This window comes from Pedobacter namyangjuensis (genome assembly GCF_003313325.1).
In the GTDB taxonomy this organism is placed as follows: domain Bacteria; phylum Bacteroidota; class Bacteroidia; order Sphingobacteriales; family Sphingobacteriaceae; genus Pedobacter; species Pedobacter namyangjuensis.
This window is the reverse complement of sequence record NZ_QMHQ01000002.1, coordinates 634,388-865,073: the sequence shown is the minus strand read 5'-3', so window position 1 is coordinate 865,073 and position 230,686 is coordinate 634,388. Positions and strand designations below refer to the sequence as shown.

The window sequence follows — 230,686 nt, the reverse complement described above, 5'->3', positions numbered from 1 at the left end:
CCTGTGCATCAACCATCAGGTTTATAACACCATAGAAAAAATTGAAAAGGGTAAATCCTGCCAGGCTCATCAGGATGATCTTTAGCCAGCTTTCTGAGAAAGCGTTGCCATAGACAGGACGGACCGCGCCAAACCATATTTTGATGGGGTAGATCGCAGCAACAAATATTAAAGGATACATTATTAGGATCCACTTGTTGGACATCTTCCTGTTCAGGAAATAGTAGCAGTAGGTGAAAAGCATAACGTAAAGTATATACCCAGTAATTTTAAGTGCCATAAGCAATAATTGAATAAATCAGCTGTCCTGACTTGCATCAAACAACATCCTGCGGAGCGATATTGTTTAGTGCAAAAAGAGAAATTGGCAGGCCACCTGTTGATAGCCTTGCAAGGGTTCAACTATACCCGGGCGAGATATTAGAGGAACGTGGACAGTTGCTAGGGAAGACCATCCAAGCAGATTTCGATGGCTTATGTCCTAGCGCACCATTTATTTGGCTGGTTCAGCGTAAGGCCCATTCTATAGATTGTTCTCTAGGCTAATTGCTAGTAATAATTTATATGCTGCAAGATCGATTCGTCCCAATACCCTTTTCGATCGCTATCGAATCTATTGCGTTACGATCATAATCTTAACCAACAGAAAGATCCGAATCTTACTGTATTCCCTGCAAAAGGTATAAGTTCAAACGCCCTTGAGCACGAATATCCATTTGCGTCTTTTATGCAGTAGTACATACCATTGATTGCTGGGAAGTTAGTTAAGGAAAATGAGGATGTTTACAGCCCTGTTCCGTTATGGATCTTTAGCAACGCTTAGCGAGGAAAGTAGCATTTGTGGTTTGCCAAATGCCGCTCGCCTTACATCTTCTTTCTATACTACTTGCTACTTGTTGTCTCAGGACAATTTGGTTTATTTGAAATCTACGATTTTAAGCTGAGCAATGAGTAGCATAAATCTGTGCTGTTCACTAAAAGATTGGTAACTATGAAAACCTGGTTAGCTCGGTGGGTGAATAACCGAACTGCTTTTTAAAGGCATAGGAGAAATGGGATAGACTCTCAAAGCCTAGCTCCAAATAAATTGAGGATGGTTTTTTGTTTCTTTTTTCCAATTCATCGTGGGCTGCCGTAAGTCGTTTTTGCTGCAGCCATCGCCTGGGAGACATGCCAAATGATTTTGAAAAATCACGTTTGAAACCGGCAAGGCTCCGCCCGGTCAATTTCGCAAATTTGTCGATCGGGACATTGAACCGGAAATTAGCTAGCATAAACTTTTCCAGATCAATTTTATGCGGCACGGAAAAGTCAAAAAGAAAGGCCTTGAGCTCTGGTTTTCCCAACAGCAGAAGTTCGATTGCCTCTCTCACTTTCAAAATGCTCAACGGGTCGGCAAGTGTCTTGGGATGCTGAACATGGGGAAGCAGCGAGTCGAAAAATCCCTTTAGATAGGCATTTTCTGCTAGACGTATGCTTTTTCTGCCCTGGTAGTTTGCGCTAGTCCCCAGCTGCTTTTCTAGGGCGTACTCGCGAAGTATTTCCTCTTTCAGGATAAACATCAGGGCATTGTACTGCCCGTTGCTTTTTGGCGTCTTGGTGGTTTTTACGAACTGGTGCTTTCTAACCAGGTATACCTCGCCTGGTCTTGCAGTAATCCTATCGCCAGAGGTTTCAAAGGTCATCTCGCCCGAGAGCTGCATCAACAGGACGCTTTCCAAAAGCAGGTTGTCGTATTCGGTGGCCTTTGCCGTAGCCAGGGAATAGACGATGGATTCCGAAAATAGGTTTTCTGTATGCTTTTTCATCTTTTGATTGCTATATATCAAGGCCTACCATCGCCGCGCTTTCCTTCCATAACCGATCTTGGGCATCCTTGTCCTGGGCAAGCTGCGAAGGGTTGGGGAAGGTAAGTCTTCCCCGTACCAGCGAGGCATAGATCCTTCCCTTGGGAAGTGCAGCTATGCCTAGCGCAAGTTCGGCCAAAGCCTTTCCGGAACGTTTTGCCGTCCCCATAAAAAATGCAGGCTTAAAGATGCCTATCATTTGAAACAAAGGGCGGATAATCGGTACCATCAGTTTCAAAGGTACGGATTGTTTGCCCATCAAAGAAGTATTTCCGGTCAGCCCCGGATTGAAGGCGATTACCCCGATATCGCTTTGCGTCGCTAATTTGTCCTGCAGCGAAATTGCGGTCAGCAGGTTGCAGAGTTTTGTTGCGCCATAGAACGCCATTCCTTTCGGACTCTCTTCGGTAGGACGGGCCAATGCGCCAATGTCTAATGTTTTAGGGCCAAAGTGAACAACAGCAGGGTTGTGTGCGTCACTTGTGGTGATCACAATTTTGCTGCCGTCCGCCATATTGGAAAGCAGCAACCTTGCAAGCAGGTAGTGTGCCAGATGGTTTGTGGCAAATGTCAATTCAAAACCCTCCGCGCTCCGCTGTTTGTTGTCGGCAGCCCTAATGCCTGCATTTAACACCAGTATGTCGATCTTTCTGTCTCCCAATTGTTTTTGAATGCTAGTGCTAAATGCACGGACGCTTTCCAGGGAGGAAAGGTCCAGTGGCAGCTGCTGCTTTCCTTGGCCAAGGTGGTCTCCAACCGCCCGGGCACCTATGAATATGTTCGTGTCTGGTAATGCCATAAAATGCTTTAATGCAGCTGCACCAATCCCTGATGTTGCCCCGGTCATAACTATTGTCCTCATATGTGTTATTTTAAATTCATACAAAGCTATGTGCGCAAAACGGAAAAAACTTTCCTGTATAGCTCAATTAACTGTCTTGCATGGCTCATCAAAAAAGCGACGGAAACTATCGGTTCAGCGCGGCCGAGTGTTGGGGGCACTGGATATGGTTTTGCCGAACACAATTTAACCTATACGCAATTTTTTTGCTGCAAATCCCATGGCTGGGTTGCATAGGTTATATTGCGTTTTAGTTATGGAAAGTTTTGAGCCCCTAAGGAATCTGCTGGACAATTCCAGTACGTTCTATCTGATAAGCGTCGGTATGGATAGTACCTACCAGTACGTAAACAGCCTTTACAGTAAAGTTTTTGAGCCTCAACATGGCAACCTTCTGGGCAAGAACTACGCAATCACCATGCATCCCGAAGACACCGTTGTCTGCCAGGCTGTTGGGGCGCAGTGCTTCAGGTATCCTAATTTGGTTTTTCCGGCGAAGGTGAGGAAACATGATGGAAGGGGTGGCTATATTGCTACCCAATGGGACTACAGGGCGCTGATGGACAAGAGCGGTAATCCTTCGGGCATTTTTTGTATCGGTTACGATATCACTACACTGGTGCAGACCACCAGCGCACTGGAGCACATCGAGCACATCCAGTCCCATGTAATAAGAAAACCGATCGCAAACCTTCAGGGACTGGTCGAACTTTTCGAAAGGGCAGTATCCCGGGAAGAGCAGCTCGGTCTGATGGGAATGATCAGGTCTTCGGTTGATGAACTGGATCTGGTAGTCAGGTCCAAGCATTCCGGTCGATAGGTTTTCGATTTACGGCCTGCGCAATGTTGCACTCCGCGATGCTCAATACTCCGCTGGCATAGGGAATATCGGATAGTTTTAACCGATTGAAAACCTCTTAATCCAATTGATTTCTTTCCTCCGATCCTATGGCACCGTGGTCCTGATCATCAGCAGGATGCTATAGCGATTGGACAATTACGATCGCCTTCAAGGGTTTCTTTTTTCAAAGATTTTCGATATTTTGGCTATTTTGATTATTTTGCAATAAAAGTTAGTTTGCAAAGATGAGTGAAGGAATAGCTATTGCGGAACGTTTTAGGGCACTGGTTAGCGCAACATCAGATGTTATATATCGCATGAGCGCTGATTGGGAGATAATGCACGAGCTGGACGGTCGCGGTTTTTTAAAGAGCAGCGACAGGCCGGTTAAGGATTGGCGCGAACGCAATGTACATCCGCTGGACATAGCGCTGGTCAACTCTGCCATATCCAAAGCTTTGGCTACCAAAGGAGTTTTTGAGTTGGAGCATAGGGTGCTTAGGGCGGACGGCTCAACGGGATGGACAGCCTCTAGGGCAGTCCCTATCCTTGATGCGGATGGCGGAATCGTCGAATGGTTTGGTGCGGCAAGTGATATCTCCCAGCGAAAATCCGCACTTGAACATGCCGAAAGGCTGCAGCAGATGTATGAAACGATAACATCCAACACGCCCGACCTTATTTATGTTTTCGCGCTGGACTATACATTTACCTATGCCAACAGGGCGCTTCTGGAGATGTGGGGCAAAACATGGGACGATGCGATTGGCAAAAGCCTGTTGGAAAATGGCTACGAACCTTGGCATGCGCAGATGCACGAGCGTGAAATCGATGCTATTATTGCAACTGGAAAGCCTGTCCGTGGCGAAGTTTCCTTTCCTCACGCGACCCTGGGGAAACGCGTCTATGATTATATTCTAATGCCCGTCTTCGACGCGCTGGGAAAAGTAACCGCAGTATCTGGCACCACCCGCGACGTTACCGAACATAGGCAACAGGAACGGGAAAAACTCAGGCTTTCGCATGATTTGGAAATATTGAACGGGGAAGTGGAAGCGGCTAATAAAGAACTTGTTAGCTCAAATGAGGAGCTGATAGCTTCGCAGGACTTGCTGGGAGCTGCGTTGGAAAAACTGAACCTTAGCGAAACCAAGCTCCGTTATATGATCGCCAATGCACCGGTAGCTATAGCGCTACTGGTTGGTAGGGGAATGATCATCGACACCGCAAACGCGAAGATCCTAGACCTGTGGGGCAAAAATATAAATGTGATAGGAATGCCGTTGATAGAGGCCCTTCCAGAATTAGCAGGCCAGCTTTTTCCGGCAATTTTGGATAACGTATTTACCTCCGGGGAAACCTACACGGGTAACGAGGTGCGGTCAGTGCTGCAGGGCAGGGAGCTGTTCGTGAATTTCGTCTACCAGCCGTTGCTCGACAAGGATGGCCAAGTTGACAGCATATTGGTGACTGCCACAGACATCACAGAGCTTGTATTCTCTCGTCAAAAGGTAGAACAGGCCGAAAGTGCCTTAAGGCTTGCCATCGAAGCTGCGGATTTTGGGACCTGGTGGATCAATGCCGAGACCAGGAAACTGGTCGCATCCGACAGATTAAAGGAACTTTTCGGATTCCTACCATCGGATACGGTCACAATTCCTGGCCTGATAGCGCAGATCGGTGAGGAGCATAGGAAAGAAGTTGAAAGACACCTGGAAGCAACGATTGCCTCGGGCGGCCATTATGATATCAGTTATCCGGTGATCGGCAAACGTGATAAAAGATTACGGTGGTTGCGTGCGGTAGGTAACCTGAAGCAGGACCGCTCCGGAGAATATATGGACTTTACAGGAGTGATAATGGACATAACCGATCCTTATCTGTCGATGAAAAAAGTTGAACGGGCCGAGGAGAGCCTTCGCATGGCCATCGACGCTGCCGAACTTGGCTCTTTCTATATTACTGTCAGGGACAAGGTTTTTATGCCTTCGGCAAAACTAAAAGAGCTTTTTGGATTCCATGCAGATGAGCAAATGACCTATGAGGCTACCATTGGTCAAATTCATGAAGATTACCGTCAACAAGTAGCACAGCAGGTCGAGTATGCGATTGCAAATGGAACCCGTTTCGATAGCGAATACCCGGTAGTAGGTTTTCGGGACCAGAAATTGAGGTGGCTAAGGGGAATCGGAACCGTACAATTGGACAACAATGGCATCGACAGCTACTTTACCGGGGTTATGCACGAGATTACCGAGCGGAAATTGGATGAACTGAGGAAAAATGATTTCATAGGCATGGTAAGCCATGAGCTAAAAACACCATTGACCTCCTTAAAAGGGCACGTTCAACTCCTTCGTAAAACCGCAGAAAAGGGACAGAACCAACGGTTAATGGACTCGCTTGACATTGCCGCCCGACAAGTAGATAAAATGTCGCGAATGATCAACGGTTTTCTGAATATTTCCCGCCTGGAGTCGGGCAAGATAGTATTGGATAAATCCGCTTTTGATCTCCAGGACCTTATCGTAGAAATAGTTGCGGATATGGAACACCAGCAGTCGAGCCACAGGATCTTATACGGGCAATGTAGGGGAATAACGGTGTTCGCCGACAAGGACAAGATAGGGAATGTACTATCGAACCTTTTAAGCAATGCAATCAAATATTCCAATGACAGGTCAGAAGTGCTCCTAAAGTGCACCATTGTCGGCAATATGGCCAGGGTTAGTGTTGCCGATCAAGTGCAGGGCCTTAAGCCTGGCGACCTTAAGAAGGTTTTTGAGCGCTATTACCGTGTGCATGGCAACAGCAACATTTCAGGATTTGGAATCGGACTTTACCTGAGTGCCGAAATTATCGAAAGGCATGGAGGTAAAATCTGGGCAGAGAGCGAATTCGGTAAAGGATCAAGTTTTTATTTTGAAATCCCGCTGCACCACGAAGCTTATTAGATTGTAGTTCGCACCTTAACAATCAGCATTTCCGTAGGCCAGGTTTTGGAAGAAAGAATACCAGGTGGCATCTTACTTGAAATTGTTTTCTCCAGGGGCTTTTTCTAATCAGATCGTGGTCCGGGCGTTGTACCGCCATCTCGTTCATGGTTTAACCCGTCAAATACCCGGTGCAAAAATACGTCGAGTTTCGTTTTTTGGTAAGCGGGTCTGAAAAAATGTCAACCAGGAACTGAAATTTTTTCGTTTTTCCTGAACTTTTTTCAGCTTGGAACAGCTCTTTTTGCATTGGCATGCGGGTTGATGAACCGATTTCGGGACAGGGTTCCCGTTTTAATTAATCATAGTTTCAATCATTAAAAAACAATTAAGGAGGAAAAACCGATGACACTGGTTAAATTCAATTCAGACAAACCAAACAACAACCTAAGAGCGATGGTGCCGACTTTCGGCGGGGTATTCGATTCCATCTTTACCGATAGCTTTTTTTCCGGAGGGGATATGGCACTTGTACCGGCGGTGAACATCTGCGAAACGGCCGATAATTTCCAGGTCGAGCTGGCGGCTCCAGGTCTTGCAAAGGAAGATTTCAGGATCAATCTTGAACGCGGGATGATGACCGTTTCCGTTCAGAAGGAAGACTCGAACGAAGATCAGGGAAAAAACTTCACGAGAAAGGAGTTCAGCTACGGCTCATTCAACCGTACTTTTACCCTTCCGGACAGCGCTGACCATGACGCGATCCACGCGAAATATATCGACGGGATACTCCGTATTGAGATCGCGAAACTTCAAGAGGCCAAAAATGTGGTCCGCCAGATTTCAATAAGCTAAGTTTCCGCTGGAAAAACCAAAAAAAAGGGTCGCGCTACAGTGGCCCTTTTTTGTTAATAGCGCGTTTGTTTGACCTGTGGTCCTGTTCGGATCTTTAAGGAAACTATTTCTTCGGCTGCGTGTTAGCTTATCATGAACAAGCTTGGGAAGACCTTAATCTCCGGTGCCACCGGAACTTCGTTTATGACTGCTGCCAGTGCGCTGATGTCGCTGATCCCAAAAGAGGAATTCAGGGAGCCCGATCAGCTTGAAAAGCTGGTGGGAAGGATTTTGCCCTCTTTTTCGCCGAGGGCAAAAGTGATCGCCGGCTGGTCGGCACATTACGGAATGGGGATGGTTTTCGCAGCGGTCTACGTGGATCTTTGGGAAAAGGGGCAGATCGACAGGAGCATAAGGAACGGACTTGTACTGGGCGCCATCAGCGGCCTTGCAGGTATGTTGATCTGGAAGGCGACCTTTAAGCTACATCCCCTGCCGCCCAACAACAGAAAGCTCGACTTCTATCTCCAGCGGATACCAGCGCACATTGTTTTTGCCGTAGCTTCGACGATTGCCTACCGTTTGACTACACCGCATAAAAAGGACGGCAGATCATTAAATCATTCCAAAGGTTAAGGTCCTTTCCACTTAATTGCCTTCCCGTTGCGGCCTTTAACTCGTTTTTTGGCTGGTGCGTTCAGCATCATCGCTGGGAGCATCCATCATTGGCTTATAATTTTCCTCAGGTGCATAAGTTTTTACTGCACGCTTTCTTCTACAGGAAAGAGTTATTGGCATTATGCAGGCAGATGGCACTTATAGCCAAGCTACTGCCGATATTTCCATAAAAACTAAACAAAGAAGCTGCGAAGTAGTTCCTAGTGGGCGTGCGTTGGATCGAAGGTATGGCTAATACCCAGCCTTGTTTCTTGAAGCACAGAAATTACAAATCACTGTTCACCCATTAACTCTAAAGCTATGGAAAAAAGCAATAAGACCATTCCCAGGGATTCGTGTACCATAAGTCCCTGGCAAACCCTAAAAGAACCTTTCGTCGCAATAGCCGATGGCTCGAAAACGGAGACAGTTTATGATGTGATCATAGTTGGCGCGGGCATTACAGGGCTTACTACCGCACTGCTGCTGCAGCAGGCCGGGAAAAGGTGCGTTGTGGTCGAAGCTGGAAAAATAGGCTTTGGTACCACCGGGGGAACAAGTGCGCACCTGAACACCTTTTTTGATGCCACCTACCCGGAGGTCGAACGCGACTTTGGAAAGCAGGCGGCCAAGGAACTTGCCGAGGCCGGGAAGGAAGCCAGATCTATAATAGCTTCGCTTGCCGGGGAGTATGGAATTGACTGCGAGCTGGAATACAAGGATGGCTATCTCTTCTCCGAGACCGGCAAACAGACCGACCAGTTGGAGCAGATCCTGCAGGCATCCCTACGTGCTGGCATTGCCGTAGGCGAATCGCAGACCAACGACGTACCCGTGCCGTTTGAAAGGGCAATAAGGTTTTCCCGGCAGGGGCAGTTTCATCCATTGAAATATATACAGGGGCTGGCCGGCGCATTTCAAAAACTGGGCGGAGAAATCCTGGAGGAAAGCTTTGTTGGCGACCATGGACAAGCGGAAGGGAATATCGATGTCCATATTGAAGGCCGTAGCCTTCGTGGGCGGAATCTAGTTTACGCAACGCATATCCCCCCGGGCATTACTTCCTTCAGTTTTCGATGCGCTCCCTACAGAAGCTACGTGCTGGGCATAGAACTGAAGGACGATAATTACCCTTCCGGTCTTGCCTATGATATGCAGGAACCCTACCATTACTTCCGAACGCACAAAATCGACGGAAGCAAGTACCTGATTCTTGGCGGAGCGGACCATAAAACCGGACATGGAGATCCCGAGCAGGCATTTTCAGATCTAGAGTCGTACGCAAGGAAATATTATGGCGTAAAATCCATACCCTTTAGGTGGTCGTCGCAGTACTACGTCCCGGTGGATGGGCTTCCCTATATCGGTTTGCTAAACGAGCAGGTCTATATCGCAACTGGATTCAACGGAAACGGGATGATGTTCGGCACGATCGCAGCCAAGATTATAGCCGACATGGTTTTAGGGATACAGAACAGGTTCGAAAGGCTCTTTTCCCCGTCACGGCTTAAGCCCGTTGCCGGCTTTTCGGAATTTGTGAAGGAAAACGCGGACGTGGCCTGGCGCTTTGTAGCCGATCGTTTCGGCATACAGGAACTCGAAAAACTCTCGCAGCTTAGCACAGGGGAGGGCAGAATTGCCGAATTTGACGGCAAAAAACTGGCGCTGTACAAGGACGTGAACGGAAAGGTTACAGCCCTGAATCCGATTTGCAGCCATGCGGGATGCACGGTCATATTCAATGCCGCCGAAAAAAGCTGGGACTGCCCCTGCCATGGCGGGCGCTTTGACCTATCGGGAAAGGTTGTCTGCGGGCCGCCCCGGACAGATCTGGAAAAGGTGGAATTCAAAGGGAATAAATCATAAATGGAAAAGGCAGGTAGATTGCCAAATACCTATGGACAATATATACTATGATAGCTTACTATAATGATGCTTGCTGGCATTTTGTTACCCAGCGTTCCCATGGACTTTTGGCAGCCCAGCTTTGCGCAAGGTGGAAGCTGGCAGACCAGCCCGGCAGGTGGGTGGACACCCTGATCGCTACCGCCGAACATGACGATGTCTACAACGAGTTTCAGCGTAACCCGCTGATCGACGCAAACGGCGCACCAAAAAATTTCAAGGACATGGTCTTTGAACAGGATGCCAGCGAGCAGCTCATGGATATGGCTTTGACCAAGAGCCGTTTTATTGCATTGCTGCTTTCCAGGCATATTCACTTTACGCATGGAAAGGAGCCTGCCGCGGGACCATTCCTGAAGGCGCTGAAGGGCAAGGAAAAAAAATGGACAAAGGAAGCTGGCACCAGTAAGGCCGAAGTTGACAGCGCCTATGCGCTGCTGGAGTTCTGCGATGCCTTTTCGCTTTTGATCTGCCAGGAAATCCTTCCCCCGCAGGGGCGTGCGGCTGAAATCAGCAACGGACCAAACGGGACGGTGCATACGGTGAGGTGCTGCGGAGCGCTGGTAGTGGAGCCATGGCCTTTTGAAACAGAAAGATTTGAGGTCAGCTATGAAAAAAGGACGGTTGCAAAGCTCAGCTTCGCTTCCGACGCCGAGCTTAGAACCGCATTGGCCGATGCACCTGTACAGACCGTTGTCCTGAGCGTTGAGCGGGCAAAAGGCAATTGAAAAAGTTGAGCAGCAGCTATGTTTTATCGCCATTGCGATCGAAGCCTTAGAGCTGGTTCGGATACCGAAAATGCCGATTTTGCAACCGTTCGTGACCGACCTGGGTACCGCTTTGCCTTTATAGCCTTTGCCCGTTATGGCCTGCTTTGGGGATTGGCGAGAGCAAATTGGTAAGTTTGAATCATTGCCGTTATTAAAACGGAAAGGCAGCTTTTTAGCTGCCTTTCCGTTTTAATTAGGATGGTAATCAGTTCTTTGGTTTTGGAAGTGGCTTGAAGACCACTTTCTGTATTGCAAAGTTTTTCGAAGGTACGCTGTTGCTGTCCACCAATTCGGAAAACTTGGCATTCATTACCCAGGTGCTGTTCTGGAACCTGGTGGCGGTGGAAGGGTAGGTAAACCTGTCGGATGCAAGCGTGCTGGCCGAGAGCTTCGCCGACTGCCAGTTGTCGGTACTTTCCAGGCGGAAGATCTTGTCGGTCCCGCCGTTCACAACCACGCTCAGATGGGAACTGTCATCCAGCAAAAGTCCGTCGGCTCCAAGGAAGAACTGATCGATGCTTACTTTACGTACGTTTTCAGGGTTTTGGATATCCACTTTGTAGAACTGTCCTGTGCTGCTGCTGCAGGCAACAAGGTAGCCTTCGGGATGGTAGACAATACCGTTAAGCCCAACGCCCATGGTCTGGAAAAGCTTGCTTTTTGCAAAAACACTGGCCTTGCCCTCGGGACTCACCTTGTAGATCGCATGGGCGAAACTGTCGGTGACGTACATGTTGCCCTGAGGGTCGATGGCAATGTCGTTTGGAAAATGTTTTCCCGGAACAAGCTGGGAAAGGTCCACATCCATCAGTTTGCTGCCGGTTCGGGTATCTACCGCTAGCAGCCTTGCCATTTTGGTTCTGGTATCGGGCGAGGTAAATTTGCTGTAGTTGGCATCCCCTGCACAAAAGATCAGTTTGTTGCCGTGGACCTTTACGCCATAGGTTGATTTAAGGCTGTTGTCCTGGTAAAGGACCGAATAGCTTCCCTGGGGGCTAACCTTGCCGATCGTACCAAGCCTTGCCGAGGAAACGTAATAGACATTGGCTGTGCTGTCAAAGGCGATGCCTTCGGGATAGGCCTCATCGGCCATGAAGGAGATGCGCTCGGTGGGTTTTTGGGCAATGCAGCCAAAAACGAGCATTGCTATTGCTGCTAGGGAGATGTATTTGTTGGTTGCTTTCATGTTATCTGGTTTTTTTTACTGCGTAAATCACTCCGTTGGCGTCATCGGAAACATAGGTAACCCCCTGTGGAGTCACTGTAACGCCTGCAGGCCGTCCGAACCTAGTCTTTCTGTGGAAGATAGGGAATCCCGGCCTTAGGAAACCGGTTAGAAAATCCTCCGTTGCTACCGCCGTTCCGTTTTCAAAAATGATACGCTGCACTTTAAAGCCCACCGGTTTTGAAGCGTTCCATGATCCGTGCCAGGCGACAAGGCCATCGTCTCCCCATCCCGATGGAAGGTTCGATGCGTTGTTGATAAAACTAAAACCGATCGGAGCCTGGTGGGCGGTGAGTTCCAGTACAGAGGGCTTGGTCATTTTGGCAACCTCCTCCTTGGTGTTGCCGGCCGGATCTTCCCGGGTCCTGTCCACTTCCTGCTTTCCATAGGCGTAGGGGAAGCCGTAATCCCCGCCCATTTCTATTTTGTTCACTTCTTCGGGAGGCCATTTGCTTCCCTTGCCGTCCCCTCCGTTGTCGATGCCCCACATCTCTCCGGTGGCTGGGTGGAAGCCAAAACCTATCGTATTTCTAAGGCCGCTCGCAAAAATTTTTCTCTTCCAGGTCTTTGGATCCACCTGTAGCATGGTGGCTGCCTCCTTATCGCTTTCCTTGCAGTCGTTGCAAAGTGTACCCACACTGATGTAGAGCATTCCATCGGGTCCGAAAGCTATGGTGCGGTTGGGATGCTGGCCACCGTTTGGAAGATCGCTTATCAACAGTTCCATATCTCCGAGCATGCCGTCGGGATTCATTGGATATCTTCTTAGCTGGGTGTTGTTTGCAAGGTACATGTAGCCGTCTTTTAAGGCGATGCCGTGAACGCCCTTAAAGTCGGACAGCACTGTTACCAGGTCTTCGAACCTGCCGTCTCCGTCGCCGTCCTTTAACATCAGTACGTCGCCCGCATCGCGCCTTGTTACATACAGTGAACCATCTGGTCCCTGTTGCAGCATACGGGGCTTGCCCAGGCCGGAGGCTGCGATACTGACCTGGAATCCGGATGGCGCTTTCAGGAGCTTCACCATTTCGGGAAGAAAGTCCAGGTGCTGGGGATACTTGGTGACCAGGGTCTGCCGGGTGGATTCCTTGGGCGGCAGTCCGCGCTGGGCGCTTGCCGCTATGGGCAGTACGCCAATCAGAATAAGGTAATAGATTGCTTTTTTCATATCTCTGGGTTAGTGTTAGGTTTTTTAAGGTAGTCCTGTAGCAGTAAGGCCGTGCGCTCAATGGTGCTTCCAATGATATCGTGCTGGTCCCCTTAAAATGTGGAACGGTCCTGGAATATCTTTTCCCTTTATGGATACCGTGAATGAACATGGTACCCACTGGCTTGTCCCTTGTCTCGCTGCCTCCCGGACAGGTGTCCGGTGCAGCCTATGAGTATATCGGCGTGGAAAAGTTTGTCCAGTCCCTGGGTAATGGCAAAGGTCACTTCCGGTGATTCTGGAGTAAAATATTTGATCAGCAAGGGGTCAACGTCCAAAAGCTTTTCCTTTATATAGGCATTGTAGCAGCCAAGTCCCCCCAACAGAAACTTGCCCGCATCGGTTGCCATGGAAAACTCGGCGGCGATCCTGCCGCAGGTAGCGCTTTCGGCGAAGGCAAGGGTAAGCCTTTTTGCAGTGAGTAGATCTGCGCAGGTGCGGACATACGCTGAAATTTTTTCGCTCATGTGTTTTAAAGGTTGCTGATTCGAGGTTGGAACACCGGTATCCCAATAAGGTTTTCGAAAAGGTGAAATGGGCGAAACGGCCGCTGCTTATGCAAAAGCCGGAGAAAGCAAAGGCGGCATTGAACTCATTTTCCAAAGAAACAGGCAGCTAGGATACCGATTAATCAGGAGCGGCCAATCGGCTATCGGTTCCGTCATTCCGCTTTGCCGGGCGTTCGGATCATCCCTACAACATGGTTTGTTATCAAAATAGGCTCAGCTGCCAGCATGCTCGCCCTTTTCGTGCGCCTGCATGGTTCGCCAATAGTTGCTCCGGGAAGCAATACCTGTATTTGGTTTCCGCTGAAACTTTTTCGAAACGGCGATGTTCCACTCCTGCAGAACGGTTGAGCGTTGGGACTGAAAATGCGAACTAAACCGCGATTTTTCAAAGACCTGCCAGCCCAAGGACGCGAAAGGGCGGCGATTCGGCCAAACTAAGGTTGTGATCCGGGATCATCATGCTTTTCGCCACCATTGCGAATTTCATTTGGATGGGAGGGCGTGCAGAAAATCCGCGTGTGCCAAGGCAGGGCGGTACAAGTTTTACCCGTGCGTAGGATGGAGGACCTTAGGATATCGATGCGATCGATCGGCTAAAGCTCTAAGGCGCTATCTTCAGCGGTACGCCTGGAAAAGGGCTTGATCATAAAACGGCAATCCTAAAGTAGAATGAATTTTTTTGATATAAAAATGCACCTTATAAAATAAAGATGGAAGAGAACAAGGATGATTTTGGCTTCGGGGAAAACATCCCTGATACCGAACAAACAGAAAAGCAGTTTTCGATCGAGGACGATGCCGATACGCTCGAGCCTTTTGTGGACCAGGATGAGCACCGCGAGATAAATGCCGATGATCCGGCGGACATTGCCCGTTGGGCGCAGGAGTTCCAGCTCTCGGAGCAGGATCTGAAGGATGCAATCGTTCTGAACGGAAATTCGGTGAAGCAGATCAAGAAATATTTGAGCGTATAATATTTAAAGCTATGGCAGAACTACCGGACTTGACCGTATTTGCGGAGATTTTATCCCGAAGGTTTTTGGGAAAGAACCTTAAGGAAATCGATTTCATCGTATCAAATAAGCTGAAGGTTCCCACTGAGCGGGCGAAAAAGGCCTTGGAGGGAGAAAGGCTGGCCGAGGTCCGCCGGGAGGGAAAGACCCTGCAGCTCAGGTTTGGCGAGCATGTGCTGGGAATCCACCTGATGCTGCGGGGGGAACTCCAGCATCTGGAAAAGGGATCGGAACTTCCCAGGTTCACCGTTTTCACCTTCCGTTTTTCCGGTGGCGAAGGTTTTGCGGTAGTGGATATCCTCAAACAGGCAACCCCGACCCTGGATCCGGAAAAACCCAAGGCTCCCGATGCGCTCGATATCTCTCACGCCGAGTTCGTCGCCCTGCTTTTAAAGCGGAAAAAAATGATAAAGGAAGTGTTGATGGACCAAAAGGCAATTCGCGGAATTGGGAATTCCTATGCCGACGAAATACTCTGGCAGGCCAGGATTTCACCATTTTCGATTGCCTCGGCTATCCCAAAGGCCCAAATGAAAAAGCTGTACGGCAGCATGGCCTTGGTTCTAAAGGAAGCCATTGAATTTATTGCAAAGGAGAACGGGGAGCAACTCAAAGGCGAACTGCGCGATGCGATGAAGATCCACGGTGCCAAGATCCAGGAGAGCCCGACCGGCAAAAAAATCCTTTCGGAAAAAATCGGTGGACGGCCGGCCTATTATACAAAAGAGCAGCGGTTATATTCCTGAAACATTCGTGGATTTGTGATGTTTAACAAAAAAAGCTGTCCATTGGGAGGCTTTGGACAAATAATTACCTTGACAACCTAAACTAAAAAAATAAATTATGGCAAAGACAGGACCAAGCGACAGAAAGAAGGTGAATTCCTCACAGGACTATGAGCTTTCGCACGTAGCGGCAAAAATGAAGGTGAGCATCCAGCAGGTTGTCGGGGCAAAACGCGCAACCGGCTCCAATGAAAGGACGGTGATCGAAAAGTACATTGCCGACAAGGCTGGCAAGGCTACCAAAAAAAAGTAATTCAATCGGAGCTTTCATCAAGGCCTTTCCTTTGGAAGGGCCTTTTTACCGATTGCAGATATGGTTTCAAATGCCATTATAAATTCTTGGTACTATGGCTTGCTACAAGTATCTTTCCCGATCCAGCGCTCCAGCTATGCGGGTATAGCTTATTTTGGTCGAAGAAAGCTTCCATCTCAATGAGTGAAACTGTAAGTATGTAGTGAAGTCCGTGTGTTGCATCAATTCGCCGATCAATATCTCGTGACTTACTTTTTGGCTTATAGGTCAAAATTCCGCATGATTCAATTTTGGGCCAGCCTGGTGCAAAACCTATTCCCTTCGTTTGCGGATTTCAAATATATTTGGAGCGTAAAGGCAATTTGCAATTTCATTTAACCTAAAATCCAGGGTGTCGATGTTGGCCGCTTCAATTGATAGAATGAGATTATGAAAACTAAAAATGTTAGTATTTTGTTGATAATACACTAATATATTTAGTATAAATTTGTAATCCCAATCAACTATTAAAATTATGTCTGGCGATAAACACATCATCCATATGGACCAGGATGCTTTTTTTGTGTCCGTTGAGGTACGCAAAGATCCATCCCTGGCCGGCAAGCCCGTCATAATCGGAGGTAGCTCCGATCGCGGGGTGGTGGCCTCGTGCAGTTACGAGGCCAGGAAGTTTGGAATACATTCTGCCATGCCCTCAAGGATGGCCAAACTATTATGCCCGCATGCTGTATTTGTTCGCGGGAATATGGACGAGTACTCCAAGGCCTCGCTGGAGATTACCGATATCCTTCGTGAACGTGTACCATTGATTGAAAAGGCAAGTATCGATGAGCATTATATCGATATGACCGGAATGGACCGTTTCCATGGAGTAATGAAATATGCGCACGAGCTGCGGGCAACGGTGATAAAGGAAACCGGGCTGCCGATTTCCTTCGGCCTTTCGGTGAATAAAACCGTTTCCAAGATGGCTACCAATGAATGCAAGCCCAACGGCGAGCTGAACATAGAGCAACCTGGGGTGGTTCCCTTTTTGAATCCGCTATCGATCAAAAAAATTCCGGGTCTTGGGGAGAAGACCTTTGTCAAGCTCTCGGATATGGGCATTCGGAGGATCATCAACCTTTCGCAGGTACATCCAGATATGATGGTTTCGGTGCTGGGAAAAAATGGACTGGTGCTGCTCAACAAGGCAAAAGGCATAGACCATTCGCCTGTTGTCCCTTATACCGAACAGAAGAGCATTGGAACCCAAAGTACCTTTAAGGCGGATACCATCGACGTGGAAGCGATCAACCAAATGCTGACCGCAATGGTCATGGATCTGGGCTTTGAATTGCGGGAAAAGCAGAAACTGACCGCCTGCGTGACCGTAACGATCCGCTATTCCAATTTCGAGACGGTGACCAAGCAGGCCATGATCCCTTACACTTCCCTGGACAAGGTGCTGCTGCTGAAGACCAAGGAGCTTTTCAAATCACTGTATGCTAAACGGATGCTTTTGCGGCTGGTAGGCGTGCGCTTTTCCCACCTTGTATCTGGTTTTGAGCAGATGGATATGTATTCCTCTTCCAAGCAGGCCTATTCCCTGTGCCAGGCAATGGACAGGATCAGAAGACGCTTCGGCCAGGATTCCATAGCACTTGCCTCGACCTTGAACCTCAATATGTAAGGCTATGTATATCAATGTCCACTCCCGGTACAGCCTGCGTTATGGTACGATGTCCATTGAAAAAATTGTATCAGAGGCCATCGGCCATGGCATCACCCAACTTGCGCTGACCGATGTCAATAACTCTACAGGTGTGATGGAGTTTTTTCGCGAGTGCAGCGATAACGGCCTAAAGCCGATCGCGGGCATCGAATTTCGGCGGGATAAAAAATTGCTGTTCATCGGCATTGCCCGCAACAGGGAGGGCATGAAGGAACTTAACGACTTTCTGACCTACCATAACCTCGAGCAGCTGGAACTTCCAGATAGGGCTCCGGCCTTTTCTGATGCCAAGGTGATTTACCCTTTCGGCTATTTGGGCGAACTGCGTTCAAACGAGTACCTGGGAATCCATTTCTCCCAGCTGCATGAACTGTTCGCTATCGATATTTCATTAATTAAATCTAAGCTAGTTGCCCTGCAGCCGGTTTTTGTGGCGGATAGGATCGAGTACCGTCTGCACGAATACCTTCGGGGAATTGATCTAAATACCCTACTGACCATGGTAGGGCCGATGGAAAAATGCAGGCCGACCGACAGCTTTTTAAAGGCTGGGGAAATGGAGGCCAGGTTTGCCAAGCACAGTTTTATTCTGGACAATACCCGGGCAATGATGAATGACTGCCTGATGGATTATCCGTTGGGCAGGATCAATTTGAACCGTAAAACCTTTACGGGCTCGAAAAAGGACGATAAGGCGCTGCTGGAAAAACTGGCGATGAAGGGAATGGTCTACCGTTACGGAAACAAGAACAAGGAGGCTTTGGCCAAGGTGAGGCAGGAGCTGAAGGTGATTGTGGATCTGGACTTTTGCGCCTACTTTCTAATTACCTGGGACATCATCCGTTATGCCAAGGACCAGGGCTATAACCATGTCGGCAGGGGCTCAGGCGCTAATTCGACCGTTGCCTACTGTTTGTGCATTACCGATGTCGATCCGATCGAACTTGACCTTTATTTCGAGCGTTTCCTGAATGCGGAACGTACCTCGCCGCCGGATTTCGACCTTGATTTTTCCTGGGACGAAAGGGAAGACGTGCAGGATTATATCTTTAAGCGCTACGGAAGGGAACATACGGCGCTACTGGGTACGATGTCAACCTTTAAGGATCGCTCGGTCATCCGGGAAATAGGGAAGGTAATGGGGCTGCCGAAATCAGAGATCGATGGCTTTACCGATCCCAGTAGGGCTGCTATCAACAGGGACAATTCCACTTTCAAAAAAATAATGGCCATCTATAGCCTGATGCAGGATATGCCCAACCAAAGGAGCATCCACGCGGGCGGGGTACTGATTTCGGAAGAGCCGATAACCTATTATACCGCTTTGGATCTGCCTCCAAAGGGAATGCCTACCGTGCAGTGGGACATGTACGAAGCGGAGAAGATCGGCTACGATAAATACGATATCCTCTCGCAAAGGGGCATCGGACATATCAAGGAAGCCGTACGGCTGGTGGAACAGAACCAGAACCTCAAGATCGATATCCATAAGGTAAAGGATTTTATGAAAGATCCGAACCTGAACGCAAGGCTGAAGGTGGGCAATACCATTGGCTGTTTCTATATCGAATCGCCAGCCATGCGGCAGCTGTTGACCAAGCTGACCTGCGACAACTATCTTAACCTGGTTGCAGCAAGCTCGATCATCAGGCCCGGGGTTGCCAGTTCTGGGATGATGAAAACCTATATCGAGAGTTTTCATGCGCCTGAAAAAGTCGTGTACCTGCACCCTGTGATGGAAGAGCGGCTGAAGGAGACTTATGGTGTCATGGTCTATCAGGAAGACGTGATCAAGATCTGCATCCATTTTGCGGGGATGGACGGAACCGATGCGGATATACTTCGCCGCGGGATGAGCGGGAAATACCGCTCCAAAAAGGAATTTGATCGTCTGGTGGAACGGTTCTTCGAACTGGCCGAGGGTCTGGGCAGGCCAAAGGAGATCGTTTCGGAAGTTTGGCGCCAGGTTTCCAGTTTTGCGGGCTACAGTTTTTCCAAGGCGCACTCTGCTTCCTTTGCCGTGGAGAGCTACCAAAGTTTGTATCTGAAGACCTATCACCCCAGGGAGTTTATGGTGGCGGTACTGAACAACTACGGAGGTTTTTATTCCAGGTGGCTGTATGTGCATGAACTTGCAAAGGCTGGGGCCAAGGTGCACCTGCCCTGCGTAAACCGTAGTTTTGGGGTGGTGGCCATCTTTGGCGATGATGCCTATTTGGGCTTTATCGGGATACAGGGGTTTGAAGCAAAGTACATCGAGCTCATTACCGAGCAACGGCGCTTCAACGGACACTTTGCTTCTTTGGAAGATTTTGTCAAACGCGTGGGCATTACCTTGGAACAGTGCATCATCCTGATCCGTGTTGGTGCACTGAGGTTTACCGGAAGGAGCAAAAAGGAACTGCTGTGGGAAGTGCATCTGCTGCTTGGCTCAAAGGTAAAACCAAGCAGCCATGCCGAGCTTTTTGCAGTTGAGCATAAAAGTTACGCCATGCCCGAACTGACAGGTACCGCTTTGGAAGATGCCTACCATGAACTGGAACTGCTGGGATTTCCGCTGTCGCTTTCGATGTTCGACCTGCTTAAAACACGGTACCGTGGTGCCGCAACGGCAAAGCAATTGCCGATGTTTGTCGGCACCTCGGTACGTATGGTGGGCCTTTACGTCACAGAAAAAACGGTATATACCAAAAACAATAAAAAGATGTGGTTCGGCACCTTTTTGGACACCGAAGGAAATTTCTTTGATACTACGCATTTTCCAAACTCGGCCCCTTCCTATCCCTTTCGCGGTGCAGGTTGCTATCTGATCGAGGGCAGGGTGGTCGAGGACTTTGGGTTTCCCAGCATCGAGGTACAGAAGTTTGCCAAGCTTCCCATTGCGGATAACCCAATCATGGCCTAGTGATAGCTAGTATTGCCAAGCTAGGTTTTGCATAGCGCCCTAAAATTACCGTGTATGGCCTTTTTTGCTCGTTTGAGATAAACTGTTTCCGAAATCCATTCCTGAACCTGCATCAGCATTTGCAGCGGATGTGACGCGGTCGAAACAAACCTGCGACTTTGTCCGTTGCCTAGTATGACGATCTTAATCAAGTTCTGTGTTTAAAGATTTTTAAACTACAAATCCGAACCTCTTGGAGGGTAGCTGACGTTGAGAATTCAGGCAATATTTATGAAAAAGAAAATTACTTTCCGCAATTTCCTGGTGTCGCTCATAACAGCAACGTTATGTTTCTCCGTATTTTATTTTTTTGAATCGAAAAAAGAAATACACTGGGCAATAATGGCAATCATGTTTGTAGTTTTTTTCCTAATCATCTTTTTCTTTAGAAGTCCTTACAGCTATATTTCCGAAGCGCGTGAAAAAGTTAATAACACCGAGAAAAAATGTGATTAGGATAATACTATTTGTCCAATTGCCATCATCCCACAAAATGGCTATGGTTATTGATAAGTCTATGTTTGATGAAATTGCCCGCAGTATAATTTTGCGCTATTTCCTGGATGGTTCTTTTGCTTAGGTTACAATAGCAGGACAGCTGGTATGGTTATTCTTGAAAGCCCAGCATAAAATGTTAACCAAATTGCTCTGAAAAACAAAATAACCATGAATTAAATTAAAATTGGCATTACAGAATAGGTGAAGATATACTATCTTTTAATTTAATAACGTATTGATTATGAAGCGCTTATTATTTAATCGTTGCTTGTTTGTGACAAATCTTACTTACGATTATGGCATTGCCGGGTTTATTATGACTTACTTTACCAATCTATTTAAACCGAATATCCGGTTTGCGGTAAAAAAATTTCGATGGAATTTGATGCACAAAAATATATAAAGAGCGGTATGCTTGAGCGCTATGCCAGCGGCGAGCTGGAAGGCAAGGAGTTTGATGAAGTGCAAAGATTGCTTTCGATTCATTTGGAGCTGGGAGAGGAGCTTGAACATATATATACCATGCTGGAAGGTTAGCTTCCTCCAATAGCCCATTGCACTAATCAATTACGTGGTGTAATGCCGGCAAAGAATATCATTTAAGATTTTCGATTTGTTTAGTTCAGGGAAGACCAAAGGATAACTAATAAGCTAGAACGGCCTCATCTCAAGGGTTACATGCTCATTGTAGCTTGTCTTTTCCACGACGAACGAAAGCACTAAACAATTCTCTCGTAATTGGTATTGGTAGTGCCCGGCATCTTCGGCAATCGTGTAGGTGATTGTTGGGCCGGTTCGCGTATAACTCCCCATTCCCTGGTAAGTCAAAAATTGGCCTTGTCGACTAAATTCGAAGAACATTTCCCTATCGTCTATGATGTTCGACCAGGATTTGAAATTCCGGTCCGCATTGCCGGATTTGTCGGTGTAGTGTTTTTCGATTTTGTAAACGAACCATCTTTTGTAAAGTGGGTCTTTGTTTGCCTCGCCCTCTTTTTTACAGGCTGTAGCTAATACAGCAAGCAGGAAGAGGTAGGATAGGATTCTTTTCATGATATCTAGTCCTACAAACATGGATTTGCACGAATTGTTCTCGGAAAAGCTTTTTAAGCGTCTTTTAACGAGTCTTGGTTATACTGAGCAAGAAGGACTTTATGCTTAATAGTCTGAAGCTAGGAAACCAATCGATCCATGGCAAAAAATGAGTTGGGCAGGAGCTCAACATCATTATTCTCCGGGTTTTAGATCCGGTAGATCTTCGGCGTGCTGAAAACCGACGATGAGCATCATAGGTAGATTTGCAATACAATTGCTTTATCGGTATCAGTAGTTGGTATACTGTAGTTTGAAGTTGCCATTGGTGATATCTGCGGTGGCGGCTGTCGATTGCTCTTTGGCAATAAAACTAAACCTGCCCTGTACCGTATTTGTTGCTTTGTCCAGCTTTAGGATTTCAAGGGTACCAGTGGAGCCGATCTGCGTCTTGAATTTTAGCCCTTTGCCTGCATCCATGAATTCCGCTGTCTGCTTGCCAGCTTCCAATGTGTATATTCCTGGAGATACTTCACGATCAAGCATTATAGATAATGATACGGTCTGTCTGGTCACTTCCTGGTAAGCGTCCAGATAAAATGTTTTTCCCTCATCGATCAGGTGTGCGCTCACGTCGCGACCATATTTGAGATCCGAATTGGCAGGCTTCCAGGTTTTTCCGTTTACGTTGCACACGAACCTGTCATTTGACCTGTCTTGTTTTTCGCAGGAATTGAATGCTAACAATGCGTATAGCAATAGGGAAAGGGCTATCAGGTTCCCCATCTTTATTTTTGTAAACATATGTCTGTCATTTACTAACCAAGATAGAAAAAATCTGCTATACTATTTTTCTAACTACAACTTTTACTTGATAATAAATCAATTGTCAATTCTGAAAATGTGATATTAATATTTGTATATGCATTAATCAACCTAAGCATATATTTTTCATCGGGAAGCTTTTCTTAGGTTAACTCGTCGGTGTCAAATTCTAGAATAAATCAAGTCACACTTATTCCATAATTCAAAGCCACCTGCTTTTGTCCAAATTTCGTTGAACAAATTTAATTCACTTTCTTTTAATGTCTTGTCGTTGGATACAAATTTGTAAAATGTCCACGGTTGTGACCAATTTTCAAAGTTTAATATTTTTTCTTCAAGTGTTTCCATAAAATGACGTACAACGTTTCGGGGCTTTGCGGTGTTAGGGCAATCGAAGCACAAATATTCAACCAATTCGTCCACAAAGTGGTTCGAATTATGCATCTTCGATGACCCCGATGTGGAGAATATTGCAATTAATATTGTTTTGCGTTAAAGTGCTGATTGTAAATTATTAACCCACCAAGTTTGTTTTTTTTTGTGCAGAAAGTCGGGCACGGTCAATAGAGAACTTTTTTCTGAAATATCAAAGTGAATACTGATTGACTAAGTACCTGCTCACAGGCAAAGATTAGCCCGTGAGCGGGAATGCATTTATTTGTGGTTGGCCGAGGCTATAAGCAGCTCTTTGTTTTCAGCTAAAAACTCCCTAACTGTTTTCGCTGGCCTTCCCAATATGTATGGTATATCATTCTGTACCATCGACATATAGGACATCCTTGCATCGAGCATTTGCTTGACAAATTCAATGTTGGCGCTGGCGTACCAACGGTCCGCACCTTCCGCTATCCACGCTTCAATCAATTGCTTGAATTCTTCAAGGCCTTTTTCGTCAGATATGATTTCTAATCCAGTTATCTCACTCATCAATTGGGCGATTTCCTTTCCACTATAGCTTTCAACACTCAACCAATAATCTTTACCAGCATGCCTATCAGGGCCATCTACAAGAACTTTTGCCGCAACAGCCGCAATGTCACTGGCGGCAATGTAGCCCACCCTTCGATCTTCCCAATAGGTGGTGAAAGTAAGGTTCTTAGGGAGGTAAGCTCCTGTAAGGGCTTCCATGAACATATTCGGATGCAGGTGTGTCCATGCCATGCCACTCGTTTCAATGTATTTTTCAATCATCTGGTGCCATGCAAAATGTGCATCAGTTGTATCCCATTCAGCGAATACCCCAACATGTACGATATGGCCAACGCCCGCTTTTTTAGCCGCATCCACTAAAGTTTTACTCTGGGTGAGCATACCCACGGTATAACCGGTCAATAGAAAGATTCGATCCACTCCGGCAAGGGCAAGCGCAAAAGTCGTTGGATCATCGAGGTCTAGAAACTTGCAGTCTTTTCCTTCGCTGCAAAGTTGCTCAACTTCGTTCTGCCTACGGGAAGTGATACGGATATCAACAGGTTGGTCTTCGAGCTCTTTTGCGAGTTTACTACCGATTGTTCCGCTGGCACCTAGGATGAGCACCGTAGGATTTTGCTTTTCCATATTTAATTCTTTTAAATTCTATATATAATGATTCAGCTCAGGTTCATAGCCCTAATCTTAGCTATTTGTGGTAACAAGGCTCACCTGGATATTATTTCTGGTGGCATTGGAATAGGGACATACCTGATGTGCCCGTTCAGTAAGTCGCTTGGCTTCTTCAATGGATATTTCTGATATGTTTACCACTAGTTCCACAGCCAGTCCAAATACGCCTCCCTCAAGTGGTCCAATTGAAACTTTTGCAGTAACAGATGTTCGACCAGTTTTTACCTTTTCCAGACGAATGGTATGGTTTAGGGCACTATCAAAACAGGCTGCGTAACCTGCTGCGAACAACTGTTCGGGATTAGTGTAATCATCGCTGGCACCGCCCATTGCTTTCGGGGCTTACCTGCAGGTCCAAAACTCCGTTATCGCTTCTTACATTGCCATTTCTGCCTCCGTTTGCGGTCGCCTCTGCCGTGTATAATACTTTCATTGCTACTTGTTTTAAATGTTGTCTATTTGCTTTTTCCCATCTCATGTAAGCGATTGCCCGCTAAAATTTCTTCGTATGAAGGCCATTGGTCTTTTTTCATCAGGTTGTCCATGATAAAGTCCCGGATTGCGGGGGCTTTTCCTTTTTCAGCAACGGCAAGTGCCTGTTTAAGTTCCGCCTCGTTCAGTTCGGTACAGTAGGCTGGTGTCCCAGGCTGCTGTCTCCAGGAATCTGCCAAATCTCCGCCGTCAACGGTATTAAAGCCTGTAAGATCGACAAGATGAGCGACTACTTTTTTATGTTCGGGATTATCGCCAGCTATGGAAATAGCTACCCTGTCTGCTGCGCCGGATGGTCTGCCCTTGTATTTTAAGGTACCTTCCAGCATATTGTTGAACACCTTTACAAGCGGGCGGTCTAATATGCCTGAAATATATTCGCTTTCGGTTACCTGTTGCAGTTCTGCAATCTCGCCGTCCCTAAAGGGATAATAGTTGGAAGTATCCATTACTACCACATCCTGGGGGACATTTTTCAACAGGTCCTTCGGCAGATCTTTGTAGGTATTGAAGGGCATAGAAAAAATAATTGCATCTACACCTTTCACTACATCGTATATGCTTGCTGGGGTTGCACCCAAAGCGCTCGCAATTTTTTCCAATTCAGGCATTGCCTTGGTATTGGTAACTTTTACCTGGTATCCGGCCCCAGCTAATTTTTCTGCTAAAAGGCTTCCTATTGAGCCGGTTCCAATAATTCCTATTTTCATAATTCTATATTTTAATCTGTTCTCATTTTATGTTAAACCCGAGGGTCTATTCCGTATTGTTCTGGAACACCGATATGCTCCCTTAGCGTGGTACCTTCGTAGTCTCGATGGAAAAGTCCGCGTTCCTGTAAAATAGGAACTACTTTATCAACAAAAGCGTCAATTCCATCATCCAGTACATCTGGTGAAATCCAAAAACCGTCACAAGCTCCTGCCTCGAACCATGACTGCATATGATCGGCAGCTTCAATGCCCGGACCGACGATCGCGGGATGGTAATCAATAATTCCATGCGCTATAATATCCTTTAAACTCCAGCCTTGCTTTGCAATTTTTAGGGCGTTGGAAGAACGTGGGTCGTAAGGTGAGGGGCGTGCTGCTTCCAATTGCGCTTGGAAAAGAGGTTCGTTCAAATTGTTACCGTCCAGTCTGATACCCAGCATCTGCTGGAGGTAAGCTACGCGTTGGGGAATAAGATGTCCCATTAGATTTATTCGGCGGTCCAGCGCTGTTCGCCTATCCTTAACGATGGTCGTCATCATACCTGCGATAAATTTGATTTCATCAGGATCACGTCCATATTTTACCGCTGCTTCACGAAAGGCGTTGCGTTGCTGTATGCCGTCCTCAATGGTGAAAGCAGCACCAATAACCACATTGGCAAAGCGACCGGCAAGCTCATGCGCATTGGGACTTCCCCCGGCATGAAAGACTATCGGCTGTCCCTGCGGCGACGGAGGGATATAAAGCGTGCCTCTGGCATTTACATATTCGCCATTATAGTTAACAGTAGAAATTTTCTCATGTCTTGCAAAATGTCCGGTTTGCTGGTTATGTACCCAAGCCTGTTTGCCCCAGCTGCCCCAAAAGGCCTGAACCAAAGGGATCACCTCGTGTGCACGTCCATAGCGGTCCTTGCTGGAGGGAATGGTCTGACCATATATTGCTGCCACCTCATTGCTGGTGGAAGTTATGGCGTTCCATCCGGCCCGCCCATGGCTCATGATATCCAATGCCTTGAACTGTTTGGCCAAGGTGTAGGGTGCATTAAAGGTGGTGGAACCAGTAGCTACGAGGCCTATGTACTTGGTTTCCCGCGCCACGGCGGCAAGGGTCATCATCACATCGAGGTTGAAGTTTGGCGCTTCGGTTTCAAGAAGAGAACTATGATCTGCAAAGGGGCCATCGGGCAGAAATATAAACTGGAATTTACCTCGCTCTGCTGCCTGAGCATGTCTAACACGTGCATCATAACTCGTATAGCTTTTAGGATCGACACCTGGCATTCGCCATGCGCCTGGCTGGAAGCCGTATCCGTTGCCCGAAGTTAATCCGATGAGCATTTTTTTATGTTCTGGATTTTTCATTTATCAATCTTATTGGTGGAATATGACATTGCTGGAAATCGGGTCCCTTCCCAACTTAAATGAATTGCCAGGCGCATTTGGATCTGCATAACCGAATGAAATCCCGAACAACATTTTTAGTTCGTTTGGTATGTCCAGTATTTCCCTTATCCTGCCTGCGAAAAACCCCAACGCTGTCTGTGGGATACCCGCCAGTCCATGTGCTGTGAGTGATAAAAGAAAGGTTTGCCCATACATCCCTATGTCGCCACCCACCCGTACATTATCCCCAAATGAAGGCATGAACGGGATGGCAATATGTGGGGCGTTAAAGAATTTATAATTTAGATCAGCAACTTCTTTTCGGCCTTGCCTATCCTCGCGTTTAATTCCGTATGCTCCATAATTGGTCCTGGCCAGATGATGATAGCGTTCCTGGTATCGCCCGTGGTATTCCTGCACGTCAAAGCTAAAATCGGGAGAAAATCTTTCTGCGTTGTTATCTTGTATGAGCGCCTGGGATAGTTCTTTCAGTTTGTTGCCAGATACGATATGGGTTTGCCAAGGCTGGGTATTGCAGTTTGAGGGAGCCCAAGTAGCATCTTCTAAAACCGATGTGATAATGTTTTGCGACACAGGAGTATCTAAGAAGCCACGTGAGGATCTTCGTGAACGGAGTATTTCTTTAAATATAGGGGTGCTCGGACTTATTTGTTCTAGAGCTTCTTTTTCCATTTTGACTAGTGTTTCTTTAATTAGGAATACAAACTTCCAAATAATATGCTTTACTTTGTATAGCTCTTTCCTAAAGGAAAGCGGCTTATTATTTTCAAAAGACAATTATGGCAGTAAAAAGGGGATATAACGATTGCATAAGTACCATAAAGCCGGTACGGGATTTTTTGGACGTAATGAGCGGCAAGTGGAAATTTCCGATAATTGTCTCAATTGGGGTGGGTAACGACAGATTTGTCGATATCCAGGAAAGTATCCCAGGCATTACTCCTAAGGTTCTGGCTAAGGAGCTAAAAGAGCTGGAACAGCACCAGCTAATCAAAAGAACTGTGCTAGGTGAACATCCGGTCAAAATCCTATATACGCACGAGCCATATGCGGATACGTTGACGCCCATAATTTATGCAATGAAAGACTGGGGAGTCAATCATAGAAAGAAAATTTTTAGTGATATCGAAAAGAAGTAAATGAGGCGACATATATTCAGGTATATCCCCCAATGGGCTGTCCGAAACTCAACCATTGGAAATCTAATATGCCGGTGAAATCTGTAGATAAAAATATCTGATTTCTAGATCGCTTAAAATAAAAAACATGCATTAATGATTTTGTAGTTATTTGGAAGATTCGGTCCTGTTTTGTGAATTTGAGAGCACGAAAACATATAACCCCGATGAAATAACATCTAATGGGAGTTTTTGAAGGTTTTTAATTTTGAAAGCTTGCCCAAATTATAGATGACCCCCTCATTTTAGAGCGTCCAAACATCGTTTACAGTTCGCAATCGATAAAATATTCGCTCCGATACTCTTTCTCTTTAACTCCTTAGCCTAAATGCACAATTTTTCGATGGTTAAGATAGCGGTAGTGCGAAGGTGAATTTGGCGCCCCCTTGGCTTTCCTCAAGATAAATATGCCCCCCATGGCGTTCGATGATTTCACGGCACAGGTAAAGTCCGATTCCGAAGCCAGCGATAATTCCCGATTCATTGTTTTTTGCCCTGTAATAACGGTCAAATATATTTTCCCGGTCCTCGAGTGCAATGCCTGGACCTTCGTCCTGCACACTTACCTTCAGCCATTCTCCATCTCGCCTGTAGTTCAGACTTATTATTGTTTGCGATGGCGCATACTTTACTGCATTGGACACCAGGTTCTGCACCACTTGGGCTATTTTTTGCATGTCCGCGTTGACAATAATGCTTTCGGTTCGTTTAACCTCGATTCTATGGGTCTCAACGGTAGCCCGATACTCTTCATCTAACGTTGCTAATAGTGCAGCAATATCGAATCGGCTTACATTGAGTACAAGTTTGCCCGATTCCAGCCTTGATACATCGAGGAACCCGTGAATCATCGACTTCATGTTGGCAATTTGTTTGACCGCCTTTTCGAGGAGATTTTGCATAGGAGCATCTTCGGAACTGATGGCCCTGCGCTGCATGAGTTGCATATAGCCGTTTATGGACGTTAACGGGGTCTTAAGCTCATGGCTTACCATGCTGATAAAATCATCTTTGCGCTGCTGGTCCTTTTTCTGCTCGGTGATGTCCCGAAGCGTTCCATTTAGGCTAACGGCCGTTCCATGTCCGTCGAAAATTGTCCTACCGATCGCCTCCACCATCCTTATTTCTTCATGTTCGGAAGCTTTAATTCTGTATTCCACAAAATAATCGCCTTTGGAATTTGGATCTAATGCGTCCGATATGGCCTGGGCCACGAGTGGACGATCTTCCGGATAGATGGATTCTATAGCTTTGGAAAGCTCCATACTTTCACCTGACGATAGTCCAAACCAGCTTTTGAGCGTGTCATTGCCGGAAAAAAGGCCTGTGTCCGGCTCATAAAAAAAAGTTCCGAGCCCGGCTGCTTCTACCGCCATGGCAAACATATGGGCAGACTTCTGATATTCTCGATGCCGAGCCAATTGCTCGGTAACCTCTTCCAATATGATCAGCACACCGGTAATATTACCTTTGGAAGAACGTATGGGCTTATATATGGAATTGACAAATGCTTCACGGCGCCCAGTTTTATCATGCAGTAGTACCCTCAGCTCTGTATTCGTCCTAGCTATACCAGTATCATACACCGCCCGAAGCCAGTCGTTCATAGGTTGGTCATGCAGTTCAGGCCTTGCGGATTGGTGGCTTTTTCCGACTACCTCCGCCTCTGATCTTCCCCAGATCCGGAGAATCTCCGCATTGGCCAGCTCTATTCTGAGTTCTCGTCCTTGAAGCATGCAGATGCCGATCGGTGCCTGTTCAATGATGGTGCGCACATGTTCCCTGCTATCGGCAAGCATGGCAAGGGATTGGTTGAGCTCTTCGTTGGTAGAGAGAAGTTCTTCCAGTGTAGCGGCCATCTCTTCGTTCAGTACCTGTGCTTCCTCTTCCTTTTCCTCCAGACGCAACATATGCTGACGGCGCTGGGTGACATCCCGGGCAGCATGTATGATGCATACGGTTTTTTGAAATTCGTTCTGTATTGCACGATACTCAAAATCAAAATAAAATGTTTGCAACTTGTCGTCCACCACCAGTTGAGCGGGCGTGTCGAAACCAGCAGAGGTCACGCCGGTGTCCCATACCCGTTGCAAAAGATCGATAAACGGTTGCCCGGCCAGTTCCGGCAATGCGTCATCAAGATTCATTCCAATTGGCGAAGCACCTTTTCCCCAAATCTTGAGCATGGCATCATTGGCAAACCTGATACGGAGCTCTCGGGTGGTATAGATGGCAGTAGCTTCATTAGCGGTTTGCAAGGCGGCTAAAAGTAGGGTCTGATCAGAGTCTTCACTGTCTATTTGTTGGTATGGTAGCATAATGGGCATAAAGATAGGAATCGGAAGTTTATCATCAACAGCTTAATGCCTGATCATGAAAAATTACAGCATTATTTTCGCGAATCTCCAGAGCGTTTATGCCTTTTGCGTAAAAATGCGGTGAACTTTCTTCAATTGACAAATAAGTAGTTTGTAAATTCTAGATACTATCATATTGACATCATGTTTGTCCCTTGAAGCAAAACGCAGTCAGGATCCGTAATTGGTTAAGAACAGGCCGAAAGCGCATAAGTTTTGTAAACCTATGCCAATAAGGGGATCCCAGATATTGAGTTCTTTCTTTCATTCTTTCCTTTTTTCTTTTGACAAACATGTGAATAAAATGTTGGACTACGCATCTACCATTTTGTTGAACGAAGTTGCGAGTGGACGCATACCTTGATGCTCTTTATCGCGTTTTTTTGCTTTGGCTCTGGGAGTCTTTGCAAAATGTGGTTCTTTGGACTATGTTATTTGGGCCAAGGTGTCAAAGATCAGGAAATAGGCTGTTTGTTTTCAGTAATTTCTGAACTATTTGTCCTGATGATTTTGGGCATCCAAGGCGATTACCTTTTGGAAGCAAGATTTCTCTTGATGCGGCTAAGCGTTTCTGGAGCTATACCAAGATAGGATGCGACCATGTTCTGTGGTATCCTGGCAATGATTTCGGGATTGGAACCCAATAGTTGGATATACTTCTGCGCTGCTGTGTGGGTGATGGAACTCATCAGTCTACGCTCCTTCGTAACCAGGCTGTTTTGGAACAATATCCTAAAGTACCGGTCCATAATGGGCACCTGAAGGGTGAGCTTTTCGTAATCGGCTCTGGAAATCATCAATAGACTTGAATCTTCAATTGCATCGATGTTAAAAACCGCAGGTTCCAGCGATAGAAAACTATTGAAATCTGAAATCCACCAACCTTCCCAGCCAAAAACGCTCATGTGCTCGTCGCCCTTTTCATCCACGTTATAGGTTCTCAGTAGTCCATCGGCAACAAAACAGAGGTGCCTGCAAACCTCTCCCTCCTGAAGCAGGTACTGCTTTTTGCGCAATCTTTTGCCAACAAAAAAAGTACCGATCATTTCTTTTTCGGCCGGGCTAAGATTTACCTTCTGTTCGATATGCTTAAATAGGATTTCGATCATCGTAGAATTCTTGTGCCCAAAGATAGTTTTTTCGCCGGTACATCGGTATCTAAAATGACTTGACCTAAATCAAGTGTAGGAGTTGATGCAGGTCATTTGGGGATAGTTGCGCCATCGCTATTTTTGTAACACTTAGAAGCGCATGTGAACTAAAACAGATAAAATGAAAAAAATAGCATTAATAGTGGGTTCCAGTGGTATCATCGGAAGCAATCTTGCAACAGAGCTGATTGCTTCCGGATGGGAAACCTATGGTCTTGCCAGAAATCCAAATACCGAAAATAGCGGTCTTAGGCCGATAGCAGCCGATCTTTTGGATTTGGAAAACCTGAAGCTGGCTTTAAAGGAGGTGAGGCCCACCCATGTATACATTACAACCTGGATGCGCAATGAAACCGAAAAAGAGAATATCCGGGTGAATGGTTTAATGGTTCGGAATATTCTCGATGCGCTCTCTGCCAATGGATCGGTAGAACATGTTGCACTGGTTACAGGCCTGAAACATTATTTGGGTCCCTTTGAGGCTTATGCGAAAGAGGGATTTCTTCCCGAGACGCCACTAAGGGAGGACCATCCGAGATTGGATATCGAAAATTTTTATTATGCGCAGGAAGACGAGGTGTATGCCGCTGCCAAAAGGGACGGCTTTACCTGGAGCATCCACCGTCCGCATACGGTGATTGGAAAAGTTGTAGGTAACGCGATGAATATGGGGACTACCTTGGCAGTTTATGCCTCAATTTGTAAAGAGCAGGGGCGTCCTTTCATTTGGCCCGGATCTGCTGCGCAATGGAATGGCCTGTCTGATGTGACCGATGCAAGGTTACTGGCCAAGCACCTGATATGGGCATCCACTTCCGATGCTGCAAGGAATGAAGCTTTCAACGTGGTTAACGGTGACGTTTTTAGGTGGAGCAGGTTATGGAAACGTATAGCGGACTATTTTGGTGTGGAAGCCGTAGGATATGGCACTCACATTGAACCACTGGAAAGAGAAATGGCGAATGATGCAGCAACTTGGCATAAAATTGCCGATAAATACAAACTAAAGGAGAACCAGTTAAGTAGGGTGGCAACTGCTTGGCATACAGATTTAGATCTCGGGCGGCCGATAGAGGTGATGACCAATATGTCCAAGAGTAGAAAACTTGGTTTCCTCGTTTATCAGGATACGGAAGATACATTTTATGAGCTCTTTGAGCAGCTTAAGGAAGCCAGCATAATTCCTAAGGATAAGTAGCGTATTGGATTTTAGTGGGCCAGGTTAACGGCCTAGTCGAGCAGAACCGATAGATGGAAGTATATTCCGCAGGAACCACAGATTAGATTAACTATGCTAGAATGGTTTCATCTCAAAGGTTACAAGTTCGTTTTAGCCCGTATTTTCTATGACAAATGAAAGGAACAGCAGGTTTACCTGCAACCGGTATTGGTACTCACCGGCATTTTCAGCAAGCGTATAGCTGATTGTTGGGTTGTCCCGCTGGTGCTGCCCGTGCCCTGGTAAGTCAAAAATTGGCATTGCTACTTGAATTCGAAGAACATTTGCCTATCATCTATGATGTTCGACCATAACTTGAAATTCCGGTGAGGGTTGCCGGATTGATCTGTTTAATGTTTTTCGATTTTGTAGACGAACCATCTTTTGTACAATGGATCGTTGTTCGTCTGGTCTTCTTTTTTACATCCTATCGCGAGTATATTAAGCAGCAGGAGGTAAGATAGAATTCTTTTCATATTATGTGTATTCGTACAAACATGGATTTACAGGAATTGATCTTGGAAGAACAGCCCAAGCAACCCTGAAATTTGACCACACGGCATGGGTTATTTTTTGTTGGAACTTGGATAGGGTTGCAGTATATGTCTTGCTTAAAGGAACTCCGCTAGGTATTCCAAGGGAACGGGTGGGTGTTTGAGGCCGTAATCACCTGCTGGGCAAACCGAAAACGCGTTAAACGATTTTCTGATAAGGGGTATCGATTTACCAGGAGATTTTGTTATTTATGTTTTATAATCAGTTAATCGCTCAATTGCTACTGGCAACAAAACCGGGAAAGTACTTTTCTGGGACAGCGGCTAGGCTAAACCATTTGGTAGGATAGAACGAATTGGTTCCTTGATGATAGATAGTTCCTCTTCAGAAGTTTGATGCTTCTATTCTTCCGTTTTTAAATTGGGAAAATCTTCGGAAGAGCTACCTGTACCGCTTTCGGTTTCCCCTTTGTTTTCCGCTGGCTTTTTGGAGCTTCCTGTGTAGGCATCATCCGTTAGGGAATCATAGCCTTGCGTGCCTGTATTGTCGTAGCCGTCCCTGGGCGCTACCGTTTCGGGTGATATTTCTTTTTTCTTTGACATGATGTTAGTTTTAGGCTTTAACACTGGAACCTAAAAAAAGTTTTCGGTATCCACGTGGCTGCAGGTAATTGGGCTGGGTTGAACATGTTTTGGAAGCTGATGGATTTTGTTTGCCACAATGCTGTTCAATGTTGCAGAGCCACATTTTTAGTTCAAGTCACTGTAGGTTACCGGGCTGCACTGGGCAAATTTCACATCGGCACTCAGTTTGAACTGGTAGTTTTTGATAAAGGACGATAGGAGTTTTTCAAACTTTATGCGCTTTTCTTCGCTAATGGGATTGGGGTCGCTAGGTTTGGGAATAAAGTTATAAAGGAAATAGTCTATTTTGCCTTCCGGGGCAAAATAGATTCTGTTGAAGCACCTGGTCGGTTTTTCCCATTTGAACCCGTTTGCGGCCAGATGCTTTTGTAGCTCAGCCAGCAGATCACCGTAAGCTGCCTGCAAATCCTTTTGTCCTGCAGGGGATTTAAAGACCGCTTTTTCAGGGTTGGCATCTACAGCACTTTTGTAGGTGCTGTCCAGTTTTGCTATGGTTACACCTTGTTTTTCGGCCTGCTGGAAAGTAATCGCCAAAGGCTGTTTTTGGGCGCTAGAGGTACCATAAGCAAATAGGAACAGGATGAAGCTGAGTCTGAAAATCATATTACTAAGATATTAGTTATAGATCGGCTTTCCAAATAAATGTGGCAGTTTTTGCTTTGTGCTGTTCGAGCGGATTTTTATCCAATGCGTTTGCAAATGCTTTACTTTCCAACTTATCAGATTGGAAGAGTAGGCTATTTGGAAATGATCGCGGTAGCTTTTTAATACTTCAATCAGTCAAGTTGCCGACCGGTAAATCGTCGTTTGATGCACTAGCAACCGATTCATTAGCCAGCGTACTTATATATATATTGTAATTCATCAGCGTTTGGGCTTTGGGTGGTCAGGATTTAAGTTTATCCCTACAAATCTTAGGTCTTCGTTGGCCATACTAATGGAAGGATCAGGTTTGGCGTTGCTGGTGAAAATCTTGTGGTCTGGTACAATTAGCTATGTATAGAATTACTTAATTCCATTATAGCGCAAACTAAAAGATGGTTCTGGTAAACGATTACTACTTCTTGAAAGCAGGCGAACAAGGTGCCTTTTCGTAGGAGACTTTTTTAGAAACGAATTTAAAATTGGCAATAGGTTCTGCATTTGGGCTTTAAATGGGTATCAATAGTTGGTGTACTGCAGCTTGAAGCTGCCCTCGGTGATTTCGGCGGTAGCGGCTGTCGACTGCTCTTTGGCAGTGAAACTGAACCTGCCCTGTGCCGTGTTTGTAGCCTTGTCCAGCTTTAGGATTTCAAGGGTGCCCGTGTAGCCGGTCTGCGTCCTGAATTTTAGCCCTTTGCCGGCATCCAGGAATTCCGCTGTCTGCTTGCCACCATCCAATGTGTATATTCCTTGCGATACTTCACGGTCGAGCAATAAGGATAATGATACGGTCTGTCTGGTCCCTTCCTGGTAGGCGTCCAGATAAAATATTTTCCCCTCATCGATCAGGTGTGCGCTTACGTCGCGACCATATTTGGGATCCGAATCGGCCGGCTTCCAGGTTTTTCCGTTTACCTTGCACAACAACCTTTCATTTGACCGGTCTTCTTTCTTGCAGGAACTGAACGCCAATAAGGCGTATAGCAAAAGGGCAAAGGCTTTCAAGTTCTTCATTTTCGTTTTTGTAAACATAGGTCAGACTTCGATTAACCAAGGTAGGGAAAAATCTATTATTATTTTGCTTGACAATGTTGAGGACTTTTAGAAAATGGTTCAGGCGGGGCTGCTGAGCCTTTTGCCGGAGAAGGGTGGTTTAGAGGATTTGGTAGCTGGTGTGGCGGAACTTGTGGAAGACGAAAAAGAGGTTTTGGTTAGAGGGGCTTGTTCGATAAACCCAAAATAAAATTTAAGAGCCTAAAATCCCCAAGGAAAATCGAATTTCAGAGGCTGCACGGTTGATGCTTCTGAAGCCTCTTGTTTTTACGTTGAATGATTGTATTAGGTGTTTAAGTTGACCTTTGAGGATGTGAAAAATATTTCCAGCCGATACAGCGCCTTTGCATTGAAGGAGAACCTTGTTGCAGAATTAGAAATGTTATCTTTATTTCAGCACACAATTTGCAATAGTAAATAGTTTATTGCAACTTTGTGGCAATTGATGCATAACTCTCCACTAACAAAAGCCTATCGCATTCTGGCTGCTGCCGTACTCATCCTTCTGCTGGGCCTGCAGGTAGTGGTCTTTGCGCATGCGCATAGGTTGGCTTTCTACCTAGGCGATCAGGAGCAGAAACAGCTAGTTTCAGATTCCTCCTGCGGCATATGCGAATTTATTGCGCAGCTTCAAAAGCAGGAATATGTAGCTGCAGCAAATACTCAGGTTGCTGTACTTTTTTCCGAGCAAATTAATCCACCAATCCGGTACGGTGATTGCCTGGTCCTGTCGGGACTGGTCAAAGTAGTCAATAAAGGACCGCCTGGTTCTTAAGTCCATAGGATTTCTTCGTTCAGGTAAGCCGCTAATACCTATGTGCCAATCTGTGGTACTGGTACGGGGCTTTGCCACGGGATAATATTACCGCTTAACAATTTCAAACGTCCAACATTCAATTATGATTACTACAGAAAAAAATAAGATAAAAAAGCTGCTTCCTTCTATATTACTGTTCCTTGGAGCGTCGGTTCTAACAATCGGCTGCGAAAAAGATAACAACCCCCTTCCGGAGCAAGGAGCAAAACCGACCATCGACAACATAGAACTTGGCCTGGGCAATGCAGGTCTGGCCATGATCGGCGAGGATTTTCATTTCAATTCCGACATAGTCGCAGCGGAAAGGCTCGACAAGGTGGAGATCAGGATTTCGCAGAAAAAAGGGGAAACCTACAGTAAGCCCTGGGAACATGCAATAGTCTGGGCCCAGTACAGGGATCTGAAGAATACGACCGTCCACAAACATTTCACTATACCAAAGGATGCGGTTGAAGGCAGGTACGATTTTCTGATCACTGTTTATGACCAAAGCGGATCAAGGCTGGAAGTTAGACGTGATTTCGCTATTTACAAAAAGGAGACCATGCCGGTAACCCCGATCATCACCCAGCACAACCTGTCAAAAAACTGGGAACCTGTCTACGACTCCCACGGGATGACAGACAACCCTAAAGAGAAATTTTTCAAAGGTGATACGCTGAGAAGCCAGGTGAGCATCTCCTTTGTCAAAGGAGATGGGATTGTCTATATGCTGCTGATCAAAAAATCGGCAAACCATAATCCCAAAACAATCGAAGAGATTGACTTTAGCAAGTCCATCGTATATGACATGTACGAGCATAGGAGCAAGCCGAGCATCTATACTTTTGGCAATGCGGAATTTGACCTGACTACCAGCCCCTTCACGGTAATCAAGGACCTGCCGGAACTGAAAATTGGTGCGGCAAACGATTTTAAAAGCCCGGTTGCCAACAAAATTGACGGCAGCAAGGCCTGGGAATCGGGCGAGTACAACCTGGTGGTGATCTACAAAAATACCACAGAGAACAAAACCGTCAGCAAATCGATTCCTTTTAGCATCGATTTCAGATAAACCAGAACATGATGTGCATACTTAAAGTTTCAATCGGGATAGGTCAGCTTTGCAGCCCAGGCCGAAGTTTCATGGCATCTTTTTGCCTTATGGTCCTACAGGTCTTTTTTTTCTCGCCAGTAAAGGCCCAGGACAACGAATATGAAAAGGCACTGTCCAGATTCACAGGACCCAATAAATACGATATAGAGCGGCCGGGCGCCATGGTCGGGGTAGCAGCTCCAGACTTCGAAGGAAAGACCCTTGATGGGAAAAAAATCAGTCTGGGCTCGTTAAAGGGGAAGGTAGTTGTCCTTAACTTCTGGTTCATCGCCTGTGCGCCCTGTAAAACCGAAGTGGCTCCGTTCAACGAACTGATAGAAAAGTACAGAAAGGAAAAAGACCTTGTGTTTGTTTCCATTGCAAAGGAAAAAAAACAGGACCTGGCGGAATACCTGGCAAAACATCCCTTTCTTTTCCAAACTATTGCCGACCCTGATGCCAGCCTTTCAAACCAGCGCTTCCACGTCCTGGGATATCCCACTACGATGGTGATAGATAGGCAGGGCAAGATAAGCTACTACAGTCTGGGCGGCAAAATCCTGGAAGATGCTGTAAGGAAGGAATTTGAGGAAAAGCTCGTTCCGGTCATCCAAAGCGAGCTCAGGAAAAAATAGGAGGCAACCTCCCTTTGGTATCCCGGGCGGTTTCGCCGTCCGGGATATTTTATCTTTTAATTTGCCGGTGAGTTCTATGACCGAAGTTGGCGAGAATCCGCAGGTGTCGGTGAAGATGGTGCTGAAAAACTTTCATAGGTATGCTTAAACCCTAAAAATGGCATCGCTCTTACACTGCTAACTGTGAATAATAGTTTATGCAACTTTGTTGCTTTTGTTTGATTGTTTTTGTATTTTTATCGCCAATGAGGGGTTTGTTTAATTAGTAGTTATGCGACGGGTGGTTCCCGTCGCTTTTTTTTTAGCTCAGCAGAATAAGGATAGTGTACCCGTTTACCAAAAGAAAGATCGATGGTGCAATGAGCCTTGCTTTTGGAACATTGTTCTTGGGTCTAAAAAGTATGGCTACCGATAGGCAGGAGCAAAGTGCAAGCAAGACCCCTGCCGATATTAAAATCTGTTGGAATGTTTCGGTGAGCAGCAGCGATATGGTAACTGCATACTGTAAAGCTATCGCCCGAAGTGGTACGCTCGGTTTTTCATCACCATATGGATCTATCCTTTTCCAGTCCATCATCTTCGCCATTACCCTGGGGCCAACCCATACCATCGCACTAATGCTCGAAACCAGGAGCACAGCAATCAGCATGGCCATCCGTTTGCCACCTGTACTTCCGAAAATTACGTTTGCCGAAACAGCGCCGACTTCTAGCACTCCATCCAGTGAAGCCATGGAAACCGTTTTCAGAAATACAAAATTCAACAGGATGTACAGCAGCGTAACCAATAGCGTTCCTGTGATGATAGATCGAGCAATGTTTTTTGATGGATTGCTGATTTCGCCAAATATGTACACGCAGGCGTTCCATCCGGAATAGGCAAAGGAAACATAAACGAGCGAAACCGCAAATCCTCGGCTGGTCACCATTTGCACTTCGCTGCCATCTGGCATAAATGAATTGGCCATTCCCGGGGTGCCCAGTCCATAAAAAACAAACGCCAAAAGCGAGATTACCTTGACCGCTGTGGTCAGCAGCTGAAATCTGCTGGCTAAGCTAATGGTAAAGCAGTGGAACAGGGTGATCTGGCTTATAATGACAAGTGCCAGCCATTTTTGGCCGATAGCCGGAAAAAACCTGGCGAAATAGCTGCTGAATGTTATGGCAGCAAGCGCAACTGGTGCTGCAAAGCCTGCAATTATGGATACCAAGCCGGCAAAATAGGCAATCAGCCTTGGATAGGCATCACGGATATAACTGTACTCGCCCCCGGACTGGGGATACAGTTTGGCCAGCTCTACGTAGCTTAGCCCTCCGCAAAGTGCGACCAGTCCGCCGCACAGCCAGAGGAAAAGCAGTACCAATGGCGATGGGGTTGATCCGACCTGAAAACCCAGACTTGAGAAAACGCCAGTGCCCACCATATTGGCTATGACCAGTGCACAGGCAGTCAGAAAACCTATTTTTTTATCTTCCATTTATTTTCAATAGGCTTAACAGCAGTTCATAGTAGCGGACCGAGCCATCTTTTCTCGCATATCTGCTTCGCTCTGCCTGGTAGCTGGCAAGGGCGTATTTTGCCCTGTTAGCTATATTATGGTCCACTATTGCGGCTTTGTACCCTTTGGGTACCGCATAAACAAAGCGCCCTGTTTGGGAACTGAACACCGGAAGCTGCAAAAAGTCGCGCTTGACAAATTCCCCCGTTCTCGATTCGCTGATGGATGCCTCGGTAAAGAAGCTGACCGCATGCTCGGGATAGCCAAACAGGTGTCCGTAGGCCCTGAACCGGTTATGTTTGTGTTCGTACTCGGTTGTATTGATCAGTATTTCCGGACTTGTTCCAGGTACAAAGCCAAACTGTCCAAAAAACGACTGGTCAGCCAGCAATAGTGAATCTACCAACGATTTTCGGTGTACGGATATTTGCATGGTACGTTGCTTTTTCTGATGTGCCCTATAGGGGCTGATCATGAACCTCAGGTCGCCAAAATTCAGCGTGTTTACAATGCGCTGGTAACGTTTGAGTTTTTTTAAATCTTCGCTTGCAGTATCGGTTATCTTTGCATTGCCCCTCAATAAGGTATCAACAGCTGCAATGTCGAGATAGAGTTCGGTAACGCTGCTCATGGGCTTAAGGCCGCTTATAACGGTATAAATTCCCTCATTGTCCAGTACTTTTTTGATTAAGGTATCAGCCAACTGTTTGTCCTGCTGCGAAAGGTTAGCGTATGAACTATTGTCGAATTTTTGTGCTGAGAACCTAGTGCTGCTGCAAGACGCCGCTAACATTCCAGTCATCACTAAAACGAGTAGTTTTTGATATTTTTTGATGTTTTTCATTTCTAGAAAATTAAGTTCAGTGATAGGTTCGCATTGTTCCTGCTGCCCAAATCGGTTGCCTGTATCCTATCAATGCCCATTTTCAACTGATAGGATAGGCTGCTAGCTTGAAAGGTAAGCCCTACATCGGCAGCGCCTTTCAGGTAGTCAGCGCTGGCAAATCGATAATGGGGGGCTACAAGAACAGGCGATAGTTGGGTTGGGCGGTTAACGACGATGTCCTTTTGGAGATTGAAGTGGTAGCCCAGTTTTAGTTCGCCGCTAAAGGTGGTTTTTTTTGAAAACGGTTTGATTATGGAAAATCCCGCATCCTGGTTCAGCATCACACTTGTCCAATTGGTCTTGGCAATACCTTCGTAATAGTTGGTATAGCTTAATGCGGGATAGAATGCAAAAATGAGCAGGTCCCGATCCCGCTTTTTCCAGTAGGATACTTTTGCATCCAGGCCGGAGAAATAGAAAGCCGGATTAATGGCATTGAAAATCGGATCAAAACCCGTTCCATTCCTGAACCATGCTTTTGCGCTTGCCGCAAATCCCTGTTTTTCAGGTCCGCTTGTAAACAGGGCGAAGACCTCTCCTTTATGTTCATCAAAGCTACCGACAAAAATGGGCTTCGCTATTCCGTCGCTTACATCCTGGGTCTGACGTCCAAACCTGGCGCCAAACAGAAGTTCCACCTTGTTTTTGTAAAGGTAATCAGCTCCCAGCTGATAGCCCTGGCCTTTGGTGAACCGCTGCGCCGTAACGACGGGGCCAGCTGTAAATTCACCGTATCCTCTTATGCTGTAGATGATAGGGTTTTGATCCGAATAGTAGCCTGTTTCAACTGCTTCGTCCATGAAGCTATATCCTGCCAAAATAGACAGGGTATGGTTTGGACTGAATTTATAAGCTACAGATGGCTGCACTGCATAGCTAAGTAACCTGTTTAATGGTTTTGGATCATTGTCGCGGGCATTCTGCTGGGTTGAATAATCGAGCTTAAGGCCAGCCTGCCAACGGCCGGTCTTGGGCATTATAAGCTGCAGGCTGGCATCAAGCCCATCTCCGCGCCAATTTCCGCCTACCCCATCGCCAGTAACAAAAGGATTTCCCTGGTAAGGGTTGGCAACATTTGCGTATCTGATGCTGTCGCGGTAGTTTTTTCCGTAGGCGAAGGAACCAAAAAAAAGCCAGTCCTTAACCTTGCTTAATCCTGTCGCACCAAATCCAAAATTAAGTTGCCGTTTAAAATCCTGAGGCCGTTTGAAACCGCCACTGGTAAGCTGGGCCGATGCACCGAGCTGGGCAAAGGCTGGCACTGCTGTGCCGCGAAGAAATATCGGGTTGGCGGACAATGACCAGCTATTGCTCAGTGCAGCTTGGGAAAGTACAAGTAAACTGTCCGTTTTTGATTGGGCCTCGGCTTTCCGGATGCTGCCGGCATTGATCACCAACAAAAAAAGGCCGATTGTTTTTAGTGCGCCAGGATTTAGCTTCGCTGGTAATCTTAAACTTAAAAAACACGCCGTAACAACAAGGCAAATCAACAGGGCTGGCCAAAGGACCAATCCTGTTTGAAGGTTGGATAACAAATCGATCATTGCCGTTAAAATCCCCTAGGAGTTGGTGTGCTCAACTTCTGAAAATCCTCGCCACTGTTGTTGGTGTCCTGCAGCACTCTTCTTCCATTGATTGTAGTGCTTATTTTTCTTCTAAAGCTTTCGCCGGTGTAGGTATCGGTTGCAAAGACAAAGCCCGCGTCGATGGCCACAGGTAAACGTTTGAAGCTTCCGCTTGATGCATCTTTCAATGCCTGGAAACTGTCGATTACCAAAGCGTTCGGAATTTTGACATAGGTTGTAGCGCTGGTGCTGCCAGGGATGTTGGACAGGGTCAGTTTACTGAAATCGTCTGTTCTGAAGATGACCAAGCTAGGTCCGAAAACGCTTAGCAGCCAATCAAAGCCACCAGTAAAATACAGCTTTTCAAGGTTTGGAACACCAGGTGCATCGGCGTCGCGGTTGTCGGGTCTTTCGTTGTAGGTTTCCCAGTCGGCTTTGGAGAGGTCTACCGGAGAGTTAGGGTTGAGGGTTGCCTCCCTGTGGTTTACCCCGTCCTGGGCGATGATTATACTTTCGCCCGGAGCCAAAGGGCGCTGCTTTCCCGTTCCTGGAATTCTCCAGACATTGCCTGCATAGCTGCTGGTATTGTCGGTATTGAAAGCGGTGGGCAGCGAACTTGGGTTGATCAGCCCGGCGTTGCCATAAATATCAGCTATGCAAAGTCCATCAAGATAAATTACCTCGGTGGAGTTGTTGTAGAGCTCTACAAACTGGTCGGAAAAGTACGTTCCTCCGGCAGGCGTTTTAGAGCCCGTGTAGTAAACTTCCTTGATGACCAGATTCCCTGCGACAGATCCGGAAAGCTGCAGGGTTATTTCTGGGGATTGCGGAGCTGAAACCACTGCATCGCTTTTAGCTGCATTGAGTACAATTGCCTGAGATACGCCGGTGAGGGTAAGCGACTCGGCGGCGCTAAGGGACTTGTTTACGGAAATGTCGTAAGTACCTGGAATTACGTCCGAAAAAGTGGCTACACCGGTGGCATTGGTAAAACCCGAAACCACACTTCCGTTACCTTTATTGGTCAGCTTTACTTCGGTATTGGCCGCTGGCTTTAGGCTATAGGTTTCCGGATAGCTGACATTGATTTTTACCGTAGCTGTCTGTACAAGGTTGCCTTCCCGCTTTTTGCAGCCCCAAATGGTAGTGGCCAAGGCCAAAAATAGAATAAGTGTAAATCTCTGTGTTTTCATTTTATATATTTAATTGTTAAAGACTAATTGTGAATTCTGCTCCGAAAAACAGGTTTTGGTTACGGTTTGTATAGGATTGGGTAATTGCGTTAAAATAATTGCCCCTGTCGGATAATACGTTGTTTACGTAAAAGGAGAGGTCGCTTCCACCTCTGAATTCCTTGGTTACCCTCAGGTTGAACAGCCATAGTGCCGGTGGATGATCGGTTAGCGAATTATTGGCGGAAAAGGATCGGCGCAGGTCCGCGTATTGTTCCTCCATCGCCTGCTGGGCATCTAGGTAGGTAACCAATCCTTGCTGATCGATGTAACCGACAGGGTAAGGACTGAGATTTAAGTTCCTATTGGTGTCCTTCCAAATGGTCTGAATCAGGCCGCTTACCATAAACCTGAGTTTGGGTATGCGTGTAATGAACCTTGCGCTGGTATTGAAGCGCTCTCCCTTGTTGCCAAAGCCGGAACGGAAAATGGGAATTCTTTTCGGCGTCGTACTGGTGAATACGGCCCTGTCCGCATCTGCTACATCTCCGTCGTCATAGCTTTGCGTCTGGATCCAGGCACCTGTAAAATTAAAGCGGGTATTTAACTGCGCCATCGGCGGGGTATCAAACTGGAATTCTATTCCCGTGCTGCTTATCCTTCGGTTATTGCTGGTCATATCCATCGCAGCATAAAAAGGGTCGTACCTTACAGGCACCGGATGTAGTACCGGTACTTGCCCGGTAGGGAATCCCGTTGCCTCAAATTTGGCAACGGTTAAAGGGACAACCTTTCGGTCGGTACCAAATGCACCTGTAGTCACCTCGCGGAAACCAGTAAGGAAACCGGTAAAACCCTTGTGGTGGTAATCAAGTCCGAGCTCAAATTTTTCTGCTTGGTAGGACTTAAGCTTTTCGTTCCTTGCATCCAGTACAACGGTCGTTATTACAACCAGGCGTTCTGCCGGATTTGCAGCATAATAATTATAGTTCACAAGATCGAAGTACCTGTCGCCCGGATACATGTAGGAAAGGGTGGGGGCTTTTGCGGTTATTCCATAACCTGCTTTCAGCCTTAGGCTTTTAAAGGTTTCGATGGCAATGTTCAGCCTTGGCGCTAATATATTTCCGTAACTGCCCCTGAAAGGGCTTTGCGGCTGTACATTGTCGTATCTTAATCCTGCATTGAGATTGACCTCTTTGCCAGCTACATCTGTAGTTAACCTGTTTTCTGCATAGTATGAAAGCTGTGACAGGGAAGGAATGTCCGAATAGCTCCTTGGCCGGTCGCCCATGCTGTAGTTCTGCCGTGGCGGCCGGGTCGGGTCGAACAATCGACCTGCTCCATTGTTTCCATCATATCGGTATTCGGTTCCGATTACCAGTTGGTTCGCAAATTGGTTTTCCGATCTATTTAATGGGCCGGAACGGAAAATAGTACCCTCCAACCTTCCGTACAAAGAAATCGGCTTTCCTTCTGTACTTACAATGCTTAGATACTCTGATTCTCCATACCGGCCAACCTGGGTGGTGTTGGTGGTGGCATCGCTTACCGGGAAAAGGTCTCTGGTAACCAGCTCCTGCACCAGGCTTTTCTGGTTGGCATAGGTCAGTCCCATATCATAGCTCAGCAGCGAGAACCACGAATTTGCCATGTTAAGCTTGCCGCTGCTGGAAAACCTGATTCCCTTGTCGCTGCTGTACAGCTTTCTTTGGTAGCGGAGGTCGCTGGGATTTTGCTTTGCATCATCAAGGCTGCTGAACAGCGCAATCCTGCTGGTTGTGAACAATTGCTCTTTTAGCCAGGGCCTGCTCCAGGTAAGCTGCGTGTTTATTCTTGTGTAATGGGACAGCGTATTTCTTGGATCCTGTTCCGAATAGCTGATATTGCCATCGAAACTTAAAATACCTTGGTTGCCTTTCAGTTTTGTACCAAACCCGGCCGATTGTTCTACAAGGTTTGGATTGATACGTGTGGTAAGCTGGGGCCTGAAAACTCCGGCTCTGGTATTGACAAGGATGGCGCCCGTTGTCAGATCGCCGTACCTTGCCGAAGGCACGCCTCTTATAACTTCTATGCTCTCGATCTGATCTGCCGGAATCTGCCTCAGGTCGTTTCCCCTGCCTGCTACCGAGGAGAAAGGGGCGAGTGCTCCAGGTGATGAATTTAGGATATTGACATTGGTCTGCAGGTTGGCATTGTTGGAAAAGGGTATCCCATCCAGTATAAGTGCGGTACCAAGTGCATTCGCCCTGGAAGCATCGGTATTTGAGGGTACTTGCCTGATGTTGATCTGCTGGGCCGAAGACAGGTCCGGGTTCAATGCCAATTGACCGGGCAGCAGCTGCAGGGCGTCAGCCAGGCTTGTCGGCTGGGTGCTTTTGATGGCCGTTCTGTCTATTACCGATGAGGAGCCGATCCTTCTCCTGGTTGCCGTTACCGCTACTTCCTCCAGTGCAAGTGAAAGCGTTTCCATATAGATGACAATATTGGTATCGGCTTTAATGAGGAAAGATGATTGTACAGGCTTTTTTCCAAGCAGCGAAAAGCTTAGGGAGATATTTTCTCCTTGCCTAGCCTTAAGTTCAAAGGAGCCCTCATCGCCCGAAAAGCTGAAGCTTTGAGTGCCAAGAACCTGTACGGCTACGCCCGATAGAGGTTTGGAGCTGGACTGCTCGATTATTTTTCCTTTGACGATACTGGTCTTGCCCTTTTGGGAGAGCGCAGTTAGGGGCATTGCGAAAAATACAATGCACATGAAGATTTTCTGCATAGTTTTATAAAAGGACTTCTCCCTTTGCTGAAATTGAAAAAATTAGGAAAGGACACCTTCGGAAGAGGCGTCGCGTATTGGGTCAGCTGATGCTCGGAGGCCCTCTGCTGCTGACAGAAGCTGCTACTTTATCATAAAGTGGAAAAGACACGGTACTTAATATGGGCTCGCCCTTAGGCTGAAAATAGGTTTGTGCAGTATGGTCTGAAACAAAGTGCTCGTGTTTTTTCTGACCTGAAAGGTATTCGCAAATACTGCAGTTTTCTGCCTTCTTTTGATAGGAGGTTTTGTGCCGGGGATGTTTTGCATCACAGTTTCCATGATGATGGAAGACCTGTACAGCCATAACGGAAAAAATAGCGCATAGCAAAAGCATAGCGACCATCTGTTTGATGGCACCAAATCGCTTTTGGTATGTCTTTTTGCTATTGATCATTATTTGGTCCCGAGAGTTTATGTGGCCTGGCTAATCATTTCCAGTTTTGCCTCAGGCCAATTGCCCGCTTTAAAGATTGCGAGTTCATTTTCGTTAAGAAGGCAGGAATTCAGCTCTTTTGTCAAAAGGGCTTTATCCATTTGTTGGCCAATAAATACCAGTTCGTTCATTCTGTCTCCAAAATTTCTGTCCCATCTGGCTTCTATTGCGAGCTGTTTCATCGCAAAATCACTGTATTGCATTCTTTCGGCAAAAGGCATGCTGCACCACCACAGGCCAGCGGATTCGAGTTTTGAAGAACCACCTGCCTGTGAAAAATTCATAGCCTGGTATTGCTGGTCCGCGGTATAGAACAATCCCTTGGACCTGATGATGTTTGAGGGGAAATCTTGCTGCAAAAACCGCATAAACCGCTTGGCATGGAAGGGTCGCCTACTCCTGAAAACCAAAGAGGATATACCGTACGCCTCGGTTTCGGGTACATGTGCCCCTTGCAGTTCTTTTATCCAGCCTGCTGACTGCGATGCGGCATCAAAATCAAAAAGCCCTGTACTGATAATCTCTTTGACCGGGATATCGCAATAGCTGCTCTGTATGATTTTTGCACCGGGATTGAGCCTGGTAACCACAGCTTGGAGCAGGCCGAGTTCGGTTTTGCTGACCAAATCCGTTTTGTTAAGAAGAATTACGTTTGCAAACTCCAGTTGTTCGGTTAGGAGATTGACGATTGTCCTGTCGTCACCTGCCATATCGGTCAGTTCCCTATCGGACAAACGCTCGTCGGTTCCAAAATCCCTGGAAAAGTTAAAGCAGTCCACTACGGTGACCATAGTATCCACGTAACTGAATCCAGATAGGTCTATTCCGTTTTCCTGATCGAGAAAAGAAAAGCTTTGGGCAACAGGGATGGGTTCGGAAATCCCGCTGCTTTCTATCAGGATGTAATCAAAACGGTTTTCCTTCGCCAGTTTTTCCACCTCGGCCATCAGGTCTTCGCGCAGGGTGCAGCAGATGCATCCATTGCTCATTTCTACCAGTTTTTCCTCTGTCCTGGATAATGCGCCGCCATTGTTTATTGTATTTGCATCGATATTGACTTCGCTCATATCGTTCACGATAACAGCAACCTTAAGTCCGGCTTTGTTATGCAGGATATGGTTGAGCAGGGTTGTCTTTCCGCTTCCCAAAAAGCCGCTTAGTACGGTAACAGGTAATTTTTTCATATCAGGCTCGGTTCTAAATTGTTTCCAGGTACAGTTTTTGGACATCTGTTGCCATCAGGTTTGAAGTTGGCATCTGGTGGATCAATTCCCCACGTCTCATAATGCCTATCGTTGTTCCAAGCTCAACCGCATTAAAAATATCGTGAGTGGCCATCAGTACGGCCTTACCTTCCTTGCCTAAATCCTTGACCAGTTCGGTAAATTCGGCAGTGGCTTTCGGGTCCAGTCCGGAAGTAGGCTCATCCATCAATAGCACATCGGCGTTTTTGGCCAGTGCAATGGCAATGCCTACCTTTTGGCGCATTCCCTTTGAATGCCCGCCCATTCTTTTCTCGAACGCTTCATGCTGCAGGCCAACCCGCGCCAAAAAATCCTGCAGCTGTTTCGGTGTATATTCAAATCCGGCAAGGCGGCTAAAAAAGTCCAGGTTTTCCATGCTCGATAGGTGAGGATAGAGCATCACTACTTCTGGAATGTAGGCCAGGTGCTTCCTTGCCTGCTCGGCATTATTGGCTACTTCTATGCCGTTCACCAGCGCCTGTCCGCTGGTCGGTGAGGCAAAGCCAAGAAAAAGGTTTATCGTAGTTGTCTTGCCCGCTCCGTTTTGCCCCAGAAGACAAAATACTTCTCCTTTATCGATATTTAGGTCAAGGCTGCTTAGAGCGGTGTGGCTGTTGTATGTTTTGGTAAGATTTATCGCTTGTAACATAGTTTTTTATTTAGAAATTAAAGATTGATGGATGAAGATTCCCTTTTGCCGTTCCAATTGGCAAGAAGCAAAAACAGCATCAGCCCTGCCCAAATGCTAAGGCTACCTTTTAGGATTTCGGTGCTGCTGGTTGGGTTGGCTTTAGTGAATTTCGGCAGGTCTTTGAGTTCCTCCCTGGTGAAGTTCACTTCCGCGAGTTGCCTGCTATAGATATGGTGTTTCCATTTCTTCTGAAAGACGCTAAGCTGCCTTTGGAAATCCATGTGGCCATCTCTTCCGCTCTGCGCAATGGCATTGTACAGGTATTGCATGGTAACGCTAGGGCTGAATTTCGCCAGCAGCTGCGCCTGAGCATTTCTAGCCTCAATTTCATCGTTTATTGCCTTGGCGTAGCCGGATACTTTTCTTTCCAGTAAATCGTAATAGCCAACTATAAACCTTTGCCCATTCTGGGTACTGTCCTTCGCGGGATTTATGGAGCTGTTGTACTGCGGGTTGTTCTTGTTGAACAAAGCTGCAAGCGCTGCGGGTTTGGTCTCCCAAACCTCTTCGGCTGCATGCCTGGCAAAGGAAGCCAGGTCTGCCCTTAAAGGAACAGGATTAGCAAGGGACAAATAGGCATTAGTGATAGAGGGAAGCGCGATGAGAAAAAATAGCCAAACGCCCACCAATTTTAAAGCGGTCGCAATGGAACTGTTCTTCAGCTGTATAAAAAAGTAGCAGACAGCGAACCAAAAGGCAATATACATCAAGGTGATGTAGCTCCACAGTAAAATATCGCTTAAACTGGTAGCTCCGATGATCTCAGCAGCAATAAAAGCTATCGAACTAAGCAGACCAGTCACAACCAGCACTACAGCAGCTCTGAACAGCAGCTTGTAGATCATAATCCTAGAGATACTTGCAGATTGTATGGTCAAAAGGGCATAGGTTCCCTGTTCCTTTTCTTCTGCATAGCTGCCATAGCAAAGGGTGATGATCAATAAAGGCAGAAGGTAGACCAGTACAAAGGAGAGATCGAAATTACCGGCAGACAAAGTCGATGGGTTGCTTAGTTCCATGTTCCCGTTATCCAAAAAGTCAACCTGCGACCTTACTTTCTGGTAATAGGGATTTACGTCGCGTTGGCCAACAGCAAGTGAAGCGAAGCCTTTGGGCTGGTTGGAAGCAACTGGCGGTAACCTAAAATCAATTGCCTGTGGCACCCCTGCATTCGCTGCCTGTGCTTTGCTTTCGGGCGTTAAGGTGTCGGTAAATTTTCTGACCGCCAGCTCGTAGTCGCTATTGTACTGCTGGTTCAAGGTGTCAATTACTGTTTTTTGATGTTTGATAACACTGCTGCCCGAATATACCGCGTAGCAGCCTATGATCAGGAAAAGTGCAAGCGCGAAAAGTTGCGCGTACTGCCTTTTTAGCTGTATCCATTCGAAACGAAAGATGGTTTTAAATAAGTTCATATCAGTTGATGGCTATTTTTTTTGAAATCAGACCAATGGCTAAAGCCGTTATTCCCAGCCAGAACAGCAGCGCATAAAGAGAAAGCTGGTGCTTGCAGCCAGCCCAATTTGCCTCGGGCTGGCTATAGCTGAAATCCTCCATGGTTTTAAAAAAAGCTGGACCAACCTTGTAATCGGACCTTAAATTGTTCCTGTCCTCATATGCCATATTGAGGTTCAGCTTGCGGATAAACTCATCCCTGTACACTTGCGCTTGTTTGTGAAAATGGATATGGTGATTGTAGTCCGTACCGGCCAAAGCCCTGGAAAGCTGCTGCATGGCGATAAAAGGGTCCAGAAAACCAAAAAGGCGTTCGATATGCTGTTGCTTGCCGATACTTTCTTCAACCTGTCCATTAATCGTCAAATAGACTTTCGATAGGTAATCTTCTCCGTACTGCATTCTCAGTCCATTGAAATTTAACGGTAGCTGACTTACGCTATCCACCTTGTACCTTGATAGCACTTCCTTTAGGTAGTCCTTTTGACGTTCCGTTCTGTCTTTGTCGCCTTGAAGCCCTTTTGAATTTGCAGTCTCGATCATTTTGTTGAATTCCCCACGGGACGGGAGGGGATAAAGCCGGGAAGAAAAGCCGGCAACCAGCCTTGGAGCCATCACAAAACATAAGACCCATACGCCTAGACTAGAAATTAACGCGTTTTTTGAGCTTTTGGCCAAGGCCGATATCCCAACGAAAACAGCGGTTAGGATAAGGAAATAGAGCAGGTAGCCTAGGTTGAAATAGCTCATCCTTGCAAGCATGCCTGGTTCCCTTATCGCTGTGGCAATTAGCATCATAAGCATTGCCGGAAGTATGATGGCTGTAACAAGCAGGTAATTGCCGGTAATTTTGCCACATAATAGAGTTGATGGTTTGAGCCCTTGGGCAAACAGCAGTTTTATGGTCTGGTTTTCCCTTTCGGCGGATACAGATCGGAAGCATAGGAATATGATCAAAAGTGGCATGAAAAGCTGGAACAGGCTGGCAATGGTCAGCTCGCCAAAGCGCATTTCGGTATCTGAGTCCTGAGCTACGGCATGGTTCATTTCGGCCTGGTTGTGTGCTTCGACCCTATAGGTATTTCCCGTATAATTGTTTAGGCCCGTATCAAAAAGGCTGATGAATGTGAACGGTTTGAAAAGGTAGGTCCCAAAATGCGCAGCGGAATGCGGGTTGGCCTGTTGTTCCACCCATTGGTGCCTGAACATTTCCTTGGCCTGCCGCCGCTGCTGGGTTGCGGTGCTAAAGTTCTTCCATCCGCCAAGTGCGGCCACGATAGCCAGCAGGTAGAAGATGATGGCCAGCCATAGAGCCGTTTTGTTGCGAAAAGCCGATATAATTTCGTTTTTTGCTATTGTTCTGATCATAGCGTATTGTTTTTGGATTTAAGGCGAGTGAAAAGATGGGGCATGGGCGTTGATCAAATTGCATCGCATAAAAAATACGTGCGCATTAATAACACTGCATGATGCGTAGAATTTCTTTAGAATACATTATCCCAAGGGCAAATACCATGGAATGTCCTATGCACAAGAAATAAGAATAATAGGTAGGCAGAATGCCCTAAATAACAGCAGGTGGCCCCTTGTTATCGGTCAGTATTTGATAGGCACCGTCCCAATTTGTGCTATAGACAAAACTGTTTGTACTGATCTGGCGGGAGGAAACTTCAGGGATGCTTAGTGTAGTATGTGCGGTAAAATTGTTTTGCTTACTGGTTATAAGGTCGCAGATCTCGCATTTCTGCGAGAGCGAAGCGGCACCTGGGGTCTTGCTTTCCGTATGGGGTTTATCGTGGTGGTGATGGAACTGAAAAACCTGAAAACCGGTAAAAAACAACAGCAGGCATAACGCAATGGCATGCCTTGTCAGGGTTTTACGGGTGTTAAACAGCGATTCTTTCACAATTGCATCAAAGTTGCATTTAAAATTTGTGATTTGAAGTATTTTTTTGAATAATTATTTTGAAAAATAGCTGATAGGGTGCAATGTCGGTTTAAAAATGGTTTTTTGTGTTAGAAGCTGAAGCAAACAGGGGTGCCCAAAAGGCACTTGTCTGGAAGTAATGGAAATCTTAATGATATGATGTTTTTCGGGTTAAAAGCATTGCTATCAATTTGCAAATACCGGTCGAAAACGCTAGCTTGTAGCCGTTTAGATCCTTTTGGTCATCTTTTTTGTGTTGTTATGAGTGCTTTTGCGCGTTTGGTTGATTATTTTATGCCTGCTGGCTTAAAAGGCCAGCAGCAAAGCCCCAGTTACGAGGAGTTTTCCGCAGTAGTTTCCACTGTACTGGTGGCCTTGCCGCTGGTGTGCCTTTTCCCTTTTTTTTTGGCTATTTTGGATAGGCCGGTAACCGGGTATGTGATCAATGCGGTGATGATCGCTTCGATCCTGTGGTCGGTGAAGCTATTTGGTCATTACCGGATCCCGATGAGCTTGACCGCGGCGGTTACCTATGTGATCATCTACGGCTGGATTGCCGAATCGGGGATGATCTATTCGCCAAACCTGAGCATATTGCACATGTACCTTTTGGGGGCGGTGCTGGCCGATAAGCGCTACGGCTGGGTAGGGGTTTTGGGCAATCTTGGAATGCTCGGGCTGATCTATTACAAGAGTGTTTCTTCGGGTGTTGTTGCCCCGTTGGGTGTACTGGGCAGTCCGGGGTATACCGCAGGGCTGCATGGACTATTTACGATATTTTTTGGGGGATTTCTAAGTTATCTGCTGTACGACCAGCGTCAGTCCCGCAAAAGGATCCAGGATTTGCAAAACGAGCGGATCTCGGGTCTGGATCTTGCCGTAAGGCAGCGGACGGCCCAATTGAGCACAATTCGGCAAACCATTGCCAGCGATTTTCACGACCAGACCGGGAACCTACTTTCCGGAATCACCCGGCAGGCGACCGTACTTGAACTGATGCTGAAGGATCAGGACAAGGCCTTGCCGCTGGCCTCGGGCATTATTGCAGCCAGTAGGGAACTGTATGCCTCCAGCAAGGATTTTTTGTGGAATTTGAACCATGACAGTGATGATCCGCTAGAGCTGCTGGATTACCTGGCTTCCTACGGTCAGCATTTTTTTGAGCAGTTTGCCATTGGTTTTTCGGTGGAGCTGACTGGCGGAAGGCAGACGGGCCTGCGCTTTAGCACAGAAGGGGCGCTTGGGCTGATCCTGATTTTCAAGGAGTCGATGAACAACGCCGCCCGGCATTCGGGTGCGACCGAGGTACTGCTGCAGTTCGGTTATGCCGGCAGCCATGTGGTGTTCTCGCTAGCGGACAATGGCAAGTGGAAACCCTTCAGCGGTTCGGACGGCCATTATGGGCTGGCAAATATTGATTCTCGCTGCAGAAAGGGTGGGTTTATCTGGTGCCTGGATAATTGTTCCGGTACCAGGATTTCAGTTGGTGCAAGGGTTGAAGAGCTAAAATAATAGCATATGAAAAAAAGGATTGTTATCATAGAAGACAATGCGTCGATCAGGGACTCTTTCGCCCAGGTGATTTCCCTTGAAGGAAGCTATCAGCTTGCAGGAGCCTATGGGAGCTGCGAACATGCGCTGGAGAAACTTTCCAGCGATATGGCCGACGTATATTTAATGGATGTCGGACTTCCGGGCATTGATGGCATCGAGGGTACTTTAAGGATCAAGAAAATGCTGCCGGATGCCGTAGTACTGATCATTACCGTGCAGGAGGACAGCGAAAGGGTTTTCAGTTCGCTGTGCGCAGGGGCAGACGGTTATATCGTAAAGGAGACAGGAACCCCGGAGCTGATCAAGGCCATCGGGGAGGCGTTATCCGGAGGTGCTCCGATGAGCCTGCAGATTGCAAAGATGGTGGTGCAGTCCTTTAAGCGCAATCCCAGTTCGCCGCTTTCCGGACGTGAGCGGGAGGTGCTGCAGGGGATTTCCGAAGGAAAGAGTTATACCAAGATCGCAGCTGATCTCTTCGTCAGTAGGGAAACGGTGAAAAGCCACATCAAAAATATCTACCATAAGCTCTCGGTGGGAAGTAAGGCGGAAGCGCTAAAAATAGCTGCCGAAAACCGCTGGATCAACCGATAGGTTGTGAATTGGGTGTCCTGGTTTGGATATTTTGGATCGTTCATCAGTCCTATCGATTAGTATTTCCAGCTGGCTGAGCCAACTGGAAAGGAGCGGAAATCAATAGTTCATATAGAAGGATCCTTCGGTTACCGGTTTTTTTGCAGCCGAGCCTGTAGTGCTGTTCAGTATCCCTGAAAAGCTGCCTCGGATGGTTCTGGCCACAGGATCCATCGCAAGGATCTCTAGTTCCCCAGTGGCATTTCCACTGATGTTCCAAGTATTCAGGCTAGCCGGACTGCTTATTTTTTCCGACAAGGTCATATTCGAACTTGCTGTTCCCGAAAAGGTATACTTGCCAGGTCCTGTGATCTGATCGATACTGATCTGCAGGGTGGTGGTGGTGGTTTTGAAGTTTTGGGTCGGGGTCTGTCCAAAGGTAACGTAGCTGAGGGAAAAGTTCAGTACACCACCTGATAAGGTACAGGCAGGATTATACCTGGATACCGCTCTGCCGTTGAGCTTGGCGGATAGGATGCGGATATCCGTATTGTAGGGAAAGGTGATTGTTCCCATGTCCAGCTGCTGCCTGGCAGAGACTGTTACGGTCTGTTCTGCTGCCGGCAAATAGGGTGTATAGGCGGTAAAGCTGATTTTGTAGGCTCCCGGAATGAGGACGGGGAAGCTGAAAGTTCCGCTGCTGCGGTTGATGATGGCGTTGATCTGATCACCGGAACCGACACTGGTGGCCTTGATGGTTTCCGCTGCGCTGCCCGGGCCGAACTTGCCAGTGATGGATGCGGAATTGTTGTCCGCGCAGATCAGCGCTCCAAGGTCCAGAGGTTTTCCCGTAATAGCAAATTCCTGGTCTGCTGGCGGGGTGGCTGGCGCATTTGCGCTAACGCTGATTTGGTAGTTGCCGTTTGGCAGTATGATGGTAAATTGCCCTGTTGTTGAAGAGGGTACTGCAGTGTAGCTTTTTCTGGAACTTATTTCGGTTACAGTGACCAGTTTGCCGTAGCCAAGGGGAAGCACGCTTCCGCTAACATTACCCGTTGCGGTGCTAACGGGTTCAAGCTGGATCTGTCCGAGGTTGAGCTGCTGGGAGGTTTGTAGGGTAATGGGCATTTTAAGCTCGCCTATAAATGCGGGGCTAGCGGGCACGGTTAAGGTATAGGTTCCTTTAGGCAGGTCTTTGAAAGAGAATTCGCCAGTGTTGCTGTTGACCTGGGCCGAATAGGTTCTGCCGTCGGACCCTACCAGAGCGAGCTGGTTTACCTTCCAGGCTGGAGCTATCGAGCCTGAGATTGAGGCGGTTGAGGCTGGCTGAATTTCACCTTTATTTTTCTTGCACCCGATCAGTGCCGTAAGGATGCATAGGACAAGCAGATATCTTTTCATGGAATCAATTTAATGAGCCAAACCTAACACTATTTCCAAATGCTTGCAATCCCCCAATCTGGGGGATTTGTATGGGGCTGAATTTTTGGTAGCTTATATTCTAAAATATAAAATACCAGGTTGGTTTATCAATTATAGCACCCTGCCGCCAAAGAGCAGGATTTGATCGGTGTCCTGGATTTTGGTTTTAGATCTGGAAAACTGTTTGAGCAGATCCAGTTCGGGACCGAAAGCAAAAAACGAAAATGCATTTCCGAGCTCGTTTAAATAGTTTTGCAGGGCAGGGATGCAACAGTTTAGGCCATTTTGCGACTTACATAAAAACATTTGATATCTATGATCCGTAAACTAACGCTGCTCGTGTGCCTGCTTTCAAGCTCCGAGCTATTTTCGCAAAACATATTTGGACAAAAACTGGACAGCGTGTTCAGCATGATGCATACGCAAAACCAATTAAAAAGCTATAAGCTGAGAACGCTATTTTTTGCGCTGCTTTGTTTTTTTGGAACACTGCAAGTCGCCGGACAGACCTTAACGGTTTCGCCCGAACATCCCAAGCCTGGTGACCTCATAGAAATAGTTTATAGCCCTAAGGGAGGTGCCTTGGAAAAACAGGAGCGGATCTTCTGTTCCGCTATTCTGTTCGACCGTCTGTTGCCCTCGCAGGTCCAGCTAAAGCTTGACAGGCAAGGTGAGGCCTATACCGCAAGTATCCCTACTTCCAAAGAAACTCAGCTTGTCGCATTCAAGTTCTTTAACGGGCAGGTCAGCGACGTAAAATCCTCCAGCTACCAGTATGTGCTGTATGATGAAAAAAAGCAGCCCGTCGTTGGCGCAAGGTATGCACAGGCAAGCCTGCTGACGGAAGTCCGCGATATGCGTTTCTATGGACTTAAAGTGCCCGATTACCAAAGGGCGTTTGAACTATTGAGGCAGGAAAAAAGAGGAAGCATCGAAAACAGGTTCCAGGTTTCAATCGTTAAGGCGTATTATACCTGCCTGCTGAAAATCGACGGACCACTTGCCGAAAAGCAGCTGTTGCAATATTTGGCTAGCCTGGACCAGCAGAACAAAACCGAGAAGTTCTACATCCTGAATTTTTGGCTTTACAGGATCCTGAACAGACAGGAACTTTCGCAGCGGTCGCTAGCCGGACTGAAGCTGGACTTTCCCAATAGCGCAATGTTTTTTACCGAACGCTACAGTGCCATAGAGAGCGCAAAATCGGGTAATGAAATGGAAAGGATGCTGCGCAAGCTGACTGATGACTACAACGATGCCGGCAACGAAGAAGGCAAGCTGATTCTGGCCGATTTTGCCATGCTGTTCAACCGTAAGCTCAGTGTCGCCTTCGGTAAGGACTACAACTTTGAAAAGTTCTATTCCTATCTAAAAAAAGACACTAGTCTGCTTTACAGGTCAATAACGGCAAATGAGATAGCAGGCTATTTATCCTCAAGAAATGTTTGTCTGCCCGAAGCGGAAAAAATCAGTCTGCTGAGCATAAAATACCTTGATTCTGCAATTAATGTGGTGCCGTTGGAAGAAAATTTGGAGCTACTAAAGCTTAATAAATTCAAGTCCAGCGCATGCTATGGCAAGGTACTGTACCAGAACAAGAAATATACGCAGGCATTGGCGGTATTTGAGGATTTGATTGCTAAAGGTGGAGAAAAGGACATTGAGTTAAAAACCTGGTATGCGTTGGCCCTTGCCAAAAATAAACAGTTTGCAAAAGCCTTGCCTTTCCTAGAGGAGGCGATTTCCGGAGGAGCTGCTAACCAGGACATATCGGAAGCTTTTAGGGAGAGCTTTATGGCATTGGGGGGGACAGTCCAAAACTACGAAGTTAGATTGGCAACCCTTTATGACAAGGCGGGCAAGCGAGAAACTTCAGAGCTGCATAGCAGGATGATCAACGAGCCCATGCCTGATTTTATTCTTACGGACGCCAACGGAAAAAAGGTTAGCCTGGGAAACCTCAAAGGAAAAACGGTGGTGATGGACTTTTGGGCAATGTGGTGCTTTCCCTGTAAGCAGTCATTTCCCGGAATGCAGAAACTGGTGGATAAATATGCAGGCCAGGATGTAGTGTTTCTTTTTGTAAACACGGCGGAGAAGAATCGCAATGGCCTCACGGCAAGGGTTTCCGGTTATATGAAGGAGAACAAGTATAGTTTCAACGTACTATTTGATCAGCCCAAAACGAACAGTCCGGAAGCATTTGAACTGTTTTCCCTACTGAAGCTGCAGAGCCTTCCGACCAAGATCGTAGTAGACAAAAATGGCAGGATGAGGTTTAAGTCCACAGGATATCTGGGCAGTGATGAGGCGGTTGTAAAAGAGCTGTCCGACCAGATCGAATTGGTCAGATGAGATATTAGAGCATGATCGTTCTTGTGCTTAGATTTAGTTTCCGGGTCTGGCACAGCTTTGAATGATAAACAGTGAATATTGCCGACTGTACACATATAGGGGGAATTAATAGTTCTAACCCTTTGATGAAATAAGAAAAGTGTAAAATTTTTGTGCGTCAGTTGACCATCTTGAATTGTATAAGTCTATGAGCTGAACGGTTAATTATTTTACGTAAGTTAAAAACTCAAAAATCATGAAAAAAATCATCTCTGTTACTGCTCTTCTATTCCTTACTGTAATTATTTGTAAAGCTCAGCTTTCATCGTTGGTCGGCAAGCCTGCTCCTCCCGTCATCTTTCAGCAGAATATGGGAAAAGTCGCTGATCCAGGATTTTATAAAGGAAAAATTCTCGTGCTGGATTTTTGGGCAACCTGGTGTGCGCCTTGTATTGCAAACTTCCCGCATTATAATCAACTAGCTGCCACCTATCAAAATAACGATGTAGTATTTGCTCTTATCACGGACGAACCTCAAAGTACAGTGAAAAAGTTTTTTGCCCGTACAAAGAAACAGGTGCAAGGTTTGAATCTATTGGATACAACCGGTACAACAAAAAAAGGATTTGGGGTTGTTTTTATCCCTTACAGCGTAGTTATCGATCAGAATAATATCGTAAGGTGGGCAGGCTTAGGTCAGGATTTAAGTGCGGAGATTCTATCGGCCATCATAAAGGGTGATTCATCCGCTACAGGTTCAAAGGCGGACCTATCCAAAACTGCTGTTAAGAACGTACCTTTAAAATCTGTTGTTCCGGTATTTACCTTTAGTGTGGGCCCAACGGGAGGAGGAAGCATGACCGGAAGTGCTTCCACCAACAAGGGTGGCGATTTGGTAAGTGTTTCCAGACGCAATACACCGTTGGGAGATGTATTGAACTACCTCACAGACTACAGTCGAAACGTTCGTTTCATTAGTAATGATATGGCTCGGCTGGATCAGACTATAGACTTTAATTTCGATGCAAAATCCGATACCCTTCTGTTTAGAAAATACGCCAATACGATTATTCCCAACAAGCCTCGCCGGAATATGATAATGGAACTTATGGGGGATGCAATGAAATTTAATGCGAAAGTGATTAAAAGGAAAGGAAGCTATCTGGAGCTGGTCGTAGTAGATCACGCTAGGCTAAATACCTTCAAGCCATTGCAGGACAAGCATTCCAGTATATCGGCGGACAATTTTCCGCATTTTGAGATTGTAGGCTACAACCTTAAAAAAATGGTTGGATACCTGGAAGATAGTGCTAAAATGATCATCACTACTGATCTTGCTGGTCCAGAGGAATACGACCTTTCCTTAGATGTAACCGACCTTGCCTCATTGCGAAAGTCATTAGGTTTTCATGGGCTTGGACTAGTGGAAAAAATAGGCGAGGTGGAATATTTGGACATCCGATTTTATTAAGATTTATAGTCAATGCGTTTCGCTGATGCATCGGCTTCCCCATTAGTTGTCGTCTTTAATACGCGTACTGGAAATCTCTAATGAGTCTTTTGTGCATTGACTCGGTGTGAAATTGGCACTAGGTACCTGAATTGTTGTCCGAAGAAGGCTTTATCCTACTGAAGCATCGGTTTATTCGAAAGTGAGCTTATTAAGAGATATGAAGATACTGGGCAAGGTTTGTGTTAGAAAATTGGTTGCACGGTGTAATGGTTAATTTATTGTAGCGGGTTATTGCAGGGCAGAAGGACACTGACAGGACTTTGGCCAGGGAGATGCTCGGTTTTTGGCGGGTGATGCTTTCGGACAGGGACCATCGGAGGTTTTGCTGTATGCAGAGATGAGGTCGCCGGGTGGCCTGGCTGGAGTTCTGCATCGATGAAAAGGGATGCGTGCACCAGAAGGCTTCCTTAGGCCACTTGGGATTTCGGGCAGGCTGTACTGGATGGCGATGTTGCGGGTAATAAATCACCGTCGCTATGAAAAACACTCGTTGTGCCTTCATTATTCCAAAACCATAGGTCCCCGTGTTTCACTCCAAATGAATCCTATCGACACAATGATTAATCGAATTTAAAAATTAAGATCCGGTTAGCCTGACCGGAAAGAAAAATTGGATTTCTCGAATCTCCAACTAAAATTTATATATTTGCTTCTGTTGCACGGGGTGCTTTTGACCAAGGTTGGAGGCTGAGATGAATACCCGCGAACCTGACACGGATAATACCGGCGTAGGGATGCATTTGCTCAAATGATTGCGGTCGCCTGGCTGTTTGATTTTTTGGTGTCTGCTGCCTGTAAACCGGTCAGCTGAAAATCCACTAAACTATTAAACATATGCAATTAGAACAAAAGAGTTTCAACGTCCTTTCGGAAAAACTTAGCAACTGGCAAGGGCGGAAGGAGTGGTTCTTCAACCGCGAGCATACCGATACCTACGAACAGTGGTACGAGGGACGTTACAAAAGGGCCGAAGTCTGGCAAAAAAAGATCATGGCTCAGCTTGTAGGAAAAGATCCTGGCATCAAAGAACTCCTGGAATTTGGCTGCGGTACCACCCGGTTTACCAGGTGGTGGAAGGAAATTGGAATAGAGGCTACCGGAGGAGATCTATCGCCTTTCATGCTCGGCCAGGCCGTACACCTGTTTGACGGGGATCTGGTCAATGCGGACTCGCACTATATGCCTTTTAAGGACGATAGCTTTGATGTGGTTGCATTTATTACAACGTTCGAATACTACCGTGATCCGGTTCAGGTGATAAGGGAAGCGGCTCGTGTAGGCAAAAGGGGGATGGCCTTTGGAATGATGAACAGAAATTCGCCTAAAGTATTGCGAAGACGGGTCCAGGAGCTATTCGGCAAAAACCCATTCTATCTTACTGCTACATTCTACACGCCGCATCTGCTTACCCAAAAAGTCCATGAGGCGCTAAACGGCCGAAAATACACGATCGAGTGGACCTGTACCGGTCTTCCGAAATGGTTTCCGCTGCAGCAGTGGAGCCTTCCGATAGGTGATTTTTTTGGTCTATACGTACGGTTCGATGATTAACCAAAATTCCATGGGTTCAGGAAAAATCAGTAATCAGCAATTTGAAGCTATCATTCTTAAAAAAACCGGTCGCATGCGCAGCGAAGTTCATTGCGGGCCAGGCTTTGGCGTAGATGTATCGGTTGTAAATCTGCCCAATGGTTTGTCTTTGGCAATGACCAGCGATCCGCTAAGCCTCATACCTTCACTTGGTTTACAGGAATCTGCATGGCTTTCAGTGCACCTGATGGCCAATGACATGGCTACTACCGGATTTGCCCCTATGTACGCACAAATGGTTTTGAACCTGCCCACTTCGCTCAGCGAGAAGGATTTCCAGACCTATTGGGACTTTGTCCACCAATACTGTAATGCAATTGGGGTTTCGATCACCGGAGGCCATACCGGAAGGATCGAAGGCCAAAATTCTACCGTTGCCGGTGGCGGAACGATGTTGCTCACCGCTGCTTCAAAGGACATTCTGCTGAGCAGCTATGCCGAGCAGGATAACCTGATCATGGTAACAAAAGAATGTGCAATATCCTCATCTGCAATTTTGGCGATGAGCTTTCCGCAAACGGTAAAAAATAAGCTTGGCAAGGAGAGCTATGAGCAGGCCTGCAAATCCTTTTACCAAACTTCGAGTTTACCAGAGGCACTGATTGCAAAACAGGATGTAGACGGAGCGGTCAGGGCTATGCACGATGTAACCGAGGGCGGAGTTTTAGGCGCAGTCTACGAAATGGCGATTGCATCGGGAAACGGTGTTGAAATCGATAACAATGCAATTCCAATAGGAGAAAACATCAAAGGCATCTGTGATTTATTTGGCATTGATCCCAGGTTCAGTATTGGTGCCGGCAGCATGGTGATGGCCGTGGAAAAATCCCGGTCGGCAGCTTTGGTGCAAAAGCTTGCGGGCCAAAACATCCAGGCCAGCATTATCGGAAAGTTTACTTCGAAGGAAAGCGGCTACAAACTTATTGAGAACGAACAGTCGACCGAGCTGCCCTACCATCCAACGGATGCCTACTGGAACGCATTTTTTACTTCGCAAAATAAAGCTTGGAAATGAGTGAAATGATTCAGAAAACAATCAAAAGAGGGCTTTACCTAGTGGTAGATCCAGCCCTTGAGCTAAACATGCTGCTTGAAAAACTCAAATCAGCATTGTCCGGCGGAATACAGGTACTGCAGATATGGAACAATTTTCGGAAAGAAAGCGACAGGTTGTTTATAGTAGAGGAGATCTCCAGACTTTGCAAACCCTACTCAATTCCGGTCCTGATCAATGAAGACTGGTCCTTGCTTCTGCAGACAAAGGATATTGACGGGGTACATTTTGATTGTCTACCTGATGATTTGCAGTCGATAAGGGATGTAATCGGCAGGCCGATAATTACCGGAGTAACCTGTTCAGGCAATCTGGACATTGTTTCTCTGGCCAATAAAAATGGGTTGGATTATATTTCGTTCTGTTCGATGTTTCCTTCAAGCTCTGCCGGAAGCTGTAGTTTGGTGCCATCGGAAACAGTTTTACAGGCCGGCAAACTCACCAGGCTTCCGATTTTTATCTCTGGCGGCATGACGCCCGAAAACACCGCTTCACTGAAAAAGGAAATACCATTTGATGGAGTTGCCGCCATATCGGGAATTTTGAATGCAGCAAACCCGAGACAGGAAGTAGAAGCTTATCAAATTGCATTAAAACAAAAAAATAACTACTATGAGACTTAAAACAATAGAAAAATTATGCTGTCCTTTTGATAAGGGAGATCTTCAGATGGAGGTTTTTACAAAGGATACTGGAATGAATGTGCTGGAGGGAATCCTCTCCTGCACGGTGTGTAGAAGAAAATATCCCATTGTGCATGGTGTACCGATTATGACTCCGGATGAATATCGCCAGGAGGCACTTGAAAAACCATTTTTTGAACCCCAAAAACTGATGCAGGAGTTCCAGGATGACACCGCACTTTCCTAAACATGCAGACAGTTTTCGGGAGTTGAATCCGGCATGGAGAACGAGCATAAAAGATGGGAGAGCTGTTTGCAGCAGCCTTCCATCGATTTAATTTCGATAGCTTTTTGATAAGGGGAGTCGTTACAGAGCTTTTGGTCCGATTGGCTGAAGGAAAAATCCGTCCGTACTAGGCCTAATATGTATGCTACGAAATCGGTCTGACGAGGTATTGCTGGCGAAGCGAAGCTTTGCATAAACCTTCATTTTCAGGTGGCAGTGGATTTAAAACTGATTTTTAGGTTGCTAACTCAGTAATGTTTACTAATTTAGTGCAGGTGCACTCTTATCTAGCCTGGCACTTAAATCATTACCAATGCCGAATGCAATTTGAAATGCTCAAATAATGGTAGCTGTGATCGGGTCGGCTTTGGCTAGGTTTGGTAAATGCTGGCTGGCTGCTGCAATCGCTTGAAAAGGGAAGGCGGCTTTGGAACAGGCGCTATGTCGTGATAGGAAATATATGATGAACTAAACCGGTGTCAGATCATTGATGCCCTAAATTTAAATGTAGCTATGCGAGCAGTATTTACGCTATTGTTTTTTGCGGTGATGGGCCATGTCTGTGCGCAGGATGGCAGGTTGTACAAAGGTGCGATCAATAAAAAAATGAATGTGGTTTTCTATCTGGAGGGATTGGACGAAGGAACGTATGCGGATCCAATTGTTGGGAGCTATAGATATGATAATCAAAAGAACTACATCCTGCTGAACGGTTACCGGAACAATGCTGGAAATATCAGTTTGGTTGAACAGTCCACCGCTAACTTTTCCGGAACTTTTCTTGGTAAGATAATAAAAAATAAAATTATCGGTAGCTGGATTAGTGCAGATGGAAAAAGCAGCTATACCTTTGAGCTTACCGAAGTTGTTCCCGCCGGCCCGCAGGTGGACAAGTTCAAAAATGCAATCAAAGAAAAAGCAGACGAATTCAGAGCTTATTGATATCTTCCGGACCTTTCCGGCACTGAATTCCTTGAAAGGCGCCCAGGGAGAAAGGTCTTGCAGAAAGGCTGTGGATAGTGTTTTTTATGTTCTATTTTGCGATTCAATGTAGGCTACCGGCTTTTTCTTTTGGGGCAGTGACTGAAGGTTTGCCTTGGTAAGAAGCCGGGCTATTTTTTGGCGGAATAAGATTAAGTTCTTGGTAAAAATGGGTAAAACCGCTTGGCTTGAATAATGTTTCGGAATAAATTAAACTGTCATACTCAGCATTTCGACATTAGAATTCGGTGGGATTTCTTCTACTAAGTTATTTTCAAGGTGAGATGATTAATAACTTGATTTGAATTCGCAAACGAAAAAGCGATTCCAGCAATTAGTAAAGTTCCGATATCAAATGTCAACTTTTTCATCTTTCCTGTTAGGTTCGTGTTTCTAAAATATCTGCTAATGTTTAGGGGCTTGGCGATAGTAGGGAAATCGAAGCGTAAATCTTCAATTTTGTATAAAAGTTCAACCCAAGACCTGCTATTGAACTTTGCAGTCTCGCCCCAATATTGCAGAGCTCTTGTTATAAACCAGCATTTTCAACCTATAATATCTTCATTGATAAAGTCGTACCCTTTGTCGACTAGTTTTTTCAAATACTCATCAAAGTTTTCGGCTATCACCTTAAATTCGTCGGGATCGTGTAAAAATCTGATTATTTGACCTCCTTTTCCTTTTTCTGATGGTGTGAAATCTATAAATAGCTGCGAAGTTCCACCGTTGTTCATACAATCTGAAAAATGCAACCATTTTAGACTATTGGTTTTACTTGTGATTTTTTCGTCAACATCAACTTCGTCATACTTTCTTTCAATGTAATCTGAATAGTATTCGACAGCTTGATTTTGGTTTTCTATAATTTGTTTCGCTGATAATAAATAATATGGATATGCTTCAATATCTGAACCCAGAAGGTAGAAAATTATTTCTTCTTCTTTGAATTTTCTCCAATATGTCCCGTCAACATATTTTAGCAAATCGATTAATGTTTGTGGTATTTCAGGGTATATTTTTTGTAATTGTTCAATTTCTCCTTCACTGACTCCTTCCTTCACGCTTTCAAAATGCTCCCAATCTTTACCTGCACCCCTGTCAATATATGATTTTTTAAGGCCTGAAATATAGTTTTCTGTGTTATTCATTGCTTGGTTTTTGGTCATCAATTATTGGTTTATGTCTGGCACCTAACGGTTTGGGGCTTTCCGATGGTGGGCTTTTGAAACCGAAAACTGTCTGCCAGCACCAGTGTTTTTTAATTGCTCAAATGTTTCTATTCGCATTGTCCGAACACTAACGCAAAACCCGTGTTAATGGCAGTATTTATTGTCCTAATAATTTTTTGCAGTTCATGAAATTGTCAATTAGTCTTGATGGGTTTGTATCGTCAAACTTGTCAAACCCTAAAATGAATGATGGTTCCGGCATTATAAATCTTGTCAGATTAGTTATTTGTCCCACGTAGTCAGAGGCATTTCCCTTGGTTGCCATTCCTAATGCTATTTCAATGTCCCAATTCAATTCTTCTGTCGGTTTGTAAACTAAGAATGGAATTACAAAGGGAACATATTTACTAAAAATTGGATTTTCGTCATTTGTCAAACGAGTGTCTGGCCAAATCATTATATCTTTAAATGCTGATGATGGATCTACTAACAAAAGTCCGTTGTCATTTATTATTGCATCAAACGCTTCGTCTTTTTTATTGTTTAAATACAATTGAACATAACCAGCTTGCCATGCGGACGTCCCTTTTGGATTTACAAGTTGATAAGGATGAAATGAACTACCAATAACAATTCCGCCTTTTGTTCCGATTACTTTTTTATAAAGTTCTCCGAATGATTTGAAGTCATTTGATTGTCGAAAAGGATTATCAGTTAAACCGTAAATGTAATAACAGTCAAAATTTGCCAAAGCGTCGTTTTGAACTGTCTGAGTTGTGTGAGAAGTTGCCGTTTGTCTGGCTTTGCTTTTAAATATGTCGAATAGTCCCATTGTCTTTGTTTGTCTTTTTAATATTGCCACGAACGATTTGGGGCTTTGCGTTCGGGCGGGTTTCGCAGCGCAAATGTTCAATTTATTACTAAAGTTTATTAGAAGCACAATGCTCGAAGTTTGCACGTCAGCCCGCCTGACGCAAAACCTGTGTTACCAGCAATATTTTCTCTATTGACGTTTTTTGTATCCAATATAGTCAGATGTTTTTTTCCATAGGTTCGGGTCAGTTGTTTTTGCCATAAGTTCATTGAGCCACATTTCACTTTGTTTGTCACCGTATTTAGCAAACTGTTTTAATTCCCAAACTATTAATTCTGTTGTCTGTGGTAAAACTCCTTTAAATTCTCTCCATCCGTTGTCAATCGGTTTTAAGTCATATTGCTGAATTTTGCTTTCTATTTTTTTAAAGTTTTCAAGTCTGTCAACACTAAACCATTTTAAATTACTAAACTTTAATGTCAAGTTTTGCGGTTTTGTAAAGTGTCGGGTTGGGTATTTATTATTTTCTGTTCTTTCAGGTATTTGGTCCTCCGAAAATTCAATTTCAATTTTGTCGTTATAGCATTTAGCTTCCAAAACCCAAACATTTGAAAACACAACTACAGAAAATCTTTTTGTCTTTGTGTCCACTATTAAAAAACAGTCAAATGGGTTTCCAATAGACAGCGAAAAGTAGTTTGAATTATCCGACCAAGAAGTAATACGTCCTTTGTATCCGAGTGTCCAAATACCTGAAAATTTTATTTTCTCCTTATTCAACAAATCAGTCCATGAAAATTTACTTATTGTCATTCCCATTCTCGGCTCAATGGAGTCGTAGAAATGCAACTTTTGTTTTTTGTCTGGGGATAATATTTCGGTTGTTTCGGTCATTTAATATTACTTGTAACGTTTGGCAGGTTTAAGTTGAGCCTAACTTCTTGCGCTAATTACCCGCAGCACTAATCTAAATACATGGCTTCAAATTTTCGTGTCTTTGCTACTCCCGAGCCTTAACTTAAACCTGTGGTTAGCTGTAGTTTTTATAGTTTTAAATGAGTGTCCACTTGATTATTGTCCCGTATTTGTATAAAGTCAATTGTCTCATTTTTCGCTTCGTAATCGATACTTATTGCAAGATTATCAATTTTATAATGATCAATCATCATATGTTTGTTTAAAAAACACTTTCATAATCAACTATCTTTATCGGTTTTCCAGCTTTCCCTCTAACCATAGTTCGTGTATCGGAAAATTTAATGTCGAATGGCATTAATTTTAAAAGTTTGCAAGTAGCAATGCTAAGATTAATAACAGAAAATACTGGATTTCCTTTTTCGAAAACGGTTTGGTCATCTTCGTCATAAACTGCTTCCTCGTCTTTAAATCCAACTCCAAGTCCATTTTCCTCTGATAAAATATACTGACTTTTTGATACATTATATTTTGTCGGGTCGCAAGATATGTTCTTGAGAAAAGCCTGAAAGTCGAGATCTGACAAATTAGTTCCAAAATATTTTGTTACATCGGAATAATTCATTTTCTGTCTTCTTTAAAAATTTCACCTAACGTTTCGGGGCTTTGCGATGGTGGGGCAATCGAAGCGAAAATCTTCAATTTTGTACAAAAGTTGAATCGAAGAACTGCCGTTGAACTTTGCAGTTTCGCCCCACTATCGCAAAACCCTTGTTAGGCACAGTTTAAATTATCGTCACTACAAAAGGAAAATTTCCATCTCCAATTTTTATAGGATTTTGGTCTCCTTTTGATAAATTGTTTACTTGTTTTTCTACGTGTTCAAAAATTTCCGAAATGTTGTAAATGCTATTTCTGTAATATTCGTGTATGTAAATGGATATGTCAACCAAAACTTGTAAAAAGAAATAACTATACGCGCTTTCGTCAATGTTACAAGCAAAAATGTAAACTGTTTCTTTGGCCGATTTAGACAAAGCTTCATTAAATTTAAGTAAAGCTTCTTCTCTTGTTAGAGGTCTTTTTACAACACCTCCATATTTATATTTAGGTATAAGTCTATTTATTCTTTTTATATCAAGTTCAAAATCAATTATGTTTCTACAAGTCTCAATAATATGAAGTTGGCGTTCGCAGTCAAATTGTAATTGTCCAGGTTGAATTAGAACGTCCTTGTTTAGTTGAAAAATTTGTATTCCGTCCTTATTTGCACCGTGACCAACTAACAAAACAATTAGATAATCTTTTGCATTTAGAAAATCTATCGTTTTAAGTTCTTCAAGTTCAGGTTCTTCAAGTATGACAAAGTCAGTATCAAAGTCAAAACAACCTCCCGCATTACTCGTGAAAAAGTCAATATACAATTGTATAATTTTTCTATCGTTAATTAGTTCAACATCTGTTTTGCTGTAACCTTTAATTATTAAAACTGATTTGTTCATTTTGCTATCGTTGTTGTCAATAAATTGTGCCTAACTCGTTTATAGGTCTAACACTGTCAGACCTATCCATCCTTTTTTCCATGGATAGGTCTTACAAGTTCAGTCCTGTTTGATAAAAGTATTAAGAAAAATCTGTAAATCCTTGAACGTTCTTCTGCACATTGGTTTTGCTTGGTTCCGCTTAGCTGTTGGTAGTTAAACGAAGTGGAAATTGTTGCATTGTTTATATTAGCGGGGATACAGATTCACTGGAAATGGAAAGATGTACTCAAACCTATTCTGGAAAATTCCTGGTGACCGTCGTGCCTCCACAGGCTGGGCAATCCGTTTAATGTGCTGTAGGGCAAAGTTGAATAATATGGCGCACTGCTAATGTACGCCTTAACTCACAACTACGCTCTGTAGGGGACTGCTAGGGACCTGATAGGGGCCAAATAGGGGACTGCTAGCGCAAAAGCGCATCAAAACGCATTGTAAATGCATGTGAAACCAGTTTTTTGGACGTTTTTGCCTAAAAGAGTGCTAGAAAGGTGGTTTTTTTGAAGTTGGAAGACGTGTGATGAAATTGGTTGGTATTAATTTTAGATGAATAAGATCTTATTATACACTAAGATGTGCAAAGTACATAATTCGAAATCTTTATCCCGTAAAAGGTTTTAGAGGATCAACTTAATTGTAGTTTAATGTCAAATAGAGTTTAGTAGTGCTAGTCACAACAAATATTTTTTATATCTTCAACCCAAAAAACTATCCTGTCTTGCTCAACCCGATACTCCAAAAATACGGCAAAGCCTTTAGCTCATTAAAAAGGGGAGGCACAAAGTATGGTTTAGCGCCACATAAACCCGTACTGCTTATCAGTTTAATAGAATTAATAGAAAAAGGTCTGGTAACTGAAAACAAAATTAGCGTTAATGCCGATCTTGTAGGTACCTTTAAAGAAAACTGGCAACTGCTTGTACCAACCCTGTATCAGCCAGATTTCACACAACCCTTTTATTATTTGCAGAGCGAAAAGGCACAAGGTAATGCTTATTGGTTTTTACAACCAAAACCGGGTTGCCAAATCAATGCGCACATCAAATCTGTAAATACATTGCAGGCCGTTTGTGCCTATGGTTATTTTGGTGCAGAACTTTTCCTCTTGCTTTCCATTGCCCAAGAGCGAAACATTTTACTGCAAAATTTGCTAGACACTTATTTCCCACAGCAAAAGGCAAGTTTTTTACAAGCAAAAAATAGGGGTGATGGATATTTGCATGAACAAGTAAATTATGTTTTAAATGAGCCCGAAGCCATATACAAGCACGTTAGCAAATACACCGAAGAAGATGTGTTTGTACGCAATGGTTTATTTAAAAAGCTAGTACCTAAACTATATCAAAACCAATGCAGTTTTACCGGCATGGCCCTTACCAGTATTTATAACTACAACTTTATAGATGCCTGCCACATCGTTCCCTTTAGCGTAAGCCATAACGATAAAGTAGCCAATGGCATTGCGCTTTGCCCTAACATGCACCGTGCTTTCGATCGTGGCTTGCTTAGTATCGATGAGAACTATTGCATCTTAGTGTCAGAAAATCTAACAGAAGATAAAAGCCACCCATATGCGTTAGGGCAATTGAAAGGCAAAAATATTTTATTGCCTCAACAACAAAACCATTACCCAGCACAAGAGGCTTTGGCTTGGCATAGGGTGCATAGATTTAAAACTTGAAATAAAATTTCTGGTTGCATCTAAACGTTAGTAATTGATTTTGCATAGCCATAGTGGTTGAAGAAAATTTGCAAAATTTATAATATTCTGCTAAGTTGTAAGCTGATATAAATATACCTCTCATGAATAAATTTGTACAAGGAAGTGAACTGAATGCTTCGCTAGAAAAATTAATCAAAAATGCTGAAAGCATTTTGTTGCTAATATCTCCTTACATTAAACTCCACAGTAGAATAAGAGACCAGCTTAAACTAAAAAAAACAACCCAAATCTCAAAATATCCATTGTTTATGGAAAGTCTGAAAATGGAGCTGACAAGCTAAGTTTAGAAGATTTAGCGTTGTTTAAGGAATTTCCAAATATCGAAATCCGCTATGAAAAGAATCTACATGCAAAAACTATGCTAATGAAAACATGGGATGATTACTTCAATGAATCTTTACGATTTCTCCCAAAATAACAATATAGAAGCAGGTATTTTGATTGAAGCATCAAATAGGTTTATTGGCGGTTTAACAAGTGTGGTGGGTGCAACAGATTTAGATAATGATGCTTATAGTTACTTTGCAGGTGTAATTTAAAATGCAGACCTTCTTTATCATAGAGCTCCTGAGTTCGGAAAATTTATGTTTGGAATGCAAAGTAAATATCTTTCCTCTAAAGTACTGGTTGATAAAATAGATGAGTATCATAAGGCCGACAAGCTTGTTGGTTTTAAGTCTTATGAGAAACAGATGCCGGAGAAACGCGAACAAAAACATCAAACAGGTTTTTGCATCCGTTATGGCATCGAAATCCCTTTTTACATGGATAAGCCTTATAGCGAAAAAGCCTACAATAGTTGGGCAAAAAGGGGGCAATGAAGTATAAAGAGAAATATTGCCATTTTTCGGGCGAAGAATCAGATGCATACACATGTTATATTAACCCGGTATTAAAAAAGAATTGGAGAGAGGCGAAAAAAGTATTTAACTTTTAAATAGGTCCAGGTTTTCCAAATCGGCTTTCAAAGTAAATATTTGAGTTTCTGCTTGCCGAGGTGTTAATGGTTGTTATTTGATTTGTGCACCATCAAACCTGATCACCAATAGTATGATGACTTTGCATTACGGTTCTTCCATCGTTTCATCTTCTTGGCGCAAGAGCAAATGAATGAAGTAAACCTTAGTTTTCCAATTCGAGATATAAATATACCTTAACCGAATACGCTCTACAATTAGAAAAGATATTGCAGTATATTCGGATTGTTAAAAAAACTTTACGGGAAACCGTAAAGTGCTCATTTATAGTTTTTAAAGTTGTTAACACACATTGCATTCTGCTAAGTGCTCAAAAAGAAATAATTAGCTTATTTACCTTTTGTTTCTGACAAAATTCTGATTCAAATTTACGTGTTGTCCCACAATATGTTAACAACTTTAAAACGCAAAAAATTGCTTAGCATTTATATTTGTGTGTTATAACGGTTTAACAAATAATTATCTATAAGCCGTAACAAGAAAATATTATAAATAGGTTTGAAATAAAAAAGCACTTAAGAAGTGGAGTTCCTAAGTGCTGTAATAAATATTTCAAACGCCCAGGTTGAGTGGACGAATGATTGAGTGTGACCTCGTTTTTATGAACGCAAATGTAAACATTGTTATTGTTTACACAAGTAAAAATCTCATTATCCTTCCTGCTTAATCTGAGCCTTGGGTTTGCCAGCATGCTATTTTCTGGGATTAATAATAACTGCTAGAACTGTTCTACGGTGGTGGTGGTTTATGGTTTAATTTAAACGTTTAAATTTCAAAAATGGAAGAAGAATTAGAAGTTAAGGTCGGTAAAATTGTAGAAGATCCTAAGATTTCGTTAAAGCAGTTTTCGAGGTATAGCAGTGCCACAGTAAATGCTAAAAATACTATTGTAGTTAATAGTAAGTACCCTAGTGGCTACATCCCCAAGTTTTACGAAATAGCTAAAAAGATTGTTTGTGATACTTTCAGTGCCAATTTTGAAGATACTGAGCTCTATTTTGAGGAGTTCATCACGCAAGCGCAAAGGCTAAAAAGTGAAGCAATACCATTTCCAACAAACAAAGATAATTATAAGAACAGAACCTTGTCTGCTGAAGGCTTAATCGCTTTAACTCATATGCAAAGCCAATTGAACACTATCTTAAAGCCTTATGTACTGAATAGTAATATAAAAAATAAGAGACAATCAGTTAGTATTGAAGAAGTAAAGATTGGTGCAGCGGCCGATATGTTATTATATGAAGATGCCGGAGCAACTCACGTGGGTTTACTAAAATTCAACTTTACCAAAAAGAAAATGAGCAGGCTAGAAGCCGAATATATGCTGTATGTATTATGGCTTTTCTACAAAGAAAAAGGCGTAGAACTAGATTTGAATAAATGCTTTCTTGTAGATGCTTTTGCTGGCAAAATTTATCGTGCAACCGATCCTGTTTTTGTTGAAGAGCCAGCTCGTAAGTCTTGTAGAGAGATTAAGGAGCAATGGAAACTGATATAGCTTTATGATGGAGATTTTTAGCTTCGATAACTTTTTAGGGTTTATATTTCTATTTCTCCCCGGCTTTATTTCTATAAAAGTTTACCACTCTATGGTAGCGAGTGATAAGTATGATTTATCAAAAGATTTATTGGAACTAATTGGATATAGTTTGCTAAATCTAATATTAAACATTTGGTTGATATTATTAAATATTGGCGCTGGCTGGGTTTTCCAAGAAGGCTTATTGTTTTATTTTTCATGTATTTGGATACTGCTAATAAGCCCAATTATTTGGCCATTATGTGTTAAGTGGATTTTATGTTCAAAATTTGCCAAACGTTATTTCTTGGGAAATAAAAAAACTGCTTGGGATTTTTATTTCAGTCAAAGAAAAGGTATATGGGTAATTATTACGTTAAAAAACGGGCAAAGGATTGGTGGTAGTTATAGTGAGAACTCTTTTGCTACCAGTTATCCTTGTAAAGAATCTATTTACTTGGAAGAGCAATGGGAGTTATGGGACGATGAACGAAAGTTTAAAAATAAAACTGAAAGTACCGGGGGGGTACTTATTCTTGGTGATAATATCGAAAAAATCGAGTTTTACAATTAACTAAATATAAAATTATGTCAGAAAAAAAAGGTAACGGAAACGGTTCAAGTCCAAATCAGAAAGAAAAGGTTGAATTAAATATTCCTTCAAAAGAGAGGGGTGCTTTTGAAAAAGGCCGTGTCAATGGAGGGGTCTCAGAAGGATATCAACCAACCCGAAATGTGAATCCTAATCCGCCGGGTTCAACACCATCGGAAGAAAAAAAGTAAATTCTGGTCAAATGACCTATTCCTCTAATAATTGGAATGGGTTGTTTTTCTATACTTTAGACTAAGTAATAGCATATTATATAAATGGATGCTCATTTTTAAAACAGAATATATTCATTCCCAAATGAGTCACACGATCTTTAAATAGCTCGTAATTTGATGTTTTAGGCCCCCAATATATAGTGTTTAAATATGATTTATCGTCATTATGAAATGGTAAATAATTCACGTACATACGGCTATTGTCATCAGTTACTATAATGTTAGAGTTATTTATCAATGGTTCTACTTGTATTATTCTACATTCCTGCTCCTCTTTAAAATCATAATGTTTCACCAAGTATCGCAAATGGATTAATAGCAATGGGATGATCTTAATAGCTTCATTCCGCTTATCAAATTCATCATTTATTCTGTTATATGCATTACTCACCTCGTTATTAAGTTGATTTAGTGCGTTCTCAACTTTAATCTTTTGTTCATTTATAAAACCTAAATATTTATTTACTTCTCCATCCATAACTTCCTTGCTTTTGGTTGTGTTTTCCCTATAAAAAACACATGCTTCTCTATGTGCTAATGAGATTACACGCTTGGAAAGGGGGTCCAAATATATACAACGAAATAACGGTTGTTTGGCAACAGATGACATTGGTTTTGTAGGTCTAACTATCGCGTGATTAATGTTTGCATTCTCCCCAAAATAATTGAACGATAAATTAAGACTTACTCCAGTACCTTCTATATTGTTGTCTTTCCCATAAAGCCGGAATTGATTCAAGCTATCGAGGTTAAAAGTAAAGCTTCCAACAAAAGCTTGGTAAATATTAGGAGAGAATGACCCAGTAAAACCTAGGAAATTCAAAAGAGGGTTACCTTCTTTCGGATCGTTAGCTGTGGTTACCGAATGTAACCTAAATGGCGAGTTATTAAAAATTAGTGCATTGGCTGTTTCTTGTGTAGTGTAATGAGCAAATTCGAATTCTACAGACTCTGATGCATCTAATAAGGCAACAATTTCTAGTGACATTTGATATATAGTCGAATAAATATCTTTTTCAACTTTACAATTGCGTGTAGTTTCTGCATAAAATGCATCAACGGCAATCATACCACTAATGATTTGATCTTTTTCTTCTTTTGATAAAATTTCTGTAGTGTTTAAGTCAATGATTGCATCAATTGTTGACAAATTTGCTCGGCAAAGAAAATATCCAACATCCTTAAAGCCTCCCTTTGCCTCATTGCCTAATTTTAAAAGCGATATCAAAATTTCTGCTTTGTTTTTCCAGAATTCTGATATTTCAGCATTCTTGAGTGTAGCAAGTTCAGCAAACTCCCATGCACCTAAAAAATCAGATTTTTTATGATATAGCAAGCCCATATTATTATAGGCATAAGCATTTTCATGATCTAACGATATAGATTTATTTAGATTTTTCTCTGCTTTTGGAATATTTTCAACTAGCAAATAAGTATATCCCAAATTACTATAGAACATGCTGTTAGAATCATAAATATTTATTAGATGCTCAAAAAGGTTTATTGCTTCTTCATATTTTTTATGGTACACATAAAGTAAACCCTTGGTATTTAACGCGCTTACGTTTTTGTCATCTATACTTAACGTTTTTTCTACATATAGAGCTGATTTCTCATATTCTTCAGTGCTGTAATAATAGTAGGCAATTTGAGAGTGGCTAAGTTCATTTCCATCAAGTTTTTCGACTTTCTTAAAGCATTGATGTGCATTTTCGATATCCTGCACTGAAAGATAATAGGTGCCTAAATAGGCCCAGTTTTCAGCCTTGGTGTCGTTAATTTTTAGCGACCGTTCAAAGCAAAGTTTTGCTTCATCTGTTTTTTTTAAAGTCAAGAGACAGTAGCCCTTGTTGTTTATAGCTTCTGTGTTCGTTGGATTTATGGAAATTTCTTTATCAAAACATTTTATAGCTTCTTCAACTTTACCTAATTTAAAAAGGTTTTCACCATCTTGAATTAATGACACTGATTTTTTTTTCTTCGCCATATTTAATAGAGTTTGCTAATGCCTAATAACATAACCATTCCTTTAATAATCATATAGGCACATAGCCTAATATTTTCCAAATAACAATAAAATTAACCGATGTTTTAGGCAGTGGTATCGTTGCGGAAAAAATAAGCTTCCCGCGTTTATTACTTTCTTCACATTGTTGGTTTATGGCCTTGTTATTTATTTGTCTCAAGCTTATACTTTTTGTCATGTTAATTTTTATAATGCGAAAATCATCCAAACTATTCCAAATTTCTATTCCAATAATCGTCTACAGCGAGTTGAACACATGCATCCTGAAATTGAGCCGGAGTTTCGTCTCCCCTTTTATCAATATCTTTTAGAATCGCTTGTAATTGACCATAGGAATCTTTCAATATCCGTTCCGCAAGAATTTTCTTATCTTCTGGTCGCATATAACCAAGCTTAATTGCTTTATCTATGCGCCCAGGTCTGGTCGAAACAAAATTAAGAATGCCGTCTGATGTTTCGACAGGCTTTCCTATCGCTTCATCAATTTTTGTAATATCATTAGTTGTGATGATGGTAAACACGCCATCGCTTTTATCTACTCCATCTAGACAGTTTAAAAAACAATCAAATGTTAATGGAACGAATGTGGTACTACTATCTTCTTCATGACCATCTTGTTTATCATCTTCGGTTTTCATGAAAGGAGAAGGAAATCGTTGAGAAATATTTTTTCTTCCATGAAAAACGTTGTCAATGTCTTCAAATAAGGCTATACATGGGATATTTGATTGCATTCGTTTCCATGCATTTGTAAGAGATTTATTGTTAAGTTGTGATAATGAAAAAACATAAATAGGCATGTTGAGGTCTTCTGCAAATGCTCGGGCCAAAGCCGTTTTTCCAACTCCAGGAACACCATAAAGCAACCAACCTCTCTTCCATGGTATACCTTTTTCTTCATACCATTTTCTACTTTTTACCCATAGCTGCATACTGGTGATAAGTTTTTTTATTTCGTCAGGAAAAACCAAGTTGGTTAATGCACTTCCCTTACCAAGTCTAGGCCTACCAATTTCATCTCTAGTAAAATTTAACAATCGATAATGATCTTGTTGATACCATGGAATATTGGAGTGCGAATGGCGATGAAAATGCTCATGCTCAGAATCGTTGTCGGGGAAGTAGTAGATATTAAAACGTGAGCTTTCTTCTTCTTCTTTATCTTGCTTCGTTACCTGCCACAATTTTTCATTACGCCGCATTACAGCCTCTGCAATCAATGTGTCAAAATCTACAGTTCCACGAATACATAGCAAAGTAGAAAATACTTTATCTGCCTCGGCACTCCCGTGATATTGTTCTTGATTTCCAGTAGGTGTGTCCGTATGTCTATTAAAGGAAAGAAAAAGTTTGATGAATCTTTTAGAACCTTTTTTATGGAAAAACATAGTGGAGTGTTTCCCAAAAACCTCATAAGGAACAGCCCCAGTATTTCCATTTGTGAAGGATTCAAAGTTTGCACCATAAATTTTATCATAGATTCTAGATCGATCGGCAGTGGTGATAAGATAGGAAATTACAGCATCATGCAATTCCTCAGTTGAAAGTTCAACTTTTTGAACAACCAAAGAAATAAATTTCCAGATAAATTCCTTAATCTTATCCCACAGGCCTACTATAATGCCAAAAATGGCACCTCCTTTTAAAAAATCCATAATATTTAATTTAAGCTGTAGTTGACATTGAAAGAGAATTGAATATTTTTTAACTATCCTATTAGAGACAGCATACATCATTTATGAACGCTAATTACTTAACAAAATGAAAACAACGCTTTTTTTATATTGAATAAGATATGATACCGTTTGTCATTAACAAAGAGGTTATTATTTACGAACTATGCTGGTCATCTTCTTTAGTTGCAAAATATGTAAAAAGTTGACTGAAATCAAATATGTTGATAGCATTTTGGATGAGCAATACAACAGAGTATAATGTGAAAAAGAAAATTAATAAGAATACAATTATGTTGATAAATAGCACGCTTTCAATTCCGTATACACAGAAGCTAAATGACGGAATGCTCAATTCAAGAAAAATTTTCAATAAAAAAGAGCATAAAAGAGTAAAGGCTTGAGCGATAATATTTATTGCGAATACACCGCTTATTCTCTGCAATCGATCGAAACGATCGGTATCATTTTTTGTTACTAGTGCATTTAATAGATTTTTATTAGATAGAAAACCAATGATAAGAGCGTATGCTCCTAAATTAAATCCCAGTAATGTAGGCATGATTGCATTACATACCTCGACAACCTTAGTTATAATCGAATATGTAGTGCTTTCTGCAAAAAATAGTAATATTGTTGCAATAGCGCTTACAGTCCAAGAAAAATAAAAAAGCCTATTCTTTCGGTTAAAAAGCTCTTTCCAGCCATATAATGCCCATATTTGTTTCCAGCCAACTTCCATTAATTATTTTTATTTCTTTTAGGCCATTTCTGGCGTATTCTTGCAATAAAATTACTCCAGAGTAATATCGAATTCGAGTCAAAAAAGAATTTCTCAGGAAAACGTTTAGTGCTAATCTCTACCAAGTTTCCTGAAGAATCAATAACTTTAGCTTTCGCATCGCCATCTTCTTGAGCTAATTCTAGAGCTCCTTGAATAATATCACTTTCATCAATAAGTAGTCCTTCATTTGGTTTTGCGGTTATTACTAATGAAGCACTTTTAGGGTTAACACTTTTCAAATCATCATCTAATATCTCTTTAGTTATGGAGCCAATTCCTGAATTAGAGTAGTTCAAATCTATCTCGAGCCTCCGTATTTGCCTAGCGTCTTTTAATAGTTTTTGAAAATTGTCGCCCGTTACGACATCAACATGTACAAATTCGTCTTCATTTTTTACAGCATTTAATGCTTCTTCCCAAAAGTTGCGTATTGGATATGGCGAAATTGAAATATTGGATTTTTTAATGTATGAAAATTTATGACTATACGGGTCGAAAATAAAATCAGCATCTACTGAATCGGGGAAAAGTCCATCCCTAAGTTGAAATTCTTTATCTAAATCTAAAGTTCCGATATCAAACCAGTTCTTATTATCAAAATATGAGAACTGTGTGATTTGACCATACATAAAATCTACCTTTTTCCCTTCGCTTTTCTCAATAAGAAATTTTATTATGCAATGTTTTCCGGGGGAGGAAGGCTTGTGTATTTTTTTTTGTTGTACCTTTTTTATTATTGCAATATATTCTTCAGGAGTCGCATCTCTGTTATTATTGTTTTTTCTTAGTTTGATATTTATTGTAAAGAATGCGAAAGAGCGTATTTTGTCAATTTGAGCCATCAAGTTTATAATTTTAATATGTTTGAGAGGTTAGATTATTTAATAAGGTTTCTTATGTACTAATTAGATTTTTCGTGGATTATATATCTAAATCTTGGTCAGCAATATATCGGTTGGTGTCAAGAATTTAATCTCAATTTGGTCTCCAATATCTGCATTGATATGAGCGTACCATAAACCTAATAGTTTCAAGTTGCCTTTTCCATGGAATTGCTTCGCAAATTTGTAGCCTTTCTTGCTAGAGCCAGAGGCAAGTAGAGGCTTATTCTTTATGAATCCATCTGCAGTACTAACGTTATAGATTGGGCTTTGATAGATAGCATTTGAATTTGTGAGATTCAAGGCTCTTGCAATAGGCGCTGGTATCTGTAAGTATCCTTCTTTAGATCTTTTTGTTCGTGTATTGGTGTGTCTATGAGTTCCCCATCTTGCATGAGATAATTTTAATGTTGTAATAAATTTGTCGCCTGATTTTGCCATGTTGCTAGAATCTAAATAATTTATAATATGTATGTTTTTTATCTATCTAGGTTACTTAAAATTATTTTTTTTAATGAATCTGTAGTATAATAAGACTTATCATCTTTCATACGATGTAGCATTCTATGGCAATTTGAACACACTAATGCTAAATCTTCTAAATAAGTTTTTCTCTCTCCTCCTGTAGCTATTGGTACACGGTGATGGCATTCGATAAAGTTAGTTCCAATTGAACCATAAATTTTTTTGAAATCGAAGTCGCAACATTCACAATGCAAATTTCCATTCTCAATAGCCCTTGTTTTACAAAGATTAATTATCGCAGGTGAGCGTTCTCGCCAAATGTGTCTTCTAAAAGCCTCTCGTTCTTTTCCCTCCAATTTGCCATGATCAAAATCCGAGCTGTACTTTTTCTCTTGCGCAACATCTATCGCAGCGAAAATGTCTGCATTAAATTGCCCTTCAAAAAGCCCCCATACTTCATTTTGTATTTCTTCGATCGATTTGGTTTCGCTTAATAGAGATATTGAGCAGACTTTACCCCAGTTAGGTTTAAAAAAGCTTAAATTTTTTGCATGGGTGAATATCATATCATCCAAAGATGCTTTTGCTACAACTGCTACTTCTCTTTCCCACCTGTAATCATGCTGTAAAAATGGGTTTTCTACCGCTTTGCTATAATCTACAGGAGTGACAAGATGAGTTAGGTACGTTCTTGGAGCAATACCAGGTATTTTATCGACTTTTTGAAATAACAGAATAATCTCGCCCGGCTTTACTAAGTTAGCTTGCTTTGTTTGGGTTCGTGAGAAATTGAGATTAAATCTTTGATCAGTATTCTCTTCATAATAAGCCCACCCGGTGCCATTTTCTCGTTTAACATTTTTGACCCATAAAAGGTCTGTAGGTTTGAAAATCATTTTTGAGCGTTAATTTGTTGAGCTAATCTTTCTTCTTTTTGGCAAATGGCTCGGTAGTGCTGTTACGCCAATCACTTGGATACAATAGCTCTCTAATATCTACCCTCAAAAATTCAGCAATTTTATTTAAAGTGCCAAGCGGAGGTTGTTGCTTATTATTTACCCATCTAGAAACAGTTGACTTTTTAACATCTAAGAATTTTATCAAATCCTTATTGCCCGCACCTTTCTCTTTTAAAACCTCTCCAATCCTATTTAGCATAAAATAATTAAATAAAAAGTTGCTTTATTTAGTCAACTTAATTATATTTGATTCAGTTATTTATAGCGACAAATAGAGTAGGGCTAAAACCTTGCTTTTTACGATGTCACTCATGGCAGAAAACCGTCAAACTTTCACATGAGCGTCGTGAGTTCGCTTTCTATTGGATTTTGTATCTTTGCATACTTATTCAATAGGGCGGACTTCATGTAGCTTTTGTGGAATCAGATTTCGATCTGAACGGTTCTTGACGGTACCGCTGCCAAAAGCTTTTGGAGTTCGCCCTATTGGTTTCTCACCAATTCGGTTTCCTTCTCGTTGCTTTTTGGGTACACATCGTTACATAACCAAAAAATAAACCGTTATGCCAACGAAAAAATTAAGCCTCGCCAATTACCGTCGCCTCAAGGAGGTTGGGTATGGCTATTCCCTGTTACTCTTAATAAAGAACGTTATCCGTTCGCCGTCATAGTATTTGCTTGATACTCCAAATAAAAAAAGGCCAATAAAAAAAGGAGGTTGCTTGAGAGCGCTCGATTTTTTTGGATCGGTTGAATTTTGTTTGGTACCAGCCCTTGTGCTAGGCAAAAGGTTATACTAATTAGGTGTCGCAAACCCAAGGTAGGAATCTTTTTGCTTAAATCAAATTATGGTTTTCCGTAAACTGCTCCTAATGGGGTGGCAAGGGCTGGTTATTGTCTATTTATTTTTCAACATGTCTGTTCGTCATGAAAAAACTAACCAAAATCCGAGAGCTGAAGGCTTGCCAATTATCGGCAATGTATTGTTGCGGGTTTTGGTTTTCGTTTTATATTCCCTTTTTGCTGTTTTTGTTGTATCCCTTTGATAGGCTTTATGCGTTAAAGCCGAAGAATCCGGTGTAATGGTTTTTAGCGGGGGCCGTTGGATTTAGGTTAATGGTTAATAAGTTTTCCGCCTTGTTGTGTTGCCGGATGGTGGGCAGGGGGCTTGGCTTCCGCTTCCGCCTTTGGGCGGGTGGCTGTTTGTATTGTTTTTTTCTTTTTTGTGGTTCTGGGGCTGTCTGCTTGGTATTTGCGGGGTTCCGGGGCTGATTCATATTTATTTTATGGGATTTAAAAAATTTGCGGCTTTGGTCGTGGTGGCTGTGCTTTGCCTTTTTTTTGGGGCTTTTGGACAGGGGAAGGATGATGTTGGCGGTACAGGTTTCGGTGCCGAATCCGGTGTTGGGCTGATGGTGGGGGATAGCGTGCCGGAGGGTTTTTGGGAGCAGGAGCATAGTGTGTATAAAGGGGGCAGGGTGTTTAGGGAAAATCTGTCGGCCTATAAGGGCAGGTTGCTGCTGGTTGATTTTTGGGCAAGCTGGTGCGGGCCCTGCATGGCGATGCTGCCCAAGGTGGCCGGACTGTCGGAGCGTTTTTCGGATGGCTTTTCGGTGCTGCTGGTGAATGCCGAGGATGCGGGGGTGGCTGGTGCCGCTTTGCAGCGGGCGGGGATAGGAATGGGATCTGTGGTTGGGGACAGGTCGATTGCCAGGGTGTTTCCGCACAGGCTGGTACCGCACTATGCCTGGATCGGCAGGGACGGAAGGGTGATCGGGACCTCCGGGGCGGATGAGGTTACCGCAGAGCGGATTGCCAGCTATCTGTCGGGCGGTTCGCCGGCGATGAAGGTGAAGGTGGACAGGGACCGGTCGGACTGGCTGTTTGCAGCTGGCGAGGAAATTGAAAGGGTAGTGTACCGCTCGGTATTGGGCAAGGGAAGGCTTTCCGGAACGGGCAGCAGCTTTGAGCTGGGTGCATGGAAGGGCGGCAGAAGGGTGCTGCTTACCAATACTTCCCTGCAGGGGATTTACGAAATCTGTTTTAGGGGACTGGATCCCAGCTACGATGTAAGCAGGCTGGAATTGTCGGTTCCGGATAGGAATGGTTTTGGTTATAGGGGTGATCCCGCAGGCAGGACGGCCTGGACGGATAGCAATGCCTACAGTCTGGACCTTTCTATGGGAGAGGCAAGCGACAGGGAGCTCTACGGGCATATGCTAGGCCAACTGAACAGGGCAACGGGGCTAAACGGAAGGCTGGAGGCTAGGATGGAACGTTGCCTTTTGCTCCGGGTTAAGGATAGGGAATTGCTGGAGAAACGTAGCGCTGCCAGGTTTGGGATCATGGGCAGGCTGGTTTCCCAGCTGAACGGTCTGGGCCTGCCGAAGCTTGTGGTGGACCAGACCGGGGCGGGCTACGGTATCGACCTGTCGCCGGATGGGAACTGGGACAGGAAAAAACTGGATGCGGCCCTTGCCGATTTTGGGCTGGAACTGGTTTCGGGAAAGGCACTGGTTAACTATTTTTTGGTAGGGGATGCCGGAAAGGAGCTGCGAAATGCAAAATAGGATGTTAATGTTGCTACTGATGCTGTTTTCGGGAATGGGGACCGCTTTCGGGCAGCTGACCGAGATAAGGGTGTTCGACAGGGAAGGTAGGCCGCTTCCGGCAGCGGTAGTGGAACTGCGATCGGTGAGGCTTTCCTATCTTGCCGACAGTTCGGGCAGGCTGAGGCTTAAAGTTTCGGGAAGGGATACGCTGATGGTGAGTTTTATGGGCTATAGCCGGCAGCTGCGTGCTGTGGATGGAAGGACAGGAAAACTGCAGGAGTTTTTTATGGAGGAGTCGGCGGGTACGCTAGAGGTGGTAACGGTGTCTACGGGATATCAGCGGATTCCACGCGAACGCAGTACGGGCGCTTTTGGGCTGGTGGACGAAAAGCTGCTTTCCCAGCAGATCGGAACAAATGTAATGGACAGGCTCCCGTACCTTTCCTCGGCACTGAACCTGGACAGAAGGGGCGCCGGGGGAAGCCAGCTTTCGGTTCGCGGACTAAGCACCATACAGGGCCCTTCGGCGCCACTGGTGGTGGTGGACAATTTCCCCTACCAGGGAGAACTCGAAAATATCAATCCCAATGATGTGGAGAGTGTTACCATACTCAAGGATGCCGCGGCCACTTCCATCTGGGGGGCAAAGGCGGGCAACGGGGTAATTGTAATCACGACAAAAAAAGGGGCGCTTGGAAAACCGTTTTCGGTTTCCTTTGGTGCCAGTACGATGATGACGGCAAAGCCGGACCTTTTCGGCCTGCAGCAAATGTCGCCTTCGGAAATGGTGGACGTGGAGCTGATGCTTTTTGAAAGGGGGCGTTTCGATGCGGTTTCCCCGGCTGCGCTGATGGCGCCGGTAAGTCCTCTGGTAGCGGTTTTGCGCCGCCACCGCTTGGGAGCAGTGGATGATGCGCAGCTAGCCGAAGCGGTGCAGGGCTTTCGGGACAGTGATGTGAGGAACGAGTTTTCAAGGTATTTCTACCGCAACGGACTGAACCAGCAGTACAGCCTGCAGCTGAGTGGCAGTGCGGACAAACTGGCCTGGAGGACTTCCTTCGGGCATGACCGCAATTCCAGCGAACTGGGTGCGGGCTACCAGCGGACAAACCTTAACATCAGTGCTCTGCTGACGCCCTTAAAGGGTTTGGAGGTTTCCCTTGGCCTGTTGCTGACCCGGAGCCTTTCCACTGGGGGCAGGCCCGGCTACGGAAGCGTTTCGGTGCCTGGCGGCGAGCTGCCGATGTACACGCGTTTTGCCGGTAATGATGGCAGGCCCCTGGCAGTGGCAAAGGACTATTCGCTGGCTTATCTGCAGGGCTTGCCGGCAGCGCTTCTGGACTGGAAATACTATCCGTTGGAGGATTACAGGCATACCGATGTATCGAGCAGGCTGGATGATGTGCTGCTGGACATAGGCCTTCGCCAGAAATTTGCAAAGGGACTACAGGGGGAGCTGAACTACCGCAACCAGCAGCAAAGGACCGATGGGGAAAACCTGTATGGCCAGCAGAGCTATTTTGTGCGCAACCTGGTCAACAATTTTTCGCAGCTAAATGCCCAGAGCGGGGCGTTGAGCTATAAGGTGCCGCTGGGTGCTGTTCTGGATAAATCCTTTGGCAGAAGGCCAAGCTATAACCTGCGTGGGCAGCTCAATTACAACGCTACCATTGGCAGGCATGGCCTTGCGCTAATGGCGGGAGGGGAAATGTCCCAGGACAGGACAACGGTGCAACGGTCCAGGACCTACGGGATGGATCCCGAAGTGCTCACTTTTTCGCAGGTCGATTTTACGGCCCGCTATCCGCAGTATGCCACCGGCGCATTGGGGCTTATACCGAACAACCAGGCGATGCTGGAGCGGACCAACCGTTTTGTGTCTGCCTACTTTAATGGTTCCTATACCTATTTGGGGCGCTATACCTTTAGCGCCAGCGCAAGAAGGGACGGCTCGAACCTGTTTGGTGTACTGCCCAACAACAGGTTCAATCCGCTGGGATCGTTGGGGCTGAAGTGGAACCTGGGAGCCGAACGATTTTTTAAGGCGGGCTGGGTGGACGGCCTGCAGCTGAAAGGCACGCTGGGCATCAGCGGCAATACCGACCAGAACAGGAGTGCCTATGCCACGCTGGCTTTTCCGGCAAGCTCTCCGTACACCAATACGCCCTATGCCCAGATTGGCAGCTTTGCCAATCCCGAGCTGAGGTGGGAGCGGGTGATGATGCTGAATTTGGGAGCGGATTTTTCGCTGCTCAAGGGAAGGATTGCCGGAAACGCAGCCTATTACCGAAAATCGGCCAGGGATCTTTTTGGCAGGGCGCAGATCGACTATACCGGGGGAGCCGGGGAGAGCATCATCAAAAACGTGGGCAGGATGACAGGCAGCGGTCTGGAGCTTGAACTGCGGACCAAAGCGAGCTTCCTTGGTATCGATTGGGAGGCGGGGCTGGACCTGACCCGTTACCGTGACAAGGTTACGGCCTACTATAATCCCAATACAGATGGGAGCGCTTTTGTGGGCAAGGAGATTCCGGTGGTGACCGGACTGGTGGGCAAACCGGTTTTTGGGGTTTTCTCCTACAGATGGGCCGGACTTGATCCACTGACCGGAGATCCGGTGGGCATACTTGCCGGAGCGCAAAGCAAGGACTACAATGCGATCATCGGCAGGGGGACTTCGATCGACCAGCTGGTTTACCACGGGTCGGCCATGCCCACCCTTTTCGGGAATTTTCGCCATACATTTAGTTATGGAAACTTCAGTCTTACCGCCGTGCTGAACTACAAGCTGGGGTATTTTTTTACCAAAAGGTCCATCAGCTATAATTCACTGTACAATTTCAGGACAGGCCATTCTGATTTTTCAAGGCGCTGGCAGAAGCCCGGCGACGAGCAGTTTACCCAGGTGCCGTCGATGGTCTATCCCGAAAATGCGTCAAGGGACGCGTTCTATGCCAGATCGGAAGCGAACGTGATCAGTGGCGACCACCTCAGGTTGCAGTACCTGTCGATGGCCTGGTCGCTGGCAAAGCAGCGCCAAAGATGGCTGCCGGTACGTACCGCCAGTCTGCAGCTGAACATGAACAACCTTGGCATCCTTTGGCGTGCCAACAGCCATGGAGTGGACCCCGACTATCCGATCGGGAGTTTGACCAATCCCTTTAACGTGGCTATCGGCCTTAAAACAAATTTTTGATCAAATGAAAAAACAACCTATAAAGAATTTGGCCTGGCGCTGCATGTTTGCGATGGCCGTTATGCTGGCATTCTCCTGCGACAAGTTCCTGGATGAAAAGCCCAACAAGAACCAGGTGGTCCCTGCCGGGATCCGGGATGCGCAGGCGCTGCTGGATTATCATCCTACGATGAACCAGCAGGACATTGGCGCAGGCGAGGCCTCCGCCGACACCTACTATATCACCCCGGCAAGGCTTGCATCCATCGCCGAGAATTTCAGGCGCATGTACACTTTTGAAAAGGACTACCTTTTTGCCCCTGGCTATAACGATTGGACCAACCTTTACAGTAATATCCATGTCGCGAATCTGGCGCTGGAGACCCTGGATAAGGCGGGTGATCCGGCCGGTAGCGCAAACGTGAGGGGACAGGCGCTGTTTTTTAGGGCGCACCTGCTTTTCCAGGGTGCGCTTGTATGGTGCAGTGTTTACGATAAGGCCGATTCTAAGGTGCAGATGGGCATGCCGCTGAGGCTCAATACCAATTTCAACGCCCCCAGTACAAGGGCTGACCTGGAGCAGACCTTTGCCCAGGTACTGTCCGATCTCCGGTTGGCAGTGCAGCTGCTGGAGGTGCAGCAGGTTGCTCCAACCCGTCCGTCCAAAGCGGCTGCACTGGGCCTTTTGGCAAGGGTGCAGCTGTACATGGGCGAATATGGCGAAGCCTATAAAAACGCGTTGGGGGGACTGGAGCTGAAGGGGGAACTTATGGATTTCGCGGGGTTGAACGCTTCGGCTGCCTTTCCGATAAGGCAGCTCAACGAGGAAGTGCTTTTTGAAAGCAGGCTTGCTACGCCACCTCCGATGAGCAATGCGAACAGCTTTGTGCCCGCGTCGCTTTTGGCGCTCTACGATGCCGATGACCTGCGTAAAGTGGTGCTGTTCAGGACCAACGCGGATGGGAGCATTGGGTTCAAGGGGAGTTACGAGGGCAGCAATACTTATTTCAGCGGGGTGTCAACCAATGAGCTCTACCTGATTGCGGCCGAAACCAGTGCAAGGGTTGGTGGACTGGAACAGGCGGGCAGGTACCTGGACAGGCTGCTGGAGAAAAGATGGCGCAGGGATGCATCCGGCCGTTCGCTGCATGTACCGGTCACGGTTTCCAACAGGGAAGGATTGATAGACAGGATCCTCTTGGAAAGAAAAAAGGAACTTCTCTTTCGGGGAATTAGGTGGATGGATATCAAGCGGCTGAACAGGGATGGTGCGGGAATACAGGTGAGAAGGAGCATCGGTGGGGTGGAGTACCTGCTGGAAGCTGCTGATAAGCGGTTTGCGCTGCCCATCCCGGAGGATGTGATTGCCATCAGCGGCATGCCCCAGAACCCGAGGTAGGTCAAAAACCAGACCGGTGAGCCGGTCTGGTTTGGACTAGAGAGCTTAGTTGCCTCTTTTGATATAGGCCGAAGAAGCAATGGCCGCATCGTTAGGGAATCCTGCCAGATAAGAGGCAAGGTTGGGCGTTGATGGATTGTCGATGTCCACTCTTACGATGCAAGGTAGCACCTCGTCGTTGTCGCATCCCTGTGGCGGATCGGTAACAGGCTCGTAGGCGCTGGTCTGGTCGGCGTCGCCCAACATCTGACCGGTTTTGAAATGCCAGTACTGGTAGTTGACTTTTTCGGTACTGGTGAACGCACTGAATGCGAAAGCGATGATGGCTACCATTAGCCCCAAAGCTGTTTTTTTAAATTTTTCCATTGTTTTTGGATTTAAATAGTGATGAATTTTTTGGTTGCTTTTTGAGCCAGGCTGCAACTATGGCCAGGGCGATAAAGCCTATGTTGAACCAGATGTGCTGGTTCCAGCTCAGATTTTCGATTGCGCCGCCGCAGCTGCAGGGCAGCTTTTCCGCCCACAAAAGCATCGATGCGATGTAAAGGGTGAAGATGGCCATGACTGCAGCGAAGAGCAGCAGTCCAAGCCTTTGCGTTCCTGGGACAATCAACAGCAAGGCAATGCACAACTCGGTTATGGGTACCAGCCAGCTGATCGTCTCGGCATAGCGCTCGATATAAGGAATGGCATGCATGGAATCCTGGAAACTTTCCCGTTCCAGGAGTTTGGCCTGCGCTGTATAGACGAACAGGAAAATACATGCGAGGGTGGTGCCGGTGACCAGGGTCGTTCTGGCGATGGATGTTGCTTTTGCTTTTGTTGCTGCTGTCTGGCTGTACATGGCTGCTTTGTTTTGGTGGGCGGATCGGTGTTCTGGACGGCTGTCCGTGCTGGCCTTTGGCCGGCATTGCTGATGGTCTGCTTTTTTTTCTGCCTCCTTTCTTTTTGGTTGGTACCAAGTTAGGTCGGCTTTTGCCGCTTGAAGGATGCTGTTTGGCATAAAAAAAGATGTCCATGGACATCTTTTTTGCTTGTTGTTTTGCTTTTCGGGTGCTTTTGGAATGATGCTTAGGAGTCGTTCCAGATGTGCAGCAGGTAGCTGTAGCTCAGGTTGAGGTAGTTGGCGATGTCCTTTTTCTTGAGGTAGGCGATAATGGGGCGGTTGGGTTCGCGGAAGGCGGGAAGTCGATGCCTTGGGGGAAGTTCCAGAAAGATAGCTCGCTGGGCGATGGTCTGATCGTAGCTGGAGCAGAGCGCATCGTAGCTGTTTTTCAGTTCTGGGTAGCTTTGGTGGAGCTGGTTCAGCGCATCCCTGTTCCACTGGTTGATGGTGGAGGGCTGGATGGCCTTGAAATATTGGCGCTGGTTGTGCCGGCGGGTGGTAAAGCATTGGCCTTGGGCCAGGAAGTTGATGATTGCTGGACGCGACCTTTGCTCGGGATCGTATTCCTTGAGGACACCCTCGGCAAGGAAGGAAAAACTGCCTTCGGTCCTGGGCAGGCTGTCGCCCGAGCCCAGGCTGATGGTCTGCATGTTCTGCTGGATGTCCAGCCAGGCCTCCGGCCGAAGGGCGCCGTGGGACTGCAGGGTGGTTTTCAGGTTCTGGTTCATTCTTGGATAATTGGTTGGATGGGATTTTTTACTTTTAACTTTTTACTTTCCACTTTAAATTTTTCCCTTTTCAATTATTGCCTTTTGCTCGCGAATCAGCCTGCCCAGGTGCTTTCGGCTGAGGGCAAGGTAGCTGGCTAGGACCTGTCTGGGGATTTTGCCCAGGTAGTCTCCAAGGTTTTCGCTCATCACCTGCTGGCGTCTGCCGGCGGGCTGCAGGTGGAGCATTTCGATGAGCCGGAGCTGGTTTTGCAGGGTGGCCTGCTGGATGGCAAAGAGGAGCTGGCTGGCGTCGGGATCCAGTAGGCAGTGGCCCTGGAGCTTGAGCTGGCTGGTGGCCAGCAGGATGCTGGGGCCTAGGGCGGTGACGTAGTCCAGCTGGGATGGGGCAAGGAGCCTTGCGGGGCTGCCGATATAGCTACCGGGAAGGTAGATGTTCAGGGTCTGGTTGCTTTGGGCCTTGTCGTGAGTGGGGTCCTGGTGGATGTTGTCGTTTTCGGCCTGGCTTTCAGCTGATTTTCGGTAATGGTGCAGGAGGCCACGGGTCAATAGGTAAATGGAACGGCCGTTCTGCCCGGGGCCGCAGAGCACCTGGTTTCTGTCCAGCTCGATGGGCTGAAAGAGCCGGGCGAATCCCTGGATGCTTTCCTGGGCTATACCGGTAAGGTGCGCGAGGCTGCTGGGGATGTCGTGCCGTTCCATTTCTTGGACCTTTGCTTTGGGTCTGTTATTTTATGTGCAGCGGATTAGCTGCCGTTTGGTCCAAGGGTCTGTCCGTAGCTGACCAGGATGGTCATTTCCCCGGAGGCCAGGGTCTGGCCCAGGTTGTCGGTGGCAAAGGAGAAACGGCTTTTTGGGGTGAAGAGCTTGCCTTCGTCCTCTTTGGGAGGATCGCCGTTCTTTTGCAGGGTTACGGGCAGCTGGTGGGCGATGGCAAAGCTTCCCTGGTCGCCTAGGAAGGCGAGGGTGGCTACGGGCATCTGGTCTAGGAAGGCCTGTTGTTTAACGTCTAGGTCAAAGTGGGTCTGGATCCAGGTCTTTGGATCGGCCAAAAGATTCTGGCTTTGGGTCTGCAGTTCTGCAGGGGGAAGTGCGTAGAGTTCGGCGAGCAGCTGCTGCAGACCGGTCTCATCAAAGGGATGTTTTTCCATTTGTCTTTCTGTTTTAGGTTAGTGGTAGTAATGGTTAAGGAGGCTAATTTATAGGGGCATTTTTTGCCTGTCAAGGCCTGCCGTGCTTAGCTTTCCTGAGTGGCGCCTTGTTTTTTCCTGAGTGGCTCTTGGCGGGTCGCTTTCGGTATGATCCGCATTTGTCCTGAATTTTTCCGCGTTTTTTTAACTTGTTTCCGGTGGAAGAAGATAGCGCCTGGTAGGTAAGGATTATTTTACGCATAAAAGTTGTATGAGTGCTCTTTTTTTGGTAATTTGGGCTTATTTAGCTCATTGGGCGTTTGTTCAACCAAATATTTTCCGTTATGATGCTAGCACTCAGTTCGCATTTCCGTTCCAGGTACTTTTGGCGTAACCTGGCTGTGAGTGTCCTGGTTTCGATAATAGCAGGGCACTTGATCGTGGCCTACGATAAGCCATATTCCTGGCTGGAACTCTGGGGGATGTCCCGATATTATTATTCCCTTGCGCTGAGTTCCACGGCAGCCCTGATCCAGATCGAGTTTATGCACATGGTCAGCAGGAGGCTCTACAGGCGTTTCAAGGATACCGGCCTTGGCGCCAAGTGGTTTGCCTTGCAGCTGTTGCTGGGCTTTGGGGCGACGGTGCTGCTGGAGCTTGCCATTGCGACCTTTCTTTTCCACCTCCACGACAGGTGGATACTGGATACCTATTTTTTCCGGAAGCTTTTTCTGCTGGTGTTGATGTTCATTGGGATGGTCAACCTGTTTTTTGTGGTGTTCTATTACCGCAAGGAACCGGTGGTAAAGGTAAAGGTGCGCTCAAGGCTGGTCAGCTCGCATCCTTCCGGGCTGAGTGTTGTCGAAGTGCCCGGAGGGGAAACGGCGCTTTATAGGGTTAACGGCCACGACTGCTTTGCGGTTTCCTTTAAAGGGGAGGAGCTGGTGGTGAAGGGCACGCTGGATTACTGGGAGGGGCAGCTGGATAGGGCGGTCTACTTTCGGGGACAAAGGGAGTGGATGGTGCACCGCTCGGCGATTATCAGTGTAAAAAGGCTCGGAAACAAAATGCTGGAACTGGATACCGCTGTAAAGTTTGGCTTCAAGCTGCTGGTTTCCAGAAGGCGCACACCACATTTTCTATCCTGGTGGAATGGAGAAATTACAGAGCAGAGCGAATAATGGACCGGCCTTCTCAGTTGATTACAGGTAATTTGGCATTGGTTTTAAGAATCTTGCTCCTGGTCCGGCTGAGGGTTTCTCGGTTGATGCCAAGGTAGGAGGCAATGTGGGCAGTGGTGGTGAGCTGCTCGATATTGGGGTGCTGGCAAAGCAGCTGCTGGTAGCGTTGCTGTGGACTTTTGTAGCGCAGTATACGCGAGCGGCTTTCGGCCTGTGCAAAATGCCTTTCCACCAGGACCCTTCCAATCAGGTTGCCCTGGGGAAAATCTGCATAGTAGGACTGGAGCTGATGGTAGCTGATCGAGAGCAGTTCCGCCTCGGCGAGCACCTGGACGTACTCGTCGGCAGGCTGCTGGAGCAGAAAGCTGGCCGTTGAGGTGAGCAGCTGGTTTTCCCCGGCAAAACCGGTGGTATGCTCCCTGCCTTCCCCGTCAAGGAAATAGCTCCTTATAAATCCTTTTTTGATGTAGTAGACGCGCCTTGCGGTCTGGCCGGGACGGAGCATGAGCGTCTTTGCGGGCAGGCGCTCGGCTTTGAGCTGGCTTGCGATGCGCTGCTGGAAGGGTTCGGGGAGCGGGGCGATCTGGCCCATGAGCTGCAGTACGCCCTCGATGTAGGTTGAGCTTTCCATGTTCTGCGGTTTGGATGGTCGGTTGTTAGCTTGCCGGTCGGCGTGTTCCGGACCTTGGACGGCAGCCGGCAGGGGATAAAACCCGCCCGTCGGAAAAATGTTTTTTTGTCCCATCGTTTTGGGACATTTGGGCAATTTGTCCCCTTGGAACAGGTAATGTTTCGGGTCGTCCAGGCTTTGGAAGCATGGTTGGCAGGTTAGAATATTTTTATTTTGCAAGCTTGAAACCTTTTTTCCCGATGGGCGTTTGAGTACGTACACCAACATGACCATACCATGCGAACAATGCAGCGCGCCGAACTTTACGATTACCAGCAGCAGGACCTTGAGCTGCTTTTTGAAAAACTTGCGGGCCATCCCGGCGGAAAGGCCAGGCTGCTCTACCAGCTGGCAACCGGAGGGGGCAAAACGGTGGTATTCTCCGAAATCGCCCGAAGGTTCATCGAACTTACCGGCAAAAAGGTGATTGTGCTTACCCACCGGATCGAGCTTTGCCGTCAGACCACAACTGCCCTTAAGGGCAGGGGCGTTCGCAACAAGGTAATCGACAGTACGGTAAAAAAGCTGTCAAGGGACAGCTACAACTGCTACGTAGCGATGGTGGAAACCCTGAAGCGGCGCATCCGCGACGGCTTGGTTTCAACTGCCGATGTGGGCCTTGTGATCGTGGACGAGGCGCACCACAATTCCTTTCATAAGCTGCTGGGCAGGTTCGAGAACGCAGCGGTGGTAGGGGTGACGGCGACCCCGTTTTCTTCGGACGCCGAGCTGCCGATGAACCGTTTCTACCAGGAGCTGATCCTGGGCCAGGACATTTCATCGCTCATCGAGCGGGGCTTTCTGGCAAGGCCAAAGATCCACAGCTACGATGTGGAGCTCAATTCGCTGGCAACCGGGATCAAAGGGGACTTTACCGTAAACACGTCCGATGCGCTGTACGGTTCGCAGGTGATGCTGGATTTGCTGTTGCACGCCTACCGCTCGCATTCGCTGGGCAAAAAGACGCTGATTTTCAACAACGGTATTTTTTCCTCGAAAATGGTGCAGGATGCCTTTACAAAAGCAGGCCACGCGATTCGCCATTTGGATAACACCACCTCGGCAGAGGAAAGAAAGCAGATCCTGGACTGGTTCAAGCGGACAAAGGGAGCCATCCTTACCTCGGTATCGATCCTGACCACAGGATTTGACGAGCCTTCGATCCAGTCGGTGATCCTCTACCGGGCGACCACTTCGCTTACCCTTTTCCATCAGATGGTGGGGCGCGGGGCAAGGCGTCTGCCTGGCAAGAAGACCTTTTCGATCATAGACCTGGGAAACAACAACGAAAGGTTCGGCAACTGGAACAGCGAGCTGGACTGGAAGCATATCTTCGAGCATCCGGAAATCTACCACCAGAGCATGCAGCAGGCCGAGCGGGACACCCATGTGATACCACTGGAAATGCGAAGCGCTTTCGCCAACAGCCTGGAAGTGGCATTCGATGTGCAGGCTGCCTACCAGCAGTGCGTGGATAGCGCCCTGAAGGCAAAGCTGGTCATACGCGATTCCATCCGCCAGCATGCGCTGATGTGCGTGGATAACGCTGAGGACGAAGTCCAGGCGATGGAACTGATCGCTTTGCTGGACAGGGAGATCGACTACCGGATCAAGCAGTACGGCAAATGCCTTGGCAAGGTGACAAGGGACTACCTGAAGTGGCTGGGAGAGGACTACCGGAGCAGGCTGAAAAAACTGGTCCACAGGATTTTGGCAAAAAGGAAACTGATGGCCGTTGCCAGTTAAAAGGCCGGTTAGTCAATTTTTCGAAATACAGCCTTTGATGGGCTTGCCTAAAATCCTTCGGTGTGATAAATGCTGGTTGAATTGGAATTTTCGTTCCGGGCTGTCAGAGTTTTTGCGCTTCAACGATTTGCACCCACTGGTTCTCGGGATATTGGCTCAGGTCCACATCTGGAATGATACCGGTTTTGTCTATCGGACGATTGTCGGTCCAAAATGATTTTGTGGTGGGTACCATAAAGGAATAGCCTTTGCAGCTGAGCGGCTCGGGTCCCAGCAGCTCGCTGTAGTCCAGCGTTCCTGCGGTGGGCCTTCCGTAAATCTTTACCTTTGAACTCAACCTGGAGATGACCAGCAGGTATTCGGTGCTGCTCGCGCAGTTGTCGTTAACGATTATGGAGACCTGCTGTGGATAGGTAAGCGATTCTTTCAGAAAGTATCTTGTAGAATCCCTTTGTACGAACTTTCCCGGGCCAGCGACAAGTCCAGGCAGCATTTTCTGGTGCAGCGGATTTTTCGAGCGCGTATACCTTGCAATCATCTTCGGCGTGGAATACACGTAGTCCCCCGCAAGAGCAATAGGCTTTTGGTAGACTAGCCTTATAAGCGATAGAAAGGAACTGTTTCCGCCAAAGTTGTTGCGCAGATCCAGGATCAGGTGACGGGTTCTGCCAGCTGAGATTGCCGGAATAATATCGTTTACCACAATCGAATCAAACTTTAACGGATCCATGCTGAATTCAGGTATTGCCATGTAATAGGTTCCCGGACCGAGCTTGTGATGGCTGAAATTTTTGTTCCAGGCATCCGTGTAGTTTGCTGGCTTTTGAAATGGTTTCCCTTTGACCTTCCTGGTCCAAGTACCGCCTGGCTCGATAAGGGTATTGCCCATCACGCGTCCGCGCATTAAATCGGTAGTCAAAAAACTGTCGTAGCGCCTGATCCTGAACTGGTCCCTGTCTCCCAGAAGATCAAAATAGCTGCTTGATATTCTGGTTTGCTCATTGGCGGAATCCATTACAAATGCGCGATAGGTATTTTTTTGTATCCGGCGTATTGCTACGCTAAAACCGTCGCTATCCCTTCTCCAGGTTCCCTCGATACCGCTTTGACCATTGCTGGCCTTATGTGCCGTTTCACCGTTCATCAGATGAGGTTTAGGTTTTGTGGTACGGTCGCTAAGAAGAAGGTGGTTGTCGCCGAAGTAACTTAGGTATTTTTCCAGCAGGTAAAAACAGTTTTCCCTGTCGCTTATATTGGCTGCCTTGGATACAAGCAATTGTTTATGGATTAGGTATGCTTTAGGATTGGAGCTGGTTTTGGACGGGAAGCCCGGATAGCTGGTTTCTATATCGTGGACAATTTCCGAGAGGACCGAAGTGCAACGGCAGCTGCTGTCTTGCTGGGCAGGCAGTTTGGTGAACCAGAAAATTATCAGGGCAGCAATAAGAAAGGTTTTCATTCGGAAATTTATTAAAGGACACCGGAATTGCTGTAGACGTTGCATGGGAACTTCCTTAAAATTTTAAAAATTGCCCGATTTATTAGTGTGCTTTAGATGTATGCTTTTCCTGGGTGCTTTTTATAGATCGTTGATCAACTGTTTGAGTCTGTTGGTCTCTTCAGTGATTTTATCAAATTTGATTATTCGATAAATCTTCGAAACCAGCGCGAGAATGACATAAATGCTTTCAAAAACAATAATAACCTAAATCTCCGGCTGGGCGGTTCTCCAATATTATTTGCAGGCATGACAGCAGAAAAATCCATGTTTAAGTATTTGAACCTATCTTGATCATGATAATGCAAACATCAGCTGGGCGTTCCGGGTGGTAATCACATGTGCCTTGCCACTGTTTTGCTGTTATCGAATTTTCGTATTCCAATAACAGCAGGGGGCAGGCAACTAATATTAGAGGTTGGATTCGATCAGCAGCTTCAGGTCCAAAAGGCGGTCGAGCAGAGGCTGGTTGATCTTGTTGGAAGGATCGAGCTTAAGGGGGTAAAAATGGCTTTCCAAAAAATGCTGTATACTGTTGATCTTCGTGGCCGGATTTAACATTACCGGTTCTGAAGGCATAGGGTTGGCTTTAAACCAGTTTTCAAGTTCGCTGATGGTCATGTGGCGAAGGTAGCAAATCCATCGGTCGGGCAGGAAGGTTTCTGTTTTCCGCCGGCCAAAAGGGCTGCCGTACAGCGCTTTCTTTTTTCCACAGGCTTTCAGTAAAAATGCCCCGCCGGCCACAAAGGCTGCCGGGACCATAACTTTTAGAAGGGCTTCATGGTAAAAGTGGAGCTTTCGTTGTAGGTATTGCCTTCAACCTTGCTTGAAAGGATAAGCTCGTCGCTGGATAAACGGTAGTTGTATTCCCCGGAAACATGCGGCAGCTCGAAAAGTATCCTGTCCCTGTCAAGGCGATAGCTGCCGTTGCCTTCATAGGTCAAAAAGGCGCCCTGGGAGGTGAACTCGAAAAACATCTGCCTATCCTCCACTACCTCAGAACGGGGCTTGAAGTCGGGATGCGGATTGCCCAATTTGTCGGTGTACTGCCTTTCGATTTTATAAAGGTACCATCTTTGGTGCAGCGGGTCGCTTTGCGGGCCGTCTTTTTTCTTGCATCCGGTGAGGGCCGCAAGCAGAAGAAATAGGACAAGGATTCTGTTCATATAAATACGTTTTGCAGAAAAACAGCGCAGCTTGGAATTTGTTCTTGAGGGCTAAAAATAATTTCTGACCATAGGAGCCTTGCTTTCCGGCTTGTAACGATGACCTATTGCCGGCCGGAAGTTCCGACCCGCAGGCATTTATGCGGGTTATATGCCTAATAGGCCGAAAGGAGTTCCGCGCATCTTTCCTTTCCCCAGCCGGGCTGAAGCTTGTCAGAGTTGGCCGATGATGCAAATTTTTCCTTGGCCATCAAAAGGCTTTTCTTGGCTTCCTCCCTGCTCCCTCCGAACATTTCGGGAATGTAAAAACTGGTCTGGCCTTTAAGCAGGTAGGCCCTAGGGTTTTCCGGGTCCAGGGCGATTGCCTTTTCCAGCAGCGCGTTCGACTGCGGGATCATCTCCATTGCCCTCTTTGTTGGATAAACGGCCATCTGCATAAAGACAACGTAGGCCTTGCGGGCCTTTAGATTTGTTAGGTGATTCGTTATAAGTATTTATCAAGTGACGTTTTATATAAAAGTTAACAGAGTCGGAGGCGATCTAACTTGCGGGCAAGATGTAATGATCTACTTTATGATTTAGGCCTCCGACTTATTTTTAAACAAGCTTCAAATAGAAATTAGGGCACAAGGCTCATTAGTAAGGTATTGACCGTTTTTAAAAGCGTTGAATGAAACGACTAACCCTTAATTTATGAACTGGAAGTATTTTATTGGCATTGACATCTCAAAAGCTATATTGGATGTATGTGTCCTCAATGGAAAAGAAAAGAACCGAAGCTTTGAAATCGAGAATAAGCCGACGGGATTGGCTGCTTTCTGGAAGGTTTTGGCTAAACAGATTCCCGACCTTTCAAAGAAAATGCGGTTTTCTGTATGGAACATACAGGAATCTATAACGAACATGTTTTAGGTTTCCTGCATAAAAAGAATGTAGCTATATGTCTGGAACATCCAGCACACCTTAAGCTTTGTGTAGGCCTTACTAGGGGGAAGAACGATAAGGTAGATGGGGAAAGGATAGCAACCTATGCCTACAAGGAAAGGGAATCCATACGTTTGTGGGAGCCACCAAGAGCAATTATCAAAAAGCTATAACAGCTTAGTACGTTACGAAACAGGCTTGGACGGATAAAAAAAGCACTAACTGTTCCCGTAAAGGAAATCAAGTCCTTTGACAGGGCTGGCGGAAAGGTCATTGAAGAAATCTGCAAGGGAACACTAAGGCACATTGCTAAGGATCTGGAGGCAGTAGAAAAACTTATTCTTGATACCATCAAGTCAGATTCTAATTTAAAAAGGCTTTTTCAAGTATCTACATCTGTAAGTGGAATCGGAACTGTTACGGCAATTGAGGTCATCATTTCCACCAATGAGTTCAAAAACATTCGTGACGCTAAAAAATTTGCGTGCTACGCTGGTATCGTACCTTTTGAACACTATTCGGGGACTAGTACTTCGTGGAAGACCGCGAGTCTCCCACAAAGCTAATAAAAGGGTAAAGGCGCTATTGCACATGGCTGCTATGGCTTCATTGATAAGTGGCGATATGAAGCGGTATTTTGAACGAAAGACACGCAGTGCAAAAATAAAATGAGTGTGGTCAATGCCGTAAGAAACAAACTGATCCAGCGCCTATTCAGCTGTATAAAGGAGGATAGGCTCTATCGGCCAAGAGACGAAAGAAGCATTGTTCCGCTAATTGTAGGAGAGCCAAACCAGCCATTTTCAATAGTTGTTTAACTATAATACTTTTTTCTGAACCAGAAAGCGAGGTTTACCAATGCAATAAGTGCAGGTACCTCGACCAAAGGCCCGATTACACCCACGAATGCCTGACCGGAATTGATGCCAAAAACTCCGATAGCTACCGCTATGGCTAGTTCGAAGTTATTGCCAGCGGCAGTAAAGGCAATGGATGTGCTCTGCGAATAATCGGCACCCATCTTTTTCCCTGCAAAAAAGCTGACGATAAACATAATTGCGAAATAGATGACCAATGGGATGGCAATGCGGACTACATCCATCGGTATCTGCACAATAAGTTCGCCTTTAAGACTGAACATCACCACAATGGTAAACAATAGGGCAATCAGGGTTATTGGTGAAATAAATGGCACATATTTTTGCTGGAACCATTGCTCGCCCTTAAGTTTGATTAGCGCATAACGGCTGATTATCCCTGCGGCAAATGGAACCCCCAGGTAAAGACCTACACTTTTTGCAATTTCGGCAATGGTAATGTTTACCGACAGTCCATTTATACCAAATAGTGTCGGAAGTACCGTAATAAAAAGATAGGCGTAAACGCTATAGAGCAATACCTGAAAAATACTGTTCAGCGCAATCAGACCAGCTGCATATTCCCTGTTACCCTCTGCCAGTTCATTCCATACTACCACCATTGCGATACAACGGGCAAGACCGATCAGTATCAGTCCGACCATATACTCTGGATAGCCCTGTAAAAATACTATGGCCAGTATGAACATGAGTACGGGACCGAAGATCCAGTTCAAGGCCAGCGAAGTGCCAAGTACCTTAGTGTTGCGGAATACTTCGCCCATTTTTTCATACCTGACCTTGGCCAGCGGTGGGTACATCATCAATATCAGTCCAATGGCCAATGGAATATTGGTTGTACCGCTAGAAAAAGAATTGATAAGACCTGATGAGGACGGAATAAAAAAGCCAATTGATACACCAACGGCCATCGCCAGAAATATCCACAAAGTTAGATAACGGTCTAAAAACCCTAATTTTTTACGTTCTACCGTAGGGGCACAGGTATTAGCTGACATATTATTTGATTTGTGAGAAGACGTAAAACATTTCGGTTGCAATCTGCAAACTTCTTTCTTGGTACTTTTCTGCCTGCTGAGGTGTATAGTCAAATGCCTTTGGGTCTTCAAAGGTTATCGGGATACGTTTTTCAGCCCCTGCAATAAATGGACAGCCACCGTCAGCCTGAGAACAGGTCATAATTGCTGCAAATGATTCTGAAGGATTAAATTCATTATCATAGGTCTTCGAGAAGCCTATAACAGGATGCTCATTGTCGCTATATTTTATGGCATATACTGGGTTACTTCCTTCTGAAATAACCTGTACCTTAAACCCCGTTTGCGTTAATGTTTCCGCAACTACAGGAAACAAGGCAGTAGCTTCGGTACCACCTGAATAGCAAAAGACATTTTTAATGCCATAATAGGCTGCTGCTGTCTGTGCCCAAACCTGTGACAGGTGGCTTCTACGTGAATTATGTGTACAGATCAAATGAAGGCGTACCTCACTGTGATTACTGTGCTTGGCCTGAATATAGTCGACTAGTGGCTTTAATATCGCTTTACGATCTGCGATGATGCTGTCAAATTTGAAAGTACCGGCCAGAATTTCAAGTTCCTGAAAAAGTTTTGTGTTCATTTATTTATTGGGATTAGAAATTAGCAGCACCCTCCACCTGGGGTACAGGATGAAGCTGAAGTCAGATTTACCATTTCAATTTTTTGTTTTTCGGCCGGAACACCACATTTGTCCATTGCAAGGCAAGCGGTTTTCTTGGCCATTAAAAGAAAGTTTTCCCCATCAAATCCTAGGTCATACTTGCCAATGGTTTCTGCTTGATATTCCACTTCAATCTCCAGATCTTCCATTCCCAAGACCTTTTTCGAAAGTGAAATGATGTGTAGCAATTTTTCAGCTTTTAAGCGGTGTTCATAATCATCGGCATCCCATAATTGGAAATTGGCAACTTTTTCATGGCGTACGGTTCCACCGCAGTCGATAAAGTCCTTTTTGATAATTCCGACCTCCGTTACATGGAAATGTTCTGGCACCGAATTACCATTTTCCAATTTAAAATTCATTCCTTCAGCCGTAGCAAGGATTTCTTTTATTTCTGATAGTTTCATGATTTAGGTATTAATAGTATTATTGCAATTTAACGATTGATATAGATAAAAAAAATGGTTAACAGCAGGTAGTTTCGCCTTTATAAGAAGCCAAAAACCCACCAAGTTGTTCTTCCAACAGTTTCCAGGTCTTAGGGTTGATGCAATAGCAAACGCTTACACCTTCTATTGTTCCCTGTATGATACCAGCTAATTTCAATTCCTTCAAATGCTGGGAAATGGTTGCCTGTGCCAATCCAAGCTCACCTACCAAATCCCCACAAATGCAGGTGTTGGATATGATTATCCTTTGCAGTATAGCAATACGGGCAGGGTGTGCAATTGCTTTCAGCAACGTGGAAAGCTGGTTCTGCTCGTCTGTGAATATTTCTGATCTTGTAAGTCCCATGATTATATATTGCAATTTTACGATGTAATTATTAGAACGCAAAATAAATTTGATTTTTATTTGGTTCAACCATAGAAATCATAAACCTCGCTGCTTTTTGGGTGAAGCGAATCTGGCCAGGCCAAAATTACGCTTGCCCAGCAGGGGGAGTCCAGATTGAAGATCCAGCTGTCCATTGACAAGGGAGGGAAAAAGATAGTAACCGAGCTGACAAGCGTAAGTACCTCAGTAGCCCGCTACGGCGAGGAGGCGACAAAAGCGATTCCCCTGAATCCAAAGGATACCCTGTCTGCCCGGGCAAACCTTTCATCCCCGGTGTACAATTCCGGCCAGCTGTACTTTTCGATAGATTCCCAGAAGTTCGGCGATGAGCTCCTGCAGGTGTTCGCCAAGAGAACGGGCACCTTCGACGGGGTGATTACCATTGTGGACGCCTACAACAAGCTGCCCACAAGGACCATCGCCTTCCGCCAGGCGAGCCTGACATCCTACAGCGACCAGGTCTCTGCGGGCATTTACGGGGATTCCTACGGGGCAGCCTCGGTGTCGATAAGCTGCAAGACACTTTCGATAAACAATATCCTGATCGAGCAATAGTACCCTGCCATTCCAGGGCCCGACCTGCAACCGTCCTGTTCCTGCGAAAGGTTTCGAGCTGTACATGGAGATCAAGCTCCCAAGTACAGTACCTAGCGGGGAATTTAGTTTAGGTTCCTAGTTGGTATTTGGACTGCGGAGGTACACTGCACTGGAAACCGACCAGGGTAGCCTGGTTAGGTGTAGTTTGCTATGGCTAATTAGGTACTGTCGCAGGATCGATATGATGATGGAAATGCTAACTTTTCACAGGATGGGTCTTGGATATGGGCTGGTATGCAACCTTCCTTTTGCGTTTGGCTTTAATTGCAACCGGCCGGCTTTCGCTAGGGCTGGCTGGATGCTGGTCCTTGGTTTCTGCAACCAAAGCGGCACGGATTTCCCTTTTGCCGATCGTTGCGCCGTTGAGCGCATCTACGGCCTGCTGGGCGGCCTGCGGACTGCGCATTTCAACAAAGCCAAAGCCTTTTGCTTTTTTTGTAGTCCTATCGTAAACGATTTTTACCGTCAGGATTTCTCCGTGTATGGCGACAAGTTCGGCCAGTTGCAGTTCAGTGAATTGGGAGCCGATACCTCCGATGTATATTTTGGGCATTGCAGGATGTATTTTAGCCTCTTGGCTAGCAAATCTGAAGCCATAATTGGTTCAAATGCCGTATTCTGTAATATCTTAACACAAAGATAACTTTCCCAGGCAGCTGCAAGCGGGTTGCAGATAGGAGCAAGCAAGCAGGCGTCAGCCTTCGGCAAATTGGTTCCGTGGAAAACTTTTTTAACCCGAAGGCGGTTTAGTCCTTATGGAAAATCTGGAAACCATCGGGTTTGGAGGCAGCTGCCACTGGTGCACCGAGGCGGTCTTTCAATCTGTCCTCGGCGTTGCCAAGGTGGAGCAGGGCTGGATCGCGCCCTTGGGGAACCAGAAGTATTCCGAAGCGGTGCTTGTGCACTTTGATCCGCAAACGGTAGCACTGGAGGTACTGGTCGCCGTCCACCTGCACAGCCACAGCGCCACTTCCGGACATTCCATGCGGGAAAAGTACCGCTCGGCGGTATACGTGTTTTCCCAGCATCAGGCCGATAAGGTTATGAAGGCGATCAAAGGACTGAAACAGGATTTCAGTGCCGAACTGGTAACCCAGATTCTGGGCTTTGGGAGCTTCAGGCTCAACAGCGATGAACTGCTGGACTACTATGCCACCGACCCGCAAAGGCCGTTCTGCAAGACCTACATCGAGCCGAAACTTAAATTGCTCCTGCAACGTTTCGGTAGCGGATTGTTCAGTCCGGTAAAAAAGAAATGAGCCATTATTAGATCCAGGGCAAGGCCTGGATTCCGGGCAGGGGATATTTTGAGAATGCCTGGGAGGCTGGCGCTGCAGTTCGAAGGCAGATGCTCGAAAGGACCTGTGGTCTTTCCCAACCTGATGTCACTGCCTGTTCTGGAACGACCTTTTGTATTCTACCGGATCCCATTTGGAGGGCTGCAGGTACTGGGACATCGGCTCCAGGCCCACATTAAATCGTCTGATATCCACATTTTTTGGATCCTTTAGCCTTATGGGGTAGCTATGGCCATCTACGGTCTTCATTTGGGAACCATAGATCTGCATCCTGCCCTGCCTTATCAAAACCCGGTCTTCCAAAAAGGCCAGGTCATCCATGGAGGCATTCCCTAGTTTTGCCGCCTTTCGCATCAGCGGCAAATATTTTTCCTGAACGTGCAGGCCGGCATGCTGAACAACCAGATAAATCGCCCTGCTTCCCCTGAAGCCTACCTTTCTTGGTCCCATCCAACCGTACTTGGCGATAAGACCTTCAATCTGGATGATGTTTAACGAATCCTGATGCCTTGTTTGGGCGGCAGCGGCTTTATACTCTTGGGACTCCCTTCCAAACTCCTTGGCTTTTTTTGCCGAAAGATTCCGATACTTTTGGTCCTTGTCATACAAGCTGTCCAGTTCCTTTTTAAGGGCCATGTCCACTCCGGACTCGAAAAAAGATTTGTGCCTTTCAATTTTTGAAATCAAAGGGGACCATCGGCTGTCGCCGTGAAGTGGCCTAAGGTCGCCATCGGTCAAAATATGAGGGTACTGGCTAAGGAACAAATCCTGTTCGGCAACTTTGTCCAGTATAATGAAGGCGGAATCTGCCTTGTTCTGCAAAGCCCAGCAACAGGCTGCGTTATAAGCCGCATCAATGGTGTTGATGTTATATAATTTCTGCTGTATGCTTTGTTCCAAAACGGAGGTGTACAGGACCGCGGCCTGGGCATAGTTTTTACTTTGGTACATTTGGTATGCCTTTTCGGGCAATTGATAAAGTTTCAGTTTTTTCGTCTGTGAAAAAACATTGACGCTCAGCACAACTACCAGGGAAAGGCAAAAAAATAGGTGTTTCATGTATGCATTCTAGATGGACCTAAAGCTAGTGATTATTTGCGTACCAAATCACCTGCATGCTGGGATTTTCCATAAAAGGGGAGCCGATAGCTAGCAAGTCAGGTCGACCTGCGTGAGGATCCTAACTGAAGACGGTGCAGCTAGGGACCAAGTGGAATCCGATGAAGGAAGTTAGCTATTAAGACTTGGCCTTCATTGCCGTGGGCACGGGTTTCTATTTTGCTTTAAGGATCAGGCTGTAGTCGATATCGACAATGCAGTTGCTGGCAGGGCACATGGCATACCTGTCCTGAAGTTTTACGCTGTAGCCATTGCTGAAATCCACCACTCCGATAAAGTGCAGGGTTTCGCTCCGTTTGTCCTTTCCGCAGTTAAACTGCCTCACCTGGGTAAAACGCATAACCCTTATATTGGATTTGCTCAGCACTTCCCCGGACCAGGCAATATCCTGCTTTTTTTCGAAATTGCCTTTTTCGTTTTTCCAGAATTACTCCATGGCAATCCTGCCTGTCTTTTGATCGATGTCCAGTGTGATTTTTACTTCAAAGGGGTCGGATGCCATCCTACAGTCACCCGCTTGGCTGAAGCTGCAGGTGCCGTTCATTTCAAACTTGCTTTGCTGGGCGAACAGCCTTAAGGTTGCCAGCATACTGATAGCGAAAATTATTAGGGTTAGGATTGGTTTTTTCATAATATTTGCTTAATAATAGTTCTTTTCTCGCTTTAGGGTTTCGCTTAGATTTTATGATTGCAAGGGATACGGTGGGTAGAAAGCGTATAAATTTTCCTGCTAGTAAAGCTATAGATTAGTCCCGTTAGCGGCAATACCTAAAATTAGGTATATTGGGAATAATCCGCCTATGCTGTCCATGTTTTGTACATTACTCTAGTAGCCATGGAAGTTAGTTTAGCCAATAGGGTTTGGGCAAAAAAAGCATACTGAAGCCGTATCCGCCTGCAAAAACAATTGTAACATTTGGCTGTAACTAATTGCTTTTACGTTCTAATTTTCTAGTTTTGCGACATTGAAAAAAGCGCTGCACATATTGCTACTTGGTTTTTATTTGCTTTCCTGTACAGAGCTGCAGGAACTCGCCAAGTTGCCTGTGCTGGTACAGCATTATTTCGAACATAAAAGCCTGGACAGCGGCATCACCTTTTCAAGCTATATTGTGCACCATTACAACGATGTGCCGCACACCGATAACGACGAGGCGAGGGACAACCAACTTCCTTTCAAAACGCATGATGTCTGCGCAGCAAGCGGGCTAAGTCCTGCATTGCCCGCTTCCTTCGGTATCTCGCTCAGAAAGATGTACCAGGTGCTTCCAAAGCAAAAAATTCTGATCGACAACGATCATATCCCAGGTTCGGCCTTTGCAGGAAAGATCTGGCAACCGCCAAAAACTATCCTTTCCTAAACATTTTTAACGGCATCAGCTGCCGTAGATCATTTTTTAGAATCGATATACGCATTTTTCATGTTGAACAGAATCATTGAGTTTTCCATCAGGAACAAACTCATTATAGGGCTATTTACCGTCGCCCTTATCATTTATGGCAGCTTTGAGCTGACCAAACTTCCAATTGACGCAGTGCCGGACATCACAAATAACCAGGTGCAGATTATTACCACGGCTCCTTCGTACGGAGCTACCGATATCGAGCGGCTGGTTACCTTTCCGGTGGAACAGGCTAACAGCAATATTGCAGGGATAAAAGAAATTAGAAGTTACAGCCGTTTTGGCCTGTCGCTGGTTACATTGGTTTTCGACGATGATGTCGATGTTTACTGGGCAAGACAACAGGTTGCCGAGCGCCTGCTGGTGGTACAGGAACAGATACCAAAAGGGATAGGCAAGCCGGAAATGGGGCCTATATCGACCGGATTGGGCGAAATCTACCAGTATGCGGTAAAGGCCAAAAAAGGGTACGAAAACCGTTACGACATTACCGAGCTGCGTACACTTCAGGACTGGGTGGTGAGGCGCCAGCTGCTGGGCGTAAAAGGTGTTGCCGAGGTAAGCAGTTTCGGGGGTAAGCTGAAGCAGTACCAGGTGACCATCGATCCTGGTAAACTGGTGGCGAACAAGCTCACCATCAGCGAAATTTTTGATGCGCTGGAAAACAACAACCAAAATACCGGAGGTGCCTATATCGAAAAACAGGCTACCGTCCAGTACATCAGGACCGAAGGGCTGATCGGAGCTAAAGAGGATATTGAAAACGTAGTGGTGAGAAGCAGCGAGGGTGCTTCCCCGCTGCTGATCAGGGACGTGGCCAATGTGGAAACCGGCTTTGCCACCAGGTACGGTGCATTGACCTTTAACGATGAAGGGGAGGTTTCCGGTGCCATTGTGATGATGCTTAAAGGGGCCAACAGCAATGTGGTGATCGAAAACATCAAAGCCAAAATAAGCCAGATTGCCGAAACCCTGCCGGAGGGCGTCGAGATTGTACCATTTCTGGACCGGACAAGCATGGTAAACAATGCCATCAAAACCGTAGAAACCAATCTGCTCGAAGGAGCACTGATCGTGGTTTTTGTACTGGTAATATTTCTGGGCAACCTTCGTGCAGGATTTATAGTAGCCTCTGTTATTCCGCTGGCCATGTTGTTTGCCATTATCATGATGAACCTGTTCGGGGTAAGCGGCAACTTGATGAGTCTTGGGGCATTGGACTTCGGACTGATCGTGGATGGGGCGGTCATCATAGTGGAAGCGGTGATGCACCAGCTTGGACATAGCAGGAGATTTGCCGGTATACCCTTTCTTAAGCAGGAGCAGATGGATCTTGAAGTAAAAAGCGCCTCCTCGAAAATGATGAACAGTGCGGTATTTGGCCAAATCATTATCCTTATTGTCTACCTGCCGATTTTTAGCCTGCAGGGAATAGAGGGCAAGATGTTCAAGCCAATGGCTCAAACTGTTTCCTTTGCGCTGCTGGGCGCATTTATACTTTCGCTAACCTACATCCCTATGATGTCGAGCCTGTTTTTGAGCAGGAAAATAAAAACAGCGCCGAATATTTCCGACAGGGCAATGTCGAAAGTGGAAAATCGCTATGGGAAATTGCTTCAAAAAGTATTGGGCTTTCCCCGAACGGTGATTGCAATCGTGGTGGCGCTTTTCGTGGTTGCGGTAGCGGTTTTGGCCAACCTGGGAGGCGAGTTTATTCCTTCCATCGAAGAAGGGGACTATGCGGTGGAAACCCGGGTGCTTTCCGGTAGCAACCTGAACACTTCCATTGAGAACATGCAGAAGGTAGCGGGAATCCTCAAGGCAAGATTTCCCGAGGTGAAGAACATCGTTACCAAAATAGGGAGCAGCGAAGTGCCTACAGAGCCCCTGCCTATGGATATGGGGGACATGATCATTAACCTTAAGCCCAAAAAAGAATGGACATCGGCCAAGAGCTTTGACGAGCTTTCCCAGAAGATGGGGGAGGCGGCAAGTGAAGTTCCAGGGGTAACCACCAGTTTCCAGTTTCCGGTGCAAATGCGTTTTAACGAGCTGATGACCGGAGCCCGGCAGGATGTGGTGTGCAAGATCTTCGGGGAGGATTTTGATACGCTGGCATTATATTCCAAAAAATTGGGGAATCTGGTAAGATCGGTAGAAGGCGCAACGGAGATGTACGTGGAGCAGATTGCCGGAACGCCGCAGATTGTGGTTGCATACAACAGGGCCGCAATTGCCCAACATGGACTGAACGTGGCGGAGATCAATAGGAACGTAAATACCGCTTTTGCTGGACAAAGTACCGGACTGGTATTTGAAGGTGAAAAGCGTTTTGATCTTGTGGTGCGTTTGCAGAACGATAAACGCAAAAGTATTGCCGATGTACAAAACCTTTTGATACCCGCACCCAACGGCAACGAGATCCCGCTATCTCAGCTGGCCGATGTCTCCTTGGTAAACAGTCCAAGCCAGATCCAGCGGGAAGATACCAAACGCAGGATATTGGTAGGCTTCAACGTCAGCGGAAGGGATGTGGAAAGTATCGTAACCGAACTGCAGGAAAAAGTTAAGAGCGGGATGAGGTTGCCCACGGGTTATACCATTACCTATGGTGGCTCGTTCGAGAACCTGAACGAAGCCAAATCGAGGCTGATGGTCGCCGTTCCTGTGTCGCTGATGTTGATTTTTCTCCTGCTGTATTTCGCCTTTGGTTCGATAAAGTACGGGCTGCTGATCTATACCGCGATCCCCTTATCGGCCATTGGAGGTATTTTTCTATTGGCATTACGCGGACTGCCGTTCAGTATCAGTGCCGGAGTCGGGTTTATCGCCTTGTTCGGTATTGCCGTACTGAACGGAATCGTACTGGTTGCAGAGTTCAACAACATAAAAAAAACAGGAGAACATGACATGAAAAAGGTGGTGCTAAAGGGAACAAAGACCCGTTTAAGACCCGTGCTGATGACGGCCTTTGTGGCCTCGTTAGGATTTTTGCCCATGGCTATCAGTAATGGTGCCGGTGCTTCGGTGCAGCGTCCCCTGGCCACGGTGGTAATTGGAGGTTTGATGATAGCCACCCTATTGACGCTTTTCGTATTGCCAATTCTATATGTGAGCCTTGAAAAAGGAATCTTTGGAAAAAAGAAACTGCCAAAGCTACCGGCCGTGATCTTTCTGTTGATCCCGTTTATGGTTGCCTCGGCGCATGGGCAGACACCTATCAAACTTAGCGCCGCCCTAGATAGCCTTTACAAGAACAATATCAGTTTAAAGCGTGGCCAGCTAAAGGCAGACTATAATAGACAGTTGACGAGGACTGCAACGAACATTGCGCCGCTGGACCTTAGCGGGGAACATGGCAGATACAATAGCGCTCTTACAGACAATAGGTTAAGCGTCAGCCAAACTTTTAATGTACCGAGCGTGTACGCAAGGCAGAAGGAAAAACTGCTGGAGGAATGGAGGACGTCGCTGCTGCAGCGGGAGCTGAGCAAAGCGGAACTGGCCAAAGTCGCTACACAGGTATTTTACGACCTGGCGGTGAATGAAAAACTTAAGGAGCTTTATCTGGGGGCGGACAGTTCCTTCAGGCAATTGAGGCGATTGGCCTTACAACGGCTGAAAAGCGGAGAAAGTAGCGTCCTGGAAAAGGCCAGTGCTGAAAATCAGCTGCTGCAGGTAGGCACAAAGTTGCAGAACCTCAGGATCCAGGAGCTGGTATTGCAGCAGCAACTGGCTTACCTATTGAATACCAGCCAGCAGCTGCGACCGGAAGTCGACGCTCTAGTGGTAAGGCCTGCATTTACAGATACTTCAGCCTGGGCTGACCATCCCCAGCTGAAACTGTTGCGGCAGCAGGAGAAAGCAGCGGTAGCTGCGACAAAGGTGGAGCAGTCAAAACTTCTTCCGGAGATCAACGTAGGATACAACAGTACCACTTTAAGAGATGATATCAAATTTGATCGCAGTGATCGCTTCCAGTCGCTTCAACTGGGTATCAGCATTCCGCTTTTTGGAGGATCCCAACGCAATAAGGTAAGATCTGCCAAAACCTACCAGGAATTAACAAAGCTGGAAACGGCAGATGTGGCCAGACAGGTTCACACCGGACTGCGGTCTGCCTATATGCAATACCGGCAGCAGTTGGACTTGGTAGAGAGCCTGGAAAAAGAAGGATTGTGTACTGCGTGGGAGATCACCTCGACCTTGAGCAAGCAGCTCGCCAACGGAGAGATTAATTACCTGGAGTGGACGATGCTGAACAACGAGGCCATCAACATACGGGAAAGCTATTTTACAGCCATCCAGCAATTGAACAAAACTATAACAGAATTGAATTACCTTTTAGCGCAATAATATGAAGTACTATTTATATATGGGAGGCTTGGCCATTTCAATGGCATTTGGTTGCAACAGCAGCGAAACAGGACAGGAGAAAGTAGTGGTCACAAATGAAAATGAAGTGAGCCTGACTGCCAAGCAGGCCAACAATGTCGGTCTGCAGATTGGAGAGGTGGCTTTTGGGGAGATAAGCGAAACCCTAAAGCTGCAGGGAAAGATCGATGTACCGCCCCAAAACCTGGCTTCAGTAAGCATACCTTTGGGCGGATACCTGAAATCGACCACCATGTTGCCCGGTACAAAAGTGGTTAAGGGACAGCTGATCGCTGTAATGGAAGATCCCCAGTACATACAGCTGCAGCAGGATTATCTTGGCATCCACAATAGGCTGGATTACGCAGCTAAGGAACTCGCGCGTCAAAGGGAGCTTAATGTGAGCAAGGCCAATAGCGATAAGACTCTGCAGCAAACCGAAACGGAATATCAAAACCTGAGGATAGAACATGCCGCGCTGATTGAAAAACTAAAGCTGATCAATATCAGTGCGGGTAGTTTAAATGGTGGAAGGATTTCCAAATCTGTAAATATTTATTCGCCCATCAACGGCTATGTAAGCAAAGTGAATGTTAATATCGGCAAATATGTTACGCCCTCGGACGTGATTTTCGAACTTATCAATCCCAGTGACATCCATTTGAACCTGACGGTTTTTGAGAAGGACCTAAATAGGATCAGCATAGGCCAGCAGGTATTGGCCTACACCAACGCAGTGCCCGACAAAAAATACCAAACAGAGGTTATCTTGTTTAGCCACAATGTGGAGGGCGGCAGAAGCGAAGTGCACTGCCATTTTGAGCAATATGATAAAAGGCTGGTTCCGGGAATGTACATTAATGCCGAGCTTCAGTTCAAGAAGCGACAGGCGCAGTTGGTGCCAGAAGATGCGGTAGTTAGTTTTGAAAACAGGGACTACGTTTTTCTTGCTTCCTCAGCACTGAAGTTTGCAATGACGGAAGTCAGAACGGGAGAGGCTGCCGACGGAAAAATAGCAGTGGTTAACGATCTGAAAGGAAAAAAGATAGTATTGAAGGGCGCTTACTCGCTGTTGATGAAACTGAAGAATACCACAGAGGAAGAATAAGGGTTTTGCTGATCCGTCTTAGGATCAAGGGCCGAACAAATTTCCTGGCCATTACTTAATGCAAGAGTTTATGAGTTCTGCGGGCAAGGTTGCAAGAGTGGCATTGCCGGGTAATCTGCAAATACAATCTTAGATAGACCACGCATTCAAATCAATAAGTGCTCGATGCGTCCAAGTTTGATTATCGGTCGCTCGTGGCTGTCAGGCACAAGGATGCCACTCGATTTGTTCACGTTATTTTGAAAAGATATTAGGCCTGGTGTATTGCGGGCGAGGCAGCTTTTGTTCCGCGATTCACTTTTGAACCTTTGGGTCCATTGTGATCCTGGGCACAGGGGAGTTGCTGTTTTATCTTAGGTTTATTGGGCCGGGCAACAGGTTTACTAAAGTTGCCTTGGTGATTAAGGTCACCTCCGCCGGTCTTTTGCTGGGCTAGTTTTGGGTACCGGAAATGGTTCCGGAAATTAAAGCTACCTTATGGAAAAGAAATATGAAGCGATGCTCCGCACCCTGGAGCGCGAATTGGAAAAGTTTGCGGGCCTGTCGCCCCTGGAGCGGATGCGCTCGGAGCTTGCCGCTGTAAGGGCCAGCCTTATGGCCTTGCAGGCGATGGTACAGGAAAATGGGTTCGGTTCGCAGGCTGAGGAGATCGAATTTTTCCGCTCGGTAAAGCCAAAATTCTACTCCCTGCTGGTTTATGCACTGGAACGCTACAGCATGGAAATGGGAAGGCCGCTGGTAAAGGGCAAGGGAATGCTGCGCTACCTGCGTGGCCAGTTGGAGTACATCGACAGGTTTTTTGCGGTGAACGGGTTTTTCTACCAGTACTTTAAGTTGGGGGTGAGGGAACTGGATGCGCTGTACTTTGTTAGGGGCGCGGGCAGCGACCTGCTACTGGGAAGCGATCTTCCGGCGCTGGAAGGGTCGTTCTCAACTGCAGGAGACTACCTGTTCGCAAAGTTCATGGCCCTGGAGCGTCTGCGGATATTGGTAGTGGGCGAGCTGGAGGTGCCGGTGGTGGCCGGCAGCGCGGCTATCCGCTCTAAAAAGGGGCGGGAGCTGCGCTGGACCGGGGACAGCTGCAATTTGATAGAGCTGGTCTACGGAATATTCGACTGCAGGCAGGTGAACAACGGGGAGGTGGACCTTTCCGATCTGATGGACGTGTTCGAGCAGTGCTTCCAGGTCAATTTGTCCCGTTATTTTAGGAGGTTTACAGAAATCAAGAGAAGAAAGTCGATCAGCAAGACCAGGTTCCTGGACGAGATGGCAAGGGCGGTGAACAAGCGCATCGAGGACGGGGATGCCTATGTGCCCATGTCGATGCGCTAGAAGGAAAATCCGGATGATTTTTCGAGCCCTTCAGCTGAGAAATTACTATCTCGGTAAAAGCGTCTGGTCGGGCTTTAAGGGGCGCGTCAACCACCAGTACATCAGCGCGGTGTTGAAGAAAAAGCAGGGGAAGTGTAAGATTCCACCATGTAGGCTGCCCATATAGTTGCCGGGGGCAACGCCAAACAGATTCGCCCAATCCTATTACAGGAATCAAACAGTACAACTGGATCATCTTTTACAGGAAACACAAGCTATATCATCTGCGTTCATAAAAAAATCCCTATTACCATAAACTTTTAATCTTTGAGGCGGTTGCCGTACTGAAAATTTCTGAAACATTGCGGGCCACTTTCCGTTTATCCATTGGCCTGCAGCGCAGGTCGCAACATATTTTTAAAACCAGGATTATGGAAAACGGACAGCACAAGGACCAGAAAAAAGCGGAGCAGCAAACAGCCTATCAGGAACTGTACGGAAAGGACAGTGAAGGCGGCGTGGAAAAGGGCAAATCGAAGTCGGATCCCGAGGGACCCGGCGATTTTGGCGGAGCAGCAGCCTCTCCCGGTGCGGGGGAGGAATCAGCTGATGATAACGAAAAGAAAAAAAAGCAGGATTACCGGTTATAAGCCGAACTCCGGGAAGCTGCAGGCGCTTTGATAGCACTGCAGCTTTTTTGTTGGTACGCTATGCTGCCGGCTGGGCTGAAAAATGCTATTCGGTTGTCGGTCAATCCTTTCGGCAGTTTCGCTAGGCCGATCATACAGGGAAGTCCATGCCCAGCAGCATCGAGCGGATCCTTTGCCCTGCGGCCTTTCTGCCTACCATTTCGGTCTGGTTGCGGGATGTGCTGACCAGCTGCTGCGCAAATGGACCGGGCTGGTCGGAAAGCAGCAGAATTTTGCATAACCCGCCTGTCGATATTCTGGAAAGGGCCTCAAGGAGACCGATCACCTCAAGGGCATCGGCATCCAGGTCGATCACAACGATGGTCGGCTGCAATGTCGTTGAAGGTTGTTCCTGTATCACCTGTAGCGCCTTCAATGGGCTTGGTACGCTAATCAGCTCGGTTTGGGGATGGTCGTTTTCCAGGCTTGTTTTTATCGATGGTCTGCGCTGGTCTTTGTTTTCCAGTATTAGGATACGTTTTTTTGACATAGTTAGGGATGTAGCTACGGCTGTGCAATAGTCGCGCCGAAAATCTTGCCTTCAGAGAAGTTGGCCCGGCAGCGTCAAGTGCGGGCGTGGCCGATTTAGCTTTTAACCGATAGTTGCTGTGATTGCAGAGGGGCAGACCCTGAACGTTGCAGAGCTGGCCATGCCAGCGAGGGGAAGTCCGGGATAATATTCGCATCTAAGTGGTTAAATTTCAGGAGCAGGTGCCCGAAATTGGATGCTAAATTTAATTTTTGAAACTAATGTCGGTTATGATATACAATTTCTCGATCAAAAATACTGGTTCACTGGCCCTGCTGCTATGTTTGGGAGCTTTGCTTGCCAAATCCTCAACCTTGCATAGCGCCGATCCGCAGGCGGATACTGCCGGAAAAAAAAACGGCAAGCAGACCTATATTCCAGCTAAAGTCTGGCGTGTTCCGGACAACAATGATTACAGCAGCAACGAAAGCGAGTACAGCCATAAGAGAAAAATGGAATCGGATAACATCGTTGTATTTTGGGCCAAGGAATTTGGGGATGATCCGATGGCAAATCCCATTGCAAATAAACGTTTTGATGTAAGGCAGGCGATCAAGGAATGTGAGCGCTATTATAATTTCTATGTGGATTCGCTGAAGATCGTCCAAAAAGGAAAATCCCTTACCGACAAGTACAAAATACTGTTCTATGTCATAGGCGGGGACGAGCAGACCGCCTTCGGAGGAGGTGCGGATGACAAGGTCGGTATCCTGTGGACACCGGCGGTCAGGATGGGCAAAGCGCCATATGGTGCCTTGGCACATGAACTTGGCCATGCCTTCCAGTATCTGGCCAGTAGCGACAACGGTACCGGAATGCGGGGGGCTATCATGGAAATGTCGGCTCAATATATGTTATGGCAGGTATATCCCGAATGGATGACTTTCGAGAACTACCATTTGGTGAGTTTTATGAAGAAAAACCATTATGCCTTCCTGCATCCGACCAATATGTACCATAGCCCTTATGTCATAGAGTATTGGTCCGGTAAGCACGGCATAGACTTTTTTGGCAGGCTGCTTCGCGAAGTGAAAAAAGGGGAGGATCCGGTTATGGTCTACAAAAGGGTAACTGGGATCAGCCAGGAGCAGTTCAACGATGAAATTTTTGATGCCTCGCGAAGGTTCGTCACCTGGGACATGAAGCGGATCGAAAAAGTCGCCGGCAGATATGCCAATCAGCACGTTGCTAAATTGAACGCTACAGCAGACGGCTGGTATAGGGTCGATGCGGACAACTGCCCGCAGAACTACGGCTACAACGGTATCAGGCTAGATGTACCGGCCTCCGGAGAAAGCATCAAACTGGATTTTAAAGGTTTGGCAGGTAGTGAAGGCTTCAGGGATATTAAGGTCGATAAGGCAGGATGGAGATATGGATTTTTGGCTGTCAAGGAAGATGGAAGCAGGGTGTACGGCCAGGCTCATCGGGCGGCCGAAGGTAGGGCGAGTTTCAAGGTGCCAAAAGGCACCAAGTATTTGTGGCTGGTGGTAAGTGGTGCGCCAAGCGAACATTGGGAGGTATCGGCCAAGGATGAAAACAATGAGCAGTGGCCCTACCAGATTAAGCTTACGGGTACAACCTTGAGCGCATTGTAAGCACTAAAGACTATTTGGTTAATAAAGTAGGGGTGTCTGATGGATTTCGGATGCCCTTCGTTGTTTTGGTTGAATGTTCAGCATTTCGCCAGCTAAACCCGCCGTTCGGGGGATGAACTTTTAGGTAGCCTTGTGCCTTAGGTGATAGGACGTACCGCTATAGCGGATTATTTGCCAGGGTAGTTTTGCTATAAATCGCTGCAGAAAAAAACCGGCAGAGATGGGCCTGCCGGTACTGAAGATCCTTCTGTTTATTCAACTGGAGTAAGGATGGCCGTCCAGCCGCCGCCTTGATCCATTTTGATGTCAATCTGGTCGTTCCTTGTTACAGTGGAGCTAGTAACTTTATAATCGGCTGCGTGTCTTTTGGCATTTGCCCCATCGCTTAGCACATCCATTTTGTAGCGCTGGCTGTCCAAAAAATCCAAAGCGGTCCTGAATTCCCTTTCTTTCCAATCCGTCATGCCCGAGATGTACCAGTTCTTGCCGTTCTTTCTGGCAACTATGGCATATTCGCCTACTTTGCCTTCCAGGGCAACGGTTTTCTCCCAAACAGTCGGGATACGTGAAATAAATCTTGTACAGGTACTATCCTTCAGGTAGTTGGAAGGATTGTCGGCCAGCATCTGCAGGGGACTTTCGTACATTACGAACATGGCTACCTGGTGCGCCCTTGTGCCCATGCTCATCGGCTCGCTGTAAACGATGCTGAAATTCTTCTTGTTGGCGTTTTTCATTGCCCCGGGGGTATAGTCCATCGGTCCGGCCGCCATTCTGATAAAAGGCAGGCTAAGGTTGTGCCTTGGGGTGATTTCCGCACTCCATTTATGGTTTTCCAGGCCTCTGACTCCCTCATAGGTCAGTACGTTGGGATACTTGCGGTTAAGGCCAACGGGCTTATAGGCGCCATGAAGGTCGACCATGAGCTTGTATTTTGCAGCGGTTGAGGCGGTACGTTCGTAGAAGTTGACCATGTACTGTTCGGCACGGGCCATAAAATCCACCTTTATGCCTTTGGCGCCCCATTTGGCGTACTGGGAAAGGATGTTCTCCATATCCTTGTCAAGCGGTTCCCATAAGGTCCACAGCCAGACGCCCACGTTCCTGGTTTTTCCATAAGCAATGATTGCTTCAATGTCAATGTCCTTTGCGGTATGCAAAAGGTCGGTTGTGGTCCTGGTCCAGCCTTCGTCAAGCATAATATATTCCAGGCCGTATGCCGCTGCAAAATCGATGTAGTATTTGTAGGTCTGCGTATTGATGCCCGAAGCAAAGTCCACTCCATAGATATTGTTGTCGTTCCACCAGTCCCAGGCTACCTTGCCGGGCTTGATCCAATCGGTCTGCGCAATTAGGCAAGGTGTGGAAAGCTTGTAGGTCAGGTTGTTCACCAGCAGGTCCTTGTCCTTTGGGGCGATGGCAATGCTGCGCCACGGATAGCTTCTTTTGCCGGTGGTACTGGCGATGTACCCGGCGAGCTCCTCGATCCTGATTCCCCGGTCCCTTACAGGGCTGCTTTTGGCAATCACCTTTGGGAAACCGGCAGTGAGCCTGTTGGCCGAGGTTCCGAAAAGGAACAGGTTGGGGTAATCGTAAAGGTCAGCTTCGCTTATCAGCAACTGTGCTGGCCCGGTGGAGACCAGCATGGGAAGCGCCGCATGCTGCCCGGTGCCGAATGCGCTCAGCACCGAATCCTTGTAAAGGCTCTCGAAATGCGAAAGAAAATCCTTGTTGGTTTCCTCCGGCCAGAATACGCGGTGGTTGCCCGCGAAATTGAAATCGGCGGTTTCTCCGATTACCTCAACGATCGGCTGGGTGAAACCGGTCTGGAACCTGTAGGCCACCCCATCGTTGTAGGCCCTGAAAAGGACAGTGTAGCCACCCTTGAAATTTAGCTTAAGCTCGTTGTAGCTGTCCATGATGCTCCGCTCCTTGATGGGTACGACGGCGGTCAGTAGCTCGTTATGGGAGGTGAGTTCCCGGCTGAGCAGTAACGGATCTATCCCCGGTTGCACAGGTCCGCTTACCCGAAGGGAAATTTCACTGGGCAGCAACAGGGGCTGGTTCCTGAACTTCAGCTGCCAGGTGATCTTGGTGTTGATGTTGACCGTTAGTAAGATCTGACGGTCGGGAGAGTGTAGCTGATAGTCCTTTGCCCAGGTCGTAAGGCCAATTAGCATGGCAATAAGTAGTCCGCTGAATTTTAGCTTCATAATGATATCGAAAGTTTTTGGTCTGTCAGGTTTTGTCCGTCAACGCAGGCTTCGCTTTTCTCCCGCTGCTGTTAATGGTTGCGGAATATCCAAGCAAAGGGCTTGATGGTCCATAAAATTAGGCATTCCCGCTGCTAGCTAAGGCCATTTAATTAGCAGGTACTTCTTGGATTTTGTCATTTTTAAATTCCGGAATAAAAACTCTGGCGTTTGAGGAATTTTTTAATTTGGCATAACCGGGCAATCGGAAAGTTTTATTTCATGTTTTTGCGCTTAGGCTAAAGGTTAAGTTGCGTTTGTAGGGAAAGGGGCTACTTTGTAATGTTTCTGTTTCCCAACTTGAGCTTTTTTGCCCAATGTTTAACAGATTTTAACAAATGCGTGTTTGCACTTTCAAATATCAGTTGATTGTTCCTAATTTAAAACAACCAAATATTTAAAACCAAGGAAATTATGAAAGTGCTACCCTTTACCATGCTCGTGCCAAAAGATAGAAGCGTTATATCTGAGGTTGTGGAACATCCGCATTTCTACCAGTACCTGCACCGCCACATCGAGTGGCAGATTACCTGGGTGCAACAGGGGTCGGGCACCCTTATTGCCGGCAGCAATATGTACCCGTTTTCCCCAGGGGATATTTTTCTGATCGGGCCCAACCTGCCGCACCTTTTTAAAAGCAATCCGGAGTATTTCGAAAAGGACAGCACGCTGACCATTAAGGCCTGTTCGCTGTACTTTAATCCTTCTGGGGCACTTGGGCCACTGTTCGATCTCCCGGAAATGCTTACTGCAAAGTCTTTTTTGCAGCAGCATAAACATGGCTTCAAAATACCGTTTTTGGACCAAAGGTCGATCTCTGCGCTGATGCTGAAGTTGGCCGGATCTTCGGGAAAGCTGCTGCTGCATTACATGATGGAGTTCCTGGATGCTTTGCAAAGCCTTGAAGGCACCATCGATCCACTTTGCTCGGCCATGTATACCACCGATATATCCGAGACAGAAGGAAGGAAGCTGAGCGAAACGCTGAGTTTTATCATGGCCAACTACAACAACCAGATCACCCTGGAGGATGCCGCAAATGTGGCCAATATGACTCCGCAGGCCTTCTGCAGGTATTTTAAAAAGCATACCGGGCACACCTTTGTCTCTTTTCTGAACGAGGTTAGGATTAACGATGCCTGCAAAAGCCTGCTGTACGGAAACAGTGCCGATTGTATTTCAGGTGCTGCCTACAAGGCGGGATTCAATAGCATTACCAATTTCAACAGGGTCTTTAAGAACATCATCGGCAAATCGCCAAGACTGTACGTGGAGACCTATCATAACATCAGCAGCACTGCGGCAATGGCCGGCTGATCGAAAGATGCCAAACCAGCTCAAACCAATTTTCACCCCAATAATCGCCAAAGCACCAAAATGACAAATGCAAGCTACCACAGATCCGCTAAAAGGGTTTTCTTTACCATCAATTTTGTCCTAGCAATTTCTTTTTCGGGTGTGCAGGCGCAAAACGGCGTTGCGAAGTCCCTGTATGAGCAGACCAGCGAAATGGGCACCACCATTACAGGCTATCTGAGGGATGTGGACGCCGTACAGGACTTCTATTCTCCCTACCAGATCAACCAGAACAACGGCTATCCTTACAAGGCCAATACCTACCATTCGCCCCAACAACGATATAGGCTCATTACGCTGCATCAAGATTACCTGCAAAAACTAAAACAATTAGAATTCGATAAATTTAGTGTTTATGGGAAGGTAGACTACATTCTTCTTAAAAAGAAAATTGATGCCCGACTAGCCGATTTATTGAGCGAAGCGGAAGGCTATCGGTCAGTAGAGAAGAATATCCCTTTTGCTAAAGAAATTTACGAGTTGGAGCAACAACGCAGAAGAGGGAAAAAGCTGGATGCGGTAAAAGTGGCGGCGCAACTTAATCAGTTAAACAAAACAATAGATTCTATTATTAGGGCAGATAAAAAGGTGGGCGAACTTTCTGTACTAAGTATTTCAAATACTAACCGTGCGGTAGTCGGGCTAAAAGCAAGGCTGAAAGGTGTAACGGATTTCTACCTCAACTACGACCCTGATTTTACTTGGTGGGTACAGAAACCTGCGGAAGATTTAGCTGAGACGTTGACAAGGTATGGAGCAAAGTTTGTTGTTACAGCAGAAAAACCAGACCCGAAAAAAATCAATGGCAAGCCGATCGGTAAAGTTGAATTGCAACGCCAACTGAATGCGGAGATGATTCCATATACACCGGAGCAGTTGATAGCCCTGGCGGAAAAGGAATTTGCCTTTTGCGATAAAGAGCTCTTAAAGGCGAGCGGGGAAATGGGATTTGGAAAGGATTGGCGAAAAGCGCAGGAGAAGATAAAAAACAGTTACGTGCCACTAGGAGAGCAGCCCGAACTGATCGTGCGTCTGCAGAACGATGCAACCGAGTTCATCAGGAAAAACAAGCTGATCGAGATCCCGGCATTGGCAGAGGAAACCTGGGGCATGGTGATGATGTCTGCGCAGCGGCAATTGGTAAATCCGTTTTTTACGGGGGGAAAGGAGATCAGTATTTCCTATCCGACACAGGCTATGGCCCATGAAGACAAGCTGATGAGTATGCGGGGCAATAACCCTTATTTCTCAAGGGCTACCGTACAGCACGAGCTTTTGCCGGGGCATCATTACCAATACTTTTTTAACAGCAGGTACAAAAATTATAGGAATATTTTTTCCACCTCGTTCAGCGGGGAAGGATGGGCGCTGTATTGGGAATTGCTGCTTTACGATAAAGGCTTTGCAAAAACCCCTGAAGAGAAAATGGGCATGCTGTTTTGGCGCATGCACCGCTGTGCTCGGATCTTATTCTCCTTAAATTACCACATGGGCAATTGGACGCCGCAACAGAGCATAGATTTTCTGGTGGACAGGGTGGGGCACGAACGGGCCAATGCAGAAGGCGAGGTAAGAAGATCTTTCGAAGGGGGGTACAGCCCGCTGTACCAGATTGCCTATCTGGTTGGGGGCCTGCAGATTATGGCACTCAAAAACGAGCTGGTGGAAAGCGGCAAAATGGATTATGCCACTTTTCACGATCTGGTGATAAAGGAAAATGCCATTCCGATAGAAATGTTAAGGGCAACCCTGACCAACCAGGCACTAACCAGGGATTTCACCACCAAATGGAAATTTTACGATTTTAATAAATAGATCAACCAAACAACCAACCAACCAACCAACCAAACAACCAAACAACCAACTTTATGGAGGAAAAAGACATACAGTTTAAGCCCTCGCTTAAGCTAATGGATGCTACGATGCTTGTTGCAGGCAGTATGATAGGCTCAGGCATATTTATTGTCAGTGCCGATATTACAAGAAACGTAGGAAGCTCTGGCTGGCTATTGGTGGTCTGGCTCATTACCGGCTTTATGACCCTTACCGCTGCCTTGAGTTACGGCGAACTCAGTGCCATGTTCCCGAAGGCCGGCGGACAGTACGTGTACCTTAAGGAAGCCTATAATCCCTTGGTGAGCTTCTTGTATGGCTGGAGTTTTTTTACCGTGATACAAACTGCAACTATTGCAGCGGTGGGTGTGGCCTTCGCCAAGTTTACCGCCTATCTGGTCCCGGCCTTCAGCGAGGACCTGGTGGTGCTCGATCTGGGTTTTTTGTCCATTTCCTCGGCACAGCTGCTGGCCATTGCCGTAATTGTGCTGTTAACCTATATCAACTCTAGAGGGGTTAAAAGCGGCAAGACCATCCAGACTACTTTTACGCTGACCAAACTGATCAGCCTTTTTGGACTCATCGTTTTTGGCCTGTTCTTTTTGGATAGGAGCATATGGGCCAGCAATTGGGAAAACATGTGGCAGTTGGGCAGCCTATCGGCCGACGGCACTATTGCTTCCTACACGACTTTAGCTGCGTTTGGAGCAATAGCAGCTGCGATGGTAGGCTCTATTTTTAGTAGCGATTCTTGGCACAACGTAACCTTCATTGCCGGAGAAATCAAAAATCCGGCTAGGAATATCGGCCTCAGTTTAGCCCTTGGCACCATCATCGTAACGGTGCTTTACCTGCTTACCAATGTCATGTATACCGGCGTACTGTCCCTTCACGATATGGCTTACGCGGACAAGGACCGGGTAGCGGTTTCGGCCGCCAATGTGATTTTCGGTACTTGGGGAACCATCATTATTGCACTGATGATCATGGTTTCCACTTTCGGCTGCAACAACGGACTGATCATGGCCGGCGCCAGGGTATATTATTCAATGGCCAAGGATGGCCTATTCTTTAAAAAAGTTGGAACCCTTAACCAAAATGCGGTACCGGGTGTAGGTTTGTGGGTACAATGCCTGTTTGCCTGCCTATGGTGCCTGAGCGGTAAATATGGCGACCTGTTGGACATGATTTCCTTCGTTGTGGTGATGTTTTACATGCTGACCATCTTTGGCATATTCATTCTGCGCAAAAAACGCCCGGAAACACCTAGGCCCTATAGGGCGTTCGGCTATCCGGTTCTGCCGATTGTTTACATTTTGATGGGTTTTGCCTTCTGTACACTTCTGATCATTTACAAGCCGAAATTTACCTGGCCGGGCCTAATTATAACGCTGATAGGCATTCCGGTTTATTATTTGATTAAAAAATCTGTAGTCAAAAACGAAATCGATTCTTAGACCTCCTTTAACATGTTAATACCGTACCATTATCCGTTAATATGCAGGCTTCTACAGCGTTCGGGGTGCGCTATATTTATATTTTATCATACGTAATCTAATGAAGTTAAAATCTTTTCTACATGCTGCCGCTTTCATGTGCTGGCTTTCGCTTGGTGCAAATGCGCAAATGGCAAATCTGGTAGCCTATAAGCCCAGTCAACAGGAGCTTTTAGCCAGTTTTGCCAAAGCTGCTGCGCTGGATACGGTGCTCAGGAACGTGGTTTCCAATAACGACATATCGCCGGTATGGCATTCAGGCGGCAATTCCTTTTGGTACAGGAAAAATATGCCGGAAAGAACATGGCAGTTTGTGTATGTAGATGCAATGACAGGAACATCCAAAACTGCGTTCGATCATCAGCTACTGGCTACAGCGTTAACTAGAGCTACGGGAAAAACTCAAACCCCAGGCAGACTGAACCTGATGGAAATGTTTTTTAACGATAATGGCAATGCGGTAACCCTAAAAGCAGATGGTAAATGGTACAAAGTCAACTTGGCGGACTACCAGTACCAGCAGGCTACCGATACCACTTATCTGCGTCACAACATCAGAAGACCGCTGCAAAACAAAAGATCCAGGTGGGCAGGGTTTAGAACGCCCCGCAAATCGCCCGACGGCAAACAGGAAATTTCGATAAAAGATGGAAACCTGATTGTAAAAAACCTGGCCGATCAGACCGAAACTGCCCTGACCAGCGATGGTACTACGGCCCGACCTTATGGCGAAGCAACCTGGTCGCCAGATGGCAAGACCATTGTGGCCTATTTGATCGATCCAAAAAAGACAAAACAGGTCCATCATATTTTAAGCTCGGTAACCGGTACCACCAGAGGCGAACTGAAATCACAGGACTATGTCCAGCCGGGCGATGAATTTACCAGCTACCAACCCTATGTTTTTGAAGTGGCTTCAAAAAAGCAGACCAAAGTAGCTACCGATGTGATAGATTTTTTTGGCGCCCCGGTAATTAACTGGCGTGATAAGGATAACAGGTACTATACTTTTGAGAAAGTTGACCGTGGCCACCAGCGTTTCCGCGTAGTCGAGGTTGATGTTGCTACAGGTAAGACGCGAAACATCATTGATGAAAAAACGAAAACCTTTATCTATGAGAATAGGATTTATACGAGATATCTGCCAAAAACCAACGAGATTGTTTGGACCAGCGAGCAAAATGGCTGGCAGCATCTTTATTTGGTAAACAGCTTAACTGGTAAGCAGCAACAAATTACCAAGGGCAATTGGGTAGTTAGGGAGGTAGATAGCGTAGACATTGTAAAGAGACAAATTTGGTTCAGGGCCAGTGGAGTTAATGCAAATGAAGATCCTTATTTTATCCACTACTATAGAATCGGTTTTGATGGTAAGGGTATGATCGATTTAACGCCAGAAAAAGGAAACCATAGCCTTACTTTTTCGCCCGATAGGAGATTTTACATCGATACCTATTCTCAGGTAAACGTACCTCCGGTCATCGAACTGAGAAAAACTGCCGATGGCAAAAAAATAAAAGAACTGGAAAGGGTTGATGCGGAACGGTATTTGAAAAAAGGCATTAAATTGCCAGAAGTTTTTGTTGCTAAAGGAAGAGATGGGGTAACCGATATTTGGGGTGTAATTTGTTTCCCAACCAATATGGATAAAGACAAAACCTACCCGATTATAGAGAATATTTATGCGGGTCCGCAAGATAGCTTTGTGCCTAAAAACTTTATGCCGAACAGCGAGATGCAGAATATTGCCGAACTTGGTTTTATTGTCGTGCAAATTGATGGAATGGGTACAGCCAACAGGTCTAAAGCGTTTCATGACGTTTGTTGGAAAAATTTGGCAGATGCTGGTTTTCCAGATCGTATTTTGTGGATGAAAGCCATGGCTAAAAAATATCCGAATGCCGATATTGACCGTGTTGGTTTGTACGGCACATCTGCAGGCGGACAAAATGCGGCTGGTGCCTTGTTGTTTCATCCCGAATTTTATAAAGCTGGTGTTGCTGCCTGCGGTTGCCACGATAACAGGGTGGACAAGCAATGGTGGAACGAGCAATGGATGGGCTTTCCGGTAGGAGATCATTATGCCAAACAATCCAACGTAACCAATGCGCACAATTTGCTGGGCAACCTTTTATTAATTGTTGGCGAAGCGGATACCAATGTGCCGCCAGAATCTACCTATCGCATGGCGGACGCCTTGATCAAGGCAAACAAGGATTTTGAAATATTAAGTATTCCGGGGATGGGGCATAGCGATGGCGGAACTTACGGCAGACGAAAGAAGAAGGATTTCTTTGTAAAACACTTATTGCTGGTCGATCCGCCTTCGCGTAACAATTCCAATAGCCAAACCAAGTAAGTCAACCGATAAAACATGGAAAAAAAAATAGTTTGTTTTCTCTTCCTTTTATTTGCCCTAGCTATTCAGACTGTTGCGCAGCAACATCAAAAAGCAGGTAATGGCAACCCGTTGATTCCGGGCTACTTTGCCGATCCAACGATTAAAAAGTTTGGAGATACCTACTATATCTATGCAACTACAGATGGCAATGGCGGCGGCTATGGTCCATCGCAGGTTTGGCTATCAAAAGACTTTGTAAACTGGTCGTTGCAGGATATGAACTGGCCAACCACCCGCAATTACTGGGCACCAGATGTAGCTAAAGGCAATGATGGTAAATTTTATTTGTACTATAGTCAGCCTGTGGAGATCTTCGGCGCCTCGTCGGATTCACCGGTTGGGCCGTGGACCTCTTTACTTCCAGCGGGTAAAGCTGTTGTGCCTAATTTTTTGGTGCCAAATGTAATTACGCTTGATGCACAAACTTTCAGGGATGATGACGGCAAATTTTATATGCACTGGGGTACTTGGGGGATTTATCCCGACCATGGTGCTGGCGTTGGGTTGTTGAATGCCGATATGAAATCGTTCTCAAAACTGGCTCAAATTCCTAATACCGTTGCCAAGGAGTTTTTTGAGGCACCATTTATGTTCAAGCGCAATGGCATCTATTACCTAACCTATTCTTCTGGAAGGTGCGAAGATGGCACTTACCGTGTACAGTATGCAATGAGTAAAACCGGACCGATGGGACCATTTACTTTCGGTAAAAATAATCCAATTATCGCTACCAATGCCGATGGCTCTGTTCATGGCCCAGGCCATCAATCTGTACTACAAGAAGGAAACAGGTTTTACATGATTTACCACAGGCATAACAATCCAAATTCTGAAGGTGGCTATCATAGGCAAGTTGTAGCTGATGAAATGCATTTTGATGCCGAAGGAAATATCCTAAAAATAGAACCTAGCCACAATGGCATAGGTTATTTGGGCAAGAACGAAAATCCGTCGCGTGATTTGGCTTACATGTCAAAAACTACAGCATCTTCTTTCTACAGTGCAGATTTTAAGTCCAGCTTTGCTACAGATAACAACAACGGAACGTTATGGAAACCAAAAGACAATGTTAGCGAAGCTTGGCTGCAATTGGATTTAGGCAAGGTTAGCATGGTTAAAAGTGTGCACACGCAATTTGAGTATGCTACTTGGTTTTATCAGTATAAAATCTCTACGTCTGTGGATGGAAAAACTTGGAAAACCTTTGCAGATAGAACCAAAAATACCATACATGGTAGCCCGATGATTGACGCTGGAGATGTAAAAGCCAGATTTATTAAGATCACGATAACAGGTACCGAATATCCGGGTATAAATAAAGCAATTTGGAATATTAAGGTATTCGACAACAATGCGTACAAGCCTTTGGCACAGGTTAATGCGCAGAAAAACAACCGCCAGCCAGTTAGTAAACCTTATGGTTTGGCGGTAGATTTAGATGCAAGGAACTTAGCTATCGGCAGCAGTGTAGCGCAGTGGAAAAATGCCGGTAGTTTAAATGGCGGTTTTGTGCCAAGTGGGTCGCAAGCACCATTAGTTTCAATGATTGGAGGTAAAAAGGCTGTTTTGTTTTCGGGTAAAACGGTGCTGAGGTCTGATTTTTTAGCACCATCGTCTCTGAAAGGCAATAGCAGCTTTACGGTGGCAACCTGGGTATACAATCCCACGGTAGAAGACGAAGAACCTATTGTTTGCTGGACAAAACGTGGCGGCAATGACCTGAGCAACGGTGGTTTAGGCTACGGAAGCAATAAAAAATGGGGCGCTGCCACACATTGGGGCTGGGCGGATATGGGCTTTAAAAAAGTGCCCGAAGCGGGAAAGTGGCATCACCTAGCATTGGTTTTCGATGGCACAATGGAGCGGCTTTACGTAGACGGTGTTTTGGAAAAGCAAGAGCGGAAAATGTTGTTCATAGCTAATTTGGACAGGATGTTATTGGGAAGCACGACAGATGGCAACGCTTATTTCTCCGGAGCACTCGCTTCCTTGAAACTTTACGATATGCCCCTTGCAGCCGATGAGATCAAACAAATGGCGAGGCCAAGTTTTGAGGCTAAAAGTCCCTATTATTTTGCCACCGGCGATCTGCCTTACGGCAAATTGACATCATGGAAAAACGAGGGCGAACGAAGTGGTGGTTTAACGGGCAATGCACAATTGAAGGCTGTGGAGGATCTAGCAGCAGTAAGTGTGGAGCCTGGGGAGTTTTTAGTATTTGACAAAACCGCCCCAGTGGCCAAATCAGGCAAAGCCTACACCATCATTACCCAGTTTTGCGCAGCCGAAAGCGCTTCCGCGCAAATCACCTGGCCGGCGGATAAAAATAACCAACTGCGTTTGAACGGAAACGGGAAGTGGCAACATGTGGTGCATGTTTTTGACGGTACAAAACATCAAACCTATTTCAACGGCTTGCCGCAAGGTAAATCTTCGGTCGAAACTGTTAAAGGTGGGATTCCGAAATTGACTATAAAAGCGGTCAAGGGAGCTATTGCAATCGCCTCTCTTGTTGTTTATGATTATGCCTACCTGCCCAATGTGGCATCGGCAAGCTATCAAAACTGGAAAAGCGAACGCCCCATGGGCGCTTACGCGCTAGAGTTCATTAAAAAACCACTTGCAATCACACCTCATATTGCCGTGATGTCCGCCAGGGCTAGCGGACTGCCGGGAAAAGTTATCAAATATGCCTTTGCCGAACAGGGCGGGGATCTTGCCGGATGGAATGAAGACCAGCAGTATTATGCTTTTGGCCTAAACGCGGACCAAAGCTATTCATACCAAGTTCTAGCAAAGGATAACTTCGGCAATATTGCAGCCTCCAAACCAGGGGCTTCTGTAAATACCTCGAGAAATCAGTTTGTTGTTTTTGAAAGCAAGGTTGGCAGAGATTACAATGCTGTAATTGATGGAATCAAGGATACCGGCTGGGATGGTACCCTGGGTAGTGCGACGGAACTTGTGCAAAAAAATGGCCTGTTAAAATTAGCATCATCGGATACTTATTGGGACGGTACCGCTGGAAAAGGGCCTTTTATTTTTAAAAAGGTCAAAGGTGATTTTGTTGCCGAAGTAAATGTTGTGGACCTAAGTGGCCTGGCCGAAAATAAAGTTAAGGGTGCCAATGATGCCGGACTAATGATTAAGTCAACCAATAAAGAATTTGACTTGATCCAAAACAGCGTGCTGCTGGGTTGGGGGATTGGCAACATGGTTACCGATTTTGGAGCAGAAGGACGCAAGCAGACCAACAATAATACTGCATTCAAATTCTATAAGCACCTGCAGATTGAGCGTTCGGGAAATGTTTTTTATGCTAGGGCGAGCAACGACGGTAAAGCTTGGCAGGTGTTGCCCGGCGGAGTGATCGATAGGCCAGATATGGAAGGACAGTCGGTTGAAGTAGGGGTTTACCAGGCCAGCTATGGCAAGCAGGATGGTTTTGCCACCTTCAAGAACTTTACGGTTTTTCAAAAAGACCACCACAAATAAGCAAGCTGCCACTGTAGGCTGCCAGAGCCAATTTGCCCAACATCTTCCTTTTCACGTTTCCTCTTCAGCTGATACTGCTATCGATCAGGTGAAATCCGGTGCGTTGTTTACTAGGCTGTTTATGCTTTTTTCTGCCTAAAAATATTAGGGTTAAGATTTAGTTGGTATATGGTAAAATATTCATTAATAAACAGGATTTGCCTCGCTAAATTTATGAATGTTAATCTGACGATTAATATTAAACGAACCACAATCCTAAACGTTATGAAACTATCAGTCAAGCAATTTGCCAATTGTCCCGTCCAGAAGACAGTCGCATTAACCATCTCATCGCTCACGCCAGAAAACGAAGTCTACCCGGCAATTAGAATAGGGCAGGATTAACCTTTCCTAACGAGCTTAACAGATACTAACCCAAACAAAAAAAGAATGAAAAAAAGACACCTGTTTTTAGCCGCCGCATTGGCGATGCTATCGTTGTCCTGTGAAAAGGATAAAGCTAACCAAGAACCAGAGGTGGTGGACATTGTAGAGGATTTTGGGCCAGAACCCGTAGCACAAGATCCTTTGGCAATTCCGGAGAGCGAAATCACACTTTTTAAGCTCTCAAGAGATTACTACAAAAAATATGTGATGTTAGGCACCACACTAGAAAATAGTATCGCTATTGTAGCGGGCAAAAACGTATCAGATAATGCCCTGATGCAAGCCAAGCTGCAGTGCAGCTACATTGCCAATACGCCGGCCCTGCTGAACATGCTCAGGCAGCAAAGGATACATGTCGTAATTTTCGGCAACGAGGAATATCCAGATGTAATTCCGGGCTGGGATCCCGCCTGGGATGCGACCAGGTATGCAGGAGGTTATGGTCCTAATGCGCCCGGGGCGAGCTGCGGGATACATATGGGCGATATCCTGAACAATACCTTTGACCGGTATCCGACAGAGAATATTGTGATCCATGAGTTCGGCCATGCGGTTATCGACTTTGGACTGGACAAGCTTTATCCAGGATTCAAGGCTAACATCGCTGCTATCTGGGGCAGGGCGAAAGCCAAAGGTTTGTGGACCAACACCTACGCCATTTCCAATGCGAGCGAATATTGGGCGGAGGGCGTGCAGAGTTATTTCAACCTGAACGGGAGAGGTCCTGAGACAGGGGATGGGACGCATAACCATGTAAATACCAGAGCGCTGCTGAAAACCTACGATCCTGAATTCTACCAAGTGCTGCATAGCGTTTACGGTGATGCGGTGATGCCTCCCACTGTAAAATAAAAACCAACACAACCAATAAAACTATATAAAAATGACTACTAACCTTATTTACATCGCCAAGGCGATTAAACCAAAATTTGACAATTTATGAAACACAAATACTTTATTGTACTGATAATAGGTTGTTTGCTCAGCTTTACTGCCTATGGACAGAACATTACGGTGACTGGTGTGGTAAATGACGATACCAACCAACCTGTAGGCGGTGTTTCTGTCGTGGTAAAAGGAACAAAAAATGGTACTTCAACCGGTGCCAATGGTGCTTTCTCGCTTTCTGCTCCGGCTGATGGCACTTTGGTGTTTACTTTTATGGGCTTTAAAGCCCAAGAGATTAAAATTGATGGCAAAAAGACCATTAATGTTAAACTGGAAGAAAACATGAGCAACTTGAATGATGTGGTAATCATTGGTTATCAGCAAACTACCAGAAAGAAAAGTACGGGTGCTATTTCAAGTATATCTGGAAAGGAATTGGCCAACTTGCCAGCTGCCAGCTTTGACCAGTTGCTGCAGGGCCGTTTGGCAGGGGTAAACGTACAGAACTTTTCGGGTATGCCCGGCGGTTCGCCAACCGTATCTGTGCGTGGATCAAGTGCGGTCAACCTAAATTATAGTGACGACGCTATCAATGTCCTGAGCTCTCCGCTTTACGTAATTGATGGTGTTCCGCAACCTACAGATCTATATGTGTCGCCAGGGGTCGGAACCGGTGCCAATTATTTGGCTGGATTAAACCCGAATGATATTGAATCTATCGACGTACTAAAAGACGCTTCGGCTACTGCTATCTATGGTGCTACAGCGGCTAACGGCGTAATCTTAATTACTACTAAAAAAGGAACCAATAGCGAGCCTAGGGTTGCCATATCAAGTTGGGCTGGGCTAAACCAAAGACCAGAACTTAGAGATGTAACTTTAGGTTCGGTAGAGCGTAGACAAAAAATGGCCATTTTGGAGGCGCAGCTGGACTATTCGCAGATTAGGGATTTGCCATTTTTGTTAACGGACAGTTTGAATCCTGCGTTTAACGGAAATACCAACTGGCAGGATATGTTTTACCAAACGGGTTTTATCAGAAGTACGGATGTGAGCCTGGCCGGAGGTGGGCTAGGAGGTATGACCTATCGTTTTAGCGGAAACTATTATGATGAAGACGGTATTATTAAAGCTACTGGTTTTACGCGTTACAGTACACGTTTAAATTTGCAGGCAAGGGCACTAAAGGAGAAGTTGCTTATTAATCCTATTTTATATTTCTCAAGGGCGAATAGGGCCAGGGGTAACGGGAGCAACAGCAGCCCAGTAAATTTAGGGGCTGGCGATATGCCATCCTCTTTACTCAATTTATCTAATGCGAAGAGGGATTTGTTTTTAGGTCGCTACAACGCTAATAACGACGAGAATGTTGATAACCAATTGAATGTAGGATTAAACCTAGGTTATGAGTTTAGCAAGAAATTCCAGTTTACCTCGCAGTCTAATTATGTTGGTACCAATGCCAGAAGAGATCTCAGCGTAGCCAGTGCTTTAGAAAACTATAATGGTAACTCCGCATCTAGTTTCTCGAGCAATGTATTGAATTTACGTACTAACAACTATTTGAGTTACATCGATAATTATGGTAAGCATAACTTAAATGTGGTGGTGGGGCAAGAAGCAAGTTTCAATCAAACTAGAATCTCGCAAATGAGCGCTTACCAAGGCGTTTCTGATGCCATACAAGTAGTAACTGGTTTTCAGCAAAGAAATACCTATGCTTCTAGTGATTATCAGTCTAATGGATTTGCTTCGTTTTATGGGCGACTGTCATACGACTTCGATAGCAAATATATCATAGGTTTAACTGGAAGGGCAGATGGTTCTTCTCGATTTGGAAGCAATAGCAAGTGGGGCTTTTTCCCATCAGCCTCAGCTGCTTGGTTATTATCTGAAGAGAATTTCTTCAAAGACAGATTTAAAGCTTTCTCTTTAGTGAAGATAAGAGGCAGTATTGGTTTAACAGGTAATAGTAACATGCCGAACTATTTGCAATATAGCTTATATAATGTTAATGCGGGCAACTATCCTGGCAATGATGGTGCGACGTCATATAATGGCGTGACTGCCATTACGCCAAACTTTTACGATGGTGTAGCGCAGAATAACATTAGTTGGGAGCGTTCTATGCAATGGAACTTTGGTACCGATATGGAACTGAACAACGGTAAATATACCATGTCTTTCGACGTATATAACAAAGAGAACACCTTGCAGCTTTTTAGCGTGGCGTTGCCAGTAACCACCGGTTATGATAGAGCACTTACCAATTCTATTGGTGTAAGAAACAGCGGTGCCGAAATTGCATTCTCTGCAAATCCTTTACCATCAAAAAGTTTAATTAAATGGAACACGAGATTTAATATTTCTTATAACAAAAATGCCATTATGAGTTTGCCGAATGGAGGCAGAGATTTGGTTTTACAGCAAGGCAGATTTGATAAATCACATATTTTAAGTGTTGGGTCGCCGATTAATGCTTTTTACTTGTATAGAACTAGAGGTGTTTTTGCCACTGATAGCGATGTGCCTGTTAATCCGCATACTGGTGAACGATACGGTGCATCAGGAAATGCTTTTAGAGCTGGCGATTTTTATTTAGCGGATTTGGATGGTGATTATAATATTGATCCATTTAATGACGGTATTAATCCAGATAAAGTGCCGATGGGCGACCCAAATCCAAAATGGACTGGGGGTTTTACTAATAACATCAGCTATAAAAATTTCACCCTAAATGTCTTCTGTACATTTACTTTCGATAGAGATGTATTGAACTTGTTTGAGTCAGACAGGTTTTCAACCTCTGCATCAAGCAGAAACAATTTTGCAAATTTTTCTATTGCCGACTTAGACCGATTGAATATTTGGAGGCAGCAGGGCGACCAAGCTCAATATGCCAAATATGATATTGATAGCCGTAGGTATTACTATGTGAGCTCGCAGAGTTTTTTTCTAGAAAAAGGTGGATATTTTAGAATCAAGAGTGTAATGCTGAATTACCAGCTGAATCCAAATGTCGTTAAGAGGCTCGGTTTAGGTGCTGTTAAATTCTATGCGGTAGCAGATAATGTGGCGATGTTCCAACAATCTAAGCGCTTACCTGATGCGGAAGCCGTTAATGCTTATGGGGAATACAGTGGCGCAGGTTACCCAATTCCTAAAAAATACACCTTTGGTTTAGATATCAACTTTTAAACTTATGAAAATGAAAGCTAAAAAAATACTATATATCGGTTTATGCCTAGTTGTTGGCGCCTTTATATTTAGTTCTTGCAAAAAACTTTTGGACCAGGAGCCGCGAAATTCTACTTACGACCAAGCTTTTTGGCAAAACGGACGTGATGCTAAAGCTGCCATGGCGGGTAATTATGCTCTGTTGAGGGATGTTTTGTCTAGCGGAAATTGGTTGGCAAGACCACGTCATTATATCTATGGAGATGCGATGGTTCCGGCTTACATGACAATAGAATCGGAGGGTGATGGTATCGAAGCCATACAAAGAGGCGATCTATCCGGCAATTACACTTTGCAAAATTTTGCTGATTGGACCAAATATTATAAAGTAATTGCGATGTCTAACATTATCTTAGCCAAGATGCCTAAAATGACTGATCAACAGTTAAATGATGTTAACAATCCTATCCGATTTAGGAAGGAAATCATTGGTCAAGCTTATTTTGTTAGGGCGCTTTCTTATTTTATGCTAAGCCGTGTTTGGGGAGATGTACCTTTAGTAACCAACAGCGATGATCCGATCAACGCGCCTCATCTAGCTCGTACCCCTAAGGCAGACATTTTAAAACAGGTGGAGAACGATTGCCATGAAGCGGCAAAAAACTTAAATTGGGGTTACTTATCGGCATCAGATGCCGCTGTAACGGCTAACAAGGGTTCTGTTTACGCTTTGTTATCGCACCTTTATTTATGGCGTGCTACCATGACAAATGTGGCATCGAATACGCCAATTATGGCGGATGTGAATAGTGCAGATACTACTTTGCAACAATTGGTTGAAAAGGGCGGTTACCGATTAAACGATACCACGAATTACTATAAAACCTTTATCGGCAAATCAACCGAAGGCATTTTCGAAATTGCTGCCAGTGAAGACAATTTAGAGGGTTCTAATAGAAGTGTCGGCAAAATGTTTTTAAAACAAGAATATTGGAACAATAATATTCCATACGCTTTTGTGCCGGGCAGTTATTTGAGTTCCCACTTTGCGGTTACTACCACTACAATGGGTTGGGTGTGGAATGAAGTTGCATGGGCCTGGGAATGGAAAACTATCACCACCACCGTAACGGATACCAAGGATATCAGGTATCGTAAAAACTTTACCGATGTTAATACTGCTAAACCTACGACGATTAAATACAGCAATGTAGTTTATAGAAATCCGACGCAAAAGACAGATGCTTATTTAAGCAATAACATTATCATTTTTAGGTTGGCAGATATGAATTTATTAAGGGCGGAGGTCGCTTTGTATAAAAATGATTTGCCTACGGCTATCAGGATTATCAATGACTCTAAAAAACATAATGGAGCCGATGCGAGTACCATGTTGGCGGCTAGTTTAACCAAAGATCAGGTGATGAACGGTTATGTAATGGAACGAGGCAGAGAGTTGTTTTTAGAAGGCCATCTTTTTTATGACCTTTTGAGGACGAGAAAATATGGTGATTATGCGCCTTGGCTAAGTACTTCTAGGTTTAATCAAGAAGGCTTTTACTGGCCAGTATTTCCAAATTTATTTAGTAATAACAACCTGTTAACTCAAACCACTTATTGGAGAGGTAAAATATAATAAACAGCAAAAATATGAAGATTAAATATGTATATGGCATTTGTATAATAGCAATCTTGGCTTTAGTCACTATCAGCTCTTGCCAAAAAGATGATTACGTTAATGATGGTGGCAAGATTTTAAGTGGCAGGGTAAATATGACCACTTACGATTACCTCAAGAGCAATAAAAAATTTGATTCCTTGGTTAAAATCATCGACCAAGCGGGGATGAAAGATGAGATAAATGGCAACATTACCTTTTTTGCAACGACGAACTACGGTGCTGCAGATTACGTGTCTGCCAAAAAGCAGGAGAAGATTACTCAAGTTGGGGATGAAAACATCAAATTTTCTATCGCCGATATCAATCCAGCTGAATTGAAAGATTCTCTAAAGATGTACATGTTTGCTGGTAAAATTACGCGAAACCAGTTAAATACTGAAGGAAGGTTGTTTAATAGCCTACTTGGCCCTATGAATGGAATCACCTGGTTGATTAAATTAAGGAGAGCTAATGATTATGGTACTTACTTAGATTATGTAGATTATGTAAATTTTACTAAGGTAATTGGTACAAGAGATGATTTAGAAGCTAACCCATCAGCCATTGCACAAGATCGAAGAGATATTTCGATAGATTGCCAGACTTCCAACATCATTACTACCACTGGGGTACTGCATGTATTGAGAGATGGCCCACGTTTATTTTTTAATGCTGGTAAAATGGCCAACTAAAACTTATTGCTATGAAAAAAAAATACAGTATATACATGCTTTTCGCCCTAATAGTAATGGCTTTTGCGTGTAAGAAATTAGAAACCGGTTTTTTAAGCGATACCATTAGGTATAAGGATCGTATAATTAATGCTAAAAGAGGGATGCCGTTGACCCTATCTGACCGAATTAACGCAGATGGTTCGACCCCACCTTTCACGTTTAAAATGTTAAACTTACGTAATAAAGCCACGGGAGCACCAGCTCCTGCCGAATTTACTAAACAATATGAAATTTTGGTTTTTAAACCCGGTATGACTTTTAATCCGGAAACGGATGTCACGGTTGATTTGCTAAATGCCAAACGTGAAAAAGTAGTGAAGGCCCCAATGGAATTTAACGAAGTTAGTGGACAAATAGCCTTTAATCGTGCTTCTGCTAATTTGCCACTAGGTGAATATGAATTCGATTTAGAGGTGACGAATAGCTGGGGAACAAAGTTTTATCCAGCATTTGCTCAAATCAATGTGATTGAACCTAGTGTGGACGATGTTTTCGAGGTAACCTACCAGGCTTCCAACGGATCCACTGATGCTGAGGTTTTTACTGCCATGAAGGCTCCGGTAATCACCTGTAAAAAGGTGGGCAACGATGGAGCCAGGGTCATCCTAAAGATAACCGACAAAAACGGAAAGGCTTTCAATCCCAAGGCGGGAGCGGTGATCAAGCGTGGCGACAGACCAACCTTTGAGACCCATGCGAAATTCAATCCGGTGACCAGTACCGAGGATGCATTGATCTGCGACTACGAGGTGGCGCCATTTCCATTGGTCAAATATATCACTCCTACCACCGATTGGGGCTACCTGATCTATTATAGGATTCCAAAGGCATTCATCAACATAGATGGCATGCCCAACCAGAATGCCAATCCGGCCTTTGGCTTTAGGGTTAAGATGGAAGGGACCTACGAAGTTGAAGTAAAGTTGATGGACGCAACCGTAAAATAACCGTCCGCTGGAGCGGAAAGTCCCCATCCTTTAAGGGTGGGGACTTTTTTTTTGCACTTTCCTGAATTTCCAGCATCGCCGTTCCGCTCTGGAACGCGTTAAAAGACCTGCTTATTTCCTGCCTGAAAGAAAATTACTGGTAGCCGTAGTGCCATGCGCTCACGCCCATTCCGATTAGCGACCTTTTCCTTTCTTTAACATACCTTCCTTTGCCTCGCCCAGTGAATTCGTTGGGGATGGGCTAGGGGATTGTCACATCCGGACCCCGCGTCATTGCACCTTTGCTTCTGTTCCGGGGGCAATAGGGCTGCCGGGTTGATTTCAATGTTATGTTTCAAGAATTTTCCTGGGGGCAGTTTTTGCTCTTTTCAGCGCTGCTGAGTTTTTTGTGGTACCTGCTTGTAGCACTGCTGTGCTACAGGCCTGAACTAAACGCCCTGCTGAAAGGTTCCCCGGTTTCCTCCAGCGTTGACCAAAACGTTACCGGCCGGCTGGATGACGGTCGCAAAGGTAGTGAAAAGGGTCATGGACAATCGGCGGGGGAAACGGGCCGATCGCTGATGGGCGGGTCCAGGCTTCCCCCAGGTGTAGGGATGCTGTCCAGTTCGGAACTTACCTTTTCTCCAAGGGACGATGGGGAGCGCTACGAGCAGATCGGGCTTGTGGCCGATGTGCTGGAGGAACTTAAAATCCTTTTCGCCGAGCTGGCCGAGTCTGGCGGGGGAAAGCCGGAGTTCTTCGCAAAACTCGAAAGGGTCAGCCAACGGTATGGCCCGCTCGCTGGGCATCCATCCATCGGGAGGATCAACGGATTTATCCGCGACGCCGCGCTATTTCCCATATCGCAGGCGGAACTGGACGAGCTTTGGTATTAGTTTATTTATGGTCTTAAAATATTGGATATGAATTTTACAGGTTTATCGAGGTTTCTTCTGGCTTCGTTTTTTATAGGGCTTTTGATGGCCTTTTGTCTTGCCAACGGTGCCTTTGCCCAGGACGGCAATGCCGGTATTCAGGAGGCGACCAACAAGGTGAAAAGCTATTTTGATACAGGCTGCGACCTGATGTACGCGATCGGCGCGGTAGTGGGGATCATTGGTGCGGTAAAGGTGTTCAACAAGTGGAACGCTGGGGAGCCGGACACCAACAAGGTGGCCGCGGCCTGGTTTGGTTCCTGCATCTTTCTGGTGGTGGTGGCTACGGTGCTCAAGTCATTCTTCGGGATTTAATAGGGAGGACTGGCAATGGCAACTGTTTATCAGGTTAACAAGGGCGTTTCCAGGCCCATCGAGTTCAAGGGGCTCAAGGGGGTCTATATCGTGGTGATGGCATCCGGGCTGGTCTCGCTGCTGGTGCTGTTTGCGGCACTGTACATCATAGGGACGGCGATTTTTGTGCTGGCGCCGATGGTGCTGGTATTGGGGACGGGCCTTTTTTTGGTGGTGGGAAGGCTTTCCAAAAGGTTCGGGGCGTCAGGGCTGGGCAAGTACCTGGCCAAAAGGGGAGTTCCCCGGTACATCCGCTTTTGCTCGCGAAGGATATTTACCGGTTTGAAGGGAGGTGGGCATGGTAGAGGCTAGAACGGTGCTGCCGGTATATAAGATCGAGCATAACTGCATCCTTTCCAGAAAGGGGGACCTGACGGTGGGCTTTAAGGTCGCCCTGCCGGAAATCTTCAGCCTTTCGGACAGGGAATACGAGGCCTACCACCAAAGCTGGGTAAAGGCGATTCGCCTTCTGCCGGAAGGATCGGTGTTCCACAAGCAGGACTGGTTTACCAAGGGAAGCTTCAGGGCTGATTTTGAAGCATGCCCGGACAGCTTTCTGTCCAGGAGTTCCGAGCGGTTCTTCAGCGAGCGGGAATGCATGGACCACCACTGCCATATCTATCTGACCAAAAGAGCAGTAAACGGCAGGCTTTCAAGTTCCGCTTTAAGCAACGTGCTGAGAAGGAACCTCTCACCCCTGCAGCTTACCAGTAGGGATCTGTCCGAGCGGTTTTTGGATTCGGTGGGGCAGTTGGTGCGTGTGATGGAGGATTCGGGCTTTGTGAAAATGCAAAGGCTGGACGATGACGCACTTGCAGGAACGGCCAACAGTCCGGGGGTCCTGGAACGCTACTGTTTCCTTTTGGCAGAGGGCGAGGCTTCGCTGCTGAACGACATCCACCTGCGCGAAGGGATCAGGGTCGGGGAAAAGCATTGCCAGCTGTTCAGCCTGGCCGATGCCCAGGAGCTTCCCCCGATGGTAGGTCCGCGGATCAACTACGAGAAGTATTCCAGCGACAGGAGCAGGTTCTCGATCGGCTTCGCATCGCCCCTTGGCCAGTTGCTGCCGGTGAACCATATCTATAACCAGTACGTTTTTTTGGGCGACGTGGGAGCGACGCTTAAGAAACTGGAGGCCAAGAAATTAAGGTTGCACTCCTTAAGCGGCTATTCAAGGGAGAATGCAGTCTCAAGGGATGCGGTGAACGACTACCTGAACGAAGCGGCGGCAGCTGGAAGGCTTCCGGTGAAAGCGCACTTCAACGTGCTGTGCTGGTCGGAGGATCCTGCAGAGCGCAAGGAGCTGGGCAATATGGTCTCATCGGCCATGGCGCAGCTGGATGCGGTAGCCAAACTCGAGACCGACGGCCAGGCGCAGGTCTGGTTCGCGGGACTTCCGGGCAACCAGGCGGATTTTCCGATGAACGATACCTTCGACACCTTTCTGGAACAGGCCAGCTGCATGTTCAATCTGGAAAGCAACGAGCGGTCCTCGGTTTCGCCCTTTGGCATCCGCTTGGGCGACAGGCTCTCTGGAAGGCCCCTGCACGTGGACATCTCCGACGAGCCGCTGGCGCTGGGTATAGCGACCAACAGGAACAAGTTCATTCTTGGCCCCTCCGGTTCGGGAAAGTCCTTTCTGACCAACCACCTGATGCGCAGCTACGCCGAGCAGGGCGCGCACGTTGTGATCGTGGACGTGGGGCACAGTTATGCCGGGCTATGCGAGCTGATGGGCGGCTACTATTTTACCTATAGCGAGCAAAGCCCGATCGCCTTTAATCCTTTTTACCTAGGCGAAGGGGAGGTGATGGACACCGAGAAGAGGGAATCGATCAAAACGCTCCTTCTGGCGCTGTGGAAAAAGGACGATGAAAGCTTCCGCCGTTCGGAATATGTGGCCCTGAGCAATGCCTTGAGCCTGTATTTCGGGTTTCTTGAGCATAGGGCCGATGTCTTTCCGTGCTTTGATTCCTTTTATGAGTTTTTGCAGAGCGGCTTCGCCGCGGAAATGGACAGGCTAGGGGTAAAGGACAAGGATTTCGATTTTAGGAACTTTCTCTATGTGCTCTCCCCGTTCTACCGGGGAGGGGAATTCGACTACCTGCTCAACGCAAGGGAGAACCTGGACCTGTTGTCCCAGCCCTTTATCGTTTTCGAGCTGGACAACATCAAGGATCATCCGATACTTTTTCCGGTGGTGACGCTGATCGTTATGGAGGTTTTTATTTCAAAGATGAGAAAGCTCAAGGGAACAAGAAAGGTGTTTTTGTGCGAGGAAGCATGGAAGGCGATTGCAAAGGAAGGGATGGCAGAGCAGCTCAAATACCTCTTTAAGACCGTGCGCAAGCACTTTGGGGAGGCGATCGTGGTCACCCAGGAGGTGGAGGACATCATATCCTCGCCCATCGTCAAACAGGCGATCATCAACAACTCGGACTGCAAGATCCTGCTCGACCAGCGCAAGTACCAGAACAAGTTCGATATGATCCAGGAGCTGCTGGGACTGACCGACAAGGAAAAGGCGCAGGTGCTCTCGCTCAACCGGGCGAACGATCCCAAAGGAAAATACAAGGAGGTGTTCGTTTCCATCGGCGGACAGGCCAGCAAGGTCTATAGAACGGAGGTGTCCCTGGAGGAATACCTGTGCTACACGACCGAGGAAAAGGAAAAGATGCAGGTAAGGGAATACGCCCGCAGGTACGGCTCGATGCAAAAGGGCATTGCCGTACTGGCAGGGGAGCTCAGGGAGAGGGGCCGTTAGCGGCCGCCTGATCCGGACGTTACATGGACTATTCAGTTAGGAATAATTAAATATTTGAAATAATGGGAACTATGAAAAAATTTATGGTCATCCTGCCGATTTCCGCGATGACCCTTTTTGTGTCCTTGCCCAAGGGCGCAAATGCGCAGGTGGCCTTTCTGGAGGTGATCAAGGCAGGGGTTAAAAAAGTGATCAAGGCGATGGACCTCAAGGTGCAGCGGCTGCAGAACGAGACGATCTGGCTGCAGAATGCGCAGAAGGTACTGGAAAACCAGCTCTCCAAGCTGAAACTTGGGGAGATCGCCGAGTGGACCGGCAGGCAGAAGGAGCTGTACGGACAGTACTATGAGGAGCTGTGGAAGGTGAAATCGGCCATCGTCCAGTACAGAAGGCTCGGTGAGCTGGCAAGGCTGCAGGCGCGGATCGTAGAGGAGTACCGCTGGGCCTGGAACCTATTTTCAAGGTCCGGGCATTTTTCCGCCCAGGAGCTGCTGGTAATGGAAAAGGTATATGCAGGGATCCTGGAGCAGAGCGTGAAGAATGTGGACGGGATACTCTCGGTGGTGGGCTCCTTCAAGACCCAGATGTCCGACGGGGAGCGGCTGGTGCTGATCGTGCAGGCCGGGGAGACGATGGAGCAGAACTGGCAGGACCTGAAAAGGTTCAACAGGGAAAGCGGCCTATTGAGCATCCAAAGGGCAAGGTCGCTGGAGGAGGCCGCCAAACTAAAGGAATTGTATGGAATCGATGATTAAGCATTTGTTCAGGTCAACATTGCCTTTTTGGCTGCTGGTCTGCGGTCTATCCTTGAAAGTTCAGTCCTGCTGGGCGCAGACCTACGCCGAATTCTTTAGGCAGCAAAGGACACAGGAGAAATACCTGCTCAAGCAGCTTGCCTACCTGAAGCTCTATGCCGATCAGGCATGGAAAGGATACAAGCTGGTAAGTGGAGGACTGGAAACGATCAACGGTTTTACTTCCGGGGAAATGGCGCTGCACGAGGCGTTCCTTTCCGCGCTGTCAAAAGTCGGCGCTGCTGTCGGCAAGGATTACAGGGTAGGGGAAATTATAGCCTTTCAGCTGGAGATCAATGGACGCTTTAGGGCACTGCTGAAAAGCTCGGCCCTGTCGCCGGCCTCAAACAGGGCTTACTACAGCTCGGTTGAGCAAAAGATCGCAGAGGAATGCAAGGCCGACTTGGACGAACTGATGGCTGTCATAGGCTCGGGCAAGCTGGAAATGAACGATGCCCAGCGGCTGTCAAGGCTGGGCAGGATCCATCTGGCGATGAGGGAAAAGCGGGACTTTGCCAGATGGCTCTCCAGCGAGGCGCGTCTGCTGCTGGAGAGCCAGCGCAGGGAAAAAACGGAAATCGAAAAACTGGGGAGGCTTTATGGAGACAATTAAAAGATATGGAATATTGGTTTGGGTGGCAATGCTTTTTTGGACGGGCAGCTTTGCCCAGTCCCATGAGGCAAAGCAGCTGATGCTGAACGTGGAGAAGCTCTCCCAGCTGAAAAACATCCTTTCGGACATGAAAAAAGGCTACAGCATGGTGGCCGACGGCTACAAAAAGGTGAAGGACGTTGCCTCGGGAAACTTCTCCCTGCACCAGGTTTTTCTGGACGGGCTGCTGGTGGTCTCCCCGGAGGTGAAAAAATACCGCCGGGTCGCGGGGATCATATCCGACCAGCAGAAGCTGGTGTCGGAATACAAAAATGCGTTGAAGGTGTTTCGGGCCGCAGATGTTTTCAGCTCCCGGGAGCTTGAATATGTCCAGCGCGTCTACAGCTCGCTTTTTGACCGCTCGCTGCAGCACCTGGAGGACCTGGCAATGGTGATAACCTCAAGCAAGCTACGCATGGGCGACCAGGAGCGACTGGAAGCGATAGACCGCATTTTTATGGACACCTCCGCAGAGCTGGAGTTTCTGCGGGACTTTACAAGGCAGGCAGCTGTGCTGGTTCGCCAAAAGCAGAGCGCGCAGCGGGAGACCGCGCAACTGGGCAGGTTTTACGGAAAATAAACAGGGAAAATATGGAAAAGAGATTTTTGGCAGGGCCTGCGGCGCTGCTGGCAGGGGTGCTTTTGCCCGGCGGTCTGCAGGCGCAGGGCTTATCGGGCTCGCTTCAGGGCATGCAGCCGGTGCTGGAAAAGGTATACCAGGACATGGTTCCGCTCTGCGGGCAGCTGATAGACGTGTCCAGGGGTATTGCCGGCTTTGGAGCCTTGTGGTATATCGCTTCGCGGGTATGGAGGCAGCTGGCGGCGGCCGAGGCAATCGATTTTTACCCCTTGCTCCGTCCCTTCGCACTGGGAATGGCGATTGTGATGTTCCCGCTGGTGATGGCGCTGTTCAACGGGCTGCTGCAGCCTACCGTTCTGGCCACGGGAGCAATGGTAAAGGACAGCAATAGGGCAATAGAGGTGCTGCTCGAGCAGAAGCAGGCAGCGCTGAAGAAAACGACCCAGTGGCAGCTGTACGTGGGCGATGATGGCAAGGGGGACAGGGAACGCTGGTACAAATACCTGCACCCGGATGATCCGGACGGTTCGGGGGAAAGCATGCTGGAAACGGTTTCCAACGATATCAGCTTCTTTATGGAAAAGCAGGGCTACAGCTTCCGCAATTCGGTTAAGCAGTGGATGGCAGAAGTGCTCGAGGTGCTCTACGCTGCGGCTGCCCTGTGCATAAACGTTGTGCGCACCTTTGTACTGATCGTACTGACCATTTTGGGTCCCTTGGTACTGGGCTTTGCGGTGTTCGACGGCTTTCAGCAGAGCCTTACGGTTTGGATTGCGCGTTATGTGAACATTTTCATGTGGCTGCCCATCGCCAACATACTGGGGAGCATACTGGGCAAGATACAGGAAAATATGCTCAAGCTGGACATTTCCCAGATCGCAGAAGAAGGGCATACTTTTTTTTCCTCGAGCGATGTCGCCTACCTGATCTTTATGGTTATCGGGATTGTGTCCTATTTCTGCGTGCCGACGGTTGCCAACTATATCGTCCATGCCGGCGGAGGGAATACCATCCTCCAGAAGGTGAACATGATCGTGTCCAGTTCTTCGCGTTCCGTGGTGCATGCAGGGTCGGCCGGGGCTGGCATGGCTGCGGACAAGTTGGGGGACGGGGCAAGGCTGCTGTCCCAGGGCTACGCAGCCGCCTCGCAGGGCGATTATTTTCCGGAGGGAAAGTCCCCCGGAAGCTCCCATCAGCAAGACAAGCTGGCCGGAAAGTAGGCGCAATGGGCCCTGGCGGCATTTGCCGGTAGCCCGCCGGCCCGAAAATTATTCAATTCGAACTTAAAAAACATTAGGAAATGTTTACGCAATTCAGAAACATAGATACCGCCTTCTCGCACATCAAGACCTTTAGCCTTTACCTGATCGCAGCATGAGTGCTGGTATCGGGCTTTGCGCTATGGAAGAGTTTTGAAATGGTGCGGGAGATGAGCGCAAAGGTTTACATTTTGGCCAATGGAAAGGCATTGGAGGCCTTGTCGGCCGAACGAAGGGACAACCTGGCCGTTGAGATCCGCGACCATGTGAAGATGTTCCACTACTGGTTCTTTACCCTGGATCCCGATGAGAAGGTCATCGCATCCAATATCGGAAAGGCGCTTTACCTGGCAGACGGTTCGGCAAAAAGGGCCTATGACAACCTCAGGGAACAGGGGTATTTTACCGGCCTGGTCTCGGCAAACGTGTCCCAGAGCATAACCGTGGATTCGGTGGTGCTGGACATGCGTCAGGAGCCTTTCGGTTTTACCTGTCATGCCTCCCAGCAGCTGGTGCGTTCCAGTTCAACGGTTTACAGGAAACTGGTCACCCGCGGGCAGCTGCGCAACGTCTCCCGCTCGGACAACAATCCGCACGGCTTTCTGATCCAGCGCTGGGAGACGGTACTGAACCAGGATATCTCAAAACCATAGCAGATGGCAACCAAAAGGTTTTCAGGTCCAAAGCCAAAGGCGGGCGCTTCCGACAGGCTGGCTGAAAGGATCGCAGGCGGGATTATAGCCCTGCAGCGGAGGGTGGCATCACGGCTGAACGGGCTTGCGTCAAGGATGGGAACGGCCAGCGTTAAAATCCTGCTTTCGGCCCTGCTGCTGGCTTTCGCAGGCTACTGCGGCTATCTGGTGCTAGGGGTGTTTATTTAGCCCCAACAATAAATTCTTAACGATCAAACCAAATCATATGGAAACAAAAATAACCGACAAAAGAAAAATCCTATTGTTTCTGCCGCTGCTGGTGCTGCCGTTTTTGGCCCTTGGGTTCTACGCAGGGGGCGGGGGAAGGGCCAAGGCCAGCGGAGCGCTAAAGGAAAAGGGGATCAGCACCGAACTGCCCCAGGCCAGTTTCAAGGTGGCCGAACCGGTGGACAAGATGGGCTTTTACGCCAAGGGCGAAAAGGATACTTCCCGGTCGAATGGGTTGTGGGCAATGGCCGAAAGCATCGGCCTTGGCAGCAGCGGTGCGGATGAAAAAACAATGGAGATCAATGCCAGACTACAAGCTTTGAACAGGGAGATCAATCTTCCGGCAAGCGATCCCAAGCTTTCGGGCGGCGTGGTCGAACACCCCGGGCATCAAAGGGCGGAACAGCCCGGAATTTCCAGGGACGTGGACCGGCTGGAAGCGCTGATGGATGCCATCAAGGCCGACAAGGGGAGCGATCCGGAAATGGAGCAGCTCAACCAGGTGCTGGAAAAGCTACTGGATGTGCAGCAGCCCATGCGGTCGCAGCAAAAGAACAGCTCGGCCCTAGAGGATGAAAGCACCGAAAGGAGTTTTCTTGCCCTACCGGCCGAGCTTGCTGAAGGGGGAAAGGTAGTGCATGGAGCTACCCTAAAGCTCAGGCTGCTGGACTCGGCCACCATAAAGGGCGTTCTTATTCCCAAGGGGCATTTTGTCTTCGGGCTTTGCAGGCTGGTGAACCAGCGCCTGCTGCTGGACATTAAAAATATCCGTTTGGGCGAAATGATCATTCCGGTGGAACTGACGATGTATGCCTTGGACGGTATGCCCGGAATTCCCGCTCCGGAAGCGGTGTTTAACCAGGCTGCGGGCTCCGGGGCGGTGGATGCCAGCAGCGGCATTTCGCTCTACGGAATGGACGGGATCGCCGGTCAGGTGGCCGGAGCTGGAATCGATGCCGCCAAAAAGCTGTTCTCCGGGAAAATGAAACTGGTCAGGGTAAAGCTCAAGGCCGGGCAAAAGGTACTGCTGCGCAACAACCGCCCCTGAACTTTTCTCTCCGGGCGAAGACGAAAACATTTGAGTGTTAACCGGGACAGACCGTCCCATAAAATCAAAAATCATGGATGCAAAAAATCTAGAGAAGCTGAAGGCGGAAATGGAAAGGTTGGGATTTTCCGACACGCTCACCGGGCGGATGGAGGAGAAGATGGCTGCCAACGAACCCAGGTTCATCTTGTACGACAAGCTGGAAAGCGACAAGGGAAGGGTGGAGCTGGCCCTTCACTTTAACCAGTCAAGGAGCTCGGAGTTTTATTACTTTAACAAGTTTGACGTGGTGATCGAGGTGCAGCCTCCGCTTATGGCGGGCGAAAAGTACTTTGTCGCTTCCCAGCGCCAGGGAAAGGAGCCGTCACTAAGGGAGTTTGAGATGGCTTGGCTTGCCGTAAAAGAGTTCAGGGCCAGTATGCCGGGCGCGGAGGATACCAGGCGTTCCGCCCAGCTCTACGCCGGCACGGAACTGGCTTCCTCAAAACAGCTGGCCAGCCATGTCGATGGGCAGATAATCGAGCTGGACAAGGGATTCTACAAGACTTTGATGACCCCCGCGCCCGGCCAGACGGTCTATCTGGAAAAAGGTACCGGATTTACCCTTTCCCAGACGCTGAACCTGCTTTCCGGCAGATCGGTCTATCGTGAGGATATGCTGAACATCCAGAAGAACGAGTATTCGGCATGGGTAAAGCTGGAACTTGATTCCAAGGATAAGGGAGGCAATTTTCCGATGAAGACATTTACCCATGGCTATGGCTATGACCTTTCGGCTGTACTTGACAGGTTTGAGTTCAAGGAGCTTGCCAATCCGCAGTGGAGGGCAGAACTGGAGGCCACCCTAAAAAACGGGGACAGGGGAGTGGTGAACGTGGATATCGATGGTAAGGCCACAAAGCTCCTTGTGGAGGCGGTCCCGGAATTCAAGCAGCTCAACCTGTATTCGCTGGAAGGAAAATCGATCAGGCGTGAGCAGCACCAGAAGGCCGAGCCGCTGGCAGAAGTGTCACTGGGAAAGGGGAAAGTAGCGAAAAAGGACAAGGACCAGGAACTTTCGGTCTAAGGGATAGTCCAAGGGCATTCGCCAATGCCGGTTCAGCAAAAAAAAATGCCCATCAATAATCAAATTGATGGGCTTTTTTGCTTTAGATACAGTTATTTCAGCGATTACGCTGCAAACTACGAAAGTTCTGAAAGACCTGCAAAGTGCTTGAATTCCTCCTGTTCGGCGTAATGCTTGAACTGCTGTATGTCGGCCCTGATCATTTTTTCAAACACCCCGGTGAACATCGAAGCGATTCCCCTGCCAACGCTTCCTGCCGGCGGAAAGTAATTGATCTCAACGTGGAGCTGGGTACCGATGGTGTTCAGCGTATCGGTGAATTCCACCTTGCCCGCATTTTCGATCATTGATCCTGCAGTGGATTGCCAGCCAAGGTACTTTCCGGACTCCTCGTGGGTAATTTCCGCGTTCCAGCTCAACGGGACTATTCCCCCGGGCGTATTTGCCGTCCAGTGCGAATCTTTCTCGCTGGTCTCGGTTACTTCCTTAAGGTGGTCCATGAACTTGGGAAGATTGGAAAGTTCGCGCCAGAATGCATAGACCGTTTCCCTGGGCGCATTAACGGTAATGGTTTCCGTTATGTTGATCGCCTGGGGATCGGTAGTATCTACGCCCAGTCTTTGGTAAAGCGGGCATACCCCGGTAGCGCCCCGGTAGATCAAAAGTCCTGCTGCGGCTGCGCCCTGCACGCCCAGCAAAGGATGCTTAACGATGTTGCGTAGTGACTTGTAGAGCAGGTAGCTGCCGGCAAGTACGGAAAGGGCGCGTTCGCCGTTGTCGATGTTTGGTGCGGCAGCTGGCATAAGTTCGCTGCCTTCGATTTTCTCGATCATGTTCTTTATTGGTAAGGTATCCATATTTTGCGTAGTTGGTGTGCTAGGTGAACATAATCAAAGCATGAATGTTTCAGCTATTTTCAAGCGGAACCAAAGGCCTCATCCTCAAAGGTACTGTGATCGCGTGGTGGAGTTGCAGCGAAGTAGGCTAAGGATTGATGCCGGGCAGCTTACCGGAAAACAAATGCCGGTCAGTGAAAGCTCTGGTCACCCCGAATGTGCACCGGAAGCAGGAAATAAAATGTGGAACCTTTTCCGAGGCTGCTATCTACGCAAAGATCGCTATCGTGGTAGCGAAGGATTTCCGAGGCCAGGTACAGTCGGATCCCCAAGCCTGAGATATGCCGGTGCTTTCCGTCTGCGCCATGTAGAAACGTTCAAATAGATGCTTCTGGTCAGCCTTGCTGATTCCAACACCCTGTTCCTTTACGTATACCCTAACCTGGTTTCCCTGCTGCTGGTAGCCGATAACGATTTTGGTTTTTTTAGTTGTCTATTTAATGGCATTGCCAATGAGATTTACCAGCACATGGGCAATTTTGGACCTGTCGGCATATAGGTAGATCTGGCCGTCATGCTGCAACTGCAGGTCGTGATGGCCTTTTAGGAGCTGGAAGTCCTGTATAAGCTCGTTTAATAATATATGTAGCTCGAAAACTTCCCTTCGCAGTTCAAGTTTTGCTTCCTCGAGCCTAGAGATGATCAAAAAGTCCTCGATCATGCGCTTCATGCCTTTTGCCTGTTTTCGGTTTTGGCCAGCGCCTGGGTAAAAAAGGCATCCCCAAACTTGGCAGACTTGGAAACCATCAGCTGAAGGTAGCCAAGGATGGAGGTAAGCGGGGTTTTGAGCTCGTGGCTCACCATCGATACAAAATCGTTCCTGCGCTGCTCTTCAAGCACCATTGCGGTAATGTCCCTGGTAAAGCACCTGGTATGCACAAACGTTTCCTCCTTTCGCAGCACGTTGGAACTGATCAGCACATGTTTGATGGTGCCATCCTTGCACTTTAGCCTTGCCCGGTAGTTGTGCAGGGTCTGGTTATCCTTCAGCCTGGCAAGGATGTCGTCAATGGTGGGCTGGTCGGCGTGGAAGTTGGCGATCGGCTGGCCGATGTATTCCTCCCGCTCAAAGCCCAGGGCGGTCAGCTCGGCCTGGTTGGCCCAGGTTATAATCCCTTCGGAATTTACCCAGTGCAGGGGAAGGGCAGCGTTTTCTATAAAGTCGCTGAGTTCTTCGTTGGCAAGGGTCATCTGCTGGAGCTGCGCTTTCAGCGTCGCGATCTCGTCCTGCTGGTCTGTAAGGGTATCGTTTTTCAAGGTTTTTTTAGCCAAGCTACGCTATTTGCTCCTCAAAAACAAGCAAAATCTCCATAAATAAGCCATTATCGTTACATTCTCTGGGCTTATCGTGCGTCGGCAAAGAGCGGTAAGGGGAGTTTTGCACAGGCCTGAGGGAAGATTTCGCGGAGGTTTATTTTGATCGGGTTTTTTGTGCACCTTGTCTTCGGGAGGTGGCAGTTTTTGGAACAGGTTTTCTGCCTTTCTTTTTTCGGGCGCTTTTTATCCTGTATTCCAGCAGGTAAAGCCTGGTCTGCCATTTTTCAATCGACGGATCTTCCTTTACAGGGGTGCCGTCTGCCTCCAGCAGTCCCAGAACGCCGGCAAGTTCCCTGCTGCTGTCCGCTTTTTCCCGGTTTTGTTCCAGCCAGCTCTGGTGCTCGGTCCTTATTGCCTTCTGGTAAGCGGAAATGGCGGTTTTGATCAGCTTTGCCTCCTGCAAAGGCGTTTTCGATTTTCTGTAAAGGATCATTTGCCTGTTCCAGGCTTTGGCATTGGCGGGATCAGCGCTGACCGCCTGCTGGTAGCGTTTGAGCGCTACTGGCAGATCGCCCGATTTTTCAAGCGAAAGCGCCTGCTGAAAGAGCCTGGAGGACCTCATGTGTTTTGTGCTGGCCATTTAGCTTTGAACAAAGTTCCGTGTCGATTGTTTGCTTTTGGTAAACAGGAATGGAACGCGCGAGACTGGAGGTGGTTTAAGTTGTTTAGAAAAGTATTGTCATGAGAAAAAGAATCTATTTGCTGGTCCTGCTTAGTGTGGGCATAGCGTCAATGGCCCGCTCCCAGCAGCAAGCCGATACCGGCAAACGTTACATCAAGGTGCCATCGGGCTATCTTATGGTGCTTCGCCAGGGGGACGATGTGTTCTCAGCGCTGGAAAAGCTTGCCCTTGCCGAGCAGATCCCGTCCGCGCAGCTCAGCGGGCTGGGGTTTCTGCATACCAGGTTTGGTTTTTTCGATGCGAAGAAAAAAGCCTTCAAGGAGAAGGAACTGAAGGATCTGGAAATGGGAAGCTTTACGGGAAGCATTGCCTGGCAGGATGGCAAGCCCTCGCTCCACATCCACGGCATTGGAGCGGACAGCAAGTTCACGGCGTACGGCGGTCATCTGCTGGGAGCGACGGTCAGTACCGGATCCCTCGAGATTCTGGTCACCGTCTTTCAAGGCAGGCTGCAACGTAAAAAAGAGGAGTCCATAGGTGCCAACGTCCTGCAATTGGAGCATAGGTAGAACCGTCCGCTAAAATGCACAAAGGCCCGCAGTTTGCAGGCCACTGTACTTTTTTTAAAGATCGTCCGGTGAAAGTATAGCTATGGTTTGCTATTGTTTGCCGAGGGTTGACATATCGATCACATAGCGGAACCTTACCTCCTCATCCTTAAGCTTGTCGAATGCGCTATTGATATCCTTGATGTCTATCATTTCGGTGTCCGGCAGGATCTGATGCTGTGCGCAGAAGTCCAGCACTTCCTGGGTTTCGGTAGTTCCGCCGATCAGCGATCCGCCAACAGTGGTGGAAAGCTTTGCCACTTCCATGTTATTGGTCGGTGACTTGTAGGGACCGAGCAGTCCTACGGTCACCAGTGCGCCCCTTCTGCGCAGCAGGGGGGTATAGTCGTTCAGCTCAAAGGCATAGGGAATGGTGGCCAGCAGAAAATCGTATTTTGCGCAGGCGCTTTCCATTTCCTGCTGGTTGGTGGAAACGATTACCTGGTCAGCGCCCAGTTCCAGTGCGGCCGAACGTTTTTCTTCGCTGGTGGTAATAGCCGTAACCGATGCGCCCATGGCCTTGGCGATTTTTATGCCCATGTGGCCTAGTCCTCCGATGCCGATTATCCCTACCTTGTGGCCGGCCTTTACACCGAATCTTTTCAGCGGGGAGTAAGTGGTTATGCCAGCGCAGAGAATAGGCGCTGCAGCTTTGATGTCAAGGTTTTCGGGTATGCGCATCACGAACTTTTCCTGTGCGACAATGTTGCTCGAGTAGCCTCCAAAGGTATTGTACCCCGGATCGGGTTTCCAGTAGCCATTATAGGTCATGGTCTGACCATGCGGACCTTCGCAGAACTGTTCTTCCCCTTCTGTGCATGGGGCGCAGGTCCTGCAGGAGTCAATCATGCAGCCTACGCCTACAATATCCCCGGCCTTGAACCTGATGACTGAAGGCCCGGTACTGATGACCTTCCCGATGATCTCGTGCCCAGGAACACATGGGTATATCGTATTTTTCCAGTCATTGTTGACCTGGTGGAGGTCCGAGTGGCAGACCCCGCAATAAAGTACCGCTATCAGCAGTTCGTCCGCTTTGGGCTGATCGCGTTCAAATTCCATTGGTTCCAAGGTTTTTCCTCCGATCAGCGAGCCCGATGCGCCGTAGCCTTTTGTTGTTATTTTTTCCATGGTTGATGTTTTTGTTTGCTAAGCTTAACAACAAGCATCATCAATGGTTTACCCGGCCGTACTCCCGCAGTGTTTAACGCAGGTGGCCAAGTTGTTTAGGCACTCACCGGCGGTTAATAGAAGGCGCTGTTGTTTTACGTGGTGATTTTTGTTCCGCCTCAAGACCATTTGCGGAGGGAGGTGTTTTCCATCCCTACAGATTACTTATTAATCCAATCGGTACTAGATGAGTAAGTTATGAAACTTAAATAATTAATATGGGCACCAAGTTGTGCACAGGTGTAAAATTTTATCAATTACTGTTAAAAATTTAGATACGAAAATCTTCGTATGTAAGTGTAACATCTTAGCTCTCCTTCGCTCTAATCGATATCTTTTTAAGACACCTATATGAGACTGAGAAAAAAATATTCCCAAAAAAATACCGCCTTAATTTTTTTACTGTTAATAATAACAACTTTTACAGCTCAGGCTCAAACCAAATTGGATTCCATCAGGTCTTTTATTAAATCAGAAATGATTATTAGAAAAATACCTGGGATTCAGGCAGTATTGATTAAGGATGGAAAAATTATATTTTCCGAAGCTTACGGCTTGGCCAATATTGAACACAAGGTTGGTGTAGATAAGCAAACGTTGTTTTCCATTAACTCGGCCACCAAATCGTTTACGGGCGTAGCTGTCATGCAGCTGGTAGAGGATGGCAAACTAGATATTACGAAGCCTGTAGGGGACTATTTGGATAGTTTGCCTCTAGGATGGAGGAATATCAAGGTTAAAAGTCTGCTTAACCACACCTCGGGTATTCCCAATTTTATAGATACCAGGCGTGGGGGTTTTGTAATGGGACTCAAATTTGAGGAGGCTTGGCAGAAAACAAAGGAGATGCCAATGGAATTTAAGGAAGGCGGGCAAACTTCCTATAATCAAACTAATTACGTACTTCTTGGTCAAATCATAGAAAAAATTAGCAGACTTCCTTTTGAAGAGTTTGTTAAACAGCGACAATTCAAACCCAGTGGAATGTTGCATGCCTCTTTCGGAGATTCGAGAGATATTATTATCAACAAGGCCCCAACCTATACCATCTCTAAAACCAATAGTCGCAATTTTGTCAAAGGGCAGACCTTGGAGCGTACTTGGGAAGAGTTTCCTGAAATACGAGCAACCTCGGGCATTAATTGTTCGGCCGATGAGCTGGCGAAATGGCTAGTGGCACTGCAAACTGGAAAGCTGCTAAATTCTAACAAGTCAATTGATGAGATGTGGACTCCTGAAAAACTTAACGATGGCACAGTAGGTGCGTGGGCTTTGGGCTGGGTTGCAAAGAGAAATATAACCCCAAAGGCCATTGCAGGAATAGGAGGTTCACGATCTTGGTTCTATATTTACCCAGAGAAAGGGCTTTCTGTAATCGTACTTACCAATATGAAATCTATCGGTCCGGAAAACTTAGCATCTGAGATTGCAGGATTTTTCTACCCCGTGTTAAAGGCATCGAACGGTGGAAATTTGCCCGAATCGATAATTCCACTTTATCAGTTATCTAAGCCTAAAGATTTTGCAAACGTAAGTGAAGTATTTGACGCCATTCTATCTAAAAATCCAAACTACAAAATTGCTGAGCGAGATTTGGTCAATTGGGCTTATACAGCTTTGCTGATAGACAGGCGTCCTATTGAGGCAATTCCCTTGTTCAAATTTTTGTTGAGGCTATATCCCGATAGCGAAGATGGTAAATCTGGCCTTCAAGCAGCGATCAAATCGAGTTCAGCTAATCAATAATTCTTATTAATAGCCAATTTCCATTAAAAAACGCTAGATATGGATTTGATGGCGAGATGTTTTAGAAAGTCAATTTAAATGGTCATAGACGAGGATATGTTGGCAAGGTTTTCTTTTTGCTCCCATATTTTCTAAAACAAGTGACGACCTTGTCTAATAACTGGTTTAAAAATTTTAGAATTGAACCGAAAAGATATTTTGCTATCCTATTTATATACCGAAGTTGGCAAAATGATAGTGATGCGTGCAAAGCGAGCAACTGCGATGATGCTAACTGGCTGACTTAATCGTTCATGAAAATTTCCTCGATCGAATTGATTTTCATCTATTTACGCCCTTCGATTTTTTTCAAAATAGTTACGCCATTTATATACTCCTAAGCACAGCAACCAAAACAGATACAGTAACCGAGTGGGGTTTGGATGGTGTACAACTAATCCGCCAGCTTTCTGATAAACCGCTGGTAGCCATAGGAAGTATAAAAAAATAAAACGTCCGGTCGATCATTGGTGCTGGAGCGGACTGTATAGGCGTTATTTCTGCAATCTGCCAGGCGGATAATCCTCAAAAGGCAGCTTATGAGCTAAAAAATGAAATTTTAAAATGAAAACATATCATTGTCCATCGGTCCTAACCATAGCCGGTTTCGACGGAAGTGGGGGGCATTCAGGCAGATATTAATACGATCTCTGATTTGGGCTGCTATGCTACATCGGTATTAACTGCATTGCCAGTACAGAATACCCAGAGTGTTAGAAAAATTTATGCTCTTGATGTATCGGCCTTAGTGGAACAAATAGAAGCAATAATGGAAGATGTAGTTCCTGATGCGATCAAGATTGGAATGGTACATACCCCAGAACTTGTAAGTGCCATAGTTCAGACATTATCCAAATATGAAAGGCGGACTATCGTTTTTGATCCGGTAATGGTTGCCACCAGTGAGCATCGTGTAATTGAAGAAGATACGATCTCTTCCTGTACAACTTAAACCTCAGGCTGTAACGCTTGTGAAGCTTGATTGGTAAGGCGACAAAAACTTTTCATAGTCTTGCGGGTTTGGGCCGATTTGCTGTAACCCTAAAAGGGGTAAAAGATTTTGGAGTCTTTTGCCTTTTTATTATCCTGTAATTAATGGCCTATTAGGTACAGATCAGGAACTTTTCGCTTAGCTTAGGGATATTTCCTTTTCTGGCGCAAAGAATCGTAGCTACTAGACCGCCTGTGGCAACTGCAGGATATGGTTATCGATAATCATTGCTGTTTCAGGGGACAAATTGGCCTTTCGGTGTTCAAGGCTATGCTGCCCGGAGTTGAACTTTTCGATATAGGTTCCAGAAGTAGAGCTGTATTTCAGGAAGCCCTGATCAAAATAGCATTCCCTGATCTCATGCGAGGAATCGATTGAACGCAATGCCAATGGACAAAGCTCATTAGTTGCTTTGTTGATGCTGAACCACCTGTTGGCATATGTACCGGTGCTTCCGCCAACCGAAATAAACTTCAGTTCTATGATGGACAGCAGCTCGCTGTCCAAGAATAAAATACATTCGTAGGATGGCATAACGTTTTGTTTTGGTTTTGCTAATTTAACAAGGCGAAGTGAATTTTGTTCGCGAAATTATCAACATTGGGCGGTGGAATTCATATTTGGGGGAAGTCATCGTAGACCGGGACGCGGTAGGACTGAGCCGGATTATAATTCTGCATGCCTTTCCCGGGACGATTCGCTTAAGAATAACAGTTTGGAGGCCGTTTGGCATCGAATGGGGCGGATACCCAAGCGTGGGAACGGTAGAATTACAATACCACTGCCCGGTTCGGATCGAACTGTTACCTTTGCAGGTTTTCGATCCGGTGAGGAGAACAAGGTGTACCGACAGTATCGCTATATCTTTTTCGGCTCAGCCTCTTGTACCTTTCCAGTCCTTTTTCATTTGGGCATAAACAGGATCCGCCTCCGCTTTTTTATAGCTTTCGTAGAATATTTTCGCTGCTTGGGCCTTTTGCTCCGAACCTGTGCCGCGTTGCAGGAGATCGTAATTATTTTCCTTATCATATTTCCGGCCTCCTTTATAATTGGCATATCTTCTGGCCCTGGTATAACCCATCTGCAGGTATTTTCTTGCAATGTCAGCGCCGACGAAATCACCCTCACCTAAATACCGGAGAAACATTGCCATTATGGTCTGGCTGCTCTTGCTGGCAATTTCAGGTGTGCGGAACCGCCAATGCTGGCCTATTTCGCTTTTATATGGTTCGCAGATCAGCACGCCTTGTTCGCCCTTGCCGACCTGGTATCGTTCCGGGTGTTTTCTGTAGTCGATGTCAGCTTTCCATGGGTAATTGGAGGCATCGAAATCAAGGTAGGAGGGTTTTGTCGAATTTGGCATATCCTGTCAACAAATCAACCCGGAAGTATGTTTCTGAAAATAAGGTTGCCAGCCTCAGCGGCCTAAAAAACATCGGCGTGGCGTTCAGGTTTTTTAAACGCACCTGTGCTAAACTTTATCTCCCGCGCTTTGTTGTCCTTCTGTATGGAAAAACTTGGCCTGTCGGTAAATACCCTGTTGCTTTTTGTGCTCGCATTTGCCGGCCTTTATTTCGCATCACCTTTTTTGATACCGGTTGCCCTGGCTGCCGTGCTTTCCATGGTCTTTATCAGGCTGAGCAATTTTTTTGAGCGCAAGGGGATATCAAGACCCTATGCCTCGCTGCTTTGCATTCTTGTGTTTGTGCTGGCCATGGGGCTTATCGTGCTGCTGCTTACCATACAGCTCGGTAGCCTTGCCGAAAATCTGGAAAGCATGGAGCAGCGCATGGTAGGGATGCTGGAATCGCTGAAAGCCTGGATCAACCAGACCATTGGGATCGAAAAGGATACCCAGCAGCAGGCAATAGAGCAGGGTACCAAGGGTAAGTCGGGAACCATGATCCTGTCTTTCGCCGCGGGACTGGTAGGGATTCTGGTAAACACGGTACTGGTACTGGTTTATATGTTCCTGTTTCTTTCCATGAGGGGGCATATCAAGAAGTTTATCCTTAAGCTGGTATCCAAAAAGGAGGGACCGGATATGGCAATGCTGGTCCACGATGCAGGAAAGGTGTCGCAGAAGTACCTCAGCGGGATGGCCGCAATGATCGGGATACTATGGCTGATGTACGGTATCGGTTTTAGCATCGTAGGGGTCAAGAGTGCGATTTTCTTTGCCGTGCTTTGCGGCCTGCTGGAAATTGTCCCGTTTGTCGGGAACCTGACCGGGACGAGCCTTACCGTGCTTGCCGTTGTCGCCCAGGGAGGCGACAGCAAAATGATTGTCGGTGTGCTGGTCACTTATTTTCTGGTCCAGTTTATCCAAACCTACGTACTCGAGCCGATAGTTGTCGGTGAGCAGGTGAACATCAATCCGCTGTTCACCATAATGGCAATCGTGCTTGGCGAACTGGTATGGGGGATCGCTGGGATGATACTGGCCGTTCCGCTTTTGGGCATGGCAAAGATCATCTGCGACAGCTATCCCCATCTGCAGCCCTATGGCTTCTTGATAGGGCCGGAAAACCCTAAAAAACCAAAGACGTCATTGCTGGATTACATCAAGGCGAGGTTCTCCCGGACAAGCAAAAGGGGGTAACCAGTAGCAGCTTAGTTCAGGTAGCGGTCGAACCAAGCGTTAAATTCCTTTTCGTCCTTATTCATATCCTTCCATCCATGCCCTGCGCCTGATTTTACAACCAGCCTGACTGGAACCTGTAGGTTTTGGAGTTTGCTGGCCAGTGCCTGTGATTGTTGGATGGGTACCAGCTGATCCTTATCTCCATGGATCAGCAAGGCAGGCGGGGCGTGCTTTTCGGCCACCTGCCCAGGGGACATCAATGAGTCTATTCTTCTGAGCTGGCCACGTTCGTTGATCGGCAGATAGGTACGCGTAACGCTGTCCCAATAACGATAGCTGAAAGCGCCGAGTACGCCGATTTCGACAAGGGCGGGCCTGTCCGCGGGAAGATGGTAGCCGGCACTGCCAAAGTTCAACAGGTCGGTGGGAGGACAGAAGACCGCTACGGCCTGCAGTTTAGCGGAAACCTTCGCAATTGGATCTTTGCTGGCCGGGTCGGCTATGTCCTTGCTCATCGCAGCGAGCAGCGCCAGGTGTCCACCAGATGATGTACCGGTTATGCCAAGGTGCGCGGGATCGATGCGGTACCTTGCTGCATTGTGGCGGACAAACTGTACGGCGCGTTGCACATCTTCAAGCATATCAGGGAGTGCAAAACGAGGGGCAGACCGGTGCATTACAAGAAATACCGTATAGCCGTGATTGACCAGCGGCAGGGCGCGGTCCCGGTATAGTCCAAACAAGTTATGATCGGAAACAAAATTTCCGCTGAGCAGACTGATGATGCCTTTTCCATTTGCTTTTTTTGGCTTCAGTACAGTAAGGGTTAGCGAAGTGCCGTCGCGGCGATCGTAGGTTATTTCTGTTTGGCTAAAGGTGGTGTCGGTTTGCCCGAATTGGCCGGCATTGGTCAGCGCTAGTAACACCGACAGGATAATAGTTTTCATAGGCAGCATATCGTTGATCTAAAATATGCAAAAAATCCCATTAAAATACTTTTGTACTATGTGACTGCTGGGCAAAATCCAAGTTCCGGAATACTAAAATGATAGTTTCATGCCGACGGTATGGGCAAGATAGGTTTTTTGCCGGTAAGCCAAACGGACCGACCATTCCTCGTATGTTGCAAGTAGCGCAAGCGAGGCGTTGTTGCGGTCGGTTGGTTTGGGGGGGGGAAGGAGATTGACCTGCGTGCTGCGTATCGGGAACATTACGCCTGTGGGTGGTCGGTGTTGATCTGCAGATTAATTTAAATATGTTTTGGCATTGTCGGCAAGACCGTCGATTTTCTTTTTATTTTGTTTTGGGAGATATTGGTGGGGCACATTGGTTTTCATCCCGTAGGCAGGCTTTTTAGGTTTAGGTCTTAGAGTTCTGCCTGCTTTGGATTCATGACAACCATGATTTTCCCGTCGTCCAGTTCTCGCCAGCCATGGTCATAGATGAAATGGTAGGTGCCGGAACTTGTGGTGAGAATGCTCGTGTAGTATTTGAAGCTGAAGTTTTTGTCGACAAGGTAAAACCTGCCAACCGAAGTAGGTCCGCTGTGCCTGATCACTTCGGTTTTTAGTATCTTGTAGTTCCTTTTGAGGATGGTGTTGATCTGTGCGACGAACAGCGGCTCGTACCAGGTCTCACTTCGCACCCGTTTTCTGTTCCCTGCATTCCGGCAGGTATCGTTGCAATATTTCTTGTCCCGCCTGCCGTGCAGTTCCTTGCCGCATTGTAGGCATTCGAACGGAAGATAGTGTGGGTTGAATGCGTTCATGTCTGTATATCAGTTTTTTATCCATTTTAAAAACGTTTTAAACGTTTAAATCGTTTTTGTCCCGAGTAATTTTTTTATTCCTTTCGACCTTTGCTGTTCACCAAATTACAATCGTTATGGAAACTACAATGATGTACAGCGAGGCCTTTCCTTCAAATCCGATGAGGCATTATTTCTTTGATCTGAAACAGGGTATGAAAGGCCATAATTTTCTTCAGATTAGCTGCAGCGAAAGGCAGAGGGACGGATCCTTTCTACGAAACCGGATCATAATTTTTCTAAGGGACCTGCCTATGGCAATAGAGGCGCTAACCTCGGTCTGCCATCACGCCGCCTACCTTAAATTAGATCAGCCTGAGCAAACTGCAGTGCAAGCACAAGAATCCCAGCAACGGAGATTATCCGCCGCCTTAGCTTCAGACGCGAGCATGGCTGCGATCGATCGTCTAAAGAAAAACGGCGCATCCTCTCTGGCCGACGAAGAACTGGTCTCCTTGCTTTTCAGCGCAGGACTTAGCAGCGGGCAGTCGGTAGAACTGGCGAAAAAACTGCTCAAGGAATGCGGAGGTGTAATTGGGCTTTCCAAGGCGCCCGCAACGCAGTTAAAAAGCCTGCCGGATATCGGGGATGTTCGTTCCAGTGCGATTTTAGCGGTCGCAGAAATTGCAAGGCGCATAAACGCATGCTAAGCGCATAGCGTTCAAATAATTTCCCGTTGGCGATCAGGCCTAGGCATTGGTCCATTCTATCTGGGCAGGATAACTTTTACAAGTATAGGTTAGCACCTGGATTTCCGATCGAGGGGACAAAAAGAAATGCAAGTCTCGTGAGTTCGGACTGGTACCGCACGCATAATGTCCGGCGGGGCCGGCCACCCTTCGGGACTTATAGTGCCGGCCTGCATCCTGAACTCACGGCAACAGACTGCTGTTCTTTTTGTCCCCTTCCTCCGGAAAAATATATGGGGGATTGGCTGAAAGGGCAGCAGTTGTTCAATTTTTTATTTAAAAGCCAGTTAAGATGGAAATTATCACAGGAAGACTGACCGCGGACGCGGAAGTCAGGGAGGTATCCCAGGATGCCAGAGTAGTAGGGTTTACCCTAGCTGTAAACCACAGTTATTTGATCGGGGAAAAACGAAAGGAGGTGGCCAGGTTTTTTGAATGCAGTTATTGGAGGGGGGCTGGCATTGCCGATTTTCTGAAAAAAGGGGACATCGTGCAGGTGTTCGGTCATGTGGGCTGCAGGGCGTACGTTACCAAGGATGCGGAAGCGGCGGCGGCGATGACCTTTCGCGTTTCGGAGATAAAGCTTTTCAGTTCCGGCGCAAAGCGCAACAATTCCGTAGAATCCGAAGAGCAAGCCGGCGACCTACCATTTTAAGCAACCCAATTATTTAAGCATCAAATATTATTGTTATGGCACATAACTTGAATTTCAACAGCGATACGCAAAAGCACGCTTTTTTTTCCGTTAAGGAAAAAGCTTGGCACGGACTGGGAACCAGCGTAGATACTTACCCGACTTCGGCCGAGGCGCTGAAGTTTGCAGGACTGGATTATACGGTTGTAAAACGTCCGCTCTTTACGCTGGACAACCTTAACAACGAATTTAGACAGGGAGAGGTCCTTCCGGCAGAGGCAGGCGTGGAAGTTCCCAATTTCTTTGCCACCATGCGGACAGACTCCGAGCAGGTACTCGGGGTAGTAGGCAGGGACTACAGCGTGGTGCAGAACGTCGACGCCTTTTCGTTTTTCGATAGCATCGTAGGCGGAGGGGAGGGCATCAAGTACGAGACGGCCGGCGCACTGGGAAAAGGCGAACGTATTTTTATTACCGCAAAACTGCCTTCCTATATCCGCGTGGGAAACGATGACCTGATAGAGCAGTATCTTTTTTTGACCACATCGCATGACGGAGGCGGAAGCATTACCGCTGCCTTTACGCCCGTCAGGATTGTCTGCAACAATACCTTGAATGCTGCAATGCGCAACCACAAAAATGCCATAAGAGTCCGCCACAGTTCGGGGGCCGGGGAAAGGCTTAAGCAGGCGCATTTGCTAATGGGCATCTCCAGCAGATCTTCCACCCAACTGCAGGAAGTTTTTAACCATTGGGCAAAGGTGCGTATTTCGGACGCCCAAGTTAAAAAACTGGTACAGCTGGCCATGGCGCCCAATAAAGAAGTTCTGCAGCAACTGCAAAACGGTACCGACGATGTGCATTCGAGCATTTACCGCAATATCGTAAACGATGTTTACGCCTACGCAATGGGCGATCAGAGCCAGCAGATGGAAACTACTGCGGGAACTGTCTTTGGCGCCTACAATGCAGTGACGGGCTATTTTCAGAACGTGCGAAGGTACAAGGACGGGGAAGCAAAATTCAAGTCGATAATAGAAGGTACCGCCAGACAAAGGGCACAGGTTGCATTTGACCTTTGCGGCGATTTTGCGCATACAGGAATGCTAAATGTCAACTAAGCAGAACAGGGCGGGAAACCGCCCTGTCATAAACCAGCAAAAAAGATGAAAGACAGGATTATAAAGGAGCAAAGAGTGGTAAAAAAAATTGCACAGGCGCTGAGGCTTCTGCAGAGTCTTGAAGAAATGCCCCTTTGCAAACATCACGCCTTTGAGCTGCAACTCACAAAAGGGTTCCTTTTGGGCATTATCGAATTCGGCGGCCACAGGCGCAGATACCATTGGCTATTTGGAATCAGGCTTTTAAAGTCGCCAGCTGCCGCAAATAAATAGCATGGTAATTTAAGTTTAAAAGAAATGACACAGGAAATAAAGGTAAATCTCACTTTGACAATCGAAGGGGATATACAAAAATCAAAAACGGATATTGAAAATTTTGTAGGCGAGCTGGTAACTAACCTAGCAAATACCAAAAGTTTTTCGTTGATCGGGTACAGGATCAATAGAATTCAGGAAGAAGCCGAAATCTACCTGACCAATCCACAGGGTGAGGAGTCGCTCTGGGAGTTTGTGGCAAAATACTATCCGGCATATCATTGCTGCGATGAGATCCTGCGCAACGACGACCTTTGTAAGATCCTAGACGGAGAACGGAACGCCGATGCTGGAAAGATTTTTAAAGAGCAATTCTCGAGCGATCTGGATTCGGTAAGAATAGCCTTTGAAGAAAGTACCAGAAAAATTTTGGAACGTGCGATTTTAGGCTACCAGCAAAGCCAGCAAGAAAGCATAACAATCCATTGGGGAGTTATCGATGTAGAAGAAAGGGCTAGTTTTAACGGATACATGCTCAAAAAAGGCGAGGCTCAAAAAGTACTGGAAATGATCAGGAAAACGCACGATTGCAATGTCGGAATTACTTGGGAGCTGATCGACAGTTGCCTGAGCTATATAGTCCCCGATTCCTTGGAGGATGATGGCATTGAATGGACGCCGATTAGATTCAAGGGTAAGGAGTATTTAGCAAGGCTATTGCCGGATCCTCATTACAGCCATAGCATGATGCTTATAGCACCAATTACCCTTTACCAAGCCATGGACATTAGTTCAAATAAAGAGGCTGAATTGTTAGATGAATCAGTTGCCTATTATGCAAGCCAGGAGGAAATGGCGATGCCAGATGAGGAGCTGTTGATGCTCACATATGGCTAAGGTATCACTAAATAGCAGTTCAGAACGGCCTGCTATTTTTGGCTGCCCCACTTTCAAATGAGCTTGCGGACTACTGACAACTTTGTGTGTGTAATCTTTGGATCAGCTTAACGGTTGTAAAAAAGCACTAAAAATGGATAAATGCGGGAAGTCATTTGTCAAAAATGCGGCAAGTTAGACCCTTGGCTTCGGGGCGCAAATAATTGTTCGGCATAAACGCTCCCGTGGCATTTGCGCTCGGACCTATTTATTCCGCTGCAATTTTTGCTTGCTCGCCAACGGTCTTGTGGATGCGCATTATTAACAAAATGTCCATCCTTAAAACTTAATGTTATGAAAAATCAAACCAGTAATCCGCTAATGGTCATCTCTGAAATCAGCATCAGTTACCATCCCAAATTCCGCTCATGTGACCGTCCAAAAATCAGCAGTTCGTACGAAGCTTACCAATTGCTGCATGCTAACTGGGACCTGGACAGGATTGAGCTGAACGAAACATTTGCTGCGGTTCTTCTCAACAAGGCAAACAGGGTCATCGGCATAGCGGAAATATCATCAGGTGGTTTTTCCGGAACCTACGTGGATCCTAAAATGGTATTCTCGATCGCCCTGAAAGCCTGTTGCAGTTCTATCATCCTTTGCCATAACCACCCATCTGGAAACTTGAAACCTAGCGCCGCAGATATCAGCATTACCTCGCGTTTAGTTAAAGCAGGGGAGTTGCTTGATATAGAGGTTCTCGATCACCTGATCATTTCCAGGTACGGCTACCTTTCCTTAAAGGACGAATCGCTGATGACCGAGGTCGATTAGGCTACAGTTCCTCCAGAATAAGAACTACAGTGGCAAACACAATCTTCAGGGTGTATTCCGGATAACATATCGGCACCTGTTCTTATTGGCTGTAATTTTGCCATTTTCAGCTCGAAATGTTCGATACGCTACTGCATTTTATTGATTGACGATCCCTCTTAAATCCAATGATACTATTTTACAAATTATATGCTTTTGAATATAAAAACGTGTATTTATATAAAAGTATATTTTTTTGCATATAATATTATATATTTGTTTAAATTACGAGCAATTGCATATAATGAAATATTTAGCTGAGTTCATCAAAGAAAAAAGAAAAGAAGAAAAGCTTACCCAAGAAGAATTTGCCGATAGGGCAGGCGTTGCCCTAACTGTAATACGAAAAATAGAACAGGGCAAAGAAAATCTCAATATGTCTAGTATAAATCAGGTATTAAAAATGTTTGGCTATATACTTGCACCCATTGAAGCAAACCACGTTTCTAAAAATGATATGCCATGAGAAAGGCTGAAATATTCTATCAAGATATATTTGCAGGAATGCTCATTGAAACTAATGACGGCGAATATACATTTGAATACGAGTCGGATTATATCAAAAACTATCCAAATCAATTTATTACTTTTTCGATGCCGGTAGGCAAAGGTAAATTTAAGGATAATCGTTTATTTCCTTTCTTCGAAGGCTTGATTCCGGAAGGATGGCTTTTAGAAATCGCTTCTAAAAACTGGAAAATTAATACCAATGATAGGATGGGCCTACTTTTAGCCTGTTGCCAAAATTGTATTGGTGCTGTAAGTGTTAAACCAGTAAATTCAACCGATGAATAAGAACTGTTTATATTGTTATAATCATCTGCCAGAAGGAACAAAAGGAGATTTTCACGAGCATTGTAGTTTAGAATTTTTTGGTACCAAGGAACAGCCAGAATTTTCTTATTCTTTGGTGCAGATGGATGAACTGGCAAGGAATGTAATAGAAAGAAGTATTGCAGTTCCAGGAGTACAACCAAAATTATCCTTGACGATGGTTAATTCTGCCCTGGATGATGGCAAGAACGGTAGGCTCACTGTAGTTGGTGCCCTGGGAGGTAATTATATATTTAAACCACCTTCGTCAATATTTCAAGAGATGCCAGAAAATGAACATCTGACCATGCGAATGGCTGAAGCTTTTGGATTGAAGACAGCAAAATCTAGCTTGATCCGTTTAAGATCGGGTGAACTTTCTTATATCACTAAAAGATTTGACAGAAATGATTTAGGCGAAAAGAAACACATGATCGATATGTTTCAGATTTTGGAAGCTTTTGATAAATACAAAAGTTCAATGGAAAAGGTTGGCAAGGCTATTGGGCAATACTCAAATCGTTCTGCATTTGACCAACTTTACTATTTTGAATTAACTGTTTTCAGTTTTTTAACCGGCAATAATGATATGCACCTTAAAAATTTCTCATTGTTATTAGATGATGATAAATGGAGTTTATCCCCAGCTTATGATTTATTGAATGTGGCAATCGTAAATCCTGAAGATAAAGAAGAGCTTGCTTTAACATTAGACGGCAAAAAGAAAAAACTAGGCTTGGAGCATTTTCAATATTTGGGAGCAAAGCTCGAGCTCAATCAAAAGCAGATTAGGAGTGTTTTTAAACGATTCGAAAAATTTAAGCCAGTTGCTTTAGAATGGATACAGAACTCTTTTCTTTCTGAAGAATATAAAGAGAAGTATATCGATTTGTTAAATACAAGGTATCATATCTTGTACTCTTAAAAGCATTTTGCGGAGATTAGACTTTTATTCTCCGCAAATTATGCGGAGAATAATTTAATCTGCTAATTATAGTTTATAAGATATAATGAACAAAATTGTTTATATCAATTTGTGCTTGAAAAACTATCCATATTAAAAGATCTTCACCAAGGGCTTTTCTTGGAGCATGAGCTAAAGAAGCTAAAATTGTCTAAAACGCAATTCGCAATTTCTTTGGAAGAACATCCATAAACAATTGGTGCAATTACCAAAGGTAAAAGAGATATGAATACTACTCTCTAAAAGCTGAACAGCTTCTTTGTTAGAAAAACCAAAAGCCAAAACCCCCTGTCGCCAAAAACAAAAGCCTGCAACCCCTTATATTTCAGACAGGTCCTGTAAAGATAAAAATTGGCAAAGGGGGTCATACAAATTGGGTTATCCAATCAAGGAATAAAAACTTAACAGCAACGAGGAATTGAACTAAGCCTGATTAATCAAAAAGCAGGCAAAATATGGATCAAAACTAAATTTAGGATTGTTGGAAGTGTCTGATAGCCAAGTAGTTCTACTTTTTTCAGAAAGAAAGTAAAACTCATTGATAATCAAGTAGTTATGAGGGTGTTTTTTTGTCCTTAGATTGATACTTGTTTTGTGCAAACGTCTGTAAATAAGTAGTATTTACTTTCTGCATCGGCAAATAATAACCTAAAGGTTTTAAAGATGTGTAGAGATTAATTTCCTATTCTCCGCAAATTGGATTTGTACCGATTTTGTATCTTAAGCTATTTAATTTATCGATAATCGTTACTATTTAATTTTGCATCAACAGTTGCGCAAAATAAGTCTAAAAGTAATTAAACCATTTTACTTCAATAAGTTATATGGTTTTTTAGTTGGTTTAATATTTGGATTTTTAATAACGTTTTAAGTAAGTTTGTTCTTAGCGTGTTCTCCGCAGAACAGTTTGTCCTGCGTCGTCAAAATTTTAAAATCTCAAATGAAACAAATCAAATTTGCCCTGCTGGTTCTTATTTTAGTAAACTTCCAAGCTATTGCTCAAAAAAAATCCAAACATGTATTAATCTTAGGTTTTGACGGGTTCAGTACAGAAGCTTTTAAAGCTGTAAAACACCCTAACATAGATATGATGTTTGCGGATGGAACGCTATCCGTTACAACTCGCCCTGTAATGCCATCGGTAACCATGCCTAATTGGACGAGCCACCTAACCGGCTCTGGCCCCGAAGAACATGGTGTAACTGGAAATGATTGGACTTTGCAGAAACACTCTCTTTCTGCCGTAGAAACCGATGCGGATGGTTATTATCCATCCATCTTCAAGGTGCTGAAAGATAAGCAACCTAGTGCCAAAACAGCTTTTTATTATAACTGGAAGGAACTCATTTACCCTATCAACAAAAAATACTTGGATGAGGTATCTTTTGAGGATAAAGATGGTTATAGACAGAACTATAAAAAGGCAGTTGATTTTATGGACAATAACCGAAATAACGCAACACTTGTTTTTTTATACGATGTGCATACCGACCACGCTGGTCATAGCTTTGGATGGATGTCTCCGGAATACATTAAGGCTATCGAAGAGGCTGACCAAGCTGTTGGAGAAATGCTCGATAGCCTTGTAAAAAAAGATTTATATAAGGATACCCATATCCTGCTTATCACCGATCACGGTGGAATTAAAAAGGGTCACGGTGGAGTTTCCATGAGCGAAATGCAGGTTCCTTGGCTAATAACCGGTCCTGGCATAAAAAAGCAGGGGATAACAGAGTTTCAAAACAGCAACAAGAATACTTCGCTTGTATTGGCAAAAATATTCGGCATTAAAATTTACCCGGAGAGTTGGACTGGAACCGTTCCCAAAGGAATATTCAAGTAAATAGTAATAGGCTATTCCTTTAAACGGATTAAAAATTAATATAGCCGTTTGGTACATAACAGCATCTGTTGACAGCCGTGCCTCCCCATGTCGTGAGAAGAAAACGCATATTTTAAAACTCGGGAGCATGATGGTTTTCATGTTGGTCTCTTTCCAGCAGTTTGTTTCGTGTTTAAGTCATCTTGCATAAGCGTTGCAGTAATAACTCAATTTAAACGAACCAAGCAACAACCTCCGAGCATGGTAGCCATAATTCCCAAGTTAACCGTTATTCTTTTCTTAAGGATATCATTCCCATCACATTTTTCAAGAGGCAATTTTCCATAATATGCAATTGCAATTGATTGGTAGGTGTCTTAGTTAAGCGTTTTGTTAGCTATGGATTGAGAATAGCTACATCGTTTGGTCCAATTTTTCCAGAAAATCGTCTGCATTCAACAAATGTGCATGCTGTTTATTAAGTGGCATCTTATCGAAGGTGCCGATTAGCATGCCAAGGCGTGGGTTTTTGGTGAAAAAACCACGGTGGATATCCATAAAGCGCCAAAACAATCCGTCCCATACCGCCTGCCATTCGCCCTTTTCATAGTCGCCCATTTTCATCAGGTAGTTGCTGCCACTAATGTAGGGTTTGGTGGTCATCAGTCCACCATCTGCAAACTGCGTCATGCCATAAACGTTGGGTACCATCACCCAATCATAAGAATCAATAAACATCTCCATAAACCAGCGGTAAACATCATCCGGATTGAATTCGCAAAGCAGCATAAAATTGCCCAGCACCATAAGCCGTTCGATATGATGGCAATAGCCGGTCTGAATAATTTTTTTTATCGTGATGTCGATCGGTAAAATACCCGTGTCACCTGTCCAAAAGCTTCGTGGAATCTTTCTTTTGAATTTCCAATAGTTTTTGGTGCGCTGTTTAACACCTTCGCGTTCGTACACCAGATGGATAAATTCCCGCCATCCCACAACCTGTCTCAGAAATCCCTCAAGCGAATTGAGCGGGATATTATATTTTTTTTCGGCAATAAGCGCACCTTCTATAATTTGGAGCGGATTCAGCAGGCCGATATTTAGCATGGGAGTAAGGACAGAATGATGCAGCACATGCTCTTTCGCCACTATAGCATCCTCATAGCTACCAAAATTTTCAAAACGAGATTCGAAAAAGTTGTTGAGCCAGTCCAAGGCATCCTTAAAAGTAACTACAAATAGGCAGGTTGCATCCAAATCGCCATAATTGTCTGGAAATTTCGTACGCACATAGTTTTTGGCTTGAGTGATATAACTGTTCTCTTTTGCTATGTGCAGCGCCGGTATTTTTTCCTTTTTGGGGAATTTTTTCCGGTTGTCCTCATCAAAAGACCATTTTCCTCCGGTAGGACCACCATTGCTTTCTATAAGTAGGTTCCTTTGCTTTCGCTGCCAATTGTAAAAATCGGTCTGGAAGTAGGATTTCTTTTTGCTGAAATAAGCTTGGGTACTTTCCACAGTGTTCAGAAAGTTGGGGCTATCATAAACATGAAGTTCTATTTTGTACCTGCTGCAGGCCTCATGCATTCTTTTATTTAACCAGTCATCGGCCACTGCCACCATGTGGATTTCTTTTACCATCTGCTTGGCAAGTTGCGCTACCAGTATCCGGCAATCATTCTCAGGTTTATCGGTTTCGATGTAACTAACGGTATAACCCTGTTGCTCCAGCCAGTTCTCATAAAATTTCATGCTGGCACGGTGAAGCACAAGTTTTTGCCGATGAAAACGGTATTGCCTAAAAAACAACCATTCCTCAACTAGATAGACTATTCGTGAAGTGGATAGGGCGGGATGGTCTTCGAATAATTGATGCGGAAATATTAACGTTACGGATGTTTTCATAATTTGGGCTTAATCTGCCAGTCTAGGTCGGTAAAGCTTAAACATTGTGCCGCAAAAATTGTTAGCTTAAATCTTTCCACCATTTAAAAATGCCGACCTGGGTTTTAGCAAAAAACTTGGTTAATAATTAAATCAATATGATAAAAAGGGGCTTGGTCTGGTTTAAGAACGACCTGAGGATACATGACAATGAGACACTGGTTGTGGCGCAGAAGCAATGCAAGGAACTGGTTTTTTGTTACTGTATAGAAGAAAAGGGATTCCAAAAATCATCACTCGGTTTTCGCAGGGCGGATGTCAACCGCTTTAGGTTCATGGAGCAATCGGTAATTAATCTGGCGCATAATCTGGAAGTGCTGGGCGGACATCTGCTAATTGGAGACCAATCTGCACTGGTAACAATTCCTAAGCTTGTAAAAGAATACGGTATCACCGATATTTTTGCCGAGCAGGAATATGCACCGTATGAAACCGACTTGGTTGATGAGCTTGCCAATTCCTTGCCGGAAGTGGAATTTCATTTCTTCTGGGGTAAGACGCTATACCATATAGATGACATTCCTTTTGAAATCGCGAAGATTCCTTTGACCAGTAAAGCCTACCGGATCCCGGTGTCGAATGATTCGGAACCCCGGAAAGTTTTTGATATACCAGCAAAGTTGAACGGATTAAAAGATATTAAAACCAGCAAGTTTCCATCCTGCAAGCGCTACGGATTTACTAGAAAGGAGTATTTGGATGCACAGGTGTTTGTGGATGGAGGAGAGGATGCCGCCCTGGAAAGGCTGGAATATTACACTTTCAAATCGGAGTTGCTTACGGGCTACAGATGGAGCCGAAACAGATCGGACGGAATGGACTACAGCTCAAAACTTTCCCCTTACCTTGCATTAGGCTGCATCTCGCCAAGGGAAATTTATTTTAGGGTAAAAGATTACGAAAAAAAGGTAAAGAAAAACCAGAGTACTTGGTGGCTGGTTTTTGAACTGGTCTGGCGTGATTATTTTACGTTTAAGGGTATGCGGATGGGGCATTCCATGTTTTTGACCAAAGGTTTTAAGAACAAGAAGTTGGTATGGGAAAATGATCCCGATAAGTTCCAGCGATGGTGTGATGGCAGCACGGGGATTCCATTTGTTGATGCACACATGCGCCAGCTGAACCAAACTGGTTTTATGAGCAACCGTGGAAGGGTGAACTGTGCAAGTTATCTTGTGTTTGACCTAAAAATAGACTGGACCTGGGGCGCCGCGTACTTCGAATCTAGGCTTATTGATTACGATGTAAGTTCTAATTGGATGAACTGGCATATGCAGGCTTTTGAGATATGGTATACTAACCCGATACACCAGTCTAATAAATACAAGGCGCAGGATTTTATACGCAAATGGGTGCCAGAACTTGCCGACTTGGACGATACCCAGGTCTTAATCCCTTGGGAATTTGACCTTGCAACTTACATTAAGCCAATTGAAATTTATCCCAAGTGGGATAGGGCTATTAAGCTGATCAGGAAGCTAGATTAATTTTGAATTTAATTACAGTTGAAAAGCATTTGGGATTCAGATAAAAAATAAAATAAAATGGAAGACCTTTCGAAGCAGATATCTGAAACTATTTTAGCTGTGGCTACAAATAGGGGGACTTGTAAAAGTACCTGCCCATCGGAAATTGCCCGGATACTCTTCCCTGAGGATTGGCGGAAACACATGAAAGCTATTGTCGACATTGCTATTGATCTACAGCATCAGGGGAAAGTGCTCATTACACAAAAAGGATTGCCCATCGATGTGGATGATATCAAGGGACCAATCCGCATAAAAATAAGCTGATGGAGATAACAAGTACATTATATGAGCCAGCACTGATCTTAACTGTTCGGATGGATGAGGCCTCACAAAATTATTTTAACGTTTTGCGAACCCAATACTTTCCGCCTGAAAGAAATTTCTTAAATGCGCACCTCACCATGTTTCATAAGTTGCCAGATACCCCGGAAGTGCCTGCAAAACTTGCATCTGTTGTTGGTGCTCCCTTTACTATGCAGGTTACGGGTTTGATTAATCTAGGTGCTGGTGTAGCCTTCAGAATAGAATCCGAAATATTAAAACGGCTTCGTTCGGACTTGGTGATATTATTCATAGATGATCTGTCTGCACAGGACAGGCAGGGATTTCGAAGTCATATCACCGTATCAAATAAAACCAGTGCGGAGATTGCAAGGAAATTGTTGGAAGAATTGTATTCGGATTTTAAACCCTTTGAAGTAAGGGCGCTTGGTCTAGATATTTGGAGATATTTAGGAGGACCGTGGGAACACATTGATTTTATTGCTTTCAGATAGTGGTATGTTTTTTAGCTCGAGTTACTTTTACGCTGTCTTGTACACCGTTCATTTTTTAATCGCAGCTTGCAAGTGTTGATAGAATTTTGTTGCACTAGACATTGCACCCTCAATATGACCCATAAGGGATAAGTTTTAAAAGTGGGGTTAAAAAAACACAAAAATTACTTTTGGCTTCGAAAAAGTTTTTTGAATCATTTCGATAAAAGCATTTCGGGGCAATCCTAGTAAAATCCGTTTTTTTTTTAAGTGTCTACATTTCGACCTGTAGACACCTCTTAGAATAGACAAAAAATAAAATGAATTCGAGAGTGCTCTCCCACATTTATTGGGCACTAATGGGAACTACAACTATATCTCTTAGCAGCGCATCCGATTCACCATTAGTGAGCGAAACCGCTTTTCCATTTTTCCAATAAGTCGCCAAAGATCCTCTTCCGCTTTGCGGATTTTCCATGTAGCCAGCTACATAAACATCGTTTGTTAATACAAAGATTCCCATTGCAAAAGCACTCTGTTGGCCACTTGTTAAAGTTACCGAGCTACCATTTTTCCAGTATTTTGCTTGAATTGCACTATTTTGGTTACTAGTTCCCCAACCTGCAAGATAAATATCATTGCCAGAAACTGATATAGCATGGGAAGTTGCGTCATTTGTTCCATCGGTTATAAAAACGGGCGCTGTAAAATTCCTGGAATAGGCAGACTGTGATTGGCCTTGGCTATTGTAAGCGGCCGAGTAAGTGAGGTGTACTTCTCCCGCAGATTGTGTAATGGCCTGGTAAGATGGGGATGTAGAGCGGTTGGACAGGTCGCTCACTTGCCCGTTTTTCCAATAACAAGCTACTGGCGTTATCCAGCTACTTTCTCTACGGGTTCCTATCACGTACACATCACTCCCAATAACGGTAATTCCATTGGCAACCGCATTCTCGGTTGGGACAGATAGCGTTACGGGATTTCCGTTTTTCCAATATTTTGCCACCCAGCTTGCAGTTTGGCCGTTTGTTTCCTGGCCTGCAATGTAAACATCGCTTCCGATCACGAATACGTCATTTGCCACAGCGTCTTTGGTTCCGTCGCTTAAATCTATGGCTGTTCCGTTCTTCCAGTACTTTGCAATATATTTGTTATTTGAACCTATTTGGTAACCAGAAATATAAACATCCGTCCCCAATACGAAAATTGCATTAGCATCGGAACTTCCGGTAGAGCTGCCCAATCTGGTAGCTTTGCCATTTTGCCAATAAGTGGCAACGTAACCGTCCCTACCAACCGCATGTACGGTTTCGCTCGAAGCATTGGGGAACTCACCATTTGGTTTCTTCTTGCAGGCGGAAAATATAGATAGTAAGATTACGGCTAAAACACTTAAAAACAGATGATTTGTTTTCATTATCTTGAGTAGGAGTTCTGGTTGGATAAACGATTTTTATTTAAGCAAATCAATCAGTGCCTTGGCTACAGGGCCTGCTGAAAGCGGATTTTGCCCAGTAATCAGCAGACCGTCGGTTTCAACGTGCGATAGGAAAGGTACGAGTGCAGTTTTTACATCTGCTCCGTGCTCTTTCAGCTTGGTCTCGAGAAGATACGGAACATTGCCACTTCTGCCAACCAATGTTTCTTCTGTATCACTAAATGCGGAAAGAACTTTGCCCTTTAGAAAGCCAGGTTTCAAATTTTCAGCGCTGAGAAGCGCCGCTGGTCCGTGACATACTGCAGCTACAGGTTTACCTTGGTCCAAGAATGCATGGATTAAAAGACCACTTTCGTTATTCGTCGCAAGATCCCAGATCGGTCCATGACCGCCAGGATAAAATACTGCATCATAATCAGATGCGCTTATCTGACTAATAGGGCTTGTATGTGAGAAAGCATCTTTGGATTGTTGGTCGTCCTGAAACCTGCGATTTGATTCGGTAACGTTCTCTGTTAGCTCGCTCATTGGATCAACTGGCGGACGGCCACCTTTGGGACTGACTAGTTTAACTGTATAGCCAGCATCTAAGAATTCGTAATAAGGGTCTGTGAACTCGCCTAGCCATACGCCTGTCTTGCTATCTGTGTTTTCCATTTCGCTATGGGAGGTAAGTACCATCAATATTTTTTTCATGTCTTTCTTTTTGATGATGTACTAACAATCCAAAACTGAAATTGATTGCAATAAATGCGCATTTAGTACGCTTTGACTAAACTAAGCCGAAGTGGCTACTGCTAGTTATCTTTTTAAAATAATGTCTGTTGCAGCTAATTTAAAATTTTCCATTTGCAAAGATCAGGTTGTTAGCACAAATGGCGGAAATTTCTTAAGAAAAGTTGATTTATGTATTTTAAATCTGCACCATCCTAGCAACCGTGAAGAAGATAATTTTTTCTGCCATGTGCTTTGTGCAGTCAAATTAGCAATTTTTGCAAAATGCTCTGATCGATTAAAAAAATGCTAGTAAGGCCATTGCTTGGTATTTAATTGCGACTGAGGTATCGAAGAATCTAAGGCCTAATGCCTGTTTCCAGCTGATAGTGTTGTCTTTGATGGCCTTAAGTCATTCCACTCTGTTTTCACGTAGTGGAACTCCTTCGCATCCCCTAATCGAGCATCTTGTTGCAAATGGAATTCTAGGCTTGCAAATAGTGAAAACTAATTAGCTTAAGCCTTGTTCCCTTAACTACCAATCAGAAAAATTATGGCCAAAAAGACCTTAACACCAGAACAGTCGGCCTTGCCCGAAAACGACAAAACCAGCAAGCTAAAAGCACATACCGCAGACGCGACCGGCCAGCGCATGACGACCGATCATGGAGTTGGCATAAACGATGACCAGAACTCCCTTAAAGCGGGCGATAGGGCGTCAACCCTGTTAGAGGATTTTATCCTTCGTGAAAAGATTACGCACTTTGATCATGAAAGGATACCTGAGCGAGTGGTGCATGCAAGAGGTTCGGGTGCACACGGTGTATTCAAACTATACCAGCCAATTCCAGAGTTTAGTAAGGCAGCTTTTCTAAACGATACGGAGATCGAAACACCTGTATTCGTCCGATTTTCAACGGTAGCGGGGTCTAGAGGTTCGACAGATTTGGCTAGGGATGTTCGAGGATTTGCGGTAAAGTTCTATACACAAGAAGGTAACTTCGATCTTGTAGGTAACAATATGCCTGTGTTCTTTATTCAGGATGCAATGAAATTCCCCGATCTTATCCACGCAGTAAAACCCGAGCCGGACAATGAAATGCCACAGGCAGCTTCTGCACACGATACTTTTTGGGATTTTATCTCACTAATGCCAGAGTCAACGCATATGATCATGTGGGCAATGAGCGATAGAGCTCTTCCAAGAAGTTATAGAATGATGGAAGGCTTTGGAGTGCACACATTCAGGCTTATCAACGATAAAGGGGAGTCGCATTTTGTCAAGTTCCATTGGAAACCGTTACTTGGAGTCCATTCGGTTGCTTGGGACGAAGCGCAGACCATTTCTGGCAAAGATCCGGATTTTCATAGGAGGGATTTATGGGAGGCCATCCAGTCTGGAAGTTTTCCGGAATGGGAGTTCGGAATTCAAGTTGTTCCTGAGGCTGACGAACACAAATTCGATTTTGATCTTTTGGATCCTACCAAGCTCATTCCAGAGGAACTTGTACCGGTACAGAGAATAGGTAAGCTAACCTTAAACCGCAATACAGACAACTTCTTTGCCGAAACAGAACAAGTAGCGTTCCATGTTGGGCATGTTGTTCCGGGAATAGATTTTACCAACGATCCCCTTATGCAGGGACGACTGTTCTCCTACACCGATACCCAACTGATTAGGCTGGGCGGACCCAACTTCCACGAAATTCCAATTAACAGGCCCGTAGTTCCGGTACATAATAACCAGAGGGATGGCTTTATGAGACAGACCATTAATAAAGGTAAGGTAAGCTATAATCCCAATTCCTTGGTATCAAATGACCCTTTACAGGTTAAAGCCGAATCTGGTGGATTCGTTTCGTACAACGAGAGGATAGATTCGAGAAAGATAAGAGCGAGGAGCGAAAGCTACTTTGATCACTTCTCGCAGGCTAAGCTATTTTATGCAAGCCAATCTCTTGCCGAAAAGGAGCACATCATCAATGCATTCAGTTTCGAGCTAGGTAAGGTGAAAAATTTAACTATTCGTGAGCGAATGCTTGGACTGCTTACCCATGTAGATATGGATCTTGTTGCAAGCATTGCATCTAATCTTGGCATGCCTTCGCCCAAAAAGCCTGTTTCAGTTGTAAACGGAAGTGTACCTGCCGACGGAAATCCAAACGATTTTGCTTCGGTGGATGCTGAGCCTTCGATCGCAAAATCCGAAGCATTAAGCATGGCCGGCACGATAAAGGATTCCGTCAGTACTAGGAAAATAGCGTTTTTGGTGGCAGATGGGGTAAGTGCTTCATCGGTAGATGCCATGAAAAAGGCGCTAGTCGATCAAGGTGCAGTCGTTGAACTGGTAGGTACCCACGGTGGTGCAGTAAAAGGCGATAAGAAAACCGCAATAGAGGTAGAGGAAAGCTTTTTGACCGCTTGTTCGGTGCTCTACGATGCAGTTTTTGTACCCTCCGGAGCGAATCATATTGACGCACTTTCTGCCGATGCAGACGCATTACATTTTCTAAACGAGGCCTTTAAGCACTGTAAGGCCATTTGTTTTGATGCGGGAGCGGAAAAGCTAGCCGAGAGAACTTATTTTCACGGAAAATTGAATGCGAAAGCTTCAGATCCCGGATTATTAACGGGAAGTGGTAAAGCATTAGCCGATTCATTTATAAAAGCGATTTCCGCCCACAGAGTTTGGGAAAGGGAAAAACCAAGAATGGTACCGGCATAGTCTGGAAAATGAGAATAAAAAAAGTCCCTTTAAAGGGACTTTTTTTATGGTATGATTTCGATAGTAAAATAATCGGATGAAGATAATTTAAGCGCAATGGATGGCCTCGTCGCCTAAGCGGAAAGCAATTGGATTGCCTCTTGGTTACCTTGCTGCGCAGCAAGGTCGGTTGCCCTAAGACCCCTTGAATCACATATGCTCGCATCCGCACCGTGTAGCAATAGCAACTTCACCATATCATTGCGACCGAACATGGTTGCGAACATCAAAGCCGTTCCGCCGTTGCCATGTTGCAAGTTTAGGTCTGCGCCGTTGTTTATTAAAAGTTCTGCAATGTCTGGGTATCCCTTAAACGCTGCGCCCATCAGTGCGGTATTTCCACCAGCGTCGGTTGCGTTTATGTTAGCGCCATGTTCGATCAGTATTTTCGCCGCCTCGTACTGGTTATTGTAGCAGGCGATTATGAGCGGAGTATAGCCTTTTGGGTCGTGCACATCAAGTTTGGCTTTGCCCTTTATAAGTTCCTTTAGCACGTCAATGTTTCCAATTCGCGAAGCGTGGATAAGCATTTCTGGTTCTAGTTCCATGTATTGTCTGATTGTTTGTAGTTAAACAACATTTAGAGTTTTTAGTTTTGCCGTTATATCGTCATGGCTTCGTTCTGCGATTGTGGAATCTAAAAAGAGTTACGAAGAGTTAATTCGTAGCATTTATAAAGATAATCACGTTTTGTAAAGTTGGGGAGGATGACAACCCAGTACATCCATCTCGGATAACAGAATTGTTTTTGGCGAGGGCGAAGGAGTTTATGATAGGGAATATAAAAACTTTTGAGTATTACTCGATGTTCTAATCGTGAAAAGAATATTCACTCAATATGTTGATAAAGGCCTTAATCATTAATTTACTAGTGTTAGCGATTTACTGCGCACTAATCATAACGGGATCAGCGGCGTCAGACAGGGGATTCAATCTTGCTATTGGTGCGGGTGTATGTATAGCATTGCATGCCGGATTTAACGTGGTTATTGGACTTGTGCTGTTGGCGATAGGAAAACGGGAAATTGCAAAAGCCCTTTTGATTAGTGCTGCTGTTCTTGCACCGGTAGGGTTCTGCACTTGGCTCATCCTGCTCAGTATCTACGGATAGCATCCGACAGGCGATTATTACAGCTAGCAAAAATTGCTTTTTTTTTATATGGCTTTTATTGGGGTATTTTCAACTTTCATAAATGCTCATGTATTTTATTGTTGCTTACTAAATCAGATTTAAAAAACCATCTATTATATTATAATGTCATTACGAACAAGCAATTATCGTTTTAAAAACAACTTTAACAATTTGTTGTTATTGTTTCGCTAAAAATCGGTTTCAAAAACGTGTTAACCTATGCTTTTAAAAATGGACAACTTGCCGGGATATTTCGTTAATAGTTGTAGAGAATTACGCAACGCGAAGGAACTTGACGAATGGATGAATACTCTTCCCATAGACGGGTTGTTGATGATGCGCTTGATGGAGCACTTAAAGTATGGAGTTAACCACTATGGTTGCGACCGAGACATGGAACTTACTGGTAGATTTTTGCAACTCAACCTTCCGGAAGATAAGAAAGAAGTAATGGATTGGTTAATTGACCAAGGCATAGCGTGTGATTGTGATGCATTTGCATTTGTATCAAAACTAGCTTCTATGGCACACAATCAGTTAAGGGTGCACAACAATGCGTTGTAAAATTTTAAAAAACTACGAGCGCAATTAAATTGTTAATATCAATGGTGAATATGCGATTATGAGAATTTGCATACACCCTATTGTTCACTAAAAAAATAACGTTTGCACGAGTTTAAAAAAGGACGATTCAATCTCTCAGGAGATTCGGTAAAAGATAACTTTGATTTGCTTACCCAAGCGCTTGATTCATCGATATCTGGAATAATCATAACAGACAATAACCAGCGAGATAATCCCATTGTGTACTGCAACAATGCCTTCGAGTTGATTAGTGGCTATCGTCGTAATGAGATAATCGGACATAATTGTCGGTTTCTACAAGCAGACGACCGCGATCAGCCTGCAAGGGCAATATTAGCTGAATCAATTTCGAAAGGAGTTGAATGCAAGGTAGAGATAAGAAATTATCGTAAGAACGGTGATTTGTTCTGGAACGAGCTTTTCATGGCTCCCGTAAGGGACGAAAAAGGAGCAATCAGCCATTTTATTGGTGTTCAGAATGATGTTACAGAAAGAAAAAAAACAGAGCACGATCTGCGACAGCAGAAGTTGCTGATGGAACAAAAGATTGTAGAACGCACCTCCGCTTTAAAGGAAAGTGAAGCTTTTCTGACGAGTATCATAGAGACTATGCGGGAAGGCTTGTTGGTGCTCGACCCAAACTTCGTTGTACTTAGTGCAAACTATCATTTTTTAAGAACCTTTAAGGTAAACCTTGAGGATACTTTGGGAAAAAATCTATATGCCTTGGGTAATAACCAATGGGATATCCCCCAACTCAAGGAATTGCTGGTTAAAATTTTGCCAACCAATAATCCGGTTGTAGATTTTGAGGTAGAACACGACTTCCCACATATCGGTAAAAAACTGATGTTGCTAAATGCCTATCGGGTAGAGCTCGAAGGCCAATTTAAAGACCAAATTCTTTTGGCTATTGAGGATATAACTGAAAAGAGGGAAATAGAACGACGTAAGGATGATTTCCTTTCTATTGCCAGCCATGAACTCAAAACCCCACTAACCACCATAAAAGGATTTATGCAGGTGTTGGAACGTAGCGTGCCTAAAGATGCCTCGGAAAAATTTCTATCGACACTTTCAAAGGTTTCCACCAACGTAGATAGGTTGAACAACCTTATAGGCGAACTATTGGACGTATCGAAGATTCAGACGGGCAATATTACGTTGCACAAGTCTAATTTCGACTTCGATAAAATGGTAATGGATGCAGTTGATGCAATGCAGTCATCAACAAATACCCATAAAATCATTGTGCAGGGTAAAACAAATGCCGTGGTAGAGGCTGATGAATCGCACATCATACAGGTTCTGAACAACCTTCTTTCCAATGCGGTAAAATATGCGCCGGATGGCGGAAATATTCTGGTTGAAATCAACAATGTAAGCGAGTATGTTAAGCTTTCGGTAAAGGATGATGGTTTGGGTATGAATGCAGAAGATGCGAAAAGAGTTTTTGAAAGATTCTACAGGAGCAGCGAAATACAGAAGCATTTTCCAGGCATGGGTATCGGACTTTACATTTGTGACCAGATTATCAAAAACCACAAGGGTACATTATGGGTAGAAAGTGAAAAGGGAAAAGGATCCACTTTCAGCTTTACCCTTCCTAAAGGCGGGAGCGAAGATGAATAGAAAAAAAATTTTAATATGCGATGATGATGCAGGCATAATGGATCTTATGGAGATTATTCTGGATGAGCAGGGTTACCACGTAATAGCCGAAATGGATAGTCTAAAAGTTAAGTTACTTATCGAAAAAGAGTGCCCGGATTTGGTGGTGCTCGATCTTTGGATGCCAGTTCTTTCAGGTGATATGATTCTGCAAACAATCCGCGGAATGCCGACTTTCAAAAATCTCCCGGTTGTGGCAGTTTCAGCCAGTAATGAAGGACGCAAAATAGCGATGGCTGCCGGAGCAACCGCGTTTGTTGCAAAACCATTTGACATTGATCATTTGTTGGAAGTCATAGCTCGTCCGCTTGATTACTGTTAGTTGGAAAGAGTACTACAATCTGCTTTTGCGAAGCGGAAGCCAAGTATGAAATTTTAGCGTTTAGGTTTAATAATTTACATATACTTTGCGTCAGTTGTTGGCTCAACTGTAGGGTTGTTGTACATAAAAATTTATTCTAACTAGCGATGATTTCCTTTTTGAAACTTTGGGTTTATTTAGGATTAGTGAAACATTGCTACTATCTGTTCGTTTTTAAAACAGACGAATTAATACATTATGAAATATCTTAGGTTAATTGTTATATGTTTTCTTGTTTCTTCCGTTATCAGCTTGCTGGGCGTATTTGTTTTATCCTCGCTTAGATATATTGGAGCGGATGATAGCGACTTCGGTAATCTACCTTATGGTATTGCAATAGGTATTAACCTTTGTCTTTCTTTTATGACTATACCTATTTTTTTCAACCTTAACGATCGGGTTAGATCTAGAGCTATTTGGAGTGCACTAAGTTTTTTTATGTTGCCTATTGTTTTTGTGTTTTTTTCGTTGCTGGCAATGTGGGACCAACCTTGGCCTGGAATTCTGTTTTGCATGCCTTATTTGGTAGTGCTAACAGTTTTATTCTTTTATTTTCGGAAAAATATAGATAGCCATCTGCAATAGAAGACAGAAATTCCTTAATTTTTTTAGCCTATCGTGTTTGTTTGTCGAATAACGATCCGCTATTTTTAAAAAGTGCTGGAAAACATTCTACAAAGTCATTTTCAACTACGTTAATAATATTCGCAACAATATACCTGAGATGTTGTTTGTTAACTAAAATACAACGTTATGGAAGAGAAAACCGAATTCAACCAGAAAACAACAGGGAATGAGAGGTTGTTGCAACAATTTAGGATAGAGGTAGTAGATGGAGATAAGGGGAGATTTTTTTCGATCCGCCCATTGGGCCAGCAACGGTATGAGATTTTTGACGAGGATGGAAGCATCGGAACGGTGTTGTTGGACGAGAAAGACCATGCGCATTGCGAAAGCCAAGGCTGTGAGTTAGACCTGCCCTTACTGCACAGTATTCGCGACCAAATCAGGTTTCATAATAAAATGCACGGTGATTCCATTTAGCATGACCAAACCCTGTGGTTTAATAGCAGCATGCAATTAAAATGTAGCATTTAAGCTTAGCAAATAGGCAAATCCGGGAATAATCTTGCGAAATTCTGAAAGCTGATATCATCGCTATTTATTAAAATTTTATTATGTGGCTTAACAATGGTAACTTACGGGCTAATTAACAGAATACTGACTGAAAGGGATAACCTAAGAATTTAAACTGCTCATTCGACATGCCATTTAATATTGCAAAATTGCTAGAAAATCAAAAAAAAAACATCCTTGAACTTTGGATGAAAAACCAGTTGGAAGACGAAGGGCTTCGTGAAGACCTGATTACCAACGAAGAACTCCGAGCGCAGTCTGAGGAGCTGGTAGGCTCATTGGTAGCTAACATCGGTGCCGGAGGATCTACGGACCTTGATGGGGACAATTGGAGCCCGGTTATAGAAATCTTAGGAGGAATTGCCATTACCCGTGCAAGGCAGGGATTTTCTCCACGCGAGACGGGAAAATTTGTGTATTCTTTGAAGGAGGCGATACTTGAGGTGTTGCAGGAACAGATTGGTGATGATCCCAAAATGCTTTTTGAAGAAAGCAGGAAAATTAACCGTATAATGGATGGGCTTACGGTGGTAACCTTTGAAACATTTATCAAGGGACGTGAAGAAGTAATTCTTCGCCAAACTGATGAAATAGCCGAGATTTCCACACCAGTGATCAGAGTATGGGACGGTATTTTAGCACTTCCAATTATAGGAACACTTGATAGCCAGCGTACGCAGATTGTAATGGAGAATTTACTACAAGAGATTGTAGACACGGGATCTTCTATTGCTATTCTGGATATATCTGGAGTTCCGGCAGTAGATTCGCTGGTAGCTCAACATCTTATAAAAACCGTTAGTGCAACAAGACTGATGGGTGCTGAATGCATTATCAGTGGTATACGCCCAGAAATTGCTCAGACAGTTGTGCATTTAGGAATTGATCTTTCAAGCATCATTACCAAGTCTTCTTTAGCAAGTGCTTTGGCTTATGCATTTAGAACATTGCGACTAGAAGTGAGAAAACAGGTGGTTCAAAACAAATAGGAAGATGGATAAAATACCTATTTTAAGGATGGGCAACTTTTTGCTGGTGACCATCCAGGTTGATCTTTATGATCGTTTGGCACTAAACCTCGAGGCAGACTTGGTGCAGATGGTAAATAAGACCAGTGCACGAGGTGTACTTATAGACATATCAGCGGTTTCAATCGTAGATTCGTTTATGGGGCGCATCATTGGCAATATTGCCAGCATGTCTAAAATCCTAGATGCAGAAACAGTTGTGGTAGGCATGCAACCTGCTGTAGCCATTACACTTATTGAACTTGGCCTTCCGCTAAATGGAGTGCATACCGCCTTAAACGTTGAACGAGGGATGAAACGGCTACAGGAAATGATTGGACCGGTTCAGGAAGACGATGACGAAATAGCACCAGAAGATGATTCTTTCGCTGAGTAAAGATAACATACAGGTCCAGAGAGAACAGGACGTGGTGCTGCTAAGAAACAGGGTAAAAGAAGTTGCGGTTAAGATTAAAATGGGACTTCTGAACCAGACCAAATTAATCACCGCGGCCAGTGAACTCCTTAGAAATATGCTACGTTACGGCAACGGAGGTACCTGTCTGGTGGAGATTGTATCACGAGGTAGGGATAATGGAGTTCGGCTCACTTTTGCCGACAAGGGGCCTGGTATTGCCGATATTCCTCAAGCTATGCGTGACGGATTCTCTACAGGCCGCAGCTTGGGCTTAGGCTTGCCTGGAGCTAAAAGATTGGTAAACGAATTCGACATCAAGAGTAAGGTGGGCGAGGGTACAACGGTAATGATTCTAAAATGGGCCAATGGTTGACGCAACACACACCAAATTTTCTGCTGGTGACAGAAGCTATTTTTCGCTGATAAAAAAAGAAATCCACCAAAAGGCTGTCGAACTAGGCATACCACAAAAAAGAGTGGCGGAAGTAGATTTGATTGTTGCCGAAATAACGAGTAATCTTTATAAATATGCAAATGATGGAGAAATACTGGTAGGGAGTTTTTATGAAGAGGGAAATCCCTATCTCGAAATCATATGCATTGACAATGGGCCTGGTATTGCAAACCCATCAAAGATGATTCTGGACGGATTTTCCTCCAGCAATACCTTGGGCCATGGACTGGGAAGCATAAAACGTCTTTCCGATACTTTTGATCTATATTCCCTTACGGATTGGGGTACAATATTGCTTAGCAGGGTTTATGCCACTACGCCTGCAAAAAATGCTAAAGGAGTATTCATTAGGCCCATCGTACTGAGCAAGCCAGGTGAAACTACAAGTGGCGATGGTTTTTTTTACAAATCATCTAAAGATGTGATAAAACTGATGCTTTGCGACGGTCTAGGGCACGGGCCAGAAGCAAACTTAGCTGTTAATGAAGCCGAAAAGAATTTTCGCGTTTGTCCGGATAACGACCCAGTACAAACCTTGAGGTTTTTGCATGGTACAATTAAACGAACTAGGGGAATGGTTGCTAACATGGTTTGCTTGGACCTGAAAAATCGCACATGGACTTCTGCTGGAATTGGTAATATCGGCGTAAGATGGTTAGGACCCAATCTGGCAAAAAATCACATGTCCTACAATGGCATTGTCGGACACAACATTCCAAATACAATGAATTCGCAACAATATTCTGTAGATGAATATAACCAAGTGGTAATGGCATCAGATGGTATCAAAACGCGTTGGGAGCTGTCAAAATATCCTATGATACAGAAATGTGATCCTTCGATACTTGCAGCGGCAATTTATAAAGATCATGCAAGACAAACAGATGATATGTCGGTTGTTGTAATCAGATATAAATAATTATGACCGAGATTATCAATATAACGCTTGAAAACGAAATGGACCTTGTGCTGGCTCATAGGCGCTGTATGGCAGTGGGCGAGCGTATTGGTTTAACTATTGCTACTCAAACTTCTTTTTCAACAGCGGTTTCTGAGGTGGCAAGAACGGTTATCGAACATACCAACACGGGTAATCTACAATTAGGCATAGGTGGTAGCCATCCGCGTTTCACCATGGCGGCAACCATAGTATTTGAGGAAGTGGATGGACTTGATAGAGGTGATAACGGCTTTTTCTATGCCCAAAAACTAGTTCCCGAATTTCTTTTTAAAAGAAGTGAGGGAAGCTGTATAATAGAGATGGCCATCGGTATTCCTCGCTCGCTGAAAATAGACCGAACAAGGATTGCCGACATCAAAAAATATTTCCTTGCCGACGGGCCAGTAAACGCTTATGAAGAAATCAAAAACCAGAAAAACCATCTTTACAAAGTTACCGGGCAACAAGAGTTAGAAATACAGCACGAGAAACTAATAAACGAAAAGAAGAATGAATTTATTTCGATAGCCAGCCATGAGATGAAAACGCCACTCACCATTCTTAAAGCATACACTCAGATGCTGGTAAAAGAAAGGGAGGGTTTTGAGCCGAGGTTTGCAAACGTTATTGACAAGCTTGATCTGCAAACTAGCAAACTTACAGCCCTTGTAAAACAGCTGATGGATGTTTCTCAGATGGAAAACGGCTCTTTCGGATATAGACGTGAACAGGTTCCTTTCCGTCCGTTTCTTTCTGAAGTAATAGACATGCTCTCGCAAGCTTACAGCGCACATGCTATTTCTTTGTCTGTTGATTCGGACAGTGTGGTAAATATAGACCGTTTGCGTATGGAGCAGGTGTTGACTAACCTTTTGGGCAATGCTACTAAATATTCGCCTTTGGGTAGTGCTATTGATGTTCGCTGCAGTGTGGTAGAATCAACAGTCACTGTATCGGTTCGTGATAAAGGCCTTGGTATAAGCACCGAGGCACTAGCATCCATTTTCGAAAAGTTCTATCGTGATAAAAGCGTAATGACCACACATCCGGGACTGGGCATGGGGTTGTATATAACTTCCAAAATAGTAGTTGACCATGGCGGGAAAATCTGGGCCGAGAGTGTAGAGGGAATAGGTTCTACTTTTTACTTTAGCCTACCTTGCAGTAGCGTAATCAGCGAGTAAATCTGCTTAGCTAAACTTTAGCAATTATAGATGAAATTAAAAAGTCAAGCCTGTTGATTGAAATTCAATATTCCGTCTGACGGTTTTTTAAAAAATGGAGAGTATGTTTAGTGGCTTGCTAATTTGCTCACAAAACTAAACATCAAACTAATCTTTAAGAGGAGGTGCGTAATGCGGTGCTGTATAAGTCTCTTTTAATTACTTGAAATAAAATCAAGCTTATCTCAAACGTTTCAGTGCTCCCGTACTCCACAATGCCCAAATAATAAGTACCGGTTGAAAGAACAAGCGTGCCAATCTAGCCTGATCGGTGTTCAAACCAAATGCGTCGCGATGATTTAAGTATTGTGCGATATTACCAGGAAAAACCGCAATGTAAAATAAGGCTAGTGCGATCCCAGCTTTGGAACGGTTTTTTTTAGCCAAGACTAGAGCTAATCCTAAAGCAATTTCGGCAATTCCAGACAAGAGCACGGTAGCATCTTTATTTATGGGCACCCAATCTGGTACTTGTGCTTGAAACTCCCGACGTTGAAACGTAAGATGACCGACACCTGCCAAAACCATAAAAAGTCCTAAAACGATTCGAGCACCTTTTTGTAAACTACTGGTTTTTGAATAAGGTTTGATTTGCTGGATTTCCATGCCCAATAAACCTAAAGAAATAGTAATTGTTTTAAAAAGTATCGATGCTTAATGGAAGTAATTCGTTAAATGGTAAACCACTTAATATAGTTTATTCTTCATGCAACCTTTAATCAGTTGTTATCGTCACAACTATATAAACAATTACTTAAAATTTAATAAAATTTCAAAAAATGAAAAAAATCATCTACCTATTTATTATTCCGCTTTGCGTATTTACGAGTTCTTGCACTATGATGGTTAAAGGAATTGCCAAACTGGTGGTTAAAGATTATAATGATTACACGCATACAAATGTTTCCAACATACAACTCGTAGATGCCAAGGGCAGTACCCAAACGTTTGGTGATTTATACAACGGAAAAACCGTTTATTTGTATGTTTGGGATAGCAAAGAATTAACTGCCGAACAAGAACAATCTTTTCAGTCGTTGAAACAACGTTTTGCTAAATATCCTGACGTGGTTTTTGCAAATTTATATTTGGGTTCTGATACTGTAGCCAATGCCAATAAATTGGCTAGCAATGCATCTTCTAATGAATTTAAGGAAATTGTTAAAGTAAGTGATCCTGCACCTTTTATCATCGGGAAGGATGGATCTATATTAGCTTACAAGGGACCTAAGCCAAACGATAAAATTGTGGTAGACTATGTGCTTTACCAGGCAAGAACGGGTGAGAACGGAACCAAAGCCGCCAAACGCTTAATTAGGGGAGTGGATAGAAATGAGCAATTTAAGTCTGACCAACTTGTAGATTGGTATACTAATCACTTTGGGAAAGTCCCGGGAGATAAACTATCCTTCTCTTTATCTTCTACAAATTAAAACAGCTATCTTTTTTATTCAATATCACGATGTTTAGCGCAGAAGAAAATTCGATATTCCTTTCGGTATAATTTCGTTGCGCAGCTTTCAGCTCGTCTTATCTACCGCAGTTAACGAAATATATGATGCAAACCGAATAAAGTAAAAACAGCAGGCGTATAGAACTTTAAAATTGGATGCTTAAATTAGCCCAGATTTAATTTAAAAGAAATGACATTAGGTACAGGTGGTTCTTCCGCATCAGTAGAACTTGATAAAATACAAGACAGAACGCTTGGCGTACAGCCAATTGCTTTGCAGGAATATAAAGCTCGTTTAAAAAAGGCGACAGATTTGATGGCACAGCATTCGGTTAGTGCATTGTACATTAACGCTGGCACAAACTTGTATTATTTTACAGGAACACATTGGAATGCATCTGAAAGAATGGTTGGTGCGCTTTTGTTTGGTGACGGTACATTGCAATATATTGTGCCAAAATTTGAGGAAGGAACCTTTAAAAAGTATAGGAAAGTGGAGGCCGACATCAACTGTTGGGAAGAGCACGAATCGCCTTATGTTTTAATTAGCCAGCTTTTACATCATAATAGTGTAAGCGAAGGAATTTTTGCAATAGACGAATCTGCTCCTTATTTTCTGGTGGATGGAATTTCGAAAGTAAATTCAAACTTTCATTTTATAAATGCACAAGAAATTACCGCTGGATGCCGAATGCAGAAAACGGAAAATGAAATTGCTATTATCCAAAAGGCGAAAGACATTACCATGGAAGTTCAACGAGCTGCGGCTAAGATACTAAGACCAGGAATTTCGGCGAAGGAAGTGGAAGACTTTATCAATAAAGCGCATATCAAAGCTGGAATTGCTTCGGGTTCTTACTTTTGTATAGTGCTTTTTGCAGACGATACACAGTACCCACACGGAGTTGCGGTACCTCAGCCGTTGAAGGAAAATGATGCGGTTATTATAGACACAGGTTGCAGACTAGAAGGATACCTTTCTGATATTACAAGATCTTACGTATACGGCGTGCCTTCTGATGAATACAGGACTATCTGGGATTTGGAGAAGAAAACACAGCTTGCCGCTTTTGAAGCTGCGCAAATTGGTCGTTCTTGCGGTTCGGTTGATGATGCAGCCAGAGAAACATTGGCACAGGCTGGTCTCAGTGCAAACTATGATTTGCCGGGTTTACCACACAGGGTAGGTCATGGCACCGGACTAGATATACACGAATATCCGTATTTGGTTCGCGGAAGCGAGATAAAACTGGCCGAAGGGATGGTAGTAAGCAACGAACCTATGATTTGTGTTCCTGGAAAATTTGGGATTAGGCACGAAGATCATTTTTACATGACCGAAAATGGACCGAAATGGTTTACCTCTCCAATGCTTAGTCTTGATAACCCTTTTGGCTATTAGTATTTATTATCATTTGGAAGATTTAACAGGGTTAGATGGCAATCGTAAAGCGATAGTTTGTAAAAAACATATCTGTTGTTTCGCGATTGCCGTTCGCTCAATAGTGATGTACGTTTCGTATTTGTAGACGGGATAGTGATTGTAGAGAAAAAGCAACGAAAACGAAGTTACATATAACAAGCTTTGGGTGTTTTTTTAAGCTGACGTATGAAGTTATTGGATGTTAAATAAAGTTAATTTTTTCGTTACGGTTAACCGATTAATGATATTTGGCCATCAATCCTTATTATGTGCCAATCCACTTTGTATTTATTAAAAATATTGCGCTTCTTTTTACTTTTAACCATTTTACTCATTTTGGAGGGCAAAGTTGCGCATTCCCAATCTTCAATTATAAACGGCATAGTAACTGAAGAGCGGACCAATCTTCCAGTGCTATATGTCAGTATAGGAATTAAGAACAAACCTATAGGCACCGTTTCCGACGCTGTCGGAAGATATTCGCTAACCTATAACAGAACGGATATTGCCAATAGTGATTCAATAATTTTTTCGGCAGTTGGTTACCGTAGCTTAAAGCTTAGCTGGGCTGACTTTTTAAAAACGGAAAAAAATGTTAAGCTATCAGAGTCGCCACAACTACTTGAAACGGTAAATATCAAGGCGCAACCCAGTCAGATAAAAAATTATGGTCGATCGAGAGCCAGTCTGGTTTTCTTTCCGGCTATGTATAAAAATATACCAAAACATAGTGATGAAAAGGGACGCGAACAGGCAACTATTCTGAAGATAGATCAGAACGTTTTTTTGAGAAAGCTGAGTTTCGGAATAAATAGGAGGGGATTTAAAAAGATCAAACTAAGAATGAATATTTATAGTGTTAAGCAGGGCATTCCTGATCAATCTATACTTGGCAAGGATGTAGTGTTTGATATTCAAGGAACGACAGAGATAGGAATGCCTCGTGCTGAAACTATTGACCTTCTACCTTACCAAATTCATATAAAAGGGCAAAAGGAAATAGCTGTTTCCTTAGCTGTTTTAGATTTGGAACCCTTAACCGCAGATAGTACCAAGCCAGCATTTTTTATACCTTCCTTTCCAGTGCCACTAAAATCTAGCCTGTTCAGGATTAAAGGCGAAGCAGAGTGGCAAAAAGTTTCTGCTTCTTATTTACTCGTTGCGCTTGAAGTATCTTCTATTAAGAACGGTAAAAATAAGGAAACAAAGAAATTAGAAGATAGCGATACAGCTATTATACAGGAAAATACCACTTTATCTAGCTTAATGTACGGCAACAACAATGGTAAACGTATAAAAGTAAATGAAGGTGAGATATATTACGAAACATACGGTAAGGGTAGTCCTTTGTTCTTGTTACATGGAAATAACGAGCAAATCAATTCATTTAGGGAACAGATAGGTTTTTTGTCTAAAAATTTCAAGGTAATTGCATTAGATACAAGAGGGCAAGGTAATAGCGTAAATCATAAAGTTTCTCCATATACTTACGAACAATTTGCCGAAGACCTCTCGACAGTAATGGATGCACTGTCCATAAAAAAGGCAAGCTTGCTAGGATGGAGCGATGGTGGAAATACCGCACTTATTTTTGCTTTAAAACATCCTGAAAAGGTTGATAAAATGGTACTTATGGGGGCGAATTTGTTCCCAGGTAATGAGGCGATTGAAGAGGGTGTGTTACGCTTATTCGAAAATCGTAGAGATAGTTTAATGAAACAAACTGATCCAGCATCTCAAAACCAGCTTCGGCTAACGGAGTTAGTGCTAAAAGAACCGCACATAAATCCCTCCGACCTAAAATCGATAGCGACGCCTGTTATGGTTGTTGCAGGAGAATCTGACGTGATAAAAAGGGAGCATACCATGTTAATCCATTCCAGTATCAAAAATTCGAAGCTTGAGATCATCAAAGGGGGAGATCATTACGTTCCGCTGAAAAATCCGAATGTTTTTAATAAAATGGTGCTTGAATTTCTATCATCTGGTAACGGCGAGCGTTGATTACAAGTTTGTATTGAGCGTTAGTATTTGGGAAATTTTTGGAATTACTATTAACTTCTGCTAGCATACTGACGCGTTTTTATGTTTTCCCACATGATAAGTTTATCATCGATTCTATGAAAAGCACGAATTTCTCCATCTTGAGATATTACCATGCCTAATGCCGTTGGATGGTTCCAACAGTAGGCAATCATAGAACGATGCCGAGTTCCGTAGTGCTTTGGGTCTGCGGCGATTAAGGATTTGGGACTAGCGGTTGCAGCGCTCGAAACATATATTTTTCGAGGCATACGTTTCGACCTCAATACTGTTCCGAAACCAGAGGCAACCAAATTTGTGTCGAACAATACTACCCCATCTACACATGTTTGCGAAGCAATAAAACTAATTGCTCCAGTTATTTCATCGGCAGTACCTGCCTTGGCATAAAAAGCTCGAGACTCCTGATGGTATAACGATTTGCCAACCGCACGTTTTCCGGAGTCGAGCGTTTCTTCAACCTTTGCTTCTAGCATTGCGTTATCTATGCATGCCTTGGCATGGGCAATCATTGCATTAAGTAATCTATTGTAACTAATTTGGTATTTAATGTCTAGGTCAACATGATCAGAATGGATAAGTATAGCTCCACCATGTTGATAATACTGTATTTTTAGTAATAGCCTAGAAAGTGTTTGTATCCAAAGGTTATCTAAAAAATCTTCCCATTCGGTATAAGTAGCATTTGGATATCTTTCGCGAAGATATTGCTTTAAAGTAGTTTTTAGTGTAGTTGCATTTTGACGAAGTATTTTGGAGATTGGACCAATGGTCATCACATCTAAATAGCGTTGTACCAGTACGTGTTGTTTAAGTGTGGCAAGTAATTGGTAGTCGAAAAGTACACTAAGGGTACCAATATCATCTATAGAAACTTGAAACAGGCCAGGTTGCTCTGAATCAATATCAGATTCGTAGTTTAGAAAATTCTCGTAATGCATTGCTTGGTCAATCATTCCCCAAATGAAAATCCCTTTCTCGTTGTAGTAAACCGCAAGAGATGAACTGCAGGGGTCGGCCGCTTTGGAAAGTTTCGCCAGCGACTTTGCATTCATTTTTATGGGTTTGCTAAATGGAATATAGCTCCATCTTTCTGGCACATGTTGCTTCGGCGGATGAGGATCTGGATTTGCCGGATCTATCATCGTTACAGTTACTTTAATTAGATCGCTTTCTTCTCTGCACATGCTAGTAAAAAACAGGCAATCGAAAAGATTTTCTAAAACCGCAAGTGCGGGCAAATCCGGATGTTGTCGGCTTACCTTTAGCTTGTTATATACAAGATTTGCGAGATGTTTAGGGCGTGCGTTTTCCAAAATTTAAGCTGTGGCGATATAACAAACTCTCAAGAAGATTGTTTGGGTATAAAGGCTTGATATCGTTTTTGCCGATATAATTTTATTGCTGTATTCACGCAACAAAGGTTACCAAATAGCATTGCCCGTATTAATAGATGAATTAAAGTTACCCGAATGCAATACCGTTTCAGAAATCTGTTGTCGCCCCTTTTTATATGTTGCCTTTTGTTGCTGATATTGAACGATTTCTTTTTCAAAGAATTGTTTCATAATATGATTACAGGCAAACTTTCTGACTTTTGCGGTCTGTTTATTTTTCCTATTTTTTGGTCGGCTATTTTCCACCGCTCAAAACCATTAGTGTATATTTTAACAGGTCTGCTATTTGTTTATTGGAAAAGCGAATATTCATCAGGATTAATTGAAATGGTAAATACTGTTTTTAACATCCATCGTACCGTAGATCTTTCTGATTTAATAGCTTTGCCGGTTTTGCTATTGGCGTGGCTCTATACTAAAGACAGCCCAAAACTGTTAATTGATCGCTCCATGTTTAGCCGGTTATCGGCGATGTTTGTAGGTCTTGTAGCATTTTTCTCTTTCTGCGCCACCTCTCAAGAAAGATATGTACAATTTTTTGACCAACCACAATTTGTGCTTTTGAGTGGCAGTGCAACTCTAGATAGTAATTCGAACTACGGGCTTGAGCTTTACAAAAAAGATTCCTTGCTCGTTGTAAAGGTCAACGAGCTGGGAATCAGCAAGCCTGTAATAAATGATGATTTTAATAAAAACAAGTCCGTTGAGGAACTTGACAAGAATGTATTGGAATTGATATCAGGAAATCTAAGTTTGGTTCCTTCTGGAACAGTAACTGCACTGAGCATCAGCACGCCAGAGGGTACCGACTCGCTTAGGTTTAACGGCGGACGTTTAGATGGCAGATTTAGTAGGACAAAAAACGGTAAAATCATCCTAGAAGGATTTTACAAAATGGGATTAGAAGATGCTACATGGACTTCTAGGGATAGTACCAATAACCACGTTGTGGTACAGACGTTTGTAAATGGCGAGCGGACAAGTATTAAGCAGTTTGACGGTAAAAAGCTTATATCATCAAAGGGCATCAATACTCGTTTAGATACCATTCGAATTAAATACATACATGCAGGAATACTTGTTTTGTGTGTTGTAGGAATAATTGTAATGTTGGTGAGGAATTTTAGAAGTACAGCACCACATCAGCTCAAAGTTAAAACAATTTGGAAGTGGCTGTTCTGCTTTGTATCGCCACTATTTGTATGGTTAATTTATTTCGGAATCCAGTTGTTGCTTATGGATTACAATAGCTATATTTTCGCAATGCTGGCATCTATTATTTTTATCGCTATAGCTACTTTTCCAATTATGGTTATTGTAGTATTTTTGATTAAACTTAGAAAGGAAATTGATGTTCTTTTCTATTGCCTCTTGCTTGGTTTGCTGTGTAGTATATGGACAACTTACGGAACCATTCTCCAACTTTCTGCTTAGCTGGTTTTTGACCGAAAAAATCATCAATACAGCAGTGTTTTGTTTTGAAACTGCCTTTGTTAGTTGTTTTTAAAGGGTAGTGTGTTAAAAATTAGAGATACTGCGGTAGAGGCGCCGAAGGCTGATTTGGGTTGCTGTTCTGGCGTTCTAGTGGCCCATCTGGTATGAATTAAATTTTGAGCGTTTCGGTTGTTGTAGGCAACTTTAGCATTCAAAAGCAACCAATCAACTAAATCTGTTTTTTTAGTTTCTGTGGTGTATAGTCGAGCATATCTTGCAAAAATTCCTTTAAATCCGGGCAAATCATTTCCGCCATCCTCATTGTTCATTGTTTTTTCATGGTACATATCTTCCCTTATATATTTTGCAATTTGTTCGGCATCGAGCAGATAATTTGCTTCTTTTGTATGTTTATAGAGTAAAACAGCAGACCCTAGAAAAGTACCTTGGTTGTAGGTTGAACTCCATGTAGATACCTTTATTAAACCGGTTTTTTCGTCGAGGTCTATATTATCGTTTACCTTTCCGGTTTTCTGGTCGAACAGATAAATTTTTGACCAACTATATAAGGCTATCGCTTTATCATAATAACTTTTATCACCAGTTGCTTCGGCTAAATAGCAAGATGCAACTATAGCCGGACCTTGTATGCATGCATTTTTTGAAGTTTTAGTTTCAAACCAGTTTAAGCCACCACCATATTTGTTTGTAAAAGCCCTCGCATACATTTTGTCAAATTGATCTTTGCTCTTTTGGAGATAAATTTTGTTTCCTGTATGCTTATAAGCTCTAATACAAAAAATGGCTGCCCATGCAATGTCATCATTAAACTTGTTGTACATCCAATCTTCTTTATGCTGAAGTATAAAGTTATCGTACATCAAATCAAATTTTTCTAGATATTTTCTATCCTTTGTTACTTCATAGGCATCCAAAATAATTTCCATCATTTCAGCTCTATCCCAAAAGCCTTTAAATGTTTCAATGTTATACTGGTGATACCAAGCGTTAAAAACTTTATCAGCTATGGCAACGCTTGGTGACACTTCTTGAGGTTCTTCTTTGTTAAAAATCCATTGCTGTTGATCGATTCTCGAAGATTTTTTTAAACTAACTCTTGCGCCATCGGCATGGTTGTCAGAAATAACGCTTAAAAAGTATTCTGGAGAATCAGCTGATGTCAAGTTGTAAATACCCTTAGCAGACTTTTTTATAATCCATGTAACGCCACCAGTAACATTATCCTCCACTTGATCTACAACTGCGGAATCTACGGTAACATTCGAAGTATGGAGAAGTTTTCCGCTTCCAAGGTTCGTTAAAGTATACCGATCCTTAGTAATTTGTTTAATTACCCAACGTTGAGCATCAGATTGGGTATTGGTCCATGTGTTTACAAGGTCCTTGTTTTCCATTGATGCGTTATGTACATCAAGTAGTTTGTTGCTGGTTTTGGACTTTATAGTATATATGCTACCAGAGCTAATGCCAGAGGTTTGGGCGAGACAGTTAATTGAATTAAAAATGAAAATTAGCAATGTCGTTGATATTAGAAGCTTTTTCATATTGTTTTTATGCTGCATATCTCGTTTTTAAGCTGTTCGCGTTAGTTGAAAACCAAATTTACCGCCTTGCGTTGGGTTAATCTTTCTAGAGCTTTAACGCTAAATTTATTAAAAATATAGTGAAATTACATTAACCGCTTCTTAGTTTTGTATCACATCAATTAACACAGCACCACATACCGCATTCAGTATCGCAAAAAGAACTTTTTTCAGTAACTTTCTTACGGCTATATTAATGTGTTTATGTTTTTAGACGGAGATTGCAGCGTTTGCCTATAGAGGCCCAATTTCAAATAACATCCACGGCGAATCCCATCATTTAGTCGGCGAATACCAATGCGCTAAACCTTAGGGCTAAAAACTTATACTTACTTTTGCGTGGTACTAAATTCTGGTACAGAAACTTTATATGGCAAGACAGCAATTGAATAGTGGTAATGCAGCGAGGATAGAATTACCAAAGGCAAAACTAAATAGAGAAACATTAAGTCATGTAGCTAAATTGCTAAGCTACCTAAAACCCTACCGAGGTAAATTTATAGCGGCGTTATTCTTTTTGTTGTTATCCAGTTTGGTTGGGTTAGCTTTTCCCTCATTTGTAGGAGCACTTATAGACACTGCTCAAGGTAAACGTACCAACGATTTTTTGCCAGAAACTATACCTGGAATATTGCTGTTGGCATTTGTGGTGTTAGTTCTACAGGCCATCATTTCTTTTTTTCGCATTTTATGGTTTGTAGGTGTTGGCGAAAGAGCATTGGCAGATATTAGAAAAGATACATATTTAAAACTGATTACATTGCCGATGGACTTCTTTTCGGGAAGAAGAGTTGGAGAGCTGAACAGCAGGATATCTGCAGATCTCTCGCAGGTGCAAGACACTTTAACTACCACCATAGCTGAAATGATTAGGCAGGCAGTGCTGTTAATCGGTGGCGTTGTTTTCATGTCTATTATTTCTAAGAAATTGGTTTTTACCTTGTTAATTGTTCTTCCGGTATTAATTGTAGCGGCCGTTTTCTTTGGCAGGTTTATCAAGAAAATTTCTCGTCAGGCACAAGACAAACTAGCAGAATCAAATACTATTGTAGATGAAACGCTGATGGGGATTGCTAACGTAAAAGCGTTTGTAAACGAGCCATTTGAAGCTGGTCGTTACAGTAGCGCTATCCGCGAAGTTGCCAATATAGCCATTAAAGGAGCAAAATTTAGAGGAATGTTTTCTTCATTTATAGTGTTGTGTTTGTTTGGCGGTATTTTGGGTGTAATTGGTTACGGCTGTGTGTTGGTTAGCGAAGGCGAAATTACTTTCGGTCAGCTGTTACAATTTTCGCTTTATGCTATGTTTTTAGCAAGCTCATTGGGTAGTTTTCCCGAAATGTTTGCCAACGTACAAAAAACTGTTGGGGCTAGCGAAAGGGTATTGGAAATATTAGCAGAACAAGGAGAAGAAGTATCAATAGTAACTAATGTTGATCATGTTGAGCAAAAAATAGTTGGTAATCTAGCTTTTCGTGATGTTGGATTTTCTTATCCATCCCGTAAAGAAACTGAAGTTTTAAGTAATGTTTCCTTTGAAGCCAAAGCTGGAGAACGGGTAGCTATCGTTGGTCCGAGTGGTTCCGGGAAATCAACAACAGCTGCGCTAATTTTACAGTTTTACAAACCGCAAACTGGCGAAATACTGTTTGATGGCAAACCAGCAAATCTATATTCATTAACAGATATCAGAAATCAGGTGGCTATCGTTCCGCAGGATGTAATGTTGTTTGGTGGCACTATTTTAGAAAACATCGCCTATGGCAGATTAAACGCTAACGAAGAAGAAATTATTAAAGCAGCACAACGGGCAAATGCACACCAGTTCATTACATCTTTTCCTGAGGGATATGCAACAGTCGTGGGCGAACGTGGCGTAAAATTATCGGGTGGCCAGCGTCAACGTATTGCCATTGCCAGAGCGTTGTTAAAAAACCCGTCTATATTGATTTTAGATGAGGCAACTTCGTCACTTGACTCTGAATCTGAGCGTTTGGTACAGGAGGCTTTAGAGGAACTTATGAAAGGTCGTACTTCAATTATTATCGCACACCGCTTATCTACCATAAGGGAAGCAGATCGCATTATCGTTATGGAAAAAGGTAAACTCCTAGAGTCAGGAACACATAAAGAGTTGATGGAAAACCAAGAGGGACTTTATCGTTATTTAAGTGGTTTGCAGTTCGAAGTTGGGTAGTTTTTGGCTAGGCTTAAATGTTAGAATTTAATAAAACCGAAAAACTACTTGGTTGCTACCCAAGTTCTTTGTTAAAAGAAATTGAAATGTGTTAGCAACGTTAATCTCGTTTAACCTCTTCTTAGCTGATTAAAATGAGCTGACTATATGTCCCGAGTAAGCGCTATCGCGGTAATTACTTGTTTATTCGCTAAATCAGCATTATTTTTAGCGAATACAATTATCCTTTTAATATGCTTTACAGAATTTCTATACTTAGCAGTTTCCTTTTTTTACTTTTTATTAATGTAGTAACAGCTCAAAATTCGTTAAGGCTTTGGTATGATAAGCCTGCAGTTAATTGGATGACATCGGCTTTGCCCATTGGAAATGGAGAACTTGGAGCAATGTTTTTTGGAGGCGTAGCGAAAGAACAATTACAGTTTAATGAAAAAACACTGTGGACAGGCAGTACGACAATTAGAGGTGCTTATCAGAATTTTGGTGATGTCTACATAGATTTTCCTGGGCACGAAAATTATACTGAGTACCGGAGAGAATTAACTTTAAATAATGCAATTGGCAGTGTTAGTTACAAAATTAACGGTGTTGTTTATAATAGAACATATTTTGCGAGCAGGCCCGATGGCGTAATTGTTATGCATGTAAAAACACCGGGTAAAAAAGGCAAAATTTCTTTTTCTATAGGCTTAAAAGATGCACATTCTGGTGTAACCGAATTGGTTAAAAATATGCTTACAATTAGCGGTAAGCTTGATTTGTTAAATTACAAAGGACAAGTTAAAGTGCTTAATGCCGGAGGAACCTTATCTTCTTCGAATGGAAAAATAACCGTGGCAAATGCCGATGCTGTTACCATTTTAATTGCGGGAGCAACAAATTATAAAATAGAAAGTGCAAACTATATTGGCGAAACAAAGGGGGAGTTGGACCAACGTTTAACTAAAGTACTTTCTAAAGCTAGCGCTAAAAATTACCAAGAATTAAAAGCCAGGCATATACAAGATTATCAAACATTATTTAATCGTGTAAAATTTGACTTGAATACAACTGAGCCTAAGGTTACAACAGATTTGTTGCTTAAATCCCAAAGAGAAAATAATTATCTAGATGTACTTTATTTCCAATATGGCAGGTATTTGATGATTTCCTCGTCTAGAGGGATGCAATTGCCAAATAATCTACAGGGAATCTGGAATAATAGCAATACACCGCCTTGGGAATCTGATATTCATACAAATATTAATATTCAAATGAATTATTGGCCAGCAGAAAGCACCAATCTTTCCGAATGCCATATGCCTTTTCTCTATTATGTAAAAACTGAAGCATTGCGAGACAATGGCTCATTTATGAAATTGGCTAAAAGCGAAAATAACAGAGGATGGACAGTAAATACACAGAGCAATATTTTTGGACATACAGATTGGAATATCAATCGCCCTGCAAATGCTTGGTATGCTACACACCTTTGGCAACATTACGCCTATACAAAAGATTTGGCTTACTTGAAAAATACAGCTTTCCCAGTGTTAAAAAGTACCTGCGAATATTGGTTTGATAGATTGGTGAGTAATGCGGATGGAAAACTGGTTGCACCTAAAGAATGGTCGCCGGAGCATGGCCCTTGGGAAGACGGAGTTGCCTATGCACAGCAATTGGTATGGGAATTATTCGATCAAACACTTAGAGCTTCGGAGGTTTTAAATGCGGATGCAAAGTTTGTGGCCGAGTTAAAAGATAAATTTGCCCGTTTAGATAATGGATTGGAAATAGGCAAATGGGGACAAATTAAGGAATGGAAAATTGATGCTCAGAATCTTGATAAGCAGGGTTACGACCATCGGCATTTATCTCAATTGATTGCCTTGTATCCGGGTAGTCAAATTTCATATCTTAAAGATGCTAAGTTTGCAGAAGCAGCAAGAGTAACTTTAGAATCTAGAGGCGATGAGGGTATGGGATGGAGTAGAGCCTGGAAAATAGCTTGTTGGGCAAGATTATTTGATAGTGATCGTGCACATAAACTATTAAAGCAAGCGCTAAACTTAACCTATAAAACCGAGTTGAGTATGAATGTGGCAGATGGTGGCGTTTATGAGAACTTGTTCGATGCACATCCACCATTTCAAATTGACGGAAATTTTGGTGCTACTGCCAGCATAGCCGAAATGCTTTTGCAAAGCCATTTGAACGAATTACATTTATTGCCTTCTCTGCCTAAGGCTTGGCCCGATGGCTCGATAAACGGGCTAAAGGCACAAGGTAACTTTGAAGTTAACCTGCAATGGAATAAGGGGTTGTTACAGAGAGCATCCTTGATTTCTTTGTCTGGGTCGAAGTGTAAAATTCGTACGCTAACGCCAATAATAATTAAAAATCAGCAGTACAAAACCGAAAAAGATGGTAAATATTTTGTTTACATTTTTGATACGGTAAAGGGCAAGCAATATGAGATAGTTTCTTCTCTTTAGGGTTTAATGTGCATTGTAGATATGTGTTTAACAATAACTCAAATTATTACATACGCCTAAAGCTTAGGTTTGTTCTATACTTAAAATACGCACTGGCATTTTTTTACCTTTTAGCAAAATTGTTCCAAGTTCTTCTGTGGTAAAAAGCCCAGCCCAGTTAGCTGAGTTAATAAAGCTTGAGGAAGCCAGTATTTTTTTGTCGTATTCGTTGCACATACTTTGTATACGAGCGGCAGTATTCAATGTGTCGCCATGGTAGGCGATATCTCTTTTTACTTCTCCAATTTCCACTGCGGTAACCTTGCCCAAATGTAAACCAGCTTTAAATAACGGAACTACTCCGTAGTTTTTTAAATAATGATCTCTTCTGCTATTAAATTGTGCTTGGCATGCAAAAAAGAACTGAACACAGCATTTATTATCCATTTTGTCTGTCACTTTCCAGCTAATTACAATTTCATCACCCACGTATTGGTATATTTCTGCATCGTAGCTATTAAGCATAAGGTTAATATCCATGAAACTGTCTCTTATAAATTTGCTGTATTTTATATGGCCTAATTCTTCGGCGATAGCGGTCGATGATTTTAAATCCATAAACATAAAAATTCGTTCCTCCTCCTTAGGCTCCCTATATTTTCCCAGAAGGAGCGGTATAAGTATGCCAGGGCCATATTTCTTGTTAACCTGTATAATGAAAGTGATAACAAAAGTCATAACAAAGCTATAGATAAGTATAATCACAAAGAGGTTAATCCATACCGCTTCGTTCATTGTTGGCGAATATTTGTTGAAAGAGGGAGCAAGAATTGCTTTATATAAAACGAATCGTAAAAAGTTGAAAATAAAAACCAATAGCACAAGGGAAATAAGAGATTTGATTACAATTATTTTGCCCAAAGGTTTGTTTCGGAAAAACTGCCTATCGAAGAAATAGTCTAAAAGTCCTAATGCAAAACCGTATAAAAAGCCGGTTATAGTGCCGACTAAAATGGTTGGCCAAATACTTGTTTCAATGGCGATTGACATTGATAACGCCATGTTTTTACTCGCTAAATGAATTATTATTGCTAGTAAGGTATAAGCAGCGAGCCAAAATCCCGCTTGTGTAAAAGCGTGGCTTAATATTGGGTGTTCGATGGCGAATCTTCTCGCTCCGGTCGTATAATCTATTTTTGCTTTCATTTAGGTTAACCAATATACAATTATTCTATTAGTACATTCTAAAAACAATAACCTAATAATGCTCGAACCGCGTAATTACAATTACGAAAAGTTATAAATACCAACTCGAAATAACCTCGAGTTACTTTTGTCAATTTTGGTAGTTTGGAGGGTTTTGATTGTTTAATTTAAAAATAATAAACTACTGTATTTCTCAAGGAGTTTTCTAAATGTAATATCAGAACTGAAACATTTTGATCGTCAACAAATCTACCCTTGAAAAACTGTTTGATAGGCATCAACTATAACTGTTAATTTGATCCGGCTTTTTAACGGACGCCTACAACGATTTATTTTTTTTGATCTGCAAAAACAAAATTGCGTGCTGTATTTTTACGACTAAGACATCGCTTAATATTAACTATTGGTTGAATATCACGAATTTAAGCTCGAAATATTAATCATTAGTTAATTGTGTAAAAAAAATTGCTTTTTAGAATATCGTGAATTAGTTTTAAGTAAATTTTCTTAATTCTATGTTAAAAGTCAATCAATTAGATCGACTTTAATTTTGTGCGGAAAGGCCATGAAATAGACCTAAACGCTCATGTAGCATTTAAAAAAATTACCTATTTAACCTATTGTTTTTGTTTTATCGTTATCTCAACTGTTATGAGATCCATCTGGATTATTAAACGCGAAGTTCTCGTACTTATTGCATGTGTATGCATTTTTTTTTCATCAGCCTTCGCAGAGGGTTCTAAAGATTTTTATCCATCCGGAGTACAAGGTAATAGAGCTTTTTTAGGGTCGGCAACTAATAATGGTGCATTAACAGCCTCTTCATTTCCTTTTATTACGGAAGGAACGCATTTTGCTTATGTTAGAGCAGGCGAGTCAATAACAGCCGCATCGAGTGTTCAAAATATATCCGCCGGAAGGATTAGGTTTACAGCTCCGGATGGAACTATTTACCTTTCAACAACGGATAATATTGGAAGGATTTACCAACATGCTGTAAATCAACCAGTAGCTGGATTAGCCGCAATGGCAACTAACAGAGCGTCAGAATTGGCGGGTGCAAGAATAGGTTACAAGCCATTTGAACGAGTTGCTACTGCTGCGCAAGAAGGGGTGTGGAAAATTGATTTTATCGCGGCCGCTTCTCCGGCTTATGGTGGCTTACCAAGTTTGGCTGCAGATGCAAATTGGTCTCAAGGTACAAATCAGTTAATCGCGGCTTGGGATGTTTCGGTTTTCGCAAATACTACAACCACAACTCCTATAAGCGGTAGGGTATATGTAAACGTGTTCAACTTACTCATTGATGATAACTTTACGAATGGAGGCTTTTACGGCACTCATTATGTGCTAACAAAAGACGGCTATTCTTATAAAGTTAGCGAAAATGGCAGTAATGGTGTAGGTTTTACATTTTTGGTTAACAATAAGGGGTTCACTAACGGTACAAATGGATCTGGTACGGCAACATATAAGAGTTTTAATACGGTTACAGGATTAAGCATAAAAGATCCGAGAACAGCAGATAACGCAGATGCGATAACCCATAAGATATTTTACACAAAGCCTAACAGTCAACTTCCAGCAACGGCAAATATTCAAGGAGGCAGTACCTGGTTTGTGCCGGCGACCACAATTTTGCCTACTGCATCCAATATCACATTCATGGGGGTAGAAGGATCGCCAACAAGCCTAAGTTCTAAAGGAGCATATATTTCTTTTGATTCGAACATTACCGGAACTTACAAGATAATTATTCCAGGAAATGGGAATTTTGTAGATAGAATTTTAACGGGCCCAGCAAGTCAGGGAGCTAATACTATATTCTGGGATGGAAAAGCAGGGGTTTCTGCCGCCAATCCGGTTGATCCAGGCAATAATCTTAGCTCAGGTAATACCAATTTTGATATCAAGATTCAATTGTTTGGAGGCGAGGTTCACTTTCCGTTTATAGACATGGAGAGTAATCCAAATGGGTTAATTATCGAGCAGCTTACGGTTGATGGTAACTACAATATTATTCCAGGCTCAGACGTAGTTTATTGGGATGATTCGGATATCACAAATACGGGTACACCAGCTAATCCTAAAGTAGCAAAATTCCCAATCAATACCATATCTAGTAATAGTAATGGACATAAATTTGGTGCAAAACCTGGCGCTGGATTGAGTGATTATGGTAATAACAGAGCGTTAGATACCTACACCTTCGTTCCTGGTGCAGAGAGTGTAAAATCCGTTTCTGTTTCAATAAATGTTGCAGATCTAGAGGTAACTAGCATCAGCACGCCTGCCAGTCAGATAAGGCAAGGACAACAAGTAGTTTATACAGTAGTTGTTAAAAATCTTAACAATTCCACCAGTATCTCTAACGTTACTGGTGCACAATTTGCGTTCGAATTTCCTTTAGGCTTTAACGTAACTTCTGCGGTATTAACCCAAAACGCAGGAACAGTTACAGCCTCTTCGCCAGCAACTACTTCAACAAGTTTTACATCGCTCCTAAATATGACATCGGGTTCTCAAGCAACCTATGTAATTACAGGTACTGCGGGCGCATCTTTGGTTAACACTACCATCACTCCAAGAGCAACTATTCTGCGTCCTAAAGATGTAGAAGATCCAGATGCTACGGATAAAGTTAATTTGGCTTACTCTAACAATGCAGATACAGAATGTAATGCAAGTCCGAGTGGTGTGGGTTGTAATAATATTAAAACGGCAAGCGGCGTATTAGTAAGTCCAGATGCAGATGGCGATGGAATTATTGATCCGCTTGATTTGGATGATGATAACGATGGTATTCTGGATGTTTTGGAAACAAGTTGTACGGCCACAAATCCTTTAGATACTTATACAAATCAAGAGAATAGCGCAACATTTTTCCAAAATAATATTATCAAACTGGGAGAATCCAGAATTACGGTAACGCACCAATTATTCGGTAATGCGGTAAAAAATGTTGATCAAATAAGCGACACACATTTTGCTGGCGAAAGAGGAGTAAGGATTGGGCACAGTGATAACACAACCGGAAGCTTCGCAAATCGTATTCAAAGTACCTTCGACTTTTCTTTACCTTTACAGACATTAAAATTTAGATTAAATGATATAGATGCTGGAGACAGAATTCAAGTTGATGCATACGATCAAAATAATAATCTAATCACGCTTCAAGCCTCTAATGTTTCACTTTATACAGGTACTTCAGGTTATCAGGTAACTAGAAGCGGTAATTTATTTTCGAGTAGTAGCACTGATGTGCCTTCAGGTACTAGAAGAGGAAGCGTTGAGATAAATCTCGATGGGCTATCCATAAAAAAACTTGTGATCAGCTATTACGATCTTGAAAGTGATGGAACTTACACCTTAGCCTTTATAACAAGTTGTTCTGATTTAGATACCGATGGCGATGGAATTGTGAACCGCCTTGATGTAGACTCTGATAACGATGGTATCACAGATGCTGTTGAAGCCAATGGTAATAAAGCAAACGATCCTAATTTTGATGGTCGTTATGGTGCAGCAGGTAGTTTTGTAGATTCGAACAATAATGGTGTTCATGATGCGGTTGATGCGGCATTAGGCAATACAGCTTTAACTCCTCAAGACAAAGACGGAGACGGAAAACCAAACTACCTAGATCTAGACAGTGATGCCGATGGTATTCCGGATACTTTCGAGGCAGCGTTTTACATTGTAGATGGCGAAAATGATGGTAGAATTGGTACCGGTGCAATTGTAGACGCCGATAAGGACGGCCTTTCAGATTTAATAGACCCTGATTTTGTAACTGTTGATGCTGTATTATTTAATCAAGACCGTGATGGCGATGGCTTATCAAACTATTTGGATATTGATTCTGATAACGATGGTATTATAGATCTTATTGAAGGATTACCTACTGCCAGCTTTAGAGTGCCTACAGGTTTAGACACCGATGGAGATGGAATTGATAATGCTTTCGACGTAAATAATGGGGGTATTGCAAGTGGCTATTCAAATATTGATGGTGGTAGTGCGCCAGATTATGTTGATACTGATGCCGATAACGACGGCATAAGAGATTGGCTTGAAAATAATGTTGTAAGTGCATTAGAAGTAGACAACGTAAATAATGCCACAGGTGCAGCAGGTGCTGATGGCGTTATGGACGTTCTTCCTGATTCTGACAACGATGGTTTAGCAAATATTTACGATTTAGTGCCAACAAATCCGCTTGGTGCAAACTATGCAAGAAATGGTACGCAAACCCCAGCGTCAATGCCAGATGTACAATTGCCAGGTGGCGATAGAGATTGGAGACAGGCACCAGATTCAGATCGTGATGGTATACCTGATGATATTGACCTTGATGATGATAATGATGGTATACTCGATACAGTTGAGGGAACAGCTGATTTGGATGGAGATGGAATACCTAATTACCTCGACCTCGACTCTGATGGCGATGGTCTTCCGGATATTTTAGAAGTTGGTGGAACATCATTAAATAACGACGGAAGAGTTGGAGGTTCGGTAGGCGCAAATGGAGTTCCTACTGCTGCCGGTGCTGGATATATACCTATCAATAGTGATGGCGATGCAAATCCAGACTTTTTGGATTTGGACTCTGACAACGACGGTATTTTCGATGTAATTGAAAACGGAGGCACAGACCCGGATAACGACGGAAAAATTGGTTCTGGTGTTATTAATGATGTTGATGCTGATGGAATTTCAGATCTGGTGGATAACTACAACAACCAAACGAATACACTAGTAGGCGATCCGGCAGGAATACCTCTAACAGCTAGGGACACCGATGGAGACGGTAAACCAAACTACAGGGATTTAGATTCTGACAATGATGGAATTTTAGACAGCATTGAAGGGGGAACAGATGCCGATGCCGACGGTAAGCCAAATTACTTGGATATTGACAGCGATGGCGATGGTATAGTTGATAATATCGAAGCACAAACTACAGCTGGTTATATTGCGCCAAGTGGTACAGATACAGATGGTGATGGACTGGATAATGCTTATGATACCAACAACGGTGGTGTTGCAATTACTCCGGTAAATACAGATGGAACAGACTTGCCCGATTACCTTGATCTAGACAGTGATAATGACGGTTTCAGCGATATGATTGAAGCTTACGATACCGATAATAATGGCGTAGCAAATACAGTTCCGGCAGGTGCCGATACAGATAACGATGGACTTGATAATGCGTTTGATACCAACAATGCAGTCTTCAATCCAACAAACGGACAAACCCCAAATTCATTCCCAGATCTAGATAACCCTGGTGGAGACAGAGATTGGAGACAGGGGCTTGATAGTGATAATGACGGTATTCCAAACACCACTGATCAAGATGATGACAATGATGGTATTCCGGATGCAATTGAAGGTTCGGGCGACTTTGATGGAGATGGCATTCCAAATAGTTTAGATTTAGATAGTGATGGCGATGGTATCGCTGACGTGATAGAAGCTGGTGGCACAGATCCAGACGGCGATGGCAGAATTGGCACTGGACCAATTACCGATACCGATGGCGACGGCTTGAGCAACATAGTTGATTTAAACAATGGCGGAACTGCGCTACCTTTACCAAATACAGATGGTACAGGTGGAGCAAACTACCTTGATATTGATAGTGATGGAGACGGAATAGTGGATAATATCGAAGCGCAAACCACAGCTGGTTACCGTGCTCCAACAGGGTTGGATACCGATAAAGACGGTATAGATAATGCATACGATAAAGATGTGGCAGGTAACATCGTGCCAACAAATACCGATGGCGCAGACCAGCCAGATTATTTAGATTTAGACAGTGATAACGACGGTTTCAGTGATACAATTGAAGCTTACGATACCGATAACAATGGCGTAGCGAATACGGTTCCGGCAGGTTCCGATGCGGATAATGACGGACTTGACGATGCATTTGACGCCAACGATGCGCTTATTAATCCAACTAACGGTCAAACACCGTCTTCTTTCCCAGACCTAGACAACCCTGGTGGTGATAGGGATTGGAGACAAGGTTTTGATACCGATGGAGATGGTGTTCCAGATACTGTAGACCAAGATGATGATAATGATGGTATTCCAGATGCTGTTGAGGGATTGGGCGATTTTGATGGCGATGGTATTCCTAACAGCTTGGACTTAGACAGCGATGGCGATGGTATACCCGATGTAATTGAAGCAGGGGGGGCAGATCCTGACGGCGATGGAAGAATTGGCACTGGACCAATCGTAGATACCGATGGCGATGGTCTGAGCAACATAGTTGATTTAAATAATGGCGGCACAGTGCTTCCACTGCCAAATACCGATGGTACAGGCGGAGCAAATTACCTGGATATTGACAGCGACGGCGATGGCATTGTAGATAACATCGAAGCACAAACCACAGCGGGTTACCGTTCTCCAACGGGATTGGATACCGATAAAGATGGTATAGATAATGCATATGATAAAGATATAGCGGGTAATATCGTGCCAACAAATACAGATGGAACCGATTTGCCAGATTACTTGGATCTGGATAGTGATAACGATACGTTTAGCGATACCATTGAAGCCTACGATACGGATAACAATGGCGTTGCAAACATTGTACCTTCAAATATCGATGCGGATAATGACGGACTTGATGACGCTTTCGACAGCAACACATCTGTTGTTAATCCTTCAAATGCTCAAACACCTGCTTCATTCCCTGATTTGGATAACCCGGGTGGCGATAGAGATTGGAGGCAAGGGCTTGATAGTGATAGAGATGGCATAGTTGATACGATTGATCTTGATGATGATAATGACGGAATTTTAGATTCGATTGAAGGCAATATTGATACAGATGGCGATGGAATTCCGAACCGTTTAGATGTTGATAGCGACAATGATGGTATTACCGATGCAGTTGAGGCCAATGGCAACAAAGCAAACGACCCTAATTTCGATGGTCGTTATGGTGCGGCAGGAAGTTTTGTAGATACAAACGCAAACGGTGTTCACGATGAGGTTGATGCTGCGTTGGGCAACCCGGCTTTAGTTCCTCAAGATAAAGATGGCGATGGAAAACCTAACTATCTAGACTTAGATAGTGATGCAGACGGAATTCCGGACACATTTGAAGCGGCATTTTATATAGTAGATGGAGAGAACGATGGTAGAATTGGTACAGGTGCAATTGTAGATGCAGACAGGGATGGACTATCGGATCTAATCGATCCTGATTTTGTAACTGTTGATGCTGTATTGTTTAACCAAGATCGTGATAACGATGGCTTATCGAATTATCTGGATATCGATTCGGATAACGATGGAATTATTGACAACATCGAAGGCTTGCCAACAAGTACCTACAGAGCTCCAACCGGCTTAGATACCGATGGCGACGGTATAGACAATGCTTACGACGTAAATAACGGTGGCATTGCAAGTGGATATTCGAACATAGATGGGGGAAGTGCGCCAGATTATGTAGATACCGATGCTGATAACGACGGCATAAGAGACTGGTTAGAAAATAACGTTACCAATACGTTAGAAGTTGATGTAAAAAACAATGTAACAGGTGCTGCAGGTGCCGATGGCATTATGGATATTCTTCCAGATGCTGATAATGATGGTTTGGCAGATATTTTCGATACCGTTCCAACAAATCCGGCAGGTGCTGCGTATGCAACAAACGGCGGACAAACGCCTAGCACTATGCCACGTACTTTAGCTACTGGCGATAGAGATTGGAGAACTATTGCCGATTTTGACAAAGATGGTGTGCCAGATGGAATCGATAAGGATGATGATAACGACGGTATTCCAGATACGGTAGAAGGCACCGGAGATGCAGATGGCGACGGTATTCCGAATTATTTAGATCTTGATAGTGATGGCGATGGCGTCCCAGATGTAATTGAAGCTGGTGGCTCAGATCCTGATGGCGATGGAAGAATTGGCACAGGTGCAACCATAACCGATACCGATGGCGATGGTTTGAGCAACCTAGTTGATCCAGATAATGGCGGTACACCGCTTGCCGCACCTGATAGCGATGGCGACGGAAAACCAAATTTCTTAGACCTTGATTCTGATAACGACGGTATATATGATGTTACCGAAAATGGTGGCCCAGATCCAGATGGTGATGGAAAAATTGGTTCTGGTGTAATAAACGATATCGATGCAGACGGTATCTCGGATATCGTAGATAATTATAATAACCAAACAAATACTTTGGTTGGCGATCCGGCTGGAGTGCCTTTAACCGTTAGAGATACCGATGGCGACGGTAAACCAAATTACATAGATATAGATTCTGATAACGATGGAATTTATGATGTGCTTGAAGCTGGCGGAGTTGATCCGGATAAAGATGGAAGGATAGGAACCGGAGCAATTACCGATACAGATGGTGATGGAGCAAGTAATATCATTGATAAAAACAACGGCGGAACTCCACTTGCTGTTCCAGATACCGATGCCGATGGCAAACCAAATTACCTTGATATTGATAGTGATGGCGATGGTATTGTTGATAATATCGAGGCGCAAACAACTGCGGGCTACATTGCACCAAGCGGAACAGATACCGATGGCGATGGATTGGATAATGCTTATGACACTAACAACGGTGGACAAGCAATTACACCAACAAATACAGACGGAGTTGACCTGCCTGATTACCTAGACTTAGATAGTGATAATGATGGTTTTAGCGATACAATCGAAGCTTACGATACCGATAATAATGGCGTAGCAAATACAGTTCCGGCAGGAGCAGATGCAGATAATGATGGTTTAGATGATGCGTTCGACGTAAATGATGCCTTATTTAACCCAACAAACGGACAAACTCCTGCATCGTTCCCAGATCTGGACAACCCAGGGGGAGATAGGGATTGGAGACAGGGATTTGATACAGACGGCGATGGTATTCCAAATACAATAGACCAAGATGATGATAATGATGGTATTCCGGATGCGGTTGAGGGAACGGGCGATTTTGATGGAGATGGCATACCAAACAGCTTAGATTTGGATAGCGATGGTGATGGTATACCTGACGTAATTGAGGCAGGTGGCATAGATCCAGACGGCGACGGAAGGATTGGCACCGGACCAATTACAGATACCGATGGTGATGGTCTGAGCAACATAGTTGATGCTAACAATGGTGGTACGCCACTTCCATTACCAAATACAGATGGTACTGGTGGAGCAAACTATCTAGATATTGATAGCGACGGCGATGGCATAGTTGATAACATTGAGGCACAAACTACAACTGGTTACCGTGCACCAACAGGTTTAGATACAGATAAGGATGGTATCGATAACGCTTACGATAAAGATGTTGCGGGTAACATCGTGCCAACAAATACTGATGGTGCAGACTTGCCAGATTACTTAGATTTAGACAGTGATAACGACGGTTTCAGCGATACAATCGAAGCTTATGATACTGACAATAATGGTATAGCAAACATTGTCCCTTCTAATTTAGATGCTGATAATGATGGATTAGATGATGCGTTTGATGCAGATGCTTCTGCTGTAAATCCAACTAATGGACAAACTCCAACATCATTCCCAGATTTAGATAATCCGGGAGGTGATAGAGATTGGAGACAAGGTTTTGATACCGATGGAGATGGTATTCCAAATTCGATAGACCAGGATGATGATAACGATGGTATTCCTGATACTGTTGAAGGTAATGGCGATTTTGATGGTGATGGTATTCCAAATAGCTTAGACCTCGACAGCGATGGCGATGGTATTCCTGACGTAATCGAAGCTGGTGGATCAGATCCTGACGGAGATGGTAGAATTGGAACAGGTCCAATAACCGATACAGATGGCGATGGTTTAAGCAACATAGTGGATACCAATAATGGCGGTACACCACTTCCATTACCAAATACAGATGGTAAAGGCGGACCTAATTATTTGGATATAGACAGCGATGGCGATGGTATTGTAGATAATATTGAAGCGCAGACCACAACTGGTTATCGTGCTCCAACTGGGTTAGATACAGATAAAGATGGTATTGATAACGCCTACGATAAAGATGTGGCAGGTAACATCGTACCAATAAATACCGATGGGGCCGACATGCCGGATTACCTAGATTTTGACAGTGATAATGATGGCATTGCCGACTCGGTTGAGGCCTACGATACAGATAATAATGGCGTAGCCAACAAAATCCCATCGAATAATGATTTTGATAATGATGGACTTGATGACGCATTTGATAATGATCTGTCAACATTTAAACCAGCAAATAATCAAACGCCAACATCATTCCCAGATTTAGATAATCCTGGTGGTGATAGAGATTGGAGACAGGGATTGGACAGCGACCGAGATGGTGTGGTTGACACGATAGACCTTGATGATGATAACGATGGTATTTTAGATACAGCAGAAAATAACTGCGTAAATACAATTATAGCCGGATATCCTGGATCTACTATTCAATTAACTTCTTTAGATTTCGGAATTTCATCCAACGGAACTCCACAAACTAACCTTACGTTAACAAAAGACATTAGTAATAAATTTGGTTACGCAGCAAATTCGGGTGCTGTTATCGTAACAATTATTAATGCACACGTGCACCCAACGGCCAATGATTTTTATGTAAGAGGCGATCTGCCTAAAACCTTATGGCAAATTTCTGGTTCGGTTGCTTCATTGGTAGGTATAGAGCATGGTGCGCAATACTTCCCAGGTCAAAGAAGAACAATTGATTTACTTGGTAGTACAAACACAACTATTGCTCAAACAGGTTCAAGTGCTATTTGGAACAGTGGCAGTACTGGTAATTCTTATTACTTAGAAAATATATCAGGCGCTGTGCGTTCAGATGGTTTACTGCATCATGCACTTATAGACTACACCGTGGGCAAAATGTTCGAGCTGTCAACAAATGAATCTGGGCCAAATCGTTGGAGTACTTATTTTGTAAGAATACAGACAGAGTGCGATACAGATAAAGATGGCATTCCTAATCGTTTAGATGTTGATAGCGATAACGACGGTATAACCGACGCTGTAGAATCTAATGGCAATAAAGCAAACGATCCAGATTTTGATGGTCGTTATGGTACCGCTGCAAGCTTTGTAGATGCAAATGGCAATGGTGTAAATGATGCCGTTGATGCTGCCCTTGGAAACCCTGCGCTTATTTTGCAAGACAAAGATAAAGACGGAAAACCTAACTATTTAGATTTAGACAGCGATGCTGATGGTATTCCAGATACGTTTGAAGCTGCCTTCTTTATTCCAGACGGAGAAAACGATGGTGTAATTGGTACAGGACCAATTGTTGATGTCGACAGAGACGGACTCTCGGATTTAATTGATCCGGATTTTGTAACTGTTGATGCTACATTGTTCAATCAAGATCGTGATAACGATGGTTTATCAAATTACCTCGACATCGATTCGGATAACGATGGAATTATAGATAATATCGAAGGCTTGCCAACAGCTTCTTATAGAGCGCCAACAGGCTTGGATACAGACGGCGACGGTATAGACGATGCCTACGATGTAAATAATGGTGGTATTGCATCCGGATATTCGAATATTGATGGGGGTAGTGCGCCCGATTATGTAGATACTGACGCAGAGGGCGATGGGAAAAGAGATTGGCTTGAAAATGCGGTAACAAGTACATTGGAAGTAGATCTTGTTAATAATTTTACCGGAGTAGCTGTGCCAGATGGAATTATGGACTTGCTTCCAGATGCTGATAACGACGGTTTAGCCGATATTTTTGATACTGTGCCAACAAATCCGGCAGGAGCAAATTATGCTACAAACGGTGGACAAACACCAGCATCTATGCCAGATGTTGATGAGCCAGGGGGAGATAGGGATTGGAGAAGTTCGCAAGATAGAGATGGAGACGGCATTCCCGATGGATTGGATAAGGATAACGATAATGATGGAATTCCAGACTTAATAGAAGGTACTGGAGATTTAGATGGCGACGGTATTCCAAATCACTTCGATTTAGATAGCGATGGCGATGGTATTCCAGATGTAATTGAAGCAGGCGGATCTGATCCGGATGGCGATGGCAGAATTGGTACCGGACAAATTACCGACACCGATGGTGATGGATTAAGTGATATTGTTGATCCGGATAATGGAGGAACGGTTCTTCCAACACCAGATAGCGATGGCGACGGCAAACCAAATTTCCTTGATATTGATTCTGATAACGATGGAATATTTGATGTCATCGAGAATGGCGGAACAGATCCAGATGGTGATGGAAAAGTTGGCACTGGATTAAATAACGATGTTGATGCGGATGGTATTGCAGATATTGTAGATAACTACAACAATATCACCAACACTTTAACGGGCGATCCGGCAGGTGTACCATTAACCTTAAAAGATACCGATGGAGATGGCAAGCCTAATTACATTGATTTAGATAGTGATAACGATGGTATCTATGATGTTATCGAAGCTGGCGGTGTAGACGGCGACGGTGATGGCAGAATTGGAACCGGTGCAATAGTAGACACCGACGGCGATGGTGCAAGCAATATTATAGATAAAGATAATGGTGGTACGGCATTGGTAATTAGAGATACCGATACCGATGGCAAACCTAATTTCTTAGATATTGATAGTGATGGCGATGGTATCGTGGATAACATTGAAGCGCAAACAACTGCAGGTTATATTGCGCCAAGTGGTGTAGATACCGATGGCGATGGTATGGATAATGCCTACGATACCAATAATGGTGGCGTAACTATTATTCCAACAAATACAGATGGCGATGCAGATCCAGATTATCTGGATATAGATGCAGATAACGATGGTGATAAAGATGCGGTTGAAGGTTGGGATACAAATAATGACAGGGTTGCTAATATTGTTCCATCTGGAGTAGATATTGACAACGATGGTTTGGATGATGCTTACGATGCCAATACCGCATTGTTAAATCCAACCAACGGACAAACACCTACATCATTCCCTAATCTGGATACACCAGGAACACCGGAAAGAGATTGGAGGGAAGACTACAATTTACCTCCTGCAATTACTGTTTTGGGCAATACAACTATTCAGGAAGATGTTGCCGGTGTGGTGAAAAGCTTCTCGGTAAGGGATGAAGATGCAGGAAACGCAAATAATATTACGGTTACTTTAACTGTGCCACAAGGTGTAATAACTTCTGTTAATGCTGCGGGCGTAACGGTAACAGGTAGCGGAACAGCTTCGGTTGTTTTAACAGGTAGCATTGCTAACCTAAACGCGTTTATCTCAAATGGCAATGTGTTTTACCAACCGGTGCTTAACGCAAATGGAACCATCCCGATGAACGTTGTTGTAGATGATAAAGGCAACACCGGCGGGCCAGCTCTACAAGACACGAAAACGGTGGATATCATTATTTCTCCGGTTAATGATAACCCAACACCTGCTACGGATATCAACACTGTTGCAGAAGATGTAAGTTTAAATGTTTTGGCTGGTCAAGGTTTACTGGCTAATGATACGGATATTGATGGCGATGCTTTATCAGTTTCTAAATTTACAATAGCTGGTGTAACTGGCGATATAGCTGTGGGCACTCCATACACTATCCCGGCAGGTACCATTACCATTAATGCAGATGGCAGTTACGTTTTTGTACCTGCAAATAACTTTAACGGTGCTGTACCAACCATAACTTATACAGTTGTTGATGTTAATGGAGGTTCGGCAACATCAACCTTAAACATTACGGTAACTGCGGTAAATGATATCCCTCTGGTTACAGATGTTACCAAAACTGGTACAGAAGATAATGCAATCTCATTTGCAAGTTCAGATTTTGTTTCTCAATACACCGATATCGATAACAATCCGTTAACCAAAATTCAAATCGTTACTTTACCTCCTGCAAATCAGGGTGTGTTACAGTTAAACGGTACGCCAATAACAGCAGGAACGGAAATTAATACCGCAGATATTGTAAATCTTAAATTTGTGCCGGCAAGTAATTACAACGGCGCATCAACATTTACATGGAACGGTAGCGATGGTACTGCCTACGCTACAACACCGGCCAACGTAAATATTACAATTACCGGGATTAACGATGTACCAACAGGTACAGGTGATGCTAAAACAACCAATGAAGATACGCCTGTAAATGGTGCGGTAACGGCTACAGATGTAGACGGCGATCCGCTTGTGTACACATTAGCAAGCGCTCCGGCAAAAGGTACGGTTGTGGTAAATGCCGATGGAACTTACACCTACACTCCAAATAGCAATGCTAATGGCTCAGATAATTTCACCATCAAGGTGGATGACGGACAGGGCAACTCAATCATACTTCCGGTAGTAATTACAATTACACCGGTAAATGATGCGCCTACCATTGCTATGCCGGCCGACAGCAAGACTACACCAGAAGAGGTAGCTGTTAGCGGTGCGGTGGTAGCTTCTGATGTTGAGGGCGATGCCTTAACTTATAGCAAAGCAACAGACCCGGCAAATGGTACGGTTGTGGTAAATGCAAATGGTACCTATACCTATACACCAAATGCCAATTACAATGGTCCAGATACATTTAACATTTTAGTTACCGATGGTAACGGAGGTTCGGTAACGGCAGTTGTAAATATTACTGTTACCCCGGTAAACGACGTGCCAACAGGTACGGGTGATACCAAAACAACCAATGAGGACACGCCAGTAAATGGTAGTGTTAGCGCAACTGATGCGGATGGTGATGCTCTAACTTATACTAAAGCAACAGATCCAGCCCATGGTTCGGTTGTGGTAAATGCAGATGGTACTTATACCTACACGCCAAATGCAAATTACAATGGCCCAGATACGTTTAACATCAGCGTAAACGATGGCAACGGTGGCATTACAATTTTAACGGTAAACATTACGGTTTCTCCGGTAAATGATGTACCAACTGGAACAGGCGATAGTAAAACAACTAACGAAGACACGCCTGTAAATGGTGCGGTAACGGCAACTGATCTGGATGGAGATGCTTTAGCCTACACTTTAGGTTCTACAGTACCAACAAAAGGTACGGTAACTATAAATCCAACAACTGGAGCTTACGTTTACACGCCAAATGCAAATGCAAACGGTTCAGATAATTTCACCATCAAGGTGGATGACGGTAAGGGCGGAACAATAGAACTTCCCGTAGCCATCACCATCACGCCGGTAAATGACGTGCCTACCGGAACAGGCGATAGTAAAACAACTAACGAAGACACGCCTGTAAACGGTACTGTAACAGCAACAGATTTGGACGGCGATGCATTGACTTATACGTTAAATACTACACCAACAAAAGGTAGCGTAACTGTAAACCCAACAACTGGAGCTTACGTTTACACGCCAAATGCAAACGCAAATGGTTCAGATAGTTTCACCATCAAGGTGGATGACGGCAAGGGTGGAACAATCAATCTTCCGGTAACCATTACCATCACGCCAGTAAATGACGTGCCAACCGGAACAGGAGATAGCAAAACTACCAACGAGGACACACCAGTAAATGGTAGTGTAAATGCAATTGATGCAGATGGCGATGTGTTAACCTACACGCTAAACACCGCACCAACTAAAGGTAGCGTAACTGTAAATCCGGCAACTGGAACTTATACTTATACTCCAAATGCAAACGCAAATGGTACGGATAGTTTCACCATCAAGGTGGATGACGGCAAGGGCGGAACAATAGATCTCCCTGTAACCGTAACCATTACACCTGCAAATGATGCGCCAACCGGAACGGGAGATAGCAAAACGACCAACGAAGATACGCCTGTTAATGGTAGCGTTAGCGGTGCAGATCTGGACGGCGATGCGATTACCTTTACCAAAGCAACCGATCCGGCAAACGGAACAGTTGTGGTAAACGCAAACGGCACCTACACCTACACACCAAATCCAAACTATAATGGTAGCGACAGTTTCACTATTAAATTAGATGATGGAAATGGTGGCACAACAACCGTAACGGTAAATATTACGGTTACCGCGGTAAATGATGCGCCAACGGTGGCCAGTCCTGCAGATAGCAAAACTACACCAGAAGATGTTCCGGTAAGTGGTTCTGTTGTGGCGTTCGATGTTGAGAACGATCCATTGACTTATACCAAAGCGACCGATCCGGCAAATGGAACGGTGGTTGTAAATCCAGATGGAACCTATACCTATACGCCAACATTAGATTACACTGGTCCAGATAGCTTTACCGTTTTGGTAAGCGATGGCAAGGGAGGAACAGTGATAGCTGTAGTAAATATTATTGTCGGTTCTGACAACGATGCTCCAGTAGGCACTGGAGATAGCAAAACAACCAACGAAGACACTGCGGTAAGTGGTGCAGTTAGTGCAACCGATGTAGATGGCGACGCATTAACGTTTAGCAAAGCAAGCGATCCTTCGCATGGTACAGTGGTTGTAAATGCAAACGGAACTTACACCTATACACCAATAACAAATTATAACGGTTCGGATAGCTTTAGTATCAAGGTAGATGACGGAAATGGCGGTAGCACAACCGTAACGGTAAACATTACGGTTAATCCGATAAATGATATCCCGGTAGGAACTGGTGATGCCAAAACTACCAATGAGGATACTGCTGTAAACGGTGCTGTAACGGCAACCGATGTTGATGGCGATGCCTTGATATTTACCAAGGCAACCGACCCAACAAACGGAACAGTTGTAGTAAATGCAAATGGTACTTACACTTACACGCCAAATGCAAATTACAATGGTTCAGATAGTTTCACCATCAAGGTGGATGACGGAAAGGGCGGAGTGATCAATCTTCCAGTAAACATTATTGTAAATGCAGTAAACGATGCACCAACTGGAGCAGGAGACACAAAAACCACCAACGAAGATACGCCTGTAAACGGCGCAGTAACTGCAACCGATATCGATGGCGATGCGCTGACATTTACAAAGGCTACAAACCCGGCAAACGGTACGGTTGTAGTAAACGCAGATGGTACTTACACCTATACGCCAAATGCGAACTTTAACGGTACAGATAGTTTCACCATCAAGGTTGATGATGGTAAAGGTGGCAGTGTTCTGTTACCGGTAAACATTACGGTAACTTCGGTAAATGATATCCCGGTAGGTACTGGCGATAGCAAAACTACCAGCGAGGATACGCCTGTAAGCGGAACAGTAACTGCAACAGATACCGATGGAGATGCACTAGGATTTACTTTGGATACTGCACCAACAAAAGGTACGGTAACCGTTAACCCGACTACTGGCGCTTATGTATACACGCCGAATGCGAACGCAAATGGTACGGATAACTTCACCATCAAGGTAGATGACGGCAAAGGCGGTGTAATTTCATTGCCGGTAACCATAAATATTACACCAGTAAATGATGCACCTACTGGTACGGGTGATACCAAAACAACCAATGAAGATACTCCGGTGAACGGCAGTGTTGCGGGTAGCGATGTTGATGGCGATCCATTAACATTTACCAAAGCAACCGACCCAACTAACGGAACAGTAGTTGTAAATGCAAATGGAACCTATACCTATACGCCAAACAGCAACTTTAACGGTACGGATAGTTTCAATATCCTGATCAGCGATGGCAATGGAGGCTCAGTGACGGTTCCGGTAAACATAACAGTTACTCCGCAGAACGATGCGCCTGTAGTGCCAAGCGCAACAATTACTAGGTCTACACCAGAGGATAACGTGCTGAACGGAACAATTACCGCAACAGATGTAGATGGCGATCCGTTGACCTATGCGGTAACTACCAGCCCAACAAAAGGTACAGTGGTTATCGATCCAACAACTGGCGCATACACCTACACACCAAATCCAAATTATAACGGACCAGATAGCTTTACCGTAACAGTGAGCGATGGAAAAGGTGGTACGACAACGGTAACTGTAAATGTAAATGTTACCCCTGTAAATGATGCGCCAACAGGAACTGGAGATACCAGAACTACCAGCGAAGATACCCCGGTAAACGGAGCGGTCGTAGCAACAGATGTTGACGGCGATGTACTGGCCTACACCAAGGCTACCGATCCAGCAAACGGTACGGTTGTGGTAAATGCAGATGGTACCTACACCTACACGCCAAATCCAAACTACAGTGGTACAGATAGTTTCACCATTAAGGTGGACGACAACAGGGGAGGTAGCACCACGCTTACGGTAAATATTACGGTAAATGCTGTTAATGATATCCCTGCAGGAACTGGCGATAACAAAACTACCAACGAAGATGTTGCGGTAAGTGGTTCTGTAACTGCAACCGATGTAGATGGTGATGCCTTAACATTTAGCAAAGCAACAGATCCATCAAACGGTACGGTCGTGGTAAATGCGGATGGTACATATACGTATACACCAGAGGTAAACTTTAATGGTAGCGATAGCTTCACCATCAGGGTGGATGACGGCAAGGGCGGTACAATCAATCTTCCGGTAAACATTACGGTAACACCGGTTAATGATATCCCGGTAGGTAATAATGATACCAGAACAACCGCCGAAGATACCCCGGTAAACGGTGTTGTAACTGCAACCGATATTGATGGCGATGCCCTTACGTTTACAAAAGCTACCAACCCGACAAACGGTACAGCTGTAGTAAATGCCGATGGTACATACACTTACACGCCAAATGCAAACTACAATGGTAGCGATAGTTTCACTATTCGAGTAAGCGATGGCAAAGGTGGTACGGCTATCATCACGGTCAACATTACCGTTACTGATGTTAATGATAACCCTACAGGTACGGGAGATACAAAAACAACTCCTGAAGATGTAGCGGTTGCTGGCAGTGTATCGGCAAGTGATCCAGACGGCAATACCTTAACCTTTACACAAGGTACAGCACCTGCTAAAGGTACAGTTGTAATTAATCCAGCAACTGGCGCCTATGTCTATACGCCAAATGCAAATGTAAACGGTAGCGATAGCTTTAGCATTAAGGTTGATGACGGCAATGGCGGAGTAATCGTTTTACCTGTAACCATTACCATAACTCCTGTAAACGATGCGCCAACAGGAACTGGAGATAATAAAAACACAGACGAAGATGTGCCTGTTAGCGGAAGAGTTAACGGTACAGATGTAGATGGCGATGCTTTAACCTATAGCAAAGCGACCGATCCTACTAATGGAACAGTAGTTGTGAATGCCAACGGTACCTACACCTATACGCCAAACCTAGACTACAATGGGTCTGATAGTTTTACAATTACCATTAGCGATGGCAAGGGCGGTACGGTTACTGTACCGGTAACCATAACCATTGGTTCGTTAAATGATGCACCAGTAGTGCCTAGTACAACTATAAATAGAACTACCCCGGAAGACACCAGCTTCAGCGGACAGCTGACCGCCACAGATAACGACGGCGATCCGTTAACTTTTACAGTTGGTGCTAATCCTGGCAAGGGAGCAGTTACAATAGATCCAACTACAGGCCTGTTTACCTACACGCCAAATGCAAATGCCACGGGTACGGACAGCTTTACCGTAAATGTAAGCGATGGCAAGGGCGGTATAACTACTGTAACAATTAATGTAAACATCACGCCAGTAAACGATGCGCCAACTGGAACGGGAGATAATAGAACTACACCGGAAGATACGCCAGCAACAGGTGTGGTATTTGGTAACGATGTAGAGGGAGATGTGTTAACGTTTAGCTTGGATCCTGCAAACGTACCTGCAAATGGTACGGTAACGGTAAGCTCGAACGGTAGCTACGTATATACACCGAATACCAATTACAACGGTCCGGATGCATTCAGTATCATCATCAGCGATGGCAATGGCGGTATGGTATCCGTTCCGGTTACCATTACCGTTACCCCTGTAAACGATGCACCGACCGGTACTGGCGATGCCAAAACTACCAACGAAAATACACCGGTAAACGGTGCGGTTACCGCGGTAGACTTGGATGGCGATGCTCTGACATTCAGTAAGGCGACCGATCCGGCAAATGGTATCGCAGTAGTAAATGCGGATGGCACCTATACCTACACGCCAAACGCAAACTTCAACGGTACGGATAGTTTCACTATTAAAGTAGATGACGGCAAGGGTGGTACAATAAACCTAACGGTTACCATTACGGTTAATTCGGTAAACGATGCACCAACAGGTACAGGCGATACCAAAACAACCAACGAAGATACTCCGGTGAACGGTGCAGTGATTGCTACCGATGTAGACGGCGATCTGTTGACCTTTACAAAAGCTACAGATCCTGCAAACGGTTCGGTAGTTGTAAATGTTGATGGTACGTATACCTATACGCCAAATGCAAATTATTTTGGTGCAGATAGTTTCACCATCAAGGTGGATGATGGTAAGGGAGGCATAATCACACTTCCTGTAAACATTACGGTAACGGCTGTAAATGATATCCCGGTAGGTAACGGCGATAGCAAGACTACCAATGAGGATATACCTGTAAATGGAAACGTAACGGTAACTGATGCAGATGGCGATCCGTTAACGTATACGGTAAATAATCAGCCGAGCAAGGGAACAGTAACGGTTAATCCAACAACCGGCGCTTACGTCTACACGCCAAATCCAAATGCAACTGGTACAGATAGTTTCACCATCAAGGTGGATGACGGCAAGGTTGGAACAATAACGCTTACCGTAAATATTACCATAACCCCGGTAAACGATGCACCAACTGCAACAGCTGATAATAAGACCACTAACGAGGATACGCCGGTTAGCGGTGCGATAACGGCTACAGATGTAGATGGAGATCCGCTTACCTTTACCAAAGGCACCGATCCTGCAAATGGTACGGTTGTGGTAAATCCGGATGGTACATATACCTACACGCCAAATCCTAACTTCAATGGAACGGATAGTTTCACCATTAGGGTAGATGACGGAAAAGGTGGTGTGATTAATGTTCCAGTAAATATAACTGTAGGCGCAGTAAATGATATCCCGACAGGTACAGGAGATAACAAAACAACTGCAGAAGACACGCCAGTAAACGGAGCAGTAACTGCAACCGATGTAGATGGCGATGTACTAACTTACAGCTTAAACAACGCACCAAGCAAAGGTACGGTAACCGTAAATCCAACCACTGGAGCTTATGTTTACACGCCAAATGCAAATGCAACGGGTACAGATAATTTCACCATCAAGGTGGATGACGGTAAAGGCGGAACAGTAAATCTTCCTGTTACCATAAACATCACGGCAGTAAATGATATCCCGGTAGGAACTGGCGATAGCAAAACTACCAGTGAAGATACACCAGTAAATGGTTCGGTAACTGCAACAGATGTAGATGGAGATCCACTTACATTCAGCAAGGGAACTGATCCTGCAAATGGTACGGTTGTAGTAAATCCAGATGGAACTTACACTTACACACCAAACCCTAACTTTAATGGTACAGATAGTTTCACCATCAAGGTGGATGACGGTAAAGGTGGCGTAACAAACGTTACAGTAACTATTACTGTTGGTGCGGTAAATGATCTGCCTACGGCAACTGCGCCTGCAGTTACAACAGCAGAAGATACACCGGTAAGTGGCAAGGTAACGGGTAGCGACATAGATGGCGATGCATTAACTTATGCAATCGGCACCAATCCGGTAAACGGAACGGTAACGATAGATCCAACTACTGGAAACTACGTGTACACACCAAAACCAAACTTTAACAGTAGCGATAACTTTACGGTTACTGTTGATGATGGAAAAGGCGGTAAAGTAACGATAACGGTAAATGTTACGGTAACAGGAGTAAACGATGCACCTGTAATTACAAGTCCGCCGGTTGCAATAACCATAAACGAGGACTTTAACTACAGTGGTAACGTTATCGCAACAGATCCGGATGGCGATGCACTTACTTACACCGTAAAAACTCAGCCTGCAAACGGCACCGTTTCACTTAATGCTACAACAGGTGCCTACGTTTATACGCCAAATGCAAATTACAACGGTACAGATAGTTTTGTGCTTACCGTTAGCGATGGCAAAGGCGGAACAGTAGATGTTACAATTAACATTACCGTGGCGCCCGTTAACGATGCACCAAGTTTCACTAAAGGATTAAATGAAAGCATTCCTGTTAATTCTGGAGCAAGGACCATTAACAACTGGGCGACCAACATAAACAAAGGTCCGGCAGATGAAAATGCACAGGTACTAAACTTTGTGGTAACCAATAATAATCCTGGTTTGTTCGCTGTGGCACCTTCAATTGCTCCAAACGGAACATTAACTTATACGCCAGCAACTGGTGCAGTAGGTAGGGCAGTGGTTACGGTTGTGCTAAGGGATAATGGCGGTACTGCTTTAGGCGGAGTTGATGCTTCATCGCCACAGACTTTCATCATCGAAATTAAACCGGTAGGTGTAGCTGATAATATTACAACGCCAATTAATACGCCAATTACTACAGATGTAAAAGCAAATGATGGTCCGTCGGCAACCAATACGACAGTTGTAGCTGGTGGCACAAATCCAACTAACGGAACAATAGTTATTAATGCTAACGGCACTATTACTTATACGCCAAATAACGGTTTTACCGGAACAGATACTTACACCTACAGACTAAAAACTGTAGATGATGTACTTTCTGATCCGATTACGGTAACCGTAAACGTAGTAAGTTCTGGTATTGAGCTGACCAAAGTGGCAAGTAGCACTCCGGTAACTAAAGCTGGCGATGTTATCAACTACACGTTAACGGTTAGAAACACTGGAACTTCTGCTTTAACAAATGTGGTGGTTACAGATGCTGGAGCAGATGCAGGCTCGATTACTCCGGCAAGTATTGCTACGCTGGCGCCAGGCGCCAGCGCAACCGTAACAGCTAGGCATACGCTTACACAAGCCGAGGTTAATTCTGGCTCGTTCAGTAACCAAGCAAGCGTTAGCGGTAGAAATACATTGAACGAAATCGTTAGCGATCTTTTGTCCGATGATCCGAATACGCCGGCACCGAACGATGCGACTGTGGTTGCAATAAACGGAGTAGCTAGTCTAACACTTGTAAAAACAGGAGTGCTAAGTGCAGACGGAAATACCATCACTTACACCTTTACGATTACAAATAATGGTAGCGTGGCTATTAGTAATGTGGTATTGGCAGATGCTAAACTTGGGTTAAACAGAACCATTAATGGTACAATGGCTCCTGGAGCTGTGGTAACAGAAACGGTAACTTATACATTAACCCAGGCAGATAAAAATGCTGGTACGGTAACCAATACGGCACGTGTTGACGGTAGAACGCCTAGCAATGCGCCTGTGGGTGATGCTTCTGGTACATCGGGTACAAACGACACGCCTACGGTTACCGCTCTTGCAAAACCTCCGGTTGCAACAGATGATAATGGCACAACCAAAGTAAATACGCCAATTGTAATTCCGGTAACGGGCAATGACGTAAATGGAAATGCAACTATAGACAAAGCAAGCATCGAGATTGTAACCCAGCCAGCAAATGGAAGGGTAACCGTTAATGCAGATGGAACGATTACCTACACACCAAACAATGGTTATGTTGGTGTAGATAAGTTTACATATCGCGTTAAAGATAACAGTGGATATTACAGTAATGTAGCTACCGTTACTATCGACGTAAATTATGTAGATGTAAAAGTTCCAAATGTGTTTACGCCAAATGGCGATGGTGAAAATGACACTTTCGAAATTAGAGGGCTTGACCAATACGCAGAAAATGAGCTATCTATAGTGAACAGATGGGGTAACGAAGTGTTCAACAGAAAAGGTTATAGAAATGATTGGACAGGGGATGGCTTGAACGAGGGAACCTATTATTATCTGTTGAAGGTTAAGAAAAGAGGCAGCAACGAATGGGAGGTCAAAAAAGGATTTATCACTTTAATTAGAAATTTCAGAAACTAACTAGCAATGAAACAATATATGAAAAAGATAATATCGATACTTACGTTTTTGCTACTTGGTAGTACAATTTCGAAAGCCCAACAAGATGCACAATACAGCCAATACATTTTTAACGGCATTTACATAAACCCAGCCTATGCAGGTTACAAAGAGGTTCTTAACCTGCATAGCTTTTACCGTACGCAATGGACAGGCGTAACTGGAGCTCCAAAAAGTTTCAGCTTTGCTGCAGATGCCATTGCTAATAATGGTAATGTTGGTCTTGCATTCCAAGTTGCTAGTGATGTTTTGGGCGCTCAAAAAAACCTTATGGCCTATGCTAGTTATGCCTACCGACTAAAGTTAAATGACGAAGGTTCGTCGCGTTTAGCTTTGGGAGTTAGCGCCGGGATAATGCAATTAGGATTGGATGGCTCGATATTAGATCCAAATGATAGGGAAAGTCGACAGCCGTTTGGCATGGAAAGAGCATTACTGCCCGATGCCCGTTTTGGTGTGTTTTTCTCTAACGACAGGTATTTTGCCGGATTTTCTGCAGATAACCTAATCTCGAGTGCCATAGATGTAACAAGATACGCTTACGTACCACAGCCAGCGGTTCATTACTATCTTACCGCCGGAGCATTGGTGCCAATAAATGAAAGCATACAGTTGCGACCTTCATTTTTAATTAAAGATGATAAAAAAGGACCAACTAGTTTAGATTTAAACATGTTCATGATTTTGTCTGAAAGGTTTTGGCTTGGGGGCTCTTATCGCTCTGCAATAAAGTTATACGAAAAGAATAATTTGCAGGATAATCTAAATGCGAGAAACTCTGTAGTTGGTGCTTTGCAACTATTTCCAACCAGAAATTTAAGAATTGGTTATGCTTATGATTTTGCAACTGGACCTTTACAAGGTTATGCAAGTGGCACACATGAGATCTCGGTAGGCTACTCATTTGATAAAAATAAAGTAAGAATGGTTTCACCTAGGCAGTTTTAAGGCATAGTTATGATTAATAGAATTAAAATTTTTACGCTGATGTTTGCCGGGATAACGTTGTTGTTTGTTTCTAATGTTGGGGCGCAATACGCTGTTAAATTAGCAGATAGTGAGTTTGAATTATACAATTACAGCAAAGCCATTGATGTTTATAAAAAGGCGTACAAACAGAAACAAACTTTGCATACAGCGCAACAACTTGCAAAATCATATGCTGTAATTAGAGATTATGAACAGGCAGAAGAATGGTATGCCAAAGCCCTAACACTACCGAATAGCAGTTCAGAAAATTTGCTTGGCTACGCAAAAGCACTACAAAGTAATGGGAAATTTGCTGAGGCCAAAACTAAATTCGAAGCCTATTTTGCTGCGGATAAAAATGCTTCGGCTGTACAACGGGAACTATACCTAGCTTCTTGCGATTTTGCCATAAAAGCTATGGCAAACCCCAAAAATGTTACGGTAGAAAACCATGCTCACCTTAACTCCGAAAACTCAGATTGGGGTCCGTTTGACTACAAAGATGGTGTGAGTTTTACTTCTGATAGATCTGCGAAAGTTCATGTAAATAATGAAACAGCTCGTTCTTTTTTAAAATTTGATAGAAGGTTGGAACTGCCTAGCGAAGATTATAACGGCTGGACGGGCACGAAATATTTAAGATGGTTTTTTAAAGATGGCCAAGATGATCTCAAACTTTTTCCGGTAAAAACCAACACCAATTACCATGTTGGTTCGGCTAGTTTTACAGCAAATGCTGATCAGGTTTATTTTACGTTAACCAGAATACCAGAAACCATTACAAAAGTTAAAAACGAACCAAGTACAATTCATGTAGAAACTTACTTTGCTGTTAGAGATAAGGATGGCAATTGGTCTGAACCGGTATCTTTTCCGTTAAATAATGTAAATGAATACTGTATCGCCGACCCATTTATCAGTCCAGACGGGAATACCTTATATTTCTCATCTGACATGCCTGGCGGAAAAGGTGGTAATGATATTTATCTGGTTAAGAAGAATGCCGACGGGACATGGGGAATACCACAAAATCAAACTGCTATAAATACCATTGGAAACGAACGTAGTCCTGCGCTGGATGCAAACGGTAAGCTCTTTTTTGCTAGCGATGGCCGAGTTGGTTTGGGCGGATTGGATATTTATTTTTTAGAAACCAGTGGTGATATAGTAAATTTAGGTTTCCCTGTAAACTCACCAAGGGATGATTTTGCCTTTTTCTTAAATGCTAACGGCAACATTAAATATTTATCATCCGACAGAAGTGGTGGTGCCGGAAGCGATGATATATACTTTGTAGAAGATAAAAAACAGATACTTCCTGTTAAAGAAGATTTGGTAGCTAAGCCGGCTCCAGATAGAGTAAAAGTAGAAAGGCCGAAAGACCAATTTATCATCAAAAACATCTACTATGATTTTAATAAGTTTAACATCAGGCCAGATGCCGCAATAGAATTAGATAAGATTGTAACTATTCTAGAAGATTATCCGGAACTGAATATAGAATTGGGCTCGCATACCGATAGTAGAGCAAACGATGCCTATAACTTATGGCTTTCTAACCAAAGAGCTAAAGCTGCGGTAGAATATTTGATAGAAAAAGGTATTGCCAAAAACAGATTGACTTGGAAAGGTTACGGCGAAACCCAATTGCTAAACAGATGTGCAAATGACGTAAATTGTCCTGCAGAAGACCATCAGGTTAACAGGAGGACAGAGTTTAAGGTGATTAGATAGATGTAATGGTTAAGCGAGATTTCGTTTTAGAAGTCTCGCTCACCTTAAAATACCGATTTATCAATAATTATTAGTTTTCGTATTTCTGAATATTGATTATTTAAGTATTGAAATATATTTCATTAGTAAATCATTATCTTTGATTTTTGCAAGTTAATGAGTTCGATAACCATCAAAGAATTTTATAAGGATATTTTAGGAGAAAGCTGTCCAGATATCAATCAATTCCTTAATGATAATATTAATAAGGATGTGGGGCACTTCAATGTTTTCGATATTTCGGAGATTTACAAAACGTGTTCATCGAAAACTGGAATGCCTTATAACAGGAGAACTTATTATAAAATAAGTTTGATTAATGGCAAGAACAAGGTAGAATATGCAGATAAAACTGTCGATATCGAAGATTGTGCGGTTCTATTTGCTTCTCCAAAAATCCCTTACAATTACACGCACCTTGATGCGGAACAGTCTGGACAGTTTTGTGTGTTCACCAAAGATTTTTTACCAACTTCTAAAACCGGGTTTGAAATAGACAATCTTCCTGTTTTTTCGCCACATAGTGATTTTGTGTATCAAATCTCCACCGAACAATTCAAAAAATTTGAAGATATTTTCTTGAAAATGCACGACGAGATTCAATCTGATTATATGTACAAATATGATTTATTGAGGAATTATCTGATGGAATTGATTCATCTAGGTCAGAAATTAAAACCAATTCTTCCCGTAGAAAATAATAAAACCGCCGCTTCTAGAACTACAACGCTGTTTATCGAATTATTAGAAAGGCAATTTCCCATTGAAAATATTAGTCACCTTTTAAGATTAAAAACACCAGCGGATTTTGCAGGCATTCTGGGCGTTCATGTTAACCATTTGAATAAGGTTTTAAAAGACACAACCGGAAAAACAACTGGAGAAATTATTGGAAGCCGTGTGTTTCAGGAAGCTAAAATGCTACTTACACAAACTAAATGGAACATTTCTGAAATTGCATTTACCTTGGGATTCGAAGAAGTGGCGCACTTTTCTAATTTCTTTAAAAAGCACAGTAAGCAATCTCCACAACATTATAGAGAATTATCGGTTGTTTGATTTTTACAAATATTCATTTGATTTGTGCAAATTACCGAACATGTTAAATTTCCAACTTTGTTTTATCATTTAAAAAAATAAAAATGGCAAATAAAATAGCATTAGTAACTGGCGCAAGCCGTGGTTTAGGTAAAGATTCGGTTATCGCACTAGCGAACAAAGGATTTGATATCATTTTAACCTATCAAACAAAAAAAGAATTTGCAGACGAAGTTGTAAAAGAAATTGAAACCATTGGGCAGAAAGCTTTTGCATTGTCTCTGGATATTTCTTCAATAGCAGGTTTCGACGCTTTTGTAAGTGAAGTTAACAACGTTTTAGAAACTCAATTTTCATCTGCAAAATTAGATGCCTTAGTTAACAACGCAGGAATCGGCATTAACGAAAGTTTCGAATCTACAACTGAGGAGACTTTGGATGCAATGACAAATATCCATTTCAAAGGACCTTTTTTCCTTACTCAAAAATTGTTACCATTACTTAATGACGGAAGCAGTATTGTAAACACTTCTTCTGGGTTGGCTAGATTTTCATTCGCAGGATATTCTGCTTATGGCGCAATGAAAGCAGCAATTGATTCGCTATCAAGATACCAAGCTGTAGAATTAGGGGCAAGGAAAATCAGAGTAAATTCTATAGCGCCGGGTGCAATTGAAACAGATTTTGGTGGTGGAGCAGTTCGTGACAGTGCAGATTACAACAAGTTGGTTTCTTCTCAAACTGCTTTAGGAAGAGTTGGTTTGCCAGATGATATTGGATCGGTAGTTGCATTTCTTTGTTCAGACGAATCTAAATGGATTAATGCGCAAAGAATAGAAGTTTCTGGAGGATTTAGAATTTAATTTTCCTCAAAATAGTTACTAAAAATCCCATTTGATTAAATATCGAATGGGATTTTTAATTGTGATTATTTAATGTGTACTGGCTCACGATATTTTTGTTAGCCATTACGATAAATTCGTTATTCACTTGCACTATTATGGTCTGTGATTAATTCGCCAAGTTGTTGCACGAAATCGTCAGGCAATTCATCCTGTGTCGACCAGCCAACTTTACCATTGTCTATAGTGGCATAAACTACACCAATTTTCTCTTCGTTTTCCATTACTCGGTAAACGCCATTTTCCTGCGGGTCTATGATAAGTTGTTTGCCCTCTAACTGTAGTTCGAATTTCGCCATTTTCTTGTTGTTCTGTCTAGGGGGAACAAAAGAATTACAATTTGGTTTTTGAAAAACGGGAGCATCAGGCGTAAACTTGAGCTTTATTAAAATTTATCGATAACTTTTTATTGCTTTACAGTTAAATACACGCATTAAAAACCTCAGTTTTAGTGCATATCTGAGATTTAAAGTTAGCTAAAAGTTAAATCTCAGAACATTTTCTATTTAATTGTGTTAATTGACCAAAAATGAAGATGGAAAATTTCGAAATTGAGTTAAGGGGTGTGAGCTATTTAGTTTTTCCGCTACAAAATGGCACATTTAAAATCAGTGAGCAAAATGTCGATTTAGGTATAATCTCTCCACAAGCTGGTACGTTAAGTATCGAATGGAAAGGTGAGGGTGCCATATCTGATGAACTAGCAGCCGATTTGGGCGACTTGATTTCTCAAGAAATTATAGATAAGTCAAATCTTTAGCTATTCACTTCAGTTAGTTGTGTGATGATAATTAATAGCATGCTAAACCAAAATGGTATTGTATTAAGGTATTTTGTAAATCAAATATTGTTAGCGCCTGTTGCTGAAATTGCCGGAGCGGATAGATAAATAGTATAATGATTAGATTCGGCTCAGGTACTCGGCGGTTTACGTGTTTTAAGTTTTTGCCTATACTTTTAATCAGTTTGGGATTGATAGGTTGCAGGCAAAGTGTTGCAGGTAAATTATATCCTCCAATTAACAAATCCCAAATCTGGGTAAATTATCCGCTACGATTTACATATTTGTTATACAATAATAATAATGCAGTTAGCCGGCAAGACATACCAGCAATTGTTAGTGGGAATAAAAAAGTAACTAATCTTTATTTCATAGGTACCGCTTTAGCGATATTTATAAGTCTCTTTTTTATTGTTTACATGTTAAGAACATTGCGCAAATCAAAAGCTAATGTTGCAAAACTAAACCGTTTAAACCTGCAACTTTCTGATACCGTAGGCGAGCTTAGACAAATGCAACAAGAAAATCAGGCATTATTAAAGGTTGTAACCCACGATTTGAGAAATCCAATTGGTGGTATAAATACGATTATAGGTTTAATGATGGAAGAGTCTGGGCGTGATGCTGATGACCTAGAGACCTTACAAATCATAAAATCGTCTGGAGAAGTTGCGCTATCGTTAATAGAAAAGCTTTTGGAGACAAACCCTGAGGTTAGTATGACCTGTACAAATGTTAGGTTAGATCTGGTACTGTTAGAATGTATTGCGCTTTTTGACTACAAGGCAACGCTGAAGGGTCAAATTATCGTACATCAACTAGACGAAGCAACAGTTTATGCTAACAGAAGCGAATTAATTAGAGTTGTTGGCAATCTGTTGGCCAACGCCATTAAATTTAGTCCATTTGAGTCGAAAATTTTTCTTTCTATGGATGTTTTTGAAGAGGAAATTGAAGTGGCTGTGAGAGATCAAGGTGCGGGCATTCCAAAAGATAAGCGTAAAACCATTTTTGATATGGATAGTGGACCCGGCGAACTCGGCACCGACGGAGAAAAATCTTTTGGGATAGGGCTCTCCATCTCTAAAAAAATTCTCAGAGCGTATAACGGAACAATCGGTTTTAGGGATGTTGAAGGTGGTGGAACTGAATTTTACTTTGTATTGCCACTAGTAAACGAGCAAATTTTCGACTAATATATTTTTCTAATGGCGTTGTCCAAATCGATGGTGCATTGCTCAATCATTTTTGCGACGTGTTTTAGTGCCTTGGCATTATCGCTTTCTGCTATCACACGTCCTAAGCCTAAAAGATTTGCAACATGTTTCCGCACTTCGTGCGAATGACTGTTCCTAATTTCCTCTAAGTCTGTGTTTGCTCTGGTAAGTTCGGTGATGTCATGCCCAATGCAAAAAATCCCATTCGGGTTACCCAACTCATCAAACATAGCCTTAAATTCCCACTTGGTCATAACAAAACCGCCGTTTCCGTCCATTTTTCTAAGTACTGCAGGAAATACCGAATCAGGATTAGCAAATGCTTGCATACTTACTTGCTCGCAAACAAGCTGATCGTCGGGATGCATCGTGATCGAGAAATTTTTGCCAACCAAATCGCCGTGTATAGGTTCGAACCATAAAGCGTAACGACGGTTTAAATAGCTATAATTTGAATTCATATCAACGCTTACCAAATAATAGGTTTGCGACTCGGCAAGTACAGACTTAACATCATCAAATTGTTGCATCTAATAGGTTTTGTTTTAGCCGTAGTTTAGTTTTGAAAAGTGTAAAAAAGGTTTTGTGTACCCGCTTATCACTTATGTCATCACTACATCCTAATAAACTTGAAAAGGATTTTTTTGTTTAATAAAATTGTGTTGTAACATATGTTTTATGCAGCGCCATACATTTTTTCAACTAGTTGAAAAGTTAATAAAACAATTTGATGTTGATTTATATTATAGTGGCATTATTATATAAAATATGCAACAAACAGACATTAAACTTACACAAGACTTGCAGAAATTCATTGACAAATTTGAACCTAACAAATTTAAAGTTCTTAAACGAGGGATAGAAATTAGAGGCAATGCAGATTTGCATAGAGCAATAACGCTCGCTAACGCATTGATAGAAAAATTAAAACTTAAACTTTCAGTACATTCATCTGCTGATATGGCTAGTTATGGTTGCTTTGAAGTATTAAATGCATAGAACGCGGAACTAAAAGATTGTAATCTTCTCTGTCGTTTTGTTATAAATTTTAGATAGCTGAAACATTTCTGCTTACAAGTGGTTAGCTGGTTATATAACCTAATTAAAACCAAAGCAATGACACAAGAAAATAATTTTAGCAATGCTAAAAATGGTGCAGCCCAAGCTTCTGATGGAGTGATAACTCGGAAAACAAATAATGAAGACGATGTAAAGGAAGGAAATGCCGAAGCCCAAAGACCTGAGCATGGAGGTGAAGGCGGAACAAATACATCGAGCCGAGAAGATCAATTGCCATTATTAAATGATGGCGCAACGCCTAAGAATCAAACCGGTAATCAAGCAGATAATGATTCTGAAGAAAAATTAGGTAGTGATGC

The 230,686-nt window shown here is 44.5% G+C and carries 194 protein-coding genes, 1 pseudogene and 1 riboswitch (2 of these 196 cut by a window edge); of the genes and pseudogenes, 114 read left to right on the top strand and 81 right to left on the bottom strand.

What is annotated here, in order from left to right; all coding sequences use genetic code 11:
- The 3 genes from DUT69_RS10915 to DUT69_RS10900 form a co-directional block, all read right to left on the bottom strand.
- Positions 1-181: the 5' portion of a hypothetical protein gene (locus tag DUT69_RS10915; RefSeq protein ID WP_162796283.1), read on the bottom strand. The gene continues 146 nt to the left of window position 1, outside the view; the window shows 181 of its 327 coding nt (coding positions 1-181); its start codon is at positions 179-181; the stop codon falls past the left edge of the window.
- Between the two features lie 808 nt (positions 182-989).
- A complete protein-coding gene (locus tag DUT69_RS10905; protein ID WP_113653247.1) occupies positions 990-1,808 on the bottom strand; it encodes a helix-turn-helix domain-containing protein in 819 nt (272 codons plus the stop codon).
- 10 nt (positions 1,809-1,818) lie between these two features.
- Positions 1,819-2,709: an SDR family NAD(P)-dependent oxidoreductase gene (locus tag DUT69_RS10900; protein ID WP_205314252.1), complete on the bottom strand. Its 891-nt coding sequence runs from the start codon at positions 2,707-2,709 to the stop codon at positions 1,819-1,821.
- A gap of 235 nt (positions 2,710-2,944) precedes the next feature.
- Between DUT69_RS10900 and DUT69_RS10895 the strand changes: the two genes are divergently transcribed.
- From DUT69_RS10895 to DUT69_RS10870, 6 genes are all read left to right on the top strand, one after another.
- Positions 2,945-3,508: a PAS domain-containing protein gene (locus DUT69_RS10895; RefSeq protein WP_162796282.1), complete on the top strand. Its 564-nt coding sequence runs from the start codon at positions 2,945-2,947 to the stop codon at positions 3,506-3,508.
- Positions 3,509-3,774: 266 nt separating this feature from the next.
- Positions 3,775-6,483: a PAS domain-containing sensor histidine kinase gene (locus tag DUT69_RS10890; protein ID WP_113653244.1), complete on the top strand. Its 2,709-nt coding sequence runs from the start codon at positions 3,775-3,777 to the stop codon at positions 6,481-6,483.
- A 384-nt stretch (positions 6,484-6,867) separates the two neighbouring features.
- Positions 6,868-7,317: an Hsp20/alpha crystallin family protein gene (locus tag DUT69_RS10885; RefSeq protein ID WP_113653243.1), complete on the top strand. Its 450-nt coding sequence runs from the start codon at positions 6,868-6,870 to the stop codon at positions 7,315-7,317.
- A gap of 132 nt (positions 7,318-7,449) precedes the next feature.
- Positions 7,450-7,932, top strand: coding sequence for a hypothetical protein (locus DUT69_RS10880; protein WP_113653242.1), 483 nt, complete (start codon positions 7,450-7,452; stop codon positions 7,930-7,932).
- Between the two features lie 342 nt (positions 7,933-8,274).
- Positions 8,275-9,819, top strand: a complete 1,545-nt coding sequence (locus tag DUT69_RS10875) for an FAD-dependent oxidoreductase (RefSeq protein ID WP_113653241.1) — start codon at positions 8,275-8,277, stop codon at positions 9,817-9,819.
- A gap of 47 nt (positions 9,820-9,866) precedes the next feature.
- A complete protein-coding gene (locus DUT69_RS10870; protein ID WP_113653240.1) occupies positions 9,867-10,586 on the top strand; it encodes a DUF3891 family protein in 720 nt (239 codons plus the stop codon).
- A gap of 247 nt (positions 10,587-10,833) precedes the next feature.
- Here DUT69_RS10870 and DUT69_RS10865 read toward each other — a convergent pair whose 3' ends face one another.
- The 3 genes from DUT69_RS10865 to DUT69_RS10855 all read right to left on the bottom strand — a co-directional run bounded on the left by DUT69_RS10865 (position 10,834) and on the right by DUT69_RS10855 (position 13,527).
- Positions 10,834-11,814: a gluconolaconase gene (locus DUT69_RS10865; protein ID WP_205314251.1), complete on the bottom strand. Its 981-nt coding sequence runs from the start codon at positions 11,812-11,814 to the stop codon at positions 10,834-10,836.
- A 1-nt stretch (position 11,815) separates the two neighbouring features.
- Positions 11,816-13,021 carry a PQQ-dependent sugar dehydrogenase gene (locus DUT69_RS10860; RefSeq protein WP_113653239.1) on the bottom strand — a complete coding sequence of 402 codons (1,206 nt, stop codon included), beginning with the start codon at positions 13,019-13,021 and terminating at the stop codon, positions 11,816-11,818.
- Positions 13,022-13,149: 128 nt separating this feature from the next.
- Positions 13,150-13,527: a CinA family protein gene (locus DUT69_RS10855; protein ID WP_240186701.1), complete on the bottom strand. Its 378-nt coding sequence runs from the start codon at positions 13,525-13,527 to the stop codon at positions 13,150-13,152.
- Positions 13,528-14,279: 752 nt separating this feature from the next.
- On the opposite strand from DUT69_RS10855, the gene DUT69_RS10845 reads away from it, so the two are divergent.
- From DUT69_RS10845 to DUT69_RS19260, 6 genes are all read left to right on the top strand, one after another.
- Positions 14,280-14,543 carry a DUF3606 domain-containing protein gene (locus tag DUT69_RS10845; protein ID WP_113653237.1) on the top strand — a complete coding sequence of 88 codons (264 nt, stop codon included), beginning with the start codon at positions 14,280-14,282 and terminating at the stop codon, positions 14,541-14,543.
- 11 nt (positions 14,544-14,554) lie between these two features.
- Complete coding sequence (locus DUT69_RS10840; protein WP_113653236.1) at positions 14,555-15,328, top strand: DNA-formamidopyrimidine glycosylase family protein; 774 nt, start codon at positions 14,555-14,557, stop codon at positions 15,326-15,328.
- Positions 15,329-15,425: 97 nt separating this feature from the next.
- Positions 15,426-15,620 (top strand): DUF3606 domain-containing protein, encoded by a 195-nt coding sequence (locus tag DUT69_RS10835; protein WP_113653235.1) that lies wholly within the window; start codon positions 15,426-15,428, stop codon positions 15,618-15,620.
- Between the two features lie 514 nt (positions 15,621-16,134).
- Positions 16,135-17,292: a DNA polymerase IV gene (gene dinB, locus DUT69_RS10830; protein WP_113653234.1), complete on the top strand. Its 1,158-nt coding sequence runs from the start codon at positions 16,135-16,137 to the stop codon at positions 17,290-17,292.
- A gap of 4 nt (positions 17,293-17,296) precedes the next feature.
- Positions 17,297-20,239 (top strand): DNA polymerase III subunit alpha, encoded by a 2,943-nt coding sequence (locus tag DUT69_RS10825; RefSeq protein WP_113653233.1) that lies wholly within the window; start codon positions 17,297-17,299, stop codon positions 20,237-20,239.
- A gap of 912 nt (positions 20,240-21,151) precedes the next feature.
- Positions 21,152-21,313 carry a hypothetical protein gene (locus DUT69_RS19260; RefSeq protein ID WP_162796281.1) on the top strand — a complete coding sequence of 54 codons (162 nt, stop codon included), beginning with the start codon at positions 21,152-21,154 and terminating at the stop codon, positions 21,311-21,313.
- 114 nt (positions 21,314-21,427) lie between these two features.
- Here DUT69_RS19260 and DUT69_RS10820 read toward each other — a convergent pair whose 3' ends face one another.
- The 8 genes from DUT69_RS10820 to DUT69_RS10785 form a co-directional block, all read right to left on the bottom strand.
- Positions 21,428-21,829, bottom strand: coding sequence for a hypothetical protein (locus tag DUT69_RS10820; RefSeq protein ID WP_162796280.1), 402 nt, complete (start codon positions 21,827-21,829; stop codon positions 21,428-21,430).
- A 270-nt stretch (positions 21,830-22,099) separates the two neighbouring features.
- Positions 22,100-22,612: a DUF6252 family protein gene (locus DUT69_RS10815; protein ID WP_113653231.1), complete on the bottom strand. Its 513-nt coding sequence runs from the start codon at positions 22,610-22,612 to the stop codon at positions 22,100-22,102.
- Positions 22,613-23,287: 675 nt separating this feature from the next.
- Positions 23,288-24,190, bottom strand: coding sequence for an NmrA family NAD(P)-binding protein (locus tag DUT69_RS10805; protein WP_113653229.1), 903 nt, complete (start codon positions 24,188-24,190; stop codon positions 23,288-23,290).
- A gap of 57 nt (positions 24,191-24,247) precedes the next feature.
- Positions 24,248-24,565 carry an Ohr family peroxiredoxin gene (locus tag DUT69_RS10800; protein ID WP_240186700.1) on the bottom strand — a complete coding sequence of 106 codons (318 nt, stop codon included), beginning with the start codon at positions 24,563-24,565 and terminating at the stop codon, positions 24,248-24,250.
- Positions 24,546-24,668, bottom strand: coding sequence for an OsmC family protein (locus DUT69_RS19495; RefSeq protein WP_262511038.1), 123 nt, complete (start codon positions 24,666-24,668; stop codon positions 24,546-24,548). Before DUT69_RS19495 ends, DUT69_RS10800 begins: the two co-directional genes overlap by 20 nt.
- A 22-nt stretch (positions 24,669-24,690) precedes the next feature.
- Entirely contained in the window at positions 24,691-25,437 is a 747-nt protein-coding gene (locus tag DUT69_RS10795) for an NADPH-dependent F420 reductase (protein ID WP_113653228.1), read from the bottom strand.
- A 32-nt stretch (positions 25,438-25,469) separates the two neighbouring features.
- On the bottom strand, positions 25,470-26,804 hold the full coding sequence (locus DUT69_RS10790; RefSeq protein ID WP_113653227.1) for an NtaA/DmoA family FMN-dependent monooxygenase: 1,335 nt from the start codon (positions 26,802-26,804) through the stop codon (positions 25,470-25,472).
- Positions 26,805-26,813: 9 nt separating this feature from the next.
- On the bottom strand, positions 26,814-27,518 hold the full coding sequence (locus tag DUT69_RS10785; RefSeq protein ID WP_113653468.1) for a nitroreductase: 705 nt from the start codon (positions 27,516-27,518) through the stop codon (positions 26,814-26,816).
- Positions 27,519-27,625: 107 nt separating this feature from the next.
- Between DUT69_RS10785 and DUT69_RS10780 the strand changes: the two genes are divergently transcribed.
- Positions 27,626-27,985: a winged helix-turn-helix transcriptional regulator gene (locus DUT69_RS10780; RefSeq protein ID WP_113653226.1), complete on the top strand. Its 360-nt coding sequence runs from the start codon at positions 27,626-27,628 to the stop codon at positions 27,983-27,985.
- 386 nt (positions 27,986-28,371) lie between these two features.
- On the opposite strand, the gene DUT69_RS10775 is transcribed toward DUT69_RS10780, so the two are convergent.
- Both DUT69_RS10775 and DUT69_RS10770 read right to left on the bottom strand, forming a co-directional pair.
- Complete coding sequence (locus DUT69_RS10775; protein WP_162796279.1) at positions 28,372-30,342, bottom strand: ATP-binding protein; 1,971 nt, start codon at positions 30,340-30,342, stop codon at positions 28,372-28,374.
- A 566-nt stretch (positions 30,343-30,908) separates the two neighbouring features.
- Positions 30,909-31,490, bottom strand: a complete 582-nt coding sequence (locus DUT69_RS10770; RefSeq protein ID WP_113653224.1) for a Crp/Fnr family transcriptional regulator — start codon at positions 31,488-31,490, stop codon at positions 30,909-30,911.
- Positions 31,491-31,653: 163 nt separating this feature from the next.
- Here DUT69_RS10770 and DUT69_RS10765 point away from each other — a divergent pair, with 163 nt between their 5' ends.
- A complete protein-coding gene (locus tag DUT69_RS10765; RefSeq protein WP_113653223.1) occupies positions 31,654-32,730 on the top strand; it encodes an SDR family oxidoreductase in 1,077 nt (358 codons plus the stop codon).
- 917 nt (positions 32,731-33,647) lie between these two features.
- Here DUT69_RS10765 and DUT69_RS10760 read toward each other — a convergent pair.
- The 3 genes from DUT69_RS10760 to DUT69_RS10750 all read right to left on the bottom strand — a co-directional run bounded on the left by DUT69_RS10760 (position 33,648) and on the right by DUT69_RS10750 (position 35,546).
- Positions 33,648-33,848, bottom strand: coding sequence for a hypothetical protein (locus DUT69_RS10760; protein WP_113653222.1), 201 nt, complete (start codon positions 33,846-33,848; stop codon positions 33,648-33,650).
- 147 nt (positions 33,849-33,995) lie between these two features.
- On the bottom strand, positions 33,996-34,493 hold the full coding sequence (locus DUT69_RS10755) for a hypothetical protein (RefSeq protein WP_113653221.1): 498 nt from the start codon (positions 34,491-34,493) through the stop codon (positions 33,996-33,998).
- 558 nt (positions 34,494-35,051) lie between these two features.
- A complete protein-coding gene (locus DUT69_RS10750; protein WP_162796278.1) occupies positions 35,052-35,546 on the bottom strand; it encodes a DUF6252 family protein in 495 nt (164 codons plus the stop codon).
- 94 nt (positions 35,547-35,640) lie between these two features.
- Here DUT69_RS10750 and DUT69_RS19490 point away from each other — a divergent pair, with 94 nt between their 5' ends.
- The 4 genes from DUT69_RS19490 to DUT69_RS10735 all read left to right on the top strand — a co-directional run bounded on the left by DUT69_RS19490 (position 35,641) and on the right by DUT69_RS10735 (position 38,112).
- Positions 35,641-35,775, top strand: a complete 135-nt coding sequence (locus DUT69_RS19490) for a hypothetical protein (RefSeq protein WP_262511037.1) — start codon at positions 35,641-35,643, stop codon at positions 35,773-35,775.
- Positions 35,776-36,027: 252 nt separating this feature from the next.
- Positions 36,028-36,360, top strand: a complete 333-nt coding sequence (locus DUT69_RS10745) for a hypothetical protein (protein ID WP_162796277.1) — start codon at positions 36,028-36,030, stop codon at positions 36,358-36,360.
- A 124-nt stretch (positions 36,361-36,484) separates the two neighbouring features.
- Complete coding sequence (locus DUT69_RS10740) at positions 36,485-37,456, top strand: DUF4625 domain-containing protein (RefSeq protein WP_113653218.1); 972 nt, start codon at positions 36,485-36,487, stop codon at positions 37,454-37,456.
- 89 nt (positions 37,457-37,545) lie between these two features.
- Positions 37,546-38,112 (top strand): peroxiredoxin family protein, encoded by a 567-nt coding sequence (locus DUT69_RS10735; protein WP_162796276.1) that lies wholly within the window; start codon positions 37,546-37,548, stop codon positions 38,110-38,112.
- Between the two features lie 301 nt (positions 38,113-38,413).
- Here DUT69_RS10735 and DUT69_RS10730 read toward each other — a convergent pair whose 3' ends face one another.
- The 10 genes from DUT69_RS10730 to DUT69_RS10685 form a co-directional block, all read right to left on the bottom strand.
- Positions 38,414-39,589 carry an APC family permease gene (locus DUT69_RS10730; RefSeq protein ID WP_113653216.1) on the bottom strand — a complete coding sequence of 392 codons (1,176 nt, stop codon included), beginning with the start codon at positions 39,587-39,589 and terminating at the stop codon, positions 38,414-38,416.
- On the bottom strand, positions 39,579-40,454 hold the full coding sequence (locus DUT69_RS10725; protein ID WP_113653215.1) for a hypothetical protein: 876 nt from the start codon (positions 40,452-40,454) through the stop codon (positions 39,579-39,581). Before DUT69_RS10725 ends, DUT69_RS10730 begins: the two co-directional genes overlap by 11 nt.
- Positions 40,455-40,456: 2 nt before the next feature.
- Positions 40,457-42,040 carry a DUF6850 family outer membrane beta-barrel protein gene (locus DUT69_RS10720; RefSeq protein ID WP_113653214.1) on the bottom strand — a complete coding sequence of 528 codons (1,584 nt, stop codon included), beginning with the start codon at positions 42,038-42,040 and terminating at the stop codon, positions 40,457-40,459.
- A 5-nt stretch (positions 42,041-42,045) separates the two neighbouring features.
- Positions 42,046-43,254, bottom strand: coding sequence for a DUF4876 domain-containing protein (locus tag DUT69_RS10715; protein WP_113653213.1), 1,209 nt, complete (start codon positions 43,252-43,254; stop codon positions 42,046-42,048).
- A 16-nt stretch (positions 43,255-43,270) separates the two neighbouring features.
- Positions 43,271-46,006: a TonB-dependent receptor gene (locus DUT69_RS10710; protein ID WP_113653212.1), complete on the bottom strand. Its 2,736-nt coding sequence runs from the start codon at positions 46,004-46,006 to the stop codon at positions 43,271-43,273.
- Positions 46,007-46,088: 82 nt separating this feature from the next.
- A complete protein-coding gene (locus tag DUT69_RS10705) occupies positions 46,089-46,352 on the bottom strand; it encodes a hypothetical protein (RefSeq protein ID WP_162796275.1) in 264 nt (87 codons plus the stop codon).
- 107 nt (positions 46,353-46,459) lie between these two features.
- Positions 46,460-47,665 carry a GTP-binding protein gene (locus tag DUT69_RS10700; protein WP_113653210.1) on the bottom strand — a complete coding sequence of 402 codons (1,206 nt, stop codon included), beginning with the start codon at positions 47,663-47,665 and terminating at the stop codon, positions 46,460-46,462.
- Positions 47,666-47,678: 13 nt separating this feature from the next.
- The gene (locus tag DUT69_RS10695) at positions 47,679-48,374 is read right to left on the bottom strand and encodes an ABC transporter ATP-binding protein (protein WP_113653209.1); all 696 of its coding nucleotides are present in this window, start codon (positions 48,372-48,374) and stop codon (positions 47,679-47,681) included.
- A gap of 17 nt (positions 48,375-48,391) precedes the next feature.
- A complete protein-coding gene (locus tag DUT69_RS10690) occupies positions 48,392-49,831 on the bottom strand; it encodes a DUF3526 domain-containing protein (protein ID WP_113653208.1) in 1,440 nt (479 codons plus the stop codon).
- Between the two features lies 1 nt (position 49,832).
- Positions 49,833-51,239: an ABC transporter permease subunit gene (locus tag DUT69_RS10685; RefSeq protein WP_113653207.1), complete on the bottom strand. Its 1,407-nt coding sequence runs from the start codon at positions 51,237-51,239 to the stop codon at positions 49,833-49,835.
- A gap of 322 nt (positions 51,240-51,561) precedes the next feature.
- Here DUT69_RS10685 and DUT69_RS19255 point away from each other — a divergent pair, with 322 nt between their 5' ends.
- The 3 genes from DUT69_RS19255 to DUT69_RS10675 all read left to right on the top strand — a co-directional run bounded on the left by DUT69_RS19255 (position 51,562) and on the right by DUT69_RS10675 (position 53,943).
- On the top strand, positions 51,562-51,723 hold the full coding sequence (locus DUT69_RS19255) for a hypothetical protein (RefSeq protein WP_162796274.1): 162 nt from the start codon (positions 51,562-51,564) through the stop codon (positions 51,721-51,723).
- A gap of 201 nt (positions 51,724-51,924) precedes the next feature.
- Positions 51,925-53,310 carry a sensor histidine kinase gene (locus tag DUT69_RS10680; RefSeq protein ID WP_162796273.1) on the top strand — a complete coding sequence of 462 codons (1,386 nt, stop codon included), beginning with the start codon at positions 51,925-51,927 and terminating at the stop codon, positions 53,308-53,310.
- 6 nt (positions 53,311-53,316) lie between these two features.
- Positions 53,317-53,943 carry a response regulator gene (locus tag DUT69_RS10675; RefSeq protein WP_113653205.1) on the top strand — a complete coding sequence of 209 codons (627 nt, stop codon included), beginning with the start codon at positions 53,317-53,319 and terminating at the stop codon, positions 53,941-53,943.
- A gap of 99 nt (positions 53,944-54,042) precedes the next feature.
- Here the strand turns inward: DUT69_RS10675 and DUT69_RS10670 are convergent, their stop codons facing one another.
- Positions 54,043-55,323 carry a carboxypeptidase-like regulatory domain-containing protein gene (locus tag DUT69_RS10670; protein ID WP_113653204.1) on the bottom strand — a complete coding sequence of 427 codons (1,281 nt, stop codon included), beginning with the start codon at positions 55,321-55,323 and terminating at the stop codon, positions 54,043-54,045.
- 336 nt (positions 55,324-55,659) lie between these two features.
- Between DUT69_RS10670 and DUT69_RS10660 the strand changes: the two genes are divergently transcribed.
- From DUT69_RS10660 to DUT69_RS10630, 7 genes are all read left to right on the top strand, one after another.
- On the top strand, positions 55,660-57,699 hold the full coding sequence (locus tag DUT69_RS10660) for a redoxin domain-containing protein (RefSeq protein ID WP_113653202.1): 2,040 nt from the start codon (positions 55,660-55,662) through the stop codon (positions 57,697-57,699).
- Between the two features lie 235 nt (positions 57,700-57,934).
- Positions 57,935-59,149, top strand: a complete 1,215-nt coding sequence (locus DUT69_RS10655) for a TlpA family protein disulfide reductase (protein WP_113653201.1) — start codon at positions 57,935-57,937, stop codon at positions 59,147-59,149.
- 692 nt (positions 59,150-59,841) lie between these two features.
- A riboswitch (TPP riboswitch) is annotated at positions 59,842-59,943 on the top strand.
- Between the two features lie 82 nt (positions 59,944-60,025).
- A complete protein-coding gene (locus DUT69_RS10650) occupies positions 60,026-60,742 on the top strand; it encodes a class I SAM-dependent methyltransferase (RefSeq protein ID WP_113653200.1) in 717 nt (238 codons plus the stop codon).
- A 10-nt stretch (positions 60,743-60,752) separates the two neighbouring features.
- The gene (locus DUT69_RS10645; protein WP_113653467.1) at positions 60,753-61,796 is read left to right on the top strand and encodes an AIR synthase family protein; all 1,044 of its coding nucleotides are present in this window, start codon (positions 60,753-60,755) and stop codon (positions 61,794-61,796) included.
- Positions 61,793-62,458 (top strand): thiamine phosphate synthase, encoded by a 666-nt coding sequence (locus DUT69_RS10640; RefSeq protein WP_240186699.1) that lies wholly within the window; start codon positions 61,793-61,795, stop codon positions 62,456-62,458. The genes DUT69_RS10645 and DUT69_RS10640 overlap by 4 nt, the downstream gene beginning before the upstream one ends.
- Positions 62,448-62,705: a Trm112 family protein gene (locus DUT69_RS10635; RefSeq protein ID WP_113653199.1), complete on the top strand. Its 258-nt coding sequence runs from the start codon at positions 62,448-62,450 to the stop codon at positions 62,703-62,705. The genes DUT69_RS10640 and DUT69_RS10635 overlap by 11 nt, the downstream gene beginning before the upstream one ends.
- Before the next feature lie 552 nt (positions 62,706-63,257).
- On the top strand, positions 63,258-63,686 hold the full coding sequence (locus DUT69_RS10630; protein WP_162796272.1) for a hypothetical protein: 429 nt from the start codon (positions 63,258-63,260) through the stop codon (positions 63,684-63,686).
- 584 nt (positions 63,687-64,270) lie between these two features.
- Here the strand turns inward: DUT69_RS10630 and DUT69_RS10625 are convergent.
- The 5 genes from DUT69_RS10625 to DUT69_RS10605 form a co-directional block, all read right to left on the bottom strand.
- The gene (locus DUT69_RS10625) at positions 64,271-64,873 is read right to left on the bottom strand and encodes an SMI1/KNR4 family protein (RefSeq protein ID WP_113653465.1); all 603 of its coding nucleotides are present in this window, start codon (positions 64,871-64,873) and stop codon (positions 64,271-64,273) included.
- A gap of 178 nt (positions 64,874-65,051) precedes the next feature.
- Positions 65,052-65,726 (bottom strand): hypothetical protein, encoded by a 675-nt coding sequence (locus tag DUT69_RS10620; RefSeq protein ID WP_162796271.1) that lies wholly within the window; start codon positions 65,724-65,726, stop codon positions 65,052-65,054.
- A gap of 171 nt (positions 65,727-65,897) precedes the next feature.
- Positions 65,898-66,602, bottom strand: a complete 705-nt coding sequence (locus DUT69_RS10615) for a hypothetical protein (protein ID WP_113653196.1) — start codon at positions 66,600-66,602, stop codon at positions 65,898-65,900.
- Between the two features lie 283 nt (positions 66,603-66,885).
- On the bottom strand, positions 66,886-67,248 hold the full coding sequence (locus tag DUT69_RS10610; protein ID WP_113653195.1) for a hypothetical protein: 363 nt from the start codon (positions 67,246-67,248) through the stop codon (positions 66,886-66,888).
- 160 nt (positions 67,249-67,408) lie between these two features.
- The gene (locus DUT69_RS10605; RefSeq protein WP_113653194.1) at positions 67,409-68,125 is read right to left on the bottom strand and encodes a hypothetical protein; all 717 of its coding nucleotides are present in this window, start codon (positions 68,123-68,125) and stop codon (positions 67,409-67,411) included.
- A 757-nt stretch (positions 68,126-68,882) separates the two neighbouring features.
- Between DUT69_RS10605 and DUT69_RS10600 the strand changes: the two genes are divergently transcribed.
- The 7 genes from DUT69_RS10600 to DUT69_RS10575 all read left to right on the top strand — a co-directional run bounded on the left by DUT69_RS10600 (position 68,883) and on the right by DUT69_RS10575 (position 73,166).
- Positions 68,883-69,845: an HNH endonuclease gene (locus tag DUT69_RS10600; RefSeq protein WP_113653193.1), complete on the top strand. Its 963-nt coding sequence runs from the start codon at positions 68,883-68,885 to the stop codon at positions 69,843-69,845.
- Positions 69,846-69,967: 122 nt separating this feature from the next.
- Positions 69,968-70,168 (top strand): hypothetical protein, encoded by a 201-nt coding sequence (locus DUT69_RS10595; protein ID WP_113653192.1) that lies wholly within the window; start codon positions 69,968-69,970, stop codon positions 70,166-70,168.
- Between the two features lie 96 nt (positions 70,169-70,264).
- On the top strand, positions 70,265-70,426 hold the full coding sequence (locus DUT69_RS19250; RefSeq protein ID WP_162796270.1) for a hypothetical protein: 162 nt from the start codon (positions 70,265-70,267) through the stop codon (positions 70,424-70,426).
- A 54-nt stretch (positions 70,427-70,480) separates the two neighbouring features.
- A complete protein-coding gene (locus DUT69_RS10590) occupies positions 70,481-70,708 on the top strand; it encodes a hypothetical protein (RefSeq protein WP_162796269.1) in 228 nt (75 codons plus the stop codon).
- A gap of 934 nt (positions 70,709-71,642) precedes the next feature.
- Entirely contained in the window at positions 71,643-72,362 is a 720-nt protein-coding gene (locus DUT69_RS10585; protein WP_113653190.1) for a hypothetical protein, read from the top strand.
- 4 nt (positions 72,363-72,366) lie between these two features.
- On the top strand, positions 72,367-72,957 hold the full coding sequence (locus DUT69_RS10580; RefSeq protein ID WP_162796268.1) for a DUF6338 family protein: 591 nt from the start codon (positions 72,367-72,369) through the stop codon (positions 72,955-72,957).
- A 14-nt stretch (positions 72,958-72,971) separates the two neighbouring features.
- Complete coding sequence (locus tag DUT69_RS10575) at positions 72,972-73,166, top strand: hypothetical protein (protein WP_113653188.1); 195 nt, start codon at positions 72,972-72,974, stop codon at positions 73,164-73,166.
- A gap of 76 nt (positions 73,167-73,242) precedes the next feature.
- Here the strand turns inward: DUT69_RS10575 and DUT69_RS10570 are convergent, their stop codons facing one another.
- From DUT69_RS10570 to DUT69_RS10540, 7 genes are all read right to left on the bottom strand, one after another.
- Positions 73,243-75,195: a tetratricopeptide repeat protein gene (locus DUT69_RS10570; protein ID WP_113653187.1), complete on the bottom strand. Its 1,953-nt coding sequence runs from the start codon at positions 75,193-75,195 to the stop codon at positions 73,243-73,245.
- Between the two features lie 248 nt (positions 75,196-75,443).
- Entirely contained in the window at positions 75,444-76,889 is a 1,446-nt protein-coding gene (locus DUT69_RS10565) for an AAA family ATPase (protein ID WP_162796267.1), read from the bottom strand.
- A gap of 175 nt (positions 76,890-77,064) precedes the next feature.
- Positions 77,065-77,649, bottom strand: coding sequence for a hypothetical protein (locus DUT69_RS10560; RefSeq protein WP_113653185.1), 585 nt, complete (start codon positions 77,647-77,649; stop codon positions 77,065-77,067).
- A complete protein-coding gene (locus tag DUT69_RS10555; RefSeq protein ID WP_113653184.1) occupies positions 77,649-78,533 on the bottom strand; it encodes a DUF4747 family protein in 885 nt (294 codons plus the stop codon). Before DUT69_RS10555 ends, DUT69_RS10560 begins: the two co-directional genes overlap by 1 nt.
- Positions 78,534-78,620: 87 nt before the next feature.
- Entirely contained in the window at positions 78,621-79,013 is a 393-nt protein-coding gene (locus DUT69_RS10550) for a hypothetical protein (RefSeq protein WP_113653183.1), read from the bottom strand.
- Between the two features lie 38 nt (positions 79,014-79,051).
- Positions 79,052-79,933, bottom strand: coding sequence for an HNH endonuclease (locus tag DUT69_RS10545; protein WP_113653182.1), 882 nt, complete (start codon positions 79,931-79,933; stop codon positions 79,052-79,054).
- A gap of 22 nt (positions 79,934-79,955) precedes the next feature.
- A complete protein-coding gene (locus DUT69_RS10540; RefSeq protein WP_113653181.1) occupies positions 79,956-80,195 on the bottom strand; it encodes a helix-turn-helix transcriptional regulator in 240 nt (79 codons plus the stop codon).
- 1,087 nt (positions 80,196-81,282) lie between these two features.
- Between DUT69_RS10540 and DUT69_RS10530 the strand changes: the two genes are divergently transcribed.
- The 3 genes from DUT69_RS10530 to DUT69_RS10520 are packed head-to-tail and all read left to right on the top strand — an operon-like array spanning position 81,283 to position 87,122.
- Positions 81,283-82,566 (top strand): TlpA family protein disulfide reductase, encoded by a 1,284-nt coding sequence (locus tag DUT69_RS10530; RefSeq protein ID WP_162796266.1) that lies wholly within the window; start codon positions 81,283-81,285, stop codon positions 82,564-82,566.
- A gap of 7 nt (positions 82,567-82,573) precedes the next feature.
- Positions 82,574-85,744 (top strand): SusC/RagA family TonB-linked outer membrane protein, encoded by a 3,171-nt coding sequence (locus tag DUT69_RS10525; RefSeq protein WP_162796265.1) that lies wholly within the window; start codon positions 82,574-82,576, stop codon positions 85,742-85,744.
- Positions 85,745-85,748: 4 nt separating this feature from the next.
- Complete coding sequence (locus tag DUT69_RS10520; protein WP_113653177.1) at positions 85,749-87,122, top strand: RagB/SusD family nutrient uptake outer membrane protein; 1,374 nt, start codon at positions 85,749-85,751, stop codon at positions 87,120-87,122.
- Between the two features lie 45 nt (positions 87,123-87,167).
- Here DUT69_RS10520 and DUT69_RS10515 read toward each other — a convergent pair whose 3' ends face one another.
- The 5 genes from DUT69_RS10515 to DUT69_RS10500 form a co-directional block, all read right to left on the bottom strand.
- Positions 87,168-87,488, bottom strand: a complete 321-nt coding sequence (locus tag DUT69_RS10515) for a hypothetical protein (RefSeq protein WP_113653176.1) — start codon at positions 87,486-87,488, stop codon at positions 87,168-87,170.
- Entirely contained in the window at positions 87,475-88,125 is a 651-nt protein-coding gene (locus DUT69_RS19245) for a MauE/DoxX family redox-associated membrane protein (protein WP_162796264.1), read from the bottom strand. Before DUT69_RS19245 ends, DUT69_RS10515 begins: the two co-directional genes overlap by 14 nt.
- Before the next feature lie 68 nt (positions 88,126-88,193).
- Positions 88,194-88,736: a Crp/Fnr family transcriptional regulator gene (locus DUT69_RS19240; protein ID WP_162796263.1), complete on the bottom strand. Its 543-nt coding sequence runs from the start codon at positions 88,734-88,736 to the stop codon at positions 88,194-88,196.
- 54 nt (positions 88,737-88,790) lie between these two features.
- Complete coding sequence (locus DUT69_RS19235; protein ID WP_162796262.1) at positions 88,791-89,438, bottom strand: Crp/Fnr family transcriptional regulator; 648 nt, start codon at positions 89,436-89,438, stop codon at positions 88,791-88,793.
- Positions 89,439-89,482: 44 nt separating this feature from the next.
- Positions 89,483-89,887 (bottom strand): hypothetical protein, encoded by a 405-nt coding sequence (locus tag DUT69_RS10500; RefSeq protein WP_113653173.1) that lies wholly within the window; start codon positions 89,885-89,887, stop codon positions 89,483-89,485.
- 323 nt (positions 89,888-90,210) lie between these two features.
- On the opposite strand from DUT69_RS10500, the gene DUT69_RS10495 reads away from it, so the two are divergent.
- Positions 90,211-91,047 (top strand): LytTR family transcriptional regulator DNA-binding domain-containing protein, encoded by an 837-nt coding sequence (locus tag DUT69_RS10495; RefSeq protein WP_113653172.1) that lies wholly within the window; start codon positions 90,211-90,213, stop codon positions 91,045-91,047.
- A gap of 13 nt (positions 91,048-91,060) precedes the next feature.
- Here the strand turns inward: DUT69_RS10495 and DUT69_RS10490 are convergent, their stop codons facing one another.
- Positions 91,061-91,792 (bottom strand): Crp/Fnr family transcriptional regulator, encoded by a 732-nt coding sequence (locus DUT69_RS10490; RefSeq protein ID WP_162796261.1) that lies wholly within the window; start codon positions 91,790-91,792, stop codon positions 91,061-91,063.
- Positions 91,793-91,963: 171 nt separating this feature from the next.
- Here DUT69_RS10490 and DUT69_RS10485 point away from each other — a divergent pair, with 171 nt between their 5' ends.
- Complete coding sequence (locus DUT69_RS10485) at positions 91,964-93,463, top strand: DEAD/DEAH box helicase (protein WP_240186698.1); 1,500 nt, start codon at positions 91,964-91,966, stop codon at positions 93,461-93,463.
- Positions 93,464-93,566: 103 nt separating this feature from the next.
- Here the strand turns inward: DUT69_RS10485 and DUT69_RS10480 are convergent, their stop codons facing one another.
- The 4 genes from DUT69_RS10480 to DUT69_RS10465 form a co-directional block, all read right to left on the bottom strand.
- Positions 93,567-94,922: a S41 family peptidase gene (locus DUT69_RS10480; RefSeq protein WP_162796260.1), complete on the bottom strand. Its 1,356-nt coding sequence runs from the start codon at positions 94,920-94,922 to the stop codon at positions 93,567-93,569.
- A 450-nt stretch (positions 94,923-95,372) separates the two neighbouring features.
- On the bottom strand, positions 95,373-95,723 hold the full coding sequence (locus DUT69_RS19435) for a DUF6965 family protein (RefSeq protein ID WP_240186697.1): 351 nt from the start codon (positions 95,721-95,723) through the stop codon (positions 95,373-95,375).
- A gap of 5 nt (positions 95,724-95,728) precedes the next feature.
- Entirely contained in the window at positions 95,729-96,127 is a 399-nt protein-coding gene (locus DUT69_RS19230) for a lipoprotein (RefSeq protein ID WP_162796259.1), read from the bottom strand.
- A gap of 155 nt (positions 96,128-96,282) precedes the next feature.
- The gene (locus DUT69_RS10465) at positions 96,283-96,531 is read right to left on the bottom strand and encodes a hypothetical protein (protein WP_162796258.1); all 249 of its coding nucleotides are present in this window, start codon (positions 96,529-96,531) and stop codon (positions 96,283-96,285) included.
- 462 nt (positions 96,532-96,993) lie between these two features.
- On the opposite strand from DUT69_RS10465, the pseudogene DUT69_RS10455 reads away from it, so the two are divergent.
- Positions 96,994-97,224: pseudogene (locus DUT69_RS10455) on the top strand (IS110 family transposase); the annotation flags it as partial.
- 33 nt (positions 97,225-97,257) lie between these two features.
- Positions 97,258-97,617, top strand: coding sequence for a transposase (locus DUT69_RS19560; protein ID WP_113653463.1), 360 nt, complete (start codon positions 97,258-97,260; stop codon positions 97,615-97,617).
- A gap of 248 nt (positions 97,618-97,865) precedes the next feature.
- Here the strand turns inward: DUT69_RS19560 and arsB are convergent, their stop codons facing one another.
- The 4 genes from arsB to DUT69_RS10430 are packed head-to-tail and all read right to left on the bottom strand — an operon-like array spanning position 97,866 to position 100,425.
- A complete protein-coding gene (arsB, locus tag DUT69_RS10445; protein WP_113653164.1) occupies positions 97,866-98,927 on the bottom strand; it encodes an ACR3 family arsenite efflux transporter in 1,062 nt (353 codons plus the stop codon).
- 1 nt (position 98,928) lies between these two features.
- Positions 98,929-99,549, bottom strand: a complete 621-nt coding sequence (locus tag DUT69_RS10440) for an arsenate-mycothiol transferase ArsC (RefSeq protein ID WP_205314249.1) — start codon at positions 99,547-99,549, stop codon at positions 98,929-98,931.
- A gap of 20 nt (positions 99,550-99,569) precedes the next feature.
- Positions 99,570-100,037: a DUF6428 family protein gene (locus tag DUT69_RS10435; protein WP_113653163.1), complete on the bottom strand. Its 468-nt coding sequence runs from the start codon at positions 100,035-100,037 to the stop codon at positions 99,570-99,572.
- Positions 100,038-100,095: 58 nt separating this feature from the next.
- Positions 100,096-100,425 (bottom strand): ArsR/SmtB family transcription factor, encoded by a 330-nt coding sequence (locus tag DUT69_RS10430; RefSeq protein WP_113653461.1) that lies wholly within the window; start codon positions 100,423-100,425, stop codon positions 100,096-100,098.
- Between the two features lie 156 nt (positions 100,426-100,581).
- On the opposite strand from DUT69_RS10430, the gene tssD reads away from it, so the two are divergent.
- Positions 100,582-101,022, top strand: a complete 441-nt coding sequence (tssD, locus tag DUT69_RS10425) for a type VI secretion system tube protein TssD (RefSeq protein WP_240186696.1) — start codon at positions 100,582-100,584, stop codon at positions 101,020-101,022.
- A 238-nt stretch (positions 101,023-101,260) separates the two neighbouring features.
- Here the strand turns inward: tssD and DUT69_RS10420 are convergent, their stop codons facing one another.
- Positions 101,261-101,617, bottom strand: a complete 357-nt coding sequence (locus DUT69_RS10420; protein WP_113653161.1) for an RNA recognition motif domain-containing protein — start codon at positions 101,615-101,617, stop codon at positions 101,261-101,263.
- A 202-nt stretch (positions 101,618-101,819) separates the two neighbouring features.
- Here DUT69_RS10420 and DUT69_RS10415 point away from each other — a divergent pair, with 202 nt between their 5' ends.
- Positions 101,820-102,323: a peptide-methionine (S)-S-oxide reductase gene (locus DUT69_RS10415; protein ID WP_113653160.1), complete on the top strand. Its 504-nt coding sequence runs from the start codon at positions 101,820-101,822 to the stop codon at positions 102,321-102,323.
- Between the two features lie 126 nt (positions 102,324-102,449).
- Here the strand turns inward: DUT69_RS10415 and DUT69_RS10410 are convergent, their stop codons facing one another.
- The 3 genes from DUT69_RS10410 to DUT69_RS19220 all read right to left on the bottom strand — a co-directional run bounded on the left by DUT69_RS10410 (position 102,450) and on the right by DUT69_RS19220 (position 104,112).
- Positions 102,450-103,421 (bottom strand): DUF6624 domain-containing protein, encoded by a 972-nt coding sequence (locus DUT69_RS10410; RefSeq protein ID WP_113653159.1) that lies wholly within the window; start codon positions 103,419-103,421, stop codon positions 102,450-102,452.
- Positions 103,422-103,635: 214 nt separating this feature from the next.
- Entirely contained in the window at positions 103,636-103,821 is a 186-nt protein-coding gene (locus DUT69_RS19225) for a hypothetical protein (RefSeq protein ID WP_162796257.1), read from the bottom strand.
- Between the two features lie 87 nt (positions 103,822-103,908).
- Complete coding sequence (locus DUT69_RS19220; protein ID WP_162796256.1) at positions 103,909-104,112, bottom strand: hypothetical protein; 204 nt, start codon at positions 104,110-104,112, stop codon at positions 103,909-103,911.
- 334 nt (positions 104,113-104,446) lie between these two features.
- Here DUT69_RS19220 and DUT69_RS10400 point away from each other — a divergent pair, with 334 nt between their 5' ends.
- From DUT69_RS10400 to DUT69_RS10380, 5 genes are all read left to right on the top strand, one after another.
- Positions 104,447-104,842 (top strand): hypothetical protein, encoded by a 396-nt coding sequence (locus DUT69_RS10400; protein WP_113653157.1) that lies wholly within the window; start codon positions 104,447-104,449, stop codon positions 104,840-104,842.
- Positions 104,843-104,902: 60 nt separating this feature from the next.
- Entirely contained in the window at positions 104,903-109,240 is a 4,338-nt protein-coding gene (locus DUT69_RS10395; protein WP_113653156.1) for a CusA/CzcA family heavy metal efflux RND transporter, read from the top strand.
- A 1-nt stretch (position 109,241) separates the two neighbouring features.
- The gene (locus DUT69_RS10390) at positions 109,242-110,366 is read left to right on the top strand and encodes an efflux RND transporter periplasmic adaptor subunit (RefSeq protein WP_113653155.1); all 1,125 of its coding nucleotides are present in this window, start codon (positions 109,242-109,244) and stop codon (positions 110,364-110,366) included.
- Between the two features lie 477 nt (positions 110,367-110,843).
- Positions 110,844-111,698: an RteC domain-containing protein gene (locus DUT69_RS10385; RefSeq protein WP_113653154.1), complete on the top strand. Its 855-nt coding sequence runs from the start codon at positions 110,844-110,846 to the stop codon at positions 111,696-111,698.
- 410 nt (positions 111,699-112,108) lie between these two features.
- Positions 112,109-112,327, top strand: a complete 219-nt coding sequence (locus tag DUT69_RS10380) for a hypothetical protein (RefSeq protein WP_113653153.1) — start codon at positions 112,109-112,111, stop codon at positions 112,325-112,327.
- A gap of 130 nt (positions 112,328-112,457) precedes the next feature.
- On the opposite strand, the gene DUT69_RS10375 is transcribed toward DUT69_RS10380, so the two are convergent.
- Complete coding sequence (locus DUT69_RS10375; protein WP_113653152.1) at positions 112,458-112,856, bottom strand: ANTAR domain-containing protein; 399 nt, start codon at positions 112,854-112,856, stop codon at positions 112,458-112,460.
- Between the two features lie 269 nt (positions 112,857-113,125).
- On the opposite strand from DUT69_RS10375, the gene DUT69_RS10370 reads away from it, so the two are divergent.
- Positions 113,126-114,493: a DUF6055 domain-containing protein gene (locus tag DUT69_RS10370; protein WP_162796255.1), complete on the top strand. Its 1,368-nt coding sequence runs from the start codon at positions 113,126-113,128 to the stop codon at positions 114,491-114,493.
- A gap of 251 nt (positions 114,494-114,744) precedes the next feature.
- On the opposite strand, the gene DUT69_RS10365 is transcribed toward DUT69_RS10370, so the two are convergent.
- Complete coding sequence (locus tag DUT69_RS10365) at positions 114,745-116,706, bottom strand: glycoside hydrolase family 97 protein (protein WP_113653150.1); 1,962 nt, start codon at positions 116,704-116,706, stop codon at positions 114,745-114,747.
- A gap of 453 nt (positions 116,707-117,159) precedes the next feature.
- Here DUT69_RS10365 and DUT69_RS10360 point away from each other — a divergent pair, with 453 nt between their 5' ends.
- The 21 genes from DUT69_RS10360 to DUT69_RS10255 all read left to right on the top strand — a co-directional run bounded on the left by DUT69_RS10360 (position 117,160) and on the right by DUT69_RS10255 (position 145,509).
- Positions 117,160-118,062: an AraC family transcriptional regulator gene (locus tag DUT69_RS10360; RefSeq protein WP_113653149.1), complete on the top strand. Its 903-nt coding sequence runs from the start codon at positions 117,160-117,162 to the stop codon at positions 118,060-118,062.
- Between the two features lie 60 nt (positions 118,063-118,122).
- Positions 118,123-119,916 carry a DUF885 family protein gene (locus DUT69_RS10355; RefSeq protein ID WP_113653148.1) on the top strand — a complete coding sequence of 598 codons (1,794 nt, stop codon included), beginning with the start codon at positions 118,123-118,125 and terminating at the stop codon, positions 119,914-119,916.
- Positions 119,917-119,969: 53 nt separating this feature from the next.
- On the top strand, positions 119,970-121,391 hold the full coding sequence (locus DUT69_RS10350; RefSeq protein ID WP_113653147.1) for an APC family permease: 1,422 nt from the start codon (positions 119,970-119,972) through the stop codon (positions 121,389-121,391).
- Between the two features lie 100 nt (positions 121,392-121,491).
- The gene (locus tag DUT69_RS10345; protein ID WP_113653146.1) at positions 121,492-123,789 is read left to right on the top strand and encodes a S9 family peptidase; all 2,298 of its coding nucleotides are present in this window, start codon (positions 121,492-121,494) and stop codon (positions 123,787-123,789) included.
- Positions 123,790-123,804: 15 nt separating this feature from the next.
- A complete protein-coding gene (locus DUT69_RS10340) occupies positions 123,805-127,326 on the top strand; it encodes a family 43 glycosylhydrolase (RefSeq protein ID WP_113653145.1) in 3,522 nt (1,173 codons plus the stop codon).
- Between the two features lie 429 nt (positions 127,327-127,755).
- Positions 127,756-128,604, top strand: a complete 849-nt coding sequence (locus DUT69_RS10335; RefSeq protein WP_113653144.1) for a hypothetical protein — start codon at positions 127,756-127,758, stop codon at positions 128,602-128,604.
- An 87-nt stretch (positions 128,605-128,691) separates the two neighbouring features.
- Positions 128,692-131,838, top strand: a complete 3,147-nt coding sequence (locus DUT69_RS10330; RefSeq protein ID WP_113653143.1) for a SusC/RagA family TonB-linked outer membrane protein — start codon at positions 128,692-128,694, stop codon at positions 131,836-131,838.
- 10 nt (positions 131,839-131,848) lie between these two features.
- Entirely contained in the window at positions 131,849-133,453 is a 1,605-nt protein-coding gene (locus tag DUT69_RS10325) for a RagB/SusD family nutrient uptake outer membrane protein (RefSeq protein ID WP_162796254.1), read from the top strand.
- 14 nt (positions 133,454-133,467) lie between these two features.
- Positions 133,468-134,169 (top strand): fasciclin domain-containing protein, encoded by a 702-nt coding sequence (locus DUT69_RS10320; protein ID WP_113653141.1) that lies wholly within the window; start codon positions 133,468-133,470, stop codon positions 134,167-134,169.
- Positions 134,170-134,180: 11 nt separating this feature from the next.
- Positions 134,181-135,158, top strand: a complete 978-nt coding sequence (locus tag DUT69_RS10315) for a DUF5007 domain-containing protein (protein WP_113653140.1) — start codon at positions 134,181-134,183, stop codon at positions 135,156-135,158.
- Positions 135,159-135,487: 329 nt separating this feature from the next.
- The gene (locus DUT69_RS10310) at positions 135,488-136,033 is read left to right on the top strand and encodes a hypothetical protein (RefSeq protein ID WP_162796253.1); all 546 of its coding nucleotides are present in this window, start codon (positions 135,488-135,490) and stop codon (positions 136,031-136,033) included.
- A gap of 84 nt (positions 136,034-136,117) precedes the next feature.
- Entirely contained in the window at positions 136,118-136,387 is a 270-nt protein-coding gene (locus DUT69_RS10305) for a DUF4134 domain-containing protein (RefSeq protein WP_205314261.1), read from the top strand.
- Between the two features lie 15 nt (positions 136,388-136,402).
- Positions 136,403-136,738: a DUF4133 domain-containing protein gene (locus DUT69_RS10300; protein ID WP_113653138.1), complete on the top strand. Its 336-nt coding sequence runs from the start codon at positions 136,403-136,405 to the stop codon at positions 136,736-136,738.
- On the top strand, positions 136,725-139,190 hold the full coding sequence (locus tag DUT69_RS10295) for a TraG family conjugative transposon ATPase (protein ID WP_113653137.1): 2,466 nt from the start codon (positions 136,725-136,727) through the stop codon (positions 139,188-139,190). Before DUT69_RS10300 ends, DUT69_RS10295 begins: the two co-directional genes overlap by 14 nt.
- Before the next feature lie 71 nt (positions 139,191-139,261).
- Entirely contained in the window at positions 139,262-139,945 is a 684-nt protein-coding gene (locus tag DUT69_RS10290) for a conjugal transfer protein TraI (protein ID WP_113653460.1), read from the top strand.
- Complete coding sequence (locus DUT69_RS10285; protein ID WP_162796252.1) at positions 139,929-140,597, top strand: hypothetical protein; 669 nt, start codon at positions 139,929-139,931, stop codon at positions 140,595-140,597. Before DUT69_RS10290 ends, DUT69_RS10285 begins: the two co-directional genes overlap by 17 nt.
- Complete coding sequence (locus DUT69_RS10280; RefSeq protein ID WP_113653135.1) at positions 140,584-141,216, top strand: TerB family tellurite resistance protein; 633 nt, start codon at positions 140,584-140,586, stop codon at positions 141,214-141,216. The genes DUT69_RS10285 and DUT69_RS10280 overlap by 14 nt, the downstream gene beginning before the upstream one ends.
- Positions 141,217-141,227: 11 nt before the next feature.
- Positions 141,228-142,436 (top strand): conjugative transposon protein TraJ, encoded by a 1,209-nt coding sequence (traJ, locus tag DUT69_RS10275; RefSeq protein WP_113653134.1) that lies wholly within the window; start codon positions 141,228-141,230, stop codon positions 142,434-142,436.
- Between the two features lie 158 nt (positions 142,437-142,594).
- On the top strand, positions 142,595-143,128 hold the full coding sequence (gene traK / locus DUT69_RS10270; protein WP_317047212.1) for a conjugative transposon protein TraK: 534 nt from the start codon (positions 142,595-142,597) through the stop codon (positions 143,126-143,128).
- Positions 143,129-143,393: 265 nt separating this feature from the next.
- The gene (traM, locus tag DUT69_RS10260) at positions 143,394-144,443 is read left to right on the top strand and encodes a conjugative transposon protein TraM (RefSeq protein WP_113653132.1); all 1,050 of its coding nucleotides are present in this window, start codon (positions 143,394-143,396) and stop codon (positions 144,441-144,443) included.
- A gap of 73 nt (positions 144,444-144,516) precedes the next feature.
- Positions 144,517-145,509: a hypothetical protein gene (locus tag DUT69_RS10255; protein ID WP_113653131.1), complete on the top strand. Its 993-nt coding sequence runs from the start codon at positions 144,517-144,519 to the stop codon at positions 145,507-145,509.
- Positions 145,510-145,625: 116 nt separating this feature from the next.
- On the opposite strand, the gene DUT69_RS10250 is transcribed toward DUT69_RS10255, so the two are convergent.
- The 3 genes from DUT69_RS10250 to DUT69_RS10230 all read right to left on the bottom strand — a co-directional run bounded on the left by DUT69_RS10250 (position 145,626) and on the right by DUT69_RS10230 (position 148,302).
- Entirely contained in the window at positions 145,626-146,366 is a 741-nt protein-coding gene (locus DUT69_RS10250) for an SRPBCC family protein (RefSeq protein ID WP_113653130.1), read from the bottom strand.
- 705 nt (positions 146,367-147,071) lie between these two features.
- Positions 147,072-147,677 carry a PAS domain S-box protein gene (locus DUT69_RS10235; RefSeq protein WP_113653127.1) on the bottom strand — a complete coding sequence of 202 codons (606 nt, stop codon included), beginning with the start codon at positions 147,675-147,677 and terminating at the stop codon, positions 147,072-147,074.
- 139 nt (positions 147,678-147,816) lie between these two features.
- On the bottom strand, positions 147,817-148,302 hold the full coding sequence (locus DUT69_RS10230; RefSeq protein WP_113653126.1) for a hypothetical protein: 486 nt from the start codon (positions 148,300-148,302) through the stop codon (positions 147,817-147,819).
- Positions 148,303-148,403: 101 nt separating this feature from the next.
- Between DUT69_RS10230 and DUT69_RS10225 the strand changes: the two genes are divergently transcribed.
- The gene (locus DUT69_RS10225; RefSeq protein ID WP_113653125.1) at positions 148,404-148,913 is read left to right on the top strand and encodes a PPC domain-containing DNA-binding protein; all 510 of its coding nucleotides are present in this window, start codon (positions 148,404-148,406) and stop codon (positions 148,911-148,913) included.
- 90 nt (positions 148,914-149,003) lie between these two features.
- On the opposite strand, the gene DUT69_RS10220 is transcribed toward DUT69_RS10225, so the two are convergent.
- Positions 149,004-150,083 carry an NAD(P)-dependent alcohol dehydrogenase gene (locus DUT69_RS10220; RefSeq protein WP_113653124.1) on the bottom strand — a complete coding sequence of 360 codons (1,080 nt, stop codon included), beginning with the start codon at positions 150,081-150,083 and terminating at the stop codon, positions 149,004-149,006.
- 390 nt (positions 150,084-150,473) lie between these two features.
- Between DUT69_RS10220 and DUT69_RS10215 the strand changes: the two genes are divergently transcribed.
- On the top strand, positions 150,474-151,868 hold the full coding sequence (locus DUT69_RS10215; RefSeq protein ID WP_113653123.1) for a serine hydrolase domain-containing protein: 1,395 nt from the start codon (positions 150,474-150,476) through the stop codon (positions 151,866-151,868).
- A gap of 655 nt (positions 151,869-152,523) precedes the next feature.
- Positions 152,524-152,859, top strand: coding sequence for a bifunctional hydroxymethylpyrimidine kinase/phosphomethylpyrimidine kinase (thiD, locus tag DUT69_RS10210; RefSeq protein WP_240186695.1), 336 nt, complete (start codon positions 152,524-152,526; stop codon positions 152,857-152,859).
- Between the two features lie 222 nt (positions 152,860-153,081).
- Here the strand turns inward: thiD and DUT69_RS10205 are convergent, their stop codons facing one another.
- Together DUT69_RS10205 and DUT69_RS10200 are read right to left on the bottom strand one after the other, a co-directional pair.
- Positions 153,082-153,432 (bottom strand): hypothetical protein, encoded by a 351-nt coding sequence (locus DUT69_RS10205; RefSeq protein WP_113653122.1) that lies wholly within the window; start codon positions 153,430-153,432, stop codon positions 153,082-153,084.
- 340 nt (positions 153,433-153,772) lie between these two features.
- Positions 153,773-154,261 (bottom strand): DUF4385 domain-containing protein, encoded by a 489-nt coding sequence (locus DUT69_RS10200; protein ID WP_113653121.1) that lies wholly within the window; start codon positions 154,259-154,261, stop codon positions 153,773-153,775.
- A gap of 144 nt (positions 154,262-154,405) precedes the next feature.
- Between DUT69_RS10200 and DUT69_RS10195 the strand changes: the two genes are divergently transcribed.
- Complete coding sequence (locus DUT69_RS10195) at positions 154,406-155,500, top strand: AI-2E family transporter (RefSeq protein ID WP_113653120.1); 1,095 nt, start codon at positions 154,406-154,408, stop codon at positions 155,498-155,500.
- A gap of 11 nt (positions 155,501-155,511) precedes the next feature.
- Here DUT69_RS10195 and DUT69_RS10190 read toward each other — a convergent pair whose 3' ends face one another.
- Both DUT69_RS10190 and DUT69_RS19215 read right to left on the bottom strand, forming a co-directional pair.
- Positions 155,512-156,429, bottom strand: coding sequence for an alpha/beta hydrolase (locus tag DUT69_RS10190; protein ID WP_162796250.1), 918 nt, complete (start codon positions 156,427-156,429; stop codon positions 155,512-155,514).
- 419 nt (positions 156,430-156,848) lie between these two features.
- A complete protein-coding gene (locus tag DUT69_RS19215; RefSeq protein ID WP_162796249.1) occupies positions 156,849-157,250 on the bottom strand; it encodes a hypothetical protein in 402 nt (133 codons plus the stop codon).
- A 116-nt stretch (positions 157,251-157,366) separates the two neighbouring features.
- Between DUT69_RS19215 and DUT69_RS10185 the strand changes: the two genes are divergently transcribed.
- The 10 genes from DUT69_RS10185 to DUT69_RS10140 all read left to right on the top strand — a co-directional run bounded on the left by DUT69_RS10185 (position 157,367) and on the right by DUT69_RS10140 (position 165,357).
- Entirely contained in the window at positions 157,367-157,939 is a 573-nt protein-coding gene (locus tag DUT69_RS10185; RefSeq protein WP_113653118.1) for a UPF0758 domain-containing protein, read from the top strand.
- A 331-nt stretch (positions 157,940-158,270) separates the two neighbouring features.
- Positions 158,271-158,633, top strand: coding sequence for a single-stranded DNA-binding protein (locus tag DUT69_RS10180; protein WP_113653117.1), 363 nt, complete (start codon positions 158,271-158,273; stop codon positions 158,631-158,633).
- A gap of 35 nt (positions 158,634-158,668) precedes the next feature.
- A complete protein-coding gene (locus DUT69_RS10175) occupies positions 158,669-159,733 on the top strand; it encodes a DUF932 domain-containing protein (RefSeq protein ID WP_113653116.1) in 1,065 nt (354 codons plus the stop codon).
- Between the two features lie 45 nt (positions 159,734-159,778).
- On the top strand, positions 159,779-160,006 hold the full coding sequence (locus tag DUT69_RS10170) for a hypothetical protein (RefSeq protein ID WP_113653115.1): 228 nt from the start codon (positions 159,779-159,781) through the stop codon (positions 160,004-160,006).
- Between the two features lie 24 nt (positions 160,007-160,030).
- Positions 160,031-160,885, top strand: a complete 855-nt coding sequence (locus tag DUT69_RS10165; RefSeq protein ID WP_113653114.1) for a hypothetical protein — start codon at positions 160,031-160,033, stop codon at positions 160,883-160,885.
- A 333-nt stretch (positions 160,886-161,218) separates the two neighbouring features.
- Complete coding sequence (locus DUT69_RS10160; protein WP_113653113.1) at positions 161,219-161,698, top strand: JAB domain-containing protein; 480 nt, start codon at positions 161,219-161,221, stop codon at positions 161,696-161,698.
- Positions 161,699-161,981: 283 nt separating this feature from the next.
- Positions 161,982-162,203: a helix-turn-helix domain-containing protein gene (locus DUT69_RS10155; protein ID WP_113653112.1), complete on the top strand. Its 222-nt coding sequence runs from the start codon at positions 161,982-161,984 to the stop codon at positions 162,201-162,203.
- Positions 162,200-162,532 (top strand): HipA N-terminal domain-containing protein, encoded by a 333-nt coding sequence (locus DUT69_RS10150; protein ID WP_113653111.1) that lies wholly within the window; start codon positions 162,200-162,202, stop codon positions 162,530-162,532. Before DUT69_RS10155 ends, DUT69_RS10150 begins: the two co-directional genes overlap by 4 nt.
- Positions 162,525-163,475, top strand: a complete 951-nt coding sequence (locus tag DUT69_RS10145) for a HipA domain-containing protein (RefSeq protein ID WP_113653110.1) — start codon at positions 162,525-162,527, stop codon at positions 163,473-163,475. Before DUT69_RS10150 ends, DUT69_RS10145 begins: the two co-directional genes overlap by 8 nt.
- A 979-nt stretch (positions 163,476-164,454) precedes the next feature.
- Positions 164,455-165,357, top strand: coding sequence for an alkaline phosphatase family protein (locus DUT69_RS10140; protein ID WP_113653109.1), 903 nt, complete (start codon positions 164,455-164,457; stop codon positions 165,355-165,357).
- Between the two features lie 393 nt (positions 165,358-165,750).
- Here DUT69_RS10140 and DUT69_RS10135 read toward each other — a convergent pair whose 3' ends face one another.
- Positions 165,751-167,241, bottom strand: coding sequence for a cryptochrome/photolyase family protein (locus DUT69_RS10135; RefSeq protein WP_113653108.1), 1,491 nt, complete (start codon positions 167,239-167,241; stop codon positions 165,751-165,753).
- Between the two features lie 137 nt (positions 167,242-167,378).
- Between DUT69_RS10135 and DUT69_RS10130 the strand changes: the two genes are divergently transcribed.
- From DUT69_RS10130 to DUT69_RS10120, 3 genes are read left to right on the top strand one after another with little or no spacing between them, the layout of a single operon-like run.
- Positions 167,379-168,767, top strand: a complete 1,389-nt coding sequence (locus DUT69_RS10130) for a DASH family cryptochrome (protein WP_113653107.1) — start codon at positions 167,379-167,381, stop codon at positions 168,765-168,767.
- 57 nt (positions 168,768-168,824) lie between these two features.
- On the top strand, positions 168,825-169,073 hold the full coding sequence (locus tag DUT69_RS10125) for a DUF3253 domain-containing protein (RefSeq protein ID WP_113653106.1): 249 nt from the start codon (positions 168,825-168,827) through the stop codon (positions 169,071-169,073).
- Positions 169,073-169,585 (top strand): 2'-5' RNA ligase family protein, encoded by a 513-nt coding sequence (locus DUT69_RS10120; RefSeq protein WP_205314248.1) that lies wholly within the window; start codon positions 169,073-169,075, stop codon positions 169,583-169,585. Before DUT69_RS10125 ends, DUT69_RS10120 begins: the two co-directional genes overlap by 1 nt.
- A gap of 325 nt (positions 169,586-169,910) precedes the next feature.
- Here the strand turns inward: DUT69_RS10120 and DUT69_RS10115 are convergent, their stop codons facing one another.
- The gene (locus tag DUT69_RS10115; RefSeq protein ID WP_113653105.1) at positions 169,911-170,981 is read right to left on the bottom strand and encodes a hypothetical protein; all 1,071 of its coding nucleotides are present in this window, start codon (positions 170,979-170,981) and stop codon (positions 169,911-169,913) included.
- Between the two features lie 36 nt (positions 170,982-171,017).
- Positions 171,018-171,698, bottom strand: a complete 681-nt coding sequence (locus tag DUT69_RS10110) for a type 1 glutamine amidotransferase domain-containing protein (protein ID WP_205314247.1) — start codon at positions 171,696-171,698, stop codon at positions 171,018-171,020.
- Positions 171,699-171,789: 91 nt separating this feature from the next.
- On the opposite strand from DUT69_RS10110, the gene DUT69_RS10105 reads away from it, so the two are divergent.
- Together DUT69_RS10105 and DUT69_RS10100 are read left to right on the top strand one after the other, a co-directional pair.
- A complete protein-coding gene (locus DUT69_RS10105) occupies positions 171,790-172,029 on the top strand; it encodes a hypothetical protein (protein ID WP_162796248.1) in 240 nt (79 codons plus the stop codon).
- Positions 172,030-172,269: 240 nt separating this feature from the next.
- A complete protein-coding gene (locus tag DUT69_RS10100; RefSeq protein WP_113653103.1) occupies positions 172,270-174,441 on the top strand; it encodes a catalase in 2,172 nt (723 codons plus the stop codon).
- A 113-nt stretch (positions 174,442-174,554) separates the two neighbouring features.
- Here DUT69_RS10100 and DUT69_RS10095 read toward each other — a convergent pair whose 3' ends face one another.
- On the bottom strand, positions 174,555-175,028 hold the full coding sequence (locus DUT69_RS10095) for an ankyrin repeat domain-containing protein (RefSeq protein ID WP_113653102.1): 474 nt from the start codon (positions 175,026-175,028) through the stop codon (positions 174,555-174,557).
- Positions 175,029-175,915: 887 nt separating this feature from the next.
- On the opposite strand from DUT69_RS10095, the gene DUT69_RS10085 reads away from it, so the two are divergent.
- From DUT69_RS10085 to DUT69_RS10040, 9 genes are all read left to right on the top strand, one after another.
- Positions 175,916-176,176 carry a DUF2695 domain-containing protein gene (locus DUT69_RS10085; RefSeq protein WP_162796247.1) on the top strand — a complete coding sequence of 87 codons (261 nt, stop codon included), beginning with the start codon at positions 175,916-175,918 and terminating at the stop codon, positions 176,174-176,176.
- Between the two features lie 102 nt (positions 176,177-176,278).
- Positions 176,279-177,829 (top strand): ATP-binding protein, encoded by a 1,551-nt coding sequence (locus DUT69_RS10080; protein WP_113653099.1) that lies wholly within the window; start codon positions 176,279-176,281, stop codon positions 177,827-177,829.
- Complete coding sequence (locus DUT69_RS10075) at positions 177,822-178,190, top strand: response regulator (RefSeq protein WP_113653098.1); 369 nt, start codon at positions 177,822-177,824, stop codon at positions 178,188-178,190. Before DUT69_RS10080 ends, DUT69_RS10075 begins: the two co-directional genes overlap by 8 nt.
- Before the next feature lie 792 nt (positions 178,191-178,982).
- Complete coding sequence (locus DUT69_RS10065) at positions 178,983-179,273, top strand: hypothetical protein (protein WP_240186694.1); 291 nt, start codon at positions 178,983-178,985, stop codon at positions 179,271-179,273.
- A gap of 221 nt (positions 179,274-179,494) precedes the next feature.
- Positions 179,495-180,355: an STAS domain-containing protein gene (locus DUT69_RS10060; protein WP_113653096.1), complete on the top strand. Its 861-nt coding sequence runs from the start codon at positions 179,495-179,497 to the stop codon at positions 180,353-180,355.
- A gap of 4 nt (positions 180,356-180,359) precedes the next feature.
- Positions 180,360-180,770 (top strand): STAS domain-containing protein, encoded by a 411-nt coding sequence (locus tag DUT69_RS10055; protein ID WP_113653095.1) that lies wholly within the window; start codon positions 180,360-180,362, stop codon positions 180,768-180,770.
- A gap of 31 nt (positions 180,771-180,801) precedes the next feature.
- Positions 180,802-181,164 (top strand): anti-sigma regulatory factor, encoded by a 363-nt coding sequence (locus tag DUT69_RS10050; protein ID WP_240186692.1) that lies wholly within the window; start codon positions 180,802-180,804, stop codon positions 181,162-181,164.
- On the top strand, positions 181,157-182,164 hold the full coding sequence (locus tag DUT69_RS10045; RefSeq protein ID WP_113653093.1) for an ATP-binding SpoIIE family protein phosphatase: 1,008 nt from the start codon (positions 181,157-181,159) through the stop codon (positions 182,162-182,164). The genes DUT69_RS10050 and DUT69_RS10045 overlap by 8 nt, the downstream gene beginning before the upstream one ends.
- A gap of 2 nt (positions 182,165-182,166) precedes the next feature.
- Entirely contained in the window at positions 182,167-183,369 is a 1,203-nt protein-coding gene (locus tag DUT69_RS10040; RefSeq protein WP_113653092.1) for an ATP-binding protein, read from the top strand.
- A 219-nt stretch (positions 183,370-183,588) separates the two neighbouring features.
- On the opposite strand, the gene DUT69_RS10035 is transcribed toward DUT69_RS10040, so the two are convergent.
- Positions 183,589-184,014, bottom strand: a complete 426-nt coding sequence (locus DUT69_RS10035; protein ID WP_113653091.1) for a DoxX family protein — start codon at positions 184,012-184,014, stop codon at positions 183,589-183,591.
- Between the two features lie 173 nt (positions 184,015-184,187).
- Between DUT69_RS10035 and DUT69_RS10030 the strand changes: the two genes are divergently transcribed.
- The 3 genes from DUT69_RS10030 (at position 184,188) to DUT69_RS10020 (ending at position 188,288) form a co-directional block, all read left to right on the top strand.
- Positions 184,188-184,841 (top strand): hypothetical protein, encoded by a 654-nt coding sequence (locus DUT69_RS10030; RefSeq protein ID WP_162796246.1) that lies wholly within the window; start codon positions 184,188-184,190, stop codon positions 184,839-184,841.
- A 210-nt stretch (positions 184,842-185,051) separates the two neighbouring features.
- Positions 185,052-186,263, top strand: coding sequence for a M24 family metallopeptidase (locus tag DUT69_RS10025; RefSeq protein ID WP_113653089.1), 1,212 nt, complete (start codon positions 185,052-185,054; stop codon positions 186,261-186,263).
- 321 nt (positions 186,264-186,584) lie between these two features.
- Positions 186,585-188,288, top strand: a complete 1,704-nt coding sequence (locus tag DUT69_RS10020) for an alpha/beta fold hydrolase (protein WP_162796245.1) — start codon at positions 186,585-186,587, stop codon at positions 188,286-188,288.
- Between the two features lie 50 nt (positions 188,289-188,338).
- Here DUT69_RS10020 and DUT69_RS10015 read toward each other — a convergent pair whose 3' ends face one another.
- On the bottom strand, positions 188,339-189,643 hold the full coding sequence (locus DUT69_RS10015; RefSeq protein ID WP_113653087.1) for a putative sensor domain DACNV-containing protein: 1,305 nt from the start codon (positions 189,641-189,643) through the stop codon (positions 188,339-188,341).
- A gap of 108 nt (positions 189,644-189,751) precedes the next feature.
- Positions 189,752-189,895: a hypothetical protein gene (locus DUT69_RS19210; RefSeq protein ID WP_162796244.1), complete on the bottom strand. Its 144-nt coding sequence runs from the start codon at positions 189,893-189,895 to the stop codon at positions 189,752-189,754.
- A gap of 3 nt (positions 189,896-189,898) precedes the next feature.
- On the opposite strand from DUT69_RS19210, the gene DUT69_RS10010 reads away from it, so the two are divergent.
- On the top strand, positions 189,899-191,158 hold the full coding sequence (locus DUT69_RS10010; protein WP_113653086.1) for a toxin-antitoxin system YwqK family antitoxin: 1,260 nt from the start codon (positions 189,899-189,901) through the stop codon (positions 191,156-191,158).
- A 59-nt stretch (positions 191,159-191,217) separates the two neighbouring features.
- On the opposite strand, the gene DUT69_RS10005 is transcribed toward DUT69_RS10010, so the two are convergent.
- Positions 191,218-192,723: a glycoside hydrolase family 76 protein gene (locus tag DUT69_RS10005; RefSeq protein ID WP_162796243.1), complete on the bottom strand. Its 1,506-nt coding sequence runs from the start codon at positions 192,721-192,723 to the stop codon at positions 191,218-191,220.
- 409 nt (positions 192,724-193,132) lie between these two features.
- On the opposite strand from DUT69_RS10005, the gene DUT69_RS10000 reads away from it, so the two are divergent.
- Positions 193,133-194,959, top strand: a complete 1,827-nt coding sequence (locus DUT69_RS10000) for an ABC transporter ATP-binding protein (protein WP_113653084.1) — start codon at positions 193,133-193,135, stop codon at positions 194,957-194,959.
- A gap of 233 nt (positions 194,960-195,192) precedes the next feature.
- Positions 195,193-197,433, top strand: coding sequence for a glycoside hydrolase family 95 protein (locus DUT69_RS09995; protein ID WP_113653083.1), 2,241 nt, complete (start codon positions 195,193-195,195; stop codon positions 197,431-197,433).
- Positions 197,434-197,496: 63 nt separating this feature from the next.
- On the opposite strand, the gene DUT69_RS09990 is transcribed toward DUT69_RS09995, so the two are convergent.
- The gene (locus DUT69_RS09990) at positions 197,497-198,618 is read right to left on the bottom strand and encodes an adenylate/guanylate cyclase domain-containing protein (RefSeq protein WP_113653082.1); all 1,122 of its coding nucleotides are present in this window, start codon (positions 198,616-198,618) and stop codon (positions 197,497-197,499) included.
- A gap of 651 nt (positions 198,619-199,269) precedes the next feature.
- Between DUT69_RS09990 and DUT69_RS09985 the strand changes: the two genes are divergently transcribed.
- The 5 genes from DUT69_RS09985 to DUT69_RS09965 all read left to right on the top strand — a co-directional run bounded on the left by DUT69_RS09985 (position 199,270) and on the right by DUT69_RS09965 (position 227,270).
- Entirely contained in the window at positions 199,270-222,588 is a 23,319-nt protein-coding gene (locus DUT69_RS09985) for a tandem-95 repeat protein (RefSeq protein WP_113653081.1), read from the top strand.
- An 18-nt stretch (positions 222,589-222,606) separates the two neighbouring features.
- Complete coding sequence (locus DUT69_RS09980) at positions 222,607-223,575, top strand: PorP/SprF family type IX secretion system membrane protein (protein ID WP_113653456.1); 969 nt, start codon at positions 222,607-222,609, stop codon at positions 223,573-223,575.
- A gap of 9 nt (positions 223,576-223,584) precedes the next feature.
- Positions 223,585-225,330, top strand: coding sequence for an OmpA family protein (locus DUT69_RS09975; RefSeq protein WP_240186690.1), 1,746 nt, complete (start codon positions 223,585-223,587; stop codon positions 225,328-225,330).
- Positions 225,331-225,486: 156 nt separating this feature from the next.
- Positions 225,487-226,428, top strand: coding sequence for a helix-turn-helix domain-containing protein (locus tag DUT69_RS09970; RefSeq protein ID WP_113653080.1), 942 nt, complete (start codon positions 225,487-225,489; stop codon positions 226,426-226,428).
- Between the two features lie 83 nt (positions 226,429-226,511).
- On the top strand, positions 226,512-227,270 hold the full coding sequence (locus tag DUT69_RS09965; RefSeq protein WP_317047211.1) for an SDR family NAD(P)-dependent oxidoreductase: 759 nt from the start codon (positions 226,512-226,514) through the stop codon (positions 227,268-227,270).
- Between the two features lie 119 nt (positions 227,271-227,389).
- Here the strand turns inward: DUT69_RS09965 and DUT69_RS09960 are convergent, their stop codons facing one another.
- Complete coding sequence (locus DUT69_RS09960) at positions 227,390-227,608, bottom strand: hypothetical protein (RefSeq protein WP_113653078.1); 219 nt, start codon at positions 227,606-227,608, stop codon at positions 227,390-227,392.
- Positions 227,609-227,838: 230 nt separating this feature from the next.
- Here DUT69_RS09960 and DUT69_RS09955 point away from each other — a divergent pair, with 230 nt between their 5' ends.
- Both DUT69_RS09955 and DUT69_RS09950 read left to right on the top strand, forming a co-directional pair.
- Positions 227,839-228,069, top strand: coding sequence for a hypothetical protein (locus tag DUT69_RS09955; protein WP_162796242.1), 231 nt, complete (start codon positions 227,839-227,841; stop codon positions 228,067-228,069).
- 440 nt (positions 228,070-228,509) lie between these two features.
- Positions 228,510-229,286, top strand: a complete 777-nt coding sequence (locus DUT69_RS09950; RefSeq protein WP_162796241.1) for a sensor histidine kinase — start codon at positions 228,510-228,512, stop codon at positions 229,284-229,286.
- Here DUT69_RS09950 and DUT69_RS09945 read toward each other — a convergent pair.
- Positions 229,283-229,837 (bottom strand): PAS domain-containing protein, encoded by a 555-nt coding sequence (locus tag DUT69_RS09945; protein WP_113653075.1) that lies wholly within the window; start codon positions 229,835-229,837, stop codon positions 229,283-229,285. The genes DUT69_RS09950 and DUT69_RS09945 overlap by 4 nt on opposite strands.
- Before the next feature lie 238 nt (positions 229,838-230,075).
- Between DUT69_RS09945 and DUT69_RS09940 the strand changes: the two genes are divergently transcribed.
- Positions 230,076-230,306: a hypothetical protein gene (locus DUT69_RS09940; protein WP_113653074.1), complete on the top strand. Its 231-nt coding sequence runs from the start codon at positions 230,076-230,078 to the stop codon at positions 230,304-230,306.
- Between the two features lie 117 nt (positions 230,307-230,423).
- Positions 230,424-230,686 carry the 5' portion of a hypothetical protein gene (locus tag DUT69_RS09935; protein ID WP_113653073.1) on the top strand. The gene runs 34 nt beyond the window's last position, so the window shows 263 of its 297 coding nt (coding positions 1-263); its start codon is at positions 230,424-230,426; the stop codon falls past the right edge of the window.

Coding starts and splice junctions, on each gene's coding strand:
- DUT69_RS10760 (WP_113653222.1), bottom strand. CDS start 33,848: ATGTCAAAGAAAAAAGAAATATCACCCGAAACGGTAGCGCCCAGGGAC.
- DUT69_RS10035 (WP_113653091.1), bottom strand. CDS start 184,014: ATGGAAATCCAGCAAATCAAACCTTATTCAAAAACCAGTAGTTTACAA.
- traM (WP_113653132.1), top strand. CDS start 143,394: ATGGAAACAAAAATAACCGACAAAAGAAAAATCCTATTGTTTCTGCCG.
- DUT69_RS10675 (WP_113653205.1), top strand. CDS start 53,317: ATGAAAAAAAGGATTGTTATCATAGAAGACAATGCGTCGATCAGGGAC.
- DUT69_RS10330 (WP_113653143.1), top strand. CDS start 128,692: ATGAAACACAAATACTTTATTGTACTGATAATAGGTTGTTTGCTCAGC.
- DUT69_RS10755 (WP_113653221.1), bottom strand. CDS start 34,493: ATGATTTTCAGACTCAGCTTCATCCTGTTCCTATTTGCTTATGGTACC.
- DUT69_RS10540 (WP_113653181.1), bottom strand. CDS start 80,195: ATGCTAAATAGGATTGGAGAGGTTTTAAAAGAGAAAGGTGCGGGCAAT.
- DUT69_RS10365 (WP_113653150.1), bottom strand. CDS start 116,706: ATGAAGCTAAAATTCAGCGGACTACTTATTGCCATGCTAATTGGCCTT.
- DUT69_RS10855 (WP_240186701.1), bottom strand. CDS start 13,527: ATGAGCGAAAAAATTTCAGCGTATGTCCGCACCTGCGCAGATCTACTC.
- DUT69_RS10650 (WP_113653200.1), top strand. CDS start 60,026: ATGCAATTAGAACAAAAGAGTTTCAACGTCCTTTCGGAAAAACTTAGC.
- DUT69_RS10380 (WP_113653153.1), top strand. CDS start 112,109: ATGGAAAACGGACAGCACAAGGACCAGAAAAAAGCGGAGCAGCAAACA.
- DUT69_RS10040 (WP_113653092.1), top strand. CDS start 182,167: ATGACCGAGATTATCAATATAACGCTTGAAAACGAAATGGACCTTGTG.
- DUT69_RS10190 (WP_162796250.1), bottom strand. CDS start 156,429: ATGAAAACTATTATCCTGTCGGTGTTACTAGCGCTGACCAATGCCGGC.
- DUT69_RS10615 (WP_113653196.1), bottom strand. CDS start 66,602: ATGACCGAAACAACCGAAATATTATCCCCAGACAAAAAACAAAAGTTG.
- DUT69_RS10085 (WP_162796247.1), top strand. CDS start 175,916: ATGAATACTCTTCCCATAGACGGGTTGTTGATGATGCGCTTGATGGAG.
- DUT69_RS10780 (WP_113653226.1), top strand. CDS start 27,626: ATGGCAGTAAAAAGGGGATATAACGATTGCATAAGTACCATAAAGCCG.
- DUT69_RS10715 (WP_113653213.1), bottom strand. CDS start 43,254: ATGAAAACACAGAGATTTACACTTATTCTATTTTTGGCCTTGGCCACT.
- DUT69_RS10075 (WP_113653098.1), top strand. CDS start 177,822: ATGAATAGAAAAAAAATTTTAATATGCGATGATGATGCAGGCATAATG.
- DUT69_RS10420 (WP_113653161.1), bottom strand. CDS start 101,617: ATGCCCAAAATATACATCGGAGGTATCGGCTCCCAATTCACTGAACTG.
- DUT69_RS10230 (WP_113653126.1), bottom strand. CDS start 148,302: ATGGCCAGCACAAAACACATGAGGTCCTCCAGGCTCTTTCAGCAGGCG.
- DUT69_RS10300 (WP_113653138.1), top strand. CDS start 136,403: ATGGCAACTGTTTATCAGGTTAACAAGGGCGTTTCCAGGCCCATCGAG.
- DUT69_RS10825 (WP_113653233.1), top strand. CDS start 17,297: ATGTATATCAATGTCCACTCCCGGTACAGCCTGCGTTATGGTACGATG.
- DUT69_RS10195 (WP_113653120.1), top strand. CDS start 154,406: ATGGAAAAACTTGGCCTGTCGGTAAATACCCTGTTGCTTTTTGTGCTC.
- DUT69_RS10065 (WP_240186694.1), top strand. CDS start 178,983: ATGGAAGAGAAAACCGAATTCAACCAGAAAACAACAGGGAATGAGAGG.
- DUT69_RS19435 (WP_240186697.1), bottom strand. CDS start 95,723: ATGGTCCCGGCAGCCTTTGTGGCCGGCGGGGCATTTTTACTGAAAGCC.
- DUT69_RS10175 (WP_113653116.1), top strand. CDS start 158,669: ATGGCACATAACTTGAATTTCAACAGCGATACGCAAAAGCACGCTTTT.
- DUT69_RS10835 (WP_113653235.1), top strand. CDS start 15,426: ATGGCAAAGACAGGACCAAGCGACAGAAAGAAGGTGAATTCCTCACAG.
- DUT69_RS19260 (WP_162796281.1), top strand. CDS start 21,152: ATGGAATTTGATGCACAAAAATATATAAAGAGCGGTATGCTTGAGCGC.
- DUT69_RS10000 (WP_113653084.1), top strand. CDS start 193,133: ATGGCAAGACAGCAATTGAATAGTGGTAATGCAGCGAGGATAGAATTA.
- DUT69_RS10295 (WP_113653137.1), top strand. CDS start 136,725: ATGGTAGAGGCTAGAACGGTGCTGCCGGTATATAAGATCGAGCATAAC.
- DUT69_RS10710 (WP_113653212.1), bottom strand. CDS start 46,006: ATGCAGAAAATCTTCATGTGCATTGTATTTTTCGCAATGCCCCTAACT.
- DUT69_RS10100 (WP_113653103.1), top strand. CDS start 172,270: ATGGCCAAAAAGACCTTAACACCAGAACAGTCGGCCTTGCCCGAAAAC.
- DUT69_RS10335 (WP_113653144.1), top strand. CDS start 127,756: ATGAAAAAAAGACACCTGTTTTTAGCCGCCGCATTGGCGATGCTATCG.
- DUT69_RS10870 (WP_113653240.1), top strand. CDS start 9,867: ATGATAGCTTACTATAATGATGCTTGCTGGCATTTTGTTACCCAGCGT.
- dinB (WP_113653234.1), top strand. CDS start 16,135: ATGTCTGGCGATAAACACATCATCCATATGGACCAGGATGCTTTTTTT.
- DUT69_RS10805 (WP_113653229.1), bottom strand. CDS start 24,190: ATGGAAAAGCAAAATCCTACGGTGCTCATCCTAGGTGCCAGCGGAACA.
- DUT69_RS10570 (WP_113653187.1), bottom strand. CDS start 75,195: ATGGCGAAGAAAAAAAAATCAGTGTCATTAATTCAAGATGGTGAAAAC.
- DUT69_RS10685 (WP_113653207.1), bottom strand. CDS start 51,239: ATGATCAGAACAATAGCAAAAAACGAAATTATATCGGCTTTTCGCAAC.
- DUT69_RS10370 (WP_162796255.1), top strand. CDS start 113,126: ATGATATACAATTTCTCGATCAAAAATACTGGTTCACTGGCCCTGCTG.
- DUT69_RS19240 (WP_162796263.1), bottom strand. CDS start 88,736: ATGAACCAGAACCTGAAAACCACCCTGCAGTCCCACGGCGCCCTTCGG.
- DUT69_RS09955 (WP_162796242.1), top strand. CDS start 227,839: ATGAAGATGGAAAATTTCGAAATTGAGTTAAGGGGTGTGAGCTATTTA.
- DUT69_RS10640 (WP_240186699.1), top strand. CDS start 61,793: ATGAGTGAAATGATTCAGAAAACAATCAAAAGAGGGCTTTACCTAGTG.
- DUT69_RS10375 (WP_113653152.1), bottom strand. CDS start 112,856: ATGTCAAAAAAACGTATCCTAATACTGGAAAACAAAGACCAGCGCAGA.
- DUT69_RS10795 (WP_113653228.1), bottom strand. CDS start 25,437: ATGAAAATAGGAATTATTGGAACCGGCTCAATAGGAAGCCTTTTAGCA.
- DUT69_RS09940 (WP_113653074.1), top strand. CDS start 230,076: ATGCAACAAACAGACATTAAACTTACACAAGACTTGCAGAAATTCATT.
- DUT69_RS10280 (WP_113653135.1), top strand. CDS start 140,584: ATGGAGACAATTAAAAGATATGGAATATTGGTTTGGGTGGCAATGCTT.
- DUT69_RS10030 (WP_162796246.1), top strand. CDS start 184,188: ATGAAAAAAATCATCTACCTATTTATTATTCCGCTTTGCGTATTTACG.
- DUT69_RS09995 (WP_113653083.1), top strand. CDS start 195,193: ATGCTTTACAGAATTTCTATACTTAGCAGTTTCCTTTTTTTACTTTTT.
- DUT69_RS10550 (WP_113653183.1), bottom strand. CDS start 79,013: ATGGCAAAATCAGGCGACAAATTTATTACAACATTAAAATTATCTCAT.
- DUT69_RS10840 (WP_113653236.1), top strand. CDS start 14,555: ATGGCAGAACTACCGGACTTGACCGTATTTGCGGAGATTTTATCCCGA.
- DUT69_RS10865 (WP_205314251.1), bottom strand. CDS start 11,814: ATGAAAGCAACCAACAAATACATCTCCCTAGCAGCAATAGCAATGCTC.
- DUT69_RS10565 (WP_162796267.1), bottom strand. CDS start 76,889: ATGGATTTTTTAAAAGGAGGTGCCATTTTTGGCATTATAGTAGGCCTG.
- DUT69_RS10775 (WP_162796279.1), bottom strand. CDS start 30,342: ATGCTACCATACCAACAAATAGACAGTGAAGACTCTGATCAGACCCTA.
- DUT69_RS10730 (WP_113653216.1), bottom strand. CDS start 39,589: ATGGAAGATAAAAAAATAGGTTTTCTGACTGCCTGTGCACTGGTCATA.
- DUT69_RS10045 (WP_113653093.1), top strand. CDS start 181,157: ATGGTTGACGCAACACACACCAAATTTTCTGCTGGTGACAGAAGCTAT.
- DUT69_RS10605 (WP_113653194.1), bottom strand. CDS start 68,125: ATGAACAAATCAGTTTTAATAATTAAAGGTTACAGCAAAACAGATGTT.
- DUT69_RS10430 (WP_113653461.1), bottom strand. CDS start 100,425: ATGGGACTTACAAGATCAGAAATATTCACAGACGAGCAGAACCAGCTT.
- DUT69_RS10735 (WP_162796276.1), top strand. CDS start 37,546: ATGGTCCTACAGGTCTTTTTTTTCTCGCCAGTAAAGGCCCAGGACAAC.
- DUT69_RS10185 (WP_113653118.1), top strand. CDS start 157,367: ATGGAAACTACAATGATGTACAGCGAGGCCTTTCCTTCAAATCCGATG.
- DUT69_RS10490 (WP_162796261.1), bottom strand. CDS start 91,792: ATGGGACAAAAAAACATTTTTCCGACGGGCGGGTTTTATCCCCTGCCG.
- DUT69_RS10225 (WP_113653125.1), top strand. CDS start 148,404: ATGAGAAAAAGAATCTATTTGCTGGTCCTGCTTAGTGTGGGCATAGCG.
- DUT69_RS10515 (WP_113653176.1), bottom strand. CDS start 87,488: ATGGAAAAATTTAAAAAAACAGCTTTGGGGCTAATGGTAGCCATCATC.
- DUT69_RS19235 (WP_162796262.1), bottom strand. CDS start 89,438: ATGGAACGGCACGACATCCCCAGCAGCCTCGCGCACCTTACCGGTATA.
- DUT69_RS10200 (WP_113653121.1), bottom strand. CDS start 154,261: ATGCCAAATTCGACAAAACCCTCCTACCTTGATTTCGATGCCTCCAAT.
- DUT69_RS09965 (WP_317047211.1), top strand. CDS start 226,512: ATGGCAAATAAAATAGCATTAGTAACTGGCGCAAGCCGTGGTTTAGGT.
- DUT69_RS19255 (WP_162796274.1), top strand. CDS start 51,562: ATGTGCGGTAAAATTGTTTTGCTTACTGGTTATAAGGTCGCAGATCTC.
- DUT69_RS09975 (WP_240186690.1), top strand. CDS start 223,585: ATGATTAATAGAATTAAAATTTTTACGCTGATGTTTGCCGGGATAACG.
- DUT69_RS19245 (WP_162796264.1), bottom strand. CDS start 88,125: ATGCCAAACAGCATCCTTCAAGCGGCAAAAGCCGACCTAACTTGGTAC.
- DUT69_RS10690 (WP_113653208.1), bottom strand. CDS start 49,831: ATGAACTTATTTAAAACCATCTTTCGTTTCGAATGGATACAGCTAAAA.
- DUT69_RS10320 (WP_113653141.1), top strand. CDS start 133,468: ATGAAGATTAAATATGTATATGGCATTTGTATAATAGCAATCTTGGCT.
- DUT69_RS10720 (WP_113653214.1), bottom strand. CDS start 42,040: ATGATCGATTTGTTATCCAACCTTCAAACAGGATTGGTCCTTTGGCCA.
- DUT69_RS10545 (WP_113653182.1), bottom strand. CDS start 79,933: ATGATTTTCAAACCTACAGACCTTTTATGGGTCAAAAATGTTAAACGA.
- DUT69_RS09980 (WP_113653456.1), top strand. CDS start 222,607: ATGAAAAAGATAATATCGATACTTACGTTTTTGCTACTTGGTAGTACA.
- DUT69_RS10525 (WP_162796265.1), top strand. CDS start 82,574: ATGTTGCTACTGATGCTGTTTTCGGGAATGGGGACCGCTTTCGGGCAG.
- DUT69_RS10695 (WP_113653209.1), bottom strand. CDS start 48,374: ATGTTACAAGCGATAAATCTTACCAAAACATACAACAGCCACACCGCT.
- DUT69_RS10500 (WP_113653173.1), bottom strand. CDS start 89,887: ATGGAAAAACATCCCTTTGATGAGACCGGTCTGCAGCAGCTGCTCGCC.
- DUT69_RS10215 (WP_113653123.1), top strand. CDS start 150,474: ATGAGACTGAGAAAAAAATATTCCCAAAAAAATACCGCCTTAATTTTT.
- DUT69_RS10800 (WP_240186700.1), bottom strand. CDS start 24,565: ATGGGCGGTGCCAGCGATGATTACACTAATCCCGAACAGTTGTTCGCA.
- DUT69_RS19490 (WP_262511037.1), top strand. CDS start 35,641: ATGGTTCAGGCGGGGCTGCTGAGCCTTTTGCCGGAGAAGGGTGGTTTA.
- DUT69_RS10465 (WP_162796258.1), bottom strand. CDS start 96,531: ATGGAGATGATCCCGCAGTCGAACGCGCTGCTGGAAAAGGCAATCGCC.
- DUT69_RS10740 (WP_113653218.1), top strand. CDS start 36,485: ATGATTACTACAGAAAAAAATAAGATAAAAAAGCTGCTTCCTTCTATA.
- DUT69_RS10315 (WP_113653140.1), top strand. CDS start 134,181: ATGAAAAAAAAATACAGTATATACATGCTTTTCGCCCTAATAGTAATG.
- DUT69_RS10440 (WP_205314249.1), bottom strand. CDS start 99,549: ATGAACACAAAACTTTTTCAGGAACTTGAAATTCTGGCCGGTACTTTC.
- DUT69_RS10485 (WP_240186698.1), top strand. CDS start 91,964: ATGCAGCGCGCCGAACTTTACGATTACCAGCAGCAGGACCTTGAGCTG.
- DUT69_RS10140 (WP_113653109.1), top strand. CDS start 164,455: ATGAAACAAATCAAATTTGCCCTGCTGGTTCTTATTTTAGTAAACTTC.
- DUT69_RS10340 (WP_113653145.1), top strand. CDS start 123,805: ATGGAAAAAAAAATAGTTTGTTTTCTCTTCCTTTTATTTGCCCTAGCT.
- DUT69_RS10220 (WP_113653124.1), bottom strand. CDS start 150,083: ATGGAAAAAATAACAACAAAAGGCTACGGCGCATCGGGCTCGCTGATC.
- DUT69_RS10495 (WP_113653172.1), top strand. CDS start 90,211: ATGATGCTAGCACTCAGTTCGCATTTCCGTTCCAGGTACTTTTGGCGT.
- DUT69_RS10580 (WP_162796268.1), top strand. CDS start 72,367: ATGATGGAGATTTTTAGCTTCGATAACTTTTTAGGGTTTATATTTCTA.
- DUT69_RS10010 (WP_113653086.1), top strand. CDS start 189,899: ATGATTACAGGCAAACTTTCTGACTTTTGCGGTCTGTTTATTTTTCCT.
- DUT69_RS09990 (WP_113653082.1), bottom strand. CDS start 198,618: ATGAAAGCAAAAATAGATTATACGACCGGAGCGAGAAGATTCGCCATC.
- DUT69_RS10700 (WP_113653210.1), bottom strand. CDS start 47,665: ATGAAAAAATTACCTGTTACCGTACTAAGCGGCTTTTTGGGAAGCGGA.
- traJ (WP_113653134.1), top strand. CDS start 141,228: ATGGAAAAGAGATTTTTGGCAGGGCCTGCGGCGCTGCTGGCAGGGGTG.
- DUT69_RS10595 (WP_113653192.1), top strand. CDS start 69,968: ATGAATAAATTTGTACAAGGAAGTGAACTGAATGCTTCGCTAGAAAAA.
- DUT69_RS10590 (WP_162796269.1), top strand. CDS start 70,481: ATGCAAAGTAAATATCTTTCCTCTAAAGTACTGGTTGATAAAATAGAT.
- DUT69_RS10170 (WP_113653115.1), top strand. CDS start 159,779: ATGAAAGACAGGATTATAAAGGAGCAAAGAGTGGTAAAAAAAATTGCA.
- DUT69_RS19230 (WP_162796259.1), bottom strand. CDS start 96,127: ATGAACAGAATCCTTGTCCTATTTCTTCTGCTTGCGGCCCTCACCGGA.
- DUT69_RS10415 (WP_113653160.1), top strand. CDS start 101,820: ATGGAAAATCTGGAAACCATCGGGTTTGGAGGCAGCTGCCACTGGTGC.
- DUT69_RS10645 (WP_113653467.1), top strand. CDS start 60,753: ATGGGTTCAGGAAAAATCAGTAATCAGCAATTTGAAGCTATCATTCTT.
- DUT69_RS10625 (WP_113653465.1), bottom strand. CDS start 64,873: ATGAATAACACAGAAAACTATATTTCAGGCCTTAAAAAATCATATATT.
- DUT69_RS10880 (WP_113653242.1), top strand. CDS start 7,450: ATGAACAAGCTTGGGAAGACCTTAATCTCCGGTGCCACCGGAACTTCG.
- DUT69_RS10345 (WP_113653146.1), top strand. CDS start 121,492: ATGAAGTTAAAATCTTTTCTACATGCTGCCGCTTTCATGTGCTGGCTT.
- DUT69_RS10670 (WP_113653204.1), bottom strand. CDS start 55,323: ATGAAAAGATATCTGCTTGTCCTATGCATCCTTACGGCACTGATCGGG.
- DUT69_RS10395 (WP_113653156.1), top strand. CDS start 104,903: ATGTTGAACAGAATCATTGAGTTTTCCATCAGGAACAAACTCATTATA.
- DUT69_RS10305 (WP_205314261.1), top strand. CDS start 136,118: ATGGCCTTTTGTCTTGCCAACGGTGCCTTTGCCCAGGACGGCAATGCC.
- DUT69_RS10575 (WP_113653188.1), top strand. CDS start 72,972: ATGTCAGAAAAAAAAGGTAACGGAAACGGTTCAAGTCCAAATCAGAAA.
- DUT69_RS10585 (WP_113653190.1), top strand. CDS start 71,643: ATGGAAGAAGAATTAGAAGTTAAGGTCGGTAAAATTGTAGAAGATCCT.
- DUT69_RS10845 (WP_113653237.1), top strand. CDS start 14,280: ATGGAAGAGAACAAGGATGATTTTGGCTTCGGGGAAAACATCCCTGAT.
- DUT69_RS10480 (WP_162796260.1), bottom strand. CDS start 94,922: ATGAAAACCTTTCTTATTGCTGCCCTGATAATTTTCTGGTTCACCAAA.
- DUT69_RS10660 (WP_113653202.1), top strand. CDS start 55,660: ATGATCCGTAAACTAACGCTGCTCGTGTGCCTGCTTTCAAGCTCCGAG.
- DUT69_RS09960 (WP_113653078.1), bottom strand. CDS start 227,608: ATGGCGAAATTCGAACTACAGTTAGAGGGCAAACAACTTATCATAGAC.
- DUT69_RS10895 (WP_162796282.1), top strand. CDS start 2,945: ATGGAAAGTTTTGAGCCCCTAAGGAATCTGCTGGACAATTCCAGTACG.
- DUT69_RS10205 (WP_113653122.1), bottom strand. CDS start 153,432: ATGCCATCCTACGAATGTATTTTATTCTTGGACAGCGAGCTGCTGTCC.
- DUT69_RS10135 (WP_113653108.1), bottom strand. CDS start 167,241: ATGAAAACATCCGTAACGTTAATATTTCCGCATCAATTATTCGAAGAC.
- DUT69_RS10095 (WP_113653102.1), bottom strand. CDS start 175,028: ATGGAACTAGAACCAGAAATGCTTATCCACGCTTCGCGAATTGGAAAC.
- DUT69_RS10765 (WP_113653223.1), top strand. CDS start 31,654: ATGAAAAAAATAGCATTAATAGTGGGTTCCAGTGGTATCATCGGAAGC.
- DUT69_RS10520 (WP_113653177.1), top strand. CDS start 85,749: ATGAAAAAACAACCTATAAAGAATTTGGCCTGGCGCTGCATGTTTGCG.
- DUT69_RS10705 (WP_162796275.1), bottom strand. CDS start 46,352: ATGGCTGTACAGGTCTTCCATCATCATGGAAACTGTGATGCAAAACAT.
- DUT69_RS09970 (WP_113653080.1), top strand. CDS start 225,487: ATGAGTTCGATAACCATCAAAGAATTTTATAAGGATATTTTAGGAGAA.
- DUT69_RS10610 (WP_113653195.1), bottom strand. CDS start 67,248: ATGAATTATTCCGATGTAACAAAATATTTTGGAACTAATTTGTCAGAT.
- DUT69_RS10905 (WP_113653247.1), bottom strand. CDS start 1,808: ATGAAAAAGCATACAGAAAACCTATTTTCGGAATCCATCGTCTATTCC.
- DUT69_RS10290 (WP_113653460.1), top strand. CDS start 139,262: ATGAAAAAATTTATGGTCATCCTGCCGATTTCCGCGATGACCCTTTTT.
- DUT69_RS10530 (WP_162796266.1), top strand. CDS start 81,283: ATGGGATTTAAAAAATTTGCGGCTTTGGTCGTGGTGGCTGTGCTTTGC.
- DUT69_RS19250 (WP_162796270.1), top strand. CDS start 70,265: ATGATTACTTCAATGAATCTTTACGATTTCTCCCAAAATAACAATATA.
- DUT69_RS10120 (WP_205314248.1), top strand. CDS start 169,073: ATGGAGATAACAAGTACATTATATGAGCCAGCACTGATCTTAACTGTT.
- DUT69_RS10435 (WP_113653163.1), bottom strand. CDS start 100,037: ATGAAACTATCAGAAATAAAAGAAATCCTTGCTACGGCTGAAGGAATG.
- DUT69_RS10255 (WP_113653131.1), top strand. CDS start 144,517: ATGGATGCAAAAAATCTAGAGAAGCTGAAGGCGGAAATGGAAAGGTTG.
- DUT69_RS10160 (WP_113653113.1), top strand. CDS start 161,219: ATGAAAAATCAAACCAGTAATCCGCTAATGGTCATCTCTGAAATCAGC.
- DUT69_RS10355 (WP_113653148.1), top strand. CDS start 118,123: ATGACAAATGCAAGCTACCACAGATCCGCTAAAAGGGTTTTCTTTACC.
- DUT69_RS10560 (WP_113653185.1), bottom strand. CDS start 77,649: ATGGAAGTTGGCTGGAAACAAATATGGGCATTATATGGCTGGAAAGAG.
- arsB (WP_113653164.1), bottom strand. CDS start 98,927: ATGTCAGCTAATACCTGTGCCCCTACGGTAGAACGTAAAAAATTAGGG.
- DUT69_RS10145 (WP_113653110.1), top strand. CDS start 162,525: ATGAATAAGAACTGTTTATATTGTTATAATCATCTGCCAGAAGGAACA.
- DUT69_RS10390 (WP_113653155.1), top strand. CDS start 109,242: ATGAAGTACTATTTATATATGGGAGGCTTGGCCATTTCAATGGCATTT.
- DUT69_RS10180 (WP_113653117.1), top strand. CDS start 158,271: ATGGAAATTATCACAGGAAGACTGACCGCGGACGCGGAAGTCAGGGAG.
- DUT69_RS10060 (WP_113653096.1), top strand. CDS start 179,495: ATGCCATTTAATATTGCAAAATTGCTAGAAAATCAAAAAAAAAACATC.
- DUT69_RS10790 (WP_113653227.1), bottom strand. CDS start 26,804: ATGAAAAATCCAGAACATAAAAAAATGCTCATCGGATTAACTTCGGGC.
- DUT69_RS10025 (WP_113653089.1), top strand. CDS start 185,052: ATGACATTAGGTACAGGTGGTTCTTCCGCATCAGTAGAACTTGATAAA.
- DUT69_RS10890 (WP_113653244.1), top strand. CDS start 3,775: ATGAGTGAAGGAATAGCTATTGCGGAACGTTTTAGGGCACTGGTTAGC.
- DUT69_RS10350 (WP_113653147.1), top strand. CDS start 119,970: ATGGAGGAAAAAGACATACAGTTTAAGCCCTCGCTTAAGCTAATGGAT.
- DUT69_RS10165 (WP_113653114.1), top strand. CDS start 160,031: ATGACACAGGAAATAAAGGTAAATCTCACTTTGACAATCGAAGGGGAT.
- DUT69_RS10635 (WP_113653199.1), top strand. CDS start 62,448: ATGAGACTTAAAACAATAGAAAAATTATGCTGTCCTTTTGATAAGGGA.
- DUT69_RS10725 (WP_113653215.1), bottom strand. CDS start 40,454: ATGAAAAACATCAAAAAATATCAAAAACTACTCGTTTTAGTGATGACT.
- DUT69_RS10250 (WP_113653130.1), bottom strand. CDS start 146,366: ATGGATACCTTACCAATAAAGAACATGATCGAGAAAATCGAAGGCAGC.
- DUT69_RS10820 (WP_162796280.1), bottom strand. CDS start 21,829: ATGAAAAGAATCCTATCCTACCTCTTCCTGCTTGCTGTATTAGCTACA.
- DUT69_RS10310 (WP_162796253.1), top strand. CDS start 135,488: ATGTTTCAAGAATTTTCCTGGGGGCAGTTTTTGCTCTTTTCAGCGCTG.
- DUT69_RS10815 (WP_113653231.1), bottom strand. CDS start 22,612: ATGTTTACAAAAATAAAGATGGGGAACCTGATAGCCCTTTCCCTATTG.
- DUT69_RS09950 (WP_162796241.1), top strand. CDS start 228,510: ATGTTAAGAACATTGCGCAAATCAAAAGCTAATGTTGCAAAACTAAAC.
- DUT69_RS09945 (WP_113653075.1), bottom strand. CDS start 229,837: ATGCAACAATTTGATGATGTTAAGTCTGTACTTGCCGAGTCGCAAACC.
- DUT69_RS10655 (WP_113653201.1), top strand. CDS start 57,935: ATGAAAAAAATCATCTCTGTTACTGCTCTTCTATTCCTTACTGTAATT.
- DUT69_RS10885 (WP_113653243.1), top strand. CDS start 6,868: ATGACACTGGTTAAATTCAATTCAGACAAACCAAACAACAACCTAAGA.
- DUT69_RS09985 (WP_113653081.1), top strand. CDS start 199,270: ATGAGATCCATCTGGATTATTAAACGCGAAGTTCTCGTACTTATTGCA.
- DUT69_RS19495 (WP_262511038.1), bottom strand. CDS start 24,668: ATGAAAGTATTATACACGGCAGAGGCGACCGCAAACGGAGGCAGAAAT.
- DUT69_RS10055 (WP_113653095.1), top strand. CDS start 180,360: ATGGATAAAATACCTATTTTAAGGATGGGCAACTTTTTGCTGGTGACC.
- DUT69_RS10860 (WP_113653239.1), bottom strand. CDS start 13,021: ATGAAAAAAGCAATCTATTACCTTATTCTGATTGGCGTACTGCCCATA.
- DUT69_RS10555 (WP_113653184.1), bottom strand. CDS start 78,533: ATGGCTCAAATTGACAAAATACGCTCTTTCGCATTCTTTACAATAAAT.
- DUT69_RS19215 (WP_162796249.1), bottom strand. CDS start 157,250: ATGAACGCATTCAACCCACACTATCTTCCGTTCGAATGCCTACAATGC.
- DUT69_RS10750 (WP_162796278.1), bottom strand. CDS start 35,546: ATGAAGAACTTGAAAGCCTTTGCCCTTTTGCTATACGCCTTATTGGCG.
- DUT69_RS10285 (WP_162796252.1), top strand. CDS start 139,929: ATGGAATCGATGATTAAGCATTTGTTCAGGTCAACATTGCCTTTTTGG.
- DUT69_RS10385 (WP_113653154.1), top strand. CDS start 110,844: ATGGAAAAGAAATATGAAGCGATGCTCCGCACCCTGGAGCGCGAATTG.
- DUT69_RS10150 (WP_113653111.1), top strand. CDS start 162,200: ATGAGAAAGGCTGAAATATTCTATCAAGATATATTTGCAGGAATGCTC.
- DUT69_RS10005 (WP_162796243.1), bottom strand. CDS start 192,723: ATGAAAAAGCTTCTAATATCAACGACATTGCTAATTTTCATTTTTAAT.
- DUT69_RS10130 (WP_113653107.1), top strand. CDS start 167,379: ATGATAAAAAGGGGCTTGGTCTGGTTTAAGAACGACCTGAGGATACAT.
- DUT69_RS19225 (WP_162796257.1), bottom strand. CDS start 103,821: ATGCGTTTTACCCAGGTGAGGCAGTTTAACTGCGGAAAGGACAAACGG.
- DUT69_RS19210 (WP_162796244.1), bottom strand. CDS start 189,895: ATGAAACAATTCTTTGAAAAAGAAATCGTTCAATATCAGCAACAAAAG.
- DUT69_RS10155 (WP_113653112.1), top strand. CDS start 161,982: ATGAAATATTTAGCTGAGTTCATCAAAGAAAAAAGAAAAGAAGAAAAG.
- DUT69_RS10360 (WP_113653149.1), top strand. CDS start 117,160: ATGAAAGTGCTACCCTTTACCATGCTCGTGCCAAAAGATAGAAGCGTT.
- DUT69_RS10630 (WP_162796272.1), top strand. CDS start 63,258: ATGCGAGCAGTATTTACGCTATTGTTTTTTGCGGTGATGGGCCATGTC.
- DUT69_RS10785 (WP_113653468.1), bottom strand. CDS start 27,518: ATGGAAAAAGAAGCTCTAGAACAAATAAGTCCGAGCACCCCTATATTT.
- DUT69_RS10125 (WP_113653106.1), top strand. CDS start 168,825: ATGGAAGACCTTTCGAAGCAGATATCTGAAACTATTTTAGCTGTGGCT.
- DUT69_RS10410 (WP_113653159.1), bottom strand. CDS start 103,421: ATGAAACACCTATTTTTTTGCCTTTCCCTGGTAGTTGTGCTGAGCGTC.
- DUT69_RS10325 (WP_162796254.1), top strand. CDS start 131,849: ATGAAAGCTAAAAAAATACTATATATCGGTTTATGCCTAGTTGTTGGC.
- DUT69_RS19220 (WP_162796256.1), bottom strand. CDS start 104,112: ATGAAAAAACCAATCCTAACCCTAATAATTTTCGCTATCAGTATGCTG.
- DUT69_RS10875 (WP_113653241.1), top strand. CDS start 8,275: ATGGAAAAAAGCAATAAGACCATTCCCAGGGATTCGTGTACCATAAGT.
- DUT69_RS10115 (WP_113653105.1), bottom strand. CDS start 170,981: ATGAAAACAAATCATCTGTTTTTAAGTGTTTTAGCCGTAATCTTACTA.
- DUT69_RS10110 (WP_205314247.1), bottom strand. CDS start 171,698: ATGAAAAAAATATTGATGGTACTTACCTCCCATAGCGAAATGGAAAAC.
- DUT69_RS10770 (WP_113653224.1), bottom strand. CDS start 31,490: ATGATCGAAATCCTATTTAAGCATATCGAACAGAAGGTAAATCTTAGC.
- DUT69_RS10900 (WP_205314252.1), bottom strand. CDS start 2,709: ATGAGGACAATAGTTATGACCGGGGCAACATCAGGGATTGGTGCAGCT.
- DUT69_RS10620 (WP_162796271.1), bottom strand. CDS start 65,726: ATGGGACTATTCGACATATTTAAAAGCAAAGCCAGACAAACGGCAACT.